Origin of the sequence: Phenylobacterium sp. (assembly GCF_004799515.1) — a bacterium.
In the GTDB taxonomy this organism is placed as follows: domain Bacteria; phylum Pseudomonadota; class Alphaproteobacteria; order Caulobacterales; family Caulobacteraceae; genus Phenylobacterium.
The window spans coordinates 1-229,345 of record NZ_SSMX01000026.1 but is presented as its reverse complement, the minus strand read 5'-3'; the positions used below and the strand labels follow the sequence as shown (position 1 = coordinate 229,345).

The following is a 229,345-nucleotide window of genomic DNA, read 5'->3' as shown; positions in this document are numbered from 1 at the left end:
GGTCCCGTCCTTGATCGCCAGGCCGGTGGAGACCGTGGCCAGGAGGGCGACGATCCAGGTGGCGAAGATCACCGGATTGCCGGTGAGCCGGCGCGGATCCAGTTTGACGAAGGAGTCTCGGGCGGCGCGGGCCATCATCTGGCTGGAGAACGAGCCTCCCAGGGTGGCGGCCTTGCGGCGTTGCTCGCCCAGGGGTGCGGTGGCGGTGGTCATGGCTTGAACCCTTGGGGCTGTCAGCGGGCCGCGACGGCGTGGAGCACCTGGAAGTGCTCGACGATCGGGCCGAGGGCGAGGGCGGGGAAGAACTGCAGGCCGCCCATGATCAGGATCACCCCGATCAACAGGCCGACGAACAGCGGGCCGTCCGTGGGGAAGGTGCCGGCGGTGGCGGAGAGCTTCGGCTTGGCGGCCATGGAGCCGGCGATCGCCAGCACCGGAATGGCGTAGGCGAAGCGGCCGAGCAGCATGTCGATGCCCAGGGTGGTGTTCCACCAGGGGGTGTTGGCCGACAGGCCCGCGAAGGCCGAGCCGTTGTTCCCGGTCGCCGAGGAGTAGGCGTAGAGGATCTCCGACAGGCCGTGCGGACCGGGGTTGGCCAGGCCCTTCAGCGCGACGGGCAGCACCGCGGCGACGCCGGAGAAGCCGAGGATAGCCAGCGGCAGGATCAGGACCGCCAGCATGGCGTACTTGATCTCGCGGCTCTCCACCTTCTTGCCCAGGTACTCGGGTGTGCGGCCGACCATAAGGCCCGCCACGAAGACCGCGATCAGGGCCAGCACGACCATGCCGTAGAGGCCCGAGCCCACGCCGCCGGGGACGATCTCGCCCAGCTGGATCATGAACATCGCGATCCCGCCGCCCAGCGGCATCAGGCTGTCGTGCGTGGCGTTGACGCCGCCGTCCGAGGCGCCGGTGGTGGCTGCGACCCAGATGGCCGTGGAGGGCGCGCCGAAGCGGACTTCCTTGCCTTCCATGTTGACGCCGGCGTCGGCGTGGGCGGCGACCAGGGCCGGCGCCGGCCGCGTCTCCGTCGCATAGACGATGCTGGAGGCGGCGAGCACGAAGAGGCCCATGACGATGACCAGGGCGCGTGCGTCGGGCTTGGCCACGACCACCCGGCCGAAGGCCACCACGCAGGCGTAGCCCAGCACGTTCATCGAGACGATCTCGATGAGGTCGGTGATCGGGTTTGGGTTCTCGAACGGGTGGGCGGAGTTGGCGTTAAAGATGCCGCCGCCGTTGGTGCCGAACTGCTTGATCGCTTCCTGCGAGGCGGTGGGGAACAGGGCGATGACTTGCTTGCCGCCCTCGACCGTGTGGGCGGTGACGTGGGCGATGAGGGTCTGCGGCTCGCCCAGGGCGACGTAGGCCAGCGCCAGGATCAGCGAGAAGGGCAACAGGACGTAGAGGCTGATCCGGGTCAGGTCGATCCAGAAGTTCCCCAGGTCCTCGCTGCGGTTGGCGACGAACGCCCGGGCCAGCGCGGCGGCGACGGCGATGCCGGCGGCGGCCGACAGGAAGTTGTGCGAGGTCAGGCCCGCCATCTGCGAGAAGGTCGAGACCACCTGCTCGGGCGTATAGGACTGCCAGTTGGTGTTCGTGACGAAGCTGATCGCGGTGTTGAACGACAGGTCGGGCGACAGGCCCGGGAAGCCCTGGGGGTTCAGCGGCAACAGGTTCTGGAACCGCAGGATCAGATAGAGCACCAGGAAGCTGGCGATCGAGAAGGCCAGCACGCTCATGGCGTAGGCGACCCAGTTCTGCCCCTTGTCCCGCTTGACGCCGCAGGCGGCGTAGACCAGCGCCTCAATGGGCCTGAGCACCGGGTCGAGCCAGGTGCGCTCGCCTTGCCAGACGCGCGCCATATAGATGCCGAGCGGCCAGGCCAGCCCGACCGTGAGGACGATGGTGAGGACGATTTCCGCCCAGCCCTGACCGTTCATCAGAACTTCTCCGGACGCAGCAGGGCCACGATCATGTAGCCGCCGATGACGAGGGCGCCGACGCCCCAGATGATGTCTGCGAGCATCAGATGCGCCTCAGGCCGTGGATGTAGGCGGCGAAGACGGCGAAGATCGCCACCCCGCCCAGGATGTAGATGACGTCGAGCATTTGAGCTCCGATCTCGGACTAGGGCCGGAACCTACCGAGCTTCAACGTAAGAGCTCCATGCCGAAGCCTGTCCTGGACGTAAGGGACATATAAGGGTCGCCCATGACCCCGCCCGGCGCACCGCCTTGATGGTTCGCTTATCCCCGCGGCCGCCTTCCGTATCGAACGCTTACGGGCATCTCGGCGAGACTGTTGAGGTCCGGCGAAGGCGCTGACGCCTCGCCCATCGGAGTCCCGCGTTTCGATGTCTCAAGAGCCCCACACCGGCCTGCTCAGCAGCGACCCGCTCATATCGCTGCTGGCGCGGGCGCATATCACCAAGTCCAGCGTGATCCGCGTCACCGGGTCGAGCGGCCTGTCCGCCCTCCTCTGGCTCTGCCGTCATGGCTTTGAGCAGGTGGGCTACCTGAAGCCGGGCCACGGCCCGCACGAGGCGCCCGACGCCCTGATCGTGGCGCACACCTGTGACGAGGCGACCCTTGCGGCCCTGCTGCAAAACGGCCCGCACGTGCGCGAAGGCGGCGCCCTGGTGTTCCAGTCGCCCCTGCCCCGCGTGCTCGCCTTCCGGGCGGACCCGATCCACCGACTCCTGCAGCGCCACGGCTACACGGTGGAGGAATGCCACCACGGCCATCGCCGCGAGCTGCACATCGCCCGGCGCGAACACAACGCGCCGATGAAGCAAGCCGCCTAAAGGAGGTCCGCCCATGGACCGGGCTGAAACGCGCCACGCGCGCACCTGCAAGTACGTGATCGCCGAGCGGTTCGGCCGCTGGCAGGTGTGGCGCGACGACGGCGACGCCGGCGCCTTCGACGAGCAGGCGGACGCCGTGCGCTTCGCCTGCAACCAGGCCCGCGAGCGCGCCGCCGCCGGGATCGCCGGCGTCGTGGTGGTGCAGGCGGCGGTGCGCGAGATGCACTGCTTCACCCCGCCCGCCGACGCCTACACGCCGCCGCCGCGGGTTCCGGCGCTGCGCCTCGTCTGACATGCCTGCCGTCTGGTGTAGAATGGCGTTCAAGGAACAGATTCTCCCGGAGACCGCCATGCGCAAGCTGATCGCCGCCGCCTTCGTCCTGCCGCTCGCCGCCGCCCTGCCGGCCGCCGCGAACACCGCCCAGGAGATCGCCGCTCACGGCATGATCGTCACCATCGCCGACATGGTCATCGACCTGAACTTCACCCCCGATGGCAAGTTCAACGGCATGGACGGGGCGATCACCGGGACCTGGCGGGTCGACGGCGAGAAGCTCTGCACCACCTCCAACCTCGACCCCAACGAGACCTGCGCCGAATATCCCAAGGACAAGAAGTCCGGCGACAGCTTCGACCTCGTGACCCCACAGGGCTCGGTGCCGATCAAGATCAAATAGGCGCGCCGATCCCGACCGGGCACACGCCCCACACGATCGGGCCAAACACATCGGGGATGCCAAGCGCGCGCAACTGAACTATCTGGACGCTGACGCCGCGGCAGCCCTTTCCCGCCGAGGCGGGTTGGAACGCGTCCGGAGTCCCTAGCCTTGGCCGATCTCGCCGTCTTCTACGAACACCCGCAGTGGTTCGAAGCCCTGTTCGCCACCTTGAAGCGGCGCGGCCTGGACTGGACGGCCATCCCGATCCAGGACCACACCTTCGACCCCGCGGACACCGCCCTGCCCGCCCCAGTGATCCTGAACCGGCTGGCGATGTCCTCCTTCCTGCGCCAGGAGGAGCACGCCCTGTTCTACAGCCTGGCGGCGCTGGACCACTGGCAGACCCTGGGCGCCCGCGTGGTCAACGGCCCGGGCGTGCTGGCCTACGACACCAACAAGGCCCGCCAGCTCAGCCTCTTCCGCAAGGCGGGCCTCGACATCCCTGCGACCCGCGTCGCGCACCGCCGCGAGGACGTGGTGCGGCTGGCCGGCGAGATCGGCTATCCGGTGATGGTGAAGGTCAATGTCGGCGGCTCCGGCACGGGCATGATCCGCTACGACAGCGAAGAGGAACTGGCCGCCGCGGTGGCCGACAAGCTGACCCCGGTGGGCGTCGACGGCGTGGCCTTGATTCAGGAATACGTGCCCGCCCGCGATGCACGGGTGATCCGCTGCGAAGTGCTGGACGGCAAGCTGCTCTATGCGCTGGCCCTGGACGGCGCCGGCTCGACCTTCGACCTCTGCCCGGCCGACGTCTGCATGGTCGACAAGCCCACCATCACCATCAGCGAATTCAGGCCGCCGGCCGAGATCGCCCGCGCGGTGGAGAAGGTCGCGGTGATGAGCGGTCTGGACGTCGGCGGCATCGAATACATGATCGACGACCGCGACGGCCGCGCGCGGTTCTATGACCTGAACGCCATGTCGAACTTCGTGGCCAAGCCCCTGGAGGTGCTGGGCTGGGACCCGCACGACCGGCTGGTCGATTACCTGCTTGGCCTGATCGCCGCTCAACAAAAGGTGGCCGCGTGAGATACGGTTTCTGGACCCCGGTCTTCGGCGGCTGGCTGCGCAATATCCCCGACGAGCACATGGCCCCCACCTGGGAGTACACCAAGCGCCTCTGCCAGCGGGCCGAGCAGATTGGCTACGACCTGACCCTGGTGGCCGAGCTGAACCTCAACGACATCAAAGGGACGGACCAGCCTGCGCTGGACGCCTGGTCGACCGCCGCGGCGCTCGCCGCCGTCACCGAGCGGCTGGAGCTGATGGTCGCCGTGCGGCCCAACTTCCACCAGCCGGCCCTGTTCGCGAAACAGGCCGCCAACATCGATAACATCGCGAACGGCCGCCTGGCGCTGAACGTGGTCTCGTCCTGGTGGCAGCAGGAGGCCACCAGCTATGGCCTGCAGTTCGACCAGCACGACGACCGCTATGGCCGCACCTCGGAATGGCTGGACGTGGTCGACGGCCTGTGGCGCGAGAAGACCTTCAACCACGACGGCCCCCGCTACCAGCTGAAGGACGCCATCTGCGAGCCCAAGCCGGTGCGCAAACCCGTGGTCTACGCCGGCGGCGAGTCCGAGGCGGCCAAGACCATGATCGCCACCCAGTGCGACGCCTACGTCATGCACGGCGACACGGTCGAGGTGATCGCCGAGAAGATCGCCGACATGCGCGCCCGCCGCGAGGCCGTGGGCAAGCCGGCGATGATCTTCGGCATGGCCGCCTACGCCATCGTCCGCGACACCGAGGAGGAAGCCAAGGCGGAGGTGGCGCGGATCACCACCCTGGACCCCAACGCGCCGGGCTTCGGCAACTACGACCAGTGGCTCTCCGGCACCCAGCTGGAGCGCGAGATGAAGATCGCCGAATATTCCGTCTCCAACCGCGGCCTGCGTCCGAACCTGATCGGCGCGCCCGACCAGATCAAGGACCGCATCGCCGCCTATGAGGCCGCCGGCCTCGACCTCCTCCTGCTGCAGATGAGCCCGCAGTACGAGGAGATGGAGCGGTTCGCGGAGAAGGTGATCAACTGAGCGATCTCCTCCCGCCTCGGCAGGCGGCCTGGCGCAAGATCATCGCCTATTGCTTGCTGACGGCGGTGCTGAGCGTCCCCGGCTACTATCTCGGCATCCACAAGCACGGCCTGACCTCGCGCCAGGCCGCGGCGGTGTTGATGTGGGGCGGGCCGGCGCTTTCGGCGATCCTCGTACGGTTGGCGACCGAGCGCAGCCTGGCGGGCATCGGCTGGGGCCTGAAGAATCCCAAATGGCTGTGGATCGCCCTGGCCCTGCCACTCGCCTATGGCCTGCCGCCTTACCTGATCGCCTGGGCCGCCGGTTTGGCCGACTTCGTTCCCAGCCGCTGGACCACGGTTCTGCCCTACGGCCTGCATGTCACCGGCATCGCCGCCGCCCTCTGCCTGATCCTCACCGTCGGCCTTTTCGACAAGATCAGCCGGGCGCTGGGCGAGGAGATCGGCTGGCGCGGCCTGCTGGTTCCCGAACTGTTGAAGGTGACCAACTTCCGCAACGCCGCGCTGATCTCCGGCGTGATCTGGGCCCTATGGCATTTCCCGCTGATCATCTTCGCCGACTACAAGGCCGCCGGTACGCCCGTTCCCTTCCAACTCGGCTGTTTCGCGCTGATGGTGATCAGCTCGGCCTTCCTCTACGCGTGGCTGCGTTTGCGTTCGGACAGCGTCTGGCCGCCGACCTTGCTGCATGCGGCGCACAACCTCCTGATCCAGTCGGTTTTCGACCAGGCGACGGTAAACCGGCGCGGCGCCTTCTACCTCACCACGGAGTTCGGCGCCGGCATCGCGCTGTTCACGATCCTGATCGCGTGGCTGATCCTGCGGCCGAGACCGGGGCCGGCGCGGGCGGCGGCCGCCTAGCCGCCGCGCGCCTCAGCACCTATGGCCGGCTCGCGGCGGTCGCCACCAGGTTCAGCCGGATCGGGACGTGGACCACGCCGCCCTCGACCGGCGCGCCGTCGGCGGACCAGAGGTTCATCTTCAGGCCCGCAGCGAGCTTCACGGCGGCTTCGGAGAAGCCCAGCCCATCGGGGTCGCCGGCTTCCGGCGCACAGGCGCTTAGCGAGCCGTCGGCGGCCACCGTGCAGCGTGCGACGCCGCGGCCGGTGCGCACCCCGCTGGTGGCCGCCTTGGGCGGGAACAGGGCGGAGGCGTCGTCGGGATCGAAGCCGACGGTCCAGGCCGGCGACGTCACCGTCCGCGCGGCCAGGGCGGCCGGCGGCGAGAAGCGGATCGGCAGATCGACCGAGACCGGCGCGCCGCCCGGCGCTTTTGCCGCGATCTTCGGATCGACCCGGAACTTCGCCGCCAGGGCGAACGCGGCCTTGCCGAAGTCGTGGCCCACCGGGCTCTCGGCGATGACCTGGCAACCGTCCAGCCCGCCGTCGCGGCGCAGGCGGCAGCGGTCCACCGCCAGGCCCTCCGCGCCGCCGCCCTTGGCCGGGTAGGCCTTGGCCAGGTCGTCGAAGCTGGCGGCGGCGCTCCAGACCGGCGCTTGCAGCAGGGTCACCTCGCTCATGACTAGCGGATCCCCCGGCGCCATGGTGCTGGCGGACCCGAGCCCGCCCATGCCTCTGGGACTATTCGCAGCGACCGTGCTCATTTCGCGAACCAAGGCCTGTTCGTCGAACTGGGAATCCGGCGACTTGAAGAAGACCGAGATCGACACGGCGTCGCTGGCCGGCGCGCCGTGCGCCCCCTTCGTCACGGAGAACTGGAACTTCGGCTGCAACTTCAGCGCCTCATGGCCCAGGCCGCGTCCCTGCGGCCACTCGGAGACGACCGCGCATTGTTCGGGCGCGCCGCGCTGGGCGACCTGGCAGGACAGCGCCACGTAGCCAGAGGGGCCGCTGCGCGAGATGGTGGCGGCAAGGCCGGGTACGAAGCCGATCTGCCTCACCTCTTCCGCGCCGGTCAGTTCCGCCATCGCGGCGGGCGGCGACGCCGATGCCGCGGACCCGGCGGTGTCAGCCGCCGCCCATAAGGCCAGGATCGCCGCCAGCATGTCCGTCGCCTCCCTCGTTAAAGGGCCGGAGCATTCGAGGCCTCGGCCACGCCCCTCAGGTTAAGCCGGATCGGGATATGCACAACCCCGCCCACGACCGGCGCGCCGTCCGCGGACCAGAGGTTCATCTTCAGCGTGGCGGCGAGCCTCACGGCGGCCTCGGAGAAGCCCAGGCCATCGGGATCACCGGCCTCTGGCGCGCACGCGCTCATCGCACCATCCGCCGCCACCGTGCAGCGGGCGACGCCGCGGCCGGTGCTGAGCCCGTTGGCGACAGCCTCGGGCGGGAACAGCTTGGGCGCCATGCGCGGATCAAAGCCGACGGTCCACAACGGCGCCATCACCGTGCGGTCGGCCAGCGCCGCCGGCGGCAGGCGGATCGGGATGTCGACCCAGGCCGGAGTGGCGCTGGGCGCGCGGGCCACCACCGCTGGGTCGAGGCGGAACTTCGCCGCCAGGCCGAGGGCGGCCTTGCCGAAGTCGTGGCCGTCGGGGCTCTCCTTGATGATCTGGCAGGTGTCCAGCCCGCCGTTGCGGCGCACGTGGCAGTGGTCCACCGCATAGCCCTCGACCCCGCCGCCCTTGGCCGGATAGGCCGTCGCCAGGTCGTCGAAGGTCGCGGCGGCGATCCAGACCGGCGCGTCCAGCATGGTCACCTCGCGCATGATCAGCGGATCGCCCCGGACCATGGTGCTCGAGGTCCCGATTGGGCCCATCCCAGGCGGACTGCTCTTGGCGGCCTGGGCGTATTCGCGAAAGAACGCCTCTTCGTCGAACTGCAGATCGGGCGCCTTGAAGGCGACGGAGATCGTCTCGGTGGCGTTGACCGGCGCGCCGTCCGGCCCCTTGGCGGGCACGAGCTTGAAGGTCGGCCGCAGCTCCAGCGCCGCGCGGCCCAGGCCCTTCCCGGCCGGTGACTCGGCGGCGACTGTACAGCGCTCGGCCAAGCCGTGGACATCGACCATGCAGGACAGCGTCACGTGGCCGTCGACGCCGGTGTGGTAAGCGGTCGCCGGCCAGACGGCGACGAAGTCGGAGCGCGCCGCGTCCTCATCGCCGATCATGTCCACCGTGGCGGCGACCGGCGGCGTCTTTTGCGGCTGCGGGACGGCCACCCCGGAGACCGTGCGCGGAGGTGGCGTTGTCGCAGGTGCGGCAGGATCGGAAGTCGCCGCCAGCAGGGCCAGGACGGCCGCCAGCATCTCAGTGGCCTCCGGCGGCCAGCGCCGAGGCGCCCGACGGCTCGGCCGCACCCTTGAGGTTCAGGCGGATCGGCACGTGGATCACGCCGCCCTCCACCGGAGTCGCGTCGCCGGACCACAGGCTCATGCGCATGGTCGAGGCGAGCTTCGCGGCGGCCTCCGAGAAGCCCAAGCCGTTAGGTTCGGCCCCCTCGGGCGCGCAGTCGGTCAAGGCGCCGCCGGCGCCCACCGTGCAGCGGGCCACGCCGCGCCCGGAGGTTACGCCCGCCGCCACGGCCTGCGGCGGATACACCTTGGGCGCCTGGCTGCGGTCGAAGCCGGCGACCCACTTGGGGGCTGTCACCGTGCGCTCAGCCATCTCCTGGGCGGACGGAAAGCGCACCGGGACCATGACCCAGAGCTGTTGGCCGGGAATCTGGCGGCGCGCCTGCTCCGGCGACACCCGGAATTTGTCCAGCACCGGCTGGGCGGCCAGGCCGAAGCCTCGGCCCTCGGGCTCTTCCCTGATGGCGTAGCACCCCTCCAGCGCCCCGTCCTTTTTGCGCACGCTGCAGGCGCTGACCACATAGCCTTCCTTTCCGCCGGCCTTGCGCGGATAGGCGGCCACGAGGTCGTCGAAGCTGGCGGTGCGCACCCAGACCGGGTCGTTGAGCGTGTTGAATTTCAATCCGGTCTCGGAGACGCTGTCCGGGTCCCTGAGCCGGACAGCGCGTGCGACAGGGTGGGCGTCGGGGACAGGGGCGCGAGCCTTGTAGTCGACGGCGATCGTCAGGGTCGCGGGAACCGGCCCGTCAGGACCCGCCGCCGGCGCGAACCGCAAGGTCGGACGCAGCGCCAGGGCGGCCTTGCCGAAATTCAGGTTCGCCGGGGCTTCGGACATGACCGCGCACTGCTCGGCAAAGCCGTGGACATTGATGCGGCAGGTCATGACCACATGACCCTCCTGGCGGACCTCGCCAGAGTCGAACGGCCAGATCTGGGCGTAGCTCTGGTGGGCGTCATTGGGGAAACCGCCGACCTGGATCTCCACGTCGGGCTTGGGCGCACTCTTGGGCGACACCACCAGGGTCCGCACGGTCGGCCCGTTGGACGCGAGCTCGGCCGGGGCGGCCGGCGGGGGCTCCACGACGGGGGACGGCTCCGCGACCGGCGTGGAGGCCGGGGTCACGGCCGGCACGAGGACGAGGGGCGCGGGCGTTTCCGCCTCCGCCAGGACAATGCGCGGCGCGGCCTCGACGGGCGGCGGCGGCGCGGCGCTAGCGGGGGCCGGCGCCGAGGCCGAGCCGGCCGAAGCCGCGGCGGCGACCTGGGCCGCGGGGACCTTCGACGGCGCGGCGTCGGGCTTGGCCTGCACCGCCGCGCCCTGCGTCATGGCGCCGGCGCCCAGCGCCAGGATCGCCATCGCCGCGAAGCGGGAGAGCGCCGGGCGCTCAGGCGCTGTCGCCGCGCCCAGGATGCGGGCCGCCCGGCGCCGCAGGTCGCCGCCGCCCGCCGCCAGCACCCCGTGGGACGGGACGCGCAGGGTCTCCAGCGACTGCAAGGCGCGGACATAGAGCGCCCGGTCGCCCACGGCGGCCACCGCCAGGTCGTCGCAGCACTGCTCGCGTTCCAGCCGCACCCGGCGGCTCACCCACCAGACGGCCGGGTGGTAGAACAGCGCCGTCTCCACCACGCTCTGGATCAGGTTGGCGAAGGCGTCGAGGCGGCGCACATGGGCCAGCTCGTGCAGGATCAGCGCCTCCAGCTCGGCCGGCGGCAGGCGGACCAGGAAGCCCGCCGGGATCAGCACCATGGGCTTCAGCCAGCCGGCGACGATGGGCGTCGCCACCGCCTCGGACTGGGCGAACAGCACGGCCAGCGGCGTGGCGATCTTCTGCTCCAGGGCGCGGCAGCGGGCGGTCCATTCGGGCGGCAGGGCCACGGCCGAACGCCGCAGGCGCTCCACCAGGACGAGGCCTCCGGCCATGCGCACGGCCAGCGCCGCGACGCCGGCGAGCCAGGCCGCCACCGCAAACGTCTCCCAACGCTGGGCGAGCGGCGTCAGCCCGGGGAAGCCGTGCGGGACGAGGACGATCCTCACGCCCGCCTGCAGCCAGGCGAAGGTCACGACCGGCAGAACCGCCATCACAAAGAGCGCGCCCAGCGCCCAGTCGTGGCGCGCGCGGGCTGTGCGGCAGGCCTTCAGCACCACCTGCAACGCCAGGGCGACCAGGGCGCCCTGCCAGAGGAAGTGCGCCAGGGTCCAGCCGAGCGCCGGGACCAGGCCCTGCATATAGGCGGGTGCGACAATCATTGGTCTCTCCCCTTGGCTTCGTAGGCGTCAAGCATGCGGCGGATTTCGGCAATGTCTTCCGGCGAGGCCGCTCGGTCCTGCAGGGCGTGCAGCACCAGCTCGCTGGCCGAGCCCGCGAACACCCGGCGCATCAGGTCGCCGGCCACCCGGCGCTTGGTGGTCTCCGGCGGCTCGGCCGCCTGGTAGACGTGGGCGCGCTGGTCCTCGTTGCGGATCACCGAGCCCTTGGCGGCCATGATCTGCAGGAACTTGAGCACGCCCGTGTAGCCGATCGGCCGCGCAGCGCTCAGCGCCTCATGCACCTCACGCACGGTGGACGGGCCGCGGTCCCAGAGGATGCGCAGGATGTCGAGCTCGGTGGCCGTGGGTCGGGCTGGAGGCTCGTCGGGCGTCATACGAAGAAAGGTGTACGAATATATTCGTAGAGTCAAACAATGTTCTGCGGAGCGCCTCCCGGCGTACACCGAACGCTCACCAACGCCCCCCATGCTGGCCGCCATGAGCGAGACCCGAGCCGGCCTCAACCCGCCGAACGGCCTGCGCGGGCTGCTGCCTGCCGCAGCGGCCTTGCTGATGGCCCTGCTCGCGCTCCTGCCGGCGACCCTGAACGACGGCGACACCTGGTGGCATGTGGCGGCCGGGCGGCTGATGATCGCCCAGCACGCCCTGCTGCGGAGCGATCCCTTCTCCTACACCTTCCACGGCGCGCCCTGGTTCGCCCACGAGTGGCTGTCCGAGATCCTGATGGGCGGGACGTTCAACCTGGCCGGCTGGAGCGGGGTGATGGCGCTGACCGCGGCGGCGGCGGGGCTGACCGCTTGGCTGCTGGCCCGCGACCTGGGGCGCTTCGTCAGCGGCCTGCCGCACCTGACCCTGCTGGCCTTCGGCGTCCTGCTATGGAGCGGCAGCCTCCTGGCCCGGCCGCACATCCTGGCCCTGCCGATCCTGGCGGCCTGGACGGGCGAACTGATCCTGGCCCGCGCAGAGGACCGGCCACCGCACTGGCGGGTGCTGCCACTGATGACGCTGTGGGCCAATCTGCATGCGAGCTTCCTGTTCGGCCTGGCGCTGGTCGGGCCCTTCGCGCTGGAGGCCCTGCTGGCCGCGCCGCCGCAACGGAGGCGCGAGGTCGTGCTGCGCTGGGGCGGCTTCGGCCTGGCGGCGACCGTGGCGGCGGTGCTGACGCCGCACGGCGTGCAGACCCTGATCTTCCCGTTGCAGCTCACCCACTCGACGGCCCTGGCGCACATCGGCGAGTGGGCGCCCGCCGACTTCAGCCGGCCAGGGGTGCTGGAGATCGCCCTCCTGGCCGGGCTCTTCGTGGCCCTTACCCGGCCGCTGCGCCTGCCTCTGGTGCGCGCGGCCCTGCTGCTTGGCCTGCTCTACCTGGCCCTGCAGCACGTGCGCTACGACCAGATGCTGGGGATCGTCGGCGCCCTGATCCTGGCGCAGCCCCTGGCCGCCGCCTACGGCCAGCCCGCCGCGCCGGCCGGCGGCTGGCGGCCGAAGACCGCGCCGGCGGTGGCGCTCACGGGGCTGGCGCTCGCCCTTGGCCTCCTGGGCGCGCGCCTGGCTTGGCCGGTGACGCGGCATGACGGGCTGGGCAGTCCGATCTCGGCGGTGGCCGCGGTCCCCGCGCCGGTCGCCGCCACGCCGGTGCTCAACGACTACAGCTTCGGCGGCTATCTGATCGACCGCCGCATCCGGCCCTTCGTCGACAGCCGCGCCGAGCTCTACGGCGACGCCTTCCTCGAGGCCTACGCGACCCTGCTGTCCGGCGACCGGACGGCGCTTGACCGGACCCTGGCGGCCCGCCACGTCGGCTGGACCCTGCTGGTCCCCGGCACGCCCATCGCCCGCGCCATGGACGAGACGCCCGGCTGGCGCCGGCTCTACGCCGACCGCTGGGCGGTGGTGCATGTGCGCGCCACGCCGGGCCCTAGCCCGGCTTGCGCGCCCCCGCCCGGAACAACAGCGCCATCAGCCCCAGGAACGGCAGGCAGGCCAGGAGGTCCGACCAGGGCCCGTCGAAGAACGGGTTCACCTTGCCCATCAGGGTGGTGATGTCGCGGTCGAAGTTCCCCAGCACGCCCGCGGAAAAGGCGATGCCGATCCCGGCGATGGCGCCCCCGGCGATATAGCCCGAGGCCATCAGCACGCCCGGGCTGCGGTCGGACTCCGCGGCCAGCTCGGCCTCCGACAGGGTCTCGGCGTGAGCGAGGTTGCGGCTCCTGCGGTCCACCAGCCAGCGCACCGCCCCGCCGATGAAGATCGGCAGCGAGGACGAGACCGGCAGGTAGACCCCGACAGCGAAGGCGAGCGCCGGGATGGCGCACATCTCCAGCACCACCGCGATCATCACCCCCAGCAGCACCAGGGCCCAGGGCAGTTGGCGGCTGAGGATGCCCTTGATGATGTAGCTCATCAGGGTAGCCTTCGGCGCGTCGTACTTGGTGACGCTGGTGCCGTCGGGCCGGGTCTTCACGTGGCCGTTGATGCCGGGGTCGACGAGGTAGGCGACCGTGCCGTCGTTGCGCACCAGATAGCGCGTGGCCGCGCCGCCGGCCGGATCGGGCTTCTGCCAGACGTGGTAGACGCCGGCGTCCTGCACGTGCTGGGGCCCGCTCAACGCTTCCGTCGGCAGGCTGGCGACGGCGGCCGCGGGGACCGCCGCCGGCGCGGCGGGCTGCGGCACATAGACAGTGGCGGCCTGGTTCAACGCCAGCAGGATCGGACCCAGCGCCACCGCCGAGGCGAAGGCCCCGACCAGGATCGCCAGCTGTTGCGAGCGCGGCGTGGCTCCGAGCAGGAAGCCGGTCTTCAGGTCCTGCGAGGTCGTCCCGCCGTTCGACGCGGCGATGCAGACAATGCCGCCCACCGACAGCGCGGTGACGTAGTAGGTCGGCCCCGTCCATCCCAAGAGCAGGAAGATCAAGCAGGTCAGCAACAGCGTGGCCACCGTCATGCCGCTGATCGGGTTGGAGGACGAGCCCAGCTCGCCGGTCAGCCGCGAGGAAACGGTGACGAACAGGAAGCCGAACAGCACGATCAGCAGAGCGCCGGCGATGTTCATGTGCAGCGAGTGCGCCATCAGGATGCCGGCCACCAGCACCACGACGCCCAGCGCCACCCACTTCAGCGAGATGTCGCGGTCGGTGCGCGGGGTCGTGGCCGCGGCGTCCTTCGCCGCCTCGCGCTTGAGGTTGAAGTCTCCCAGGCCGGCCGACAGGCTGCGCCAGATGGTCGGCATGGCGCGGGCCAGGCTGATCAAGCCGCCGGCGGTCACCGCGCCCGCGCCGATATAGAGCACGTAGGCGCTGCGGATATCCCCCGGCGACATGCCCGAGATCGGCGTCTTGCCCGGCGGGATGATCCCGCTCGCGGCAGAGCCAAAGAACTGGATCAGCGGGATCAGCACCATGTAGGCCAGCACCCCGCCGGCGGCCATGGCCGAGGCGATGCGCGGGCCGATGATATAGCCCACGCCCAAGAGCTCCGGCGAGATTTCCGCGGCGATGGAGGCCTTGGCGAGCGGCGCGGCGAACACCTTCTCGGGGGTGTCCTTCCACAGCTTGAAGACGCCCTCGCAGAGCTTGTAGGCGAGGCCCAGGCCGAAGCCGGTGACGATGGTGCGCGCGCCACGGGCCACCTCGGCCTCGCTCTGCGCCTGGCCGGCCTGCAGGCCGATCTCATGTTCCTCGCGCGTCGCGCCGGCCTTCAGCACCTCGGCGCAGGCGGTGCCTTCGGGGTACTTCAGGATGCCGTGCTGCTCGACGATCAGGGCGCGGCGCAGCGGGATCATCATCAGGATGCCCAGGAGGCCGCCCAGGACCGCGACCAGCATCACCCGGGCGATCTCCATGTCGAAGCCCAGGATCATGATCGCCGGCATGGTGACGCCCAGGCCGAAGGCGATGCTTTCGCCCGCCGAGCCCGCGGTTTGGACGATGTTGTTCTGCAGGATCGAGGCCTTGGCGATCCCCAGCCTCGCCAGCAGCCGGAAGAGGGTGATGGAGATCACCGCCACGGGGATCGAGGCCGAGACCGTCAGGCCCACCTTCAGCACCAGGTAGAGCGACGAAGCGCCGAACACCACGCCCAGCAGCGCGCCCACCACCAGGTGCAGGATGGTCAGCTCCGGCAGGACGACGCTGGCCGGGATGAACGGGATGAAGGCGGGCTTGGCGGCTTTCGCGCCCTTTGTCTTGGCCACGGGCTTGATGGCGGTGTCGGTCACTGGCGTCTGTCTCCCCGGAACCGGGGACTAGACCATCAGTTCGCGGAACCTGCCAGAGGGACGGACCCGAGGACAGCCAAGGGTGCGGATATGACGGCGCGATGGCTGCGCCGGCCACGGAAGCTTAACCCCCGCACGGGCACTCTGGCGGCATGATCAGCGCCGCCACCGCCTCCCCGCTCCTGTCGACGGCCCCGACGACCGGCGGGCAGGCCAGCTCAGGCGCCAGCGCCTCGAACGCCTCCTCGTCGGCTTCGACCTCCAGCGCGACCTCGGCGGCGGACGAACAGGCGGCCATCGCGGCGCAGACGCTGAGCCGCCTGCAGGCCGCGTCCGCCTCCGCCGGCGGCAGCCCCAGCGCCAGCCCCTCCGACATCGCCAAGGCCAAGCTGGCCGCCCTGCAGGAGCGGCTGAAGATGCTGCTGATGATGGGCGGCGATCCCAAGGAGGTCGCCCGCGAGGCTGCCGATATCGCCAAGCAGATCGGCCAGGCGGCCAAGGCCTATGCCGACGCGGTCGGCGGCTCCGAAAGCAGCGCCACCGCCGAGGCGGCCAGCGACACCGCCGCCGCCCAGCAGACCGCCGCGTCCGCCGCCAGCGCCGCGGCCCAGGCCGGCGGCGCGACGGGCGGCTCGACCGCCGGCGCAACCTCCCGGACCGCCACGGACGGCGCGACCGCTCCGGCGGCCGGCGGCCAGGCCTCGCAATCCGCGGATAGCGCATCGGACGCTGACACCGCCGGCGCCGATCCGGCTGCCGGCGACGGGGCGACCTCCGCCTCGACCTCAGCGCCGGCGCCGGCGCAGACCCAGACCCCGACCCAAACGGCGCCGCAGACCTCGACCGGGGCCGCCGTCGCCGCCAAGTCCAAGCTGCCCGACCCGATCATCGAGGAGGCCAAGGTCCTGGAGACCGCCGCCCAGGCGCTCGCCAAGGCCGCCCTGCAGAAGATGGCCGCCCAGCATCGCACCAACCCCCACGCCCAAGACGAACAGGCGGAGCTAGACCAGGGGCAAAAGGACGTCACCGACGCCGCCAAGGAAGTCTACGGCAACGACGACGGCGTGGCCGGCGATCCCTCCACGGCGGAGGCGGTGAGCGGCTACGGGTCGGACGGTTCGGCGGCGGCCGCGCCCGCGGCGGACACGTCCCTGGTGTCGATCAAGGCCTAGGTCTGCGCGGCGGCGACCGCCGCTAGATGTCCCCCAGCCTGCGCGCGACGACGCCGGGCTTGCGGCGGCCGAACCGCCGCTCGACCAGGGGCGTCAACGCCGTCAGCAGGAACCCCAGCGTCGCCCAGGCCGTGTCCAGAAAGCTCAAGGCCAGGACGACGGCGGAGGCGACCAGCATGACGATCGTGCCGATGAAGTTGTCATCGACCTGTTCGCGCTCCGCCGCCGGCGCACGGCGGCTCGCCAGCCAGGTGGTCAGCCACAGGCCGACCAGGTTGGCGGTATAGAGCCAGATGCTGGGCGCCAGCGAGCCATAGCGGCCGATCACCAGGGTCGAGAGCGGCATCATGGTCACCAGGAAGAGGTGCCACAGCGACCAGGATACGTAGGCCCCGCTGACCGGCTCGTGGCTGGTGCGCCCGAAGACCATCGCGCGCCAACGGCCGCTCAGAACCCAGAAGCTGAGCGCATAGGGCCCGAACTTCGGGATCAGGTTGACCAGTTGGGCGATCAGGTCGCCATCGGTCCGGATCACCGCCCCGTCCGAGAAGCGGATGTCCAGCACCAACAGGGTCATGGCGACCCCGTAGATGCCGTCAGCCAGGGCGTCGAGGCGGTGGCGCGGATACATGCCGCCCACCTTGCGACAGTTCGCGCGCCCTCGCCAAGCTCGCGCTAGGACTTGGCTGCGCCGCTCACCTTGCCGCCGGGCGCCTCGACCATCAGCTTGACGATCGCCTCGGTGATGTGCGGCTCCAGGCCCTCGGTGTGACCCTTGTCCAGCCGCTCCACGTCGGCGACGATCCGGCCGCCCTTGCAGTGCGGATAGAGCCAGATCTTCGCCTTGCCCGGCCGCGCCTTCATCCCCCAGACCGGATAGCCCTGGCGGGCGTAGTCCCAGACGTAGCCGGGCTGGTCGTCGACGACCTCTTTCTCTTCGACCCGGGCGCTGCAGCCGAATTCCTCGGCCAGCGGCGAGGTGTCCGGCAGGCTCACGATCTCATGCTCGCCGGTCTCGAAGATGTGGCTGAACTGGCAGGCCGGCAGGTTGGCCCCGCCCAGGAGGCCGCCGCCGGCGCCCGCCGGCCGCGGATCGGGCGGCGAACCGTCGGCCTTCGGCGGACCGAAGCGTGGGTTGATCTCGGCGCGCCCGACCCGGCCGCCGGACAGGCTGAGCAGGCCGTCGACCTTGTCCTTGAAGAAGTCGGAGCAGACGATCCGGTGCGAGGTCGCCCCGCCCTGGCTGTGACCGGCCAGCCAGAAGGACTTGATGTTCCTGGCTCCGAAGGCGTCGATCACCTCGGTGGCGATGTTCTGCAGGTGGGCGTCGTCGGCGTCCGGCACCCAGACGCGGACGCCGGGCTGGCCGGCCACGCGGCTGGGCGAGGTCGCCGCGGTCGGCGTGGCCACCACCAGCTTGTACTTGTCCTTGTAGTCCATAGCCGGGAAGTAGTGGCGCTGCCACTGGCCGATCGAGCCGGCCCCATGGATGTTGAGGACGAAGATTATCTTGTCGCCCGGCTTCAGGTCGCAGGGGTAGTCGAGCCAGAACTTGCGGCCGGTCTTGGGGTCGGTGGCGTTGCCGGGATTGGCCAGCGAGGCCTGGCAGGCGTCGCCCGAACAGTGGGTCGGCGGCGGGCTCTGGCAGGCCACGCCCAGGTAGTCCTTGGCCTCCGCCGCGCCGGCAACCGCCAGGCCACCCACAGCCGCGCCCAGCGCCGCCAGCCACAGTCCCACACGTTTTTGCATCGCCCGTCTCCCTTGCCTTGCGCCTTGCCGGCGTCTGTCGAAAGCGAGCTTAGCAGGCGGCGCGCGGCGTACCTATTGTTCGGATTCCGACGCTTCGGTCAGAAGGCGAAGCTGAGCTTCGCGCCCACGAAACGGCCATGCGGGTCGATGCCGTAGGCCGCCGCGCCGCCGTTGTCGCCGTGTCCGGGCTGCAGGCCGCAGAGGAAGCCGGCCGAGGCGGTGGCGCCGCCCGCGTCGCCCGGGCCGAAGTGGTGGTCGACGGCGGTCTTGGCGAAGACCTCGCTGTTGAGGTCCGCGGTCTGGATCTTGGTCGGGGCGTGAGGGTCGAGCGGATTGGCCAGGTCGGGCGCGGGCTTCTCGGCCACCAGGCCCTTGGCGGTCACCGGCGCCTCGAGGGCGGCGCCGGGCGTGAGGCTCGGCAGGCTGAGGTCCAGCCGGGTCGGGGTCTCGGCGCCCGCGGCGCCAGCGGCCAGGGTCACGGCGAGGACGGCCGCGGCGGCGAAGGTCGGAGCAAGCAACAGATGGCGCATCGGTCTCACCGGGGTCCCAGCCTTTTCCACCCTAGCCTATTCGTAGGCCGGGGGCTTTCGGTTTCAATGGACGGCGACGATCTCGACCTCGGCGCCGTTCACCGAGACCACGTCGCCCAGGCGCTTGCCCAGCAGGCCGCGGGCCAGAGGCGAGACGTAGGAGACGCTGCCCAGCGCCGGGTCGGCCTCGTCCTCACCGACGATGCGGAAGACCTGGCGGCGGCCGTCCTCCCGCTCGATCTCCACCGACCGGCCGAACTGCACCTTGCCCGTCTGCGCCTCCGGCTCGGTGAGCTGGGCGTTGCCGCGGCGGGCCGACCAGTAGCGCAGATCGCGGGTGGCCCGGGCCATGGCGGTGCGGTCGGCGCTGACGCCGCCCTGGGTCTGGGCCGTAGCATAGGCCGCGCGCGCCTGCGCCAACGCGGCCTCGATGGCGGCCAGCCCCTCGGCGGTCACCAGGTTCGGGTGGGCGGAGATCGGCCGGTCCGGCAGATCGGCGGCGCGGGACTCGTAGTCTTCCTCGCGGGTGAAGGCGACAGCCATCCTCAAGACTTAGGAAGCGGCGGCCCTGTGCTCAAGCGTCATCTTCAGCCCGTCCTTGGGCGCAAGCGTGATGCGGGCCAGGAGCTCCACGTCCTGGGGGCGGTCCATCCGTAGCCGGACCTTTTGGGCCAGGGCCGCCAGGATCAGGGTCGCCTCGGTCATGGCGAAGGCCGCCCCGATGCAGACCCGGGGGCCCGCGCCGAACGGCATGTAGGCGAAGCGCGGCCGTCCCTCACTGCGCTCCGGGGAGAACCGGTCAGGGTCGAACCGCTCCGGCTCGTCCCAATAGGCGCGGTGCCGGTGCATCACCCAGGTGGAGATGAAGATCCGGTCGCCCTTCTTGACCTTGTGACCGCAGATCTCGTCCGGCCCCGCCGCCACCCGGCCGGTCACCGCCGGGGCCGGCGGATAGAGCCGCATTGCCTCCTCCACCACGCGGCGCGTGTAGACGAGGTTCGGCAGATCCTCGGGCGCCGGCGCGCGGCCGCCCAGCACCGCGTCCAGCTCGGCGTGCAGCTTCGCCGCCTCCGCCGGGTGCGCCGACAGCAGGTAGAAGGTGAAGGTCATCGCCACGGCGGTGGTCTCGTGGCCGGCCTCGAAGATGGTGATCACCTCGTCGCGGATCTCCTGCGCCGAGAGGCCAGAGCCGTCCTCCGCATCGCGGGCGGCGAGCAGGCGGGTGAGCAGGTCGTTGGGCGCGGCGTCCAGGTTCGCCCGCCGCGCCTCGATCATCCGATAGATGGCGCCGTCCATGGCGCTGAAGTCGTTGTGGATCTTCGCCTTCTTGGCCTTCATTCGCATCGGCCCGATCACCGGAATGACGTCGAGCAGGGAGAAGACCAGGGCGTCGCTGCTGAAGCCCAGCGCCGTGCCCGCCAGAGCCGTCAGCTCCTCGGCGTCGGACGAGAACATGGTCTCGCAGATGATCCGCAGGGTCAGCGCCTTCATCGCCTCGGCCACGTCGATCTCGGCGCCCTCCGGCAACTGCGCCCAGCGCTGGGCGTAGGCGTTGGCCTCGGCGGCCATGGTCGGCGCATAGGCCGCCACGCTGCGCGGGTCGAAGGCGCCGGCCATGATCTTGCGGTGACGCCGCCACTTGGCCGGCGCGGCGCTCAGCAGGCCCTCGCCGAACATGGCGGTGAAGAACTCGTCGGAGAGCTTCTCCTTCGGATAGTTGGCGACGTTCTCCACCAGCACCCGGCGGATGCCGTCGGGGTCGTGGACCATCAGGAGCGGCGACTTCCCCTTCCGATGGATCGGCGTCTCGAACACCGCGCGCGGCAGCAGCTCGAAGACGTTGGCGTCCGACGCCGCGAGCTGGGCGAAGAACGACGCCCCCTTTTCCGGCGGCGGGGCCAGGCCGGTGAGGGCCGGTCGGGCGATCGCGGTGGGGTCGGCCATGCGGCGCTCCTGGACGGTCATCAGCGGAGCGCCATGGCGGGGGCGCGGTCAAGCACGAGCGTCGGCGCCGCGGCCGGGCGGCGGGCGTGGGCCAGCAGGTCGCGCAACGCCTGGATCACCGCGTCGGGGCGGTCGGTGTGGATCGTGCTGTGTCCCGCGTCCGGCAGCGCCCGGGCCTCGCCCTGCGGCGTGCTCGCCGCGAAGGCCAAATAGGCCGGCCACTTCCGCGTGTTCACGTCGCGCAGATAAGCCTCCGAGGAGAAGGCGGTCATGAACGGGTCCAGGCCCATCGCGGCCAGCAGGATCGTCGGGACATCCGGCAGGTCGCCGCCGCCGCGGATCTCCGGCAGGACCTCGCCATAGAGGGTCTTGGTCTCCTGCAAGGTGCGCCGCCAGGCCATCAGGTGATAATCGACCAGCCCACGGCGCTCGCCTTCCGGGAAGCCCGCGAACATCCGCTCGAACATCGGCCGGTAGAAGCCGCGCATGTTGACCGCCGCGCGGATGAGCCCCGGCGCCATCCGCAACTGCTCGGTGAGCGTCGGAGCCGGGAAGTCCAGATAGGCCTCGTGCGAAGGGTCGAGGAACAAGAGGCCCGCGACTTCTCCGGGGAAGAGCTGGGCGAACCGGCGGACATAGGCGCCGCCCAGGGAATGGCCGACCAGGATGTAGGGCCCGTCCACCCGCGCCGCGCGCAGCAGACCGCGCAATTCCTCGGCGACCTCGCGGGCGCTGCGCGGCAGGGCGCAGTCTCCGCTCCAGCCGGTCCCTGCCCGGTCGTAGACCACCGAGGTGGTGTGCGCCGCGATCGCGCGATGGATGTTGAGATAGTCGCCGCCGACCAGGCCCGCGCCGGGCGCGAACACCACGGCGGGCCCGCCGGCGCCCAGACGCTGCATCGCCAGACGACGGCCATCGACCTCATGACACTCGCCGCTTTTGCCGAAAGGGGACTCGATCATCGTCTTGCTCCCTAAAATATACCGTGAGTATAATATACCTATGGTACATTATGGCGTTATGTCAAGCCGACTCGATCCGACGCCCTCCGCAGGCGGCAAGCGCGAGCGCACCCGAGCGGCCCTGGTGGGGGCGACGCTCGATGTGGTGGCGGAAAAGGGCTTCGCGGCCGCGAGCCTCGACGAGATCGCCGCGCGGGCCGGGATGACCAAGGGGGCGATCTATTCGAACTTCAGCGGCAAGGGCGAGCTGCTGATGGCGGCCATCGCCGCCAAGGGGCTGACGGTGTCGTCCGACACGCCCGCTGAGGCGCCGCTGCGCGAGCAGTTCGCCGGCATGGCGCGCGGCCTGGCGGACATGCTGCAACGCGCCCGCGGCGAGGCGGCCTTCCTGGCGGAGTTCCAAGTCTATGCCCTGGGCGATCCGGAGCTGCGGCGCAACCTCGCCAGTGTCTACGCCCAGTCCTTTGACCTGAGCGCCGAGCACATGGCCCGGGCGGGCGGGCTGAAACCCGGCATGGCGCCGCGCCACGTGGCGGTGGCCCTGCAATCGGTGGCGATCGGCTTCGTGGTGCAGTCCTTCCTCAGCCCCGACGACGTCACCGAGGAGATCGTCACCGAGACCCTGGCCGCCCTGGCCGCGGGCCTGATCGCCAAGCGCCGCTGAGCCGCTGCAAACGCCGTTGGCGCGGGCGGCGGATCACGGCAGAGTCGGCCGCCGCGACGGCCCTGCCCGGCCGCGGCCCGTCCGTCCGCCGCCTGGATGACCTCCGCGATGATCTTGCGCCTGTCGCAGTTCGCCCACCTGCTGCCCGTGGCCGACGGGCGGGTGCTGGTGATCCACGCCGCGACCCAGATGCGCCTTGTGGTCGACGCCGAGCTGGCCGGGATGATCGAATTCTTCCGCGCGCCGCGCGAGATCGGGGACGAACGCGCCGCCGGCTTCGCTTCCCTGATCGAGCGCGAGATCCTGACGCCCCTCGATCCTGGGGAAGAGCTCGCCCAGCTCACCCGCGAACTCGGCGCCTACTACACCCGCGACCCGGTCGCCGCCGTCGACCGCCTGCGCCGCCAGGCCAAGGAGGGCGGCGAGACCTATTGGGCGGCCGGCGCGGCGCTCGGCGCCAAGGATGTCGCCGCCGGCGGCCAGCGGCTGGACGTCCTGCTGTTCGGCGACTGCGACATCCAGATGGAGGCCGATTTCCTGCGCCGCGAGGGCGCGGCGCGCGGCTTCGACCTGCGGGTGGCCGCGACCTTCCCGGACGACGTCCGCCTGGCCTCGGAGCGGGCGCACGACGCCATCCTGATCGGCGCGCTTTCAGCCCGCCACGCGATCACCGACCCCTTGCGGCCCGACGACACCGCCCCGCCCTGCGCTCCCTACATCGCCCAGGCCCGCGGGATCATCGAGGGCCTGCGCGCGGTGACCGCCGCCCCGATCCTGATCGACAACCTGCCCGAGCCGACGGTGCAGCCGCTGGGCATGGCCGACCGCGGCGGCTACGGCCACCGCAACCGCTTCCGCCTGGCCAACGTCCTCCTGTCCGACCTGGCGGAGAACTATCCGGACGTGCATGTCGTCGATGTCGCCGCGACCCTGGCCGCCGCCGGCGCCGAGCGGCTGCTGGACGACGGCCATGTGGGCTTCACCCACTTCGGCGCGCCCGGCTGGATGCTGCAGCGCGCGCCGGACGAGCTGGCCGCCGTGCACGGCGTCTTCCCCGACCTCGCCCCGCTGGCCGACGCCCTGGGCGGTGACCCCTATGGCCGCGAAGCGGTTATGGCCAAGGCCCACCTCGACGCCCTGGTTGCCGCCACAGGCCAGGGCCGCAAGAAGTGCGTGATCCTCGACCTCGACAACACCCTGTGGCCCGGGGTCCTGGCCGAGACCGGCGCGCCCTTCGCCTGGGCGCCGGAGGTCAGCGGGCCCTTCTCCTACATCGGCCTCTATTTCGGCCTGCACGAGGCGCTCCTGGCGCTGAAGCGGCGCGGAATCTTGCTGGCCTGCGTCAGCAAGAACGACGAGGCCACCGTCCGCGAGCTCTGGACCTACGCCGACCACTACCCGCGCGAGCGCCTGCTCACCCCGGACGACTTCGTCACCTGGCGGGTCAACTGGACGGACAAGGTCGAGAACATCCGCTCCATCGCCGCCGAGCTTAGCTTCGCGCTGGAGGCCTTCCTGTTCATCGACGACAACCCGGTCGAGCGCGAGAACGTCCGCACACGGCTTCCCGAGGTCGAGGTCTGGGGCGACGACCCGTTCGAGCTGCGCCGCCGCCTGCTCAACGACCCGCGCCTGCAGGTTCCCCGCGTCACCGAGGAGTCGGCGGCGCGCACCGCGCTCACCCAGGCCCAGCTCAGCCGCCAGAAGAGCCGCACCGACAGCGCCGACGAACAGGCCTTCATCGCCTCGCTGGACGTCCAGACCAACATCGAGCGCCTGGCGGTCGGCGCGCGCCTTGACCGGGTCGAGGAGCTGTTCCAGCGCACCACCCAGTTCAACGCCACCGGCGCCAAGTTCACCGCCCTGGAGCTGGCGACCCTGATCCTGAAGCCCGGCGCCGGCGTCTTCACCGTCCAGGTCTCCGACCGCTTCGGCGACCACGGCCTGGTGGGCGCCGCAGTGATCGACGACGGCGAGATCAAGGGACTGGCGCTCAGCTGCCGGGTCCTGGGCCTGGGCGTCGAACACCGCTTCGTCCAGGCGATCCTGGACGCCCTGGCCGCCGACCACGCGCTAGTCACCGCGCGGATCATCGAGACCGCGCGCAACACCCCGGTGCGCAACATCTACCGCGACAACGGCTTCGAGCCGCTCGGCGACGGCCTCTGGCGGCGGGCGCTTCCCTAGGGCAGCCGGTCGCCGATGAACTTCATGATCTTCTGAGCGGCCGGCGGGTCGCGGTTGGCCAGGACGACGACGGTGTAGCTGTTGTCCGGATAGATGCGCAGCTCGCCGTTCATGCCGGGGGCGCCGCCCGCATGGCCGAGGATATGGCGGCCTTCGCCGTCGGTGATGCTGAAGTCGTAGCGCAGGAAGGTCCCGTCCTTGGCCGTCAGGCCGCCGGTGCTCAGGAGCTTCAGGTGCGCCGCGTCCAGCAGCTTGCCGTCCATCAGGGCGTCGCCGAACCGCAGGAGGTCGCCCACGGTGGAATAGCCGCCGCCCGCCGGCGTGCCGCGGTAGGGCTGGGTGTCGTCGGCGGGCTTCAGCTTGCCCGTATCGCCCATGTAGCCCGTCGCCCGCTTCGGCAGCTTGATGGTCTCCGGCAGGTTGCCGGTGGCGGTCATGCGCGCCGGGGCGAGGATGTGCTGGGCGATATAGGCGTCGTAGCTCTGGCCGCTGACCGCCTCGACGATCCGGCCGAGCAGCATGAAGCCGTAGTTGCTGTAGCTGGTGTTGCTGCCCGGCGGGAACTCCGGACCCCGCGCGCCGTAGAGCGCCACATAATCCTTCGGGTCGCGCAGCTCCAGCCGATGCGCGTCGAACTGCGGGCCGAAGATGTCGCCGGTCCCGCCCGAATGGGTGAGCAGATTGTTGACCGTCACCTTCTGGGCGATCTCGGCGTTCGGATAGTCCGGCAGATAGCGGCCGAGCGGGGCGTCGAGGTCGAGCTTGCCGGCCTGCGCCAGCTGCATGATCGCTATGGCGGTGAACATCTTGCCCATGGAGCCGAAGCGGAACTGGGTCTCCACCGCGTTCGGCGTGCGGTGCTCGCGGTCGGCCTCGCCATAGGCCGCCTGGAAGATCGGCTTGCCCCGCTGGGCGACCAGCACTGCGCCGTCGAAATCGCCGGTCGCCGCGTCGTGGGTCAGGCGCTCCTTGAGCGCGGCGATAAGTTCGGGGGGCTGCAGCTTGGGGGTCGCCGGCACGTCGTCCGGACGGCGCGCCATGTGGATGCTCATCGCCGTCAGCGCGTGCGGCGGCTCGGCCTGGACGTCCACCACCAGCCGCGCCCAGTCCTCGCGGTCGCCGTCGTAGACCAGGATCTCGGCGTGGGTCGGCGTGGCCTGCGACAGGGCGTGGAACTGCAGCTTCGCCAGGTTCTGTCGCATCTCGAGCCATTCCTCGGGCTTGCGCCGGGTGTTGGGATCGATCGCCTTGATGGCCGCCAGGAAGCTTGCGTCGTCGCCGGTGGTGAAGGCCTGCAACAGGCGCCGGGCCTGCTCGCTGGCCGGGGTCTCGGCGACCGGCGCGGCGGCGGGCGCCGCCGGCGGAGGCTGCGCGACAGCGGGGGCAAGCGACACGGCCGCCAGGGCCACGGCCAGGACAAAACGCTTCATCTCAAACCCCCTTCAGCGCCGCGCGCTCGGCGCGGTCCGGATCGTCCTTCACCGTGCAGGGCGCGTCGAACAGCATGTTGGGCGTCGCAGACGTCGTGACCGCCGGCCAGTGCGGCAGGCCCGGATGGTTCGGATCGCCGGTGCGGGCGAAGGCGATCCAGGCGTCGGCCATCTGCGCCGACAGCGCGCGGGCCTCCGCTGTGCCGCCGGTGGCGTTCAGGCAGCGGTCGATGTTGTCGAAGGCGTAGGCCATCTCGGCGCAGTGGAAGGCGCGCACCCGGCCGTCGAGCACGGTCTTCGGATTGTAGTCGAACCGGTAGAGGTACGCGCCCGCCCCGCCCTGCTTCGCCTTGGCCTGCGCCTGCAGCACGGCGGGGACCCGGAACTGGGCTGAGACGATCCGCGACATGATCTCGATCGGCTTGGCCTTGGGGTCGGCGGCGCGGAACACCGCCCAGGCCCCGGCCGGGGCGCCGCCCATGGAAATCGCGGTCTTCTGCGCCTGGTCCTCGCCCATCGCCTCCAGCCCCGGGTTGCCGATGGTGGGCGACAGCTCGTTCAGGTTGGAGCCGATGATCATCGGGACGTCCGCCGACTGGGCCGGCGCGCCGTTCGCCCAGGTGGCCCGCGGGATCGCCTGGCCGTCGACCACCGGCGCCCAGCCCAGGTTGATGGTCCCGGGCGGCGGCTTGGGCATCGAAGCCTTGGCCTTGTCGCCCGCCGTCACCAGCGCCATCGGCGGGACCTCGGAGAGCTTGCCCGCGTCGGACGGGGCGATCCCAAGGTTCTTCAGCACCGCCTCGGCGAGCTGCTTGGTGTAGCCGGTGTCGCCCACGTTCAGCAGCGAGCCGCTCTCGACGATGGCCTTGTGGAACAGGCCCTTGGCGGACGGCATGGCCATCAGCGTCGAGACCTTCGCCCCGCCGCCGGACTGGCCGAAGATGGTGACGTTGCCAGGGTCGCCGCCGAAGGCTGCGATGTTGTCGCGCACCCACTGCAAGGCGACCACCAGGTCGAGCTGGCCGGCGTTGCCGGAAGCCGCGTACTTCGCGCCGGCGATCTGCGACAGGTCGAGGAAGCCGAACGGCCCCAGCCGGTGGTTCACCGAGACGAACACCAGGTCGCCGCGCCGCGCCAGCCGCTCGCCGTCATAGGCCGGCAACTCCTGCGACGAGCCGGTCTCGTAGCCGCCGCCGTGGATCCAGACCATCACCGGCCGGGCCTTGCCACCGATTCCGCCCGACCAGACGTTGAGCCGCAGGCAGTCCTCGCCCGGATAGCCGTCGTCCCAGTCGTAGATGAAGGCGTTCTCGTCGCTATGCCAGCCGCCGCGCGCCACCTGCGGGCAGCAGGGGCCGTAGGTCAGCGCCGAACGGACCCCGGTCCAGGGCGCCATCGGCTGCGCCGGCAGGAACCGCGCCGCCCCGCCGGTGTCGCCGGCGTAGGGAATGCCCTTGAAGATGAAGACCCCGTCGCGGACGCATCCGCGCACCTTGCCCGAGCGCGTCTCGACGATGGCCTCGGGCGGAGTGGAGAGCCTGGACGCGCCTGCGCTGCCGCCTGGCTTGGCCGCCGCGGCCGTCGGTCCCGCCGCCGCCAGCAGCCCGCTCACCGCGCCCGCCGTCAGCAACCCGCGTCGCGCGACCCCGCCGTTCCCCGTGTCCGCCATCCGTCCCTCCCCTGTTCGTTGCAGGGATCGGAGCATTGCGCGCCCGGCGTGGCAAGGCATGCAACCCTGGGCGGGCTCGGCGGTTTTGCGGCCAGACGGAGCCCATTGAGGAGACCACCCATGCCCGCCAAATCCGCCGCCCAGCAGAAGGCCGCCGGCGCGGCCCTGTCCGCCAAGCGCGGCGACACGCCCAAGTCCAAGCTCCAGGGCGCGTCGAAGTCGATGATGTCGATGAGCGAGAAGGAGCTGGAGAAGATGGCGCACACCAAGCGCAAGGGAAAACCCGAGCACGTTGCCAGTAAGTAACTTGCCGCGGCGCCTCTCCAACGCCTAGCAAGGTCGAGCTGGCCAAGCTAACGCCACTGGAGGGGCGTCATGACAAGGATCACCCGCCGCGCGCTGGCCGCCGCGCCGCTCGCGCTCGCCGCTTCGCGCGCCCTCGCCGCGCCGATGCCGGCGCCCGTTTCGCCCGCGCCCGCCTCACCCTGGCCTGACGCCACCGAGAGCGCCGCCCGCATCCGCCGCGGCGAGATCACCGCCGCCGAGGTGGTGGAGACCGCCATCCGCCGCGCCGAGGCGATGCAGGGCGCGCTCAACTTCGTCGTCAACTCGGACTTCGACCGCGCGCTGGCGAAGGCCAAGGCCGGCCCGACCGGCCCATTCGCCGGCGTGCCGTTCCTGGTCAAGGACCTGGTCGACTACAAGGGCCTGCCGACCCGGGGCGGCTCGCAGTCGCAGCGCTTCGAACCGCCGGCGACGAAGCAGGCGCCCAACTGCGACGCCTTCGACCGCGCGGGCCTGATCGTGCTCGGCAAGTCGGCGACGCCGGAGGCGGGCTTCCTGCCCAGCACCGAGCCCCTCACCACCGGCCTGACGCACAATCCCTGGGACCTGAGCCGTTCGCCCGGCGGCTCATCGGGCGGCTCGTCGGTCGCAGTGGCGGCCGGCATCGTGCCCGCGGCCCACGCCACCGACGGCGGCGGCTCGATCCGCATCCCAGCCAGCCATTGCGGCCTCTTCGGACTGAAACCCTCGCGCGGCCGGATCGACGATTTCGAAGGCAAGGTCGGCATCACCGCCTTCGGGGTCGAGCACGTGGTGACCCGCAGTGTCCGCGACAGCGCCGCCATTCTCGCGCTCACCGAGGACCACAAGCCCGGCGCAAACTACCCGCCCGTGGGCGTGGTCGCCGGCCCCAACAAGAAGCGCCTGCGCATCGGCGTGATGCTGGCCAACGGCGAGGGCCATTCGCCGACCCCGGACGTGGTCGCCGCCCACGATCACGCCGTCAAGCTGGTGACGGACCTCGGCCACCACATCGACTACGTCCGCCTGCCCTATGACGGCGACCGGTTCATTCAGGACTTCCTGCTGTTCTGGGCCGGCGGCGCGCAGCGCCTGGCCAGCGACATCACCAAGGCGACAGGCCGCAAGCCCGACGGGACCATGCTGGAGCCCTTCACCCTTGGGCTGATCGATCTGGCCAACCGGACGAAGCCGGAGGATTTCGGCCAGACGATGAAGCGCCTGGAGGCCGACGTCCTGGCCTATGACACCTGGTTCGGCGCCTATCAGTTCGACGTCGTGCTCTCGCCGGTGCTGTCGTCCGGCCCGCCGAAGCTGGGTGAGATCGGCCCCCTCGTGCCCTTCGACACCCTGGTGGCGCGGCTGACCGAATACGTGGGCTACACCCCGATCCACAACCTCGCCGGCGCCCCGGCCATGAGCGTGCCGCTCTACTGGACGCCCGAAGGCCTGCCGATCGGGACGATGTTCGCCGCCCGCGCCGGCCAGGAACGCATGCTGTTCGAGCTGGCTTACGAGCTGGAAGCCGCCAACCCCTGGGCCCACCGCATCCCACCGGTGCACGTGTAGAGCCCTCTCCCTGCCCTCTCCCTCTCCGCTTCGCGGGGGGAGAGGAGAGATCGCGGCGTCTCCGCCTCCTCTCCCCCGAGCGCAGCGAAGAGTGGGAGAGGGTCGGGAGAGGGAACGGCTACGCCGCCAGCCCCTGCAGCCGGGCCGCGAGCTCGCGCACCCGCTCCGGGCCGCCGAGCAGTTGCCGGTTCAGCCCCAGGCGCTTGAACCAGAAGTGCAGGCCCAGGAGGTCGGTGATGCCCATGCCGCCGTGCACCTCCGTCGCGGTGCGGGCCACGAAGCGGCCGACCTCGCTGGTCAGCGCCTTGGCGTGGGCGGCCATCAGCGAGGCCTCAGCCGGCGCGGCGTCGAAGGCGTAGGCGGCGTACCAGACCAGCGACCGGCATGGCTCGAGCTCGGCGGCCATCTCCGCGCACAGGTGCTTCACCGCCTGGAACGAGCCGATGAGCCGGTCGAACTGACGGCGCTCCTTGGCGTAGGCCACGGCCTTGTCCAGCATCACCTGCGCCGCGCCCAGGCTGTCGGCGGCCACCAGCACCCAGCCGGCGTCGCGCAGGGCCGCCAGCAGTTCCGGTCCGCCGCCCCCATCGCCAGAATTCAGCGGCTCGGCCGCCACGTCCTCGAAGCCCAGGTCCGCGAGCCTGCGGGTCTCGTCGATCCCCGGCATCAGGGTCCGCGTCAGGCCGGCCGCGTCGCCCTTCACCAGGTGCAGGCCGCCGGCGGTGTCCGCCACGATCAGCAAGCCCGCCGCCAGGCCACCGGGCACGAACAGCGCCTTGCCGGTCAGCTTGCCGTCCTTGGCCGTGACGCCCGCGCCATCCCGCGCGCCGGCGATGGGCTCGGAGATCGCCGCGGCGGCCATCACCGCGCCCGACGCCATCTTCGGCAGCCATTCCGCCTGCTGCTCCGCCGTCCCGCCGCGCAGCAAGGCGATCGGCCCCAGCACCACGCCCATGAACGGCACGGGCGCGATCGCCGCGCCCAAGGCTTCCGACGCCAAGGCCGCGTCCAGCATCGTAAGGCCGAGGCCGCCGTGTTCTTCCGGCACGACGATCCCCGCCAGGCCGAACGCCGTCAGCGCCTGCCAGACGTCGGCGCCCTTGTCCTTCAGGTCGCCGGCGAACCTGCGGACCCGCTCCAGGCTGCTGGCCTGCTCCAGGGTACGGACCAGGCTTTCCTGCATCAGGCGCTGGTCCTGGGTGAGCGCGAAATCCATGGCCCCAGATCTCCTAGTTCAGGCCGCCGCCGGCTTCGGTTCGCGCGGCAGGCCCAGGCCCCGCTCGGCGATGATGTTCTTCTGGATCTGCGCCGTGCCGCCGCCGATGATCAGCCCCAGGTCGAACATGTAGTTCCACTGCCAGCGGCCCTTGGCGCGCAGGTGCGGTCCATCGGTGTAGAGCACGCCCAGCTCGCCCAGGGCGTCGATGGCCAGCGCCGCCAGCTGGTGGTTCAGCTCGCAGCCCTGCAGCTTGACGATCAGCCCCGCGATCCCCGCCGGCTCCTGAGAGAGCCGTGAGGTGAACAGCCTCAGGCCATTGAATTTCATGGCGAATACCCGGCCTTGCAGCTGCATCAGCCGGTCGCGGAAGATCGGGTTGTCGATGATCCGCTGGCCATCCACCGTCTCGGCCTTCATCAGCGCGATCAAGGCGTTCAGCCGCGCCTCCGTGGCGTTGGGGTCGCCCAGCATGCCGCGCTCGTGCTTCAGGGTGGTGTTGGCCACGAACCAGCCGCGCCCGCGCCCGCCCACCACCTGGTCCTGCGGCACGCGCACGTCGGTGAAGAACACCTCGTTGAACTCCGCCCCGCCGGTCATGGTCTTCAGCGGCCGCACTTCGATCCCCGGCGTGTCCATGGGGATCAGGACGTAGGAAATGCCCTCGTGCTTGGCGGCCTGCGGCTCGGTGCGGATGAGCGCGAACATCATCTGAGCCTGGGCAGCGGTCGAGGTCCAGATCTTCGATCCGGAGATTACGAAGTCTTTTCCGTCCTCTACGGCCCTTGTCTGAAGGTTCGCGAGATCCGATCCTGCGCCCGGTTCGGAGTAGCCCTGGCACCAGACCACCTCGCCGCGGATGGTCGGGCCGATCCAGCGCTGCTTCTGCTCTTCCGATCCCACCTCCAGGAGCGTCGGGACCAGCATGGAGACGCCCTGGTTGGCGATCCCGCGCGGCGCGCCGGCGGCAATGAACGCCTCGGCGATGATCCGCGACTTCAGGATGTCGGGCTCGGCGCCATAGCCGCCGTAGGCCTTCGGGATGGTGCGCGCCGCATAGCCGTTCCGGATCAGGAGGTCCTGCCAGGCGCGCGGGGCCCGGGCGGCGCCGGCCTCATAGTCGCCGGCGTGGGCGGCGAGAAAGGCCCTCACCTCGCCCCGGAACGCCGCCATCTCGGCCGTTTCGCTCAGGTCCATGTCGTCGCTCCCTGGCGGCCAGGGTGCGCTCCTTTCCGCGGGCCGCGCAACACGCTCGCGCAAGCTTGGGCTATAGGAGGGTCAAGGAGACCGACACGCCATGATCCGAACGCAGATCTTCGCCGCCGCCCTGTCCGCCGTCGCGCTCTGCGCCTGCATGCCCAAGGGCTCCAGCGATCCCTGGACCGGCTACGGTCCGAAGCCGCCGCTGCCCAAGCCGCAGTCGGCGCTGATCCCGACTGTGGGCACGCCCAAGGTGGTCGGCTGGGGCGCGGGCGAGGCGCCGCGCGCGCCGGCCGGCTTCACGGTGACCCGCTACGCCGAGGGCCTGGACCATCCGCGCTGGCTCTACGTCCTGCCGAACGGCGATGTTCTGGTCGCGGAATCCTCCACCGAGCCCAGCGAAGCCGACAAGACCAACCAGGGGATCAAGGGCTTCTTCCAGAAGCACCTGATGAAGTCCGTGGGCTCCGCCAAGCCCAGCCCGAACAAGATCTTCCTGCTGCGCGACGCCGACGGCGACGGGGTAGCCGAGAGCCGGATGCTGTTCGCCCAGGGCCTGAAGCAGCCCTTCGGCATGACCCTGGTCGGCCCGACCCTCTACGTCGCCAACAGCGACGGGGTGGTCAGCTTCCCCTACGCCGACGGCCAGACCAGCGAGACCGGGACCGGCCAGAAGGTGTTCGACCTGCCCGGCGGGCCGATCAACCACCACTGGACCAAGAACGTCGTGGCCAGCCCCGACAAGACCAAGCTCTACGTCACCGTCGGCTCCAACTCGAACGTCGGCGAGAACGGCCTGGAGAACGAGACCGGCCGCGCGGCGATCTGGGAGTACGATATCGCCACGGCCAAGACGCGCATCTTCGCCAGCGGCATCCGCAACCCGAACGGCCTCGACTTCGAGCCGACCACGCACGCCCTGTGGACCGTCTCCAACGAGCGCGACGAGATCGGCAACGACCTGCCGCCGGACTTCCTGACCAGCGTCAAGGACGGCGGCTTCTACGGCTGGCCGTGGAGCTATTGGGGCCAGAACGTCGACGTGCGCGCCAAGCCCGCCAATCCGCAGATGGTGGCCAAGGCGACCGCGCCGGACTTCGGCCTGGGCGCGCACTCCGCCGCCCTGGGCCTGGCGTTCTACACCGGCGCGGCCTTCCCGGCCTCGTACCGCGGCGGCGCCTTCATCGGCGAGCACGGCTCGTGGAACCGCAACCCGCTGAACGGCTACCAGGTGGTGTTCATCCCCTTCGCCAATGGCCAGCCGCAGAACGCCCCGGTGGGCTTCCTCACCGGCTTCCTGGACCGCCGCAACCGCATCCAGGGCCGGCCGGTTGGCGTCGCGGTCGACCGGACCGGCGCCCTGCTGGTGGCCGACGACGTCGGCGGCATCGTCTGGCGCGTGACCCCGACGCCGGCCGGGGCGAAGTAGCTACTTCGGCCGGCCGGAGAAGCCGGCGGCGGCGCGCAGGGCGTCGGCGTCCAGCAGCTTGCCGTCCAGCATCACCACGCGGGTCTGGCGCAGGGCGCCGATGTGGGCTTCCGGATCGCCCTCCACCAGCGCCAGGTCCGCCGCCTTGCCGACCTTGATCGAGCCCGTATGCGCCTGCTGGCCTACCAGGGTCGCGGGCGTCAGCGTCGCCGCCTCCAGCGCCTCGGCCGGGGTGAAGCCGGCGCTCTCATAGATCTCCAGTTCGTGGATCAGCTCGAGGCCCGAGCCGTCGGTGCCGGCGACGATCGGGATGCCCGCCTTGTGCATCTTCGCCAGCAGCCCGACCATCTTGGCCCAGCTCTTCCGGTAGTCGGCGCGGGTCAGGTCCTTCGGCACCGCGAAGCCGCCGTTGCGGAAACCGCGCTCGGTGGCCGCCGGCAAGGTGCCGACGAAGGGGGCGTAGGACGGGTCCAGGTCGCCGTTGTCCGGCACATAGAGGCTCTCGAAGGCGACCATCGTCGGGTCGCTGTAGATGTGCTTCTTGACCATGGTCGAGACGATCAGGTTCATCGCCGGCCCGTCGAGGTCCACGTCCTTGCCGAACCGGCCCGGCCCCTCGAAGCGCATGATGCCGTTCGACACCTTGATTACATCGTCCGGCGCCGCCTGCATGATGATCCAGTTGATGTGGGTCACCTCGTCATAGCCGTCGTTGATCGCGTCCACCGGGCGGATGCCGGCCGGGATATGGCCGTGGACGTGCAGCCCCAAGCTTGTGCGCCTCGGCGATGGTCGCCGGCAGCCAGTCGGGGTTGAAGGTCCCGTAGAACTTGATCCCGACAAAGCCGTCGGCCTTGGCCTTGTCGACCAGGGCGATGGCCTCGGCCTGGCTGGTGGCGACGTTGGCCACCTGGGCCGTGTAGGGGCCCTTCCCGTCGATCAGCGACGACGGATAGACGTGCGGGAAGAGCAGTTCGTTCTTCGCCGTGCGCTCGCGCCGGTCGATCGTCAGGGCGTTGTTGTTGCCGGGGTCGCGGACCGACGTCACGCCCAGCGAGAGCTCCTGCGGCCCGGTGTAGTCGTCGCCCACGTGCATGTGGCAGTCCCACAGGCCGGGCACCAGCGTCTTGCCCTCGCCGTCGATCACCTGTGCGCCCTTGGGCGCGGGCGTCGAGGCCGCGGGCCCGACGGCGGTGATCACGCCCTTGTCCACCACCACGGTCTGGTCGGCGACGAACTTCAGCCCGTCGGCGTCGAACATCTTCACATGGGTGAAGGCGACCGGGCCGGCGGGGACCTTGACGTTGGCCTTGTAGATCCGGGGCGCCTCGGCGGCCGTGGCGGCCTCCTGGACCTTCAGCAAGGGCTTCAGGTCGTCGGCGTAGGCCTCGGGCAGCCAGGCCACCACGCCGGTCGAACCGAAGAACCTGTCGTGCGCGTCGGCCCAGAGGGTGACCGGCGTCGGCGTCAGCCCGCTGATCGACCACAGGGTGACGGTCTGCTTCTTCGCGCCCTGACCCGCCTCGGCGGTGGTGAGCTTGGTCGCCTTCGCGACGCCGCTCGGCAGCAGCGCCAGGGTGTGATTGGGCGCCGCCAGCAGGCGCTCGAGGAACCAGGCGTTCAGGTCGTTCGGGCCGCCTTCGGGGATGTAGAAGGCGGGCCTGGCGTAGGCGCCCTTGCCGGCGTCGGTCGGGCTCTTCCAGCTCGCGGCCTGGCCGCTGACCGTGAAGGTTTCGCCGGCGTCCCCCGAGGGCGAGACGCCGCGGATCGTCAGGGACGCGGGCATGCCGTCCTTGCCCGGCTTGCCGGCGGAGTCCTGATCCCACTGCTGGCCGCGCAGGTTCCAGGTCTCGCGCGCCAGCCGCGTGCCGTCCGGCAGGGTCCAGCTCCAGGAATCGCCGTGCTTGCCGCCGGTGGATTCGATGACGAAGTGCTGGGCTCCGGCCGGCGGCTTCAGCAGCTCGGCGGTCGGCGTCTGGGCCAGCGCCGACGTCGCGAAGAGGGCCGCGATGGCGGCGAGTGGGAACCTGGCGTCCATGGCGAACTATCCGAAAGACTCTCGCCCAACCCCTGTGTGAGCGGGACCAGTCTTGCGGAGCGGCCTTGCCGCAGCAAGGCTTGTTTCAAGTCGGAAACGGTTGCATCCGGCCGGCGCCGGCCGGAGCGAACGACCGGAGGGTCAGACGCCCGTGTAGAAGACGCAGAGCTTGTTGCCGTCCAGGTCGCGGAAATAGGCGCCGTAGAAGCCGTCCATCCGCTGCCCGGGCGGGCCTTCGCAGCGGCCGCCGGCCTCGATCGCCGCGGCGTGGGCGGCGTCGGCGGCTTCGCGGCTGGCGGCCGGCAGGCCGAACATCGAGCCATTGCCCGGCGTGGCCGGCTCGCCGTTATAGGGCGTGTTGATGGCCAGCATGGCCGGCCCCTCGGCGCCGTAGAACTGCATGCGCTCGAAGCCGAAGGTCCGCTTGCCCCCCAGCGGCTCCATCACCTTGTCGTAGAAGCCCTTGGCGCGTTCCAGGTCGTTCGTCCCGATGGTGGCGTAGGCGATCATGGCGTTTCCCTGCTCTTTGAGTTTGCCTTGCGCCGATTTAGCCGCCGACGGCCGGCGGCCTCAAGGGCGCGTGGACGAATGGCGCGATCTGTCGTCAACTCCTTCATGCGGACGCGTGGGGAGCTTGAGAATGGCCTGGATCGGACGAGCGCTTGCGGGCGCATTGGCGGGCGGCCTGATCGCGGGCGCGGCCCAGGCCCAGGCGACGGGCCCATCGACCGCGGTCCGGCAGGAGGCCTGGAGCGTCGCGGGTCTGGCGGCTCCGGCGCAGCTGGTGGTCGACCACTGGGGCATCCCGCACATCTTCGCCGCCAGTGCGCGCGACGCCTTCTTCCTGCAGGGCTACAACGCCGCCCGCGATCGGCTCTGGCAGATCGACCTGTGGCGCAAGCGCGGCCTCGGGCGCCTCGCGGCCAGCTTCGGCCCGGCCTACGTCGCCCAGGACCGCGCCGCGCGGCTCTTCCTCTACCGCGGCGACATGGCTGCCGAGTGGGCGGCCTACGACCCGCAGTCGCGCGTGGCGGTCGAGGCCTTCGCCGCCGGCGTCAACGCCTATGTGGCCGAGGTGAAGGCCGGCAAGCGGCCGCTGCCGGTGGAGTTCAAGCTCACCGCCAGCCAGCCCGAGGCCTGGGCGGCGGAGGACATCCTGCGCATCCGCAGCCACGCGCTGGTCTCCAACGTCACCTCCGAGGTGGCCCGCGCCCAGGTGGCCTGCGCCGGCGGCCTCGACGCCGACCGCCTGCGCCGCAAGCTGGAGCCGGAGCACAGGACCGTCGTCCCCGTAGGCCTCGACCCCTGCGTCATCCCCGCCGACGTCTTGAAGGACTACCTGCTGGCCACCGCCTCCGTGGGCTTCGAGGCCCTGGCCGCGGGCGGCCGCAAGGCCGAGGCGCCGGCTCAGGTCCAACTCGCCGAAGCCATGGAGGCCTATCAGTCGGAGGGCTCCAACAACTGGGTGATCGCGCCGTCGCGCACCGCGACCGGCCGGCCGATCCTGGCCAACGATCCGCACCGGCCGGTGGGCGTCCCCTCGCTGCGCTACATCGTGCAGCTGAGCGCGCCGGACCTCGACATCATCGGCGCCGGCGAGCCCGCCCTGCCCGGGGTCTCCTTCGGCCACAACGCCCAGATGGCCTGGGGTCTGACCATCTTCTACATCGATCAGGAGGACCTCTACGTCTACGACACGAAGGGCGACAGCTACCGCTACAAGGGCGGCCCGGAGCCGATGAAGCTGGTCCACGAGACCATCGAGGTGAAGGGCGAGGCGCCGCGCGACGTCACGCTGAAATTCACCCGCCACGGGCCGGTGATCGACGAGACACCCGATACAGGAAAGGGCGGTCACGCCTTCGCCATGCGCACGGTCTGGAACGAGCCCGGCGCCTCCGGCTACTTCGGCTCCTCGCGGATGTGGCGGGCGAAGTCCTGGGCCGACTTCAAGACGGGCCAGGAGCATTGGGGCGCGCCGCCGCTCAACCTGGTCTACGCCGGCGTCGGCGGCGACATCGGCTGGTCGGCGGCGGGACTGACGCCGGTCAGGCCCAACTGGGACGGTCTGATGCCGGTGCCCGGCGACGGCCGCTACGAGTGGGCGGGCCTGCGGCCGGAGGCCGAGCTGCCCAATGTCCACAATCCGGCGGAAGGCTTCTTCGCCACTGCCAACGAGATGAACCTGCCGGTCGGCTACAAGAGCCCCACCGGCTACGAATGGGGCGACCGCTCGCGGATCACCCGCATCAAGGAGGTGCTGGCCGGCCAGCCCAAGGCGACGCTGGCCGACTCCATGGCCCTGCAGACCGACGCCCACGACGCCCTGTCGCGCCGCACCATCGCGCTGATCCAGCCCCTCACCTCGCCAGACCCGGCGGTGCGGCAGGCCCTCGACCTCCTGAAGGCCTGGGACAACAACGAGACCACCGACAGCGCCGCCGCCGCCATCTACCAGGTCTGGGCGGCCAACCACCTGGGCCACACGGTGGTGCAGGCGGTGACGCCGGAGGGCGCGCGCACCCTGGTGGGCTCCGGCGGCCTCGACGCGGTGGTGACCTGGCTGGAGACCCCTGAGGCCGCGCCGCGGCGCGACGCCCTGCTGCTGGAAAGCCTGGGCGCGGCGGTGAAGGACCTGCAGCGCGGCCTCGGCCCGGACATGGCGAGCTGGAGCTGGGGGCGGCTCCACCACGCCGACTTCAAGCCGGCCGCCGCCGTGCTGGCCGACCGCCAGCTCGCCCGGCAGATGGAGACCGGCCCGCTGGAGGTCCCCGGCTCGGCCTCCAGCCCGCGCGCCGCCACCTACCGCCCAGGCGACTTCGACCAGATCGCCGGCGCCTCGGTGCGGCTGGTGATGGACGTCGGCGCCTGGGACAATTCCGTGGCGGTGAACACGCCCGGCCAGTCGGGCGACCCGTTCAGCGTCCACTACCGCGACCTCTTCCCGCTGTGGGCCTCGGGCGCCTATGTGCCCCTGGACTTCAGCCGCGTCGCCGTCGACCGCGACGCGGAGCTGGTGATCAGCCTGACGCCGGGACGGTGAGCCGCCGCCTCGGGGGCTAGACCCGCCCCGTCACCGGGATCAAGGCGCCGGTCACGCCGCTGGCCGCCTCGCTGGCCAGGAACAGGATCACCGCGGCCAACTCCTCGGGACGCACCCAGGCGGCGAAGTCGGCCTTGGGCATGTCGGCGCGGTTGGCCGGGGTGTCGATGATCGAGGGTAGGACCGCGTTGACGGTGACGCCGTCGCCCTTCAGCTCGTCAGCCAGCGCCTGGGTCAGGCTGTGCACGCCGGCCTTGGAGGCGGCGTAGGCGCCCATGCCGAGGCCGGCCTTCAGCGCCGCGTTGGCGCCGATGTTGACGATCCGCCCCGCGCCCGAGCGGCGCAGGTGCGGGATCGCCGCGCGGCTGGCGTTGGACGCCGTCTGCACGTTCAGCAGGAACAGCCGATGCCAGGTGTTCCAGTCGCCGCCCTCGTGCTTCTCCCACGAGAAACCGCCGGCGATGTTGATCAGCGCGTCGAGACCGCCGAAACGGTCCGCCGCGGCGTCGATGGCCGCGCCCGCGGCGTTGGCGTCGCTGAGATCGACGCCGCCCTGGACGAAGACGTCCGGGCCCTCCGCCTCGGCCGGCGCATGCTGGGAGAAGTCGATCAGCGCCAGGCGCGCGCCCTGCCCCGCCGCAGCCTTGGCCACCGCGGACCCCAGGGCGCCGGACGCGCCGGTGATCGCGAAGACGCGTCCGGCCATGGGCGCCGAGCCTTAGAGCCGCTCGACGATGGTCACGTTGGCGAGGCCGCCGCCTTCGCACATGGTCTGCAGGCCCCACTTCTTGTCGCGGGCCTTCAGCGCGTGCAGCAGCGTCGTCATCAGCTTGGTGCCCGAGGCGCCCAGCGGGTGGCCGAGCGCGATGGCGCCGCCGTTGACATTCAGCTTCGCGGGATCGGCCTTGGTGGTCTGCAGCCAGGCCACCGGCACCGAGGCGAAAGCCTCGTTCACTTCGAAGAGGTCGATGTCGTCGATGGACATGCCCGCCTTCTTCAGCGCCCGCTCGGTGGCCGGAAGCGGGGCTTCCAGCATGATCACCGGGTCGTGGCCGATCAGGGTCAGGTTGTGGATGCGGGCCAGCGGCGTCAGGCCGTATTCCTTCAGCGCCTTTTCCGAGACGATCATCACGCCGGAGGCGCCGTCGCAGATCTGGCTGGAGGTGGCCGCGGTGATGGCGCCGCCTTCGCGCAGCAGCTTCACGCCGCGGATGGCCTCGAGCGTCGAGTCGTAGCGGATGCCCTCGTCGCTGTCGTGGACCACCGAGACGCCCTCGTCGCCCTTGCCGTCACGGCCGTCGATGGCGACGATCTCGTCCTTGAAGGCGCCGGCCTGGGTGGCGGCGATGGCGCGCTGGTGCGAGCCATAGGCGTACTCGTCCAGCTGGTCCTTCGACAGGCCATACTTCTGAGCCATCATCTCGGCGCCCATGAACTGGCTGAACTGGATGTTCGGATAGCGCTTCTGCTGGTTGGGGCTCATCGGATTGCCGAAACCCTCCTTGGCCGGCAGGGCCACCGACAGGCCCATCGGCACGCGGGTCATGCTCTCGACGCCCGAGGCGATCACCACGTCCATGGTGCCGCTCATCACCGCCTGGGCGGCGAAGTGCAGGGCCTGCTGCGAGGAGCCGCACTGGCGGTCGACGCTGGTGGCCGGCACGCTTTCCGGCAGCTTCGAGGCCAGCACCGCGCCGCGCGCGATGTTGGTGGCCTGCTCGCCCACCTGCATGACGCAGCCCATGACCACGTCCTCGATCACCGCCGGATCGACGCCGGTGCGATCGACGAGTTCGTTCAGCACCACCGCGCCGAGATCGGCCGGGTGCCAGTCGCGAAGACGTCCGCCCTTGCGCCCGCCGGCGGTCCGCGTCGCAGCTACGATATAGGCTTCGGCCATGGCCCGAGCTCCCTCTTGAGAAGTTCCTGCGCTCTCTTAGGCGCGTCAAAACGACTGTATGAAGGCGCCGCTGCGTAAGACAAGCGCGTTGACGCGAACGTCAACGTGCCGCGCTATTCCGCGAAGGTGTCCTGCAGGATGCCTTCCAGCCAGTCGGCGTCGGTCTGGTCGAAGGCCGCGGGGGTCTCGGCGTCGACGTCGAACACCGCGATCAGCCGGCCAGCGGAATCCACCACCGGCACCACGATCTCGCTCTTCGATCGGCTGTCGCAGGCGATATGGCCCGGGAAGGCCTCGACGTCCTCGACGATCTGGGTCTGCCGCGTGCGCGCCGCTGTCCCACAGACCCCGCGCCCGAAGGCGATGCGCAGGCAGCCCAGCGTGCCCTGATAGGGGCCCACCACCAGCTCCTCGCGCTTGTCCGTGTCGACCACATAGAAGCCGGTCCAGAAGAAATGGTCGAAGGCCGCGGCCAGCATCGAGGCCACCGTCGCCATCCGCGCGGTGACGTTGGGCTCGCCCGCCAGCACGGCGGCGATCTCCTCGGCCACGGCGGCGTAACGCTGCGCCTTTTCCGTGGGCAGGATCTTCTCGTTGAAAGCTTCGGCCATGGATAGGGATGTAGCGAGCCGCGGGCCGCTGGACAAACCCTTGCGGGGCGGCCTTTCTACCGCGGTCAAGTTTCGGGGAGTCTCCATGCGTCTAGCCTTGCTCGTTTCCGCGCTCGCGATCGCCTGCGCGCAGCCTTCGTTCGCCCAGGTTTCGGACGGGCCGAACAAGCTGTTCACCGGCCGCGACATCTTCGGCCTGCGCGCGGCGGGCGACCCGCAGGTGCGCCCCGACGGCGGCGCCATCGCCTATGTGCGCACGACCCAGGACATCATGAGCGACAACGGCCACCCGTCGATCTGGCTGGTGGACCCCGCGACCGGCGCCCAGACCCCGATCGCCATGGACGACAGCGCCAACCTGCGGCCCGTCTGGTCGCCGGACGGCTCCAAGCTCGCCTATGTCTCCGCCGGCCCCGGCGGGGCGCAACTCTACGTCCGCTGGATGGCCACCGGCCACACCGCCAAGGTCTCCAACCTGGAGCAGGCGCCGAGTTCGGTGACCTGGTCGCCGGACGGCAAGACGCTCGCCTTCATCATGCTGGTCCCCGCGCCGCCGCAGCCGCTGGGCGCGCCGCTCGCCCCGCCGCCCGGCGCCAAGTGGGCCGAGCCGCTGAAGATCATCGACCGCGTCACCTACCGCCGCGACGGCTCAGGCTACATCAAGCCCGGCTACCGGCACATCTTCACCGTCTCCGCCGACGGCGGCACGCCGCGCCAGCTCACCTTCGGCAAGTTCGACGAGGGCGGACAGCTCGCCTACACGCCGGACGGCAAGACCCTGCTGTTCTCCACCAATCGCCAGCCCAAGTGGGAGATCGAGGGCCAGGAGAGCGACATCTATTCCATGCCGGCCGCCGGCGGGGCGATGACGCGGCTGACCACCCGCGACGGCCCTGACCAGGCCCCGACGCCCTCGCCCGACGGGACCAAGATCGCTTACGTCGGCTTCGACAACCACGGCTACCGCGGCTACGAAAACGTCCGCCTCTACGTCATGGACGCCGACGGCAAGAACAGCCACGTCGTCACCGGCGCCCTGGACCGCAGCGTCGGCGCGCCGACCTGGGCGGCCGACGGCAAGAGCCTGTACGTCGACTACGCCGACCACGGGATCACCAAGGTCGCCCGCGTCACCCTGGACGGCAAGCTGACCGACGTGGCCACCGGCCTCACCGCCGGTGACGAGATGGACCGGCCCTACACCGGCGGCGCGTTCTCGGTCGGCAAGAACGGCCTGATCGCCTTCACCATGGGCGACGCCAATAACCCGCCGGACATCGGCGTGGTCAGGGCCGGCAAGACCGAGAAGCTGACCCATCTCAACGCCGACCTGTTCGCCGACAAGACGCTGGGCAAGACCGAGGCCTTGCCGGTGAAGTCCTCCTTCGACGGCAAGCCGATCGACGCCTGGATGGTGACGCCGCCCGACTTCGATCCCTCGAAGAAGTACCCGATGATCCTGGAGATCCACGGCGGGCCGTTCAGCGCCTATGGCCCGATCTTCAACACCGACGACCAGCTCTACGCCGCCGGCGGCTACATCGTGGTCTACGCCAACCCGCGAGGCTCGACCTCCTATGGCGACGAGTTCGCCAACACCATCGACAAGAACTACCCCAGCCACGACTACGACGACCTGATGAGCGCGGTGGACGCCGCCATCGCCAAGGGCTCGATCGACCCGAACCACCTCTATGTGACCGGCGGCTCGGGCGGCGGCCTGCTCACCGCCTGGATCGTCGGCAAGACCGACCGCTTCCGCGCGGCGGCCTCGCAGAAGCCGGTGATCAACTGGACCAGCGAGGTCCTGACCACCGACGGCTACAACTTCATGGCCACCTCGTGGTTCGGCAAGATGCCGTGGGAGGACAATGAGTTCTACTGGAAACGCTCGCCGCTCTCCCTGGTCGGCAACGTCAAGACCCCGACCCTCTTGATCGTCGGCACCGACGACCACCGCACCCCGCCGTCCGAGGCTGAGCAGTTCTTCGACGCCCTGCAGCTACGCGGCGTGCCGACCGCGATGATCCAGGTGCCCGGCGCCTCGCATGGCGGCTTGGCCGAACGGCCCTCGCAGGCGGCGGCCAAGGCCGCGGCGATCATGGCCTGGTTCCACCGCTACCAATGAGCCGGCCGCTCGCCTTGGCTTTCGGCGTCGCCCTCGCCAGCCTGATGGCTGGCGGGGCCTTAGCCGAGCCGTCCCGCGCCGACGCGGTCAAGGACCCCGACACCAAGGCCTGGTGGCATATCGCCGAGGCCCTGTCGGGGGACGCCATGGAGGGCCGCGACACCGGCTCGGCCGGTTTCGACCGGGCCGCGGCGATCGTGGTCCAGAAGTTCAAGGCCGCGGGGCTGAAGCCGGCCGGCGGCGACGGAAGCTGGTTCCAGACCTTCCGCGTCCACGAGGTCGCTGTAGACCCCAAGGGCTCGTCGGTGGCCTTCAGGCACGGCGACCAAAACGAACCGCTGGGCTTCCTGACCCAGCTCACCGTGCGGCCGACCGACGACCTGCCGGCGGTCCTCGACGCGCCGCTCACCTTCCGCGGCTACTGCGGGCCGGTCGACCTGAAGGATGCGGCCGGCAAGGTGGTCGTCTGCTTTAACACCAAGCGCGCGGGCCTGCCGAGCGCCGGCCAGCGCATCCAGGCCGCCGCCGCGGCCGGGGCGGCGGCCGTCGTGCAGGTGGACGATCCCTACTTCACCATCGAGCCCCCCCGTTGGCCGGCGGCCTATGCGCGCAGCGTGACCATCGAAGGCACGCCGGCCCCCGCCGCGCCGCGCCTGCCGGTGATCACCATGAGCGCGGAGGTCTTCGCGACCCTGGCCAAGGCCGCCGGCCAGGACCCGGCGGCGATCCTCAAGACCGGCGGCGCGAAACAGCCGCTGGCCGCCTTCGAGATCCCCGGCCAGTTGGACGCCCGCTTCGCGGTCACCAAGCGCGACTATACGACCAAAAACGTCCTGGGCGTCCTGCCCGGCCGCGACCCGAAGCTGAATGACCAGACCCTCGTCCTCTCCGCCCACCTCGACGGCTACGGTTACGGCCAGCCGGTGAAGGGCGACAACCTCTACAACGGGACCCTGGACGACGCGGCCTATGTCGGCACGCTGATCCGCTTCGCCGACAAGCATCGGGGCAAGCCGCTCCGCCGCACGGTCCTCTTCGCGGCCTTCACCGGCGAGGAGAAGGGCCTGCTCGGCGCGCACTGGTTCGTGGACCACCCGACCGTGCCCAAGGCCTCCATCGTCGCCGACCTCAACCTCGACCAGCTGCGCCCGCTGTTCCCGCTCGACCTCCTGACCGAGCTGGCGGTGGACGACACCACCCTCGGCCAAAGCGCCAGGGCCGTGGCGGCGACCATGGCTATCCGCATCCAGCCCGACCCGGAGCCGGAGCGCAGCCTGCTGACGCGCGCCGACCACTGGCCGTTCATGCAGGCGGGCATCCCCGGGACCGGCTTCATCTTCGGCTATACGCCCGGGACCGAGGCCGAGCGGCGGTACCGCGAATGGTACGAGATCCGCTACCACCGCCCGCAGGACGACCTGACCCAGCCGATGGACTTCGACGCGGCCGGCAAGTTCAACCGCTTCTTCTACGCCGTGGCCGAAAGCGTCGCCGACGCCGACGCCAAGCCGGCGTGGCTGAAGCCGCCGCCCACGCGTTGAGCCTTCAGCGTCCTCCTCCCCTTGTGGGAGGAGGTGGCCCGCGCAGCGGGTCGGAGGTGGGGTTTCTCGCCTCTCGGGTGGTCATTCGAACTCAGTTTCGCGCGGAAGGTGAGCGCGACCCCACCTCCGTCAGCCTCCGGCCGACACCTCCTCCCACAAGGGGAGGAGGACGCCGGATAGATCGACCTAGGCGACCTCGGCCTGCGCCCCACCGCCGGGCTGAACCTCGTCAGGAACCGCCGCGCGGGTCAGCGTGGCGAACAGCTCCGCGGCCTGGATCGGCTTGGCCACGTGGCCGTCCATGCCGGCCGTGGCGTATTGGTCGACGTGGTGCGACATGGCGTTGGCGGTGAGCGCCACGATCGGGGTGCGCGGCCGGCCGGTCGCGGCCTCGCCGGCGCGGATCTTCGCCGTGGCGGTCAGGCCGTCCATCACCGGCATCTGGATGTCCATCAGGATCACGTCCCAGTCGCCGGTCTCCCAGGCCTGGACGGCGAGCTGGCCGTTCTCCACCACCGTGGGCTCGACGCCCATCTGGTGCAGCAGGGTCTTCAGGACCAGCTGGTTCACCGCATTGTCCTCGGCGGCCAGGACGCGCAGCGCGATGGCCGGCTGTTCGCTGACCGTCTCGGCCACGGTGACCACGGTTTTCTCCTCGCCCAGCCATTGCAGCGGCGCGCGCAGGGTGAAGATCGAGCCCAGGCCAAGCTCGCTGGTCACCGCGACCTCGCCGTCCATCAGGTGGGCGAGCTCGCGGCAGATGGCCAGGCCGAGGCCCGTGCCGCCGAACCGCCGGGTGGTCGATGAGTCCAGCTGGTCGAACTTGGCGAACAGCTTGCAGAGGCTTTCCGGGGCGATTCCAACGCCGGTGTCGCGCACCGACAACTGCAGCATGTCGCGCTCGCGCAGGGCGGTGACGCGGATCTCGCCCTGCTCGGTGAACTTCAACGCGTTGGAGATCAGGTTGTAGAGGATCTGGCGCAGCCGCGTGGGATCGCCGAGATAGCGGCCGCGCGCCTGTTCGATGTCCAGCGCGAAGGAGAGCCCCTTCTTGTTGGCGAGCGCGGTGAAGGCCGAATAGGCGCCGCGCGCCAGCTCGCCCAGTTCGAACTCCAATTGCTCCAATTCCAGCTTGCCGGCCTCGATCTTCGAGAGGTCCAGCACGTCGTTGAGGATCGCCAGCAGGGCTTCGCCGGAGCGGTGGATCACGCTCAGGCGGTCGCGCTGGCGGTCGGACAGTTCGTCGCCCGCCATGGCCTGGGCCATGCCCAGCACGCCATTCAGCGGCGTGCGGATCTCGTGGCTCATGGTGGCCAGGAAGGTCGATTTGGCCGCGTTGGCGGACTCGGCGGCCAGTTCCCCTTGTTGCGCCCGCTGACGGGCTTGGCGGAGCGCCGAGCGCGAGCGGTCGAGCAGGCGGCGCGAGAGGAAGAAGAAGTTGACCAGGCTGACCAGGACCGCCGCGCCGGTGACCATGGCGCTGGCCTTCCAGCCGGACATCCGGATCAGGTCGATGGCGACATAGGCGAAGACCGCCACATAGGGCGCCAGCAGGAGCCGGAACCGGCCGAGATCGGAATAGTACTGCAGCAGCACATAGGTCGCGCTGACGAAACCGGCGGTGATGGCGAAGGCGCGGCCGATCTCGTCGCCCGTGGCCCAGATCACCGCCAGCATGACGCCCTGCAGGATCGTCGAGAGGGTGTTGTTGACGCTGACCGCCAGGTTCAGCCGGGCGCGGGCGGCCGGCGCCTTGCACCTTTCGAACGACGTGACCAGACGCAGGCCCAGGAAGAGGCCGCCCCAGATCACCGCCAGCCAGGCCAGCGTCCAGACCGGGCCGATCGACTGGGCCGCCACGGCGGAGACCGCCAGGGAGGCGACCATCCGCGGCCAGACGTTACGGGCCGACGCGCCATAGAGGCGCATACCCTGCGACAGGCGCTGGTGGAGTGCGGTGTCCCCCGGCGTCGCGCTGCTGGCGTGTTCGCTCAACAGCTCCTCCCCATTTATCGTTGGGGAACATGTTCGCAGACCCGAGTTAACCGTACGTCAAACCCATAAGAACCGCATCAAGATTGGATTGCGGATCAAGATTGGGGCGCGCCCACGCTCACGGCGGTCTGGCGCAGGGCGGCCAGATCGGGCGCGGAGCCGGCGAAGGCCTTGCTCGCGTCGCGGTAGGCCTGGGCCGCGGCGGCGGGCTGGCCCAGCACCATCCGCGCGCGGATCAGCCGCTCCCAGCCCTCCAGGTCGTGGGGATTGGCCTTCAGGGCGGCGGCCTGTTTCTCGACCATGCCGGCGATCATCGCCTGGCGGTCGCCGGCGCTCATCTGGCCGGCGGCGGCCATCTGGTCGGGCGTAGGCCCCGGCGCGGCGCTGGGCGGAGCTTCGGCCGCGGGCGCCTGGGCCGTCTCAGGTCCGGCCGGCGGCAGCCGGCCGGTGAGGTCGATGTGGCGGTCCTGGGCGACCTTTTCGACGAAGCTGCGCACCTGCGGCGCCCAGGGCGCGCCGGGCGGGGCGCTCTTCAGGAGCGCGATCCAGTCGTCCATGGCGCCCCGCTGATCGCCCTTCTGGTCCTTGGCCATGGCCAGGTAGTAGCGGGCCGGCGGATCGTCGGGATCGAGGGCGACCGCCTTGCGGAACATCGTCTCGGCCTCGGGCGGGATCTGGCCGCCGGCCGCCAGCACCGTGGCCTCGCCCTCGGCGGACAGATAGCCGGCGTTGTGCGGATCGAGGGCGGCGGCGCGGCCATAGGCCCGCGCGCCGTCGGCGTTGCGGCCCACCTGCATGTACGACCAGCCCAGCATCCGCCAGCCGTCCGCGTCGTTGGGCGCGGCCTTCATCCGCGCCTCGAGCTGACCGATCATCGCCGTGGCGTCGCCGCCCGGATGGCCCGGCGGCAGGTCGGCCTGCGCCTGGGCCGCGCCTTGAGCCAGGTTCGGGGACGAGGCCGTCGGCTGGCCCAGCTTCAAGTAGAGGCCGGTGGCGGCCAGGACCACCACGGCCACCAGGCCCAGCGCCAGGATCAGCAGGGTCCGCTCGCTCAACGGACGCGACGCCGGCTCGGCCTCGCGGGCCTCGGCGAGCGCCCGGCGCTTGACGTCGGCCTTCAGCGCCTCGGCCTCGGCGGGGGGCAGGACGCCGCTCTTCGCCTGGGCCTCGATCTCGCCGAGCTGGCCCTTCAGCACCTCCGCGGTCGACCCCCGGGCCCCGCGCGCGGCGCCGTAGCGGCGCACCAGTGGGATGGCGAGGCCGACGGCGGTGAGGGCCGCCATCAGGGTGAGGATCATCCAGAGCATCAGTCGAGCTTGTCTTGAGTCGCCATCAGCCGGGCGGCTTCCGCTTCCTCCGCGGCGCTGAGCGGCGCCTCGCCGGCCCGCGCCCGGGCGCGCAAGTAGATCGCCGCGCCCGCCCCGCCCGCCAGCAGAACCGCCAGCGGTCCCAGCCAAAGCGCCCAGGTGTCCGGCTGGAACGGCGGTTTCAAGAGCACGAAGTCGCCGTAGCGGGCGACCAGATAGTCCACCGCCTGCCGGTCGCTGTCCCCCGCCGCCAGGCGTTCTCGTAGGATCACGCGCAGATCATGGGCCAGCGGCGCGGTGGAATCGTCGATGGACTGGTTCTGGCAGACCAGGCAGCGCAGCTCCTGGCTGAGCGCCCGGGCGCGGGCTTCCAGCTTGGGGTCGCGCAGTTGCTCGTCCGGGGTCACCGCGAAGGCCGGCGCGGCCAGGGCCAACGCGGCGGCCGCGGCCAGGGTGAGACGCCTCACGACTCCGCCCTCAGCCTGGCCATCAGCGGCGCGAGGGTCTGGCTCCAGACCTCCGGGGTGATCTCGCCCACCTGGCGGTAGCGGACCCGGCCCTGGCGGTCGACGATGAAGGTCTCCGGCGCGCCGGAGACACCCATGTCGATGCCGGCGCGGCCCGAAGCGTCGTTGCCGGCCCGGACATAGGGGTCGCCGTTGGCCTCCAGCCAGCGGGCGCCGGCGCCGGCGTCCTCCCGCCAGTCGAGGCCGACGATCTTCACGCCCTGGCTCCGGAGCGCCATCAGCATCGGGTGCTCTTCCTTGCAGACCGCGCACCAGGACGCGAAGACGTTGACCATCACCGGCTCGCCGGTGAGTTCCGCCGAGGCCAGGCCCTGCTCGCCCGGCCGCATGGGCGCGAGGGCGAAGGTGGGCAAGGGCTTGCCGATCAGCATGGACGGCAGCACCGAAGGGTCGTGCCGCAGCCCGGCCATGAAGCCCGCGATCACGGCCAGGAACACCGCGACCGGCAGCAGGAACAGCAGCCGCCTCATTCCGCCGGCGCCGGGACGGGGTCGGCGATGCGCGCAGGCGCCCGGGCCGGCGCGCCCAGCCGCAGGCGCCGGTCGCTCAGCGACACCAGGCCGCCGAAGGCCATGACGAAGCCGCCGATCCAGATCCAGACCACCAGCGGATGGTCCCACAGCCGCACCACCACGCCCCCGTCCTGCTCGTCGCCGCTGGAGATGTATAGGTTGCCCAGCGGGCTCACATGGATCGCGGCCTCGGTGGTCTGGCTGGTGGCGTAGGCGCGGCGCTCGGCGATCAGCTCATAAGGCCCGCCCCGGCCGGCGATGGCGAACCGCGACTGGCGCGCCTGATAGTTCGGCCCGTCGGCCAGGCCGACGGAGTCCAGCGTGATCGTCCGCCCGGCGAAGGCGGTCTGCTCGCCCGGATGCATGGTCAGCACCTTGTCGCTGTGCCAGGCGGTGACGCCGGTGATTCCCAGCACCAGCAGGCCCAGGCCTGCGTGCGAGATCGATAGCCCCAGGATGCCGCGCGGCGTGGTGCGCAGGCTGCGCGCCAGGTCCGCTCGCCCCGCCCACCAGCGCCGCGCCGGGATCGCCACGCCGCCGGCCACCAGCCAGGCGGCCAGCGCCAGGCCCGCGGCGGCGATCGCACCCTTCCAGCCCACGGTGACCAGGGCGACCAGCAAGGCCGCCGCGGCCAGGCCCGCCGGGATGCGCACGCGCTTCAGGACGGCGGTCACGCGGTCGCGCTTCCAGTTCAGCATCGGCCCGAACACCACGAGCGCCAGGAGCGGGATGGCCAGCGGCGCGAAGGTCCGGGCGTAATAGGGCGGCCCGACGGAGATCTTGTCCTTGCCCAGCAGTTCGATGAACACCGGGCTGAAGGTGCCCAGGAACACCGTCGCCGCCAGCGCCGTGAGGAACAGGTTGTTGAGCGTGACGCCGCCTTCCCGCGACAGCGGCGCGAAGAGGGCGCCGGTGCGCAAGGCCGGCGCGCGCCAGGCGTAGAGGCAGAGCGCCGCGCCCGTGGTCACCGCGATGATCCCCAGGATGTAGATGCCCCGCTGCGGATCGACGGCGAAGGCGTGGACGCTGGTCAGGATGCCCGAGCGCACCAGGAAGGTGCCGATCAGGCTCAGCGAGAAGGTCAGGATGCAGAGCAGGATCGTCCAACTCACCAGCGCCCCGCGCCGCTCCAGCACCAGGGCCGAGTGCAGCAGGGCCGTGCCCAGCAGCCAAGGCATCAGCGAGGCGTTCTCCACGGGGTCCCAGAACCACCAGCCGCCCCAGCCCAGCTCATAGTAGGCCCAGAGGCTGCCCAGCGTGATGCCGGCGGTCAGCGGGATCCAGGCGGCCAGCACCCAGGGCCGGACCCAGCGCGCCCAGGCCGCGTCCACCCGCCCCTCGATCAGCGCCGCCACGGCGAAGGCGAAGGCGGTCGAGAAGCCCACATAGCCCAGGTAGAGCAGCGGCGGGTGCGACACGAGGCCTGGGTCCTGCAGCAGCGGATTGAGCTCGGTGCCCTCCAGTGGCGCGGGCGAGAGCCGCAGGAACGGGTTGGAGGTGAAGATCAGGAAGCCCAGGAAGGCCACGCCGATCAGCCCCTGCACGCCCAGCACCCGGGCCTGCAAGGTCTCGCGCAGGCTGGACCCGAACCAGGCCACGCCCGCGCCATAGATCGCCAGGATCAGCACCCAGAGCAGCATCGAGCCCTCGTGGCTGCCCCAGGTGGCGGCGATGCGGTAGGCCAGCGGCTGCTGGCTGTTGGAATGCTCGGCCACCAGGGCCACCGAGAAGTCGCAGGCCACATAGCTCGCCGCCAGGCAGACGAAGGCGAGCACCACGAAGCCCGCCTGCAGCAGGGCCGCGGCCCTGCCGAGCGCCATCAGCACGGGCTCGCCACGCTGCGCGCCCCACAGCGGGGCCGCCGCCTGGGTTATCGCCAGCAAAAAGGCGAGGATCAGGGCGAATTGCCCGACTTCCGCCGTCATCGACTTTTGTGCTCCCCTTCAGGCGTGCGGCGCTTCGGGCGCATTGTCACGGCATGGGAAATGCTACAGTGCCAAAGCTTCGCGGGGGCGTGAAGCGCCAAGCCGTGCGACGTTGTAGCCGGCGCCGCCGCCGGTGTCGTTGGGGGGCCTTGCAGGTCGAACATGTCTGAGGTGTTTCGGATCGCGATCGTGGGCTCGGGGCCGTCCGGCCTCAGCGCCGCCGCGCATGCCGCCGCCACCGGCGTGAGCCACATCCTGCTGGAGAAGACCGGCCACCTCTCCGACACCATCTTCCGCTACCAGAAGGGCAAGCACGTCATGGCGACGCCCAGCCTGCTGGTGCTGCGCTCGGACTGCGCCTTTTCCGCCGGCCGGCGCGAGGCGGTGCTGCAGCAGTGGGACGCCGACGCCAAGGCCGCAGGTGTCAACGTGCGCTACAACGCCGAGGCCAAGGCGATCACCGGCGCGAAGGGCGACTTCTCCATCGCGCTGACCAATGGCCAGGTGGTGCGTTGTGAGACCGTGGTCCTGGCGGTCGGCACTCAGGGCAATCCCAACCTCATGCGCTGCGACGGCGCCGATCTGCCGCACGTCCAGTACCAGCTCGACGATCCGGCCGAGTACATCGACGAGCACATCTTCGTCCTGGGCGGCGGCGACGCCGGCATCGAGAACGCCCTCGGCCTCGCCGCCGACCAGGCCCAGGCCAATGTGGTCACCCTGGTGAACCGCTCCGCCGACTTCGCCCGGGCCAAGGAGGCCAACGTCAAGGCGCTGATGACCGCCCGCGACACCGGCCGCATCACCGTGCTCAGCGAGACCACGCCCAGCCTGGTCGAGCCGGGCTGGATCACCGTGGAGACGCCGCAGGGCGTGGCGCGGCACAAGTGCGACCGGATCATCGCGCGCATGGGCTCCTCGCCGCCGCGCAAGTTCGTCGAAGCCGCGGGCGTAGCCTTCACCAGCGATGCGGCCAGCGCCTTCCCGGCGCTGTCGCCCACCTTCGAGACCACCACGCCCGGCGTCTATGTGATCGGCGCGCTGGCCGGCTATCCGCTGATCAAGCACTGCATGAACCAGGGCCACGACGTCGTGGAGTACATCCGCGGCGCCACCGACCTGAAACCGGCCGACGAACCGATCCTGGAGGCCAAGCTGGCCGGCCTGCCGGGCAAGATGTCGGTCTCCGAATGGCTGGAGTTCCTGCGCAGCCGCGTGGAGATCCTCTACGGCCTTTCGCCCCTGCAGATGCGCGAGTTCCTACTCGATTCCGAGGTGAAGGCCTTCCACGCCGGCGAGACGATCTTCGAGCGCAACGGGGTCGGGTCCTCCCTGTTCGGCATCGCCCAGGGCTCGGTCCTGGTGGAGGTCGATCCGAAGAACCCCGCGATCACCGTGCCGATCCCGGCGGGCTCGATCTTCGGCGAGGTGGGGCTGATCTCCGGCCGCCGCCGCGGGGCGACGGTCCGCGCCGGCGACAACTGCATCGCCATCGAAATCCCCCGCACCGCGGCCCTGAAGCTGATGGCCCAGGTGCCGCAGGCGCGCGAGACGGTGAACCGCATCACCACCGAGCGGCAGATCCTGCAGATCTTCAAATCCGGCCTGACCCCCGCCGACCTGGCCGAGGTGTTGCCGCTGGCCCAGACCGTGGAGGTCAAGGCCGGCCAGCCGATCATGACCGAGGGCGACGAGGGCGACGACCTGTTCATCATCCGCTCCGGCTCGATGATCGTGGAGAAGCAGGTGGGCGGGAAGAATGTCTTCCTCTCCTACGTGCCGGCCGGCTCCTATTCCGGGGAAATGGCGCTCCTGGACGGCGGGCGGCGGACGGCCACGGTGAAGGCGGCGATCCGTTCGCAGGTGGTGCGCCTGCCCGGCGCCCCGTTCCGGAGGCTGTTGGCCAAGAAGCCCGAGCTCCTGAAGCGGATGCGCGAGGAGGTGGCCTCCCGCCGCAAGGTCAACGCCTTCGTCGAGGAGCAGAAGGACAACTTCGGCGGCGTGGTGGACATGTACTCCTCGGTCGCCAGCTTCCTGATCGACCAGGGCATCGGCGAGGCCACCGACGTGCTCCTGATCGACGAAAGCCTCTGCGTCGGCTGCGACAACTGCGAGAAGGCCTGCGCCGACAGCCACGAGGGCCTGTCGCGGCTGAACCGCGAGGCCGGCAAGACCTACGCCCAGATCCACGTGCCGACCTCCTGCCGGCACTGCGAGCACCCCTATTGCATGACCGACTGCCCGCCCAACGCCATCCAGCGCGGGCCGGACGGCGAGGTGTTCATCTCCGACGCCTGCATCGGCTGCGGCAACTGCCAGCGCAACTGCCCCTACGATGTGATCCAGATGGACAAGCCGCCGCCGGAGAAGCCGCCGCTGTGGCGCTGGATGCTGTTCGGCATGGGCCCGGGCCCCGGCGAGCCGGACAAGGCCTGGCGCGAGAAGCAGCCGAAGTCGAAGGTCGAGAAGGGCAAGGTCGCCATCAAGTGCGACATGTGCATCGGCAAGGCCGGCGGCCCGGCCTGCGTGCGCGCCTGCCCGACCGGCGCGGCCATCCGGGTCTCGCCGGAAGAATTCCTCTCCGTGGCGCTTCTGGACCGAGGGTAAGGGCATTCGTCGTGGCGGGGGCGCACGGGCAGACACAGAGGCGCAAGACCTCGACGCACGAGAGTTTCCTGCGTCATGGCGGCTTCCTGTTCGCCCGGCTCTCGCTCGCGCTCTGCGCCGGCGCCATAGCGGTCTATGCCTACGCCGCGTTCCACGACCGCCTGCCGCAGGGCGGCGGCACGACGCTCGGCTACACCCTGGGCGCCCTGGGCGCGATCCTGATCGTCTGGCTGGCGCTCCTGGGCGTGCGCAAGCGCGCGGTGAGCGACGGCCACTATTCGCTGAAGGCCTGGGTCTCCGCCCACGTCTATCTCGGCCTGTCGCTGATCGTCATCGCCACCCTGCATACCGGCTTCAAGTTCGGCCTGAACGTCCACACCCTGGCCTATGGACTGATGCTGCTGGTGATCGCCTCCGGCGCGGTGGGCGTCTGGGCCTACGCCACCCTGCCCCGCGCGCTCAGCAACAACCGCGGCGACACCACCCGCAAGCAGATGCTGGGCGAGATCCACGACCTGGACGAACAGCTGCTCGAGGCGGCCCAACCCCTGTCGCGCCCCAACGCCGAGATCGTCCGCCTGTCGCTGGAGGGCACGGACATCGGCGGCGGGTTCTGGCGGCGGCTGTTCGGCGCCTATGGCGACTGCGCCAACGACCATGCGATCGCGCTGGTCGGGCCGGCGCTGCAGGTCGCCTCCGGCCGCGAGGCCACGGCGCTGCGCAAGGTGGACCAGCTGCTCCGCGACAAGGCCAAGGCGCTCGGCAAGGCGCGGCGCCAGATGCACATCACCGCCCTGTTGGAAGCCTGGCTCTTCGTGCACGTTCCGGCCACCTTCGCCCTGCTGGCGGCCCTGCTCGTGCACATCGTCAGCGTCTTCCTCTACTGGTGAGATGACCCAGGCGATCACCCTTCGGCTGATCACGCGCCAGGCCGGCGGCGGCGAGATCGTCCGGGTGCGGCGGATCGACTGGGGCGAGGCCCTGATCGGACGCTCGCCGGAGGCCGACATCCACCTGCCCGACCTGGCGGTGGACATGGAGCACGCCCTCCTGCAGGTGACCGGCCAGGGACGGGTGACCGTCAAGACCCTGACCGGCGAGCCCTTCCTGGTCGACGGCAAAACCACTTCCCATGTCGAGCTGGAGGTGGTGCGCGGCCACGTCATCACCTTCGGCGACTTCAACCTCCTTCTGGGCCAAGGCGGTGAGGGCGACGTCGCCGTCACCATCTTGAAGCGCGAAGAAGAGCCGCCCGCCACCTCCGCCAGCCTGTTCTCGCTGAGGGCCACGATGTTCGGCCGCCGCAAGATGGCCTGGACACTCGGGCTTGTGATCCTGACCCTCTGCCTGCTGGCGCCGCTGATCAGCCCGGCGCTGGTGGGCCACGCCCGCATCCATCCGGACCGGCAGTGGTCCAGCGGGCCGCTATCCAAGGCGCACGCCTTCCTGGAGAAGGACTGCCAGGCCTGCCACGCGCAGGCCTTCGTCTCGGTGCGCGACCAGGCCTGCCTCGCCTGCCACAACGCCGGCGGCGACGCCGCGAAAATTGACGCGCGGGTGGGCCGCGAGGGCAGCCCCTTCCTGCCGCTGCTGATCTCCGACCACGCGCCGCATGACCTGTTGCTGCGCGCCATGCCGCCGCCGCCCACCGTCCGCGGCCGTGTCGCGGGGATGTTCGAGACGGCCATGAACCACCCGAGCGACCGCTGCGCGAGCTGTCACCGCGAGCACGCCGTCCTGCCGGCCGACCCCGCCGCGCCGAAGACCGCCGACATCCTGCGCGCGGGCAAGCCCGCCCTGGTGGTGGTCAACGACTGCGCCGCCTGCCACAGCCGGCTGAAGATGCGCCTGCCCTCGACGGGCCTGGTCGACACCCCGAGCTGGGACCGTCACCCGGACTTCCGGCCCCTGGTCACGGTGGGCTTCGATGGACCGCAGCCCCGGCTGCAGCGGGTCGCGCTCTCGGCCCATCCGCAGGAGGTCAACGGCCTGACCTTCTCGCACCGCATCCACATGGACCCCACCGGCGGCGCGGCCCGCCAGGGCCAGGTGCTGGGGGCCGCGCGCGGCTATGGCGCGGCGCTCACCTGCCAGTCCTGCCACCGGCCGGACGGCGCGGGCTTCAAGCCGATCGAGATGGAGCGCGACTGCGGCGCCTGCCACTCCCTGGCCTTCGCCGAGGTCGGCGGCCAGCTGAAGACCCTGCGCCATCACGACATGCGCAACGTCGCGGGCGTGCTGCGCGGCGCCCTGCCGCCGGCTAACCCGCCGGTCGCCGATCCGGCGGTGCTGCGCCGCGCGCTCGCGCCCGGCGGACTCTGCGTCGACTGCCACACCGTGACCCCCTCCGCCGGCCCGCTGGGCAGACAGATCGCCCCGGTCCATATCCCCGAGCGCATGCTGCCCTGGGGCGACTTCAACCACGCCGTGCCGGCCCACTCGGGGGTCGGCGCCGGCGCCGCGGCCTGCGCCGACTGCCACCAGGCCCGGACCTCCGACCGCAGCCAGGACCTTCTGATCGAGGGCGTCGCCACCTGCCGCGCCTGCCACGGCAAGACCGAGCACGAGACCACCGCCTTCGCCGGCGCCCAGTGCAGCGAGTGCCACAGCTACCACCAGCCGGGCGAGTCGCCGCGCACCGGCCAGGACCGGCTGTTCACCGCGCTCGGCCTGCCGAAGGGCGCCAAGCCGCGCGGCCTGCCGACCTTCTAGAGAACGCAGCGACGGGAACTGTTCGCGGCCAACGCAAGGCCCCTTCACAAACCGCCGTAATTGGACCCAACTCGGCGGAGGGTGGGGCTTTGAGCATATGACCAAGGCATCGGATCTGTTTGTCGCCTGCCTCGAGGCCGAGGGCGTCGAGCATGTGTTCGGCGTGCCCGGCGAGGAGAACCTCGACTTCCTCGACAGCCTGTCGCGCTCGACCAAGATCGGGCTGATCCTGACGCGGCACGAGCAGGCCGCCGGCTTCATGGCCGCGACTTACGGCCGCCACACCGGCAAGGCCGGGGTCTGTATCTCCACCCTCGGCCCCGGCGCCACCAACCTGGTGACCGCGGCGGCCTACGCCCAGCTGGGCGGCATGCCGATGATGATGCTGACCGGCCAGAAGCCCATCAAGAGCTCCAAGCAGGGCCGGTTCCAGATCCTCGACGTGGTCGACATGCTGCGGCCGATCACCAAGTACACGCACCAGCTGGCCAGCGCCGACAACATCCCGAGCCGCGTGCGCGAGGCCTTCCGCCTGGCGCAGGAGGAAAAACCCGGCGCTGTGCACCTGGAACTCCCCGAGGACATCGCCCACGAGCAGACCGACTCCACGCCGATCCCGCGCAGCAACGCCCGCCGCCCGATCGCCGACGAGAAGTGCATCCGCGTGGCGGTGAAGCGGATCGAGCAGGCCCGCTCGCCCCTGCTGGTCATCGGAGCCGGCGCCAACCGCACCATGACCGGCCGGATGCTGGCCCAGTTCGTCGAGAAGACCGGCATCCCCTTCGTCACCACCCAGCTCGGCAAGGGGGTCATCGACGAGATGAGCCCGAAGTTCCTGGGCTGCGCGGCGCTGTCGGCCGGCGACTTCGTGCACCGGGCGATCGGGGCGGCGGACCTGATCATCAACGTCGGCCACGACGTGATCGAAAAACCGCCCTTCTTCATGCAGCGCGGCAGCGCCGAGGTGATCCACGTCAACTTCCGCTCGGCGGAGGTCGATCCGGTCTACTTCCCGCAGTACGAGGTGATCGGCGACATCGGCAACTCGATCTGGCAGATCAAGGAAGACATCCTGCCCCAGGCCGGCTGGGACTTCGCCCTGATGATGAAGGCCCGCGCCGCCGAGGTCGCTCACACCGCCCAGTCCGTCGGCGACGACCGCTTCCCGATCTATCCGCAGCATCTGGTGGCCCAGGTCCGCGAGGCCATGCCGGCCGACGGGGTGCTTTGCCTGGACAACGGGGTCTACAAGATCTGGTTCGCCCGCAACTACCCGGCGCGGATGGCCAACACCGTGCTCCTGGACAATGCGCTGGCCACCATGGGCGCGGGCCTGCCGTCGGCGATGGCCTCGGCCATGGTCTATCCCGACCGCAAGGTGATGGCGGTCTGCGGCGACGGCGGCTTCATGATGAACAGCCAGGAGCTGGAGACGGCGGTCCGGCTGAAGCTCAACGTCACCGTCCTGATCCTCAACGACAACTCCTACGGCATGATCCGCTGGAAGCAGGCCAACATGGGCTTCGCCGACTGGGGGCTGACCTACGGCAACCCGGATTTCGTGAAGTACGCCGAGGCCTATGGCGCCAAGGGCTACCGCTGCGAGAGCGCCGCCGACCTGCCGCGGCTCCTGCGCCTCTGCCTCGACCAGCCGGGGGTCAACCTGATCGAGGCGCCGATGGACTATTCGGACAACGACCCGATCCTCAACAAGCAGATCAAGGAGTTGAGCGCCGCGGTCTGACGGACCGCGGCCGCGCCCGCACCCATGGCCGTTCCCGCCCTCAAAGCCTCCTACCCGCTTTACCTGGCCAATGAGGCCAGGAGCCCTAACCAGGACCTCGTCGTCACCGACAAATACACCGGGCTCGAGGCCACGCGGGTCGCCCAGGCCGACGCTGCGACCATCGACGCCGGCATCGCCGCGGCGGTCGAGGCGGCCGAGCCCATGGCGAAGATGGCGGCCTATGAGCGCCAGGCGGTGCTGGCCCACTGCGTCACCCGCTTCCAGGAGCGGTTCGACGAGCTGGCCATGGCGCTCTGCATCGAGGCCGGCAAGCCGATCCGCGACTCCCGCGGCGAGGTCGGCCGCCTGATCGACACCTTCCGCATCGCGGCGGAAGAGAGCGTGCGGATGACGGGTGAGGTCCAGCCGCTGGACATCTCACCTCGCGCCAGGGGCTATCAGGGCATGTGGAAGCGGGTCCCCATCGGCCCGTGCTCGTTCGTGTCGCCCTTCAACTTCCCGCTGAACCTGGCGGCGCACAAGATCGCCCCGGCGCTCGCCGTCGGCTGCCCCTTCGTGATGAAGCCCGCCTCGCGCACCCCGCTGGGCGCGCTGATCATCGGCGAGGTGCTGGCCGAGACCGACCTGCCCAAGGGGGCCTTCTCCATCCTGCCGGCCCACCGCGAAGGCGCGGACCTGTTCACCACCGACGACCGGCTGAAGCTGCTCTCCTTCACCGGCTCGCCCGAGGTGGGCTGGGACCTGAAGGCCCGAGCCGGCAAGAAGAAGGTGGTGCTGGAGCTGGGCGGCAACGCCGCGGTGATCGTCGACGAGACCATCTCCGGCGCCGACCTCGACGACGCCGTCGAGCGGATCATCTTCGGCGCCTTCTACCAATCGGGCCAGTCCTGCATCGGCGTGCAGCGGATCATCATCCACGCCAGCCTCTACGACGACCTGCGCGACCGGCTGGTGGCCCGGACCAGGACCCTGATCGCCGGCGATCCGAAGGACGAGGCGACCTTCGTGGGCCCGATGATCGACGTAAAGGAAGCCGCGCGCCTCGACAACTGGATCCAGGCCGCCGCAGCCGGCGGCGCGCGGATCCTGTGCGGCGGTAAGCGGGAGGGCGCCATGCTCGAAGCGACCCTCGTTGAGGGCGTCGGGCGCGAGGCCAAGCTCTACGCCGAGGAGGCGTTCGGCCCCGTCGCCATCCTCTCGCGCTTCGAGGACTTCGAGACGGCGCTGGACGAGGTCAACGACTCGAAGTTCGGTCTACAGGCGGGGGTGTTCACCCGCGATCTCTTCCGGATGCTGACAGCCTGGGACCGGCTGGACGTGGGCGGGGTCGTGGTGGGGGACGTGCCCAGTTACCGGGTCGACAACATGCCCTACGGCGGGGTGAAGGACTCGGGGCTGGGCCGCGAAGGTGTGAAGTTCGCCATGGAAGACATGACCGAAATCCGCAACCTGGTCATCCGTCGGCGCTGAGGTGTCGTACTTCGTAGATGGTAAAGTGCGTTAGGCCGGGGAGAAGCCTGTGTTGACCATCGCGCAGATCACCGACCTGCACGTCACGACGGCCGCCGATCCGCTCAATCAGATGCGGAACGAACACCGCCTGCGCCTGGTCCTGCGCTCGATTCACGAGCTGAAGCCGCGGCCCGTGGCGATCATCGCCTCGGGCGATCTGGTCGACAACGGATTGCCGGACGAATACGCCGCGCTGCAGGACATCCTCTCCGTCAGTGAGATCCCCATCTACTACGCCGTCGGCAACCATGACCGCCGCGCGGCCTTCCTGGCGGCCTTCGAGGGGCCCAGGGCGCGCCGCGACGCCAACGGCTTCGTGCAGTACGCGGTGGATTTCGACGGCCTGCGCATGGTGGTCTGCGACACCCTGGCCGAGGGCCGCGACCAGTCGGGGTTCGACCAGGTTCGCGCCGACTGGCTGGCCGCGACGCTGGACGAACAGCCGGACGCCCCGACCATCGTGATCATGCACCACCCGCCGATCCTTTCCGGCGTACGCTGGATGGACCCGGAGCCGGACGCGCCCTGGATCGGCCAGCTGGCCGAGGTGCTGCGGGGCCGCGACCAGGTGCGCACCGTGCTCTGCGGCCATGTGCACCGCCCCTTCCACGGCCTCCTGGCCGGCCACCTAGTGGCCACGGCCCCGGCCAGCTCCATCCAGGTGACGCTCAACCTGTCGCCGGTGGACATGGACCGCCCCGACGGCCGCGAGATCCTGGTGGCCGAGCCGCCGGGCTATGTGCTGGTGATGGTGGACGCCGGCCATGTGACCACCCACGTCTGCGTCGCGGGGGATTTCGAGCCGGCGGTCGCCTACACGCAGCCCTTCGGTTCCGACTAGATGCCAGGCCGGCCTGGCGGCCTCTTCTCCCGGCTGCTCGCCCGGCTTTCGGCGATAAGGCGGACGCGCGACGCCCTGTCGAACCTCGGCGTCGTGGCCGGCGTCGCCCTGGCCGCGGCCGTGGTGACGCTGTCGCTGAACGGCGCCCCGCCCTTCCGCGCCGTGGAGAACTTCACCTACGACTGGCGCGTGGCCCATATCGCGCCGCCACCCCAGGACGAGTTCGTCATCATCAAGATGGACGATGCGGCGATCAAGGCCATGAGCGACGCCTCGCCCTGCCATTGCATCTCGCCGATCAACAAGGTCTGGCTGGCCGGCCTGATCGCCGAGCTGGACTCCAGGGGCGTGAAGGCGATCGCCGTCGACTACCTGCTGGACACCTGGGCGCCCGGCGGACAGGAGTTCCAGGAATTCTCCAAGCGCATCGCTGGCGTGAAGGCGCCCGTGATCGCGGTGGTGGATCCCGCCTACAAGCCGGGGGTCGATTTCCCGGTGGACCCGAAGCTGCGCTATGCCGACGCTCGGGACCTGATCAGCGACGACTATGACGACGTGATCCGCAGGTACGATCCCCTGCCCGGCAAGACCCGCGCGCTCTCCGCCGAAGTGGCCGCCGCGGTCGGCGCGACGCCGCCCACCAAGCCCTTCGCCATCCGCTACCGGCGGCCCTACCCCGGCGCCGCCGGCGAGAGCGCCGGGGCCATCGCGCCGTCCTATTCCGCGGCCGTCGTGCCGTTCCTGTCGCCGGCCCTGTTCAAGGGCAAGATCGCCTTCATCGGCGCGGTGACCCGCTCGACCCATGCCGACCCAGAAACGCTGAAGGAGGACATGGACGCCACGCCGATGCGCTTCGTGGAGGGCAATCGGGACGGCATGCCGGGCGTCGAGGTGCACGTCCATGCGCTCAGCCAGATGCTGGCCGGCGACAGCATCATCATAGCGAGCCCGCTGGTCGTCAGCCTGATCGTCCTGGCGGCCGGCTTCGGCGGGGCCTGGCTGGGCCAAGGCGCGGTGCGCTGGTGGGTGGCCATCGCGGTGGTGGCGGGCGGGCTGATTCTGACCGCCGCGGCCTCGTTCCTGGCCTTCTACGAATTCGCCTTCGTGGCCCCCATGGTCGCGCCGGTGGTCGGCTTCGCCTTCGCCTTCTTCGTGATGAGCCGCCTGACCGCCGCCGAGCTTTCCAGCCAGCGGGCCTTCTACTCCTCGACCCTGGAGCGCTATCTCGCCCCGCAGGTGATCGACCGTATCGTCGAGGGCCGCGAGGCGGTGAAGATCGGCGCGGAGGCGCGCGAGATCACCGTCATGGTCTCCGACCTTGAGGACTTTTCCACCCTGGTGGCCGGCCTGCCGCTCGACGCCTTCCAGGAGGTGATCAACGGCTACTTCGACGGCCTGATCGAGATCCTCTGGAAGCACGAGGCGATGATCGACAAGATGATCGGCGACGGCCTGATCGTCATCTTCGGCGCGCCCGTCGCCTTCCCAGACCACGCCAGCCGCGCGCTCGCCTGCGCCCGCGACATCGACGTCTTCGCCGAGGCCTACCGCAAGACCATGCTCGAGAAGCACGGCGTCTTCGGCCAGACGCGCATGGGCCTGGATTCCGGCATCGGCCTCGTGGGCAACTTCGGCGGCGAGCGGCGCTTCAACTACACGGCCTATGGCGAGGTGATGGTCGTCGCCGCGCGCCTGGAGGCGGCCAACAAGACCTTCGGCACCCGCATCCTGCTCTCCGGCGAGACCCACCGTCTGGCAGGCGGGGCCGGCGGCGAGACCCGCGCGGTCGGCGAAATCGACCTGAAGGGCATCCCGATCCCGATCGAGGCCTACACGGTGGTCTAAGGGCGGCCGGCTCGCAGCGTCCGCTTTCGGCTGTTGCGGACATTCGTCAGGGCAAACCTTCCTCAGTCGTTTTCGCTTTCCTGGACAACTCGCCCGTTGAGCGGCTGAAGCGGCCGCACGTCGTGCGGATAGAGCTTGGCGAAGGCGTCGATCTGCGCCCGCGACACCTCAACGGGGGTTTTGAGCACGTACCAAACGACGTCGGCGTTGCACGGCGGCGCTGAGATCGAGCCGGTATAGAGGTCGTAGCCAAGGCTGCTCGGAAGGAGGTCGCCCGGGTCGACCGTCAAGCCGGGCGCGTCGTGAGGCGGGCCTTTGACGGTGGGCATGTGCGCCCAGAGTTTCGCGACTGCGGCATTGCCGCGCCCCGCCTTCAGGAACACCGAGACGCCGATGATCTTCCCGTCGTCGCCCTTCAGCATGATGTGCGCGTTCATATCGAACCGCTTGCCGTCCAGTTCTTCCTCGCTCGGATGGTGGAAGTGGAACTGCGTCAGCTCGTAACGGCGCGCGCCAATCGTGAGGGTGTTGAGATTGCCTGGCTCATAGTCGACCCGCACGGCGGTGTAGCCGTTGTTGACGATCCTGACCGGACCGCTCCTGAACGCGAACTGGAGCGGAGGCAAGACAGCCTTCGTCCTATGGGTGATGTCGATGGGCGATTGCGTCGTACCCGTCTTGCAGGCGGCGTAGTCGGGATCGATGTCGCCCCAGTGCTCGGGGCCATTGGGTCCCTCTTTGTAGGACCATGGCGTACGCCACTGCGCCAGGCTCGGCGCCGCCGCGAACAGGATCGTCGCGACCAGCGCCGCTCCGACAAAAAGGGCCCGCGTGCCGCCGGTGTTTCGCATCGAGGCCCCTTCGCTTCCTGAAGGCCGCATCCTCGCAGGATTCAGCCCCGGGCGTTTCGATCGAGGCCGAACTGTCCGCCGCCGGTTTGCAGGCGCTCTAACCGTCGCCCTGAAGGTCTATTCCGCCCTATCGCGCCGCCGCCACCCAGGCGGCCAGGTCCGCGTCGTTGGTCACCCGGTAGGGCCGGTCGAAAGCGTCGAGGAAGAAGCGCTCCATCTCGCTGCGGTTGAACGGCCGCGAGCCCAGGCGGCCGAAGACGGCGATCTGGTGGCCGGTTTCGTCCACCGCCCGGTCGCGGTCGAGGCCCTTCGACAACGCCAGCGCCGGGCTGGCCGTCTTGGCCCAGGCGATCAGCTCCGGCTTCGGCGCCGGCGAGAAGCCATAGAAGTTGGGCTGGCTCTCGGGGCTGGTCAGTTGGACCACCTTCAGCCCGTTCTTGCCGTCGGCGACGTAGGCGAACAGCGAGGCGTTGGTCGCGCCCACCACCACGTCCTCGGCGTCGTTCATCCGCCCGCCGAAGTCGACCTTCTGATAGAGCTTCGGCTTCTCCGGCTGCTTCACGTCGAGGATCACCAGGCCGTCCTTCTTGGCGGCCACATAGGCGTAGGTGCGCGCCACATAGACCCGCCGGGCGTCGGCCAGGGGCACGGTGGCGCCGGCCACCAGCACCGGCTTCTCCAGCCGCGTCACGTCCACCACCTCCAGCCCGCGGGCGTCGGTGACGAACAGGTAGCGGAACTGCAGGGCCGAGGCGCGCACGTCGGGCAACGCCAGCGTCGTCACATGCCGGGGCTTCAGGGGATCGTTGAGGTCCAAAACCACCAGCCCGGCGTCGGCGGCGATGTAGGCGTAGTGGCCGCCCAGAGTGATGTGGCGCGCGCCCTTCAGGAGGCCGTTCGGGTTCCAGGTCAGGGCCCGGCGCAGGCTGTTGTTTCGCGGGTCGCCATCCGACAGGGTGTCGACGTTGACCGCGATCAGGCCTTCCTCGGCATCGGTGATGAAGGCGTAGTGGTAGATCGGGTGGAACGGCTGTTCCTGGTTCTCCCGCTGCATCTGCGGCGTGTTGCGCCCGGGCGCGATCGACTGGTTGGTCGGCAGCGCCATGCAGGTGGCGTTCTTGGACCCGATGTGGGTGTCGTCGCCCAGCGGCGAGAAGGGCGCGCTGAGGATCTTGTCCGAGACGCCCTTGTTGCCTATCGAGGCCACGTCGTAGACGCGGAAGCCGCCCCGGCCCTCGGCCACGTACATGTATTCTCCGCGCAACTGCAGGCAGCGGGCCGCCCCGCCGGTCCGGCGGGTGACGTTGACGATGTCCTCCGCCGCGTCGGTCTCGCCGCCGCGCAGGCCCTTCACGAAGGGTTTGCCGCGCCGCCAGTCGATCAGCTCGCGGTGGTTCTTCTCGACGTGCAGCTTGTAGAAGTCGGGATAGGCGTACTTGTGCAGGTAGGAGCCGAACACCGCCTGCGGCTCGCTCCACTCTGTGACGCGCACCGCCTCCAGCCCGCCCTCCAGACCGACCCAGGCGTGCATGCCGATGAAGTTGACCGTGTTGGTGCCGAGCAGCAGCAGCTGGGCCATGATCGCGTTGTTGTCGTTGGCCTCGGCCACATGGCAGTCGTCGCAGGTCTTGGTCTCGGTGGTGCGCACCGTGTGGGCGAAGTGCGGCGCGAAGGCCTGGCTGGAATAGCCGCTCGCCGAGATCGGCGGCTGCTGCACATAGATCCGCTCGCGGTTGATGTTGGTCGATGACAGGACCAGCGCCGAGGACGAGCGCACCGGCGCGATGGTGTTGCCCTTCACCGTCGAATGGCGGCCCAGCTGGAACATGTCGTCGCGCGCCACCTGCGGGTTGTAGGTGGCGTAGTTGCGGGTCTCGGCGCCCTCGTACTTGTGGCTGACCGTCTTCCAGTTGGCCTCGATCGGCAGGTGGCAGCCGCCGCAGGACGGCGTCCAGGAGGTGTGGCAGGCGTAGCATTCCATCTCGCCGTCCTTGTGGGCGAGGCGGTCGCTGGCGACGCCAGGGCCCCATTGGAAGGGCTTCCCGTCCTCGCCGATCTTGGCCATCAGCTTGGCGCGCGCGGCCTTGGCGTTGAAGTCGGGGCTGGCGCGGTCGACGCTGTCCTTCACCAGATGCACCCGCCACTCCAGGGTCGGGTCGACGATGGAGCGCTGCATCAGCACCCGCCGGCCGTCCTGTTCCACCCACTCGAAGCGCGGCCGCCCGTCGGGATTGCGCAGCAGGGTCAGGTCCGTGCCCTGCGGGCTCGCCGCCACGTTGGAGGTCCTGAGCGTCGGATAGGCCGAGATGGTGCCGTGGCAGTCGCGGCAGCCGATCTCCACGGCGTTGGCGACCTCGCCCACGATCAGGCCCGAGCCGTGGCTGTCTTGCGAGAAATGGCAGTCGGCGCACTGCATGCCCTTCTCGGCGTGGATGTCCATCATGTGGACCGCCTTGCCGGGATTGATGCCGGGGGGCACGAACTTGCCCTCGCCGGTCTTGCGCCACTTCTCCGGATCGTCGTTGGCGACGATCTTGCCCTGGGCGTCCAGCAGGTTGCCGTCGCGGTCGCGCTTGAACACTGCACGGAAGTTCCAGCCGTGGCCGTGGTAGTCGGCGAACTGGGTGTCCTTCAGCTTGGCGTTCAGGTCGAAGATGTTGCGCAGGAAGTCGAGGTCGGCCCACAGGCCGCGCGGGGCGGCGCCTTCCGGATTGCGGTCCAGCACCCGGCGCATCTCGGCGGCGGTGGGATAGCGCTGCCGCTCCGGCCACATGAAGGGCGCGTCGGCCTCGTAGTCCCACATGGTGTAGCCGAGGTAGCTGTTCAGGAACATGTTCGGCTGGTGCATGTGGCAGTTCATGCATTGCGAGGTCGGGATGGCGCGGGTGAAGGCGTGCTCGATCGGATGCCCGCTCTCGGTCTTGCTGATGGTCGGGTCCACCGTCGCCGTCTGACCGTCGCGGCCAAACTTGGCGTAGACCAGGCTGTGCCGCGGCTCGCGGTCGTTGGCGTAGACCACATGGCAGCCGGCGCAGCCCGACTGGCGGTAGTCGCCCGGCTGGTCGTTGGTGCCCATGAACCACATGAAGGGGTCGTTCAGCCGGGTCTTGTGGACGTTCAGCACCGGGATCGCCACGCGCAGGCCGGTGCCCGGGCCGCGGTTCGACTGGCGGATGTCCGGCCGGCCGGGCTCCTCCAGCTTCTGGATCTCGCCGTTCGCATCCGGCAGGCCGATCTCGGGAAAGCCCGCGCCGATGGTGCGCCCGCCGCGCTCGAACACCCGGAAGACGTCGCTGGGCGGCGTCACCTGCCAGGTGGGCACCGGATAGAGCGTCGCAAGCGCGCCCTTGGCCTTCTGGGCCGGGGTCACCGTGCCGGGCGGCGAGCCGGCCGACAGGGTCCTGGCGGGCTCGCCGTCGCGGGTATAGGCCTCGCCCAGGACGTAGGTCTTATCGGACAGGACGCCGTTGTTGTAGGTCGCGCCGCCGAAGAACATCGCGCCCGTGGCCATCAGCGACCGCTCGGCCTTCTGGATGATCTCCAGATGGCAGGCCCCGCAGCTCTCGCGGGCCACTCGGTAGTCCGAGGGGTTCACGAAGCGCACGAACTCCGGCGCCTCGCGGTTCAGGAGCGTGTAGCTCTCCTTCGGGTTGGCCGAGGACGGGAAGTTCCAGACCTTGGGATAGCGCGGCAGGACGTGGGCCTTGTCGCGCAGGGCCGCGTACTGGGGCGCGGTCTTGGCCAGGCCCGCCGGCGCGCTCACCGTGGCGTCGCCGCCGTGGCAGTCGGCGCAGCCCAGCACCACGGCCGGCGACTTGTGCATTGAAGGCGCGTCGGAGGCGGTGTGGCAGCTCTCGCAGCCGGCGCTCTTGGCGTGCGCCTGCTCCGGCGTCTCGCCCATCGGGGCCGGCGGGGCGGCGTGATAGGCGCGGGCGACCGGCTTTTCGCTGTCGCCCGCGGCGTGCGGCGACAGGGGCGCAACTAGGATCAGCACCGCCAGCGCCGCCGCCGCCTTCCCGCCGATGTTGCGCCACCGCCCCATGCCGCCCCTAGAAGCTCAGAATCGCGTTCAGCAGGATCGAATAGTAACGGCTGTCGCCATTGGAGTTGCCAAACAGATCGCCGAAACCCGAGCCGGGGTCGAAGACCGCGATCGAACCGCGGAACACCAGGTTCTGGGTCATCCTCGGCCGGTAGATCGCCGAGATCGAATAATCCCAGCCGAGGCTGGTCGGAATGGCCCCCTGATTGCGCAGAACCTGCAGGATGGCGGTGTTGTCGAACCACAGCCGGTTGATGCTGGTGCTGATTCGCAAGCGCGGCGTAACGTCGAAATCCGCGCCGCCGCCCAGCAGGATGGTGCCGGGATTGTTGAAATTGGACTGCCCCTCGTCCTTCGACGAGCGCAGGTCGACCAGCACCCCGTTACGGCCGTTGAGGAACACCTCCTGGCCGCCGCCGATGAACGGGATCGACTGGCGGATCCAGTAGCTGGTGTCGGAGCCGGCGAACTGCGGGTTCTCTTCGATGGCGTCGAAGCCGGTCTCCTTGTTGTCGAACGGATGCTTGTCGCCGGAGGCGTAGAGGCCCGAGACGCGCAGGCGGATCCAGTCGAGGTCGTAGGAGGGCTCGACCGCGGCGAAGAAGGCTTGGATGTCCGCCGGCCGGTCGGTGAAGATGTTGTTCCGGTCCTGGCCGAAGGCGCCGTACGTCGAGCCGGTCAGGTTCAGCCGCCCGACATGGCCGTCGACGTTGTAGCCCACATAGACCACGTCGTAGTCGCGGCCCCGGTCGTCGCCGATCAGCGCGGGGCGCACCGGGAAGCCGTTGGAGTCGAAGTGGATGTCGTTGGCCTCGCGGTCGCGGTCGTAGACCAGACTGACCTGCGAGGTGAGCCCCGGGAACGGCAGGTCCTGGCGGTACAGGTTGGCGATGAAGATCTCGTCGTTGCGCAACGGCTGGCTAAGGTCGTTCAGGCCCGAGTTGGTGTCCTTCTCGATGCGCTGGAAGAAGGCCAGGTTGTACTGCCAACGGTTGTTGTCGCGGTTGCCGAACAGGCGGACGCCCAGTTGATTATCTTGGAAAAGAAATCCCCGGAAGTCATTGGAGAACGGCTGGATTCCGACCCGTATTGAATCGAAATCATAACGGTCGGACACGTTGCGCAGGTGGTAGTCGATGAAGGCTTCCTGCACGCCTACGAACTCGTCGCTGCGGCTCGTCCCGCGATCGGGGCTCACCGACAGGATGCGCTTCTCCGGGACCTGGGCGTAGTTGTAGTTGAAGTCGAGGGTGACGCGGATCTCGAAGTCCGGCGGCTTGAAGGCGGTCGAACCCTCAGTCAGCGCCAGCCCGGCGATCAGGTTCTGCGAGCCGAAGAAGCTGTCGGTGCGGCCGAAGGTGTCGAGGCTGCCCGGACGCGCCGTGGTCTGCGACCCCACCGGCAGCGGGAAGCTGCGCGGTTCGATCACCGTGTCGGAGACCCCGGTCAGGGTGAAGAACCAATCCTGGGTCCCCTTGATCGGCCGGTCGCCCTTCAGCGCGTTCTGGTCGTAGGGGTCGAACCAGCGGGAATGCACCCCCAACGCGTCGATCAGCCGCCAGCGGTCTGGGATCGGGATCAGGTCCGCCGGGAAAGCCTCGGGCGGCGGCGCCTCGACCGCGTTGGGGTTGACCGTCGGCGTCTCGGCGGGGGGCAGGTCCTCGGGCCGGCCGGGCCGCCGGCGGCCGTCCAGCGGCGGCTCGTCGACGGGGGCCGAGTAGGTCTGGATCAGGTCTCCAATGACGTCAGCCGCCATCGCCCGCTGGGCAAGCGGGAGCGTGGCGAGCAGGAGCGCGAAGAGGAGGCCGCCCCGCATCCCTCATTTTCCCTGACAGACGTTCTGGTCCGAGGTGTCGAGGAATGGTGCGAATGGACAGTTAACGTAAAGCAACCGTTGCGCCGGCGGCGGCCCCACAACGAGCTGATCGGCGCGCATCGCCGCGGCCGCGTTGCCGATCCCGACGCGGGCCGAAGCGTTCGAAAGGCCGAGGAAGGCGACCATGTCGTCCTGGTCGACGCCGTCGCCGGAGACCCCGACGCCGCCCACCAGCTGACCGCCCCGGTAGATCGGCACGCCGCCCGGGAAGATCTGCAGCCCGTTCTGCAGCCGGTTCTGGCCGGCGACCACGTCGGGCAGGGCCGTGCAGCGCGGAGCGGTGTCCGTCGTGCTGGTCCCGCCCAGGTAGGCCACGTGCTGGACCAGGTTGCTGGCCACCAGCGCCGACTGCAGGCCGGTGGAGAAGATGCTCCACTGGCTGATCGGCCGCGACAGGGGCCCGTTCGGCGCGCCCTGCTGGCCGTCGGGAAACTCCGGCCGCGCCAGGTTGCTGAGGGCCCGCACGCTGAACGCGGTCTTGCCGGTGAGCGCCGTCGGGTCGGGGAAGAAGGTCCGCACCTTACCGACGAAGCTCTGTACGTCGGTGCTGGGATCGCCCAGCAGGTCCGAGGCGGTGAAGGTCCCGGAGAAGAAGCTCGCCGAGCGCGCCTTCTGCACCGCCACGTCGGTGCCGAACACAGAGGCGTCCGGCGCGCGCACCACGCCCAGGATCACCCCGTGGGTGTCGGTGACGGCGATCGACATCTGCGCCACGCTGTTGGCCGGCTGGCGGATCGCGCCGCGGGCGTGGTCCATGACCTTGAACGCCTCTTCCATCACCGCGGTCACCTCCGCGGCGGTGAGCGGCGCGCCCACCTCGGAATCCGTGCCGTTGCGCGGCGGGTAGCGGTTGTTGCCGGCTCCGTCGGTGAGCACGAAACCGCCGGCCACCGAGAACTCCGTGGTCGAGGCCTGCCGCACGCCGGAGGTCTCCTGGCCGTAGACCGCGCCGGCCAGCACTGTCCCGCCGGGGTAGTAGCCGGGGACCGCCGTCAGCGTCCCCGCGCCGGCCGGCAGGGCCGCGAAGGCCGGGGCCTGCGCCGGGCTCGACTTCAAGGTCGCCGTCGTGGCGTCGCTGTAGCGCAGGGTGGTGCCGTTGATCGCCACCTTGTCGGCGGTGATGGTCGCCGGCGCCGAGAAGCCGTTGGTGGCGGCCAGCGCCACGTTCTCCTCGTCGTCGATGTCGATGTTGGAGACGTCGGGGTCGAAGCCGTAGTCGCCGTCGGACATCACGCCCACGCCGCCCACCAGAGTGCCATTCTTGTAGAGCGGGAAGCCGCCGGGATCGGCGGCCAGGCCCAGCGGCGAGCGCTTGGGGCCGATCAGGGCGCCGGTCCCGCCGGCGGCGTTGTACCGCGCGGTCAGGTCCGAGCACGGCAGGGACGAGAACTGCACCCCGAACAAGGGCCCGCTGGGCAGGCCCACCGTCGCCGGGCTGGGCGGGAAGTTCTGCTGGATGATCATGCTGGCCGTGCGCGTCGAGAAGGCCTGGCCGGCGGAGGACAGGTAGGCGCCGGTGACCGCCTTGGCGATGGCCGCGGCGGCGGCCGGCACGACCGCCCCCTGGATGTCGAGGTTGCCGCCCGGGCCCGGCCGGATGGTCGCCGTCGGCCGCGCGCCGGCCATGGCGTAGACGGCCAGCACATTGCCGACCCGGTCGGTGACCGCGATCACGCCGGGCGTGTCGCGCGCCTTCGCCTCGGCGACCGCCTGGGCGATGATCTGCTGCACGTCGGCGGCGCTGAGCGAGTCCGTCCCGGGCAGGGTATAGGCGCCGGCCGTCGTGGCCGGCGGGGGGGGCGTGGTGGTCGTGCCGCCTGAGTTTCCGCCGCCGCCGCCGCCGCCGCACGCGGCCAGCATCAGGGCCGCGGCCATCGCCAGGGCGGTTCCGAAAGGCCCACGCTTCATTTCAGAGCCCTCACCTTGTCGGCCACCTGTTGCAACGCCGCCCGCGCCTCGGCCGGGCGGAAGGCGTTGGGATCGCGCACCGCCTGATAGGCCCGGTCGAGATCGGGCCGCACCCGCGCCGCCGCCGCCCGGTCGATGGCGCCCTCTGCGGTCATGGCGTTCAGCAGGGTGTCGGCGGCCATCACCGCCTGGGCGGCGCCGGAAAAGTCGGTGTAGCGCTTCGCCGTCTCGCTGGAGAGCAGCGCCTCGAAGATCGCCAGCGTCTCGGCGCGGCTGAAGGCGTGCTGGGCGAAGGCGTCAGCCATGGCCCGCGAGGTCGCCGCCAGCGCCTGGGCCTTGGCGACCGCCTGGCCGCGGTCCTCGGCGAGTGCGACGTGGAACGCGCGGCTGTCGGTCTCGAAGCGCTGGAACAGCCCCGGCGCGGCGACCTTGGCCGCCGCCGACAGCATGATCATGTTCTCGTCGTTGAAGGGTGGCTGGCCCACCGGGATCGGCCGGGCCGGATTGGCCTCCGAGACCGGCCGCCATTTGGGATCGCTGGACGCCATGGTGCGGTGGCAGCTCTGGCAGTCGAAGAAGGCGAACTCAGGGAAGGCGCCGCCGGGCGTGCGCGGCCCGTAGAGCGTCAGCATCCGCTCCAGCGCCATGGCCTGGCCCACCGCCCAGGTCTTCACGGCGCCGGGGACCGCCTTGTGGCGCGCCACATAGTCGGCGTCGATGTCGTAGTGCTTCTGCAGGGTGGTGAAGAGGTCGAGCTCGAAGGAAAGCTGCGGGTGGCCGGCGGCCATCAGCTGGTGGTTCACGAACTGGTTGGGGGCCGACCCGCCGAAGTGGCAGTCCAGGCAGCGGGCGGCGCGGACCTTGGGTTCGTCCAGGGCGACCATGCCGTGGGCGATGTTGGCCGCGTGGGTGGCGTCCAGCGCATAGTGGCTGGCGATCCAGCCGCCGGACCCGCCGTGACAGGCCTCGCAGCCGACGCCGTCGGAGATCTGGAAGCGCGCCCCGCGCGCCGCCGCCAGCGCCGGGTCGGCGTGACAGGCCAGGCAGGCCGGCGCCCGCTCGGCCGGGCCGATCCCCAGCTTCTGGGCGATCGCCTCGCCACGCGGGGCGGTCAGCACCTTCCAGGCGCGGCTGTGGGCCCCGGCCTCGGTGTGCGGGTCCTGCCAGGTGATCAGCTCGTTCTGGCGCACGGTGAGCCCGCTGGGCGCGGGACGGCTGTGGCAGCTCGACCCGCCGCAGGACGCGACGCCCTCGTGCACGCCCGGGCGGCCCGCCGCCACCGGCTCGGACTGCGCGCGTGCGGCCGGCGCAACCGCCGCCGCCCACGCCAGCGCCAGCATGGCGGCAAGCCGACCGATCTGTCCGATTGCGCGTCCCCGCCCCATCGCCGCTCCAGCAACGCCCAGGCGGGAATCTTAGCCGTCCGCCCGAGGCTTAGGTAGCAGTATCGAAGGCTGGCGTGAAAGTCTGTCCGGACGTTGTAAATTCCTGGCTCGAACAGCGATTCATCGAACAAATTCATGACAGAATACCGTCATTTGAATGTTCGAACCTATCCGATCGCCCTGGCCTCGCGCCAAGGCTGCAAGCGCCCGCTACGACGTGCGGGCCGTCCCAAGCTTTCCGGCCGCCGGATTGACGCGGCGCAAAGGCGGCGGCCTGGGACAGCGCTGCTGGCGGCCCGTTCTGCGAGCGATCCCCAAGCTCGGAGCCCCGCCATACCGCAGACCGCCTCGGACGTCTTCGTCGACACGCTCACCAAGTAGGACGTCGACACCGTCTTCGGCATCCCGGGCGACGGGGTCAACGGGTCATCGAGGCGTTCCGCAAACGCCAGGACGGCGTGCGCTTCATCCAGGTGCGCCATGAGGAGGCCTCGGCCTTCATGGCCACCGCCTACGCCAAGCTCACCGGCAAGCTGATGATCTAGCCGCCCGCGCCGCCCATCCGGGCGAACAGGATCAGCGTCAGGGCCACCATGATCGCGCCGCCGATCCGCGTGGCGATCTGGGCGAAGGGCATCAGCTGCAGCCGGTTGGCCGCGGTCATGATCGCCACGTCCCCCGTGCCGCCTTGGCCGGAGTGGCAGGCCGTGACGATGGCGGTGTCGATGGGATAGAGCCCCACGAGCCGGGCGGTGGCGAACCCCGTGCCGACCATGGCGACCACCGTGGCCACGATGGTGGCGATGGTGGGGGCGTTGAAGGCCGCCACCAGCTTCTCCCACGGGGTCTTGGCGACCCCGATGGCGAACAGCAGCGGGTAGGTGACGCTGGCCGAGAAGAACTGGAAGTTGGCGAAGGCGCCCCGCTCCAACCGGGGCGAGGCGACGCGGCCGAACTTCATCGCCACCGCCAGCACCAGCATCACCACCGGCCCCGGCCAGTTCCACAGCTTCTGGGTCAGCGCGCCGACCAGATAGAGCGTCACCGCCATGACGATGGCCGCGCCCGCGTCCTGGGCGGTCTCCTGCAGGGCGGGCGGCGGATGGTCCTCGTCCTCGGCGGCGAACGCCCCGTCGGCCTCTTCGCCCGGCTGCAGCCGGCCTTCGCCGGTCAGCTTCGGATAGCGCTTGCCGAGTGCGTTCAGGCCGCCGGCCAGCAGGATCGCGGTCAGCCCGCCCAGCATCACCGCCGGCAGCACCTCGGCGAACAGGCCGCCCTGCGGCTGGTGCGAGAACTGGGCGTAGCCGACGGTGAGCGGGATCGCGCCCTCGCCCACCCCGCCGGCCATGATCGGCGCCACGATCTTGAAGAAGGTGTGGCTGAGCCCCAGGCCCAGCGCCGTCCCCACGCCGCAGCCCACCGCCGTCGCCACGACCGAGCCGGCGAGCAGCGGCGCGAAGATCTTCAGGAAGCCGGCGATCAGCACCCGGCGGTCCATGCCCAGGATCGAGCCCACGATCACCGCGGCGATGAACAGGTAGAGGAAGTTCGAGTTGTCGGTGAAGGCGGTGATCGACTTCACCAAGGGCTTCGGCAGCACGTGGGCGTAGACCAGGTAGGATGGCAGGAAGGTCGCCAGGATCGCCGCGAGGCCCAGATTCTTGAGCCCCGGAATCCGCCGCCCCGCTTCGGCGCAGACGAAGCCGCCCACCGCCAGGACCGCGATGCTCATCGGCAGGTCCGACGGCGGCGCGCCCAGCGCCACGAAGGCCGCGATCACCGCGACGGCGACCACCGCGACCGGCAGGGGCACGACCCCGATCCGGAAGTCCATGATCCGCCACCAGGCGGCGGCGATGCGCGGCGTCGGCTCAGCCATCCGCCCGGCCTGTGAGTCTCATGCGCCCTCCCGTTTCGCGGAGAGCTTGCCCGGCGCGCCCGCCCGGCGCCAGTCCTGCCCGTCCCTTTCCCAAGGACTCCTATTCGTACCGCAGCGCCCGCGAGGGCTCGGCGCGGGAGACGCGGATCGCCTGCTCGGCCACGGTCAGCACCGCGACGAGCAGCGCCGCCAGGCTGGGCAGCAGGAAATAGGCCGGGTTGAGCGCGATCCGCTGGTCGAAGCCCGCCAGCCACCAGCGCATGGCGAGGAAGGCCGCCGGCCAGGCGATCAGGTTGGCCCACAAGACCGGCCGCAGGAACTCGCCGACCAGCAGGCGCAGGACGTCGCTTGTCGAAGCCCCCAGGGTCTTGCGGATGCCGATCTCCTTGAGCCGCCGGCTGGTGTTGAACGCCGCCAGCCCATAGAGGCCCAGGCAGGCGATCGCCGCCGACAGCACCGCGCCGGCCGCGAACAGCTGCCCGCGCCGCGCGTCACTGTCGTAGAACGGCTTCATGGTCACCTGCACGGTCTCGCCCTGGAAGGGTGAGCCCGGCGCGAGCTGGCGCCACACCCGCTCCAGCCGCCCCAGCACTTCGGCCTGGTCGCCGTCGCGCACCCGGATCGCCGCCGTCCAAGAGGAGGGCCGGGTGACCGGCCCAAGGTGGCTGTCCATCAGGTAGAGCTGCGGCGGCGGCGGCAGCCGCGGCGAAACGAACCGCACGTCGGCGACGACGCCCACCACCGTCGCCACCAAGAGGTTGCCCTTGTCGGTCTTGCTGATCTCGACCCGCGCGCCTAACGCCTTCTGCGGGTCGGCGAACCCCAGCTCGCGCGCGCCGCTGGCGTTGACCATCATGTTGATCCCAGCTCCACTGTCGGCGACCTTGTCGTAGTCCACGCCCGCGCGGTCGTCGCCGCCGTGATTGGCGTCCAGCATTCGGCCCGCGAGCAGCTTCAGCCCGTAGGTCTTGTCGTAGTCGGTCCCGATCCGCTCGCGCAGGAGATTGGGCCGGACCAGGGGGTTGCTCAGCAACCGCACGTCGCCGCTTTCGTTGGTGTCGGGATCGGGGCGGCGGTCCGAGGCGGTCGCCAGGATCACGCCGGGCGTGCGCCGGAAGGCGTCCAGCAGGGCGCGCATCTGCGGCGCCACCTGCATGTCGCCGAGGTTGCGGACGATCACCAGGCCATCGCGCCGGAAGCCCAGGTCGGAATTCCGCAGGAACTGCATCTGGCCAAAGATCACCGCGGTGCAGATCATCAGGCAGATGGCGATGGCGAACTGGCCCACGGCCATAACCTCGCGCAGCCGCGCCCCCGTCCGTCCGCCGCCTGGCGTCCGCGCCGAGGCCAGCACCGCGGCCGAGCGGAACCGGGAGAGCACGAAGGCCGGATAGATCCCCGCGGCCAGCCCCACCGCGAGACAAAGCCCCAGAAGCGGCGCCAGCAGGCCGTCGGGCCCGAAATAGGCGATGCGGATCGGCTCACCCAGCACAGCGCTGACCCCCGGCAGGGCGAGTTCCAGCAGCGCGGTCCCGATCAGGCCCGCGGCCAAGGCCACCGCCAGGGACTCGCCGATGAACTGCGCGACCAGCATCCGCCGCGTGGCCCCCATCACCTTGCGGATCGCCACCTCCCGCGCCCGCATGCCGGCCCGCGCGGTGGCCAGGCTCACGTAGTTGACCACGGCGATCAGCAGGGCGACCACGCCCATGACCCCGAGCGCGGCGACGAACAGGCCATCGACGCCGGGCTTCATCGCCGTCGTCTGGTTGGCGTCGACGAAATGCACCTGCGCCAGGGGAATGAGCTGGTAGTTCAGGTGCGCATGGGCGGGCTTCATGATGTCGGTCTCGCGGTCGACGAAGGCCGGAAAACCCGCGTCGATCCCCGCCGCGTCGGCCGGCGATCCAAGCCGGACGTAGGTCTCCATCATCGAGCTGCTCCAACTCTTCATGTAGTCCTGGATCGAGGCGGTCACCTCCGGCCCCAGGCGGACCACCACCTCCAGCACCAGATTGCTGTCGGCGGGCAGGTCGCGCATTACGCCGCTGACCCGATAGTCGCGGGGCTGGCCGTCGATGACGATGGTCAGCCGCCGCCCCAGCGCCCGCTCGGTCCCGAAGTACTTGCGCGCCATCGCCTGGCTCACCACCACGCTGGTGGTGTCGCTAAGCGCGGTGCTGCGGTCGCCGGCGACGAACGGGACGGGGAAAACATCCCAGATCGACGGGTCGGCGAACATCACATGCTCCAGCGCCTGCTGGGCGCCGTTGCGGACCGTCAGCGTATTGTCCATCAGCCGGGCGCCGGCCCTGATCTGCGCGAAATCGGCCTGCAGCCGCCCGAGCAGCATCGCCTGGGTGTTGTCCGAGACCTTCCTCGGCTGGCCCGGCCAGGTGCTGATCTCGTTCACCCGGTAGATCGCGTCGCGGTGCGGCGCCCAACGGTCGAAACCCGTCTCGAACCGGACCACCAGCAGCAGCACCGCGCAGACCGCGATGCCGAGCGCCAGGCCCAGCACATTGAGCGCCGCGTAGAGCCGATGCCGGCTCAGGGTGCGGTACAGGGAACGCGCATAGTTCAACCACATTACCGTTCGCCTCGCCTCCTTTGGTTGGGATCTGCCGCCGCCATCCTACTCATGGCGCAGCGCCTTGGCGGGCGTGGCCCGCGCCACCAGCAGGGCCTGCCCGCTGACCGTCGCGACCGCCACCAGGATCGTCGCCGCCGAGGCGGCCAGGAAATAGGCCGGCGACAGCGCGATCCGCTGGTCGAAGCCCGCCAGGTAGGTCCGCAGCGCCAGGAAGGCCAAGGGCCACGCCAGCAGATTGGCCAGCACCACCGGCCGCAGGAACTGGCCGATCAGCAGGGTCACGATCTGCGCGGTCGTGGCGCCCAGCGTCTTGCGGATGCCGATCTCGCGCACCCTCTGCGCGGTGTTGAACGACGCCAAGCCATATAGCCCGATGCAGCCGATCACGACCGCCAGCACGGCGGCCAGCGTCAGCATGCGGCTGACCTGGTTGTCGGTCTGGTAGTAGTGCTCGAGCTTGGCCACGACGGTCTTGGCCTCGAAAGGTTCGGTGGGCACGATCCGACGCCAGTCCACCGCCATCCGCGCCATCAGGTCGTCGGTATCGACCCCGGCGTACCGGACGGCCGCCTCGCCGAAATCGATGGCTCCCGAGAACGACCAATAGATGAGGGGCTCGATTTTCTCGCGGGGCGAGTGGAACCGCATGTCGCGGATGACCCCGATGACCATGAACCGCCTGCCGTTGGCGGTCAGAACCTGACCCAAAGCGTCACGGGGACTCCGGAAGCCCAGCGCCTGGACGGCTTGGGCGTTGAGGACGATGTTGACGGCGTTCGCCGCCTCCTGCGGAGAGACGAGGAAGACGTCCTGCGACGAGGCGGAAAAGTCGGCGGCGCGGCTGGGATCGGGAAGCCGGCCGGCCAGCAGCCGCGCGCCGAAGGTCTGCAGGAAGCTCGGCCCGATCGAGGCGAAATGGATGATCGGGCCGTCGCCCGGCGCGCCCGGGCGCTTGAAGTGCGTGATGCGGTCGCCGGGATCGCCGGGCTTGCCGTCTGCCTGCGCTGCGGCGACCACGCCGGGCTCCGCGCGCCAGGCGGTTAGCAGGCTGGCCCGCTGCTCGGGCGTCAGCGCCTGGTGCGGGAACGAATCCACCTCGATCAGGCCTTGCCGCTGGAAGCCCAGGTCGGCGCGATGCAGATAGGCGGCTTGGCTGACGATCGCCGCCATGCCGATGGTGAAGCCGATGGCGATGGCGAACTGCAGGACCACCAGGGCCTCGCGCAGCCGCGAGCCCGCCCGCCCGCCACCGGGCGAGCGCGTGGAGGCGAGCACGCTGGCCGGCTGGAAGCGGGACAGCACGAAGGCCGGGTAAGCGCCCGCGCCCACGCCCACCACCAGGACCACGAACGCCATCAACCCGGCGAGCCAAGGGTCGCCGAGGTAGTCGAGCTTCAGGGTGACGCCGATGGCCGCGCTGAACAGCGGCAGGACCAGCTCGCAGATCGCCAAGCCGATCAGGGCGCCGCAGAGCGCCACCACCACCGACTCGCCCACGAACTGCGCGATCAGCCCCGGCCGCGTCGCGCCCATCACCTTGCGTAGCGCCACCTCCTTGGCCCGCATCGAGGCGCGCGCGGTCGCCAGGTTCACATAGTTCACCGCCGCCAGCAGCAGGGTCAGGACCGCCACCGCGGCGGTGGCCGCGACGATCGCCTCGGCCGGCGGTGTTATCAGATGCATCTTAAGCAGCGGCGTCAGCCGCAGGGCGATGTTCTTGCGCGGCTGCCTGTGGGTCGAGGTCCCCACGTGCCGGTCGATGAAGCTGTCGAGGTCGCCGCTCAGCGCCTTGGCCTGCGCGGGCGTGGCGAACCGCAGATAGGTCGTGGTGGTGTTGTAGCCCCACTCGCGCCAGTTGGGATCCGCCTCCGGCGTCGGGACCTCCAGGCGAACCAGGAAGTCGGCGCTCATCTCGGTCGTCGGCGGACGGTCCTTGATCACCCCCACGACGCGGTAATCGTGGAGCTTCTTGTTGAGATCCAGCGTCAGGCGCTGGCCGATGGGGTTGGCGGCGCCGAAATACTGGCGGGCCGTGCTTTGGGTGACCACCAGGTCATCGGGCGATTGCAGCAACCGGGCCTTGTCGCCGGCGGCCAACGGCAGGTCGAAGACCTTGAAGAAGCTCGGGTCCACCATCGACACATTCGCAGGCGTCACGGCGCCGCCGCGCCGGACGGTGGCTTCGGCGCCGGTGGCATGGGTCGCCACCAGTTGCGGATAGTCGCCGCGAAGCTCGTCCAGCATCCCGGGGAACACATTGGGATACCAGTTCCCGAGGACGTCCTTGGAACGGATCACGTAGATCTGGTCCGCGTGCGGTATCCAGGCCTCGAAGCTGGTCTGGAACCGCACCACCAGCATCAGCACCACGAACACCGCCACGCCCAGCGCCAGGCCCAGCACATTGATCGCCGCGTAGAGCCGATGCCGGCTCATCGTGCGGTAGAGCGAGCGTGCGTAGCTGGCCCAGATCATGGCTTGCGTCGCCTTGCCAGGATGTCGCGCGCCGCCGCCCTATTCATGGCGCAGCGCCTTGGCGGGCGGGGCGCGGGCGACCAGCAGCGCCTGGCCGCAGACCGTGGCCACAGCCAGCACGATGGTCAGCGCCGAGGCGGCCAGGAAATAGGCCGGGGAGAGCGATATCCTTTGGTCGAAGCCGGCCAGGTAGGTCCGCACCGCCAGATAGGCCAAGGGCCACGCCAGCAGGTTGGCCAGCACCACCGGACGCAGGAACTGGCCGATCAAGAGGGTCAGGATCTCCAGGGTCGTCGCGCCCAGCGTCTTGCGGATGCCGATCTCCTTGACCCGCTGAGCGGTGTTGAACGACGCCAGGCCGTAGAGCCCGATGCAGCCGATCGCAACCGCCAGGACCGCGGCCAGGGTCAACATGCGGCTGACCTGCTCGTCGCTCTGGTAGTAGGGCTCCAGTTCGGCCACCACGGTCTTGGCCAGGAACGGCTCGGTGGGCACGATCCGCCGCCAGTCGGCCGCCAGTCGCGCCATCAGGACCTCGGAGTCGACACCGGCGTAGCGGATCGCCGCCGCGCCGCCATCGATGGTCCCGGAGAACGACCAGTAGACGATGGGGTCGACCTTCACGCGGGGCGAGGTGAACCGCATGTCGCCGATCACCCCGATGACGGTGAACTGCTTGTTCTTGCCGTCGAGCACCTGGCCCGCCGCCTCGCGCGGGCTTCGGAAGCCCAGCACCTGCGCGGCGCGGGCGTTCAGGACGACGTTGATGTTGGCCGACAGGTCGCGGGCGGAGGCCGAAAAATCGGCGGCGCGGCCGGGATCGGGCAGCCGCCCAGCCAGCAGCCGCGCGCCGTAGGTCTGCAGGAAATCCGGTCCGATGGAGGCGTAGGACACCATCGGACCGTTCTCAGGCGCGCCCGGACGCTTGAACGGCGCGATGGGGATGTCGGGATCGCCGGGGTTGCTGTCGGCCTGCGCCGCGGCGATCACGCCGGGCTCGGCGCGCCAGGCGGTGAGCAGGCTGGCCCGCTGTTCGGGGCTGAGTTCCTGGTGCGGGAAGGAATCCACCTCGATCAGGCCGTCGCGCCGGAAGCCGAGGTCGGCGCGGTGCAGGTAGGCGGCCTGGCTGACGATCACCCCCATGCCGATGGTGAAGCCGATGGCGATGGTGAACTGGAAGATCACCAGGGCCTCGCGCAGCCGCGAGCCCGCCCGCCCGCCGCCCGGCGAGCGCACCGAGGCCAGCACCGCCGCGGGCTGGAAGCGCGACAGGACGAAGGCGGGATAGAGCCCGGCGCCCAGGCCCACGATGGCGATGACCCCGGTGATCGCCCCGCCCAGCCAAGGGTCGCCGAAATAGTCGAGCTTCAGCGTCACGCCGAGCGCCGTGCTGAACAGCGGCAGCGCCAGCTCGCAGAGCGCCAGGCCGATCAGGGCCCCGAATATCGCGGTGGCCATGGACTCGCCGAGGAACTGGGCGATCAACCCGGCGCGGGTGACGCCCATCACCTTGCGCAACGCCACCTCGCGGGCCCGCAGCGCCGCCCGCGCCGTGGCCAGGTTCACATAGTTCACCGCCGCCAGCAGCAGGGTCAGGACGGCCACCGCGGCGATGGCGGCGACGCCCACCTCGCCGGGCGGATTGATCAGATGCATCTTGAGCAGCGGCGTCAGCTGCAGGGAAATGTCCTTGTGCGGCGGGGTGTGGATCAAGGGCCCGGAGTGCCGGTCGGTGAAGCGCTCGAAGTCGTCGCCCAGGGTCTTGGCCTCGCCCGGCGTGGCGAACCGCAGATAGGTCGTGGTGTTGTTGTTGCCCCAGTGACGCCACTGGGGGTTCTCCTGCGGCGTCGGCTCTTCCAGGCGGACCAGGAAGTCGAACCGGAAGTCGGTGGTGGGCGGCGGGTCCTTGATCACGCCCACCACGCGGTAGCTGTGGAGCTTGTTGTCGAAGCCCAGCGTCAGGCGCTGGCCGATGGGGTTGGCCGCGCCGAAGTACCGGCGGGCCTTGCTTTGCGTGATCAGCAGGTCGTCGGGCGATTGCAGCAACCGGGCCTTGTCGCCAACGACCAGCGGCAGATCGAACACCTTGAAGAAGCTCGGGTCCACCGGCGACACCCGCTCCGGCGTGGTCGTCGCGCCCTGCCGCACGGTAGCCGGGATGTCGCCGGCGCGGGTCCCCACGAGCTGCGGATAGTCGCCGCGAAGCTCGTCCAGCAGACCGCCCATGGTGTAAGGCAGCCACCCCTGGTTCAGGACATCGCTGCGGACGACGTAGATCTGCCTCGCGTTCGGGATCCAGCGCTCGAAGCTGGTCTGGAAGCGGACCATCAGCATCAGCGCCACGAAGACCGCGACGCCGATCGCCAGGCCCAGCACATTGATCGCCGCATAGAGCTTATGCCGCACGACCGAGCGGTAGAGCGTCAGGAGCGCGTGGGCGAACACCGGGGCGCGGGCTCAGATCGCGCGGCTGGCGGAGATCACCACGCGGCCGTCCAGCATGTCGATCCGCCGCTCGGCGACGTCGGCATGCTTGGGCGAGTGGGTGACCATGACGATGGTCGCGCCCTCGCGGTTCAGGCTCTTCAAGATATCCATCACCTGCTCGCCGTTCTCGCTGTCGAGGTTGCCGGTGGGCTCGTCGGCGAGGATCAGGCTGGGCTGGCCCACGATGGCCCGCGCAATGGCGGCGCGCTGCTGCTGGCCGCCGCTGAGCTGGTGCGGATAGTGCCGCGCGCGGTGACCGACGCCCACCCTGTCCAGCGCCGCGGCCACCCGCGCGCGGCGGTCCTTGCCGGCCCAGCGGCGGTAGACCAGGCCCAGCTCGACGTTCTCTGAGATGGTCAGTTCGTCGATCAGGTTGAAGCTCTGGAAGACGAAGCCCAGGTTGTCGCGCCGCAGCCGGGCCAGCGCCGCCTCGTCGAGGTCGGTGACCTCCTGGCCCTTGAACAGATAGCGGCCGCTGGTCGGCCGGTCGATCATGCCCAGGGTGTTGAGCAGGGTGGACTTGCCGCAGCCGGACGGGCCCATGATCGCCACGAACTCCCCCTCCTCGATGTTGAGGTCGATGGAGCGCAAGGCGGAGGTCTCCACCTCGTCGGAGCGGAACAGGCGGTGGATGTCGGCCAGGACGATCATGGGGCCTCTCAGCGCAGGATCAGGTGGGCGTAGGGCGAAAGCCCGGCGTAGGAGGAGACCACAACCCGCTCGCCGGGGCTGAGGCCCTGGGCCACCTCCACCTGCTCGGGGTTGCGGCGGCGCACGACGATGGCGCGGCGGTCCGCCTGGCCGCCGCCGGGGCGCACGACGAAGGCGTAGGCGCCGCCCGACGTCTCCATCCACGCCTCGTTGGGCAGGGTGATCGCCGGATGGGTGTCGCCGAGGATCAGGCGCACGTCGAGGGATTGGCCACGGCGCAAGGTCGGCGGCGTCCCCGAGAAGGCGAACTCCACGTGGAAGCGCCCCTGCGCCACCTGCGGCAGCACGCGGAAAACCTTCAGCGGGACCGGCTTGCCGTCGAGGTCGGCGGTGGCCGCCTCGCCCACGGCGACGCGGCCCAGGTAGAACTCGTCCACCTCGGCAGTCAGTTTGTAGGCGCCCTCGGAATCCACCTGGCCGACGCTGTCGCCGGCCTTCAGCGCCTGGCCGGGCTGCAGCAGGAAGTTGGTGAGCCGCCCCTTGGTCGGCGCCTTGACGATCAGGGCGTCGAGGCTGGCCTGCACCGCGTTCAGGTTGTCGTTCAGCCGGCCGGACAGGGTGCGGATGCGGGTGCGGGCGTCGCCGGCCATGGCGGTCTCGCGGACGCGGCCGGCCTCCAGGGAGGCGACCCGCTCGGCGTCATAGGCGGCCTCGTCGGAATAGGTCTTCAGCGCCACGTCGGACTCGATGCCGTCGTCGTGCAGGATCTGGCGCTTGGCCAGCTCCTGGCGGGCCTTCTGCAGGTCGTAGTGGGCCTGGGCCAACTCCTTCTCCCGGTCGGCCTGGGCGCGCTGCAGGGTCAGTTCCTGGTTGCTGACGTCCCCCAGCTTGCCGGCGATGTCGGCCTCCTGGGACACCACCGTGCGGCGCAGCTGCGGGTTGACCAGGCGCGCCAGCGGCTGGCCGGCGGCGACCTCGGAGCCATCGAGCACCAGCACCTGGTCCACCTGCCCGCCTTCGACCGTGGTGACGAAGGTCTGCACCAGCGGCGCGGCCTCGGCGCGCAGGGGCACATAGTCCTGGAACGGCTCGCGCTTCACCGTCGCGATCTGCGTTTCGCTGGCCTTCACCGCGATGGAATGGGCGGCCGGCAAGAGCCAGAGGGCGCCGCCGAGCAGGGCCGCGGCCACGCCGCCGCCGGCGGCGATCCACAGCCATCGGCGCCGGCGCGGCTTGGCCACGGGCCGGTCCATCTCGCTGTCGGTCGGGTTCAGGTAGGACACTTGGGAACTGGACGTCATCGGGCCCGGGATGCAAGGTTCGCCGCAAGCGTAACCCTACGGGACGGACAATCTAACTGGCCGTTTTCGTTGGGATTTTTCTACCGGGCGGCGGCTGTCCGCCCGCTTTCGGACGAGGTGTTCGTTTCCGGACATGGGCCAGGGGCTGTCAAGCGAAACGTCGGAGGCCGGGCCTCGCGTCCTGTTCGTGGACGACGACCCGGATGTGCTGACCGCGGCCCAGGTGCTGCTGCAGCGCAACGGCTTCGGCTTCGCCGTGGCGCGCAGCCCGGCGGAGGCCTGGAGCGTGCTGGCCGCCCAGCCCGTCGACGTGATCCTGCTCGACCTCAACTTCGCCCGCGGCGCCACCTCCGGCGCGGAGGGCTTCGCCTGGCTGGCGGAGATCCGCGCCCATGACCCCGACGCGGTTGTGGTGGTGGTCACCGGCCACAGCGGGGTCAACGTCGCGGTGGCGGCGATGAAGGCCGGCGCCGCCGACTTCGTCATGAAGCCCTGGAACAACCCCCGCTTTCTGGAGACCGTCCGCGCCGCCGCGGAGCTGCGCCGCCGCCGGCGCTCCGGCGCGCAGCCCGAAGGGGCCGCGCCGGCCCTGGACGAGGACCTGCTGATCCTCGGCGACAGCGCGCCCATCCGACGGCTGCGCGACCTGATCGCCCGGGCCGCGCCCACCGGGGCGGCGGTGCTGATCCACGGCGAGGCCGGGACCGGCAAGGACCTCGCCGCCCGGGTGATCCACGCCCGCTCCGGCCGCACGGGCGCCCTGGTCCGCGTCGATATCCGAGGCCTGGCCGCGGACGCCGCCGAAGCGCTCGCCGCCGCCGTCGAGCAGGCCCGCGGCGGGACCCTGCTGCTGGACGAGGTCGCCGACCTGCCGCCCGCCGTCCAGGCGCGCCTCTTGGCCCTGTTGGAGGCCGGCCCCGACCTGCGGCTGGTCTCCACGACCCGGCGCGGCGCGGACGGTTTGGCGGCCCTGCGCGACGACCTCCTGGCGCGGCTCGGCACCGTGGAGATGACCCTGCCCCGCCTGGCCGCGCGCGGCGAGGACCTGGAGTTGCTGCTGGAGCACTTCATCCGCCTGTTCGCCCGCCGCTACGGCCGCGCGCCGAAGCCGCTGGATCCCGCCGCCGTCGACCTCCTGAAGGCCCAGCCGCCGGCGGGCCAGGTGCGCGGCCTGCGCCAGGCCGCCGAGCGGGCCGTGGTGCTCTCGGAAGGCGACGTGCTCACCGCCGCCGACTTCGCGGCCCCGGCGCCAGGACTGGCGGGCGAAAAACCCGGCGCGCCGGACCTCAATCTCGCCCGCTCTGAGCGCGCGATCGTCGAGGCGGCCCTGAAGCGCCACGGCCACAACGTCAGCCACGCCGCCCGCGAGCTGGGCCTGACCCGCGCGGCGCTCTACCGGCGCATGGTCAAGCATGGGCTCTAGGCGCTTCTGGACGGGCCTCCTCGCCCAGGCGCTGGTGTTCGCCTGCGGCGGCCTGGCGATCGCCGCCTGGCGCACAGGCTTGCCGGCCAACGCGGTGCTGCTGGGCCTGATCGGCGCGGGCGTGGCGGTCTGGACCGCGGGCCTGGCGGCGCGCCCCGCCGTCGAGGCCCGCGCCGAGCCCGAACCGCCCGCTGAACACCTCGACCGCGAGCGGGCGCGGCGCACCCTGCAGGCCTTCCTCGACCAGGCGCCGACGCCGCTGGTGAGCTGGCGGCCGGGCGAGCCCGCCAGCGCCGTCAACCGCGCCGCGCGGCGCCTCTTCCGCACCGACGACGTCCTGACCGGGCCGGCGGGCGAGGCGGTGGCCGAGGCTCTGCGCGCCTCGCCGGACGTGCGCCGCACGGTGCGCCTCACCGAGGCCGGGATCGCACGGACCTACGCCATCTCCATCGCCGACGTGACAGGCATGGGGGTCACCGGCGCGGAGGGCGCCCTGAGGCTCGCCGCCCTCACCGACATCGAGGCCGAGCTGCAGGCCGCCGAGGCCGCGGCCCTGCGCGAATTGCTGCAGGTCCTGAGCCACGAGCTGATGAATTCGCTGACGCCGCTGGCCTCCCTGGCCCAGAGCGCCGCCGAGGTGCTGGCCGACGGCCGCGCCCAGGACCTGGCCGTGGCCCGCACCTCGGTCGCGGTGATCGCCCGGCGCGCCGAGGGCCTGCACCGCTTCGTCGAGGCCTACCGGCGCCTGGCGCGCCTGCCGCCGCCCGCCCCGCGCCGGGTCAGCGTGGCCGAACTCCTGGCCGAGGCGGCGCAGCTCTTCGAGACCCGCTGGGCGGCGCAGGGCGTGCGCCTGGAGCTCGTCCCGCCCCGCCCCGACATCCTGATCCGCCTCGACCCCGACCTGACCGCCCAGGCCCTGCTCGGCCTGCTCACCAACGCCGCCGAGGCCGCCCTGGCCGGCGGGCGCTCACCGCCCACCGTGCGCCTCTCGGCCCAGGCCTCCGGCGCGGGCGCGGCCATCGCCGTCAGCGACAACGGGCCGGGCGTGCCGGCCGACCAGGCCGCGGAGATCTTCCGGCCCTTCTTCACCACCAAGCCTGAGGGCGCCGGCATCGGCCTGGCGCTGGCCCGACAGGCGGTGGTCAGCCAGGGCGGCCAGCTCCTGCTGGAGCCCTCTGACGAAGGCGCTTCGTTCCTGCTGGCGTTCTAGTGGGCCGCCGGCGCCGCGCCCGCCTCGTCGACCGGCCCGGCGCCCAGGTCCCGCTCGCCGGCGAAGAGGGCGTCGAGCCGCTCGCGCATCAGGCGCTCGAACTCCTCCTTCGGCTCATGGAGCGAGCGCGACAGCGACAGGTCCTTGACGATGGCGTCCTTGACCCGGCTCATCGCCGCCTCGTCCAGCACGCCCGCCCTGACCAGCTCGGCAGAGAGCCGCAGCAGACCGACCGCCGTGGCGTGGGCCCGCAGGCCCACGAAGCCGATCATGTCATGCACCCGCTTCTCTTCCCGCTCATTCATGATTGTTGCTCCCAAATCGCCGCCCTTGGCGGAGCGGCTGTCACCATTGCCTCCGGATTCCCGCTGAAGACTCGGGCGTCCTGAGGAAAGAACGGCAGCCTACGTCACCTGTTTCGCCGGTGAAATTTTATTCACTGGCTCCGGCGCGGCCGGGGATTAGCCTGCAGCCTGCCCGGCGGCCCTCCCAAGCCGCCGCGGAACCTTCCTCTTCAGCGAGCGCGAGCCCATGTCCGCCCTTCTTCCGCGTCTCCTGCCGATCGGCCTCGCCGCCGCCACCGTCCTGGGCGCCGGCGGCGGCGCCCAGGCCGACCCCTACATTCCGGGCCGTCTACCCGCCGCCCAGGTCACCCAGGTCGGCGAGATCTGCCGCACCACCATCGGCGTGCCGGCCGGCTTCGAGCTCTACAGCAACTGCGTCGAGAGCCTGTCGACCTCGGCGGCGCGCCTCAGCCGCGAGGTCGCCTTCCAGGACGCCCGCCGCGACTGCCTGGCCAAGGGCCTGGGCGCCAGCGCCTTGGCCCAGTGCGAGGTGGCGACCGCCGCCAGCGCCGCGCCCCTGCCGAAGCTCGCCGCCAACGCCCAGCCGCCGGCCAAGTCCTACTTCCGCGCCTCGACGCGCGAGATCCGCACCCGCGAGCAGACCGCCTGCGCCCAGGTCGGCTACGAGCCGGTCTACAGCGGTTTCGCCGCCTGCGTCGCCAACCTCGACGCAGCCCTCTACGCCGCCGACCATCCGCAGCGGTAGCTTGCGCGCCTTGCCCAGCGGCGGCCTAGACACCCCGTGACGAAAATACTGGTCATCGAGGACGACCCGCAGACCGCCGAGGAGATCGCGGCCTGCCTGACCGCCGGCGGCTTCGAAGCGGTCAACCGCTTCGACGGTCCGACGGGCCTGGAAGCGGCCAAGAGCGAGCGTTTCGACGCCATCACCCTGGACCGCATGCTGCCGGGCCTCGACGGGCTGGAGCTGATCAAGGCCCTGCGCGAGGCGGGTTCGGAGGCGCCGGTCCTGATGGTCAGCGCGCTCAGCGACGTCGATGACCGCGTCGATGGCCTGCGCGCCGGCGGCGACGACTATCTGATCAAGCCCTTCGCCCCCAAGGAGTTGGTCGCCCGCCTGGAGGTGCTGCTGCGCCGCCACCGCCGCCCGGAGGCCGAGGTGCGCCTGGCGGTCGCCGACCTGGAGCTCGACCTCGTCAAGCACGAGGCCTGGCGCGACGGCCGGCGCATCGAACTCCTGCCCATGGAATTCCAGCTGCTGGAATTCATGATGCGCAACGCCGGCCAGTTGCTCACCCGCCGGATGATCTTCGAGAAGGTTTGGGAGTATTACTTCGACCCAGGCACCAACCTGATCAACGTCCACGTCGGCAAGCTCAGGCGCAAGATCGACACGCCGGGGCTGGTCCCGCTGATCAGGACGGAGCGCGGTCAGGGCTACATGCTGCATGCGCCTTAGCGAGGTCTGGCGGACCACCACCTTCCGGCTCTCGGTCGTCTACGGCCTGCTGTTCGCGGTGGGCATGGTGGCCCTTCTGGCCATGGTCTACGTCCGTTCGGCCGTCTACCTGACCCATCGGGTCGACGACATCCTGGCCGCCGAGGCCGCCGCCCAGGTGCGCGTGGCGCCCGCCGCGCTGAAGCCCACCATCGACGCGGCGCTCACCATCAACGGCCGCAACAGCGTCTTCGCCCTTTTCGCTCCCGACGGGACGCGCGAGACCGGCAACTTGAGCGCCATGCCCGCCGGCCTCGTCCCAGGGGGCCGGCCGGTGGAGATCCCCGCCACCGCCCAGTTCCCGGTGGCCGCGCGGCTGATCGCCAAGCGCCTGCCCTCCGGCGAGGTGCTGGTGGTCGGGCGCGACATCAACCAGCTGCGCCAGATCCGCCGGATCATCGCCTCGGCGCTGATCTGGAGCGGCGGCCTGATCATCCTGGCCGGCCTGGCCGGTGGCACAGCCTTGAGCCTCGGCCCCATCCGCCGCCTGCGCCGCCTGCAGGCCGCCAGCCACGACATCGCCGCCGGCAATCTGATGCGCCGCATGCCCTCCAGCGCCCGCGGCGACGAGCTCGACATGTTCGCCGACACCGTCAACCACATGCTGGGCGAGGTGGAGCGGCTGATGTCGGAGGTCCGCGCCTCCAGCGAGACCATCGCCCACGACCTGCGCACGCCCTTGACCCGCGCGCGCAGCCAACTGCACCGGCTGGAGCAGGCGCCCAGCGCCTCGCCCGACCAGATCGCCCAGGTCACCGCCGAGCTGGACGAGGTGCTGGAGCGCTTCGTCGCCATCCTCAGGCTCTCCGAACTGGAGACCCGCGCCCGCAGCGCGGGCTTCGCGGCCACCGACCTCGACCGGCTGCTGCGCCAGGTGGCGGAACTCTACCAGCCCCTGGCCGAGGAGGCGGGCGTGCGTCTCAGCCTCGCCTCCACGCCTGGGGTCACTGTCGAGGCCGACGCCAAGCTCCTGTTCGAGGCGGTCAGCAACCTGGTCGACAACGCCATCAAATTCACCGGCGACCGCGAGGGCTACGACGGCGAGGTGCGGCTGGCGGTCGAGGCCGAGGGCCCGAGGATCGTGGTGCAGGACAACGGCCCCGGCGTGCCGGACGCCGAGCGCTCGGCCGTCCTGCAACGCTTCTACCGCAGCGAGCGCGACCGGCTGACCCCCGGCTCGGGCCTCGGCCTCTCGATCGTCGCCGCCATCGTCCGCATGCACCGCTTCCGGCTGGAGCTGCAGGACGCAGCCCCCGGCCTGCGCTGCGTCATCGACTGCGGAGCGCGGCCTTAAGATGCTGATCTGGCGATGAAATTAGGCCTTTCAGCGGTGAAATTTTATTCACTGGCCCCCGCGCGCCGCCGCACTAGGTTCCACGCCGAACGCTGGCGCCCCGCTGCGCCGCCCCTGATCCTCGCGAGGCCCTGACGGATGCTGGCGATTGTACGGCTCGCGCTGCGACGGCCCTACACCTTCGTCGTGTTGGCCATCCTGATCCTGCTCCTCGGTCCCTTGGCCGCTTTGAAGACCCCGACCGACATCTTCCCGGAGATCCGCATCCCGGTGATCGCTGCGGTCTGGACGTACAACGGCCTCTCGCCGGACGACATGTCGGGGCGGGTGATCTACTACTACGAGCGGACGCTGAGCTCGTCGGTCAACGACATCGAGCACATCGAGAGCACGTCCCTGCCCGGCGTCGGCATCGTCAAGATCTACTTCCAGCCGGGCGTCGACATCCGCACCGCCACCGCCCAGGTGGCCGCCACCTCACAGACGGTGCTGAAGCAGCTTCCCCCCGGCATCACCCCGCCGCAGATCCTCAACTACAACGCCTCCACCGTGCCGATCCTGCAACTGGCGCTGGCCAGCCCCAGCATGGGCGAGCAGGCCCTGTTCGACGCCGGCCAGAACTTCATCCGCCCGGCGCTGGCCTCGGTGGCCGGCGCGACCATCCCCTCGCCCTACGGCGGCAAGGTGCGCCAGATCCAGATCGACCTCGATCCGGTGGCGCTGCAGTCCAAGGGTCTGTCGCCCATGGACGTGGCCAATGCGCTGGCCGCCCAGAACCAGATCATCCCGGCGGGCACGGCCAAGATCGGTTCGTTCGAATACTTCGTGAAGCTGAACAACAGTCCCGAGGCGCTGGAGGCCCTGAACGACCTGCCGATCAAGACCGTGGACGGGACGACGATCCTGATCCGCGACGTCGCGCACGTGCGCGACGGCTACCCGCCGCAACGCAACGAGGTGCGCGTCGACGGCCGCCGCTCGGTGCTGATGAGCGTGCTGAAGAGCGGCTCGGCCTCGACGCTGGCGATCATCTCCGGGGTGAAGGGCCTGCTGCCGCGCATCCAGGCCACCCTGCCGCCCTCGCTGCACATCGCCCTCCTCAACGACCAGTCCCTGTTCGTGAAGGGCGCGATCTCCGGCGTGGTGAAGGAAGGCGTCATCGCCGCGGCGCTCACCAGCCTCATGATCCTGCTGTTCCTCGGCTCCTGGCGCTCGACGGTGATCATCGCCACCTCGATCCCGTTGTCGGTGCTGTCGTCGATCGCAGCGCTCTCGGCCATGGGCCAGACGCTGAACATCATGACCCTGGGCGGCCTGTCGCTGGCCGTCGGCATCCTGGTCGACGACGCCACGGTGACCATCGAGAACATCAACTGGCACCTGGAGCAGGGCAAGGACGTCCGCTCTTCGATCCTCGACGGCGCCGCGCAGATCGTGACGCCCGCCTTCGTCTCCCTGCTCTGCATCTGCATCGTCTTCGTGCCGATGTTCTTCCTGAAGGGCGTGGCGGGCTTCCTGTTCGTGCCCATGGCCGAGGCGGTGGTCTTCGCCATGATCGCCTCCTTCATCCTGTCGCGGACCCTCGTCCCGACCATGGCCATGTACCTGCTGCGCCCGCACGCCGGCGGCCACGGCGACTATGAGCTGGACTCCCACACCGGCCCGGCCCGCCGCCCGTCGGCCAATCCCCTGGTGCGCTTCCAGCAGGGCTTCGAGGTGCGGTTCTCCCGGCTGCGCGAGGGCTATCGCGGCGCGCTCGTCCTGGCGCTCGGCGCCCGGCCGGTCTTCATCGTGGGCTTCATGGCCGTGGTGCTGGCCTCGTTCCTGCTGGCCCCGGCGCTGGGCAGCAACTTTTTCCCGAGCGTCGACTCCGGGGCGATGGTGCTGCACGTCCGCGCGCCCATCGGCACCCGCCTGGAGGACGCCGCGGCCCTCTTCGACCGGGTGGAGGCCTCGATCCGCCAGGCCATCCCGAAGGGCGAGCTCTCCACCATCGTCGACAACATCGGCCCGCCGTTCAGCGGCATCAACCTGGCCTATTCCAACACCGGCGGCATCGGCCCGGAGGACGGCGACATCTACGTCACCCTGACCGAGCATCATAAGCCCACCGCCCGTTATGTGGCCGAGCTGCGCAAGCGCCTGCCGGCGGAGTTCCCGGGTTCCACCTTCTCCTTCCTGCCGGCCGATATCATCAGCCAGATCCTCAACTTCGGGGCGCCGGCGCCGATCGACGTGCAGGTGGCCGGCCCCGACCGCGTGGCCAACGAGCGCTACGCCGACGAGGTGTTGGGCCGGCTGAAGAGCGTGCCGGGCCTGGCCGACGTGCGCCTGCAGCAGTCGAGCCACTACCCGCAGCTCAACGTCAACGTCGACCGCGCCCAGGCCGACCGCCTGGGCCTGACCGAGAACGACGTCACCGGCGCCATGGTCACCACGCTGGCCGGCAGCCTGCAGACCGCACCCGCCTTCTGGCTGAACCCCAAGAACGGCGTCTCTTATCCCATCGTCATCGAGACCCCGCAGCAGGACGAGAACACCCTGTCGAAGCTGGAGAACATCCCGCTCAACCCCGGCAAGTCCGGCGACCCCCAGATCCTGGGCGGAGTGGCGCAGGTGCAGCGCGTCGACGCCGACGCGGTGGTCACCCACTACGCGATCCAGCCGGCCTTCGACCTCTACGCCACGACCCAGGGCCGAGACCTGGGCGGCGTCTCGCGCGACATCGACCGGATCCTCAAGGCCACAGCCAAGGACCTGCCGAGGGGGGCGACCGTCACCCTGCGCGGCCAGGTGACCACCATGAACGACGCCTTCTCCGGCCTGTCCCTGGGCCTCGTGGGCGCGATCGCGCTGATCTACCTGCTCATCGTCGTGAACTTCCAGAGCTGGGCCGATCCGTTCGTGATCATCACCGCCCTGCCCGCCGCGCTGGCCGGCATCGTCTGGATCCTGTTCGCCACCGGCACACCGCTGTCGGTGCCGGCGTTGACCGGGGCGATCATGTGCATGGGCGTGGCCACCGCCAACTCCATCCTGGTGGTCAGCTTCGCCCGCGAGCGGCTGGAGGCGACGGGCGACGCCCTCACCGCCGCGCTCGAGGCCGGCTTCACCCGCTTCCGCCCGGTGCTGATGACGGCGCTGGCCATGATCATCGGCATGTCGCCCATGGCGCTGGGCCTGGGCGAAGGCGGCGAGCAGAATGCGCCCCTGGGCCGCGCCGTGATCGGCGGGCTGATCTTCGCCACTGTCGCCACCCTGATGTTCGTCCCCGTGGTCTTCAGCCTGGTCCACCGCAAGCACGTCGCGCCCCAGAACACACCTGAAGGCGCGCCCGGCGGCGGACACGAGCCGGGGGCAGGAGAAGCCTATGCCGTCTGAGACCCCCGCCAGCCCGCAGGACACGCCGGAGGTCCTGCGCCGCAGCCCGCAGCCCTGGCTGAAGCCCGCGGCCTTCGCCGCCGCCGGCCTGGCCGTCGTCGTGGTGGCCGCCGGCCTCGTCACCCGCGGCCTGGCCAGCGAGGACCTGAAGACCACCGCCTCGGCCGCCGCCGTCTCCACCGTCGAGCTGATCTCGCCCACCGCCGAGACCTCGGCCGAGCCCCTGACCCTGCCGGCCAGCGTGGAGGCCAACGACATCGCCGCCATCCACCCGCGGGTGAACGGCTACATCAAGGCCTGGAACGTCGATATCGGCGCGCACGTGAAGGCCGGCCAGGTGCTGGCCGACATCGACACGCCGGACCTCGACCAGCAGCTCGCCCAGGCCAAGGCGGCGCTCACCACCGCCGCCGCCAAGCAGGGCGTCGCCAAGATCTCCGCCGACCGCTGGAGCCGGCTCCTGAGCCGCAACGCCGTCTCGCAGCAGGAGACCGACGAGAAGGCCGGCGGCCTCGCCGAGGCCAACGCCGACGTGCAGGCCGCCAAGGCCGACGTCGACCGGCTGCTGGCGCTGGAAGCCTTCAAGCGCATCACGGCGCCCTTCGACGGCGTGGTCACCGCCCGCACCGCCCACGTGGGGGCCCTGGTCACCGCCAACGCGCCGAACGATCCGGGCCTGTTCACCGTCGCCGACGTCCACCGGCTGCGCATCTACGTACGCGTGCCGCAGGCCTATTCCGCCGACCTGAAGCCCGGCATGGAGGCCTCGCTGGCGGTGCCGGAATATCCGGGCCGCGCCTTCCTGGCGAAGCTGGCCTCGACCTCGGAAGCGGTCGGCGCCCAGTCCGGCGCCCTCCTGGCCGAGCTGCAGATCGACAACGCCGACCAGGTGCTAAAGCCCGGCGACTACGCCCAGGCGACCTTCCGCCTGGCGCCCCAGAGCGCCGGCGTGCTGCGCCTGCCGGCCAGCGCCCTGATGTTCCGCCAGAAGGGCATGGCGGTGGGCGTGGTCGACGCCACCGGCCACGCGCGCCTGCGCTACGTCACCATGGCCCGCGACTTCGGGACCACCGTCGAGATCTCCGCGGGCCTGAACGCCCAGGACCGGGTGATAGACAACCCGCCGGACTCCCTGGAGGACGGCGAGAAGGTCCGCGTCGCCCAGGCCGCCCCGGCCCGCCACGGATGAAGGTCTGGCGCGGGCATCTGGGACGGACCCTTCGGTCGGCGGCCACGGTCGCGGCCTCGGCGGCGGTCCTGGCCGCCTGCTCGCTCGCGCCCAAGTACCAGGCGCCGGCGGTGACCTTGCCCACCGCCTTCAAGGAGACCGGGCCCTGGACCGAGGCCACGCCCGCCGACCAGATCCGCCGCGGGGCCTGGTGGCAGGCCTACGGCGACCCGCTGCTCGACACGCTGGAGGGCCAGCTGCAGGCGGCCAGCCCGACCCTCGCCGAAGCCGTCGCCCGCTATGACACCGCCCGCGCGCTCGCCCGCGAGGCGCAGTCCGCCGAGATGCCCACGGTGGGCTCCAGCGCCGAGGTCAGCCGCAACCGCCAGTCCAACCACCGGCCCACGCGCGGCGCCGGCCAGCCGGACATCTATTCCGCCGACACCCTGGGCTTCAGCGCCGACTACGAGCTCGACCTCTGGGGCCGGGTGCGCAACGAGGTCGCCGCCGGCCGCGCCGAGGCCCAGGCCAGCGCCGCGGACCTGGAATCGGTCCGCCTGAGCCTGGAGGCCCAGCTCGCCGACACCTACGTCCGCCTACGCAGCCTCGACGCCGAGGCCGCCTTACTGGACGACGCGGTCAAGGCCTACGACCGCGCCTACGGCCTGACCAAGGACCGCTTCGACGGCGGCCTGGCCAGCGACCTCGACGTCAGCCGCGCCGAGACCCTGCTGCAGTCGACCCGCGCCCAGGTCTCCGACCTCGCCGCCCAGCGCGCGCTCTACGAGCACGCCATCGCCAGCCTGACCGGCCAGCCCGCCTCCAGCTTCGCGATCCCTGCTGCGGTGGTGTCGCTAAGCCTGCCCAACGTCGAGACCGGCCTGCCGTCCACCCTGCTGCAACGCCGTCCCGACGTGGCCGCCGCCGAGCGCCGCGCCGCCGCCGCCAACGCCCGGATCGGCGTCGCCCGCGCCGCCTTCTATCCCAGTCTCGACCTGGCGGCGTCCGGCGGCTGGCAGAACACCGCGCTCGCCAACTGGCTGGCGCCCGGCAACACCTTCTGGATGCTGGGACCGGAAGCCGCCTTCACCCTGTTCGACGGCGGCCTGCGCAAGTCCCGGGTGGAGGCCGCCCGCGCCCAGCTCAACGAGGCCAGCGCCGCCTACCGCACCCAGGTGCTGCGCGCCTTCCAGGATGTGGAGGACGAGCTCGCTACCCTGAACCACCTGGCCGCCGAGGCCCGCGACCAGGCCGCCGCCATCAAGGCCGCCGACCGCACCGAGGCCGCCGCGCTCGCCCGCTACCAGGAGGGCGCGGTCAACTACCTGGAGGTGGTCACCGCCCAGGCCGCCGACCTCGACGCTAAGCGCACCGGCCTGGAGGTCGAGGACCGCCGCCTGCGCGCCAGCGTGGACCTGGTCCGCGCGCTGGGCGGCGGCTGGACCTCGCAAGACCTGCCGCCTCCGGGCAAGGTCGCCTCGGCGGCGGCGCCGAACCACCGCTGATGGCGCTTGATGTCAGCCATGTCACGCCGGTCACGCAGGCGCGCTTAGGGGTCTGATTGCGGCCACGATTTGCCCGGAGAAGACGCAGGTGCGACGTCGCGGGGCGCTCGCGCCTTGCCGCGCAATGTTATAACGTTAGAGTGCTCCGCACCCTCCTTTTCCGGCCCGCCGCGCCAAGCCGCGTGGCCCTCACGAGACCGCATCCGCCGCCCATCATGACCCGCCGCGCCGGTTTCCCGCTTCCGCCTTGGCGCGCTTCCCCGGTCCTGGCCCTGCTGGCCGGGCTGACGCTGAGCGGTTGCGCCGTCGGACCCAACTTCAAGAAGCCCGCGCCGCCCGCGGTCGACAGTTACGCCGCCCCGCCGATCGCCTCGGCCGTCGCCACGCCGGGCGTCGCCGGCGGAGAGGCTCAGACGCTCGCGGCCGGCGCCGATCTGCCGGGCGACTGGTGGACGCTCTTCCACTCCCAGCCGATCAACGACCTGATCGAACAGGCGCTGAAGACCAACCCCGACCTGAAGGCCGCCGAGGCCGCCCTGGCCGCGGCGCACGAGACCACCCTCGCCCAGAAGGGCGCCTGGGCTCCGCAGGTCTCCGTCGGCTATTCCGCCGAGCGCCAGCTGCAGTCCGGCGCGCTGGCGCCTACGCCGATCAACAACGCCAGCCAGTTCAACCTCTTCACCCCGCAGGTCAGTGTCACCTACGCCCTCGACGTCTTCGGCCTGACCAAGCGCACCGTGGAAGCCGCCCGGGCGCAGGAGCAGTCCGCCCGCTTCCAGATGATCGCCGCCCACCTGACGCTGACCAGCAACGTCGTGGTCGCCGCGATCAACCAGGCCTCACTGACCACCCAGATCGAGGCCACCCGCGAGCTGATCGACATCGACACCAAGAGCCTCGACATCCTGAAGCGCCAGGCGGCCTCGGGCTACGCCAGCGGCCTCGACGTCGCCGCCCAGCAGGCCCAGCTCGCCCAAGCCGTCGCCACCCTGCCGCCGCTCCTCAAGCAGGCCGCCCAACAGCACGACCAGCTGGCCGCCTTGACCGGCCGCTTCCCCAGCCAGGCGCCGGCCGAGACCCTCGACCTCGCCGCCCTGGCCCTGCCCACCGAGGTCCCGGTCAGCCTGCCGTCGAAGCTGGTGGAGCAGCGGCCGGACGTGCGCCAGGCCGAGGCCAACATGCACGCCGCCAGCGCCCAGGTGGGCGTGGCCACAGCCAACCGCTTTCCGAACATCCAGCTCACCGCCGTGGCCGGCAACACCGCCCTCGCCCTCGGCCAGTCGTTCGGGCCCGGCACCAACTTCTGGAGCCTGGGGGCCGCGGCCACCGCCCCGATCTTCGAGGGCGGGACGCTGAAGCACCAGCAGCGCGCCGCCGAGGCCAACTACCGCCAAGCCTCCGAGCAGTACCGCAGCACGGTCCTGGGCGCCTTCCAGAACGTCGCCGACAGCCTCTCGGCCATCCAGCAGGACGCCGAGGGCCTGAAGGCCGCCGCCGCCTCTTACGACGCCGCCAAGACCACCATGGACCTGACCGACCGCCAGCTGAAGGACGGCTACGCCAGCGGCCTGCAGCTGCTCACCGCCCAGCAGGCCTACCAACAGGCCCGTATCGCCCTCGTCCAGGCGCAAGCCAACCGCTACGCCGACACCGCCGCGCTCTTCCAGGCGCTGGGCGGCGGCTGGTGGCGGCGCCCCGACCTCGCCAAGGACACCGATGCCAACTAGCCCGACTTCGGAACGGGGCCCCGTGAGGCGCCCGGCCTCGCGCCCGCTCGCCACAGCTCTGCTGTGCGCCGCCGCCGCCGCGGCGGCCACGCTCTGCGCCTGCGCGCCCAAGGCGGACACCACCGCCCCGTCCGCCGCCACGACGCCGAAGCTGGTGACCCTCACCGCCGCCCAGCTGCAGCACGTCACGCTCTACACGGTCGCGCCCTCGAGCTTCCACAAGACCGTCGAGGCCAGCGGGGTGGTCGACTACGACAACGACCAGGCCACCAGCGTGATCTCGCCGATCTCCGGCCCGGTCTCGCGCCTGCTGGTCCAGCCGGGCCAGGTGGTGAAGTCCGGCGACACGCTGGCCACCGTCGACTCCTCGGACTACGCCGCGGCGCTGAGCGGCTACGCCAAGGCGCTCGCCACCGCTGTCACCCTTCGCCGGGTCGCCGACGCCGACAAGGACCTTGTCCAGCACAACGGCGTCGCCGCCCGCGAAGCCCAGCAGGCCCAGACCGACGCCGCCAACGCCGAGGCCGACCGCGACGCGGCCCTGCAGGCCCTGGTCTCGCTGAACATCGACCCCAAGGCGATCAAGGACGTCCAGCAGGGCAAGCTCACCACCCACATCGAGGGCAAGATCCGCTCGCCCATCGCCGGCACCGTGGTCGAGAAGCTGATCACGCCGGGCCAGCTCCTGCAGGCCGGCACGACGCCCGCCTTCACCGTCGCCAACCTGTCCAAGGTCTGGGTGATGGCCCAGGTCGCCAGCTCCGATCTTTCCGCCGTCGCCGTCGGCGACCCGGTGCGGGTGGAGACCGGCGTCGGCCAGACCGCCATCTCCGGCGTAGTCGACAACATCGCCGCCCTGGTGAACCCAGACACGCGGGCGGTGCTGGTGCGGGTGGTGGTGGCCAACCCCGGCGGCGCGCTGAAGAAGCAGATGTACGTCCGCACCAGGATCCAGTCGCGCCAGGCCAGCAACGGCATCGTCATTCCCGCCTCGGCGATCCTGCGCGACGACGAGAACCTGGCCTTCGTCTATGTCGCCCAGCCGAGCGGCGGCTTCGCGCGCAAGCACGTGACCCTGGGCTACGCCACCGGCGACCAGTACGAAATCCCCCAGGGGCTTAGCGCCGGCGACAAGGTGGTCGTCGACGGCGCCGTCTTCGTCCAGTTCATGCAGAACCAGTGAGCGAGGCGCTTCCTCCCGCCGTCCCGCCGGCCGCGCCCTCGGTGATGAACCGCGTGGTGGCGACAGCCCTGCGCCAGCCGCTGCTGGTCCTGCTGCTGACCGCCATCCTGGTCGGCGTCGGCGTCTGGTCGCTGCAGCGCCTGCCGGTCGACGCCTATCCCGACCTCTCGCCGCCGATGGTCGAGGTCATCACCCAATGGCCCGGCCACGCGGCCGAGGAGATCGAGCGCCTGATCACCGTGCCGGTGGAGATCGGCCTGAACGGCATTCCCAAGACCGCCTACAGCCGCTCGATCTCGCTCTATGGCCTCTCCGACGTCACCATCACCTTCGCCGGCGGGACCGACAACTATTTCGCCCGCCAGCAGATCTACAACAACCTGCAGGGCCTGAGCCTGCCCACCGGCGTGACGCCCTCGGTGTCGCCGATGTCGTCCCCGTCGGGCCTGATCTACCGCTACGTTCTGCAGAGCCCCGACCGCTCGCCGATGGAGCTCAAGACCTTCGAGGACTGGGTCATCGAGCCGGCCTATAAGGCCGTGCCCGGCGTCGCCGACGATAGCGGCTTCGGCGGCGGCACCATGCAGTACCAGGTGCTGTTCGACCCGGCGAAGCTGGCCGGCGCGGGCCTCTCCATCCAGCAGGCGGAGACCTCGCTGGGCGCCAACAACTCCAACGCCGGCGGCGGCTTCTACACCCAGGGCGGCCAGTTCTATTACGTCCGCGGGATCGGCCGGATCGTCACGCCGGAGGATATCGACAACATCGTCCTGGCCGTCCACGACGGCGTGCCGACGCTCGTGAAGGACGTCGCTCACACCGAGATCGGCATCGCGCCCAGGCTCGGCGAATTCGGCTTCGAGAAGCAGGACGACGCCGTCGAGGGCGTGATCCTGCTGCGCACCGGCGAGAAGACCCAGGACGTCCTGAAACGCGTCGAGGCCCAGACCAAGGAGCTCAACGCCCTGGTGCTGCCCAAGGACGTGAAGATCGTCCCCTTCTACGACCGCACCGACCTCGTCACGCTGACCACCCACATCGTCGAGGGCAACCTGCTGCGCGGCATGCTGCTGGTGGTCGTGGTGCTGATCTTCTTCCTCTACGACATCCGCGCCGGCCTGATCGTGGCCACCACCATCCCGCTCGCGCTGCTGTTCGCCTTCACCTGCCTGAACATCCAGCGCGCGTCGGCGAACCTCTTATCCATCGGCGCCATCGACTTCGGCATCCTGGTCGACGCCGCGGTGGTGATGGTGGAGAACATCTTCCGCCAGATCGCGCTTCGGGAAGGCACGCGGGCCAATGTCGTGGAGATCATCCGCGACGCGGCCTCGGAGGTCGACCGGCCGCTGTTCTATGCGGTCCTGGTGATCGTGGTCAGCTTCCTGCCGATCTACGTCCTGTCCGGGCCGTCCGGGACCCTCTTCCGGCCGATGGCCGACACCATGATCTTCGCCCTGGTGGGCTCGCTGTTCGCGACGCTCATCCTGTTGCCCGTGCTCTGCGCCTGGTTCATGCGCAACGGCGTGCGCGAGCGGCGCAACCCGGGCTTCGAGTGGGTGAAGGCCGGCTATATCTCGGGCCTCGACTTCTGCCTGGAGCACCGCTGGGGCGTCACCGCCGCCTGCGGGATCCTGTTCGCCGTGGCGCTCTTGATCGTGCCGCTGATCGGGGCGGAGTTCATGCCGCAGCTCGACGAGGGCGCGCTCTGGGTGCGGGCGACCATGCCGTCCACCATCAGCTACGACGAATCCGCCAAGCTGACGCCGAAGATCCGCGACATCCTGCGCACCTTCCCGGAGGTCACCACCGTCGCCTCCGAGCTCGGCCGGCCCGACGACGGCACCGATAGCACCGGCTTCTTCAACGTCGAGTTCTACGTGGGGCTGAAGCCCTACGGCCAGTGGACGGGCGCCTACCGGACCAAGCCGGAGCTGATCGCGGCGATCAACAAGAAGCTCGAGAGCTTCCCGGGCGTGATCTTCAACTACACCCAGCCCGCTGAGGACGCCGTCGACGAGGCCGAGACCGGCCTGAAGAGCTCGCTGGCCGTCAAGGTGTTCGGCGGCGACCTCAACACCCTCGAACAACGCGGCCGCGCCGTGAAGGCGATCCTCGAGCGGGTGCGCGGCATCAAGGACGTCACCCTGGTGCACGAGCTCGGCCAGCCCAGCCTGGTGGTGAAGATCGACCGCGCCAAGATCGCCCGCTACGGCCTCAACGCCGACGACATCAACGCGGTGATCACCGCCGCCGTCGGCGGCGACGTGGCCACCCAGGTGGTGCAGCAGGAAAAGCAGTTCGACCTGGTCGTGCGCCTCGACCGCCAGTTCCGCGACAACCCGCAGGAGATCGGCGACATCCTGGTGGCGACGCCCGGCGGCCAGCAGCTGCCGCTCAAGGAGTTCGCCGACATCAGCGTCGAGAACGGCGCCTCCTTCATCTACCGCGAGAACAACAGCCGCTACATCGGCGTGCAGTTCTCCGTGGAAGGCCGCGACCTGGCCGGCGCGGTGCAGGACGCGATCAAGCAGGTGAACGCCAACGTCACCCTGCCACAGGGCTACCGCCTCGACTGGGGCGGCGACTACACCGAGTACACCGCCTCGCGCGACCAGCTGAAGGTGATCCTGCCGCTGACCGTGTTCCTGATCTTCATGCTGCTCTTCACCCTCTACGGGAACTTCAAGTTCCCGTTCATCACCATCGCCGGCGTCGTGCTGTCGGCGCCGGTGGGCGGGATCCTGGCGCTCTGGCTGACCCACACGCCGTTCTCGGTGTCGTCGGGGGTCGGCTTCCTGGCCCTGATCGGGGTCTCGGTGCAGACGGCGGTGGTCTACATCTCCTACGTCAACGAGCTCAGGCGCGACGGCATTCCCCTGGCCGAAGCGATCCGCGAGGGCGCGGTGCTGCGGCTGCGGCCCATCACCATGACCGCCCTGGTGGCGGCCCTGGGCCTGCTGCCCGCCGCGCTGGCCACCGGCGTCGGCACCGACAGCCAGCGGCCCTTCGCCCTGGTCATCGTCAGCGGCCTCTTCACCCGCCTGCTGATCAGCGTCTTCCTGATGCCCGCCCTCTACAGCCTGGCCGCCCGGCCGGACGACCGCCTGCAGGTCTAGGGCCGCGCCGTGATCGCCGCGTCGCCGTACCGCTTGCCGACGCGGCCATCGCGGATGAAGTCGGCCATCATCTGGAAGTAGCCCGGCGCGAAGCGGGTCGAGAGACGCTCGCCCTTGGCGTCCAGCTCATAAAGAGTCAGGCCGTGCTCGGCGCCGGGAAAGACCGCCAGCGTGTAGGCCTTCCCCGCCGCGATCAGCCCGCGGATACGCTTGGCGGTCTCCGCGCTCGGGGCCTCCAGGTCGTCGCTCCCCAGCGCCCAGAGCTGCGGCGTGGTCGAGGCGCGCAGGGTGGGCATCGGCTCGTAGTGGAAGGGCGTGGTGTCGACGCCGAATTCCTTGGCCAGCGTATCGATCTGGGCCTTGTCGAGCGGCAGGACAGCGAACAGGAAATCGCCATGCACGTCCTTGTACCAGGGTTCGGACCTGTCCTTCTGGCGTAGCGCGTCGAAGGCTTCGTAGCCGTCCTTCCCCAGGGTTTCGGCCACGTGCTCGCCCGCCCGCGCCAGGTCCAGCGCCTTCTTCGTGTCCTCCGCGGAGTGGTGGTGGAAATACATGTCGAGGGCGACGCTCTCCTGGTCCTCCTCCAGCACCGTCACCGCCAGGCCGAAGCTGACGATGGCGAAGTCGGCCGGCGCGCGGTTCACGGCCAGGGGAACCACCCAGCCGCCCTCGCTGCCGCCCTGGTAGCCGACGCGCCCGGCGCGCGCGCCCGCCAGCTTTCGGCTCTCTTCCATCGCCCGCACCGCGTCCTTGGCGAGGGTCTCGAAGTCCTGGGTGTAGGTCCCGCCCGAGGCGCCCGTGCCGCGCTTGTCGTAGACGAAAACGCCGATGCCTTCGGCGGGGAACATCCGCTGCAGCGCATAGAAGTCCCGCGCGGACGTCTTCTCCGAACCGTGGACCAGCACCACCACCGGGACCTTGCCTTGGCCCCTGGGCATCACCAGCCGGCCGGCCAGCTTGACGCCGCCCTCGCCGGTGAAGGTCGTGTCGGTCAGGTCGAAGGCGATGCGCCGGCCAGGCTGCTGGCCGAAGGTGATCTTTCCCGCAGCGCAGTCGGAGAACGCCACGGTCTTGCCGTCCGGCCGGCCCGTCCAGCCGTAGGTGCTGTCCCACGCGCCGTCAGGCCGCTTGTGCAGGAGGCCGGTCTCACCGGTGAACAAGCGCCAGCGCAAGGTGTCGCCGTCGGTGGGGGCGACATCCACCGCGCGCCCGTCCGCCAGGCGGTAGGCGCCGACATGGCAGTCGCTGGTCGTGTCGGCGCGCGCTGCCTGGGCGGCGAGGATGGCGACGGCGCCCAGCAAGGCGATCAGCGGTTTCATGGCGGCCCCAAACGGAATTTCTGTTCCCGCCGAGGATGCTACCGCGATTGCCGCGCGGAATGGAGTTAACTTTCAGTCACTTACCGGATCACACCCGCACTGCCCGACCGGCGTTCGTCCACCGGCTTCCGCCGCGCGGATCCGGCCTCTAGACTGGACGGCCGCGCCGCACAAAGCCCGACCGCATGATCCCGGAGACCAGCGTCTCGTTCCGCTACTTCCTGCCGGCGCCCGCGCTGCGGGCGACGATCACGACCTACTATGTGCTGGACGTTGGCGGCGCCGGGCTCATCGAGGAGCTCCTGTTCCCTGAGTGGGCCAATATCCGGCTGCTGCTCGACGGCGAGTGGAGCCAGACTTTCCTCGACGGCCGCACCGTCACCTACGGGCCGCCGATGGCCGTGATGAGCGGTGTGATCAGCCGCACCGCGCGGGTGCGCGGCGCGCCGGGTCGCCTCGTCGGGGTCGGATTCCTGCCCGCCGGCTGGGCCGTGCTCACCGCCTTGCCCGCCTGCGACTACGTCGATGACATGGCGCCGCTCGCCGACTTCATCGGACCCGCCGCCGACGATCTCCTGCGCGACGTGCAGGCCGCGCCGAACGACGCGGCGATGGTTGCGGCTCTGGACGCCTGGTTCCTGAGCCATATGGCGGGCCGGCGGGCGGCTGAGACGCTGCTCGTCGCGGCGCACGAGGCCCTGCTCGATCCGGGGGTGGGCGCCGTGGCCGAATGGGCGCGCCGGCTCGGACGCTCCCCCCGGCAGCTGGAGCGCCTCGCCCAGACCTACTTCGGTATGGGCCCCAAGGCGCTGCTGCGCCGCCAACGCTTCCTGCGCACCTTCGCCGCCATCCGCACCCAGCCGCCCGGCTCCTGGGGCCGGCTGATCGATCCGGTCTATGTGGATCAGTCGCATTTCATCCGCGATTTCCGCCACTTCATGGGCATGTCACCCAGCGCCTACTTCGCCCGCGACTTCTCGTTCATGCGCGCCGCGAGCCAGGCGCGGGCCGCCCTGCTCGGCGATCCATTGCATGGCCTTCACGCCGCCGCGCCGCGCGCCGGCGACCGCGCCCCAGACCCAGGAACCCCATGAAGCCGTCCCGTCTCGCCGCCACCCTCATGTGCGGCCTTCTGGTTTGCGCGGCCTCGGCCAACGCCCAGCCCGCCGCGGAACCGACCAGGACCACGGTGGGCGCCAACGGCCTGGTGGCCGACCTCTATGTCCCGGCCGGGGCCAAGGGCCGGCTGCCGGCGATCATCGCGCTCGGCGGTTCGGAGGGCGGCATGGGCGCGGCGACGGCGCGGGACAGCAGGCTGATGGCCCAGCGCGGCTACGCGGTGCTGCAGGTGGCCTATTTCGACGCGCCCGGCCTGCCCAAGGACCTGGGCCTGATCCCGCTGGAGTACTTCAAGACCGCCATCGACTGGCTGCGCGCCCAGCCCGGCGTCGATCCGGACCGCATCGGCATCGTCGGCGGCTCGATCGGCAGCGAGGTCGCTCTCACCGTCGCGTCACGCTACCCTGAGATCAAGGCCGCCGTGGCGACCATGCCCTCCAACGTCGTCTGGCCGGGCATCATCCACACCTCGGGCGACCCGCCCTCGACCTTCACCCTGGGCGGCCGGCCCCTGCCCTACCTGCCCTACGGCGCCGGCGCCTTCACCACGGTCTTCAACCTCTACGCCAAGGGGCTCGCCGCCTTGGACCAGCACCCGGACGCGGTCATCCCTGTGGAGCGGATCAACGGGCCGGTGATGCTGGTCTGCGGCCGGGCCGACACCCTTTGGCCCTCCTGCCCGATGTCGGAGCAGGCGGCCGCGCGCCTGAAGGCCCTGCGCTTCAAGCACCCCGTCGAACTCCTGGAGTACGACGGCGCCGGTCACGCGGTGTACGGCCAGCCCTACGACCCGTCGAACCCCCGTATTTCCACTCTCACCCAGTACGGCGGCACCATCGAGGGCAACCAGGCGGCGCGGAAGGACAGCTGGGACCGGTCGATGGCCTTCCTGGACGCCGCGCTGAAACCGGACGCGGCCAAGGCCCGCTAGGCCGCGCACGCCCTGACCGTCCCAGCGCCCGCGCAATTGAGAGCCGATGCGACCCGAGCCGCTGAGCTTCGAATTGCGGAAAGGCCGCAGGCTCATAGTCTAGGTCGATTATTAGGAACTTATATGTTCCAGAATTATTGGCCGATGAGGCGCTCTCCCACCAAATACGCATGAGCGAAAAATTCGCCTCTCAATGGAATCTCTTCATGACTTCGGCCTCTGAACCCCTCTGCATGCAAATTCTACTTGCTAAGGGCTCCTGGTTCTTTCAATTGTCTCCGCTTGGGACACAGTCGCTCGACTGATTGGATTGGATAGATGAAAAAGATTTTCGCGGTAGCGGCCATTGCAGCCGGTCTTAGTGCGGCTGGCGCGGCAAGCGCCGGAACGATTTTCTCCGAGGATTTCAGCGGCTACTCGTTGCCGTCGACCAATGGCGCCATGTCCTCGGGCGTGTCGTCGACAAGCGGCGACAGCTTCACGACCGCCTACAGCTACCGGACAGGCACCAGCAACACCGGTCCGAACAGCATGTACGATGAGGGAACCTGGACGATCGGAACGAACCCGTTCGCCGTCCACAGCCTCTGGGTCAATCTTCCGAGCAGCAATCCCTTCCTGATGCTCAACGGGGCGACCACCGACACGGTCCCGCCGCCCGCCGCCTATATCAGCAACGCGATCAGCGTGGCCCCTGGCGAATATTCCTATTCGTACCAGCTGCTCAATCTCTGCTGTAACTCCGACGGCCCCCCCGGGACGCCCTCGGTGCTGCAGCTCTGGTACTATGCGCCCGGCGCGTCGACCCCGACCAATATCGACTTCACCATCAACACCACGCCGGCGGCGAATGGCTGGCAAACCGTTTCCGGGACGTTCGACATCGCTGAGCCGGGCGGAACGATCCACCTCGGCCTTTCGGACGACAGCAGCATCGCCAGCGGCAATGATTTCGGCGTGGACAACATCAGGCTGGCGTCCGTGCCGGAGCCGGCGGCCTGGAGCCTGATGATCTTGGGCTTCGGCGGTCTCGGCGCCGTGCTGCGCCGGCGCCGTGGCCAGGTGGCCATCGCGACCGCCTAACGACACGAACTCCGCCATTCGAAAGCCCCGGCTCACGCCGGGGCTTTCTGCTGACTCCTCGGCGCATGGATCTCGCAATCCCACTTCGTCGGCGGGCTTGACCGGACGTCCTCAACGGAGCCGGGGCTGGCGTCCGCTGAGGGTTGTCAGCCGTCCTGAGGGTCCACGCCCGAAACCGCACATTCGGCCGGCGCCCTGACCGCGGCCCCTCCGACTGGCGGCTCTGGGTAAGCAGGCCCGCCCCGATCTTGCTCACATCGACTCCGCGGCCTCCGCCGAGGATCGTGAGGCCTTTGCTGCGCCACCGGCAGTTCTCGCCTCAAGCGAACTTTTCTCACCCGGAGCGCAGCATGTTGCCTCGCCGCTGTACACAGTAAACAACTACTCTCCGAACAGCATGGAGATGAAGTCGATGGCGATGAAACTCAAGGTGACCTTGTCGGCAGCCGCGTTGGCGATCATGGCGGCCGGCATGGCGCACGCAGACCCCCTCCCGGGCCTGCAGAATCTTAATTTCCTTCAGTATACGGGCGCCGCTCCGAAGAACTGCTTCCAGTGCGTGGCGCCAGTCGGCTGGACCGGCGGCTCAGGCCTGATCTACGTCGACGCCCCGGGCACCGCCACGAGCTTCAGCGGCGGCATCGCCACCTACCAGGATCCCGGCGCACTCAGCATCAAGGGGGGTTACAACTACGTGGAGGCCGACGGCAACCCCTACTACGAGAGCGGCTTCAACTACACGGTCAGCGGCCTGACCGTGGGCAAGACCTACAGCCTCAGCTTCTATCAGGCGGCCGGCCAGCAGCAGGGTTTCACCGGCGACTCGACAAACCAATGGATCGTGTCCCTCGGGACGGCCGGCCTCAGCACCAAGGATGACGGCCTGGGCGACAGCAAGGACGTCTATTACGACACCGATGCGGACGCGAGCATCGCCTCGACGACCCTGATGCACGTCACCTCCGGCGGCGGCGTGTCGTGGAACTACGTCACGGTGAACCTGACGGCCGACGCGACGACCGACGTCCTCGGCTTCCTGGCGTGGGCGAACCAGGGCAGCACGATCAACGTGCCGCCGATCGCCTTCCTGACCGGCGTCGACTCGCCCGCGGGCCTCAGCCCCGGCGTGCCGGAGCCGGCCAGCTGGGCCCTGGCTATCCTGGGCTTCGCCGGAGCGGGCAGCATCCTGCGCCGCGAGCGCGCCAAGCGCGCGGCCGTCTGCGCTTAGGCGCCCAGACGCCGAGCCTTTGGCTTGACGCACCCGCGGGACGCCCTAGCGTCTCGCGGGTGCGTTTCCGTTTTCGCCGGCCGCACAGTCTTGGAGCCAGCGTGTGCAAGCGTTCCTCGAACACCATCAGCACGTCCGCGGTTATCTGCTGGAGGGGCTGCGCGCCAGCCTCTGGCTCGTCCTCCTGACGGCGGTCTTCGTGCCGCTGGAATGGCTGTTCGCGGTGCGCCCGAAGAAGATCCTCCGTGGTTCGGTCCTCAGGGACATCGGCTTCTACTTCATCAGCAATTTCCTGCCGCCGTTCGTGCTGATGCTGCCCTTGGCGGCGGCCGCCTACGTCGCCTACACCTTCGTACCGGCAAGCTGGCATGAGACCGTGGAATCCTGGCCGTTCTGGGTCCGCGGCCTGGCGGCCTTCGTCGTCGCCGACTTTGGCTTCTACTGGGGCCACCGCTGGGCGCACGAGCTGCCGTTCATGTGGCGGTTCCACGCCTTGCACCACGCGCCGGAACACGTCTACTTCCTGATCAGCGCGCGCGCACATCCCATCGACAACGCCTTCATCCGCGTCTGCGGCCTCGTGCCGATCTACATCCTGGGCCTGGGCGCGCCGCAGAGTGTGCAGGGCACGCTGGTGGCCACCCTCCTGATGCTGGCGGTGACCTTCTGGGGCTTCTTCATCCACGCCAACGTGCGGTGGCGGTTGGGGCCGCTGGAGTGGTTGCTGGCGACGCCGGCCTTCCACCTCTGGCACCACACGGCGACCGAGCCGCAGAACCGCAACTTCGCCTCCATGCTGCCGGTGTGGGACCGCCTGTTCGGCACACACTACCTGCCCCGCGGGCAGTGGCCCGCCGCCTACGGGATAAACGAGCCGATCCCGCAGACGATCGTGGGCCAGCTGCTGCACCCGTTCCTCCCGCCTATTAAGCCGCGCCCGGAGCCGCAAGGCGAGCCGGCGCCGCAACCCTCGGGCCCCATCGCCGGCTGAGCTCAGCGATCGCAGCCCGGCGAAAGCGGGATCCAGGGATTTTTCGCTCCGCCCTTAAGAAAGACCACGGAAGGCACGGAATGGCGCGAAGCGGGCTCAACCCGGAACGCGGCCTACGGCCAAGATTCCCGTTCCCGTGCCTTCCGTGAATTCCGTGGTTCAAAAAGCCTGGGTCTCCGCTTTCGCGGGGAAAGCGGTGGTGGGCTGCACCCTAGGGATGGGTAGGCGCCGCAGGCGCAGGCGCGGGCTTGGCCGCCGGCGCGGCGCGTGATGGCTCCGACTTGCCCGGCTCCAGATAGAGCGAGTTCTTTTTCGTGCAGCCGCCGGCGGCGCAGCAGGCTGCCACCATCAGCACGATAACGCCTTTCCGCATGCCCATCCCTCGACGCCCGTCCGCGCCCTCGGAGCTATGTAGTGTCGCCCCCCCGCTCACGGAAGACCGCTCGCGCGTTGCGCGAAGAACACAGTTTGCGGCGCCTTTGTGACGTGCAGCGGTTGTTAAAGGGGCGTCGGGTTACCATCTAAGCTGTCAGGATAGACTGCTGAATTCACTCCCATGTTCGCAAAACACATCGCCGCGGCCGCCGTGGCCGCCTTCACCCTCCTCGCCTCCTCCGCCCAGGCCAACGACGTCACCGTCGACGGGTCCGGCGTGCTGCATGTCGCCATCGCCGGCGTCAGCGCCGCCCGCGGCCACGTGCGCGTCGCCATCTGTTCGGTCAGCGATTTCCTGAAAGATTGCCGCTATGAAGGCGCGGCACCCGCGACTCCGGGCGTCACCGTGGTGACCGTGAAAGACCTGCCCCCCGGCGTCTACGCGGCCCAGGCCTACGAGGACAGGAACGACAACCATTCGGTCGACCGCAACATCCTGGGCGTGCCGCGGGTCGGCGTGGGCTTCTCCAACAACGCCCCGATCCATCTCGCGCCGCCGAGCTTCCAGTCGGCCGCCTTCACCTACGCGGGCGGCGACCAGACCATCTCCTTCACCCTGCGCCATTTTGGCGGCTAAGCCGCGTCGGGCGGCAGGTTCGGCGCGTCCATGCGCCGGCTGACCACCGCTCCCATCGCCGCGGCCGTGCGGCTGGGGAGCGGCCATCCCTGGCTGACCCTCTTGGTCTGCCTGCTGCTGTCGGCGGCGGCCCTCGTGTTCGCCGCCGGCCACTTCAGCATGACCAGCGACACGGCCAAGCTGATCTCCGACAAGGTGCCATGGCGCCAACACGAGATCGCCATGGACGCCGCCTTCCCACAGAACGGCGACACCACCGTGGTCGTGGTGGACGGCGCGACCCCGGAGCTGGCGGAACAGGCGGCGGCCTCGCTGGCCGCAAAGCTTGAACCCCAGGACAAGGTCTTCCTCAGCGCGCGCCGCCCGGACGGCGGCGCCTTCTTCGCCCGCGAGGGCCTGCTTTTCCTGCCCACCGACCAGGTGCGCGCCACCGCCGACCAGCTGGTCTCCGCCCAGCCCTTCCTCGGGCCCCTGGCCGCCGACCCCAGCCTGCGCGGCGTGGCCGGCGCGATCGGGACGATGGCCGACGGCGTGACCCAGGGCCAGACCACCTTCGCCGCCGTGGACAAGCCGCTGGCCGCCCTCGCCGACGTCCTGCAGAAGGCCGCCGCCGGCAAACCCGCCTTCTTCTCCTGGCAGGCCCTGGTGGCCGGCGACGGCAAGGGTCTGCAGGCGCCCACGCGCCGCTTCATCGTCGTGCGGCCCAAGCTGGACTATGGCGGCCTGATGCCGGGCGAGGACGCCAGCGACGCCATTCGCGCCACCGCCAAGGCCCTCAGCCTCGACGCCGCCCACGGGGTCACCGTGCGCCTGACCGGCTCCGTGCCGCTGTCGGACGAGGAGTTCGCCTCGCTCACCGATCGGGTGTGGCTGGTCACCGGCTCCATGGGCCTGGCGGTGCTGGTCATGCTGTGGCTGGCGGTGAAATCGGCCAGGCTGGTGGCGGCGATCCTGACGACCACGCTCATCGGCCTCCTGCTCACCGCCGCCATGGGGCTGGTGACCGTCGGCCGCTTCAACCTGATCTCCGTGGCCTTCATCCCGCTGTTCGTGGGGCTGGGCGTCGATTTCGGCATCCAGTTCAGCGTACGCTTCCGCGCCGAGCGCCTGATCCACGACGACCGCAAAGCTGCCCTGGAAGCCGCCGCCACCGGCATCGGCGGTTCGCTGGCGCTGGCCGCCGCAGCCATCACCCTCGGCTTCCTGGCCTTCCTGCCGACCCCCTACATCGGGGTCTCGGAGCTCGGCATCATCGCCGGGGTCGGCATGGTCATCGGCCTGGTGCTGAACATCACGCTGCTGCCGGCGCTGATCCTGATCTTCCGCACCCCGCGCCAGACCGAGGAGGTGGGCTCGCGCCGCATGGCCCCCCTCGACCGCTTCCTGGTGGAACGCCGCAAGACGGTGCTCTGGGCCTTCGCCGCCTCGACCCTGGTCAGCGTCGCCCTGCTGCCCTTCGTCCGCTTCGACTTCAACCCGATGCACCTGCGCAACGCCCACGGCGAGGCGATGTCGACCCTCAACGACATCATCAAGGACCCGACGGAGACGCCGAACACCATCGACGTGCTCGCGCCCTCGCTCGACGCGGCCAACAAGCTGGCCGACCGGCTGGGCCAGCTGCCGCAGGTCGCTCAGGCGATCACGCTGGCGAGCTTCATCCCCGACGACCAGCCGGCCAAGCTCGCCGCCATCTCTGACGCCCAGCTCCTCCTCGACCCGACGCTGAACCCCTTCGAGACCCAGCCGACGCCCACCGACGCCGAGACCGTGGCCGCGCTGAAAGCCACCGCCGCCAAGCTGCGCGCGGCGGCCGGGACCGGCGCTGCTCAAGCTGGCGCGGCGGACGCCCTGCGCCTCGCCGGCGCTTTGGAAACCCTGGCCAGCGGCCCGCCCGACGGCCGCGCCCGCGCCACCGCCGCCCTGATCCCGCCGCTCAACACCCTGCTCGACCAGCTCCGCGCCCTGCTCACCGCCGAGCCGGTGACGCTGCAGAGTCTGCCGCCCGACATGGTCCGCGACTGGGTGACCCCGGACGGCCGCGCCCGCGCGCAGGTCTCGCCCAAGGGCGATTCCAACGACAACAAGGTCCTGGCGGCCTTCTCCAAGGCGGTGCGCACGATCGCGCCGGACGCCTCCGGCGCCCCGATCTCGATCCAGGAGGCCGGCAAGACCATCAGCCGGTCGTTCATCGAGGCGGGCCTGCTCTCCCTCGTGGCGATCACCGCCCTGCTGCTGCTCGTGCTGCGCAGCCTGCGCGAGGTGGCCTTCACGCTGGCGCCCATCGTGCTGGCCGGCTTCCTGACGCTGGGCACCTGCGTCCTGATCGGCCAGCCGATCAACTTCGCCAACATCATCGCCTTCCCGCTGCTGTTCGGGGTCGGCGTGGCCTTCCACATTTACTTCGTGATGGCCTGGCGCGCGGGGACCACCAACCTCCTGCAGTCCAGTCTGGCGCGCGGGGTGTTCTTCAGCGCCATGACCACCGGCACGGCCTTCGGCAGCCTGATGTTCTCCAGCCATCCGGGCACCGCCAGCATGGGCAAGATCCTGATGATCTCGCTGATCTGGACCCTGGTCGCCGCCCTGATCTTCGAGCCTGCCCTGCTCGGCCCGACGCCTACCGAGCCCAAGGGAGAGCCCGCGGCCTAGGCGTCCGGCGCGGGCTTGGGCGAGCGTGCGACGAGCGCGCGGCCCTCGCGCGCCTGCCAGATCAAGAGCACCGGCACGCCCACCACGAGGTCACGGGCCCGGCGCAGCAGGGAGACGGCCAGCAGGTCGCTGGGCTGCAGGCCAAACAGCGGCGCCAGCACCACATAGGCGCCTTCCTGCACGCCCAGGCCGCCCGGCAGCATGAAGGCCACGCCGCGGGCGGCGTACATCAGGCTCTCCACCGCCAGCACCGCCCACAGCGGGGCGTTCGCGCCCATGAACTTCAACGCGATCCATGACCCCAGGCCACTGCCCACCCAGCCGGCGCTGTGCAGGGCGACGCCGGCCAGCAGGCGCAGCGGCTGGCGGTAGATGGCGTCGAGGGTGTCGCGCACCGCGCCCGCCCGGCTCACGGAATCCGGCAGCCACTTCTGCGCCAGCCCACCCAGCCAGCTCACGCCGCGCCGTTGCACCAGGACGAAGCCGAAGGCCGCGATCAGCAGGAAGGCCAGCGCCCCCAGCATCGGCCACATCAGCGCCGAGCCGTGCAGGCCGCCGCGCAACTGCGCCGCCAGCAGGCCCACGCCCAGGAGGGTGTAGAGCACCTGGGCCGACAGCTCGGTGGTGATGTCGGCGATGGTCGAGGCCGCGACCAGGTCCTCCGGCACGCCCTCGGCCTGCGCCACCCGCGCGCCCAGCAGGAAGCCGCTGACCTGGGCGAAGGGCAGGATGTCGGAGCCCGCCTCGCGCAGCAGCCGCGCCCAGACCAGCACGCCCAGGCCGCGCGCGCCCAGCCCCGGGGAGACCGCGAACCAGGCTGCGCCCAGGATCAGGATCACCAGGGGCCAGTAGAGGGTATAGACGGCGAAGCCCGCCACCCCGGCCTTGCCGATGGCCGACAGCACCGACTGGTAGCCGACGACGGCCACCACCAGGGTCAGCAGCGCCAAGCCGGCGACCAAGGCCGCGAACACCCCGCCGCGGGTCACCTTGCTCACGAAATCCCCGAAATCCCCGGCCTGAAGGACCGGCTCAAGCCGCGACTGTAGCCCGCGGCGTCTTCATGAACCGCAGCGCGAGCCGGATCATGTTGGGGACGAACACCGGCCGGATCAAGCGCGCATCGTAGGGCGCGAGGCGCCGGTCGTTCTCCTCCAGGCAGATGCGCGCCAGTTCGGGGAAGCTGATCTCCACGCCCAGCTCCTTCGAGCCGTTCAGGGTGAAGTTGCTGTCCTGCGCCTTGTCGCTCTTCTCCATGTCGCCGGCGATGCCGATCCGCTCGGCGATCAGGAACAACCACACCGCCATGGCCTTCAGCTCGAACCAGGGGCGGCGCCACAGGGGCATGTTGCGCCGCTTCCACGCGACCCAGTTGACGAAGAACAGGATGTGGCGGCCCTCCTCGCGCATCACCGGCTCGAAGGTGTCCACCAGCTCGGTGGGGAAGAAGCCATCGAAGGTTCAGGTCGTGGAGCGCCCGGCGTCGAGGCCGGACGTCGCCCGCGATGTAGGAAATTCTCTCGCCGTGAAAACCCCGCTGGGCCTCAAACGAAGTCGGAAAATCCGCCGTGTTCGGCGCCGCTCCCGGCAAGCGCCTGGCGCGTCTGCGCTGCGGTAAGGGCGGCGAGCTCGCCTGCGTAATCGTAACCCGCTACCGCGCCCTCGAAGCCGCCGCTGGTCGCCGGGTGCAGGTAGAGCTCGCTCAAACCCGGCGGCAGCCGGCGCAGGATCCCAGCCACGCGGTCCGTGGTCATGGTGCCCGACCAGGCCAGCCCGAACACCTGGTCGGCGACCGTGATCCCCGCCCGCCGATAGCGCGCCCGCACCTGCCGCGCCCAGGGCTCGGTGACGTAGGCCGGCCTCGGCGCCGCGGCCGGATCGACGGCGGCCAGGATGGCGCGGGGCTCGATCGGCGCGCGGCTGGCCCTCAGCCCATAACGGGCCCCGATGCTCAGCATCAGGCCGGCGATGGTCGGGTGCAGGTGGTAGTGCTTGTGGGTGTTGGCGTGGTCCAGCGGCAAGCCGGTGGCGGCGAAGGCGGCGAACTGCGCCTCGATCTCCGCGGCGAGCTGGCGGCGCACCTTCGGCCGGAAGAAGATCTCCGCGCCCATGACCGCCATGTCGGTGCGGAACAGGCCGTCGCGGGTGACGAGGTCCGGCAACTCGTTCGCCGGCAGCTTCGGTCGGCCCTCCACCAGCACCAGGTGCAACCCCACGCGCAGCTTGGGCAGCCGCCTCGCCCGCGCCACGGCGTCGGCGCAGCCACGGGCGGCCACCATCAGGCTGGCGGAGGTCAGGACGCCGTCGCGGTGGCCGATCTCCACCGCCTCATTGACCTCGGCCGCGGCGCCGAAGTCGTCGGCGGTGACGATCAGCCGCCTCAAGCCAGCCGGAGGGCTCAGGAGACGATCATGTCTTCACGGGTGCGCAGGAACTGGAAGAATTCCACGCCTTCGCGCAGGCGGCGCACCAGCATGTCCTTCGACGTCAGCATCTCGCCCACGATCTCGGCGATCTTCGACGGCCGGAAGTAGAACTTCTTGTAGAAGTCCTCGACCGAATTGAAGATTTCCGTGTGGCTGAGGTGCGGATAGTCCAGGGGCGCGATCTGGGTGCCGTCGTCGGTCAGGAGGTCGACGTCGGACGCGAACCAGCCGTTCTCCTTGGCCTGGTTGTACAGGAAGGTGCCCGGATAGGGCGCGGCCAGCGACACCTGCAGGGTGCGCGGGTTGACCTCCTTGGCGAAGGCCAGGGTCTCCTGGATCGTCTCGCGGGTCTCGCCCGGCAGGCCCAGGATGAAGGTGCCGTGGACGATGATGCCGAGCTCGTGGCAGTCGCGGGCGAACCGCTTGGCCACGTCGACCAGGAGGCCCTTCTTGATGTTGTGCAGGATCTTCTGGTTGCCGGACTCGTAGCCGACCAGCAGCAGGCGCAGGCCGTTGGCCTTCATCACTTCCAGCGTCTTGCGCGGCACATTGGCCTTGGCGTTGCAGGACCAGGTGACGCCCAACGGACCCAGCGCCCGGGCGAGTTCCTCGACCCGCTCGTGGTGGTCGGTGAGGGTGTCGTCGTCGAAGAAGATCTCGCGCACCTGCGGGAACTCCCGCTGTACGTACTTCACGTCCTCGACCACGCGCTCGACCGACTGCAGGCGATAGCGGTGGCCGCCGATGGTCTGCGGCCACAGGCAGAAGGTGCAGCGGGATTTGCAGCCGCGGCCGGTGTACCAGCTCATGTAGGGGTGCAGCAGGTAGCCGCCGAAATAGTTCTCGACTTTCAGCTGCTTGTAGAGCGGCAGGACGGACGGCAGCTCGTCCATGTCCTCGCGGATCGGCCGCTCGCGCGTAGCCACGATCTCGCCCGCCTCGTTGCGGTACGTCAGGCCCAGGATCTCCGCCCAGGGCTTGCCCTCGGCCAGTTCCCGGATGGTGTCCTCGTATTCGTTGCGGCAGACGAAATCGAGCTCGGGGCAGGCCGCCATGCTCTCATTCGGCTCGACGGCCACCTTGGCGCCGATGAAGCCGATCTTGGCGGTCGGGTTGATCTCGCGGATCATCCGCACCGTCTGGCAGTCGGACTTGAAGGACGGCGTCGAGGTGTGGACCACGATCATCTCGTGGCCGCGGACGTCGGCCTCGATGTCCTTGAAGGACTGGTTGTGCGGCGGCGCGTCGATCAGCTTGGAGCCCGGCACCATGGCCGCGGCCTGCGCCAGCCAGGTGGGGAACCAGAAGGACTTCACCTCCCGCTTCATCTGATAGCGCGCGCCGGCGCCGCCGTCGTAGCCGTCGAAGGACGGAGCCTGGAGGAAAAGGGTGCGAAGCATGCGGGTCCTATATGCGCTCAAGCGCGCCTTGCGGGTCAACGCGGAAGCGGGTTCCGCGCCACTCCACCGCGCGCACGAAGAACGAGCCTGCGAAGATGGCGAAAGAGAGGATATCGCGCGCCGGCGCAAGTAGCCAACCGCCGCGTGCGATCCCTGCTGCCTCGTCCACCTGCCGCATCGTCCATAAGCGGCAGATAAGGGCGATGGCCAGCACCGCCAAGGCGGCGGGCGCCGCGGCGGTGAAAAGAACCCCCAGCAGGGCCAGCGGAATCGCGTGTGTGACCCCGCTGCCGAAGAAGCCGGCCGGGTCGACGCCGCGCACCGTCAGCGCCCAGCGCAGCTCGTGGCGGACCACGTCGCCCAGAGTCGCTTCGGCGCAGCCGTGGGCGACCAGCACCGGCGCCACGACGCTGCGCAGCCCCAGCGCCCGCACCGCCGCGCCGATGGCGTAGTCGTCGGCCAGGAGGTCGGCGAAGGCCTCGAAGCCGCCGATCCGCGCCAGGGTCTCGCCGCTGAGCGCGATGGTCGAGCCCATGCAGGGGGTGGCCAGGCCGAGCGTCACGCCCACCGCCACGCTGGGCAGGAACTGGTAGGTCAACCCCATGGCCGCCAGCCGCGACCAGAAACCGGCCCGCCCCTCGCCATAGTAGGGGCATGTGACCACGCCGACGCCCGGCTCGCTCAGCGCGGCCACCACGCGGCGCAGATAGTCCGGCCGCACGGCGATGTCGCTGTCGGAGAGCACGATCAGCCCATGCCGCGCCCGGGGGGCCATGTTGATCAGGTTGGCGATCTTGCGGTTCGCTCCGTGCGGGGTCGGATCGGCGACGACCACGACGTCCCGCGCCGGATAGGCCGCACGGAGAGCTTTCGCGGCGTCCAGGGCCGGGTCCGCTGGGTCCTGCACGCCCAGCACCATCTGGACCTCGCCCGGATAGTCCTGATCGAGCCCGCTGCGCAGCGCCGCCTCCAGCCCCGGCTCGGCGCCGTGCAGGGGCTTCAGCAGCGTCACCGCCGGGGATTCGGCGGCGGATCCAGCCAGCGGCGGACTGCGAAACGCCGCGATTCGCGCGGCGGCCAGCACCTGATAGGCGCTGCCCGCCAAGGCCAACACCAGGCTGGCCGCGCCGAGGATTTCGAGTAGGAGATGCAATGGCGGCGCTGCTTTCTGCGTGTCTGTGCGTTCCTATCGTGCGCGCGGCTCGCTAGGCCAGCCATCCTCGACACCGCCGAGGTCCTCCCCCGACCCGGCAAGCCAAAGGTGAAGCCATGAGCCCAGGCCGTCCGCGCCTCCTCGTCATGACCGCCATTGCGGCCCTGACCGTGGCCGCGGGTCCAGTCCGCGCCCAACAGACGCCGGGCGACCCCTGGGAGCGGACCAACCGCCGGTTCTTCGCCATCGAGGAATCCCTCGACCGTCACCTGTTCGGCCCGGTTTCCAGCGGCTACGGCAAGAGCCCCGGCTTTTTCCGCGATGCCCTGCGCAACTTCTGCCACAACCTGAACGAGCCGACGATCCTCGTGAACGACCTGCTGCAGGTGCGTCCCGTGCAGGCGGCGAAGACCCTCACCCGCTTCGTGCTCAACAGCACCATCGGCATCGCCGGGATCGTCGACGTGGCGAAGCAGAACCACCTGCGCTACCGCGAGAACGGCTTCGGCAATACGCTGGGCCGCTGGGGCGTCGGGCCGGGGCCCTACATCTTCTTGCCGCTGGTCGGGCCCACGACCTTACGTGACGGCTTCGGCAGCCTGGCCGACATCGGGCTGAACCCGTTGAACTACATCAAGTATCCGGACCGCGACGAGATCGGAATCGCCATCACCATCGCGGGCGGCCTCAGCGACCGGACAGACGCCCAGCAGGACATCCAGACGATCCGCCAGACGTCCACCGACCCCTACGCGACCCTGCGGTCCTACTACCTGCAGAAGCGCGCCGCCGAGATCGCCGGCAAGCCGGTCAGCATCGACGCCCTGCCGGACCTCGACACGCCCGAGACCTCGCCCTCGCCGCCCACGCCATCCCCGCCTCCGCCGCCCAGCGGAGGCGCCTCGTCGCCGCAGACCCAGGCGGAGGCCGATCCGCCCGCGCCGACGCCGACCGCCGCGCCCGCCGCCCTGCCGGCCTCGGAAGACCCGATCTTCTGACCTCGTCCTAAAGGCGTCCTGGACGGTTCCATCCGGGCGGCGAACGCCCTAGGTTTCGCGCCCCGGTGGTCAGGGCGCGTCATGGAGCTTCGCAATATCCCCGTGCTGGTCACGGGCGCCGCAGGATTTGTCGGCTCGGCCGTGGCCCGCGCGCTACAGGCGCGCGGCGCGGCCGTTCGCGTCCTGGTGCGCCCGTCGAGCCCGCGGACCAACCTCGAGGGCCTCGACGCCGAGGTCGCAGTGGGCGACATCCGCGACCAGGCTGCGGTGGCTGAGGCGCTGACGGGCTGCCGCTACCTGTTCCACGTGGCCGCCGATTACCGGATCTGGGCGCGCGATCCGCAGGAGATCGTCCGCAACAACATCGAGGGCGTCGGCGCGGTGATGGCCGCGGCGATCGGCGCCGGCCTCGAGCGCGTGGTCTATACGTCGAGCGTCGCCACCCTGCGCCTCCACGCCGAGGGCTCGCCCGCCGACGAGACCGGGCCGCTCAGCGAGGACGAGGCCATCGGCGCCTACAAGCGCAGCAAGGTGGCGGCCGAGCGGATCGTCGAGCGCCTGGCGGCCGAGCGCGGCCTGCCGGCGGTGATCGTCAGCCCCTCCACGCCCATCGGCCCGCGTGACGTCAAGCCCACGCCCACCGGCCGGATCATCGTCGAAGCCGCCCAGGGCAAGATGCCGGCCTATGTCGACACCGGCCTCAACCTCGTCCATGTCGACGACGTCGCCGAGGGCCATCTGCTGGCCCTGGAGAAAGGCCGCATCGGCGAGCGCTACATCCTGGGCGGCCAGGATGCGCCGCTGAGTGAGATGCTGGGCGAGATCGCCCGCCTGAGCGGCCGCCGCGCGCCCACCGTGCGGCTGCCCATCGGCCCATTGTGGCCGCTCGCCGAGATCGCCGAACTGATCGGCCAGGTGACGGGCCGCGAGCCCTTCCTGACCAAGGATGCGCTGAAGATGGCGAGCCACCACATGTACTTCAGCTCCGCCAAGGCGGAGCGCGAGCTGGGCTATTCGGCGCGTCCCTATCCGGAGGCGCTGCAGGACGCCCTGACCTGGTTTCGCGCGCGGGGATACCTCTAGATGATCGAAGGCGTGCTGGGTCTGCTGGCGGTGGCGATCTGGGCCTATCTGCTGACGGCCCGCGGCGGTTTCTGGCGCGCCGACCAGACCGATGCGGCCGGCGTCCCCGAGCCGGCGGCCTGGCCGGGCGTGGTCGCCGTGGTCCCGGCGCGCGACGAGGCCGACGTCATCGCCCGCTCCGTCGGCAGCCTTTTGGCCCAGGACTATCCCGGGGCCTTCAAGGTGGTGTTGGTGGACGACGACAGCTCCGACGGCACCGCCGAAGCCGCCCGCGCCGCGGCCCGGGCGCTGGGCGCGGCGGACCGGCTGGAGGTCCTGAGCGGCGCGCCCCTGCCCGCCGGCTGGACCGGAAAACTGTGGGCGATGTCGCAGGGGGTCGCACGGGCCTCGGAGCTGGCGCCCAGGTACCTGCTGCTCACCGACGCCGACATCGCCCACGACGCCGACAACCTGCGCCGCCTGGTCGCCCGCGCCGAGCGCGGTGCCTTTACGCTCACCTCGCTGATGGCCGAGCTGCACTGCGCGACCTTCGCGGAGAAGCTGTTGATCCCGGCCTTCGTGCTGTTCTTCCAGATGGTCTATCCGTTCCGCCAGGTGAACGATCCGAGGCGAAAGCTCGCGGGCGCGGCCGGCGGCTGCATGCTGGCCGACCGCGAGGCCCTGGCCCGCGCCGGCGGCGTGGCCGCGATCCGCGCGGCGGTGATCGACGACTGCGCCATGGGGGCGATCATGAAGGCGCAGGGGCCCATCTGGCTCGGCCTGACGCACCGCGCCCGCTCCATCCGGCCCTATCCGGACGTGGGCGCGATCGGGCGGATGATCTCGCGCTCGGCCTTCGCCCAGCTCAACTATTCGGCCCTGACGCTGGCCGGGACGCTGGTCGGGCTGGTGCTGACCTACCTGGTCCCGCCGGCGCTCGCCGTGTTCGGCTCGGGTCCCGCGCGCTGGGCGGGCGTCGTGGCCTGGCTTGGCATGGCGGTGTGCTTCCAGCCCATGCTGCGCTTCTACCGCCGCTCGCCGCTGTGGGGCCTGGCCCTGCCGGCGATCGGGACGCTCTACGCCCTCTTCACCCTGCAATCGGCCATCCAGGTCTGGCGCGGCGAGGGCGGCATGTGGAAGGGCCGCGCCCAGGCCCCCACATCCCGGTCCAGAGGGGCGAGGACCGCATGAGCGCCGCCCAGGACCTGGTCTCCGGCAAGGGGCACAAGGACGAGAACTTCCCAGTCGCCTCGGTGCTGATCGAGCCGCGCTACCGCGCCCCGGTGATGGCCTTCTACCGCTTCGCCCGCACCGCCGACGACGTCGCCGACCACGCCACCGCCAGCGACCGCGAGCGCCTGCGCCTACTCGAGGAGATGCGCGCCACCCTGACCGGCAAGCACGACCGCGACGCTCCCGCGCTCGGCCTGCGCCAGGCGCTGGCCGAGCGGAAATTGCCGGTGACCCATGCGCTCGACCTGTTGGAAGCCTTCCGCCGTGACGTCGTTAAGTCGAGGTACGCCAACTGGGACGAGCTGATGGACTATTGCCGCTACTCCGCGGCGCCGGTGGGCCGCATGGTGCTGGACATCCACGGCGAGGCGCAGGCCACCTGGGCCGCCTCCGACGCGCTCTGCGCCGCCCTGCAGGTGATCAACCACCTGCAGGATTGCGCCAAGGACTACCGCGAACTCGACCGGGTCTATCTGCCGGAGGAGGACCTGGCCGCCGCCGGCCTGGACGTCACCGCGCTGGCCCAGCCGGCCGCCTCGCCGGGCCTTCGGCTGGTGATCTCCAGCCTGGCGCGCCAGACCCGCGAACTGCTGGCCCGCGGCCGGCCGCTGGCGGGCCAGATCCGCAACGGCCGGCTGCGCCTGGAGGTGGCCTTCATCCAGCGCGTGGCGGAGGATCTGACCCAGCGGCTGATGGACCGCGATCCGCTAAGTGAGCGGGTGCACCACCGCAAGCTGGAGCTGATCCCCTTGGCGGGTTCGGCGCTGGCGCGGGCGCTCACCGATCCGCGAGACATCGCCGTGCGGGGAGGCTAGCAACAGTCATGGCCATGACCCTTTCGCGCCCTGCCGACGCTGACCCCAAGGCCGCCGCCGCCAACGCCCAGGCCGCGTCCGGCAGCTCGTTCTACGCCGGCATGCGCGTCCTGCCGAAGGCCGAGCGCGAGGCCATGTACGCGATCTACGGCTTCTGCCGCGTCGTCGACGACATCGCCGACGACCAGACCATGCCGATCCCGCAGCAGCGTGTGGCGCTGGACGCCTGGCGCGCCGACCTCGAGGCGCTCTACGCCGGCGGCGATCCGGGCCAGGCGGCCATGCTCGCCGACGCCGTCGCGCGCTACCGTCTCGACAAGGAAGACTTCCTGGCGGTCGTCGACGGCATGCAGATGGACCTGGAAGGCATCGTCCGGCCGGATCTGGAGACCCTCTACCTCTATTGCGACCGGGTCGCCGTGGCCGTGGGGCGGCTGTCGATCCGGGTGTTCGGCATGGCCGACGATCCCGGCCTGACCCTGGCCCACCACCTGGGCCGCGCCCTGCAGCTGACCAACGTCCTGCGCGATGTTGACGAGGACGCCGACATCGGCCGCCTCTACCTGCCCGACGAACTCCTGACCAATGCCGGGATCGCAAACGACGATCCGCACGAGGCGATCCTCATGCCGGGCGTGGACGCGGTCTGCCGCGAGCTGGCCGAGACCGCCCAGGCCCACTTCCGCGAGGCCAACCGCATCCTGGCCGCCAAGCCGCCCGGCCGCCTGGCCGCGCCGCGGCTGATGGAGGCGGCCTATGCGGGCCTCCTGAAGCAGATGCAGGCCCGCGGCTGGGCCGCGCCGCGCACTCAAGTGAAGGTCAAGAAGGCGGCGCTGATCTGGTTGCTCCTGACCCAGGGCCTGTTCGGATGACGGTCCATGTGGTGGGCGCTGGGCTCGCGGGGCTCGGCGCCGCGACGGCGCTGGCGGAAGCCGGGCTGGCCGTCGAGGTCTCGGAGGCGGCCGCCCAGGCGGGCGGGCGCTGCCGCTCCTATTTCGACGCCCAGGTGGGCCTGACCATCGACAACGGCAACCACTTGGTGCTGTCGGGCAATCCGGCGGTGAAGGCCTATCTGGCGCGCCTGGGCGCGAGCGACCGCCTGACTGGGCCGGCCGAGACGCAGTTCCCCTTCGTCGACCTGGCGAGCGGCGAGCGCTGGACCGTGCGGCCCAATCCCAGCGTCCTGCCCTGGTGGATCTTCAGCCGCGCCCGCGGCGTGCCCGGCGCGAAGCTCGGCGACTACCTTGGCCTGGCCGGACTGCTGAACGCCAAGGCCGGCCAGCGGGTGGACGAGGCGATCGCCTGCGAGGGCCCGGTGTGGGACCGGCTGATGCGACCGGTGCTGCTGGCCGCCCTCAACCTCGCCCCCGAAGCCGGCGCGGCGGAGCTGGCGGCCAATGTGGTGCGCGAGACCCTGGCCAAGGGCGGCGCAGCCTATGCGCCGCGTGTGCCGACGCCGGGCCTGGCCGCGGCCTTCGTCGATCCGGCCCTGGCCTACCTGGACGCGCGCGGCGCGGGCGTGCGCCTGCAACGACGGCTGACCGGCCTTGAGGCCGCGGACCGCCGCGTGACCGGCCTGACCTTCTCCGACGGCGGCGCCGTGACCCTGGCGGCCGCCGACCGGGTGGTGCTGGCTGTCCCGCCCTGGATCGCCGCGGAGCTGCTGCCCGGCCTCACCGTGCCGGACGCCTTCGAGAGCATCGTCAACGGCCACTTCCGCCTGGCGCCGCCGCCTGGCGCGCCGCTGATCACCGGGGTGCTGAACTCGACGGTCGAGTGGATCTTCTGCTTCGAGGACCGCATCTCGGTCACGGTCAGCGGGGCCAACGCCATCATCGGCGAGGCGCGCGAGAGCCTGGCCCGGCGCCTGTGGGCCGAGGTCGCCCAGGCGCTGGCCTTGCCCGCCCACCTGCCGCCCTGGCAGATCGTCAAGGAAAAGCGCGCCACCTTCGCCGCCACCGTCGAGCAGCAGGCGCGCCGGCCGGGCACGCGCACGGAACTCGCCAACCTCGCCCTCGCCGGTGACTGGACGCGGACGGGCCTGCCCGCCACAATCGAGGGCGCGCTCCGCTCCGGCGCCGCGGCCGCCCGACACGTCATCGAAGAGACCCGCCGATGAACGATATCTCCGCAGGCCTGAGTCCGCCGATCACCGTCCTCGACCGGCGCATCCGCCGCGCCGCCGAGGCGCTCCTGAAGCGCCAGCAGCCCGACGGCCACTGGGTCTTCGAGCTGGAGGCCGACGCCACCATCCCGGCGGAATACATTCTGCTGCGCCAGTTCCTGAACGAGCCGGACGACCTGGAGCTGGAGCGCAGGATCGGCGTCTATCTGCGCCGCATCCAGGGCGCGCACCACGGCTGGCCGCTGGTCCACGGCGGGCCTTTCGACGTCAGCGCCAGCATCAAGGCCTACTACGCCTTGAAGATGATCGGCGACGATCCGGAGGCGCCACACATGGCCGCCGCCCGCGCCGCGATCCGCGCCCACGGAGGGCCCAACGCCGCCAACGTCTTCACCCGCATCCAACTCGCCCTGTTCGGCCAGATGTCCTGGGCGCGCATCCCGACCATGCCGATCGAGCTGATCCTGCTGCCGCGCTGGTTCCCGATCCACCTGTCGAAGATGTCCTACTGGGCGCGCACGGTGATCGTGCCGCTGCTGGTGCTGCAGACCCGGAAACCCGTGGCGCGCAATCCGCGCGGCGTCGGCATCGCCGAGCTCTACGAGGGCGCTGCCGACATCAGGCCTGCCTCCAAGGCCGCGGCGACCAAGCGGATCTGGACCGTCGGCTTCAACGCCCTCGACGTGGTGCTGAAGGCGGCCGAGGGCCTGTGGCCCAGGCGACTGCGGGCGCGCGCCACCCAGGCCTGCGTGGACTTCGTCACCGAGCGGCTGAACGGCGTCGATGGCCTGGGCGCGATCTACCCGGCCATGGCCAACAGCGTGATGATGTTCGACACCCTGGGCTACCCGGCCGATCATCCCAACCGCGCGATGGCCCGGGAGTCGGTCGAGCGCCTCCTGGTGGTCAAGGACGACGAGGTCTACTGCCAGCCCTGCGTCTCGCCGGTCTGGGACACGGCGCTGACCTGCCACACCCTCTTGGAGGTGGGCGGCGAGGCCGGCGAGGCCGCCGCCGCCCAGGGCCTCGACTGGCTGATCCCGCGCCAGGTGCTGGACGTGAAGGGCGACTGGGCCGAGCAGAAGCCGGACGTGCGCCCCGGCGGCTGGGCCTTCCAGTACAACAACGCCCACTATCCGGACCTCGACGACACCGCAGTGGTGGTCATGGCCATGGACCGCGCCCGCCCGCGCTCAGGCGCGCGGTTCGACGAGGCCATCGCGCGCGGGACTGAATGGGTCGAGGGCTTGCAGAGCCGCGACGGCGGCTGGGGCGCCTTCGACGCCGACAACAGCTTCCACTACCTGAACAACATCCCCTTCGCCGACCATGGCGCCCTGCTCGACCCGCCGACCGACGACGTGACCGCCCGCTGCATCAGCATGCTGGCCCAGCTCGGCAAGGACCGCGGCGATCCGCAGGTGAAGGCCGCGCTCGATTTCCTGGCCACATCGCAGATGGCGGACGGCAGCTGGTTCGGCCGCTGGGGCGTCAACTACGTCTACGGGACCTGGTCGGTGCTCTGCGCCCTGAACGCCGTGGGCCTGACCGCCGAGGACCCGATGGTCCGCCGCGCCGCCGACTGGCTGGTGGCCATCCAGAACGCCGACGGCGGCTGGGGCGAGGACTGTGAGAGCTACGCCCTCGACTACAAGGGCCACCAGCCCGCGCCCTCCGCCGCGTCCCAGACCGCCTGGGCGCTTATGGGGCTGATGGCGGCGGGGCTGGTCGACCATCCGGCGGTCGCGCGCGGGGTGGCCTGGCTGACGTCCGTCGAGGACGCCGAAGGCTTCTGGCCGGAGGCGGGCTACACCGGCGGCGGGTTCCCGCGGGTCTTCTACCTGCGCTACCACGGCTATTCGAAGTTCTTCCCGCTCTGGGCGCTCGCCCGCTACCGCAACCTGACGCAGGCCAATAGCCGCCAGGTCGGCTTCGGCATGTGACGATCCTCATCGCCACCGGCCTCAAGCGCGAGGCCCAGATCCTCGGCGGCCCCGGCATCTTGGCGATCCCCGGCGGCGGCCGGGCCCAGGCCCTGGAGGCGGCGGCGGAGGGGGCGGAGGCCATCGCGAGCCTCGGGATCGGCGGCGCGCTCGCGCCGGGCCTCCAGACCGGGGATTGGGTGGTGGCGACGGAAATCCTGGCCGACGGCCTGAGCGCGCCCACCGACGCGGCCTGGGCCGCCGCGATCGCCCAGCGCCTGCCCGGCGCGCGGACCGGCGCGATCCTGGGCTCCGACGCCATGCTGATCCGCGCCGCGGAGAAGGCCGACGCCCATCGACGCTACGGCGCCCTCGCGGTCGATATGGAGAGCCATGTGGCGGCCCGCGTCGCCGCGCGGCTGGGCCTGCCGTTCGCGGCGGCCCGGGTGGTCTCCGACGCAGCGGACCGGGACCTGCCGGACGCGGTGACGGTGGGCATGACGCCGGACGGCGGCATGGCGCTGGGCGCGGTGCTCTGGGCGCTGGCCAAGCGGCCCGCCCAGCTGCCGGCGCTGATCCGCGCCGGCCGCGAGGCGGAGATCGCGTTCCGGGCCCTAGCTGACGCGCGCCGTCTTCTTGGCCCGCGGATTGGCCGTGCGGATCTCGTGCAGCTTGCGCTCGACGTGGGATGAGAAGACGAAGTCGGCGGGCCGCTGCTTATCGAGCGGGATCTCCGGCGCCATCTTGCCTTCGGTCTTGATGCCGCCCAGCGCCACCTTCATCAGGTTCAGCGGATTGGTCACCGACTCGCGCACCGCCGTGCCCTCGAAGCCGCAGTGGACCATGCAGTTGGCGCACTTCTCGTAGTTGCCGACGCCGTACTTGTCCCACTCGGTGTCGTCCATCAGCTCCTTGAAGGTCTTCACATAGCCTTCGCCGAGCAGGTAGCAGGGCTTCTGCCAGCCGAAGACGGTGCGGGCCGGCATGCTCCAGGGCGTGCATTCGAAGGTCTGGTTGCCGGCCAGGAAGTCGAGGAACAGGTCCGACTGGGTGAAGGACCAGGCCTTGCCGTTCTTGCCGCGCTTGAAGATCTCGCGGAACAGCGTCTTGGTCTTCTCGCGGTTCAGGAAGTGCTCCTGGTCGGGCGCGCGCTCGTAGGAATAGCCGGGCGAGACCGTGATGCCGTCGAGGCCGAGGGCGGTCATCTCGTCGAAGAACGCGGCCACCCGTTCGGGATCCGAGCCTTCGAACAGGGTGCAGTTGATCTGCACCCGGAAGCCCTTGGACTTGGCCAGCAGGATCGCTTCCACGGCCTTGTCGTAGACGCCGGTCTGGCAGACTGACTTGTCGTGCATCACCTGGTCGCCGTCGAGGTGGATGGACCAGGAGAGGAAGGGCGAGGGCTTGTACTGGTCGATCTTCTTGGCCAGCAGGAGGGCGTTGGTGCAGAGGATCACGAACTTCTTGCGCTGGATGAAGCCCTCGACGATCCGCGGCATGTCGCGGTGCAACAGGGGCTCGCCGCCGGCGATGGAGACCGCCGGCGCGCCGCACTCGTCGATCGCGGCCATGCAGTCGTCATAGCTGAGCCGCTGGTTCAGGATCTCGTCCGGATAGTCGATCTTGCCGCAGCCGGCGCACGCCAGGTTGCAGCGGAACAGCGGCTCCAACATCAGCACGAGGGGGTAGCGCTTGCGCCCCATCAGGTGCTGCTTCACCACATAGCCACCGATACGGGCGGCCTGGCCGAACGGAATTCCCACGGGGTCTAGTCCTTCTCGCTCAAGCTTCCGCCGTTTCCGGCTCATTCTCCTCCTGCCGCAACTCGGGCGGCAGGCGGAACACGATATTCTCTTCGACGCCGTTCATTTGCGTGACTTCGACGTCCTCAATGCGGCGCAGGGCGGCGATGACGTCGAGCACCAGTTCCTCCGGCGCGGACGCCCCCGCCGTCAAGCCCACCGAGGCCACACCCGCGACCCAATCGATGCTGAGCTCGGTGGCGTCGGCGATCAGATAGCTGGGCACGCCCTCCTCCACGCCGATCTCGCGCAGGCGGTTGGAGTTGGAGCTGTTGCTGGCGCCCACCACCAGCAGGACGTCCACCTTGCGGCAGAGTTCGCGCACCGCCGACTGGCGATGCTGGGTGGCGTAGCAGATGTCCGAGGTGTTCGGCCCGACGATGTCGGTGAAGCGGGCCTTCAGCGCGGCGATCACCTCGCGGGTCTCGTCGACGCTGAGCGTGGTCTGGGTCACGTAGGCGGCCGGGGTGTCGCGCTGCAGGTCCAGCGACTCCACGTCCGCCGGCGTCGAGACCAGGCGCACGGGGGCGTCCACCTGGCCGATGGTGCCCTCGACCTCCGGGTGGCCGGCGTGGCCGATCAGGATCAGGGCGCGGCCCAGGCCGACATAGCGGCGGCTCTGCGAATGGACCTTGGAGACCAGCGGGCAGGTGGCGTCCAGCACCGGCAGGCCGCGCTCGCGGGCGTCCTCGACCACCGAGCGGGCGACGCCGTGGGCGCTGAAGATGGTGACGGCGCCTTCCGGCACCTGGTCGAGCTCATCGACGAAACGCGCGCCCTTGGCCTCCAGGCCGCTGACCACATGGCGGTTGTGGACGATCTCGTGGCGCACATAGACCGGCGCCCCGAACTTCTCGAGCGCCCGCTCGACGATGTCGATGGCGCGCACCACGCCGGCGCAGAAGCCTCGGGGCTGGGCCAGGACCACTCGCATCGACCACACCTCCAACAGTTCCGGCGACGCGAAGGAAGCGCCCGCCCAAGGCCCCGAACGTGGGCTACGCCACCCCAGATTGACAGATGAGGGTCGTCCGAACCAAGCGCATCTATGCAACACCTGAGCACGATGAGCTGGCACGGCCTGGAACCGCTCGCCTGGACCGCTTAGGTGGTTCATGACGCGCCGCCGTGCAAGGCTGCGACTCAGAAACCGGCGGAGCGACACCGATGAATACCGCTGATTCCCAGGCCGCGAAGCTCTCGGAGAATGATTCGCCCCCCCACAACGAGGGGGCCCGGAGCGACGCCGCGCGCGCCGCGCTGGAGGGTGCGCTCTCGGCCACAGCCGCTCAGGTGGAGGCCGCTCTCGACGCCCTCCTGCCGCGTCCGGCCGGCCTCCACGGCCGCGCCCAGGAGGCGATGCGCTACGCCATCTTCGCCGGCGGCAAGCGGCTGCGGCCCTTCCTGGTGCTGCAGTCGGCGGGCCTGTTCGGCGTCGCGCCGGGCCACGCGATGCGCGTGGCGGCCGCCATCGAGGCGCTGCACACCTATTCGCTGGTGCACGACGACCTGCCGGCCATGGACGATGACGACCTGCGGCGCGGCAAGCCCACGGCGCACAAGCAGTTCGACGAAGCGACCGCCATCCTGGCCGGCGACGGCCTGCTGACCCTGGCTTTCGAGCTCCTGGCCGATCCGGCGACCCATCCGTCGGGCGACATTCGCGCCGAACTGGTCGCCAGCCTCGCCCGCGCGGCCGGCAGCGACGGCATGATCGGCGGCCAGATGATCGATATCGAGGCCCCGAACCACCAGTTGGGCGCCGCCCAGATCATCGAATTGCAGCAAAAGAAGACCGGCGCCCTCTTCGAATTCTCCTGCGCGGCGGGCGCCATCCTGGGCGGCGCCGGCGCGTCCGACCGCGCGGCCCTGCATGCCTACGCCCGCGACTTCGGCCTGGCCTTCCAGATCTGCGACGACCTCATCGATGTGCTGGGTTCCGCCGAGACCGCCGGCAAGCAGGTCGGCAAGGACGCGGCCCAGGGCAAGGCCACGCTGGTGTCCATCTGGGGCGTCGAGCACGCCCGCTCGGAAGCCGAGCGTTTGGCCGAACAGGCCAGCTCAGCCCTGGCGCCTTACGGCCAGGCCGCCCATCTGCTGCGGGCGCTCCCCTTCTTCCTGTTGGATCGGCGCAGCTAGGGAACGTTGCGTCCGCCCCACCGGTTCGCGTCCCGTCCAGAGGTGTTCATGACTGTTGGAAGTCCCTTGCTGGATCAGATCTCCATCCCCGCAGACCTGCGGGGCCTGCCGAAAGACGATCTGAGGCAATTGGCGCAAGAGCTGCGCGCGGAGACCATTGCGGCGGTCTCGGTGACCGGCGGCCATCTGGGCGCGGGTCTTGGAGTGGTGGAGCTGACGCTCGCTCTGCACTTCGTGTTCGAGACGCCGAAGGATCGTTTGATCTGGGACGTCGGCCACCAGGCCTATCCGCACAAGGTGCTGACCGGCCGGCGCGGGCGCATCCGTACGCTGCGCCAGGGCGGCGGCCTCTCCGGCTTCACCAAGCGCAGCGAAAGCGAGTACGACCCGTTCGGCGCGGCGCACTCCTCGACCTCGATCTCGGCTGGATTGGGCATGGCGGTGGCCCGCGACTTGAGCGGCGGCGACAACCGGGTGATCGCGGTGATCGGCGACGGGGCGATGAGCGCCGGCATGGCCTATGAGGCGCTGAACAACGCCGGCGCGCGGGCCGGCCAGCTCTTGGTGGTGCTGAACGACAACGACATGTCGATCGCCAGGCCGGTGGGCGCGCTCAGCCGCCACCTGAACGGCCTGACCGCGCGGGATGGCGAGACCACCGGCGCGCTCTTCGAGAAGCTGGGCTTCCGCTACCTGGGCCCCATCGATGGCCATGACCTGGGCGCCCTGGTGCCGGCGCTGGAGGCGATCCGCGACGGCGAGGCGGGCCCGGTGCTGCTGCACGTGGTCACCGAGAAGGGCCGCGGTTACACCCACGCCGAGAGCTCCGCCGACCGGCTGCACGCGGTCAGCAAGTTTGACGTGGATACCGGGGTGCAGGCCAAGGGCAAGCCCGCCGCGCCCAGCTACACCAAGGTGTTCGCCGAGGCCCTGGTCCGCGAGGCCGAGGACGACGACCGCATCGTCGCCATCACCGGCGCCATGCCCTCGGGCACCGGCCTCGACCTCTTCGAGACCCACTTCCCGGAGCGGATGTTCGACGTCGGCATCGCCGAGCAGCATGCGGTGACCTTCGCCGCCGGCCTGGCGGCGGAGGGCTACAAACCCTTCTGCGCGATCTACTCGACCTTCCTGCAGCGGGCCTACGACCAGGTGGTCCACGACGTGGCGATCCAGGGCCTGCCGGTGCGCTTCGCCATCGACCGGGCGGGCCTGGTGGGCGCCGATGGCGCCACCCACGCCGGGTCCTTCGACCTGGCCTACTTAAGCTGCCTGCCGGGCTTCGTGGTGATGGCCGCCGCCGACGAGGCCGAGCTGACACACATGGTCGCGACCGCGGCGGCCTACGACAAGGGCCCGATCGCCTTCCGCTATCCGCGCGGCGAGGGCGTGGGCGTGCCCCTGCCCGCCCGGGGCGAGGTGCTGCCGATCGGCAAGGGCCGGGTGCTGCGCGAGGGCAAGGACGTGGCCATCCTCAGCGTCGGCACGCGTCTGCAGCCGGCGCTGGCCGCGGCCGAGCACCTGGCCAGCCGGGGCGTCTCCTGCACCGTGGCCGATGCCCGCTTCGTCAAGCCCTTCGACCGCGACCTGGTCCGCAGGCTGGCCCAAGGCCACCACATGCTGATCACCCTGGAGGAAGGCTCCATCGGCGGCTTCGGCAGCCAGGTGCTGGACTACCTCGTCAACAACGACCTGATGCGCTCGGGCCTGTCGGTCAGAACCCTCACCCTGCCCGACGCCTTCCAGGACCACGACGACCCCATCAAGCAGTACGCCCAGGCCGGGCTGAACGCCGCCGACATCGTGCGCGTTGTCGAAACCAGCCTCGCCCAGATAGCCTGATCCCCCATGAACCCCATGCGCTACGCCCTCAGCTCCGCCCTCGCCCTGGCCGTCGCCTTCGCGGCGGCCCCGCCGGCCGTCCACGCCCAGGCCGCCGACCCCGCCGCCGCCCAGATCGAGAAGTTCGACGATGCCCTGCTGGACGTCATGAAGCGGGCCAAGGCGCTCGGCCCGCGCGGCCGCTTCGACGCCCTGCAGCCCGCCGTCGAGCGCGCCTTCGACCTGCCGGCCATGACCCGCTTCGCCGTGGGCACGACCTGGGCGAGCGTCCCCGCCGACCAGCAGGCCGAGCTGATCAAGGCCTTCAGCCGCATGACCGTCGCCACCTACGCCCGCAATTTCGACGGCTACGGCGGCGAGAAGTTCTCGGTGGGCAAGGTCGACACCCGAGGCCCCGACAAGCTGGTCCACACCCTGCTCTCAGGCGGCGGTGACCCGACGAACCTGGCCTATCGCATGCGCGAGAGCGGCGGCGCCTGGAAGGTGATCGACGTCTACTACAACACCGCCGTCAGCTCGCTCTTGGGCCAGCGCTCGGAGTATGCCTCGACGCTCAGCGCCGGCGGGGCCCCAGCCCTGGTGAAGAAGCTGAACGCCCGCGCCGACCAGTTGCTGCAACCCCGCTGACCGCCGTTTTGGGCGTCAGCCGCCCAGCCGCGCGCCGCTGACGATGGCGGTGTGCCCGTTGCGGTTGTGCTGCCAGGCTTCGTCGCCCGTGCCCGGATCGATCGGATGCTCCTTGCCGTAGGAGACCGTGGCGATCCGCGCCGGCGAGACGCCGTGGGCGGTCAGGAAGGCCTTCACCGCATTGGCGCGCCGCGCGCCCAGGGCGAGGTTGTATTCCTCGGTGCCGCGCTCGTCGCAATTGCCCTCGATACGCACCTGCACCGCCGGATAGCGGGCGAGCCACGCGGCCTGGGCGGCGAGCAGCGGCTGGGCGTCGGCGCGCACGGCGAATCCGTTGAGGTCGAAATAGACCCGGTCGCCGACATTGACGACGAAGTCCCGCTCCGACCCCGGTAGCGGGTTACTTGTGACCGGCGCAGGCGGTGGCGCGGCCGGCCGGGGCCGCGCAACTGGCGCGGGTGGCGGCGGCGCGGCGGCGGCCACCGTCGGCGCGGGCTTAGGATGCGAGGCGCAGGCCGCCAGGACGGCGGCGAGCAAGGGCGCCAGCACGGGGGCCGAGGCCGGTTTGAACGAACGGGTGAACGCCGGGCCGCGAGGCGCCATGTAAGTCTCCAGATCTGCCGGCTCCACGCTGAAGCCAGATGTCCTTCTCTATATCATTATGTGATATATAAAAACGCCTTTTCGTGAAAGTCAGGCAGACCCGCTTGTCGAGGCAAAAATATCATGCCACGATACAAGTGCCGGCACGGATTGGGAGATCGGACCGGCAGGGAGGGTTCGCGGGATCGATGATCGGTCGCCGGGTCTGATGGCTTGGCCCTGGCGGTCGCGTCGCCCGAAAGCTGGCGCCGCGCCTGTCGCCAGCCGGGCGTCCAGCGGACCCTCCACACCTGCGGGGCGGCGGGATCAGGGGTTGCCTCAGGCCCGACCGACAGGCCTGATCCTGGTTCCGCCGCTTCCCTTTGGCCTTCCGGCCGCCGCGAACGGTGGCTGACCGCTTCGCGCGGACCCCGTAGAGTGAGGCGATGGCGCTCGATCCGGACCGATTCCAGGCGCTCGCGGGCTTTCGCCACGCGCTTCGGCGCTTCCTGGCGGCCAGCGAGGCGATCAGCAAGGCGGCCGGCGTCACCCAGCAGCAGTATCAGGCCATGCTGGCGATCTCCGCCTGGCCGGGCGGATCGATGAGCATCAAGGATCTGGCGGAGGAGCTGCTGCTCACCCACCACGCCGCGGTGCAACTGGTCGACCGCCTGGCCAAGGCGGACCTGGCGCAGCGCTCGCCCTCGACGGTGGACCGCCGCAGTGTGGAACTGGCCCTGACGCCGGGGGGCCAGGCGTTGCTCGAGCGGCTGGCGACTCTGCACCTGGAGGAGATGCTGAAGCGCAAGCCGGCGCTCACCGCCTCGCTGCGCCGGCTGCGGCCGATGGAGTCCGACGGCGAGTCGGGCCCAGAGACGCTCTGAAAGAGGGCGGCTGAAGTGGGTGGGGAGAGAACGCCCCGGCCGAGGTGTGACGGCTCTGACCGGGGCTAAGTCTCGCGCCGGGACTGGAGACCGGCGAAGGCCCGGTCACGCCAATGACGCAGCCGGAAGCTACACCCTAGCACCGCCTTGAAGACTCGCCAAATTGTCTGAGTCGGATACCGCACACAGGCCGCCGGCGCCGAACGGCGCGGCCCTGAACGCTCTCCTACGTCAGGGCCGCGCACGGCCGGCGCAGTACGGCTTGGGCTCTGAACATACTGCGTTGCCCGTGCCCGCACGCCTCAGGTTGGCGTGAAGGTCGCGGTGGAGACGGCGCCGCCGCGCCGCATCCCTAGGTCCTCGCCCCGAAAAATGAGCAGGACCCCCAAAAATCAGTAGGCGGCGAACAGGGTGACGCCCAGCGTCCGCGGCCGTTGCGGCGTCACCTGCTGGATCAGGTTCGGGTTGAACGGGTTGCCGAAGGCGAAGGTGTCCCCGAAGGCGTTGGTCGGGTTAGTCACGAAGACCTGCAGGCCGATGGCGTTGCGGCGCACCTCGGCGACGAGCTTGGTGCGCACATAGCCGCCCACATCGGGGAAGGTGTTGTCGAAGTTGACCCGCGAGCGGCCGACATAGGTGGCCTCGCCCGTCAGCCGCATCCGCCACTCGCCGCTCAGGATCCGGTCATAGTTCAAGACCCCGCCGCCGGAGCTGGCCGGCGCGTCGGGCAGGCCGTTGACGATGCCGGAGATGAAGCCGGGCTGGGCGTTGGTGATCCGGGTGCTGGCGAAGCGAGCGTTGAGCTGGGCGGCGAACCCGCCGCCGATCCGCCAGGCGAGCGCCGTCTCCAGGCCCAGGATCTCGGCGTCGCCGGCGTTGGTGGTGAACGGGATGCCCGAGGGCCGGAACTGGTCGGTCTGGATGTCCTTCCAGAGGTCGTAGAACAGGGCCGAATTGAGGGTCAGCCGATCGTCCAGCAGCGCGAACTTCGCGCCGACCTCGTAGTTGGTCAGCTGGTCCGACCGATAGTTCGCCTGCGACGCCGGCAGCGGCACCGCGCCGCCGGAATTGACGCCGCCGGTCCGCGCGCCCTGCGACATCACCGCATAGATCATGTCGCCAGCGGAGAACTGCCGCTGCAGCGACACCTTGGGCGCGAAGCCATCGAAGTTGATGTGGCGGTCGAGGCTGCGCGGTTCGAACCGTTCGGAGACCACATCCGAGGTCGTCCGCGTCTGGATGGAAAAGGCGCGCCCGCCGACCGCAAGCGTCCATTCCGGCGCAATCTCCAGCGAGGCCTCGCCATAGATCGCGACCTCGTCCACCTGATCGCGGCGGTCGTCGCCATAGACCGGCACGCCTTGCGGGAAGAAGGAGAACTGCGCCAGGAGCGCGCTCGGCGAGTGCTCGGCGGTGGTGGAGCCGTAGAGGCCGGCCAGCCACTGGAACCGGCTGGCGCCGCGCGAGGTCAGGAAGATGTCCTGCACCACCATGGTCGTGCGCGTCTTCTCTGAATAGGCCGAGGTCTGGGCGACGGAAGTGTAGAGGTCCTGCACCGCGGTCGCGTCGTAGAGGCTGGCGTAGTCGTGGCGCACGACGCCGGTGGACGAGGTCAGATCGCCCCAGCCCCAGGACTTCTTGGCGCTGATCGTCACCAGGCCGATGTCGTTGTTGTGCGGCTCCAGGATCCGGTTGTCGCGGGTGAGCCCAAGGCCCGGCGAAGTGTACTGGGTGTCGTCGGCGCGCAGGTGCTGACCGGCGACGGTCAGTTCGACGCTCCAGTCGTCCTGCGGCTGCAGCAGGAAGATCGACCGCCCGCCGAAACGCTCCGTCCGGTTGGCGTTGTCCCGGTTCAGCATGACGTCGTTCAAGTAGCCGCCGTCCACCTCGTCGTAGCCCGACAGGCGCACCCCGGCCACGTCATGCCAGACGGGGATGCTGAGATAGCCCTCGACGGCGCCGCTGGGCGCACCATGCTCGGTGGACGCCCAGGTGCCGCGCACCTCGTCGGCGAAGCTCTCCAGGTCGGGCTTGCGCGAGACGATGCGGTAGAGGCCGCTGATGAACCCCGCCCCGAAAAGGGTGCTTTGCGGCCCGCGGGCGATCTCCACCCGGTCCACGTCCACCAGCCGCAGGTCCGGATCGGGGGCGTTGTAGTTCAGCGGGATGTCGTCGAGATAGGTGGCCACCGTCGAGCGCGCGCGGCCGGTGAAGGAGCCGTCCGAGAGGCCGCGCAGCAGCAATTTGTCGCGCCCCGCCCCGAGGTTGGTGGACAGGATTTCGAGCTGGGCGGCGCCGTCTGAGGCGTCGGCGGCGCCGGTGGCCTGCAGGTCTGTCCCGCTGACCGCCGTCACCGAGACCGCCAGCTGGCGCGGGTCGCGGACGCGTTTGGTGGCGGTGACCAGGAGCTCGGAGACGGACGCGGGCGGCGCGGGCGCGGCGCTGGGGGCTGGCGTCCGGGCGACGGCGGAGATCGCCACCGCGCCCGGCGCGATCATCTTCCAGCCGCAGGGCGCCTGGACCAGGAGCTGATCCAGCGCCTGTTCCACCGTCATCGCCCCTGCAAGGCGCGCCGTCGAGGCGCCCTCGCAGGCGCCCGCGCCGATCAGGGTGACGTTGGCCTGCTGGGCCAGGTCGAGCAGGGCCTCGGAATAGCGCTTGGGCTCGATGTGGAAGGTGACGCGCGGCGAGGCTTGCGCCAGGCCGCAGAGGCCGGACGCGGCGACGCCAACAGCGATGCCGGCGATAAACGCCCTCCCCCCACGATTAGACAGTTCCGCCCCCGAATCCGACCCCTACTTCCGCAGGAGCATCAGTCCCTTTCCGGAAGGTACCGTCCTGATCGGTAGCATCAAGCTCAGTCGCGACATGACCGCGTGCGGATTGTCGAGGACGATGACCCCGGTGATCGGCAGCTTGGCCAGGGTCGGGTCGGCGATCTCGGTCTGTTCGATGAATTGGCGGTTCAGGTCCGCCACCACCTCGGAGAGCGGCTGGGCGCGGTAGACCAGCCGCCCGGCCCGCCAGCTGAAGGTTTCCTGCGGGTCGACGGCGGTGAGCCGCGCGGGGCCCGCGGGGTCGGCTTCAAAGCGTTGACCGGGCCCGAGTTCGACCGGCCGGCCGGGGCCGCCGGCGTCGGCGCTGATCGCCACCCGCCCACGGGCGACCGTGACGGTGAGCTGGCCGTCGCGGGCCTTGACGTCGAACTGGGTGCCGATATCCCGCACGTCGCGTCCGGCCGCCCGCACGACGAAGGGCCGTTTGGCGTCGTGGACCACGTCGAAGATCGCCTGGCCCTCGGCGAGCGTCACGCGCCGCTGCGCGCCCGAAAGCGAGACGCTCAGGCGGGACTCGGCGTCGAGGTCGATCACCGAGCCGTCGCCCAGGGCGATCCGCTGATGCTGGCCCTTGGCCGTCGTATAGGTCTTGGCGACCGCGAGGTCGGCGGCCGGCGGCAGCACGGCCAGCGCCAGGCCGGCGGCCAGGGCCGCGCCCGCCGCCACGGGCAGCCAACGCCGCATGGGCAGTCTCGCGCCAGAACGCCGCGCCGCGCGGCGCGGCGCGGCGGAGGGCGTCGACCAGGCCGGCGCGGGCGGGACGTCGAGGTCGGCGCTTTCGCCGTCGGGGAGGCCGTCAAGCTCGGTGAGGATGTCGTTGGCGCGGGCGCCGAACTCGTGCCAGAGCGCCAGCGCCGCGCCATAGGCGGCGCGGTTGCCGGGCGCGGCGTCCAGCCAGGCGTCGAAAGCCAGGCCGTCGCCGCCGCCCGCCCCGTCGTGGGACAGCCGCGCGACCCAGGCTTGCGCCTCAGCCTCGGCTCGATCCTCTCGCGACGGACTATCGGTCATTGGCTCGCCTGCCCGCTCCACCCCGGACGCGTGGAACATGATGAGAGACGGCGCCGCGCGCCCGCATCCCTAGGTTGGCCGATGATATGCGCCCCGCTCATCGGCGCAGCCGCTCAGCGAGCCGGCGCATGGCGCCCGCGATGTGCTGCTCGATCATCTTCTGGGAGACGCCCATGACCTCGGCGGTCCTGGCCTGGGTCAGGCCCTCCAGCTTGTGCAGCTGGAAGGCGCGGCGCATCTGCGGCGGCAGGGTCGCCACCGCCTCGGCGAGCTGGCGCGCGCGCTCGGCGGCGATCAGGGCCTCGTCGGCGGCCGGCTCGCTGACGATGTCGAGGCCGCCGAGCGTCTTTTGCGTCTCGCTGCGCCACTGGGCGTTGCGTCGCGAGGCGCGCTGCAGGCTGCGAACCTCGTCCACCAGGAGGTTGGCGGCCATGCGGTAGAGCAAGGCGACCGGCGCGCGGACCTCCGCCTCAGGGTCCATCGCCGCCACCTTCAGATAGAGGTCCTGCACCAGGTCCTCCGCAGCCGCCATCGATCGCGCCCGGGCCGCCAGGAACAGCACCAGGTTCTCCCGCTTTTCCAGGAAGGCCGCCAGAAGCGGATGGGCGCCCGCGCGCTGCTCGAAAGGCCCCGACGAGGCCAAGGTATTCCCCCCAAAAGCTCTCACGGCTTGCGCGCCAAGTCTGCGGCAGGCCGGCGCAGCGGGGAATAGCCTACCTTGTCGCGGCGCGCGCCTGCGATCCTAGTAGTCGGCCTTCAGGGACAGGTAGAAGACCGCCCCGTGGCCGCCGGAAGTCTCCCAGGTCGGCCCGGCGGCGGCCAGCAGCGACCAGTGCTCCACCAGCTTCCAGGTGACGCCGAAGTCCAGCGTGGTGAAGCCGCCGCCGTCAGTGCTGTCGTCCCCCTGGGCGAACAGCTCCGCGCCCAGCGACAGCCGCTCGCTCATCGTGCGGTTCAGCGCGACGCCACCCTGCCAGAAGCTCCGCTGCCCGGCGCCGGGGTTGATCTGATAGCCGCCGCCGCCGAACACCTGCCACGGTCCGAAGTCCTTTTCCGCCCACACCGGCAGGAGCAGATTGAGGTGATCGCCGCCGAACAGGCGGTTGGTGGGGATGAACACCCGGGGGAAGAGGCTCACGTCCGGGGTCCAGCTGTCGTCGGACTGGTGGAGGACCTTGTACTTGGCGGCGAGCTCGATCACCCCCGCCCCGGCCTCAAGGCCCTTGCTGGAAAATCCGTTCGGATTGTCGAAGGTGAGCGGCAGGACGGCGGTGAGCTGCAGGTCCTTGGCGCCGCCATAGTTGATGTCGAGCCCCGCCTCGCCGTCCAGGCCGTCATGGCCGCTGACGCCCATGACGAAGTTGTAGATCTCCCAATGGCCGGGGTCGGTGGGCTGCGGATCGTCGGTCAGGTAGGGCGGCCCAGCCAGCGCCGAGGCCGGCGACAGCATCGCGGCCGCGGCCGCCAAGCCCGCGCAGCACCTTGCGAAAACACAACTTGAACTCGCCGGCGCGGCGGCGAAGGTGGCCCTCCATTGCGACCCGGGAGCCGACCTTTGCCACCAGCACCGCAAGACCGAAGCGCGCTGCACGACGCCCTGAGCAAGGCGCCCCAGGCCACCCTGATGTTCTGGCTGGTGAAGATCTGCGCCACCACCGTGGGCGAGACCGGCGGCGACGCGGTCTCCATGACGCTGAAGGCCGGTTATGCCGTCGCGACCCTGATCTTCCTGGGCTTCTTCGTGGTGACGGTCACCGCCCAGATCGCCGCGCGGCGTTATCACCCGCTGATCTACTGGCTGGTGGTGGTCGCCACGACCACGGTCGGCACCACCACCTCCGACTACATCGATCGCACCCTGCATCTCGGCTACGTGAAGTCCTCGGCCATGCTGCTGGCGCTGGTGATCGCGGTGCTGGTCGTCTGGCGCCTGATCGCCGGCCGGATCGCCTATGACCGGATCACCTCGCGGCGCGATGAGGTGTTCTACTGGCTGACCATCCTGGTCTCCAACACCCTCGGCACGGCGCTGGGCGACTTCACCGCCGACGACACCGGCCTGAACCTGGGGTTCGAGAAAGGCGCCCTGCTGTTCGCCGGCCTGATCGTGGTGGTCGCCGTGCTGCATCGCCTGCGCTGGTTGCCGCAGGCGGTGCTGTTCTGGGCCGCCTATGTGCTCACCCGCCCGCTGGGCGCGACGCTCGGCGACACCCTGACCAAGCCGCACGCCCAGGGCGGTTTCGAGTTCGGGCGCATCACGGCCACAGCGGTGATCGCCGCGGCCATGATTGTGCTGGTGCTGGCCTCGCCCAAGCTGCGCCGCCCGGCCGAGGTCGGCGGTCACACGTCCTGACGCCATGGATCAGGGCGCCGGGATCAGGGCGCGGGCTCGAAGATCATCAGCTTCAGCGTGCCCGGCTTGATGCGGGGACGCTGACCCGGCTGGGCGGGCGGATCGGTGTCGGCGGCCAGCACGAATAGCCGTCCGGTCGCCGGGTCGACATCCATCGTCCGGCCGCTGGGTGAGGTCGTGACCGGTTCCAGCGCCTTATAGTCGTTGGGCGAGGTCTGCTGGTAGACGGTGATCGTCCCGTCCAGCCCGTTGGAGCTGAACACCCGTTTGCGCTTGGGATCCCAGGCGATGGCGTCGCTGCCGCGCCCGATCGGCAGCTTGGCGACCACCGCGCCGGTGTCGGAATTGACCACCATCAGCTGGCTGTTGATGCAGCCCATGAACAGGCGGTGGCCGGCGCGGTCGAGGGCCAGGCCGTGCGGGCTGGTGCAGTCGGGCGTGGGCCAGCGGGCGGTCACCGTATTGGTCTTGGCGTCGATCTTCAGGAGGTCGCGCTTCTCGTTGCCGGCCACATAGATCGTGCCCGCATCGTCGCTCGCGCCGTATTCCATCTTCTCGCCGGCCTTGATGGTGGCGGCGACCTGGTCGGTCTTCGGATCGATGACGGTGATCGTCCCCGGATCGCCCTCGATGATGAAGATGTGGCCGGTGGCCTTGTCGGAGGTGATCGCGTCGGCGTCCTTGTCGGCGGCGATCTGCTTGGTGACCTTCAGGGTCTTGAGATCGAAGGCCACCGCCTGGCCGGCCTGGCCGTCGTCGGTGAAGCCCTGCCCGGTCTTGGCCGAGATGCCCGTGCCGTGCGTCCCGCCGGGGATGCCCATCACCTGGCCGACGAGCTCGCCGGTGCGGGCGTCGACCACCGCCACCCGGTCGCCGTGCGCGGCGTAGACGCGGCCGGTGTCGGCGCTGAACACCACATAGTCCCAGCGGTCCGGCGCGCCGAGCGGCACGCTGGTCTTCAGCGTATAGGCCGGCGCCGCCAAGGCCGGAGCCGCCGCGCCCGCCATCAGGATCGCCGCAAGGCTCCCGGCCCAAAGTCCCTTCGACATACTGCCCTCCGCGGCGAATTGATTGTGTTGACGCCCTCATGGTGAAGCCGGGCCGTGTTCAGCATTAGGATCGATGATCGAAGCCGTCAAATCTGCAAATCTAAATACCGGGAAATATACCTTGCAATTTCGCAAGATACGCCCAGCGTCATCTATTTGTAGAAAGCGGGCGCCTAAGATACTTGGCGACGCCTTGCCCGGCCCCCTCGATTCCAGGAGACGAACATGCAATTCCGGTTGTTGGCGGCGGCCGCCGCGGCGAGCGCATTGACCGGCTGCGCGAGCCTGTCCGGACTGGGAGCGGCCGCCTCGGGGCCGGCGCTCGAGGGCGTGCCGCGCTACGACCACATCCTGGTGATCGTCGATGAGAACAAGGACTACGAACAGATTCTGGACCCCGCGGCCGCGCCGAACATCGCCCGGCTGGCCGCCGACAACGGCAACGCCACCCGGTTCTACGCCGAGGTGCACCCGAGCGAGGCCAACTATGTCGCCCTCCTGGGCGGCGACACCTTCGGCCTGCACGACGACGACGCATTCTACTGCCAGGCGGGCTCGACGCGGACCATGTGCGATGGCGCAAAGGCCCCAGGCTACGCCGACCACACGGTGCGCGCTAAACACCTCGGTGACCAGCTCGCCGCCGCCGGCCTGACCTGGAAGGGCTACTACGAGAGCCTGCCGGAGCCGGGCTCGCTCGCGGTCACCGCCAGCGATCCACGCTACGACAACGGCACGCGCAAGACCGCGCTCTACGCCTCCAAGCACTCGGGCTTCATGAACTTCGCCGACGTGCAGGACGATCCGCGCCGGCGCGAGCGCATCGTCGACTTCGGCCAGCTTGACCGCGACCTGGCGGCTAGTCAGGTCCCCAGCTTCGCCCTGATCGTGCCCAACCAGTGCAACGACATGCACGGCCTGCACGGCGACGGCGTCCCGGCCGACTGCGACGGCGACGCCAAGGCGGCCCTGATCCGCCGCGGCGACGCCTTTGTCGGCCAGCTGGTCGGCCGCATCGAGGCCTCGCCGATGTGGGCCAGCCGCCAGAACGTCGCCATCGTCCTGACCTTCGACGAGGGCTCCGGCAAGAGTCGGCTGGGCTGCTGCGGCGTGACTCCGGACGCGCCGTCCAACTTCGGCGGCGGCCACATCCCGACGATCGTGATCACCAACCACGGCAAGGGTGCGGTGGCCGACGAAACGCCCTACAGCCACTACTCCCTGCTGCGCACCATCGAGGACGCCTTCGGCCTGAGCGAGCACCTCGCTCATGCCAACGACACCAGCGCGGGCGTGCAGCCGATGCGGCCGCTGTTCGCCCTGCGCTGACGGCGCCCCGGCCTTAGAAGCGGGCCTTGACGCCCGCTTCGTAGGTCACGTCGTAGAACTCCCGCTGGATCGGCCGGTCCGGGCTGCCCTCGTAGTAACGCAGCGGCGTGTTCAGGAGGTTCTTGGCGTTGAAGTAGACGCTCCAGTTGTGGGTGATCTGATAGCTGGAGGTGAAGTCCAGCGTCAGGCGGTCGTCCTGGATCGTGTCCAGCGCCTTGTCCCCGCCCAGGCCGAACAGGCTGTGGCTGACATATTCCGACGACAGGCGAAGCTGGATGCCGTGGGCCTCATAGAAGCCCGCCAGGTTCCAGGTCACCTTCGAGGTGCCGGGCAAGAGGCCGTACTGGTTGGTCCCGGTGATGCTGGTGGCCGCGTCGTATTCCAGGATGCGGGAATCCACCAGGGTCAGGTTCGCCTCGACCCCCAGGCCGTCGAACGGCCCCGGCAGGAAGTCGAATTTCTGGTGGTAGGCGAACTCGGCGCCGCGGGCGTAGGCCGAGGAGATGTTCAGGAAGGTGGTGACGTCGGCCAGCTGTCCGGGCGCCAGCGGATCGTTGTTCACCCCATGCTGCACGCGCGGCACGATGTAGTTGGAGAACTCCTTGTCGAAGAGCCCGGCCTCGATGATCCCGCCGTTCGGCAGGTAGTACTCGATGGACAGGTCGAAGCTGTCGCCGGTGATCGGCTTCAGGTTGGGGTTGCCGCGGTTGATGATCACCGGGCTGTTGGAGAAGTCGACCGAGGCGGCGGCGGCCACCTGCTCGAAGCCCGGCCGCGAGATGCCTGTGGAGAAGATGGCGCGCGCAATCAGGTTCGGGGCGATGGTGTACTTGGCCTGCACCGTCGGGAAGACGTTGGTGTAGTTGTCCCGCCGTGTGAACAGCTCGGCGCTGTTGTCGCCCGCCGCGTCGGTGACGTTCTGATAGGTGGTGTACTTCGCCTGGGTGGCCTCCACCCGCGCGCCGGCCAGGAAGTTCCATTTGCCGATGTCGGTCGAGTACTGGAGGTAGCCGGCGTAGATGTCCTCGTCGGCGGTGAAGAAGCCGGTGGTGTCGAGGTCGTTGGAGATCGTGCTGGCCTGGCCGTCGAGGATGCCGCGGATCGCATAGCGGTTGATGAACGGCCCGTTCGGGTAGAGGCCGTTGTAGTAGGTGTTCGCCGGCCCCGAGGCGTCGGCCAGGTTGAGGGTCGGGTCGACGATCCCGTCCCAGATGTAGGGATTGACGGTCTTGTCCCGCAGGCGGACCTCCACGCCCATCTTCAGGCGGTCGGAGTCGTTGATCCAGTGCGTGGCGAGCAGCAGGTTCGCCGCGTAGGAATACTCCTCGTCGACGTCGTGCTCGTCGGAGTTGGTGATCGAACTGAGGTTGTAGGCGCTGGCCGTATTGGGGTTGAAGCCGGACGGGTAGCTGAAGGTCGGGAAGTTCCCGTCGCCGGCGTTGTTGTAGGCCACCGATGTGGTCGGCGCGACAAACTTGGCGCCGATGTTGTAGCCCACCGCGAAGGTCGCCCGGCTGTAGGCGGCGTGGTAGTCGACTTGGTTGTCGTCCCAGCGGTCGCGTCCGCCCACCACATAGACCTGGTTGCGGTGGGTCTCCTGCTCGTCGGTCAGCGTCTCCTCCGGCGTGGCGGTGGCCAGGAAAGCCGAGCCGCCGGGCGCCGTCGGCACGCTGCCGTCCGCCTGCTCGGCGCCATCCAGGTTGCGCAGCAGGTAGAAGTTCTTGTGCACCGCTTCGGTATAGCCGGCGATGCTGGCGCGGACGTAGTAGGTGTGGTCGTCGTTCGGCTCGAAGTCGAACTCGCCGCCGTAGCCGAACCGCCGCCGATGGTAGTCGTAGCGGCGGAAGTCGACGCCGCTGAACGCCTTGCCCTGGATGCCGGCGTCGGCCTTGGCCGGGACGCTGGTGTCGTCGATGTAGCTCTCCTCCAGGTCGTCGACGGCGCGTCGGTCGTCGCGGCGCGAGACGTTCAGCACAAAGGAGAACGGGGTGGGATTGGATAGCCAACCCACCCGCGCCGGCGCCTTTTCGCCGACGCCTTCCACGATCAGGCCATGGTCGCCCAGGCCGAAGCGGGCGCCGAACGCCAGCTCTCCGTCGAACGGGCCGGTGTGGCCGTGCAGCGGCTCGTAGCCCCAGCCCAGCGTGCCTTCCGCGAACGGCTCGGTGATGTGGGCGGCTGAGCGCGGGGTGAGCTCGACGCTGCCGCCGAGGCCCTCGCCCTCCTGGTCCGGCAGGCGGGTCTTGGTGACTACGATGCCGTCGATAGCGCCGGTGGGGATGGTGTCGAACTCCACCGCCCGGCCGCCGCCGCCCGCCGCGGTGCCGCCGGCGTTGGTGTTCAGGAGCACCACCCCGCCATAAGTCGCCCCGTTCAGGTTGGCGTCGATGCCGCGGATGTTCACGAAGCGGCCCTCGCCGGTATCGCTGGACAGCGACACGCCGGGGATGCGGCCCAGGGCCTCGGCGGCGTTGAAGTCGGGGTATTTGGCGATGGTCTCGGCCGACTGCACGTCGATGATGTTCGGCGCTTCCTCCTGCCGTGCGCGGGCCTTGTCCTCCTGGCGCGGCGCGGTGACCACCACTTCGTCGACCGGCGCCGAAGACGGGGCCGCCGCGTCAGCCATGGCCGCCTGGGCGAGCGCCAGCGCGCTTACGGAGGTGATCAGGCCCACGGAAAAGCGAAGCGAAGTCATTCGGAGCCCCCCAGAATTCAGACAGGCCGGCGCCCGACATCGCGACGCGGCAGGGGGAGCCGTGACATGAGCGCGCTACGCTTTGATGGTATTTGTCGGATGGAATTGTTTGAACGCTTGCGAAATTGCAAGGCTTTGAGGCTTCTCGCCTCGGGATCACTCTGATAAATCAGCTTTCGACCGGAGGTGTGAAATCTCCGACGTAAATCCTTCAGGGATATTTCTTGAATATACTCATTATCGAGGATGATCTGCAAACGCTCGAATTCGTCCGCGGCGGGCTGGCGGCGCGCGGCCACGCGGTCGAGGCGGAGGCGGACGGCCGGGCCGGCCTGCTGCGCGCCTGCGAGCGCGGCTACGACGTTCTGGTCATCGACCGCATGCTGCCGAGCTTGGATGGCATGGAGATCCTGAAGGCCTTGCGCACCTCCAGCGTGGACACCCCGGCGCTCCTGCTCACCGCCATGGGGGGCCTGGCCGACCGGGTGGAGGGCCTGCGCGCCGGCGCCGACGACTATCTGGTCAAACCCTTCGAACTCGACGAGCTGGAGGCGCGGCTGGAGGCGATTGGGCGCCGCCCGCCCACCGCCGCGGCCCACGCGGTGCTGCGCAAGGACGGCATCGTCCTCGACCGCCTGGCCCGGCGCGTCGCCGTCGATGGCGCCCCCGCCGACCTCACCGCCAGCGAGTTCGCCATGCTGGAGATGCTGATGCTCAACGCCGGCCGGCCGGTGACCAAGGCTATGCTGCTGGAGGGCGTCTTCGACCTGCCCGCCAGCGCGCCCGGCCCGATCATCGAGCCGCACATGAGCCGGCTGCGCGCCAAGCTGGTCCGCCTGGGCGCCGCCGATCCCATCCGAACCCTCCGCGGCGTCGGCTACTCGATTGCAATCCCTTAGACGCCTCCTGGCCTCGGCGAGCTTCCGCCTCGCCCTGCTGCAGACGCTGCTGTTCGTCGCCGCCTTCGCCGCGGCGGGGCTATTGGCGTTGACGGCCGTTCGGCGCGCCGAGCACCGGGCCGCCCATGCCGAGATCGAGGAGTTCGAGGACGACATCACCGATCGGCTGGTCCAGGACGGCGTCGCCGGCCTCATCGCCCGCAGCCGATCGCATCGCCACGACCCCGCGCGGGCCTTCCGGCTGGAGGACGCGCAGGGCCACCTGCTGGCAGGCGACCTTGCGCCGCCGCCCGGGCCGCTTCCCGCCGCGCCGAAGTTCTGGATCACCTACAGGGCGCAAGATCCCGCGCCGCCAAACCGGTCGCTGGGCGAGGTGATGGCCTACAGCCGGCCCGAGCCGGGTGGCCAGCGTCTGATCGTGGGCGAATATCTGCGGCTGCGGGCGCAACAGGACGACGCGACCCTGCTGGCCGCCGCCGGTCTCGCCGCCGTCGTCGCGGCGCTGGGCATGGCGGGCGGGATGTGGGCGGGCCGCAGCGTCCTCCGGCGCGTCGACGGGATGGTGCAGTCCATCGAGCGCTATTCCGCCGGCGATCGGGCCGCGCGGATTGCCGCCGCCGGCCAGGGCGGCGCGGAGCTCGACGAGCTGGGGACGGCGCTCAACAGCATGATGGACCGCGAGAACCGGCTGGTGGAGGGCCTGCGCCAGGTCTCCTCCGCCATCGCCCACGACCTGCGCCGCCCGCTGGCGCACCACAACCAGGAGATCGCCCAGGCGCTGGCCGGCGCCCGTACGGCGGCCCATTACCGCCGGGCCCTGGTGGGCGCCTCCGCCCGGGTGGATGAGGTGCTGGAAACCTTCCAGGCCCTGCTGCACATCGCCGAGCTGGAAGCCGGCGCGCCAGGGCTGGCCCTGCAGCCGGTGAACCTCGACACCCTCGCCGCCAAGGTGGTGGAGGCCTATGCGCCCGGCGCCGAGGCGGCGGGCCGGTCCCTGCATTTCTTTCCCGGCGGCGGCGCGGCCACCATCGAGGCGGAGCCGCGCGTCCTGGGCGAGGCCCTGGCCAACCTGATCGAGAACGCGCTCACCCACACGCCGCCCGGCGCGCGCGCGGAGGTCCGCGTCGAGGCAGAGGGCCGCCGCGTAACGGTCAGCGACGATGGCCCGGGCGTGCCCGCGGCGCTGCGCGGCAAGATCTTCCAGCGCTTCTTCCGGGGCGACGCCAGCCGCTCGACGCCCGGCAGCGGCCTGGGCCTGGCGCTGGCGCTGGCCGCGGTCAACGCTTTCGGCGGTCGGCTGACAGCGGAGGATGCGCAACCTGGCCTGCGGATCGTCGCCGATTTCAGCGGCGCGGCGGCGGACTAGGCTTTCAGGAACAGGCCCACGGTAAGCGCGATCCCGATGATGACGACGAGGATCCGCAAGGCGCGCTCGTTGACCCGGTGCAGCAGACGCGCCCCGATCAGGCTGCCGAGGATCGCGGCCACGCAGGCGACCGCGGCGGCGAACCAGTGCACCTGGCCGGAGAACAGGAAGACCAGCACGGCGGTCATGTTCATGACGCCCGCCAGCACGTTCTTCGTCGCGCCCGCCGAACGCATGGCCATGCCGCTCAGCGCCAGGGCCGCCAGCATCAGGAAGCCGATGCCGCCGCCGAAGTAGCCGCCGTAGATGGCGATGCAGAACTGGATGACGCCAGCTGCGACCGGGCTGATCTTCGGGCCCTCCGCCGACGGCTTGCGGCCGAAGCTGCCCCAGGCGAAAGCCGTCGTCGCGAACAGCACCAGCCAGGGCACCAGGTGGGCGAAGAAGTCGCTGGGGGTCAGCAGCAGCAGGGCCGCACCACAGGCCCCGCCCGCCAGGCTGAGGATCACCAGGGTCCGCAGGGACAGGCCCTCGGTCCCGCTCGCCGACTTGCGCCCCACCCAGCCGCCGGTGACCTGGCCCGGGAACAACGCCACGGTGGAGGTGATGTTGGCCGCGCGCGCGTCCATGCCGCTCAGCATCAGGGCCGGCAGGGTCAGGAACGAGCCGCCGCCGGCCAGCTGGTTCTGCACACCGGCCCAGAACGCCGCCGCGGCGAGCACGGCGGTGTGCAGGGCGAAGCCGGAGTCGAGGGGCATGCGGCGGACCTGGCGGGCGCGCGGAAAGGGCCGCGGCGCAGCCCGTTTAAGGCGCCGGAGACGCCGCGCACAGGCCTTTCGCCTTCCCGGCCGACGCCCTTGCCGCTCGCCGCAAAAGCGGCCAGCCTCCCCGGCGCGGCAGGACGCCGGGGCGCGGGACGAGGCACATGGATTTCGAAACCCTGAGACGAGAGTCCGAGGCGCCGGTGACGGCGACCCGCGACCAGATCGACTCCACCGCCCGCGATCTCTCCGCCGCCTTCGTCGACGACCCGCTGCTAAGCTGGTTCATGCGCGCCGACGCCAAACGGCACGCCGCGCGCGAGCGGTTCTTCAAGGTGCTCCTGAAGGAGGTGGCCTTCCCGGACGGGCGGCTGCAGCGTCCGGCCGGCGGCGGGGCGGCGGCGGTCTGGATCCCGTCCGAGAACCTGGGTCCGCAGCCGCTGCACCGCGAGCTCCGCGGCCTGCCCATGCTGCTGAACGCCAGCGGCCTCGGCCGCTTCCCCCGCCTGCTCGCCCTGCGCTCGGCGATGGACGCGGCGCACCCGATGATCCATCCGCACGAGTACCTGTGGTTCCTCGGCGTGACGCCGGAGGCCCAGGGACACGGCGTGGGTTCGCGGCTCCTGAAGGCCGAAACCGACCGCCTCGACTCCATCCGCCGCGCCGGCTTCCTCGAGACCGCCACGCCGCGCAACGTGCCGCTCTACCAACGCCACGGATTCCGGATCATCGCGGAGTATCGGCCAGGGTCGGATGGCCCAACCTGCTGGGGCATGTGGCGCGATCCGGCGCCGGCGGCATGATCGCCTGCTACGCCGACCGGACCTCGCTGGCGCCCGGCGAGCGCTTCAGCCTGCACGCCTCGGCCGACCATGGCCCCTGCCGCCTGGAACTCGCCCGGGTCGGCGCGGCGCGCGAGACGGTGCTGCTGCGCGAGGGCCTGGAGATCGGCGCGCATCCGACGCCGGACGACGCGGACCGCAACGGCTGCGGCTGGCCCGCCGCCGCCGAGATCGAGGTCGGGGCGGATTGGCGGAGCGGCTACTACGACCTGGTGCTGACCGACGCAGCCGGCGACAGCGCCCACCACTTCATCTGCGTGAAGGCCGCGCCCGCCCGGCGCCGGCGCATGGTGCTGGTCCTGACCACCAACACCCTGCACGCCTACAACTACTGGGGCGGCGCCAGCGCCTATTGCGACGTCGAGGCCCTGATGTCGCGCCGCGCCAACCTGGCCGAGGCCATGGAGGGCGCGATCGGGGTGCTGTCCGCCCAGCGTCCGTTTCCACCCCTCTTGCTGGCCGCACCGCCGGACATGCCGCGGCTGGTCAACCTGGAGAAGCGCGGCTTCGAGCAGAGGCCCTGGGCCGGCGCCGATCCGGCCTGGTCGCGCGCCCATGGCCAGTCGCCTTACGACGGCTCGGCCGGCTACCTCAACAAGTGGGAGCACGTCTTCGTCCGCTGGGCGGAGGCTCAGGGCTACGAGTTCGACTACCTCACCGACTACGACCTCGACGCCGACCCGCAGGCGCTCAAACCCTATGACGTGGTCCTGCTGGTGGGGCACAGCGAGTACTGGTCGGGGCCGCAGCGCCACCAGGTCGAGGCCTGGGTCGACGCCGGCGGGCGGCTGGCGATCTTCTCCGGTAACACCGCCTTCTGGAAGGTGCGCTGGGAGGATGAGGGCAAGACCCTGATCTGCCACAAGTGGAAGGGCGAGACCGCCGAGAAAGTCCCTCCCGGCGAAGCCACGCACCTGTGGTCGCATCCGATGTTCGCCCGTCCGGAAGCCGAGGTCACCGGCCTCAGCTTCATCTTCGGCGGCTACCACCGGCTGGGCCTGTGCGCCGCGCGCGGGGCCGGCGGCTACACGGTCTATCGGCCGGACCACTGGGCGCTCGAGGGCGCCGACCTCTACTGGGGCGACGTGTTCGGCGACCAGGTTCCCTTGCTCGGCTACGAGAACGACGGCTGCCCCGTCGCCTTCGGTTCCGACGGCCTGCCAACGCCCGTGCCGACGCTCGGCGTGCCGCAAGACCTGGAGATCGTCGCCATGGCGCCCGCCGCCTTCGCGGAATCGCCCAGCCCCTACCGGCCGCTGATCCCGCCCGAGCAGCTCGACGTGGTGGCGAAGATCGCTTTCGGCGATGACAGCCCGGAAACCCAGGCTCGCGTCCTGCGCGGCCATGCGGTGATGGCGAGCTTCCGCCGAGGCCGGGGCGAGGTGTTCAACGCCGGGACCACCGAATGGGCCCACGGCCTCGCCGCCGCCGATCCCTTCGTCGAGCGGATCACCCGCAATGTGCTGGAGCGGTTCCTGGCGGCGGCCCGCTAGGCGCGCAACGCCTGCGCCACCCGCCCGTGGAACCAGAACAAGGCGCCCTCGTGCGTGGGCGAGAGCACGCCGTGCTGGAAGACGCCGGCGTCGAGGTTCTGCTGCACCCGCTCGTTGATCCAGGCGTCCTCCTCGAAGATCCGCTCGGCGTTCAGGATGGCGGCGTCCACGCTCGGGTCTTCCGGCTCGTGGAGGAACAGGTGGTCAATGACGGTGCGGTCCGGCCCTTGCGGCCGCATGTGCTCGAGCAACAGTACGCCGCGATAGACCGACAGGCCGATGTTGGGCCACAGCCAGGCCCACAGGGTGTCGGCGGCGCCCTGCGGGTTCGAGGCCTCGAAGAGGGCCACCTCGCCCTCCACATGCACCTCGTGGCGCTGGGCGCCGGCCTCCGCGGCCAGGGCCGGATGGATGCCCTCGTCGTGATAGCCGTCGAGGTAGTTCTCCACATAGACCTTCCAGTTGCAGGCCACCGGATGGCTGTCGCGCACTCGCGCCGTGCGCCGCGGCTGGTCGCCCAGCCGCGCGTCGAGGGGCGCCAGCGCCTCGGCCAGGGCGCCCGCGTCCGGGTCGAGATTGACGAAGACGAAGCCGCGCCAGGTCTCCACCCGGATCGGGAACAGCCCGAAGCCGTCCGGATCGAAGCCGTCGACGGGGCCGAAACCCGTGGCCTCTCTCAGCCGCCCGTCGAAGCCGTAGCGCCAGGCATGGAAGCGGCAGACGAACTCGCCGTCGCAGCGGCCCTTGGCCTCGCCCACCAGCGGCCCAGCTCGGTGGCGGCAGACGTTGTGGTAGCCCTTTAGCCCGCGCGCCTCATCGCGCACCACCATCACCGGATAGCCTGCCAGGACCTCGGCCAGGTAGTCGCCCGGCCGCACCAGATCCGCCTCAAGGCCCAGGAACTGCCAGCTCCTGGCGAAGATCGCCGCGCGCTCGGCCTCGAACACGGCCGGGTCGCGGTAGAGGTCCACGTCGGCCGTCATCGGTGGCGTCGGCATGTCTCGTCTCCGTTGGTCCCCGGCAGCCTATCGCGCGGCGCGGGTTTGATCACCGGGCCGTTCCCGCGGGCTTGGCCGGGCCGTCCGCCGGCGCGTTCCACCAGCCGCCGCCCAGCGCCTGGTACAGGGCCGCCACATCGGCGTAGCGGGCGGCCTCGGCCTGCAGGCGGGCGAGCCGCGCCTGGGCCTCGACCTGCTCGGCGTTCAGCACCGCCAACCGGCTGATGTCGCCCAGCGCCAGCTGCCGCCGGGCGATCTCCAGGCTGCGGCGGGACGCCGTCTCCGAGGTCTCGGCGGCGGTGAAGGCGTCGGCGTCGGTGGAGAGCGCGTGCAGCACGTCGGCGGTGTTCTGGAAGGCGCCGACCACGGTCGCGCGGTACTGCGCCGCGGCGGCCTCATAGGCCGCCTCCGCCGCCCGCTGCCGGTGCAAGAGCGCGCGCCCCTGGAAGATCGGCTGAGTCAGGGTCGCGGCCAGGCTCCAGAAGTTCGACACGCTGTTGAAGGTGGGCGTCAGGCCGAGCGCGGCGCTGCCGCCGGCGGCGTCGAGCTCGATGCTGGGCCAGCGCGCCGCGGTCGCGACGCCGACCTGGGCGCTGGCGGCGTGCAGCTCGGCCTCGGCGATGCGCACGTCCGGCCGCCGCCGCACCAGCTGGGCGGGCAGGCTGAGCGGCAGCCGCTCCGGCAGGGTCAAGGCCCTGAGGTCGAAGCGGGCGTCCAGCGCCTCACCCGGCGTGCGCCCGACAAGGGCGGCCAGCAGGTCGCGGTTGACGCCGAACGCCTTCTGCAGCGGCGGCAGGGTCGCCTCCGTCTGGGCCAGCAGCGCTTCCTGGGCGGCCACGTCGGCGTCGGAGGTCTGGCCCAGTTCGTGCTGACGCCGCAGCGAGGTCAGGATCTCCCGCTGATCGGCGACGATCGCCTCAGCCGCCGTGACCTGCTCGCGCAGCGCCGCGTCCTGCACGGCGGCCTGGACGACATTGGACGCCAGGGTCAGGCGCGCGGCCTGCAACTCGAAGCGCTGCTGGTCGGCCTGCGCCGCCAGCGACTCCACCGCCCGCCGGTTGGCGCCGAACAGGTCGGGCGTATAGGCGACGCTCACCTGGGTGGTGGTCAGGTTGTAGAGGTCCTCGTTCGATTGCAGGGGGCTGGCCAGGACCGGCGCGACCCGCTGGCGGCTGGGCTGGAGGCTGGCCGAGACGCTGGGGAAATAGGCGCCGCGCTGCGCCCGCACCTGCTCGCGCGCCGACCTCAGCGTCGCCCTGGCGGCCTCGATCGTGGGGTTCTTGCGCAGGGCCTCGGCGACCAGGGCGTCCAGGTCCTGCGAGTGGAAGACGCCCCACCATTCCGCGGGAATGTCCTGGCCGGAGACCAGCTCGGGATGCTGTTCGGCGGCGGTCGGCGGCGCAGCGGCCGGGCCGTAGCCCTCCGATCCGGAGAGCGGGGGGCGCTTGTAGTTCGGCCCGACGGCGCAGGCGCTCAGGAGGGCGGCGCTGGCCGCGAAGAGGACGCCGAGGCGGAGCGGTTGCGGGCTCAATGCTCGTGCTCCTCTTCCGCTTCGACCTCGGTCCGCGCCTCGAAGAAGGTCTCCATGGCGAAGTAGAACGCCGGCAGGATGAAGAGGGTCAAAAGGGTGGCGATGGCCAGGCCGCCCACGACCACGGTGGCCAGGCCCCGCTGGACGTCGGTGCCGACCCCCGTGGCCAGCGCCGCCGGCGCCATGCCGACCGAGGCGACCGTGGCCGTCAGCAGCACCGGCCGGAACCGCTCCGCTGCGCCGGCCACCACCGCCTCGGCGAGGGTCGTGTGGCGCGCGCGCACCCGGCGGATGTTGGAGACCATGATGATCCCGTTCTGCACCGCCACGCCGAAGAGGGCGATGAAACCCACCGCGGTCGCGATGTTCAGCGTCCCGCTCCGCAGATGCAGGGCCACGAGGCCGCCCAGCGCCGCCAGCGGCACCACGCCGAGGATCAGCACCGCGTGGCGCACGGTGCCGAACTGGAAGAACAGCAGGACGGCCATCACCAGGATCACCAGCCCCATCACCACCGACAGCCGCGCCTGCGCCCGCTGCTGGTTCTCGAACTGGCCGGCCCATTCCAGGTGGTAGTGGGCGTGGTCGAACTTCACCTGGGCGTCGATGCGCTTCTGGGCGTCGGCCAGATATTGCGACAGGGCCCGGCCGCGGTTGTCGATGCGGATGGTGATCTGACGCTTGCCCTCCTGGTGGGCGATCGTGTTCTCGCCGGTCTGCAACCGGACATGGGCGACCAAGCCCAGCGGCACCTGCGCCCCGCTGGAGGAGGTCAGGACCAGGGCGGACAGCTTCTGCGGGCTCGAGACCACATCGCTCGGCAGGTGGATGGTGATGTTGTGGGTCTGGTCGGCGTTGTAGATTTGGGTGATCGGCGCCCCGCCCACCGCGTTCTGCACGAGGCTCATGATGTCGGCGACGTTGATGCCGTAGCGCGCCGCGGCCTCGCGGTCGGCCTCGATGACGATCTGCGGCACGGGCGGGCCCTGGAAGAGGGAAGCCTCGCCGGTGCCCGGCGTCTGGCGCAGGACGTCGACGATCTCGTTGCCGACCCGGCGCATCTCCTTGAAGTCGTCGCCATAGACCCGCAGGACCAGCGGGCTGTGGGCGCCGCCCACCATGTCGTTCACCCCGTCGACCATCGGCTGGCTGATGCCGACCTCCATGCCGGGGATCTTGGCCAGCCGGTCGCTGAGCTTCTGGACGAAGGCCGCCTTGGACTCATGGTCCGGCCAACTGCTGTAGGGCGTGAGGCCGACGCCGGATTCGATGTGCGACGGCGTCCAGATGTCGGTGCCCGTGTCGTTCCGCCCGGTCTGGGTGACGATGTAGGAGACCTCCGGAAAGGACCGCACCACGCGGCGAAGTTCGCTCGCCATCTCGCTCGCCTTATCGAGCGACAGGCCCGTCGGCATGTCGACCTGCAGCCACAGGCTGCCTTCGTCGAGGTCCGGCAGGAATTCCCGGCCCACGGTCGCGCCCAACACCAGCACCGCCGCCAGGGTCAAGGCCCCCGCCGCATAGGCCACCGGCAGGTGGGAGAGCAGCCGCGCCAGGGCTGAGCGGTAGCCCGTCCGCAGTTGCTCGATGAAGCGGACCGGCCGGACCACGATCGGCTTCCGAAGCGCCAGGTAGGTCAGGCCGGGGGCGAGCGCGATGGCGTAGAGCAGCGCCCCGAACAGGGCGAACCCCACCGTGTAGGCCATGGGCCGGAACAGCTTGCCCTCGGCGTTCTGGAACGCCAGCAGCGGGAAATAGGCGGTGATGATGATCAGGGTGGCGAAGAAGATCGGCCGGGCCACCTGGGTCGCCGTGCTCACGGCCAGGTCTTCCGGCATCCGGTCGCTGGGCAGCCGTTCGCGCAGGCGCAGCAGGGCCTCGGTGACCACGATGGCCCCGTCGACGATCACCCCGAAGTCGATGGCCCCCAGCGAGAACAGGTTCGCCGGCATGTGCAGCAGGTTCATCAGGATGAACACGGTGGCGAGCGCTATGGGGATGGTCGCCGCCACGATCAGCGCCACCCGCGCGCTGCCCAGGAAGAGGACCAGGATCACGCAGACCAGCACAACCCCCTCGAGGATGGTGCGCGCCACGTTCTCCACGGTCGCATGGACCAGGTTGTCGCGGTCGATGTAGGGGACGATCTTCACGCCCTGGGCGGCGAGTTGCTGGTTCAGGCTGGCGACCCGGGCGTGGATGCGCTGCAGCACCTGGGACGGGTTCTCATACTTCAGCAGGTCGACGATGCCCTCGATGGAATCGGGGTTGTTGTCCTTGCCCAGGATACCCTCGCGCACCTGATGGCCGATCTTCATCCGGCCCATGTCGCGCACGAACACCGGCACCCCATTGTGCTGGGTGACGATGATCCCGCCGATGTCCTGCAGCGTCAGGACGCGGCCGACGCCGCGGACGACGTAGGACTGCTCCCCGCGCGTCACCCGCCCGCCGCCGGCGACGGCGGTGTTGCTGTTGATGGCGCCCACGATGTCGCCGACCGCCACCCCGTAGCGGGTGAGCTGGGCCGGATCGAGCTCCAGCTCGAACTCCTTGGTGTAGCCGCCGAAGTTGTCGACGTTGGCCACGCCCTGCACCTGGTTGAGCGCCGGGATGACGATCCATCGCTGGATCTCCGACAGCTGCATCAGGTTCTGGGTCTCGGACTCCAGGGTGTAGCGGTAGATCTCCCCGGACGGGCCGGAGACGGGATCCAGCGACGGCGTCACCCCGGGCGGCAGCGTCACCTGCGAAATGCGCTCATTGACCCGCTGGCGCTCCCAGTAGTCCTCGGCGCCGTCCTTGAAGATCAGGGTGATCAGCGACAGGCCGAAGGTGCTGCTGGAGCGCATGGCCACCAGACCCGGGGTGCTGCCAAGGCCGCGTTCCAGCGGCGTGGTCACCTGCTGTTCGATGTCTTCCGCCGCCAGGCCGGGCAGCTGGGTGGTGACCTGCACGGTGACCGGGGCCAGCTCCGGATAGGCCTCGATCGCCAACTGGGTCCAGCTGTAGTAGCCGATCGCGGCCAGGACCACGGCCAGCACCAGGAAGGTGCGCCGGTGGTCGAAGCAGTACTGCAGCAGGCGGTTAATCACCGAGCAGGACCCCGCCGCGCACCACCACCCGCTCGCCGGGCTGCAGGCCGGACACGACGCGCGCGGCGGTCTCGGTCTCCTCGCCGATCTGCACGGCGCGGCGCTGGAAGACCCATGGGCGCACCTCGACCAGCACCGAGATGGAATCGTTGTTCATCAGGAGCGCCGACTGCGGGACGGAGACTCCCGTCGCCGCCGGGGCCGGCAGGCGCACAGTGGCGTACATGTTCGGCATCAGCCGCCCGTCGGGGTTGGCCAGCGCGATGCGCACCTTCTGGCGGCGGGTGTCCGGCTCGATCACCGCGTTCGCCTCGCTGATCCGGCCGTGCAGCTTGCGGTTCGGATCGGCGGTCAGGACGATATCGGCCTCCGCGCCCACCGGCGCACGGCCGATGTCGCTCTCGGCGACATTGGCGGTCACGAACACCCGGTCGACGTTGGTGACGGTCATCAGGGTCGCCGTCGGATCGCTCACCTGGGCGCCCGGCGCTATGGCCAGGCTGGTCACCACGCCGTTCTGCGGAGCGGTCAGCACCAGGTCCTTCCCGTGGCCACCCGCGCCGTTCAGCGACGCCAAGCGCGCCTGCGCCCGCGCGAGCTCCGCCCGAGCCTGGACATCGGCGCTCTCGGCCGCCTCCAGGTCCTTGCCGGCCGCGCCGCCCGCCGCCTGCACGCCGCGGGCCCGTGTGAGCGCCTTGGCGGCCAGATCGGCGGCGTCGCGGGCTTTCTCGACATCGGCGTTGGCCTGGGCGTAGTCGCCCGAGGCGATCACCGCCAGCACCTGCCCGCGCTTCACCCTGTCGCCCAGGCCGACCTTCAGCGACAGGACGCGGCCGGTGAGCGGCGTCACCACATTGACCACTCGCGCCGGATCGGCCTCGACGCTCGCCGGCAGGTCCAGGGTCTGGCCGCCGGCCGCGCCGCCCACCGGCTGGACCGTCAGGTGCGAGCGCAGCGGCGAGGCGGCGGGCACCGACAGGAGGCCGTGATCCTCAGTGAACATCGCCGCCGGCGGGGCGGCCGCGGGCTTCTGGCAGGCGCTCAAACCGGCGATCAGGCCGGCGCAAAGCGCGGCGGTCCCCAGGCGGGCGGCGATCTGGATTCGGCGGCTCATCTGGCTTTCCCTCGCCGGACATGCGAAGCGCCCCGGCGCGCTCGGCGAAGGGCGTTGGCGATCCTTCCGAACATCGGCGGCCATCCGCGACGGTTTGATGAAATCGCATCCCCCCGGGGAGGATGTGCGGAACTTGACCTATCCTCCCCCCAGGGATACGTCAAGCCACATGGTTCATGTCAATCACCCCACCCATCCGGACATCATCAAGCGGCTAAAACGCGCCGACGGCCACCTGCGCAACGTCATCGAAATGATGGAAACTGAGCGGCCGTGCATGGACATCGTCCAGCAACTTCACGCCGTCGAACGCGCCCTCGCCGCGGCCAAGAAAACCCTGGTCCACGACCACATCGATCATTGCCTGAGCCACGCCGTCGAGGACGAGACGCGCGAGCCCAGGACCGCGATCGAGGAGTTCAAAGAAATCACCAAGTACCTGTGACACGCCCGTGACCTCCGCTCCCTTCGCCGCCGATGCCCCCGAGCACGAGCATGTCTTCCTGGGCGAGACCCACGCGCGCAACGAGCGCCGCACCTGGCTGGTGATTGGCGTCTGCAGCGCGATGATGCTGCTGGAGATCGCCGGCGGCCTGGCCTACGGCTCCATCGCCCTGGTGGCCGACGGCCTGCACATGTCGACCCACGCCGGCGCCCTGCTGCTGGCCGCGCTCGCCTACACCTTCGCCCGCCGCCACGCTAACGACCCGCGCTTCACCTTCGGCGCCGGCAAGTTCGGCGACCTGGCCGGCTTCACCAGCGCCATCGTGCTCGCGATGATCGCCCTCCTGATCGGCTACGAGGCGGTGTCCCGGCTGCTCGCGCCCGCGCCGATCCGCTTCGGCGAGGCCATCCCGATCGCGGTCCTGGGCCTGGCGGTGAATGTGGTCAGCGCCCTGCTGCTCGGCGCGGGCGGCCATGACCACGGCCATCACCAACATGGCCACGGCCGCGATCACGGCCATGACACCCACGATCATGACCACCACGACCACGGCGATCACCACCACCGCCATACCGACCATCACCGCGACAACAACATGCGCGCCGCTGTGGTCCACGTCATGGCCGACGCCGCGGTTTCGGTGCTGGTGATCGCGGGCCTGGTGCTGGCGAAGCTGTTCGGCTGGCTGTGGATGGATCCCTTGGCCGGGATCGTCGGCGCAGTGGTGATCGCCAGCTGGTCGGTCAGCCTGATCCGCGACACCGGCGCGATCCTTCTCGACATGAACCCCGACCGCACCCTCGGCCAGAGGATGCGCGAGGCGATCGAGGCCGGCGGCGACCGGGTGGCGGACCTGCATCTATGGCGTCTCGGCCCCGGCCACCTGGGCGCCATCGTCTCCGTCGTCAGCGACGAGCCGCGCCCCTGCGCCTACTACCGCGACCGCCTGACGGGCTTCGACGCCCTCTCGCACTTGACGGTGGAGGTCTCCGTCCGCGAGCCCTGATGGCCTGCGCCGCCCATCACAGCGTCAGGCCTGGGGCGCGGCCCGCAGCATGTCGTCGGTGACGAAACGATAGCCGATGCCGGGCTCGGTGATGATCACCTGGGGCTCGGCGGGATCGCCCTCGATCTTCTGCCGCAGCTGGCCGATGAAGACCCGCAGGTACTGGGTGTCCTCCGCGTGCGCCGGCCCCCAGATCGAGATCAGCAGGTCACGGTGCTGCATCACCTTACCGGCGTTCTGCGCCAGCTTGGCCAGCAGGTCGTATTCCCGCGGCGACAGGTGCAGCAGTTTCCCGCCGCGGGTCACCAGCCGGCGCGGCAGGTCGATCGAGAGCGCGCCGGAGGTCACGATGGGCGGCGGGGCCTCGCCGGCGTGGACCCGCTGCCGCAGCGCCGCGCGGAGCCGGGCCAAGAGCTCGCCCACCCCGAAGGGCTTCTCCAGATAGTCGTTCGCGCCGTTGTCCAGCGCCTCGATCTTCTCGGTCTCCCGGTCGCGCGCCGACAGGATGATGATCGGCTCCTGGTAGAACGCGCGCGCCTTGATCAGCACCTGACGGCCGTCCATGTCCGGCAAGCCTAGGTCGAGGACGACGGCGTCCGGCGCGGCGCGGGCGATTTCGCGCAGGCCCTCGGCGCCGGTGTCGGCCCGCAGGGGCTGGAAGCCCGACGCCTCCAGGGCCGCCCGCAGGAAGCGGTGGATCTGCGGCTCGTCGTCGATCACCAGCACCCGGGGATGGTGCGCGTTCATGGCGGGACCTCGGTCCTTGGCCCATGGATCCAGAGCCGGGCGCAAGGCTAGTCGCCTCGGCCATAAGGGCTCCATGCGGAAGCCCGCCCGCGACATCAAGGAAATGCAAGGATCGGGCGCGGGCGCGCCTTGACGTTTTGCTTATCCCCGCCGGCCAATCCCGCATCGAACGCTTACGGGCGGTTGCGCGAAACTGCTCCGTTCCGCGAGGCGCCTTCGCGCCTCATCGTTTCGAGGTTTCGCCTTCCATGCCCCAGGAAATCCCCCCGTCTGTGGGCCACGATCCCACTGAGCGCTGGTATCTTCGGATGATGGGGGCCCATCGGCGCGGCCTGATCCGCTTTTGGCCGGTGACCCTGATCGCCCTGGCGACCGCCGTGGTCCTGGGGCTGACGTCGCCGGATCGCAGCGCGCCCAGCCCGCACCACGCGCCGGCTCAGGCCGGCGGTTTGCCGTAGTAATTCAGCGTCCGGACGAACTGGTCGAGGTCGGCGACATAGAGCCGGAAGGCGTCGAAGACCTTCAGGTCGAACAGGGCCGAAAGCGGCACATAGATGTTCTTGGTCTTCTCGGACGTGGCCAGATAGCCCATGTCGGTCATGGCCTTGACCTTGCGGCGCACGGTTTCCCGCGGGATGCCGGAGGCGTCGCCGATGCCGAAGATCGAGACGCCGATCGAGGCGGTGTCCAGGTAGACATGCTCGATCGACTCCCGGTCGGTGGACGCGGCGCCCAGGTGCAGGATCGCCTGGAAGCAGGTCTCGACCACCACGAAGAAGATCATCACCATCTCGTAGTCATAGGCGAAGATCTGGGCGAACCGGCGGGTCGTCCGTGTGAACTGCCGAATTGAGAAATAGAGGTCCAGGCGCGTGAGGACAGTCATATCCGCGTTGGGATCGTTCATCTGCGCACCCGCCCTCCGCCGCCCGCCTGGAATCGGCCCATTTTGCAGAGGCTTGCGGTGGTGACCAGCCGGCGCGCGCCGATCGGGCCGGCGGCCGGACCATATTGAGCGCGGACGAGCCGGGCTGGGGCTGTGGCGCGGGATCGGCCTTAGGCCTCGCGGGCGATCCATTGCTCGGCGGCGGCGAGCGGCGGCGCACGATCCCGGTCATCGCCCGCCCAGCGTGCGGCGGCCTCCAGGACGCGAACCAGGAAGGCGAAGTTCTCGTCGATGTTGCGTTGCCGGCTGAGCCGGTCGCTGGCCTCCAGGCCGATCGCCCCGTGGACCGCCGCGCGGAAGCACCAGGCCAGTTGCTCCACCTGCGCCGGCGGCGCGCCGCAGGCCTCCAGGGTGGCGCATTCGAGCGCTGTCAGCGCATCCCGCCTGTCGCCGCCGCCTCCGGACCGCGGCAGGCGCAGCAGCGCCGCCTCATAGAGGCCCGGCTGCGCCTGGGCGTAGAGCCGCTGGGATTCGAACATGCCCTGCAGGGCTTCCCGGCCGCGGCTGGCGCCGATCGCCCCCTCCATGAGCTCGACCAGCTCGGCCTGGGCGTTGGCGATCACCGCGAGGCGGACCTCGTCGAGGTCGCGCACCACCCGCAGCAGGGACTCCGGGCGCAAATGGGCGGTGCGGCCGACGGCGGCCAGACTGAGGGCCGCGAGTCCTTGTTCGCGGACGATCTCGGTGGCGATGCCGACGATGCGGGCCCGCAGCAGGTCATGGGCGGGGCGAGCGTTGCGTCGTCGTCCATCCACTCGCATGCGGCCCTCCGTCGATCGGCTTTCGCCAGGTTGGATGCGCCCGCGGTTCGCGCCGCCGCCCCGCCCACGATCCCTGCGGGTCCGGAACGGCGGCGCCGCGACCGGTCAGAAGTGAAAGATGATGTCCCCGGAAAGGACGGCTTCGGTCTTCTTGTTCGGGGCGATCCCGGCGAAGGCGTCCCCGTTGAAGGCCGGCTTGCTCGCCCAGTAGTAGGTGACCTCGGGCCGCACCTCGATCTGCGGGCTGAACCAGTGCTGCAGGCCGATCCCAAGATCTTCGTAGACCGCCGCGACGCCGGTGCGCTGGCCCACCGTGTCGTCGAACCACTCGGTGCGCAGCGAGATGTTGTCCCGTGGCGTCGGCTGATAGTTCCAATAGGCCAGCACCGCGTAGGTGTTGGACCGGCAGGACAGGACCTTCACGTCCTTGCAGAGCGCCGCATCAGGGGCGTTGAACGGGACGTACTGCGGCGAGAACGGCGTGCCGCCGTTGGTGATGGCGGCCACGGCGGTGGGGTTGTTCAGGTTGGGGACGTCGTCCTCGAACGTATTGTAGGCCTCGAAGGAGACGTGAAATTTATCATTGAACTTGTGATAGTAGGTGAAACCGTACCACTGAAGGTTGTTGTACCCCCAGGATCCTTTATTGATGCCGTCCGCACAAAGATAGGCGGCGTCGTGGCCTGTATTGCTTTGGAAGCGCGCGCAGGCCGTGAGCGACGGTGTCGCGCCCGGATCCTTCAGCATCGTGGTCTCGGGAAACAACGGATTGGGATCCGGGTTCGGGATTTTTTCGCCCACGTGCCAGATCGCCGCCTCGGTCCCGACGTTCACGCCGAGCTGCAGCATGACGTTCTTGTTGACCGCCAGCGTCCCCTGGATTCCCTCGTTGGTGTAGTTGTCGAAGGAATAGCCCATCGAGTGGGAGTACATGTAGTTGTTGGGCGCGAGCTGGGCCTCGATGTCTGGGACTGAGATATAGCGTCCCACCCGGATCATCAGGCCATCGGCGACCTGCGGGATGTAGAGTTCCCCGTAGACCATCGGGAAATCGTAGCCGTAGGTGTCGTTCTTCTTCAGAAGCTGGTAGCTCGCGACGCCGTAGGACGTCGTGTAGCGGTAGTCAGTCCCGTAGATGGCCGAGAGCCGGAAGCCCCAGTCGATGTGGTCGGTCTGCACGGTGTCCGGCGTGCGCTCAACGTAGATCACCGCCTGGTCCATCTGCACGGTGTTCGGGCTGAAGTCATAAGCCGCCGGCGCGTTGCCGAACTTGCGGCTGGAGGTGCTGAGGTTGCCGCCGACGTCGACCCAGCCGTAGGCCTGGATACCGGCGTCGCCCATGGCCTGGCCGAGCCCCGTCGGCGCGATCGCCGTCATCAGCGGGCTGTCGACCGAGGCCGTGCGGTTGTTGCCGATCAGCGTCGAGCCGCCATAGGGCCAGTCGGTGAACGGCATCGGCGGGGCGCTCTGCGGCGGAGCGGTCCAGCCCCGCTTCGTCGACGGCGGCGCCTTCGGGTCGGCGGGCGCCCCGGCCTGGCCCCATTCGGCGGCGTAGTACTTGATGAAGCGCTCGACCGGGTTGGAGCCGATCGCCGCGTTCACGGCGTCGACGGTGTAGGTCGACGCCATCGGGGCGTCGGCGTCGACCGCGTAGGCGGTCGCGGCGGCTGTGTCCGCGGGCGCCGGCGGGTTGGCGGCCGTGGCGGGGTCAGCCTTTGCCGCATCGGCGGCCGCGGCGAGCGCCAAGGCCGTGGCCAGCGCTCCCAGATGGCTCACCCGGCGATAGGATGGGCCCATCGCCTTGCGCGGGCTCACCGCAACCTGCTGCTTCCACATAGATATTCAAGCCCCTGTACTGGCCGCCGGTTGGTTGGCGGCGTCGGTTGACCCCTGGGCGAGGCCGAGACCAAAGGGGTCGCCTCACGCGCCCATCCAGCCTCATCCCCAAAGCCGCCGCCGCACCTGGCCGAAGCCTAGGAGGTCAGAACGACTCTACAATGCCCAATATGGTGCGATCTGAGATAGTCGGGGGGCCATAAGGGAACAATGTGGCCCTGCGTGATCCGCGTAAGGGCGTCGTAAGTTTTTCAGGTAATATTTTTATATATCAATATGATACGGTCGATCCGGTGATCGCGCCACTGCCCGCTAACACGGCGGCTGCCGTTGAATAATGGGCATATTTACACCATTATGGGCAACAGAAGTGAGTTCTTCAGGCGAGGGACTCCCAGACGCAGAAAGGGAACTGACGTGCGTTTCAATGTGAAGGCGCCGGCGGTCATCGGCGCGCTTGTGAGCGGGGCCCTGCTCGGGTCGCCCGTGCGGGCCGCGGAGCCGACGAACCTGCCGGTCTACGAAGTGGCGGCCGCTTCGCCGCCGGTCACCCGCGTGATCGGTCCGGTCCGCGTGCGGGAGTGCCATGTCGACGCCGCCGATGCGCGGGGCGCCGCCTTGGCCAAGCTGAGCCAGAAGGCCGCCGCCGAGGGCGCCAACGGACTGGTGAACGTCCGCGTCGAGGTGGGCGAAGCCAACCAGCGCACCATCAAGAACGGGGCGCCCAACCCCTGCCTCTTCCAGACCGTCGCCAAGGGCGACGCCGCCGTCCTGGCCGGCGCGGCGCAACTGGCCAACCAGCGCCAATAGGCCCTTCCAAAGCCGCCGGGCCATGATGGCCCGGCGGCCTCCTTCCCGAGGCCCGCGGCGCGCCGCGCTGGCTCAGCGCCCCCGGCGCGCGGACCTCCAACCTCACAGATAGGACAATCCGAACAGCACGAAGCGCGCCCCCGGCTTGCGGGGACGCGCTCGCGTCGCTTCGGAAAGGCCGCCGGATCAGAACCGGTAGGTCAGGTCCACGCCCGCGGTCAGCGGCTGGTTGGTGACGATGCGGTTGAACGAGGCGCTGGGCAGGGTCTCCTGGAACAGGCTCTCCAATTGGGCGTGCTTGTTGAAGATGTTATTGGCGAACACCGCCGCGCCCCACCCGTCCGTGGACGTGATCCCCGCCCGCAGGTTCGTCAGGTCGTAGCCCGGCAGCGGGACGTACTTGCCGTTCAGCGAGAACCCGAATGGGAACGCGAGCGAATAGCGCTGGCCGACATAGGCGCTCTCGATCCGCGCATTAAAGGCGTACTTGGCGGTGAGGTCCTTGGAATAGCTCAGGCCGACATTGCCGTTCACCGGCGCCACGTCCGACAGCTTGTTCGAGGGCGTGATCTGCCAGTGCGGGCCCGGATCGACCCAGGCGTTGGTGAGGCCGAGCGAGGCGTCCAGCTGGAAGCCGCCGCCCAGGATGGCCCGGCCCTCAAGCTCGCCGCCATAGATGGTGGCCTTGTTGCCATTGATGTTCAGCGCCCAATCGCCGGGCAGCGCCTCAAGCTGGATGTTCTCCCAATCCTCGTAGTAGAGGCTGGCGTTGACGATCAGCCGGCGGTCGAAGAACCGGGCCTTCTCGCCGACTTCAAAGCTCCACACCGAGTCCGGCTGGTAGCTGGTCGGCCACTTGCCGCCCGGGAAGTTGTAGGGGGCGAAGACCGCGCTCCAGTAGGGCCCGGTGACCGGATAGACCGCGTTGCCGCCGCCGGGGCGGAAGCCCTTGGCGATGGTGGCATAGACCATCAGGTCGCTGTCGAACTTGTATTCCAGGTTGAACTTCGGGTTGAAGCCGTCCGCCGACTGGCGGATCAGGCCGGACACCGAGGGCGTCGCCGCGCCCAGGCCGGAACCCCAGCCGCTGATCGACGAGGAGAACTGGTAGTCGTAGCTGTACCAACGCAGGCCGACCGTGGCCTTCAGCTGGTCGGTGATGTCGTAGGTGGCCTCGCCGAACACCGCGTACTGGACGAGATGGGTCGGCGACTTGGCGACGAACCAGGCGGTGGTGGTCGCCGGCGCGAAGGTGCCAAGGTCCATGTAGGCGGACGGGTTGGAGGTCGTCCCGTCGAAGTTCCAGACGGCGGAGAAGTCGCTGTAGAAGGCGCCGCCGACCCACTTGAGCTTGCCCTCGCCCCGCGAGGCGAACCGCAGCTCCTCGCTGAACTGGTGCGACGGGTCGTCTTCCTTGCCGGACACCATGCCGCTGCCGTTCGGCCCGTAGTAACCGGGGTTCGGCAGGCCGTTGTTGGAGGCGAAGGTCGCCCCGGTGTTCGGGTTGTTGAAGTCCTCGCTGCCGTCCTCGACCTGGGTCGAGCGGCGGCTCCAATAGGCCGTGCTGGACGTCACCGAGAACGGGTCGAAGTCGTAGTTCACGGTCAGGCTGCCGGTGGTGATCCGGTCGGTCAGCGGCTCGGCGATGTCGAAGGGCTGGTAGTGCGCCATCGTCCCCGGATCGCTGTCGTAGGCGCTGATCCCGTCCTGCTTGCTGGTTTGGTAGAAGAACGAGGGCGTGATGGTCAGCTGATCGGTGGGCTGCCAGAGCAGGGTCGCGCGCACCGCATAGGCCTGCTCGTCGTTGGCGCCCTTGTAGTCCTTCTGCACCGGCGCGGCCTGCACATTGCCGCGGGTCGAGCCGTCGGCGCTGGGCAGCGGGAAGTCGCCGGGCGCAGCCACGATCCGGTCGATCCAGCCGCTGGTGTAGGCCTCGGTCCCCACCAGCCGCAGCGCCAGCTTGTCTTGCACCAGCGGGATGTTGAGCATGAAGTTGTCGGTATGGTTGAAGCTGCCGCCTTCCGTCGCCGACAGGATGCTCTGGGCGGAGGCATGGAAGCCGGTCGGGTCGGGCTGGTTGGTGATCAGCCGCACCGTGCCGCCCATGGAGCCCGCCCCATAGAGGGTGCCTTGCGGCCCGCGCAGCACCTCGACGCGGTTGAGGTCATAGAGCGTGGGATCGATCACCACCTTGCCGTTCTGGGCGCCGGCCGGGGCGGTCAGAGGGATATCGTCGAGATAGAAGCCCACCGTCGCGGAGTTGCCGCCGCTGGAGGTCATGCCGCGCAGCTCGATCTCCGTCTGGCCCGGCCCCTCGCTCTTCAGGGAGACGCTGGGGGTCGACTGGGCCAGGTTGGCGAAGTTGGTGACGCCACGGGCTTGCAGGTCGTTTCCACTGACCGCGGAGATGCTGATGGGGGTGTCCTGCACCGTGGAGCTGCGCTTCTGGGCGGTGACGATGACTTCCGACACCGAGGCGGCGGAGTCGTCAGCCGCGGCCCCGTCGGCCGCCGCGCCTTCAGCATGGGCCGCCAGGGCGAGGCTCAAGGCCGTGCTGCTCAGCAAGGCGATGGCGGTGAGTTTCCGGTTGGTCTTCATATCTGGCGCCCCTTTCGGAGATCCCAGAGTCCCGTCCTCGCCCTACCCTCGCCCCGACGGCGCGGTGGGTCGGATCCGCGGGTTCGGTCGCCCGGCGAAGCGCGGCGACAGCCCTGGCCGGAGTGGACGGTGGTCTGAAAATCTCCCCTAAATCGCGATGTTGCGATGCAACAAAGAGGTACCAGCGGGGGCCGTCAGCGTTCTATTCGTGGCGGGGGAGACACCGTAAGGAGAACGTAAGCCTTCGTCGTCCGTAGCCGGCTGAAGCGTCTGAACAGGTTTTGCAGGCTCCGGCGCTGGAAACCCCCGCATCTCGCGTCCGGCCGGTCCCGAAGCGCGGCTTTGGGGGACAGAACCGGCCCGAAAAGCGCGAAACCTGGCCGCGCTTGGCGATCGGGCGAAGGTCGCACGATACGCCGTCTTCCCCGATTTCGGGGCGGCGCCGGGGAATGCCTGAAGTCTGGGCGCATCTCTGGACCTCGATCCGCGGACTGACGTTCCTTTGGGTTCGCGGGCTGGACGAAGCCCCGGCGGCGACTTACATATCGAGCGGTATGGAAACCGAGGTCCTTACAGCCCACCGCGGGCGTCCCCGCGAGTTCTGCGTCGACAACGCGTTGGCTGCGGCCTTGCGCGTGTTCTGGACCAAGGGCTATGAGGGCGCGTCCCTTACCGACCTCACCGAGGCCATGGGCATCACCCGGCCCAGCCTCTACGCCGCCTTCGGCAACAAGGAGGCCCTGTTCCGCAAGGCGCTGGACCTCTACGAGCACGACAAGCTGGCCTATGTCGGCCATGCGCTGACCGCGCCCACCGCGCGCGGCGTCGCCGAGCGGATGCTGCGCGGCGCCCTCGATCTGCAGATGGGCTCCGACCCGAAGGGTTGCCTGGGGGTCATCAGCTCGGTGAGCTGCGGCTCCGAGGCCCAGTCCATCAAGGCCGAGGTCGTGGCGCGCCAGGAATCGTCGTACGCGGCCCTGTTGCGGCGCTTCGAGCAGGCCAAGGCGGATGGCGACTTTGCGGATCACATCGATCCCGCTGGCTTGGTCCGCTACCTGACCGCCGTGGGCCAGGGCCTGTGCATCCAGGCCGGCAACGGCGCGCCGGCGGAAGACCTCCAACGGATCGTCGAGACGACCCTCGACCTCTGGCCCGGCCGATAAGACCTTCCATCAACGCCTGAAGTTTTTCTGTACCGATAGGTATGGAATGGCCTTGACGCACTGCAACATGACCCCATATTTGCTACCGAGCGGTACGGAATTTTAGGGGGCCGAGTTGCGGTCGCCCTCCGTTGAGGGAGCGTCTCATGTCCAATTTCCTCTCCAAGAGCGCGGTCTCGCTGGCCGCCCTGATCCTCGCGGGCTGCGGCGCCGCCGCCCAGACCCCGGCGCCGGCCGCACCGCCGCCCGCCGTCACGGTCACGCCAGTGACCTTCAAGACCCTGCCGCAATGGGATGACTTCACCGGCCGGCTGGAGGCGGTGGACACCGTCGCGCTCCGTCCGCGGGTGGCCGGCGAGATCACCGCGACGCCCTTCGAGGACGGCGCCCGGGTCCACAAGGGCCAGCTGCTGTTCCAGATCGATCCCAGGCCTTTCGTGGCCGAGGTTGACCGGCTGGACTCCGAGACCGAAAGGGCTCGCGCCAAGGCCCAGCTCGCCGCCGCCGACGCCGACCGCGGCCAGCGCCTGCTGGCGCAGTCGGCCATCGCCAAGGAGGAAGCCGAGCGTCTGACCTCCGACGCCCGCTCCGCCAAGGCGGACCTCGGCGCGGCGGAGGCCTCACTGCGCACCGCCCAGTTGAACCTCAGCTTTACCCGCGTGGTGTCGCCGATCGACGGGCGGGTCTCCAAGGCGATGATCACCCGGGGCAACCTGGTGACGCCCGCCGACCTCCTGACCACGGTGGTCTCCGACGGGCCGATCTATGCGACGTTCAACACCGACGAGCAGACCTACCTGAAGTACGCCAAGGCCCAGCGCAGCGGGGCCGGGCCGGTCTACATGGGCCTGATGACCGAGCCGGGCTTCCCGCACCTGGGCAAGCTGCACTTCCTCGACAACGCGGTGGATGCGCACTCCGGGACGATCAGCGGCCGCGCGGTGTTCGACAACGCCGACGGCGCCTTCACGCCGGGCCTCTTCGCCCGGGTGCGGCTGGTCAGCCAGGACGCCCAGTCGGTGGCGCTGGCGCCTGAGCAGGCGCTCGGCACCGACCTCGGCAAGCGCTACGTCCTGGTGCTTGGCGCCGGCAATCACGTCCAGTACCGCCCGGTCACCCTGGGCCGCGCGGTGGGCGAATACCGCGTGATCCTGGCCGGGCTGCAGCCGGGCGACAAGATCGTCACCAGCGGCCTGCAGAAGGTGAAGCCCGGCGACGTGGTCAACCCGCAGATCGTCGCCACGCCAATCAACACCGCCGAACTCGCCGCCCTGCAGCCGACCGGCTGATCCCCCAGGCCTCGGCCGCACCACCAGACCGGACGCGCCTGACGGCGGCGCGTCCGGAGCCTTCAACTCACCCTGCCCGAACCCCTCCAGATCGGCGCCTCGCCATGACCTTTTCCGACTTCTTCGTCAGCCGCCCGCGCTTCGCCGTGGTGCTTTCGATCATCATCTTCGTGGCCGGCCTGATCGCGCTGCCGATCCTGCCGATCGGCGAGTACCCGGAGGTCGTGCCGCCGACCGTGGTGGTGCGCACCGCCTTCGCCGGCGCCGACACCAGCGTCATCGCCGAGACGGTGGCCGCGCCCCTGGAGCAGTCGATCAACGGCGTCGAGGGGATGCTCTACCAGTCCTCGCAGTCGACCCCGGACGGCGCCATGGCGCTGACCGTGACCTTCGCGCTCGGCACCGACCCGGACAAGGACCAGGTGCTGGTCCAGAACCGCGTCGCCCAGGTGCTCTCCAAACTGCCGCAGGAGGTCCAGCGGATCGGCGTCACCACCACCAAGGCCTCGCCGACCCTGGTCGAGGTGGTGCACCTGACCTCCGACGACAGCCGCTACGACATGGGCTACCTGGCGAGCTACGCCCAGCTCCATGTCAAGGACGCGCTGACCCGCGGCTATGGCGTCGGCGACGTGCAGATGTTCGGCCAGGGGCCGTACTCCATGCGCATCTGGCTGGACCCGGAGAAGCTCGCCTCGCGGAGCATGACCCCGGGCGACGTGGTCGCCGCATTGCGCGAACAGAACGTGCAGGTAGCCGCCGGCCAGGTGGGCGCCCCGCCCGCGCCCGGCCAGGCCGACTTCCAGATTTCGGTGAACACCCAAGGCCGGCTCGAGACCGAGCAGCAGTTTGGCGAGATCATCATCCGCGCCGGCCCCAACGGCGAGATCAGCCACCTGCGCGACGTGGCCCGCATCGAGCTGGGCTCCGACAGCTATGCGCTGCGCGCGCTTCTCGACAACAAGCCGGCCATCGCCCTGCCGGTCTTCCAGCGCCCGGGCACCAACGCCCTGAAGATGGCCGACGGCGTCAAGGCGACCATGGACGACCTCGCCAAGGACTTCCCGCAAGGCGTCCACTACCACATCGTCTACGACACCACCGGCTTCGTGCACGAGTCCATCAACGCGGTGGTGCACACCCTCTTCGAAGCCCTGATCCTCGTCGTCCTGGTGGTGATCCTTTTCCTGCAGAAGTGGCGCGCCTCGATCATCCCGCTGGCCGCTGTGCCGGTCAGCCTGGTGGGGACGCTGGCCGTCCTCCTGGCCCTGGGCTTCGGGCTGAACGCGCTGACCTTGTTCGGCCTCGTCCTGGCCATCGGCATCGTCGTCGACGACGCTATCGTGGTGGTCGAGAACGTCGAGCGGAACATCGCGCTGGGCCTGCCGCCTGTCGAGGCGACCCGCAAGGCGATGCGCGAGGTCACCGGGCCGATCGTCTCGACCGCGCTCGTGCTCTGCGCGGTCTTCGTGCCCACCGCCTTCATCACCGGCCTGACCGGCCAGTTCTACCGCCAGTTCGCGCTCACCATCGCCATCTCCACGGTGATCTCGGCCTTCAATTCCCTGACCCTGTCGCCGGCCCTGGCCGCGGTGCTGTTGCGCGGCCACGACGCGCCGAAGGACCGCTTCGAGCAACTCATCGACCGCGCCTTCGGCTGGCTGTTCAAGCCGTTCAACCGCGCGTTCGCGGCCATGTCGCGATCCTACGTCGGCGGCGTCAGCCGGCTGGTGGGCAGGAGCTCGATCGCGCTGGTGATCTACGGCCTCCTGATCGGCCTGACGGTCTTCGCCTTCGCCAAGACCCCGGGCGGCTTCGTGCCCCAGCAGGACAAGCTCTATCTCGTGGGCATCGCCCAGCTACCGGACGCGGCCACCATCGACCGCACCGACGCGGTGATCCGCAGGATGAGCGACATCGCGCTGAAGACGCCCGGCATCACCCACGCCGTGGGCTTCCCCGGCCTGTCGGTGAACGGCCTGGTCAACAGCCCCAACTCAGGCGCGGTCTTCATGCCGCTGGAGGGCTTCGACAAGCGCAAAGGCAAGGACCAGTCGGCCGCCGCCCTCGCCGCCGAGCTGAACCAGAAGTTCGCCGCCATCCCCGACGCGACCATCGCCGTCTTCCCGCCGCCGCCCATCCAGGGCCTCGGCACCATCGGCGGCTTCCGGATGCAGATCGAAGACCGCGCCGGCCTGGGCTCCGACGCCCTCTATCAGGCGACCCAGCGGATCGTCGCGGCGGCGTCGAAGGACCCGGCGCTGACCGGCGTCTTCTCCGGCTACCAGATCGGTGTGCCGAAGATCCGCGCCGACGTGGACCGCGAAAAGGCCCGCGCCCAGGGCGTCTCGCTCACCGACCTCTTCGAGACCATGCAGGTCTATCTGGGCTCGCTCTACGTCAACGACTTCAACCGCTTCGGGCGCACCTATCCGGTGACCGTCCAGGCCGACCAGCGCTTCCGCCTGCAGCCCGAGGACCTCCTGCGCCTGCAGACCCGCAACGGCGCGGGCCAGATGATCCCGCTGGGCGCCTTCGTCACCACCCATGAGACGACTGGGCCGGAACGCACCGCGCACTACAACGGCCTGCTGACCGCCGAGATCAACGGCGGCCCGGCGCCCGGTCACTCGACCGGCGAGGCGCAGAAGGCGCTGGAAACCATCGCCGCGCGCGAACTGCCGTCCGGCATGGGCTTCGAATGGACCGAGCTGACCTACCAGCAGATCCTGGCGGGCAACACCGCGGCCCTGGTCTTCCCGATCTGCGTGCTGTTGGCCTTCCTGGTCCTGGTCGCCCAGTACGAGAGCTGGAGCCTGCCGCTGGTGGTCATCCTGATCGTGCCGATGTGCCTGCTCTGCGCGCTCACCGGCGTCTGGCTGACCCACGGCGACAACAACGTCTTCACCCAGATCGGGCTGATCGTGCTGGTGGGGCTGGCCTGCAAGAACGCCATCCTGATCGTCGAGTTCGCCCGCGAGCGGGAGCATGAGGGCGAGAGCCTGCTGCAGGCCATCCTCGACGCCTGCCGGCTGCGCCTGCGTCCGATCCTGATGACCTCGCTCGCCTTCATCATGGGGGTCTTCCCCCTGGCGGCCGCGGTCGGGGCCGGAGCGGAGATGCGCCGCGCCATGGGCGTCGCGGTCTTCTCCGGCATGCTGGGCGTCACCCTATTCGGCCTGGTGTTCACCCCGGTCTTCTACTGGACCATCCGCCGCCTGACCGGCGCGAAGGGCGACTTCGGCAAGGCCCGCCGGGTCCGCGCGGCCACCGCCCCGGCCGAGCCGGTTCCCGCCATCGCAACCCCTCCCAAGGCCTGAGGCCACCCCATGAGCCTGTTTCGCACCCTCACCCTGTCGGCGTCGGCCCTGGTGCTCGCCGCCTGCGCGGTCGGCCCGCACTATAAGGCGCCGAGCCCCGCGCCGGTGGCGCTGGCCCAGCTCGACCCACACCTCACCGCCGCCGCGCAGCCCCCGTCCGGCGGCTGGTGGCGGGCGTTCGGCGACCCGGAGCTGGACAGCCTGGTCGACCGGGCGCTCGCCTCCAATCTCGACGTCAAGATCGCCGTCGACCGGGTGAAGGAAGCCCGCGCCCTGTTCCACGACGCGGAGCTGGACTACGCCCCGCGCGTCACCACCGACGCGACTTACTCCCGCAGCAAGGAGCAGCAGCCGGGCTTCACGGCCAACCGTGAGGACATCAAGGCGGCTGACATCGGCTTCGACGCGACGTGGGAGATCGACCTCTTCGGCCGGGTCCGCCACCAGGTGGAGTCGGCCCGCGCCGACGCCCAGGCCGCCCGCGCCGACCTGGCCTCCGCCCAGGTCACCGTCGCCGCCGAGGTGGCCCGTAACTACCTGGAGCTGCGCGGCGCCCAGACCCGCCGCGCCGTGGCCGAGGAGAACGCCCGCACCCAGAGCGACACCCTGCGCCTCACCGAGATCCGCTATCAGATCGGCCCCGGCGACCCGGTGGACGTGGAGAGCGCGCGGGCCCGGCTGAGCGCCACCGAGGCGGTCATCCCAGCCCTGCGCACCGCCGAGGCCCAGGCCGCGCATCGCCTCGCCGTGCTGATCGGCCAGCGGCCAGGCGCGCTCGACGCCGAACTCGCCGCGCCGGCGACGCCGGCCCCTCAGACGGCCGGGCCGACCGCCATCCCGATCGGCGACGCCGCCCAGTTCCTGCGCCGCCGCCCCGACGTGCAGGCCGCCGAGCGGTGCCTGGCGGCGGAGACCGCGCGGACCGGCGTCGCCACCGCCGACCTCTTCCCGCGGCTCAACGTCACCGGCTTCGTGGGCTTCCTGTCCGGCGACCTCTCCGGCCTGTTCAAGAGCGGCAGCCGCGCCTGGGCGGTGAGTCCGACGCTCACCTGGCCCGGCCTCGACATCGGCGGCGCCCACGCGCGCCTGCGGGCGCAGCAGGCCCGCGGCGACGAGAGCCTGGCGCAGTACGACCAGACCGTCCTGCGCGCCATCGAGGACCTGCAGAACGCGCTCGTGGCCTATCGCGAACGCCAGGTGCAGGTGGTCAGCCTCAGCCAACAGGTGGAGGCCTCGCGCCGCGCCGCCGACCTGGCCCACATCCGCTACCAGGAAGGCCACATCGACTTCCTGCGCGTGCTGGACGCCGAGCGCACCCGCCTCAGCGCCGAGGACGATCTCGCCCAGGCCGAGACCGAAGCCAACGTCGACGTGGTGTCGATCTACAAGGCCCTCGGCGGCGACGTGACCCCGGTCGCCCAGGCTTCGGGCAGCAAGGCGCAGGTCGTCGCTAGCGCCGGATTGTGACGGCGCCGCTCAGCCCGCCTTCACCTCCAGCACGATCTTGCCGGGAACGTTGAAGGCGGCGATCCGTGGGCCCGAGGATACGCAGGCCGGGTCCGGGCGTTGCACGAAGCTCAAGCTTCGCGGCGAGACCGGTTCAAAGCATGGCCGACCATATCTTCCTGGGCACGGCGGGCTGGTCCGTTCCGCGCGACGTCGCCGACGCGTTCCCCGCCGAAGGCTCGGGCTTGGAGCGGTACGCCGCGCGGTTCAACGCCGTGGAGATCAACTCGACCTTCTACCGCAGCCATCGCCCCCAGACCTTCGAACGCTGGCGCGCCGCGACGCCGGGCGGATTCCAGTTCGCCGTGAAGGTCTCCAGGGCGATCACCCATGAAGCCCGGCTGATCGGCTGCGGGCCACGCCTCGCCCAGTTCTTCGACGAGATCGCACCGCTGGCGGGGAAGCTCGGCCCGATCCTCGTCCAGCTCCCGCCGAGCCTCGCCTTCGACCCCGGCGTCGCGGCCGATTTCCTCGCGGAACTTCGCCGCCAATGGGGCGGCCCCGTAGCCTTGGAGCCGCGGCATGCGAGCTGGTTCGGGGCGCAGGCCGCTGCCCTGCTGGCCGCCCACCGCATCGCCCAGGTCGCCGCCGACCCGGCTCGCGTCGCCGCGGCCGGCGTCCCTGGCGGCGATCCCAGCCTCGCCTACTGGCGGCTGCATGGGTCGCCGCGCATGTACTACTCACCCTACGGGCCGACCGCCCTGGAGGCCCTGGCTTTGGCGATCGCCAAAGCCCACGCCCGCGACGCCTGGTGCGTCTTCGACAACACCGCCAGCGGCGCCGCCGCCGCGAATGCGCTCACGCTGGCGGCGAAGCTCTCGCGGCCCGCGAAAGACCGGACGGGGCCGGACAAAGGCTGAGGCGTGGTCGCCTTCCCGACCCAGGAACACTCGCAGTCCCGAGGTGTTTGCGCATCCACACGGATAGGAGATTCCCACCATGGCCACCGCCCAAGCCAAATCCTCAGCCAGCCGAACCAAATCCGGCCGCAAGCGCCGCACGAGCCGGCGCGACCCGCTGGCAATCAGCCTGCTGAAGAAAGACCACCGCGAGGTCGAAGGCTGGTTCGACGAATACGAGCAGCTGGAAAGCGACGCCGAGAAGCTGGATCTGTTCAACCAGATCGCGCTCGCCCTGAAGGTCCACACCACCATCGAGGAGGAGATCTTCTATCCCGAGGAGCGCGGCGACGTCGAAGAGGACATGCTCGACGAAGCCTATGTCGAGCACGACGGCGCCAAGAAGCTTATCGCCGAGATCGAGGCCATGAAGCCTGGCGAGGAATTCTACGACGCCAAGGTCAAGGTGCTGGGCGAGTACATCAAGCACCACGTCAAGGAAGAGGAGCAACCCGGCGGCATCTTCGCCCAGGCCAAGAAGGGCGACGAGGACCTCGACGCCATGGGCGAGCGCCTGAAGGTCCGCAAGGACGAGCTGATGGCCCAGATGGGCGGCAAGGCGAACTAGCCGGATAGCGCGGGCGAGGCGGCGAAATCCGCCTCGCCGATTGCGTCGGTCGTCAGCCGTGAAGCGACAGGATCTGCCGAGCCAGGGTCCGGTCCGGCGTGGCCAGCGCGGCGGCGAACGCCACCAGCAGCAGGCCGCCGACCAGGCCGAAGTTCTTCAGGAACTGCCAGAAGTGCTCCCGCGCCACGCTGTCGTCGCGCGGCGACCAGAAGTCGGGGCCCTTCCAGAACGGGTGGTAGAGGAAGGCCGTCACCACGCAGAAGCCTGCGAGCAGCAGGGCCGCGGCGCGGTCGAAGACGCCGAAGACGATGCAGAACGGCGTGACCCCTTCGACAGCGATGGCGGCCACCAGCATCGCGGCGCCCCCCGGCAGGCCGCTCGACCGGGTCTGCGCCAAGGCGTTCTTCCAATGGATCACCTTGTCGAGGGCGCTGAACGGGAACATCGCCACCAGGCAGATGCGGGCGACCAGCCAGACCGCGGCGGCGGAGATCATCATGCGTCGCCCCTCGGACCGGCGTTCTTAGGGCAACGGTTGCCGACCTCCGGCGTTCCGGCTGCGTCAAGAGCGTGGGGCGAGCGATGATCAACGGCCGGTACGACGTGATCATTGTGGGCTCGGGCCCCGGCGGCGGGACCGTGGCGCTGGAGCTGGCGACCACCGGCAAGTCGATCCTGTTGATCGAGCGCGGCGGCTACCTGCGCCGCGAGCGGGACAACTGGGATCCCAAGGCGGTGTTCGTCGACGGCAAGTACCAGGCGAAGGAGACCTGGTACGGACCGGACGGCGAGGCCTTCCATCCCGGCCTGCACTATGTCGTGGGCGGCAATTCCAAGGTCTATGGCGGCGCCCTGTTCCGCCTGCGGGCGGAGGACTTCGGCGAACTGCGCCACGCCGACGGCGTCTCGCCGGCCTGGCCGCTCGGCTATGAGGTCTTCGAGCCCTACTACACCCGCGCCGAGCACCTGTTCCGGGTGCGCGGCCTGCGCGGCGCGGACCCGACCGAGCCCTGGGCCAGCGCGCCCTACGCCCACTCGCCCGTCCCGCACGAGCCGCGCATCCAGGAGCTCTGCGACGGGCTGAGGCGCATCGGCCACCATCCATTCCCCCAGCCGCTGGCGATCCTGCTGGAGGAAGACGAGCTCGGCCCGGCGCCGCACAGCGCCTGCATCCGCTGCGACGCCTACGACGGCTTCCCCTGCATGACCAACGGCAAGGCCGACGCCCAGATCATCTGCGTCGATCCCGCCCTCGTCCATCCGAACGTCACCCTGCTCACCCACGCCTATGTCGAACGGCTTGAGACCGACGCCTCGGGCCGCACGGTCACCGGGGTCCATGTCACCCGGAAAGGCGAGCAGGAGGTCTACCGGGCGGACATCGTCGTGGTGGCCTGCGGCGCCCTCTCGTCCTCGCTGCTGATGTTCCGCTCGGCCAGCGAGGCGCACCCCAACGGCCTCGCCAACGGCTCCGACCAGGTCGGGCGCAACTACATGCGGCACAACAACTCCGCCTTCATGGCGGTGTCGAAGACGCCCAACGCCACCGTCTTCCAGAAGACCATGGCCCTGAACGACTTCTACCTCGGCTGCGACGACTGGGACTTTCCCCTGGGGGGCATCCAGACCCTGGGCAAATCGCACGGCGAACAGGTGCGCGCCGAAGCCCTGCCCGCCCTCTTGAACTGGTTCCCCGAGACGCCCTTCGAGGAACTGGCGCGCCATTCGCTCGACTTCTGGCTGATGACCGAGGACCTGCCCAACCCGGACAACCGCATCACCCTGCAGGCCGACGGCCGCGTGGTCCTCGACATGAAGCCCAGCGGCGACGAGGCGCACCGCCGGCTCAAACGCAAGCTCGAGGGCCTGCTCGACGCCATCGACGCCCATCCGCACCTGATCGAGCGCTCGCTCTATCTGGGCAAGGGCATCCCGATCGGCGGCACGGCGCACCAGGCCGGGACCATGCGCTTCGGGACCGATCCGGCGACCTCGGTCCTCGACCTCGACTGCAAGGCCCACCAGCTCGACAACCTCTATGTGGCCGACGCCAGCTTCTTCCCCTCGATCGGGGCGGTGAACCCGACGCTGACGATCATCGCCAATGCGCTCAGGATCGCCGACCACCTGAAGGCGCGGCTAGGCGGTTGAGGGGCACCAGCACGAGCAGCAGGCCGCCGAGGGAGACTCCCGCTCCGGCCACCGACACCCATTCGAAGCCGAGATGCAGGCGGATCACCAGACCGCCCAGGGCCGCGCCGAGCGCGTTGCCGAGGTTGAAGGCGCCGATGTTGACCGACGAGGCCAGGGTGGGCGCCGCGGACGCCACCTGCATCACCCGCGCCTGCAGCGGCGGCACCAGGGCGAAGGTCGCCACGCCCCAGGCGAAGATGGTCACCCCCGCCGGCGCGGCCCAATGCATGGTGACGGCGAACACCAGGAGCAGGACGGTCAGGGCGCTCAGCACCACGATCAGGGTGGGGTCCAGCGCCTTGTCGGCGAAGCGCCCGCCCAGGTAGTTGCCGAGCGTCAGGCCCACGCCATAGACCACCAGCATCGCCGTCACGAAGTCCGGCGAGACCTTGGTCACCTGCAGCAGGATCGGGGCGATGTAGGTGAAGACCGTGAACATGGCGCCGGATCCCAGCACCGTGGTCAGGAGCGCCAGCAGGACCGCGGGCCGGCCCAGGGCGCGGACCTCACGGCCGATGTTGCTCGGCGGCGCCGATCCGGTTCGCGGCAAGGCCAGCTGCAGGGCGGCCAAGGCGATGACACCCAGGCCCGCGATGCCCCAGAACGCGGCGCGCCAGCCGAACTGCTGGCCGATCCACGCCGCGGCCGGCACGCCGCCGATGTTGGCGATGGTCAGGCCCATGAACATGGCCGCGACCGCCCCGGCCTGCTTGCCCTTGGGCACGAGCCCGCCGGCGACCACCGACCCCACGCCGAAGAAGGACCCGTGGCAGAAGGACGTCACCACGCGGGCCGCGAGCAGCATGGCGTAGGTCGGCGACAACGCCGCCATCAGGTTGCCGGCGGTGAACAGCGCCATCAGCGCCAGGAGCAGGGTCTTGCGCGGCAGGCGCCCGGTGGTCAGCGTCAGCAGCGGCGCGCCCGCCAGCACCCCGATCGCATAGCCGCTGACCAAGAGGCCCGCCGTCGGGATGGAGACCTTGAGGTCGCCGGCGATGACCGGCAGCAGGCCCATGGGCGCGAACTCGGTCGTGCCGATGCCGAACGCGCCGGCGGCCAGCGCCAGAAGAGGCAGGTTCAGCTTCACCTTGGATCGAAACCAACCTCCGTCCGGGGACTTTCCGTATCAGCGTCCCGCAGCCCTGTGTAGCGTCCGAAGGTATGAGTGAGCCGCAAACCCGCAGCGCCGCCGTCCAGTGCATCAGCCGGATCACGCTGACGGTCGCCGACCTCGCCGGGACGAGCCGCTTCTACGAGCGCGCCCTCGGCTTCAGGATTGTGGGACGGCGAATGCAATCGTCCCCCGCGGCCCAGGCCATCGTCCTGGGGCTCGGCGCCGAGGAGATCGAGCTCATCCAGTTTGACGCCCCGGGCGCGCCCTATCCGGCCCAGCGCACCGCATCGGATCCCTGGTTCCAGCATTTCGCCATCGTGGTCTCCGACATGCCGGCGGCCTGTGCGCGGCTCTGCGCCGAAGGCGGCGGCCAGCCGATTTCGCAGGGCGGTCCGCAATTGCTTCCGCCCAGCACCGGGTCGGTGACCGCCTACAAGTTCCGCGATCCGGAAGGCCATCCGCTGGAGCTGTCGTTCTTCCCGCCCGGGGTCGGCGACCCGCGATGGCAGGCGCGCGACCGCCTCTTCCTGGGCGTCGATCACTCCGGCATCGCCGTCACCGACCTGGACGCCAGCGTGCGCTTCTACCGCGACCTTCTGGGGTTCGCGGCTGCGCCGGTCCTGGTCAACTCGGGCCCGACCCAGGCGCGGCTCGACGGCCTGCCCGATCCGGTGGTGGACATCGTCCCGGTGTCGCCGCCGGCGGGTCCGCACATCGAGCTCCTCGCCTACCGCGGCGCGGCGCCGAGCGCCGCACCGCCGCCGCGCGTTGGCGACATCGCCGCGACCCAGCTTGACCTGGCCACCCTAGGCGTCGAGGCGATCGTCCAACGCGCGGCGTCCTTCGGTGGGACCGTCGAACGGCCGGGAACCGCCGACGCCCTGATCCGGGATCCGGCGGGTCACCTCCTGCGACTGGTGGAGAGCGGCGGCGGCTAGAAGCGCGTGCGCATCCCGACGGCCAGCACCAGGCCCTCCCCGGAGACGTCGCCCTGCAGGGCGGTGGTCACCGCCGCCGGCGTGCCGCCGTAGAAGACGCTGTCGTGGTGGATCGTGCTGTCGGCGAAGTCGATGTAGGAGATCGCCGCGTCCAGCTTGATCCTCGGCGTCACCTGGGCTGTGGCCCCGGCGCTGATCAGCCAGCGGTTGCTGTCCGGCACTCGGGCGGTCCGCTCGGCGTCCGGGGTCGGCGTCGGATCGTACTGCACCCCGGCGCGCAGGGTGAGCTTGCGGTTCAGCGCATAGTCGAAGCCCACCGCGCCGGTGGTGGTGTCCTTGTAGTTCTGCGCCAGGCTCTGGTTCCCCGCGGCGGTGCGGATGTCGATGGCGTCGAACTCGCTCCAGCCAAAGTGCTGCACCTGGGCCTCCAGGGTCAACCGGTCGGTCAGCCGGTAGCGTGCGCCCACCGTGGCGATCCACGGGGTGGTGAAGTTGGCCGAGCCGTCGCCGTCGGCGTTGGCCGCCGCCAGGGGACCCAAGAGGCCGCCCACGAAGACGTGGCCGTGCAGATCATGGGCCATGGCCGAGCGGTAGCTCGCCCCGAATGACCAGCGGTCGAAATGCGCCTGGGCGCCCAGGACATAGCCGTAGTTCCAGCCCTCGCCGCTCAGCTGGTTGATCCCGTCGGGCAGCAGGGGCGACAGGTTCGGGCTCGCGGTCTGCAGCTTGGCGTTGGTGTATTCCGCGTCCACGCCGATGCCCAGGTCCAGCCAGCTCGCCGCCTTCATGGCGCCGGTGAGCTGCAGGTCGGCGGTGGTCAGGCGGGTGTCCAGCGCATCGTACCGCGCCCAGGAATCGCCGTTGTACTTGGTGGTGAAGTTGTAGGGCGCGGTCAGCGAGGCGCCCACGGCGAAGCGGTCGCCCACCGGCGTGGCGATGGCGAAGGACGGCGCGGCCCCGTTCTGGATCGGATCGGAAGCCTTGCCCACACCGCTGACAGGCAAGGTCACGCCGCCGGGATAGGTGATGGTCGAGCCGTTGTTGCTGACCTTCGAGGACACCAGCACGCCACTGACGCCGGCGTAGATCTCGGCGGGCGAGGAGGCGATGGACGCCGGGTTCCACCACAGCGACGCCGGCCCCTGGTCGGTCACCTCGCCAGAATAGGCCCGGCCGGTCCCGATCACCGACTGCTCCTGCAGGTAGAAGCCGGCCGCGTGGGCCTGGGCGGACAGGGCGACGAAGGCCGCGCCGGAGAGCGCGAGGGTGCGGAACTTGGACATGGCGAAGACCTCAAAGGACGGATGACACGCCGTCATGCGACTTAGATGGCGTCGCCGGACACGGATGAAACCCGCGGGCCCGTGGCAGAGCTCTGGATCTCCCGGGGTGTGTCTGTCGCGCACCGCCAATGGGGCTTGCCAGAGGCCGCGGTGGCGAACACATTTATTGGATAATCAATGAAATAGCGGGGGGACCGACGGATGCGATACGCTTTTGGACTGAGCGCCGTCTTGATCGCCCTGACGGCCTGCGCCGCCGCGGCCCAGCCGGCGGCCGCGCCGGCCGATCGGGTGGATTTCGGCGACACGGCCATGGTGGCGCAGCCCTGCCTGCCGATGCCGAAGGCGCTGGCGGACTATCTCGCCTCGCCGGCCGACGCCCCGCTCAACGCCGAGGCGGTCAAAGCTTACGTCGCCTGGAACGCCTGGGAGCAAGCCAACGACTGGCCGGCCCTCTGCCGCTATCGCGAGGAGAACCACGCGGCGATGACCGAGCCGCGCCCAGCGGTGGTGTTCATGGGCGACTCGATCACCGAGAACTGGCGGCACCTCGATCCGGCCTTCTTCACCCAGGGGCGGGTCGGCCGCGGCGTCAGCGGCCAGACCACGCCCCAGATGGTGGCGCGCTTCTATCAGGACGTGGTCGCCCTGCGGCCCCGCGTCGTGCACATCATGGCCGGCACCAACGACATCGCCGGCAACACCGGACCGACCTCGGAAGAGGCCTTCGAGAACAATATCGCCGCCATGGTCGATCTCGCCCGCGTCAACGGGATCGCCGTAGTGCTGGCGAGCATTCCGCCGACGGACAGGTTCAGCTGGCGCCCGGCGCTGAAGCCCGGACCGGAGGTCGTCGCGCTCAACAAATGGCTGGCGGCCTATGCCCAGCGGCGCGGCCTCGTCTTCGTCGACTACACGCCCGTGCTGGCGACGCCGACCGGGGCGATGCGTCCCGAGCTGACCGGCGACGGCGTCCACCCGAAGAAGGCGGGCTACGACCTGATCGAGCCCCTGGCGCTGCGGGCGATCGCCCAGGCTGAGCGCGGAACCGCGGCGCGGCCCTGACCTAGGCCTTCCGGCGCTTATCGCTCAGGGCGTGGAAGCCGGCGGCCATGAAGTCGGCCATGCGCTCCTTGACGTCGACGAAGTCGTCCGAGCGGCAGACCCCGCCGGAGAGGCGGTCGATGCGCCCGCTGCGCCCGAGGGTGTTGAGCAGCGCGCCGGTGACGAAGTGGTAGCCCCAGAAGATGTCCTTCTCCGTGAGGTCCGGCAGGGCGCGCCGCAGGATCGCGAGCAGCTTCAGGACCAGTTGGTCGAAGTGGATGTCCATCAGCTCGGCGCCCTCCGGCGTGTTGCTGACCCGCGCGCCGAAGGCCCCCCAGTTCATCCACGGCGTTCCCCCCTCGATGTAGAGGTCCAGGTCGGTGTCGAGGAAGGCGTGGAGCGCGCCCTCCACCGTAGGGCGGTCGCCGGCCTCGGCCTCGTAGCGCTGCAGCGCGGCCATGCGTTGGCCCACGGAGACCTCCACGCGCCGGGCGAACACCGCCTCGAACAGGCCCCGCTTGTCGGCGAAATAGTAGTGCAGCAGGCTCGTGTGGGTGCCGATGCGGTCGGCGACGTCGCGCAGCGTCACGCCATGCAGGCCGTTCTTCGAGAACAGGTCTTCGGCGGCGTCGAGGATCTGCTCGCGCATCTCGGCGCGGCGGTCGGCCTGCTTGCGTCGCGGGCGGCGCTGCGGGGTCTCCTGCGTCATCCGTGGTCAAACCTTCGCGATGCAGAACGCCGGCCGACTGAGCCGTCGCGTCGGTTCTAGCGGGACGGCCGTGGGAGCGTAAGACGGCATCCGCGCTTCGAAAAAGGAGCCGGCTGCGCCCTTGGCGGACGCAGCCGGAGTTCCAGGGAGGACCGTCAGAAGTTCCTGGTGATGCGAAGCCCGACCTGGCGCGGCGCGCCCTCGTAGCGGAGCCCGGAATTGACCGCCGTGACGTAGTGCTGGTCCGTCAGGTTGGTCCCGTAGAGCGCCACCAGCAGATCGTGCAGCTGATAGGACAGCTGGGCGCTCAGGAGGTTGCGCTCGCCCAGCCGGTCGCCGAGCGCGGCGTTCTCGAACAGGGTCGCCCACTGGCTGTCGATATGGCCGAAGTTGATACGCGGCGTCAGCGTGGCGCCGTTGGCGAGATCGAACACGTACTGGCCGCCGAGGTTGAAGGTGAACCGTGGCGCATAGTCCTGCTGGTGGCCGGTGAGGTTCTCGCAGGTGGAGCTGACCGGTCCGGTGAGCGGATCGCAGAGCGCCACGCCCCCGGTCCGCGGATCGGTGGCGAAGAAGGTTCCGAGCCGGCTGTGTAACAGCGACAGGCCGCCGTCGAACGACAGGCTGCCGAAGATCGCCTGCGCCTGGGCCTCGAGCCCGTAGATCGTGGTCTTCGACGGATCGTTGAGTTCAAGGGAGGTCGTGGGATTGTCCGGGGTGGCGAAGGTCACCTGGAAGTTCTTGTAGTCATTGTAGTAGGCGCCGAGCTGGGTCTTCACGTGACCGTCGAGCGCGGTGGCCTTCCAGCCGATCTCATAGTCCGTCACCGACTCCGGCCCGAAGGTGGGCGGCAGGGAGAAGCTCGCCGGGGTGTTGAGGCCGCCCGGCTTGTAGCCGGTAGCGACGAACGCATAGAGGAAGTTGTTCGGGTCCAGGGTCCAGTTCAGGGCGATCTTGCCGGTGAGCTTGGAGTCCTTCTCCGTCTGATTGTCCGGCAGGAACTCGCCTAATTCCGGCACGGAGATCACCCCGTGATTGGACGCCTGGGAGGCAGAGTAGCGCAGGCCGATCTGCAGTTGCAGGCCGTGATCGAAGTTGAAGTCGCCCTGTCCGAAGCCGGCCACGGTCTGGGCAGGGTTTGTCCCGCTCAGGTCGTCGTCGAAGACCCCGGCGGGCAGGCCGATGTCGAACTGGCCGGCCGGGAAGATGTGCTTGTCATGCTGGTAGTACGCGCCCAGCACCCAGGTGAAGAAGCCTTTCTCCCGCGACAGCAGGTTGAACTCCTGGGAGTAGATCACCTCGTCGACCCCGTCGCGCAGGGTGTAGTTCGCCAGGCTCGTGCCATCGACGTCGCCATCGAAGGCGGAGCGGCCGCTCTGGTAGCCGGAGATCGAGCGGAAGGTGATCCCGTCCGGCAGCACATAGTTCACGTTCAGCACCGAACGTACGAACTGGTCGACGGCGAGGTTGTGGGCGTTCGAGGTGATGTGGAACGGGTCGTTGGTCGCCAGCACCGGATCGGCCGGATAGCCGCCCTGGTCGATATAGTTGTAGTCGGTCTTCCACAGCACCTTCAGCGCGTCGCTCGGCTGCCACAGCAGGCTGAAGCGCGCGTTGGCCTCGTCCAGCCGGCCGGGGTGGCCGCTGAAGGGGCCGGTGATGTGATAGAAGCTGTCCCGGTGCTCGGTGTTGAAGGCGATGCGGGCCTCGAGCGTGTCGGAGATCGGGATGTCGGTCGCGCCCTGCAGCCCGACGTCGCCGTAGGTCCCGCCCTGCGCCTGCAGGTAGCCATGGTAGCCGCCGCCCAGGGTCGGGTTGACCTCGGTGATGAACACCGCGCCGCCGGTGGCGTTCTGGCCGGCGAAGGTGCCCTGCGGGCCGCGCAGCACCTCGACGCTGGCGATGTCGTAATAGGGCTCGTCCTGGAAGTAGCCCGGGAAGGTCGCCACGCCGTCGCGGTAGGTGATGACGCCGACGGTGGTGCCGCTGTTCTGCTCGCCCTTGCCGATGCCGCGGATGTTGAAGTCGTTGCCCTGGCCGAAGTTCTGGATCGTGACCGAGGGCATGATGGTCTGCAGCTGATCGACCGTCACCACGCCCTTCTTCACCAGGTCCGCGCCGGTCAGCACCGTCGCGGCGATCGGCGTGGTCTGCAGGTTGGACGCGCGCCGTTCGGCGGTGACCACCAGCTCTTCGACCGTACCGGGCTGTGCTGCGGGCGCCGCGGCCTGGGCCGAGGCGGGGTGGTTGCAGGCAAACGTGAGCGCGAGCGCAGACGCGCTCAGCCCTAGGGCGCGCACCTTCATGGGTATCCTCCCGAACATTCTTGGCCCGCGCTCTTTGGCGCGATGTCCCAGGCTGTCAGGGCCCCGCCGCGTCGTCAAACTAATTTATTGGTCAGTAAGTAAGTGACGATCCAACCAGAGGTGTCTGGCGGACCGAGGGCCTGAGCCTAGGTTTTGATCTTCGCCACCGCCTTGATCAGCGGGTCCTTGGCGAAGTCGGCGGGCGCAATGAAGCCGCGGCCGTCCCAGGGAATGTCGATGGCGACCTTCGCCAGGCACCGGGCGACGTATTCGGAGCAGATGTATTCGTCGCGCGGCCGCAGCCACCGCGGCGTCTGCCCGCCAGTGCGGCCGAGCGCGATGCGCAGGCCGATCCGCAGGATCTCCCCCGGCGCGAAGTTGTCGCCCAGCCGGTCGACCGCGGCGTCGACCAAGCGCTGCATCCCGGTGCCGCCCGGCTTGCCGCCCTTGGCGGCGTAGCCCTCGTGCCGCGCAAGGATGATGTTTCCAGGATAGGGCCGCTGGCCGGTGCTGCTCTGGCTGCAGAAGCGTTCGAGGGTCACCACCCGCACGCCGAACTGCTGGACGCTCTCGAAGACCAGGATGCGCCCGGCCTGCGGCCACCGGTAGGCCAGGGCCACGTGGGTCCAGGGGCTTTCGGTGGCCCAGCCGATCAGCCTGGAGAAGGGATCCCGGCCGGAGCAGAGCAGGATGTCGCCATCCCGGACCCGCGCGCGGACGGCGGCCAGGGGCTCAGCCCTGAGGGTCGAAAGCACGCTGTCGGCGACGGTCATGGCGGAGACTAGCAAGCCGGCCGCCGCCCGTCTCAGTAAGGGAAGAAACCACGCCCCGCCCGAAAGAGCGGGGGCGTAGCCCCCGGGATTACTGGTCGATCGTCTTCTTGACGACGGTCTTGTCGCCGGCCGCGTTGGTGTGGACCTTCTTCACCTGGTCGCCGTGGCGCTTGATGACGGTCTTCGATCCGTTGGCGTGCTTGACGACGGTCTTCGAGCGGTCGCCGTCGCTGGATTCCTTGTGGATCACCGTGGTCGCGTCTTGCGCTTGGGCGGCGGCCGCGCCGCCGAGGACCGTCAGGGCCGCGAAGGCGACGAGAAGAGTTTTCATGAGCTTTTCCTAAACAGGGCCGTGCGCCCCGCAGCTGAACATGCGGCGGCGACTCCAGTTCCGATTGCCGTTGTTCGCAAGCCGCCCGAGGAGTCACTATCTGGGTGACATCCAACCCAAGAGGCGCCGCCATGGCCACCACAACCGAAACCGCTATCCTCGCCGGGGGCTGCTTCTGGGGCGTGCAGGACCTGCTCCGCCGCTATCCCGGGGTGCTGAAGACCCGGGTCGGCTACACCGGCGGCGAGGTCGCCAACGCCACCTACCGCAACCACCGCGGCCACGCCGAGGCCATCGAGATCGTCTTCGACCCGGCGCTGATCAGCTTCCGCCAGCTCCTGGAGTTCTTCTTCCAGATCCACGACCCGACGACGCTCAACCGCCAGGGCAACGACCTCGGGGACAGCTACCGCTCGGCGATCTTCTATACGAGCGACGAGCAGAAGCGCGTCGCCCTCGACACCATCGCCGACGTCGACGCCTCGGGCCTGTGGCCCGGCAAGGTGGTCACCGAGGTGACGCCGGCCAGCGCCTTCTGGGAAGCCGAGCCGGAGCACCAGGACTACCTGGAGCGCATCCCCAACGGCTATACCTGCCACTTCATCCGGCCAGGCTGGAAACTGCCGGTTCGGGCGGCGGCGCAGTAGCGCAGGGCCCGGCTTCACCGGGCCCCGCAACCCTCACTGCATGAACCAGCCGTGGCTCACCACGATGGACTGGCCGGTGAGCGCGTTGGTCGGGAAGCCGGCGAAGAAGACCGCGCAGCGGGCGACGTCCTCGACGGTGGTGAACTCGCCGTCGACGGTATCCTTCAGCATGACGGTCTTGATCACGTCGGCCTCGCTGATGCCGAGCTCCTTGGCCTGTTCGGGGATCTGCTTGTCCACCAGCGGCGTGCGTACGAAACCCGGGCAGATCACATTGGCGCGGACCCCGTGCGCGGCGCCTTCCTTGGCCACCACCTTCGCCAGGCCCTCCAGCCCGTGCTTGGCGGTGACGTAAGGCGCCTTGAGCACGGAAGCCTCCTTGGAGTGGACCGAGCCCATGTAGATCACCGAGCCGGAGCCGGCCTTGTACATGTGCTTGAGGCACGCCCGGGTGGTCAGGAAGGCGCCGTCGAGGTGCACCGACAGCAGGGTCTTCCAGTCCGAGAACTTGAAGGTCTCCAGCGGGGCCACGATCTGGATGCCGGCGTTCGAAACCAGGATGTCGATCTGGCCGAAGTGGCCGGCGATGGCGTCGACACCGGCTTCGACCTGGGCTTCGTCCGTCACGTTCATGCCGACGCTGAACGCCTTCTCCCCGCTCGGATCCAGCTCCTTCGCCGCGGCGGCGGCCTGCTCGGCGTTGAGGTCGGCGATGGCGATGCGGGCGCCCTGCGCCAGGAACTCCCGGGCGATCTCCTTGCCGATACCGCTGGCGGCGCCCGTGACGATGGCGACCTTGTTGCTGAGGCTCATGGTTCAACCTTTCCTTTAGTGGGGTGGCGCGCGCTCTTGACCTGGACCTGCTGACGCGCCGCGGCTTGCGCCGGCGTGCGGCGCAGGCGGGCCTCCTCCAGCGTCCGTTTCGCGAGGTTATAGCCCTCGTTCCGGTGGCGGGTGATGGCGTCGTAGGAGAAATCATAGTCCCGCGACGACGGCTCCCCGGGGCTGCGCGGACGCTGGAACCGGGTGATGTGGGTCGCCGCCTCATCGCCCATCAGCTGAATGAAGCGCGGATGCTGTTCGACCCGGCTGCGGGTGTCCGGATCGACGCCCGAGAGCAGGTAGATGATCATCTCCCGATAGGCGTCGGAAAGCTCGCGGACGCGCAGATCGTTATGCACGCGCTCGGCGTAGACGATCTCGTCGCGGCGGGCCAAGACCTCCATCATGTTGCTGGGCAGCGGGGCGTCGCCTGAGAACAGATCGACGATATAGACCTGCTTGCCGTCGGGACCGACGCGCTCGGTGACGAGGTCGAGGGGGGAATTGCTGACGATGCCGCCGTCCCAATAGGCCTTGCCGTCCACCAGGGTCCACGGGAAGCCCGGCGGCAGGCTGCCGCTCGCCAGCACATGGTCGGCGGTCAGGTCGTCGACGTAGCTGTCGAACACCTCCAGCCGGCCGGCGGCGACGTCCACGGCGCCGATGAGCAGCCGGACCGGGCTCGCCTTCAGCGCCGGGAAGTCCACGTATTTGGCGATCAGCCGCCGCATCGGCGAGACGTCGTAGAAACTCGTCCAGGCTTTGAAGCCGCCGTCGAAGGGCGGCATCCAGCGGGGCTTGAAGAAGTTGGGCACCCCGAACATCAGGATCTGACCCGCGACGGCGGCGCGCCGCAGGTCCTCGGACGGCAGCGGCGGCGAGGCGACGGTGAGCTCCCGCCAGAAGGACTCCAGCGCCTCGGTGGCGCGCCGGGGATTGGCGGCGATGATCGCGCCGTTCAGCGCCCCGATCGACACCCCGCCCACCACGTCGGGGAAGATCTGCTCGCTCTCCATCGCCTTGACGACACCGCACTCGAACGCGCCCAGCGCGCCGCCGCCCTGCAGCACCAGCACGGTCTGGGCGCAGATGTCGTCGAGCCGGAACTCGGGATCGCTGAGCCCCGCCCGGTGATCGGCGACGTTGACGTGGTAGCGGATCAGGCTCTCCGCCATCCGGGTCTCCCCGGTCGGGCGGCCGAGGGAGAACAGCGCCTTGACCACGTCGTCGGCGACAAAGAACAGGGCGAAATCGTGCGCGGCCAAGGCCCCACGGCCGATGTGCTCCTGGCCCGCCTCGGGCATGCCCAGGGCGTCGAAGGCCAGGTCGCCGATCTCGCAATAGAAGTAGGAGACCTCGTCGTAGCGCTGGCGCCGGCCCAGCATGTTGCGCGCCGCCAGCCGGCCCTGGCGGACGGCGTTGTCCCAGTGGTCGACGTTGCGCCGGCGCATGAAGATCGGATCGTAGAAATCCACGGCGTCGCCGGCGGCGTAGACCCCCGCCACATTCGTTCGCAGCATGGCGTCGGCCTGGATGAAGCCGTCGCCGTCGACGGTCACGCCGCTGTCTTTCAGGAAGCCGGTGGTCGGGACCACGCCGACGGCAACGACGACCAGGTCCGCGGGCAAGGTCTCGCCGCCGCGGGTCCCGACCGCCTCCACGCGGTCCGCGCCGATGAAGCGCTCGACCGTGTCGTCCAGACGCACGGTGACGCCGCGCGCCTCCACGGACGCCTGGAAGAACTGCGAGACCTCCGGCGCCTCCAGACGCGGCAGGACGCAGGAACGGGCTTCGATCAGGGTGACGGCCAGTCCCAGGTCTCGCAGGGTGATCGCCACCTCCATGCCGAGGTAGCTCGCCCCGACGACCACGGCGCTGCGGCCGCCCTGGGCGGCGGCGCGTATCGCGTCGGCGTCGTCGCGCCCGCGCAGGGTGTGGACGCCGGCAAGGCCGTCGCCCGGCGCGGAACTGCGCCGCGGCGCGGCGCCCGGCGCCAACAGCAACTGGCGGTAGCCGATCACCTCGCCCGCCTCGGTCCGGACCTGGCGCAGCGCCGTGTCGACGCCGGCGACGCGGACGCCCAGGCGCAGGTCGATGTTGTGCGCCTCATAGAAGCCGGTCGGGTGGACCAGCATCTCCTCGGCGCTCGACGCGCCCACCAGATAGCCCTTCGACAGGCGTTGCCGGTGATAGGGCGCCATGTCGTCGGCTGACAGGATGACCACCGAACCCTCGGCGCCCTCACGCCTCAGGATGTCGGCGGCCGTCGCCCCCGCCGGCCCGCCGCCGACGATCAGATAGTCCACCACCGAAGCGGCGTCCGCGGCCTTCATGCAGGGAGTCCTTGCTGAGAGCGATCTCTAGGAAAGCGGCGGATCAGGGCCGCTCGGGCACGGGCACGTTGAAGGCGTTCAGGGTGATCGACACCAGGGCGTAGAGGCCGACCAGGTAGAAAAGCTCGTCGGCCCCGTGCTGGCCGAAGGTCTCGACCGCCAGGCGGTACACCGGCTCCGGCAGGACGCCGCCGCCGCAGAGCGCGAAGGCCGTGTCGTAGGCGACGCTTTCATCGGCGTCCAGATCGGCGGGTTTGACGCGCGAGACCAGGCTGGCCAGCCGCTCGGGCGTCATATGCTCCGCCTCGGCCACCGCGATGTGGGCGTAGATCTCGTAGGCGGCGTTGTAGTGCGCGCCCACCGTGAGGATCGCGACCTGGCGGACGTTGTCCGGCAGGACGGCGTTGGCGGTCATGGCCAGGGTGAGGTCCCAGATGGCCTTGCCGATGCCGGGTTCGTGCAGCCAGGGGTTCCACGGCCCGATCAGCGCGCCGTCCTCGCGCTGGGCCCGGAAGGCGTTGAAGTGGCCGGCGATGCCCTTTTTCATGTCGTCGTAGAGCGGCTTCTGCTCCGGCGAGAGATCCTCAGGGGCGATCGGTTCGAGTCGCATTGGCAGTCCTCCGGCTGGATCTCATCCCGCGGCCATCGCCGGCGGTCCGGCGCGTCAAGCTGGGCTTGCACGCGCCTGACATGGGGTGGCGGACCCAGGATTGAAGTTGGACCTCAGTATCGGCCCCTTTCGAGACGGTCGCATGTCTTGAACGAAACCAGGCTCGCCGGTCGGCTGACGGGAATCTGGGCATAGCCCCTGTTTTCCCGTCGCCTGGGCCTTGCATGTAACGGTCGTTGAATGTAACAGTCGTTTCATGGAAGCGACCCTCGACCGCCGCGCGGAGCTGCTGAGCCGGATCGTCGACGAACTGCTGACGCGCGGCGCCGCGGACCTGTCGCTGCGCCCGCTCGCCGAGCGGGTCGGCACCAGCGCTCGCCTCCTGATGTACCACTTCGGATCGAAGGAGCAGCTGGTCGCCGCCGCCCTGGCCGAGGTCCGCCGGCACATCGGCGCGTCCCTTTACGCCCGCGCCGCCCGATCCAGGCCGCAGACCCTGCGCGACCTGATGACCATGGTCTGGGACTGGGCGACCGAACCGCCCAACCAGCGCTACTTCCGGCTGCTCTTCGAGGTCGACGGCCTGGCGATGTTCGACCGCCTGAGCTTCTCCGAAGAGGTCCGCCGCGCCAACGGCGCAGTCTGGATCTCGCTCATCGACCGGGCGGCGGGCCGCCTGGCTCAGGGCGGCGACCTCTTCCTGGCCAACTCGACCCTGATCCTGGGGGCCTTCACCGGCCTCCTGCAGGACTTCCTGTCGACCGGCGACCGGGCGCGGACAACCCAGGCCCTCGCCGCCCTCGTCGATCTCATCTCGGAAGGCCGCGCACTACCGGCCCCCATGGAAGGAGGCCGCTCATGACCCTCGCCGAAACGCCGAAGGGATGGCGCGCTCTGACCGGCCACGTCGCCGTGCGCGCGCTGTTCAAGAGCGTGCTGATCAACCTGGCCGCGCCGGCGCTGCTCTATCGCCTGGCCGCGCCGCAGTTTCCCGCCGATAGCCTCCTGCCCCTGGCGATATCGGGCGTCCCGCCGATCCTGTGGCTCGCCTACAGCGTGATCCGCCTGCGGGCGATCGACTTCCTGGGCCTGTTCGCCGCCGAGAACGTCGTGGTCAGCATGGCCGCCCTGGTGCTCGCCCATACCGAGCGCGGCGCCCTGATCGGCCGCTCGATGCAGAACGTCATCCTGGCGGCGCTTTTCCTGGGCTCGCTGGCCGCCGCCCGGCCCCTGGTGTTCCACATGGCGCGGCAGCTTTCGACCGGTAACGACCCCGCCAAGCGGCAGAGCTTCGACGCGACAGCGACCCAACCGGAGGCGCTGCGGGCCTACCGGGTGCTGACGCTGGGCTGGACAGCGGCGCTACTGATCAAGGCCGCCGGCAGTTATTGGCTGGGCGCCAACTTCGCGGCGAAGGACTTCCTGGTCTTCTCGCCGCTCTGGGACCTGCTCAGCGACTCGGTCCTGGTCACGGCCTCCATCCTCTACGGCCGCAAAGCCCTGGCGCCGCCGGTGGCATCGGAAACGCCGTTGGCCGCGACCCCGATCGCGCCGTAACCGGCAAGGCCTGCACAGCCATCAGGAGTGAGCCCTTGGACTTTCAGCACATCCTCTATTCGACCGACGGCCCCCTCGGCGTGATCACCCTGAACCGGCCGTCCCGGCGCAACGCCCAGGGCTACCGGATGCTCGACGAACTGGAGCAGGCCTTCGAGCTGGCGCGGCGTGACGAGGCGGTGCGGGTGGTGATCCTGCGGGGCTCGGACGGCGTCTTCTCCACCGGCCACGACCTGGGCACGCCGGAAGAGGTCGAATACCGCAAGGCGCTGGGCGCCAAGCCCGGCATCCAGACCTACGACCAGTTCAAGCACTACAACCTCGACCTCCTGGTCCGCTGGCGCAACTTCCCGAAGCCGACCATCGCCATGATCGAGGGCTACTGCATCTACGCCGGCTGGATGCTGGCCGCGGCGATGGACGTGGTGTTCGCCGCCGACGACGCGGAGTTCCTGGCAGGCTTCGTCGAGTACATGTCGATCCCCTGGGATATCGGCGTCCGCCGGGCCAAGGAGCTGTGCTTCGAGAGCCGCTTCATCTCGGCGCAGGAGGCCGCCGCCTATGGCCTGGTGAACCGCGTGCTGGCCCCCGCCGACCTGGAGCGGGAGACCTACGCCTGGGCCCGCCGCGTCGCGGAGAACAGCCCCGAGGCGCTGCGCCTGGCGAAGATCCAGATGAACAAGGCGCAGGACGCCCAGGGCTTCACCCAGGCGCTGGAAGACTCGCTCGGCGACTACCAGGCCATGCTGCACATGCCCGGATCGCAGCACCGCATGGAGGGCGAGCGCCGCCTCCACACCGTCGACCTGGCCGTGCGCGGCAAGCGCGGCGAACGCTTCGGCCTGGCGCCCACCCGCCCCAAGGAGTCCAGCTGATGTCCGCCGAGTTTCGAGCCCTGCGCGTGTCCAAGACCGAAGGCGGCCAGGAGACGCGGCTGGTCACCTTGTCGGACGCCGACCTCATGGACGGCGACGTGGACGTGCGCGTCGAATACTCCACCCTGAACTACAAGGACGGCCTGGCGATGACCGGGCGCGCGCCGGTCGTGCGGACCTGGCCGCTGACGCCGGGCATCGACTTCGCGGGCGTCGTCGAGCGGTCGGACCATCCAGGCTTCCAGATTGGCGACCGGGTGGTGCTGAACGGCTGGGGCGTCGGCGAAAGCCATCACGGCGGCTGCGCGCAGAAGGCCCGGGTCAAGGGCGACTGGCTGGTCAAGCTGCCCCACGGGCTGACAAGCGCACAGGCCATGGCCATCGGCACCGCCGGCTACACCGCCATGCTGTGCGTTATGGCGCTGGAGCGTCAGGGGATCACGCCGGACCGCGGCGACGTCCTGGTCACCGGCGCCTCGGGCGGGGTCGGCGGCGTCGCCACCGCCCTGCTCTCCAAGCTGGGCTACCGGGTCATCGCCTCCACCGGCCGCAAGGCGCAGGAGGCCGACTATCTGGCCGGGCTCGGCGCCCAGGACATCATCGACCGCTCGGAGCTCTCCGCGCCTGGCCGGCCGTTGGGCAAGGAGCGCTGGGCAGGCGCGGTGGACTCGGTCGGCAGTCACACCCTCGCCAATGTGCTCGCCCAGACGCGCTACGGCGGCGCGGTCGCCGCCTGCGGCCTGGCGCAGGGCATGGACCTGCCGGGCTCGGTCGCCCCGTTCATCCTGCGCGGCGTGACCCTGGTGGGCGTGGACTCGGTGATGTGCCCGGCGCCGCTCCGGACCGAGGCGTGGCGCCGCCTCGCCGCGGACCTCGACCTGGAGCGGCTCGCCGCCATGACCCGCGAGGTCGGTCTCGGGGAGGTCTCCGCCCTGGCCGGCGACATCCTCGACGGCCGGGTGCGCGGCCGCGTCGTTATCGACGTCAACCGCTAGGCGCCGGCATGGACCTGGCGCGCATCCGGGCCGACACGCCGGCCGCCGAGGGGCAGGCCTTCCTGCACAGCGCCGGATCCTCGCTGATGCCCAGCCCGGTGGTCGAGGCGATGATCGAGCACCTGCGCCTGGAGCAGGACCTCGGCGGCTACGCGGCCGCCGACCGGGAGCAGGCGCGGCTGGATGGCGTCTACGACAGCGTGGCCGCGCTGCTGAACGCCGGGCGCGACGAGATCGCCCTGGTCGAGAACGCCACGGTCGGCTGGCAGATGGCCTTCTACGCCCTCGCCTGGCGGCCTGGCGACCGCATCCTCACCGGCCGGGCGGAGTACGCCGCCAACTATGTGGCCTATCTGCAGACCGCGCGGCGCTACGGCGTGGTGATCGACGTGATCCCGGACGACGCCTTCGGGGCCATCGATCCCGACGCGCTGCGCCGGATGATCGACGAGCGGGTCAAGCTGATCTCGATCACCTGGATCCCCACCAACGGCGGCCTGACCAACCCCGCCGCCGCCATCGGCGAGATCGCCCGTGAGGCCGGCGTCCCCTACCTGCTGGACGCCTGCCAGGCGGCGGGCCAGATGCCCGTCGACGTGCGGGCGCTAGGCTGCGACATGCTGGCGGGGACCGGCCGCAAGTTCCTGCGCGGGCCGCGCGGGACGGGCTTCCTCTATGTGCGGCGCGACCTGCTCCAGCGGCTGGAGCCGCCGATGATCGACCACTTCGCCGCGCCCTGGACCTCGACCGACGGCTACACCCTGCGGCCGGACGCCCGCCGGTTCGAGACCTGGGAGAACAACTACGCCGCCCGCCTGGGCCTGGGCGTCGCGGCCGACTACGCCCGCGCCGTCGGCCTGGAGGCGATCGAAGCCCGCTGCCGCGCGCTGGCCGACCGCCTGCGGGAAGGGCTGCGCTCCCTCGACCGGGTCAGCGTGCTCGACCTGGGGCGCGACCCTTGCGCCATCGTTAGTTTCTCGATCCGCGGCTATCCGGTCGCCGCGTCCCTGGCCGACGCCGCGGCGGCCAAAATCGTCATCGGCGCCTCGCCGCCGGCCAGCACCCGCCTCGACTCCGACGCGCGCGGGCTAGGCTACGTCCTTCGGGCGTCGCCGCACTACTTCAACACCGAAGGCGACGTCGACCGCCTGATCGAGTTCTGCGCGGCGGCCCGGACTAAGTAACCGCTTGGTCCGTCGACGGCGTTCAGGCCTCGGCCATTTCTGGACTGCCGGCCTGAGGATCCGCGGGTTGCGGCGGGACCCCGCGCAGCTGGACGTCGTGCATCCAGATCGCCTGCCGCAGTCGCGCGGCCAGCAAGGCCGCTCTGTCCGGCGCCGCCGTCTCAAACTCAAGGACGGACGTGGCCCGCCGCTCCGACTGGTCATGGCGAACCGACATCAGCGCGACCGGCTGCAGCGCCACGACATTGAGAATGCGCGCCAAGCCGTCCGGCAGCGGATCGGCGTGGAGGCTGAGCCGGTACCGCGCCGCTTCACGCATGGGCTGGAGCGAGGCTGTAAGTGGCCGCGCTCAGCAGTTCGCCGTTGGCGAAGGCCTGCAGTTCCAGGCTGTCCGGACCCGCGGTCAGGGTCAGCCAGATCAGCTCCTTGGCGGGAGACGAAGGCCAGCACGCCGCGATGGCGGCCTCGACCTCGCAAAGGCAGGCCATGCCCTCCGCGCCGTGCAACTGAGCCCGGATCAGATCCGGCTCAGGGTGCTTGCGGGTCGCGTGGGCGAAGCGCTGGGCGGCGTCGCGGGCGAGTTCGGTCTTGGTCATCGGTATCGGTCCTGGTGAGATCTAAGGTCCAGGACGCAGGCCATGAAAAACCCCGCATCCGGAACCGGAGCGGGGTGGCTGTTCTCTCGATCGTGGTGGTTGTCAGCTCACGCGCGATCGCCCCGGTCCGTCTGGACGGTGGTAATCATCATCGAGGCTTTCAGGCCTTGGAGGCGCAAAGGTCACCAACCAGCGGATCGAGGCGGTCTTCCTAGCGGGTTTCCATACCGAAGAAAAGTGCGGCGCCTCGCCGGCTTCTCATCGTGTCAGCGCGCCGCGACCCCGCGTTCGTAGGCGGCGCCCTGACTGGCCACGACGCGGTTCAGCGTGCCCATCGAGTGGTCGACGTCGATGAGGTGCAGGCCCCAGGACGCATCGACGCCAGTGTGGCGCAGGATCTGGCCGCCCAGCTCGTCGGTCCGGTGACCCTTGGGGTTCGGGTTCACGTGCACCGCCAGATAGGTGAACTCGCCCTTGGTCACGCACTGGGTGGAGACCAGCCCCGGCGTCTTCACGAACGGCGTGGAGATCGGGCGGGCCGGGCGTGTCCACGGCGGCTGGGCGTCGCCGCCCGAGCCGTTCAGGAACCCCTTGGTGAGGAAGTAGGACTCCGGCGCGCCTGAGCCGCCCTTCAGGTTGGCCGGATTGGTGCAGGCGGCCTGTAGGCCGTCGCGGGCGCGGCCGAAGCGCGAGGACTCCGGCGGCGGGACCCGGTCGCGGAACGAGGCGTAGGTGATCACGCAGCCCACCTGGTCGTCCGCGTGGCACAGCCGGATCGACTTGAAGGTCCCGCCAACGTCCTGGCCGGGCGGGACCATCACCGCGGAGCCCAGGATCACCGCCGAGACGAGCTGTTTCTGGACCGGCTTGCCGTCGATCTCCTGGGCGATCAGCCGCTCGACCATCGCCGCGCCCTGGCTGTGGCCGATCAGGACCACGCCGCGGCCCTTGTTCTCGTGGGCCAGGTACCAGTTCCAGGCGTCGACCACATCGTTGTACCCGCCGACGCCGGGCGCGGGCCGCTCGCCGACCGGCTTTGGGCCGCCGGATGGATAGCGCAGGGCCGTCAAGGTGCCCTGGCGGTACATGGGCGCGAACTGGCGGCAGACCTTTCCGAAGCGCGCGAACTGGATGCGGATGTCGTCCCATTCCATGTCGTCGGGGGTCAGGTCCGACTGCCAGCCCGGATCCTTCGAGACCGTCGGATAGACGAAGAAGCAGTCGATCTTGGGCGCCTTGGCCGCCGCGAACTTCTCGATCGACATCGCCCCGCTTGGCGCGATCACCGTGGCGTCGAGGTCGACCTTGCACCTGTTGTCCGTCAAGTCGGGCCGGCAGAGCCAGGTCGCTGGGTTCGCATAGTCCGGCCGCCCCTGCGGCGTCAGCAGCGACGGCTGCGCCATCGCTGGACTCCAGACGGCGAGCGCCAGCGCAAACGCGCCGGCGATCCCGGAAGCCGAAGGCCATCGCCGCGCCCGGCGATTGAGGTGTGCAGCGCCGCCCATGATCGTCTCCCCGTCGTCCTGTTGCGCTGAAGCTAGAGCCCGCGGCCGGGTTCGGGAACCCGTCAGACGGAACACTCGCCTTCGAACTGCTCACCGCCGCCGTAGTCGGCGCGCAGCCGCATCTTGTCGATCTTGCCCGTGGCGGCGACGGGCATGGCGGCCACCTGCACGACCCGGTCCGGCAGCCACCAGTCGGCCACCTTGCCGCGCAGCAGGGCCACGAGGTCGGCGTCCTCGATCGCCTGGTCCCTGCGCGGCTCGACGATCAGCACCGGCCGCTCGCCCCACTTGGGATCGGCCCGCGCGATCACCGCGACCTGCGCCACCGCCGGATCGCGCCCGACGATCGCCTCGATCTCCGCCGGGTTGATCCATTCGCCGCCGGACTTGATGAGGTCCTTCGACCGCCCGCAGATGGTCAGATTGCCCTCGGCGTCGATGGAGGCGAGGTCTCCGGTGTCGAACCAGCCGTCCGCGTCCACCGCGTCGGCTTCGGCCTTGAAGTAGCGGTCGACGACGCTTTGGCCCCTCACCTTCAGATGGCCGACCACCCCGCGCTGTTCGGGCAGGCTCACGCCCTCGGCGTCGGTGAGGTTGAGGTCAAGGCCCAGGACCGGCCGCCCGGCGTCCGGCGCCGCGGAACGCGCCCCCGGCGTCGCCACCGTGCCCAGCGGCGACAACTCGGTCATGCCCCAGGTGGTCTGCACCTCGGCCCCCAGGACGGCTTCGAGGCGGCGGATCAGCGCCTCGGGACAGTAGGAGCCGCCGATGACCACCCGCTTCAGGTCCGGCAGCGATCCGCCCGTGGCCTCCAGGTGGTCCGCCACGCCTAGCCAGACGGTCTGGACGCCGACAACGATGCTCGCCGCTTCGGCGCGCATCAGGGCCGCGAGACTGGCGCCGTCCGCCTGGCGGCCGGGCAGCACCAGCTTCGCCCCGACCGCCGGGACCGCGAACGGCAGGCCCCAGGCGTTGGCGTGGAACATGGGCACGGCCACCAGCACCGCGTCCTCGCCGGTGATCGCGAAGGCGTCCGCCTGCAAAGCCCGCAGGGTGTGCAGGTAGTTGGAGCGGTGGGTGTAGAGCACGCCCTTCGGCCGCCCGGTGGTGCCGGAGGTGTAGCAGAGGCCCGCGGGCGATTCCTCGGAGAAGCCGCCCCAGACCGCCTCGGCGCCGTGGGCCTCCAGCAGCTCTTCGTAGGCCCAGACCCGCGCCCGGCCGTCCGGCAGGCTGGCCTCGGGCGCGGCGTCCATGACGATCAGGTGCTCCAGCCCCGGGCAGAGCGCCTGAAGTTCGCCGGCCAGCGGCAGGAGATTGGCCGCCACCGCCAGCACCCGGTCCTCCGCCTCGTTGACCATGGCGGCCAGGTGCTCCGCCGTCAGCCGCGGGTTGAGCGTGTGGCAGACCAGGCCCGCGCCCATCGCCGCATAGTACATTTCCAGGTGATGCTGGGTGTTCCAGGCGAGCGTGCCGACGCGGTCGCCGAACGCCAGGCCGAGCGCCGCCAGCGCCCCGGACAGCCGCTGGCTGCGGGCCCGCAAGGCCGCGTAGCCGATGCGCCGCGCCGGCCCGCCGGTCTCGGCGGTGACCACCTCGCCGTGGGGGCGCCACTTGGCGGCGTGGTCGAGGAACTTGTCCACGGTGAGGCTGTAGGTCTGCATGAACTTACGCGGCTCTTACGAAAACGGGGCCGCCGGCCGAGGGGGCGGCGCGGCGGCCCAGGGGAGGACGGTCAGCGGGGCGTCGGCTTCAGGGCGGCGGCGATGGCGGCTTCGAAGGCGGCGGCCACCGGCCAGACCAGCTCACCGGACACGCAGTGCAGGTCGTCGGCGGCCGTGTGGAAATAGCGATGCACCCCATAGAGACCGATCGCCGTCCCGTAGCCGGCGTTCATGACATTGGTGAGCTCGCCGCCGGCCATGGCCTTGTCCGCCAGATAGGTCGCTTCGAGACCGGGAATGCCCTGGAAGGCCTGGCGGGTCGACGGCAGGAGGTCGGCCGTGGCGGTCAGGACGCGCTGGGCGTCGGCGCTGGGCAAGGGCAGCAGCCGGGGCCCCAGCTCGTGCCAGTCGCGGGCCGCCGCACTCGCCCCGATGTGGACCCACAGCCGAGTCGCCGCGGGCGGCGGCGCAGCGTGGGCCAGATATTCCTCGCCGCCGAAGTACTGATATTCGTGGCCGCTGGTGGCGAGGAACTCCAGGTTCGCGTCAGGGGGGGCTCCAGCCGTTTTCTGGGCAAGCCTGCGGGCGAGCCAAAGCCAGACCGCCAGGCCCGACCCGCGCTCGGCCGCGCAGCCGAACCAGCCGGAGCGCGGCGTGGAGACGACCACCGTCTTCGCCGCCTTGCGGTCCAGGTGGGCGATGAGGTTGAAGGCCGACCGCCGCCCGCCGCGGCCGTCGAGGGTCAAGCTCGCGGCCCGCCCCTCGGCGGCGGCGGCCAGGAACGGCGCGGCGTCCTTCGGCGCCAGGACCGCCACCGGCTTCTGCAGGGGCGGCTGGCGCGGGGAGACGTTCAGCGCGATCGCCTCGCCGGTAGGCCCGGTGGTCACCAGCACCGCGCCGGCGGCGCCGCGGGCGATCGCCTGGGCCAGCGGCCGCGAAGCCTCCGGGTCCGCCAGGGCGATCCAGCGCTTGTAGGGCAGCACGACGAGGGCGATCGAACCCGTGAGGTCCCCGGGCAAGGACGCCAGGCGCAGCGGCGCGCTCAGGCCCTGCGGCCCGGTCGGCGCGACGACAGCCTGCGGGATCACCGAGGCCCGGACCTCGCCGCAGGCCAGCGTCGCCTGCCGCGCCTCGAAGAACGGGATCTCGAAGGCCTGGCGGCGGCAGGCGTAGCCCGCCCGGGTCAGCTCGCCCTCCAGCCAGGCCCCGCAAGCCTCGTCGCCACGACCGCCGGAAGCCTTCGACCCGAAGGCGAAGTAGCGCTCCAGCGTCGCCTGCAGATCCGCCGCGCCGGCCCTCGCAGCCGCCGCCATGGCGGCGGTCGGGCCGGCGGCGGCCAGGCCCAGCAGGCCTGCGCCCCCTAGAAGACCACGGCGCGACGGGATCATGCGAAAGCCCTTCCTGCCGCCCTGCGCCTACCAGTGGTAGACTACGTTGAGGCCGACCGTCCGCGGCTGGTTGTAGCGGACGGCGTTGGTCACTCCGGCGGCCTGCAGGATCAGAAGCTTGTAGGTCTGATCGGTCAGGTTCTGGACGAAGATCGCGACCTCGAACTTCTTGTAGTCGACGCCGGTGCGCAGGCTGACGTCGGTGATGCTGGACATGGGAATGAAGGGCGCGGCCGAGGTCACCGTGTCCTGCCCGCCGCCGCTCTGGCCGTTGTAGGTCACGTGGAAGAAGCCATCTACGGCGCCGGTGATCGCGTGCTTGTAGTCGAGCGTCGCCGAGCTGGTCCATTCGGGGATCTGCGCCACCGTGGAACCCACGATCGGCAGGCCCGCATATGTCCCGTCCACGGCGACGAAATGGGCATGCTGGTTGGCGCCGTTCACGCTGACGTCCAAGGGACCGCCGGCCACCTCGAAGTGGCCGTTGATCGCCGCCTCGATGCCGTTGGCGTGGATGGTGCCGCCGTTGATGTTGAAGATCGTCGCGGCCTGGCCGCAGATGTTGGTCACCGCACAGCCATCGTTGATGACGGTGATGGCGTTCTGGGTGTCCGACATATAGCCGTCGAGGGTGACGTAGATGTGCGAGGTGATGTTGCCCTTGAAGCCAACCTCGTAGCTGGTCGTGTCCTCGTCGCCGTAGGACGGCCGGAACGGGATCGGCGCCACGGGCGTGGACGTACCGCTGTTGACGCCGCCGGCGCGGTAGCCGGTGCCGGTTTTGACGTAGAGCATGTCATCCCACGGCCCCGGCAGCTTGTAGCTGATGGTCGCCGCGTAGTTGGTCCTGTCGGCGGCGAACTTGAAGGCGCTGGTCTTGCCGGGGACGTTGGTGAACAGCGCCGAGGGGTACTGCGTCGCGTTCTTCAGGTCGTTGGTGTAGCGCAGCTCGCCGCTGAGTGTGAACTTGCCGACCTTGTAGCGGAGCGAGCCGTAGGCGGCCTCGGAGTTGTAGCGCTCCGGCGTGAAGCTGACGGTGCCGAAAGCCGCCGGGAACGGCGTCGGGCAGGGCTTGGCCGCCGGCGTCAACGCGTAGCACACCGGCGCCGACGGCGTGCCGCCGCAGATGCTCGCGGTGGCGGTCAATGCGCAGGGCGAGGTGGCGACTGTCAGCAGATTGCTGTCGTGCTGGTCCATGAGCTCGATGCCGGCCAGCCAGTCGAGGCTGCTGTTGAGCGTCGTGCCTCCCAGGTGCAGGTCCTCGTAATAGGTCCGGTCCTTGGCGCCGGTGTGGACCTGCGACAGCGGATAGACGCCCGCCTCGCCCAGATTCTGCAGCTGCCCCTCGATGCCCAGGTCGATCGCCGCGCCGTACCACTGCAGCGAGGTGGAATGGGTCAGCATGGTGGTCGATGTGAGGGTCGCCCAGCCCAGGTCCAGATCGGTCAGCAGCTGGGCGCGCTGCACCCGCTGCTCGGTGTCGTTGATGCCGTTGCTGGGCACGCTGAAGCGGCTGGAGGTGTAGCCGAGCGGCACCGCCGTGACCGTACCCGGCGCGATCGCCAGGCCGCTGACGAAGGTCGGCAGCTTCAGGTCCTGGGCGTCGACCAGGAGGTCCACATCGAGCGGGCCGTGCTTGTAGCGGATTTGGCCGCGGCCCAGCCAGCCGTTGGTCTGGTCGTAGTACTTGTTGTCGTCGGGGTTGAGGTAGAAACCGCCGGTCTGGCCGATCGCCTCCGCGCCCAGGCGGATCGCCAACTCGTCGTTGAAGGCGTAGTTGCCCACCGCGATGAGCCGGTTCTGGTCGAGCTTGTCCGTGTAGGTCTCGTCGACGTAGCCGGAGTCCTCGAACTTCGGCTTGGCCAGGACGATGTTGACCACCCCGAACTCGGCGTTGCGGCCGTAGAGGGCGCTCTGCGGCCCCTCCAGCACCTCGACGCGGTCGAGGTCGAAGAAGTCGATGTTCTTGAAGCTGCGGCCGCCCAGGGTCGATGAGCCCGCATAGGCGCCGTTGACGAACAGGCCGACGCCCGAGTCCGCGCCGGTCGCCCGCTCGGTGCCGGAGCCGCGGATCGAGATTTCGCTGAGGTTCGGGGCCTGCAGGTTGTTGAAGCGGACGCCCGGGATGGTGCGCAACAGGTCGCCGGTGCTCTCCACCGGACCGGTCGCCGTCAGCTGATTGGCGGTCACCGCCGAGACGGTCATCGGGATGTCGCGAAGGCTCTCCTCGCGCTTGGTGGCCGTGACCACCAGCTCGTCGAGGACGGGCGTGGACGTGTCGGCGGCGGCCCCGCTCTTCGGCGCGCCGCTGGCGGTCTGCGCCAGGGCGGGAACGGCGACGGCGGCGCTGGCGACGGCGAGCGCGAACACGGCCGCTGACCGGAAAAGATGACGCATGAAACCCTCCCTTTATGGCAGCTCAAGCTGCTTATTTGAGGTCATGCTTCATCGGATCGTACGACGTCGTCAAGCATATTGTACGACGATTTACATCAAGACGTGCGACGATCCCTCTTGCCCTGACGACGCGGATTGCGCAGCATCCGGGCCGAACGGATAGTCGGCGGACCGGCTGTCGAACGGCGCGCGCACCCGCGCGCCGCGGCGCCGACTGGTGGGGATTTGCGTATGGGGAATGCCGAGGAGCCGCCGCGCCGCCCGGGCCGCGGGCGTGGCGACGACCGCGCGGCCGGCCCCACCGCGGCGGAGGTCACCGAGCGGCTGCGCCGGCAGATCCAGGACGGTGTCTGGACACCCGGCGAGTGGATGCGCGAGCCGCGTCTCTGCACGGAGTTCGAGGTCGGCCGCTCGATCGTGCGGCGCGCCTTGCGCAACCTGGCGGACGACGGCCTGGTGATCCTGGAACCGAACCGCGGCGCCAGCGTCACGGTGACCACCCTGCAGGAGGTGTTCGACCTCTACGAACTGCGCTCGGCCCTCTACGGCGTGGCGGCGCGGTACGCCTGCATCCGCGCCTCCGCGGCCCTGATGGCCGAGATCCTGGAGAAGTCTGACACCCTCCTGGCCGCCAGTGAGTCCGGCGAGACCGCCGAGGAACTCATCCGCCAGAGCGAGGTGATCTTCAGGCTGATGGCGGGTACGGCGAGCGCCGACGCGCAGGCGGCGATCGCCGCGGTCCGGCGCAAGACCCGCTGGCACATCTCCTACAAGGGCCTGGCGCTCAGCCCGCCCGGGCCTTTCGACCACTGGCGGGTCATGCGCGCAGGCCTCGCCGCCCGCGACCCCGCCCGCGCCGCCGAGGGCGCGCGCAACATCCTCTACTACATGCAGACCGAGGTCAGCCGCCTGATGCTGTCCCGCGGGCTCGGCATGAAGGAGCCGGCCAAGCCGCCGGCCGCCCGCCGCCGCAAGGCCGCCGCGGGATAGGGCGGCCCAAAAACCCAGAACAAGAACGAGACCAGGAGGCCCAGATGCGCGTTCACCCGTCCCGCCGAACCATCGTCGCCGGAGCCGCCGGCGCGGCGGCTGCAGGCGCCCTCGCCGCCCCGTTCTCGGCCCTCGCCCGGCCCACCGCCTCGCCAGCCATGGAGGCGGTGCTCGACTATGTCCGTGGGCAGAAGACCACAGGCTTCCTGATCATCCGCGACCGCAAGACGGTGGTCGAAAAGAACTGGCCCGCGCCGGCCGGTGACGCCCAGTTTAGGTTCTTCGCCTATGAGACCACGCCGGAGGGCGCCCTCCTGGAAGACGTCGCCTCGCAACAGAAGAGCTTTGTCTCGGTGATGGCGGCCGTGGCGGTCGACAAGGGCCTGCTGGATGTCGCCCGGCCGGTCTCCGACTACATCGGCGCGGGCTGGTCGAAGGCCGGGCCCGACCAGGAGAAAAAGATCCGGGTCATCGACGTGATGACCATGAGCTCGGGCCTGACCGAGGGCTTCGCTTACGCCGCCCCGCCCGGAACGGTCTTCCTCTACAACACCCCGGTCTACGCCATCACCAAGAAGGTCCTGGCCGCCGCCGCCAAGCAGCCGTTGGAGACCATCACCCACGACTGGCTGACTGGGCCGGCGGGCATGACCAACACCGCCTGGCGCAAGCGCCCGCAGACGCCAGCCTTCGCAGCGGCGGACAACCCCACGGGCCTGGTCACCAGCCCGCGCGACACCGCCAAGCTGGGCCAGATCGTGCTGGACGGCGGCTTGGCCGCCGACGGCAAGCGCATCGCCTCCGAGGCCGGGATGCGGGCCATGTTCGCCCGCTCGGCGACCAACCCCGCCTATGGGCGGTTCTGGTGGCTGAACGGCAGCCCCTTCACGATCAGGCCGCTCGCCCGACGCGTCGACGGCCCGCTGATCCCCGCAGCGCCCGCCGACCTTGTGGCCGCCCTGGGCGCCCTGGACCGTAAGCTCTACGTCGTCCCCAGCCAGAAGCTGATCGTCGTGCGGATGGGCGCGGCCACCCCCGACACGGACTTCGACCAGCAGCTCTGGCTGCGCCTGATGAAGGCGGTGGCCTAGGTCTTCGACGCGAAGCCTCAGCCGAGAAGGATCTGCCCCGGCGGCGGCAGGTGGCTCAGCGAGCTGAGCTCGGGCTCAAGCGGCCACGCGTGCGATTCCGTCGAGGCCGCGGCCGCCGGGTGCGCGGCGGGTCCCGGCGTGAGGCCCGCCACGCCTGGGCCGGCGACGAGGACGACGATGTCCGCCCGGCCGTCACCGTTGAGGTCGACGGTCATCTGCACGCCCGGAGTTGTCGCCAATCCCTGGAGCCCGGCCAGGTCATGCAGGCCGGCCAGGACATCCGTCGTCGGCGTGACGCTGACGATCGTCGCATTGGACCCCGTTGGAAATTCGAAGTGGTCCAGATTGGTGAAGTCGAGGACGACGCCGTCGGACTCTGGCGGCGCTCCGGCAACGGCCACCTTGGCGCCGGCGACCACGAAGGTGTTGTGGCCCGCCCCGCCGACAGCGACCACGTGGTCGCCCAGAAAGATCCGGTCGTCGCCAGGACCGCCCTCGATGACGTCGACCTTCCCGGGGGACCCGCCAGCCAGAAGCTTTTCGCCCGTGTCGCCTGCGTGCGGCGCGGGTCCGGCGCCCGCGGACGCCGGGTGCGCGGATGACGGCGCGGCCGTTCCCGCCGCGTTCGACGTCGTCCGCGCCAAGGACTGATCCGTTGGGTCGAGCCGAGCAGCCTTGGTCGGCAGGCCGTCACGGCTATCCGCGGTGACGGAGGCCGGGCCATGCCCCTCAGGCGCGGCGTCGACGCCCCCAGCGACATGGCGACCGGCGGCGGCCAGGTCGGTCACGATCGACGGGTCCGTCACGGATGGCGCCGTGTCGTCGTGCTTCGCCGCCTCGGAGCCCGTGATATCCGCCGGCAGATGCTGGGCCTTCAGGTCGGTCGTGAACATGACCGCGACGGCCAGCGCCAACAACGACTGCGCCTGGGACAGCGGGATGACGTTGTCCACCTCCCGGCCTGCGCGCCAGCTGGACCCGAGGAGGTGATCGAACGCGCCCCAGAGGGAGTCCTCGGACCGCACGGCGTCGTCGGAGGTGTCGTGCACCACCACACGGCCGGCGATCCGGGCGATGTGGAACAGGATGTTCCCAGCGTCGTCGCTGATGACGCACCAAGGGTCGTTGGCGTCGGAGACGCCGTAGGCGACGTCGACGTGCGCGCCCTGGGCCGACAGGCGGTCGATCAGCTCCGAGAGGCGCGCGCGCTCGCTTGGCGTCCAATCGCCGGCGGGGGCTCGTGACCTGAGGGGTACGACATTGTCCCCGAGCAACGCACTCATGCCGAGGCCTTAGACTCCACGGGGTCCGGAGTCTCGCCGAACAGCAGGCGGTGCAGTTCCGGCTCGTAATATCGCAGGAGGGTCCCGGCGAAGTCTGCCGCGTCCAGGCCGAGGGCCGCCGCCCAGTCGCCCTGGCTCTCGATCGGCACGCGGCCCACGCCGCTCTCCACCTGGCTCACGAAGGTGTAGTAGCGCAGGCCCAGGATGGCGGCGAGCTCGGCTTGAGTAAGCCCCCTCGCCTCTCGGGCCGCCTTCAGCCAGCGTCCCGCCGCGCGGCGCAGCCTCTGGGTCGCAGCAGCCCGGACGGGGTCCACGGCAGGTCTAGGCATCGTCGGTCCCTGAGCTGACGGTTCGCGGGCTGCATATCCAGTAATTATGTCACGCCTCAAAATGCAAGTCTGAATCACTGTTAGGTGGGCGGGGCCGAGTCGCCGTAGCGCGTCCCGCTTCGCCGCTTGTTTCAGAGCAGCTCGTATGTATAGTAAGAATGAAACTACCCCCTATGAAGGTTTGCGATGCGGCATCGGCTTCTCGTCACGGTTCGAAGCGTCTCCCGTCCGGCGGCGCCGCCTCGCATTACCCTCCTCGCCGCCGGCCGTTCCCCCCTGGGCCGCGCCGCGAGGGTCGCGCGCGCCGGGCTCGTCGTCCCGTCCTCCCCAGCGACGCCCCAAGGGACGCCAGCCGGCGCGCGCGACCACCCTTCCCTCACCGCCCGGTCGGGCCGACCTGCCGGCGCCTTGGCGGACTGAGGGCCAGACATGGACGACTTGGCGCTGGCGTCGGGCGTACTCACCGCGATCCTGGGACTCGCGAACGGCTGGAGGGTATCGGCGCGGCCTTATGGCCTGCCCGGCCGCCGCGGCGTCGCCGTCATCGAAGCCGTCTCGCTCGGATCGGCCTTGGCCCTGCTGGCGTTTCGGCCGGAGCTGATCTGGTCCACGCCACTGGCGCTGGCCATTCCGCTTGGGGCCGCAGGGGTCCTGACGCGGCGCAGGCCGGCGCGGTTCGCCGATGTTCGGAGGGCGCCCCGCGCCCCTGACGCCGACCACGGCCTGTCGCGTTCCAGGCGGGTTCGCATGGTCATCCAGTCCTCCAGATCGGCATGGGTCTAGACGGCGCGACGACCGAGGCGCGCGCCCAGATCTCCTAGGCGCAATCGCACCCTTCGAGGGGTAACGCCGGTATGGAACAACCTTCGCCTTAAAGCACTTACTCGCTGGGATGCGGAGGCGTGGGGTGTTGCGCGAACCTGTTGTTGGCTGCCCGCGGCGGACCACCGTCGAGGGGATAAGAGGCTTGCCGCCAAAGGGCTTGCTGCGCGCGGCGCGGTCCTCGATCCTTGGGTCGCGCTTCGCCGCATATCCCCCCGACCGCGCCGCCGCGAGGCGGAAACCGACAACCCTTCGTTAGAGTCCGTCATGCCGAAGATTCAGGCTCGCGCGTCCCGCGGAATTAGGTCTGGCCTGCAGCTCGGGACGGCCTTCGGGCTCGCGGCGGTCATCGCCTTCTTCCTGATCAGCGGCGCCGTCGCCTACCTGAACATCCAGACCTTGCGCGCCGACAGCCAGCTGGTGCTGCATTCGCACCAAGTGCTCTCCGCCCTGGATGACCTCCTATCCACCGCCCAGGACGCCGAGACCGGCCAGCGCGGCTACCTGCTCACAGGAAACGAGAAATACCTCGAGCCCTATGACCGCGCCGTCGCGGACATGGTCTCCCGCCTCGACACCGTAGGGTCGCTGACACAGGACAACCGGACGCAGCAAGCCAACCTGGCCCAGCTTCGGCGGCACGTGGACGCCAAGCTTGCGGAGCTGCGCGAGACGATTGACCTTCGCAAGACCAAGGGCATCGACGCGGCGCTCGCCTTGGTGACCACCGACCGCGGCAAGGTCGAGATGGACGCCATCCGCACCCAGGCCGACGTCATGCGCCAGGAAGAGGTGCGGCTACGGGAAATCCGTCTCGCGGAGATGTCGGCCGCCTTCAAGAGCGCGCAAAGCAGCGGCGTCCTGGCCGGGCTGCTGGGCGCGGGCGTGACGATCATCGTGCTCATCCTGATCCGCCGCAACGCCGCCGCCCGCGCCCGCCAGCAGTGGCTCCAGGCCGGTCAGGTCGGGCTCGCCGAGGCCATGATGGGCGACAAGTCCGTGGAGCAACTGGCCGAGAGCATCCTGGCGTTCCTCGCCCGCTACCTAGGCTCCCAGGCCGGCGCCCTGTTCCATGCGGAAGCGAACCACTACAGCCGGGCGGCGACGCTCGGGGTTCCGGCCGACGCCGAGATCCCGCGGCAGTTCGCGCTGAGGGAAGGCCTGCTGGGCCAGGTCGCCGCCGAGGGGCGCTCGATGATCATTCCGGATGTGCCGAAGGGCTACCTGACCATCGGATCGGCCCTGGGCCAGGACGCGCCGAAGCATCTGGTCATCGTCCCCGCCCGAGCCGACGAGGTGGTCAATGGCGTGATCGAACTGGGCTTCCTCCACCCGGTCGACGACCGCCTCCTCGATCTGCTCGACCAGTCGTCGGCGGCGATCGGCATCGCCCTGCGGACGGCGCGGTTCCGGACCCAGCTGCAGGACACTCTGGAGGAAACCCAGCGCCAGGCCGAGGAGCTGCAGGTGCAGAGCGAGGAGTTGCGCGTCTCCAACGAAGAGCTGGAGGAGCAGGGCAAGGCGCTGAAGGAGTCGCAGGTGCGGCTCGAACAGCAGCAGGTCGAGCTGGAGCAGACCAACAGCCAGCTGGAGGAACAGGCCCAGACGCTGGAGACCCAGCGCGACGAGCTCGAGCGGACCACGGCGGCGGTGCAGCTGAAGGCCCGCGAGCTCGAGCAGGCCAGCCAGTACAAGTCGGACTTCCTGGCCAACATGTCCCACGAGCTGCGCACGCCGCTCAACTCGCTGCTGATCCTGTCCAAACTCCTCGCCGACAATCCCGAGGGCGGGCTGTCGGACGAGCAGGTGAGGTACGCCCGGACCATCCAGTCGTCGGGCAACGACCTCCTCACCCTGATCAACGACATCCTCGACCTGTCGAAGATCGAGGCCGGCCATCTGCAGGTTCAGCCGGAACAGATCCCGCTACAGCGGCTGACGAGCGACATCCGCCAGCTCTTCGCGCCGGTGGCGGAGGAGCGGAAACTCGATTTCGAGATCACCGTCGCCAAGGACGCGCCCGCGGCGATCGACACCGACCGGCTGCGGCTGGAGCAAATCCTCAAGAACCTTCTCTCCAACGCCTTCAAGTTCACCGAAGCGGGCAGCGTCCGGCTGGCCCTCGCCCCGGCGGGCGAAGACCGCATCGCGCTCGCCGTGACGGACAGTGGCATCGGCATCTCCGCGGAGCAGCAGGAGAGCATCTTCGAGGCGTTCCGCCAGGCCGACGGCACCATCAGCCGGCGGTACGGCGGCACGGGCCTAGGCCTGTCGATCTCCCGCGAGCTGGCCCGGCTGCTGGGTGGCGAGATCACCCTCGAGAGCAAGCTCGGCAAAGGCAGCACCTTCACCCTGACGATCCCACGCGCCTACGACGCCACCCGGATCGCGCCGCGCGAACTCCGCGAGCCGGTCGGGTCCGCGGCGCCGCCCGCCGCCGCCCCGGCGCGGCCGAAGCGGTCGGCGGCGCGGGCGAGGCCTGAGGACGATCGGGACGCCCTCAACGACGCGAGGCGTCTGCTCCTGGTCATTGAGGACGACGACAAGTTCGCCGCCATCGTCCGCGACCTGTCGCACGAGATGGGCTTCCAGTGCATCGTCGCCGGGACGGCGGAAGAGGCGCTCAGCCTCGCGAAGGAGTTCAGGCCCAGCGCCATTGTCCTCGACGTGGGCCTGCCCGACCAGTCCGGCCTTACCGTCCTCGATCGGCTGAAGCGCGACGACGCGACCCGCCACATCCCGATACACGTCGTCTCGGGCGCCGACCACAGCCAGACCGCGCTCGCTCTGGGCGCGGTGGGCTACCTGGTGAAGCCTGTGAAGCGGGAGGACCTGGCCGAGGTCCTGCAGGCCTTCGAATCCCGGCTGACCCAGACCATGCGCCGCGTGCTGATCGTCGAGGACGACAAGGTCCAGCGCGAAGCGGTGGGCAAGCTCCTGAGCTCGCGCGATGTCGAGACCGTGGGCGTGGGCACCGCCGCGGAGTGCCTCCAGAAGCTCCACGAGCAGACCTTCGACTGCATGGTGCTCGACCTTTCGCTGCCCGACGCCTCCGGCTACGCCCTGCTCGAGACCCTGAGCCAGGGCGATCACGCCTTCCCCCCGGTCATCGTCTACACCGGCCACGACCTGTCGCCCGACGACGAGCAGCGGCTGCGGCGGTATTCCCATTCGATCATCATCAAGGGCGCGAAGTCGCCTGAGCGCCTGTTGGACGAGGTCTCCCTCTTCCTGCACCAGGTGGTGGGCGAGCTGCCGCCCGAACAGCAGAAGATGATCCAGCAGGCGCGCAACCGCGACGCCGTCCTCGAAGGGCGCCGGATCCTCGTGGTCGAAGACGACGTGCGCAACGTCTACTCGCTGACGAGCGTTTTCGAACCGAGGGGCGCCGTCGTCCAGATCGCACGCAACGGCCGCGAAGCGCTCGAGGCGCTCGACCGGTCGACGGAGGCTCCGTCGCAGCGCATCGACCTGGTGCTGATGGACGTGATGATGCCGGTGATGGACGGTCTGGAGGCGACCCGGCAAATCCGCGGCCAGCCCCGGTGGGCGGACCTGCCTGTGGTCATGCTGACCGCCAAGGCGATGCCCGACGATCAGGAGCGCTGCCTCGAGGCCGGCGCGAACGACTACATGGCCAAGCCCATCGACGTCGACAAGCTCCTCTCCCTCGTCCGGGTCTGGATGCCGCGATGAGGGGGCTCAGTGCGCGACGGCGTTGAAGACCTGGAGATCCAGCTGCTGCTGGAGGCGCTCTACCAGCGCTACCACTACGACTTTCGGCGCTACGCCCGGGCGTCGACCAAGCGGCGCCTGCTGCTCGCCCGCGACCGGCTCGGGTTCGACAGCGTCTCGATGATGCAGGCCGGGTTGCTGCACGATCCCGCCTTGCTGCCGCGCCTGCTGGACTTCCTCACCGTCCAGGTGAGCGAGATGTTCCGCGATCCGTCCTATTTCCGGGCCTTGCGCGAACAGGTGTTGCCGCACCTGCGGACCTATCCGTCGCTCAAGGTCTGGGTCGCCGGCTGCAGCAATGGCGAGGAGCTCTACTCGCTGGCGATCCTGTTCCGCGAAGAAGGCCTCGACCAGCGCACCCTGTTCTACGCCACCGACATCAACCCGTCGGCGTTGCAGGCGGCCGAGGCGGGGGTCTATCCGCTCGACCAGGTCCGCAAGTTCACCCAGAACCACCAGAAGTCCGGCGGCAAGTCCTCGCTCTCGGAGTACTACACCGCCGACTACGGCCGGGCGGCTTTCGACAAGACGCTGCGCAGCCGCGTGGTCTTCTCCGACCACAGCCTGGTGACCGACGCGGTGTTCGCCGAGATGCACCTGATCTCGTGCCGCAACGTGCTGATCTATTTCGACCGCGCGCTGCAGGACCGGGCGATCGGCCTCTTCCGGGACTCCCTCGCCCGCAAGGGCTTCCTGGGCCTCGGGTCCAAGGAGAACCTGCGCTTCTCTAGCCATGCGGCCGCCTTCTCCGACTTTGTCCGCGAGGAGAAGATCTACCAGAGGCGGGAGTCGTGACCGCCGGGCCGATCAAGGCGGTGGCGATCGGCGCCTCGGCGGGCGGCGTGCAGGCGCTGTTGCAGATCCTGCCCGCCCTGCCCGCGACCTATCCTCTGTCCGTGCTGGTGGTGGTGCATGTCCCGCCCGACCGCGAGAACGCCCTCGTCCCGCTGCTCGGCGGCAAGTGCCGGGTCGCGGTGAAGGAGGCCGAGGACAAGGAGCCGGTGCGCCCCGGCGTGGTCTATTTCGCGCCCTCGGATTATCACCTGCTCGTCGAGGCGGACGGGTCGCTGTCGCTTTCCTCGGATGAACTGGTGAACCTCTCGCGTCCTTCTATCGATGTCCTGCTGGAAAGCGCCGCGGATGCCTTCGGGCCCGCCTTGGTCGGCGTCGTCCTGACCGGCGCCAACGACGACGGCGCCCGCGGCCTGAGGGCGATCGCGGACGCGGGCGGCCAGGCCGTGGTGGAAGATCCCGCCAGCGCCTATGCCGCGACCATGCCCGCCGCCGCGCTTCAGGCGTGCCCCAAGGCCAAGGTGATGACCCTCGAGACCATGACGTCCTACCTGCTGCAACTGGGAGCCGCATGATGCCCGCGGACGACCCGATCAACTTCCTGCTCGTCGACGACCTTGAGGAGAACCTGCTGGCGCTCGAAGCCCTGCTTCAGCGCGAGGGGCTCGCCTGCCTCAAGGCCCGCTCCGGCGAAGAGGCCCTTGAGCTGCTCTTGGTGCATGACATCGCGCTGGCCCTGCTCGACGTACAGATGCCAGGCATGGACGGCTTCCAGCTCGCGGAGTTCATGCGCGGCGCCGAGCGGTCGCGGCACATCCCGATCATCTTCCTGACGGCGGGCGTCGCCACCCTCCAGCGCCGGTTCCGCGGCTACGAAGCCGGCGCCGTCGACTTCATCCAGAAGCCGATCGAGGGGGATATCCTCAAGAGCAAGGCCAACGTCTTCTTCGATCTCCACAAGCAGCACCGGCAGATCTTGGCGCAGCGCGACGAACTGGCGGCCTACGCGGACGCGTTGAAGACCGTCGACCGCCACAAGAACGAATTCCTCGCTGTGCTCGGCCACGAGCTGCGCAATCCGGTCATGGCGCTGGGGGCCGGCCTCTATTTCCTGAAGAAGCACGACGACCCCGAGAAAGCCCTGGAAATCCGCGCGCAGATGGACCGGCAGGTCTCGCATCTGACGCGGCTGGTCGAGGACCTCCTCGACATCTCCCGGATCGATCAGGGAAAGATCGCGTTACGCAAGGAGAGGGTCGCGCTGCAGGCGACCCTGGAGCTGGCTATCGAGGCCAGCCGCCCTCAGATCGACGCCAACCGGCACACGTTGACGAGCGACATCACGGCCGATCCCGTCTGGCTTGACGCCGATCCCACCCGCGTCGCCCAGGTGGTCAGCAACCTGCTCAACAACGCCGCGAAATACACCCCGCCCGGCGGCCAGATCCGGCTGGCCGCGCAGGTCGTCGACGGCTTCGTCCATATCGAGGTCACCGACAACGGGATCGGCATCCCCGACGAGATGCAGTCGAAGATCTTCGAGCTCTTCGCCCAGGTGAAGAACTCGGCCACCCGGGCGCAGGAAGGCTTGGGAATCGGCCTGGCGCTCGTCAAACAGCTGGTCGAGCTCCACGGCGGGAGCATCTCCCTGCAGAGCAGCGGACCGGACCTCGGCAGCAGCTTCCAGGTCCGCCTGCCCGTAATCCCTTAACCGGCTCGGTTCCCCAGCGAGAAGACCACCACGGCGGGTTCGCCCTTCGGCGCCGCGACGGCCGCGCCGCGGGCGCGCCTGAAGGCCTGGTAGCGCCGTGACAGGTCGTTGATATGATTGTTGCGCATGCCCACGACCACGGCGACGTACTGCGTCTGGCCGACGCTGTAGGTGATGACGCTGGAGCTCGGATAGTTGTCGAGCGGGGCGCGCCACAGCACCTTGCCGTCGCGGTCATCGAAGGCGCTCAGCGCCGGGTCGAGATCGCCGGCGAACAACACGCCGCCGGCCGTGGCCAGCACCGAGGTGGAGATCGGCGCGACCAGGTCCTGGCGCCAGCCGAGCTTGCGGCCCTTCAGGTCCATGGCCTGCAGGCGGCCCATCTTGCCGCTCGCCGCGGCGTCCGGATGGTCGGCGTTGCTCAGGCCGACGCCGGAGCTCAGGAGCTGAAAGCCGGGGCCGGACGGCTTCCCGAACTGCATGCACCACTGGGTCAGCGGCACGTAGAGCAGGTCGGTGTGCGGGTTGAGGGTCGTCGGCGGCCAGGACCGGGCGCCGGACGGCCCCGGGCAGATCACCGTCGGCCGCGCCGGATCCGGCCACTTCTGCGGATCGATCATCTTGACCCCGGTCTTTGGGTCGATGGCGGAGATGACGTTCTGCGTGCCCGGGTCGATCGAGAACAGATAGGCGCCCGTCTTGGCGTCCAACGCCTCGAGGATGCCCATCTTGCCGATGTTCATCACCACCCGGCGGGGCCGCCCGTCGACGTTGAGGGTCGCCAGCTGGCGCTCGAACACCCAGTCCAGGTCCCACTGGTCGTTGGGCAGGTGCTGGAAGTGCCAGACCAGCTTCCCGGTGTCGGGGTTCAGGGCGAGGGTGCTGTCGGTGTAGAGCGCGTCCTGCGTCGTGCCGGCGACGCCCGACGGCTTCAGCAGCGGGCCGGTGTCGTAGGTCTGGCCGACGCCGTAGTAGACGAGGTTTAGGTCGCGGTCGTAGGTGCCCTGGTGCCAGACCGAGGCGCCGCTGCGCTTGTTCAGCGGCAGGCCGTTCCAGCTGTTCCCGCCCGGCTCGCCCGGCTGGGCGATGGTGTGGAACCGCCAGAGTTCGCGGCCCGTGGCGATGTCGAGGCCCACGATGTAGCCGCCGCCCGGCGCGCCGCTGGCGGTGACGCCCTGGATCACCTTGTCGCCGACGATCAGGGGCGCGCTGCGCAGGACGAAGTCCTTGCGGTCGGTGGCCGGCGGGCTGAGCTCGATGCGGTGGTCCCAGACCTGCCGGCCGGTCCGCGCGTCCAGCGCGATCACGTGCAGGTCGGAGGTGGGCACATAGACCCGCCCGCCGGACAGGGAGAGCCCCATCTTCTGGTTGGAGGGGCTGGTGGTCGCATAGGAGCGCCGCCACAGGACCGTGCCGCTCGCGGCGTCCAGCGCCAGCACCGTGTCCGGACTGGTCTGCAGGAACATCACCCCGTCGTGGACCAGCGGCGTCGGCATGCTGGGGCCGCCTTGGATGGGCCGCCGCCAGGCCGGGGCCAGGGCCCTCACACTGGCGCGGTCGATATGGGTGAGCGGGCTGAAGTTCTGCCCGTCGTAGGTGCGGCCCCACTGCAGCCAGTCGCCGGGCGCGGGGGCCTGCAGCATGGCGCCCGAGATCGGGCGGACCTTGCCGAGCACGGCGGCCGCGGCGGCGTCGGGCGCGACATCGGCTGGCGGAGACGCGGTCGTGGACAGCCGCGGACCGTCCGTCGCGGCATGGCCGGTGATGAAGGTGGTGATGGCGAAGATCTGGGCCGGGGTCATGCCGGCGGCCATCGGCTGCATGACGCCGCTCGTCAGGGCGTCGACGATCTCCTGGTTGCTGCGGCCATGCAGCTGCTCGCGGCTGGGCGCGCGGGCGATCGGCGGCTCGTGGCAACCCTTGCAGCGCGCCGCGAACAGCGCCCCGCCATCGGGCGGGCCGCCATCTCCCGCCGGCTGGGACAGGGAAACGCCCGCCATCCCGACGGCGAGCACAAGGGCGGCCACGCCCGCAGCCGCCGCGTTGCGCAGTTTCATGTCTCGCTCCCCCTGGTGGTCCTTGGACCCGCGTGCATGGCGCGGCGTCGCTCTATCGAGCTAACCGAACAGCGAAATGTTGAAGCCCTATTTCAAAGCTTCCGCAGAGCCTCGCCCCTCGCGGCGGGTCTCCGCGCCCCGGGAGTTTGGGTCATGCCGACCGAAGACGACGCGCGGCGTCCTCTCAGTTGGACGCCGCAACGGGTCGGTCCGCCGAGGCCACCGGCCGCGCCGTTGGCGCTGGCGCCGGCGCCGGCGCCGGCGGGGCGGCGGCAGACTCGGAGGCCGTGCGCACCAGATTGGGGCCGCGGACGCTGGCGGCGGCCAGCTCGTCCTTGTCGATGTAGCCGTCGTGGTTCTTGTCCAGAGCCGCGAAGTTGGCCTTCAGCTTCACACCTTGCGCGCCGCGCAGCTCCGACGGCTCCAGCTTGCCGTCCATGTTCGAGTCCAGCGCGCCCATCAGCTGGCCCTTGGCCATCAGCCGGTCGAAGTCGTCGTGCGGCTGCGCCACCGTCTCGCCGACCCAGCGGTAGTGGATGAAGAAGGTCAGCATCTCGTCCGTGGTCTGCTCGCCGAAGACGATCTCCTTCTTCGGGTCCGGGTTGCCGTGGTTGCGGGTGGAGTTGTCGTAGGTCCAGCGGTTGATGATGCGCGAACCGGCCGGGACCTTGATCGGGTCCTTCAGATAAAACTCGCACTGCCAGTTGAAGTCGTAGCGCGGCACAGCCAGCACCATCTCCTCATGCCCGTCGGGATAGAGGATCGAGACCTGGGTCGATCCCCCGCGCACGTGGGCGTGGGCCGTCAGGCCGTACATCAGCATGTCCTTCGGGACGTCCGTATAGGCCACCTCCGGGTGGTATTCCTCGCCGGCCGGGATGGTGATGCCCGTGCCGTACACCCCGTAGGTGCGCATCGGGTACTTCGGCTCCTGGCCCTTGGGATAGAAGTAGAGTCCGACCTGCGTGGCCTCGGTCGTGGGCTTTCCATAGGGCGTGTAGTGGGTCTGCATGTGGATGTCGGCGTTCGCCGGCACCCAGACGCCCATATCCTTGGGCACCAGGTTGATCACCCGGCCCGGGCCCTGGCCGCCGATGCCGCCGGCCGCCGCCTCCTGGCGCACCATCACCCCGTTCTCGCCGGGCGATGAGAGCGTCGTGGTGACGTGGTGCAGCACCTTTTTATCGGTCACCAGGAACTCGCTGGCGCGCAGCCAGCGGCCTTCGGCGAGGCCGCTGGCCACAACGGGATTCTGGTAGGGCAGAACGCCGGTGGCCGGCACGTCCACCTTCGGCAGGGCCAGCACCAGATCCGGCTGGCCCAGCTTCCACGGCGGGGCGTGGAAGCTCTGCTTGGCCAGCGGGTCCTCGCCGCTCCCCCGCGCGGCCCCGTCCTCGATCCAGTGGACCAAGGTCTTCAGCTGCTCGGATGACAACCCCTCGTTGGGCGCCCAGTGGCCGACGGTGACGTCCGGTTGGAAGGGCGGCATGCGGTGGGTCTGCAGCACCTCTCGGATCATCGGCGCGAAGCCCTTGATCTGCTCGTAGCTGGTGAGCTGCATCGGCCCCAGCCCGCCGGGCTGGTGGCAGACCACGCACTTCTGCTGGACGACCGGGGCGACATCGGCGGCGTAGGAGATCTTGGCGCCCCGGCTCTCGGTCTTCAGCGGATAGGCGATGGCCTCGCCCCGCACCGGTTCGGCGGGGAGGCTGAGCGGATGGCCCGCGACGAGGGCGTCGAGCGCGCGCCGCACGGACGACGATGCGATCGGGCCGCGGAAGGCCACCGACCAGTCCTTCGGGTTGAGCACCAGCACTTCGGCCGAGCGAGTCAGGGACAGGCTCTCGCCGACCAGTTGCTCATAGTCGAACAGCACCGGGATATTGAGGCCCGCAGCGGCCGCGTCGGCGGCCAGCTTCTGGCGGGTGTCGCCCAGTTGGGGATCGATCACCAGGACCTCAACGCCCTGGCTGGCGTAAGCCGCCTTCAGCGCCTGCAGAGCCGGGACGTCGGCCCGGAACTGGGCGTCGCCGGCGGCGTAGCTGACCAGGACCACGGCCTTGTCGTCGTCCATCTTGTAGAGGCGGCGGCCGATGTAGTGCTGGTCGGCGAGCTGGAAGTCGCCGACATGCTGCGGTCCGGACGGAGTCGGGGGCGCACTCAGGCCAGGCGAACCGCCTAGGAGAGCGAGGACTGAACCGGCGAACATCAGGCCAGCCACCTTCGCGGCCGTACTCCGGGATATCGTCATCCCCGCTCTCCCTATGGCGACCGCACTGGGTGGCGGCTTTTCCAAAGCGTCGGACTCTCCAAGAAATCCTATGCCGAATTCTAGCGCCGTCCAGTCGTGCCACAACGTCATCCTGGATTCCGCGCCGTGGAGACTTGACTTGCATCTGTCATGACGGCGGCGAATGCTGACTCCCAAAGGGCCTTTCCGGACGTCGGAGCGGATCGGCCAACAGGGAGGAAATCCGATGATCCGCAAACCGATCGCCCTCATCGTTGGGGTGACCCTGGCGCTGCTCGCCCAGACAGCGACCGCCCAAACAGCGGCTGGCCAGACAGCACCCGCGCAGACGGCGCCGGCGCCCTATCGCGCGCCGCGCGCCCTCGATGGACATCCGGACTGCAGGGGACTTGGACCAACGCCTCCCTGACGCCGTTGGAGCGGCCGCCGGCGATGGGCGAACGCAGGGCGATGACGCCGGACGAGGTCAAGGCGATCGAGGGCCGCCGGGCGGACATCATGGCCAAGGACCGCGCGCCGACACCCACCTCGCTCGACGCCAACAAGCTGCCCTGCTACGCGGCCAACCTCAGCCAAGGGGGCGACAACGTCGACTGCGGCTACAACGCCTTCTGGACCGACCACGGCGATGCCGTGATGCGGGTGAACGGCGAGCCCCGCACCTCGCTGATCACCTTCCCGGCCAATGGCCGCATGCCGCCGCGCCTGCCGCGGCCGGCCAACGCGGGCCCCGCGCCGGTGCGCGGCGTCTACGGCCGCGCCGGCGAGAACCCGGAGAACCAGACGCTGGCCGAACGCTGCATCACCTCCTTCGCCAACCACGCCGGGCCGGTGATGCTGCCGTCGTTCTACAACTCCAACTACCAGATCGTTCAGGGCCGCGATGCGGTGGCGATCCTGGTCGAGATGATCCACGACGTGCGGATCGTCCGGCTGAACGCCCGGCACGGCCCGACGCGGTCCTGGTACGGCGATAGCATCGGCCACTACGAGGGCGACACCCTGGTGGTCGAGACCACCAACTACAATCCCAACGAGGCGCTGTTCGGCGGCTCGGCCAACATGGTCGTCACCGAGCGCTTCACCCGCGTCGGGCCCACGCGCCTGCGCTACGAATTCAAGGTCGAAGACCCGAGCGTCTGGGCGAGCCCCTGGGGCGGCGAGTACGAGTTCTCCCCCGCCAAGGGTCCCGTCTACGAGTACGCCTGTCACGAGGGCAACTACGCCCTGCCCGACATCCTGGCCGGGGCGCGGGCGGCCGAGGCCGAAGCCCGCAAGGCGACCGCGGGGGCCGGCGGCGGGACATCCCAACAGTAGATCATGTCAGGGGCCTGGCGGCGGATCGCAGCAGAAAGCACGTCGGCTTTGCGCCGGGACCGGAAGTTCACGTCGCCTCCATCGAAGCGCCAGACCGGGCCAGCGATGTCCTGAGGTGGCCGGCTTGCATGGGGGCGCCGATCACGTCGTAGCCGGCCGCGGCCTCGTCGATCAGCGCTGAGGCGGCCGAAGGGTCGCCCAGGGTGGCGGCGAACAGGGCCCGCCACTCCAGAAGCGACGGGCCGAGGGTCTTCGCGCCCGTCCGTTTGATCAGCGCCTCGGCCCGGTCGAGCGCGGCTTCCACAGGCGCCTTGGCTGCGGGACCGTCGCGGGCCAGCAGGGCGCAGGCAAGCACGCCCAGGGCCTGAGCCTCGAGATTGGCGCGCAGCATCGTGCGGCACATCTCCACGGACTGCTGCGCCATATCCGCCGCGGCGGTGGCGTCGCCGGACAGGAGCAGGGCCTGGGCCAGCAGCATGGCCGACATGCCCGCGTGCTGGCGCTCGGCTACTTTGTGGATGTCGAGCGCCGCGCGGGCGGTCTCGACCGCGTCCTGCGGCCGGCCGGTCCCCAGAGCGACATAGGTTTCGCAGAGGCGGCGGTGGGCGACGATGGTGAGCGGGTCGCCCAGCGCGGTGCAGACCTTGTCGACCTCCTCGGCGCAGGCGACGACCTTGGGAATATCCCCCGCCGTGAGATAGGCCAGCGCCGCCCAGGACCAGAGGTAGGCGGCGGCTTCCGGCGAGCCGTCGGCCTCGACGATGGCGCGGCCCTCCTCGTAGGACGCCAGTCCCTCCGCAAGCCGGCCGGTCAGGGCCAGGCAGGTCGAACGCCAGAAATGCATGACGGACCAGGGGTTGAACCCCTGCAGCCATTCCGAACGGGGCGCATCGTTGCTGAACTCGGCGAGGCCCGCCTCCGCCACCGCCAGGGCCTCCGGCAGGCGGCCCGTGTAGAGGAAGGCGTCCGCCAGGAAGCCGGTGGCGTTGGCCTGCAGCGCCAGGTCGTCGATGCGCCGCGCCGCCTCCAGGTTCTCGAGCGCGAGCTCGGCGTAGGTCGAAAGATCGCCGGCGGAGCAGCAGGCGCGGTTGTAGACGATGGCGACCCTGACCTCTCCCGCGGGGTCGCCGGCGGCGCGGGCGAAGGCGCGGCCTTCATCGAGGATCGTCTTGATCTCCGCGGCGCTGACTTCATAGCGCCAGCTCAGGTTCAAGAGGTGTGTGCAGGCCGTCGCGCCGAGCCCGGCCGCCTCGACGTTCTCCGGCAGATCCGCCACCAGCGCCCGGACGCGTCCCCAGTGCCAGGCGGCGGCGTTCAGGTCGGTGAGGCCCACCCACTCGGCGGCGAGCCGGTGGCTGCGCGCGGCTTGCAAGGGCTCGCCGGCGTCTTCCCAGTGGTGCGCCAGCAGCGCCGCCTGTTCCTCCGGCCGCCCCGGCCGTTGCTCCAGGGCGCGCGCCACGGCGCCGTGGATCTGCCGCCGGCGATCCTTGAGCAAGGCCCCCAGCGCGATCTCCTGCGCCAGCGGGTGGCGGAAGGCGTACTCCGCAACCGGGAACAGCGAGCGCTCGACGATGAATTCGGCGCGGCGCAGGCTCGACAGCGCCGCCGTCAGGTCGTTGGGGGCGAGATCCGCCACGGCGGCCAGCAGCGGTTCCGAAAACTCCACGCCGATCACCGAGGCGACCTGCAGCAGCTGGCGTTCGCGGTCGGCCAGGCGGTCGATGCGCGCGGCGACCACGGCCGCGACGGTGACCGGCACGTCGAGTTTTCCGACCCCGGAGACCAGGCGATAGTCTCCGCGTTCGCCGCTGAGCTGCCCGGTCTCCCACAGGCTCTGCACGATCTCCTCGACGAAGAACGGGTTGCCGTTGGCGCGTTGTCCGATCAGCGTCCTGAGGCGGGTCAAGCCTGGGTCGGGTCCCAGCAGGTCCTCCAGAAGGTGCTCCAGCGCCGTCCGGCCGAGCGGAGCCAGGGCGATCTGGCGGCACCACGGCGCCTTCATCCAGCTGGCGTCGTACTCCGGGCGGTAGGTGAGCAGCAGGACGCTGCGCGCCCCGCCGCGGGCGTCGACCATGTGTTCCAGGAACTGCTGGCTGGAGGTGTCCATCCAGTGCAGGTCCTCGATCAGGGTCACGGTCACCTGGTCGCTGCCGGCGCGGCCGATGACGTGGCGCATCAGCGCCAGAAGCTGCCGCTGGCGCGCATCCGGATCGAGCTGCGGCGTCGGGCTGGCCGCGTCGCCGACGCCCAGGAAGTCGAACACCAACGGGCTCATGGGCGCGAGCGCCGCGTCGAGGCTCACGAGACGGCCTTCGATCTTCGTCCGGGCGGTTTGGGCGTCGTCGTCGGCCCGGACGCCGAAGAAGGCGCGGAACACCTCCAGGACCGGCAGCAGGGGCAAGTTGCGCCCGTGGGAGACGGCGCGGCCCTCGAAGACCGGGATTCCTTCGGCCCGGCAGCGCTCGAGGAATTCGAAGCACAGCCGGCTCTTGCCGGCGCCCGCTTCCGCCACCAGGCCGACCACCTGCCCCTCGCCGGCGTCAGCCAGGCTGACGGCGTCCCGCAGCAGCCTCAGCTCCGCCTCGCGCCCGACGAGCTGGCTCAGGCCCCGGGCCTTGGAGACGTCGAAGCGCGTGCGCGCAGGGCGGGGCGCGACCACCCGGAAGGCGCGGGCGCCGAAGGGCTCGAGATCGAAGGCCCCGCCCGCCAGCGCCGCGGTGACCGGGCTGATCGCCACCGCGCCGGGCGCGGCCTGGGCTTGAAGCTGCGCCGCGCCGTTCACCGGAGCGCCGAAGGCGGCGCCCTCGCCGCTGATGACCACAAGGCCGGTGTCGATCCCGATGCGGAGGAAGAGCGGCGGCGCGCCCTTCGGGTGGAAGCCTTCGAGGGCCTCGACCAGCGCCAGTCCGGCGCGGACCGCCTGTTGCGCATCGTCCTCGCGGGTCTGTTGCGCGCCGAACACCGCCGCCACGGCCTCGCCTTGCGCCGCTTCCAGACGGCCTTCGAACCGGCCGATGACTCCGGCCATGGTCGTCTGGAAGGCGAGGACGATGTCGCGCCAATCCTCGGGATCCAGATCGGCATCGTCGGCCCCGGCCGGCGCGGCCAGGAGGGCGCAGTTCAGCACCGACACCTGACGCCGCTCCGCCTGCGGGGCCCGCGGTCCAGCGGCGCGGTCGGGCGGTGGTCCGGCGGAAGGGGCGCGGCCCACCAGCCGCCGCACGTCGTCCACCAGCGCGCGCCAGACCTTGTCCTGGCGGTCGCCGCGCCAGTGGGCGAGGTCCGCGGTCTGGGTGAGCTCGAAGATGATCGGCCGCTTGCAGGCCTCGATCATCACCGGCACCAGGATGCCGCTGCGGTCGGCCTGGGTGGCTTCGGCGCGGACCCAGCGGGACTCCACCGACCGCGGCGACCAGAACACCAGCACGGCCTTGGCCTGGGCCAGGGCCTGCTCGATCACCTGGTCGAAGGCGTCGCCCGAGCGCAAGGCGGAATCCCACCAGACGCTGAACCCCTCGGCTTCCAACGCCTCGGCGAACCGCTGGACGGCGGCCTTGTCCTCACGGCCATAGGAAAGGAAGACGTCCGGCACGGCGGGACCCGGTCAAGTCGCGTTTCAACATCGGCGCACACGGACGATGCGCCGGTTCCCCTGCGGGGCGAATTGCACCTTGCGGGCAAGCTCAACAGCCGCGCAATCTAAATTCCCGCGTTCGGCGAACCCTCGCGGGAAACACGCCTAAGGAGACCCAATGCCCTACGTCGACGTTCCGGACCCCACATCGCGGCGGTTCTACTACGAGGATACCGGCGGCGGCGGCCCGGTGATCGTCTTCTCCCACGGGTTCATGATGGACCATGAGATGTTCGCCCCGCAGGTGGCGGCGCTGAGGGCGAACTACCGCTGCATCACCTGGGATCAACGCGGTCATGGCCTGACCGCCGCCCGGCGCCTGTCGCCATTCCGCTTCTATGACGCGGCCAACGACCTCAGCGACTTCATCGACGCCATAGGGCTGCCGCCGGCGGTCCTGGTGGGGATGTCGCAAGGCGGCTTCCTGACCTTGCGCACCGCGCTCTCGAACCCCGACGCGGTGGTCGGCCTGATCCTGATCGACACCGAGGCCGGCGTCATGTCGCAGGAGCAGATCAAGGGCAACGAGGCGCTGCTCTCCGCCTGGATCGCCAACGGTTTCAGCCAGGGGCTCGGCGAGGCGATCGCCAACCAGATCATCGGGCCCGGGGACGGCCAGCCGCTCTGGCCCGGCGCGCAAGCCTGGATCGACAAGTGGAGCCAGGACCTGCTCGTGAACCTGATCCCGTCGTTCAACGCCCTGATCGACCGGCTGGACGTGACCTCGATCGTCGGCGCCATCAAGCAGCCCGCGCTGGTGATCCACGGCTCGGTGGACAAGTCGATCGACCCGACGATGGGGCAGGCGCTGGCCGCGGCGTTGGGCGATGCGGCCTTTCAGCTGATCGAAGGGGCCGGCCACGCCTCGAACCTGACCCATCCCGATCAGGTCAATCCGATCATCCAAGCCTTTCTCACCAGCCTGGAGATGCTGCCGCCGCCGTCGAAAGGGTGACTGGCGCGGTTGGTCCCCGTCCCGCTGGGAACGCCCGCTACAGCGTGGCCAGTCGGTCCAGCTCGTCGCGAAGAACCCGGCGGGCGCTTTCCGGATCGCCGCCGGGCGGCGTCGGGATCGTCATGACCACAACGCTTCCCCCGCCGGGCCGCGGCAAGACGCGGAGGAAGGCGCCGCCTTCCCTGCCCGGCGCGATCTCGCGCAGATAGTCCACCGAGCGGACCTTAGGCTCGACGACCACCCGCAGCGCAAAGGCCTGCCCCGCCTTCACGGCGAGGTATTTGGACGCCCCCGGTTCCGGATCCACCGCGTCCGCGAAATTGGGCGCCCACCGGGGGATGTTCCGGGGATCCCGGAGGAGGTCGAAGATGGCGTCTTCCGCCGCTTCGAGTTCGATGGCGAGCGTCACCGTCCGGCTCATGGTTCCGATCTTCCCCTGCGGAGCAGGTGATATGGGATGCGGCAGCGTCGAGCGTCAGGGGATCGCGCGCATCGCAGCGCGCGACCGCTTCGCGACCGATGACGGCTACGACGACCAGCGCACCGCCCTGGAGCACGCCGGGATCGACAGGGTGGACAGCCTGCCCGGCGCCCGGAAGCGCTAGAGACGGCGGCTCGGATGCAGCGCCGCGGCCTAGTCCTCGGCGCACAAGGGGGCGGCTGGGGACCGGGCGGAACACGGCGGAAATCCGGGCAAAGCCGTGTCGGGCGCCCGCCGACATCTGCGTCGTGGATCTGGTGGCAGAGCCTCGCTGGTGGGCCCGGCAGGACTCGAACCTGCAACCAGACCGTTATGAGCGGCCGGCTCTAACCATTGAGCTACAGGCCCCAGCAGCGATGCGCGCCCCGGGCGGTTAGCATGCGCCGCCCGGGCCTTAAAGCTTGCGTTCATCTGCGGTTTGCGAGCTTTGCGGTGCGGCGGGCGGGCTGAAGGAGACAGCGATGACCACCCTTTTCCGCGCCGGGGCGCTGGCCCTGGCCCTGGCGGCGACCGGGGCGCCGGCGGCTTTGGCCCAGGCGGAAAGCCCCGCCGCCGCCGACCGCTTCCACGCCACCACGCTGACCCTCAGCGCCTATGGCGAGACGGTGGTCGAGCCGGACATGGCCAGCCTGCACCTGGGCGTCACCACCGAGGCCAAGACCGCGGCCGAGGCCATGGCCGCCAACGCCGCCCAGATGTCCCGCATCCTGGCGGCGCTGAAGGCCGCCGGGATCGCAGCGAAGGACATCCAGACCTCCGGCCTCAACCTCAATCCGCAGTACGTCTATGTGCAGAACGAGTCGCCGCACATGACCGGCTACCAGGCCGCCCAGCAGGTGACGGTGCTGGTGCACGATCTGGCGAAGCTGGGGCCGGTGGTGGACGCCACGGTCTCCGCCGGGGCGAACCAGGTGAACGGGATCAGCTTCTTCGGCCTCGCCGATCCCACCGCCGCCGAGGACGCCGCGCGCGAGCAGGCGGTCCGCGCGCTGAAGGCCAAGGCCGACCTCTACGCCCGCGCCGCCGGCTACCGCGTCTTGCGGCTCGTCACCCTTAGCGAGGGCGGCGCGGTCGAATCCCCGCCGGAGGCGATGGTGCCGCTGATGGCCAAGACCCGCGTGCAGGGCGTGCCGGTGGCCACGGGCTCGCTGAACGTGCGCGCCGAGGTGAGCGGCCTCTACGAGCTCTCGCGCTAGAGGCCGGCGTCCTTGAAGGCCCGCGACAGCCGGTCGGCCATCATCCGGCCGGGGAAGGCGCGGTCGCCCTCCATCATGGCGGCGTAGACCAGGCCCTTGCCGGGGATCGGCCCCGACGCCCAGCCCACCCCGCGCGAGGCGTCGGCGGCGGAATTGCAGGAGAGCGCCCGCGGCTGGCCGTCCTTCAGGGTGGCCTTCAGCAGTTGGTCGATGGTCTGCAGGCCGTTGGCGGAACCTGCCGCCGCGCCCGTTCCCGTCCCGGCGCAGGCCGGCAGCGGCCGGGCGCAGGCGGTGTGGCTGTTGTAGCGGTAGACCAGCTTGCCGCTGGCCTGTTCGGCGATCAACAGGCAGGAGGATGGGTCGCCAATGGCGCGCGAGACCGCCGCGTCCAGGGTGTCCTTGTCGACTCCCTTGGGCGCGCCCGGCGAACAGGCGGCGGCTCCTAAGGCCAGGAGGACGAGAGCGGAAGCGGCGGCGAGCGGGCGCATGACCATGCGCATCGATACCGAGGAAGCCCGCCCGGTTCAACGCGGGGACGGTAGGACGCCTCGGAGGCTCAGCCGGCGTGGGCGTGCAGGAAGTCGGTCATCTGCCGCAGCACCGGCGCGCGGCCGCGGAACATCCGCGAGAGCGCCAGCACGATGCCGACGTGGTCGATCTGCGGATAGTGCTCCTCCTCCACCGTCACGCCCTTGGCGCGCAGGGCCTTGGCCAGCTTCACGGTGTTGCGGGGGAAGACCATGGTGTCCTTGTCGCCGGTCGCCAGGAAGGCCGGCGGCGAGGCGGCGGTGACGAAGCTTATGGGCTGGGTCGCGGCCAGGTCCTTGGCCTCGCCGAAGGTGCGGATAGCGATGGGGTCGGTGAGCGGCAGGAAGTCGTAGGGCCCCGACAGGCCGGCCAGCGCCTTGACCCGCATGGGGTCGACCCCGGCCTCGGCGAGGTAGCGGGTATCCAGCGCGATCATCGCGGCGTTGTAGGCGCCGGCCGAGTGGCCGATGAGCACGATGCGGCTGGGGTCGCCGCCATATTCGGCGGCATGGTCGACCGCCCAGCGGACGGCCTTGGCGCCATTCTGCAGGAAGCCCGGATAGCGCACCGCCGGATAGAGGCCGTAGTCCGGCACCAGGGTCACGAAGCCGCGCGCCGCCAGCGCCTGGCCCACCCAGTTGTAGTCCTGCCTCCGGCCGGTGTCCCAGGAGCCGCCGTAGAAGAACACCGCCACCGGCGCGGCGGCCTGGCCCTTCGTCCGGCGCGGCGCATAGACGTCGAGCTTCTGATAGGCCTCGGGCCCATAGGCGACGCCGCTGGCGCTGCGCATCGCCGGGTCCTTGGGCGCCAGCGTCGCGAACAGGCTGAGCGGGGCGCAGGCGGCCGCCAGCGAGGCCGCGATCGCGGCCAAGCCCAGCCGGCGTGTGGTCTTGGCGAGTTCGCTCATGATCCCCCGAGGGCGTCTCCCGGCTCCTGGCTAGGTCACGATCGCGCGCCAGGCAACCTCGCTGGGCGCGGCAACCATCTCCCGGCCCTCAGGTTGTACGCACGAGCCGCACAAGGAGACGCGCCATGGGCCATCCCAGCCATTCCGGCGAAGCCATCACCATCCAGAAGGTCGACCCGATCCTCGACACCGGGGTCGTGGTCACCACCACCGCCCAGCAGACCGACGGACGGCTGGAGGACCGCTATTCGGCCTATCACGACAACCTCTCCCCGCCCCTGCGCTGAACCGCCGTGCCTGACGCCAGGGCCTGGACGGTGATCGTCGAGGACCCTGACGCGCCGCAGGAACAGCCCTTCGTCCACTGGATGATCTGGAACATCCCCGGCGACACCCGCGGCCTGCCGGAGGGCCTGCCCAACGCCGCCGCCCTGGTCACCCCGCAGGGCGCCATCCAGGGCCGCAACGGCCAGCACGGCTTCGGCTACTTCGGCCCGCGTCCGCCCTCCGGCCATGGCCTACACCACTACTACTTCCAGGTCTTCGCCCTCGACGCCGCCATCGACATGGGGCCGGAGACGCCGCTCAAGGAACTCCTGAACGCGCTCAAGGCCCGCACCCTGGCCAGCGGCGACCTGGTCGCCACCTACGAGGCGCCCACCCAGCAGTAGGCGGCGCTTGACGCCCGCGCCCCGGCCCTGCGCAATGGCTCCCTGAACGCCGATCACAGGCGTCGGCATCAGGGAGTACGGCCATGGACGGCGATCAGGCGAGCGGCGGGTTTGTCGAGGCAGGCCTCAGCCAGATTCCGCCCGCCCTGCAGGCGGTGGTCGACAGCGGCGACCTCTCGGGCTTCGTCACCCTGATCTGGCGCAAGGGCGAGGTGGCCCAGGTGACGACCATCGGCCGCCGCGACGTGGAGGCCGGCCTGCCGATGACGCGGGACACGCTCTTCCGCATCGCCTCGATGACCAAGCCGGTGACCTCCATCGCGGCCCTGATGCTGTGGGAGGAAGGCAAGCTCTCGCTGGACGATCCGATCACCAAGTGGCTGCCCGAGTTTTCGGACATGCGGGTGCTGAAGGACGCCGCCGGCCCGGTCGGCGACACCTACCCGGCCCCGCGCGACATCACGGTCGAGGACCTGATGACCCACCGATCGGGCCTGGCCTACGCCTTCACCTCCGTGGGCCCGATCGCCCAGGCCTATGAGGACACTCTGGGTCCGCCGCTCGGCGGGACCATGACCCCGGACGAATGGCTGAAGCGGCTGGGGACCCTGCCGCTCTCCTATCCGCCGGGCGAGCGCTTCCACTACAGCCACGCCACCGAAGTCCTGGGCTACCTGGTGGCGCGCATCGAGGGCAAGCCGCTGGGCCAGGTGCTGAAGGACCGCATCTTCACGCCCCTCGGCATGGCCGACACCGACTTCTGGTGTCCGCCGGAAAAGCGGGGGCGGATGGCCAAGCTCTACCGGATCGACCCCGCGACCGACCGGCTGCAGGACGTCTCATATCCGCACGTCGACAGCCAGCCGGTGCTCGAACCCGGCGGCGGCGGCCTGATCTCCACGGTTGACGACTACCTGAAGTTCGCCCGCATGATGCTGGGCAAGGGCGAGGTCGACGGCGTGCGCCTGGTGAAGGCCTCGACCATCGAGATGATGTGCGAGAACCGCCTGACCCCGGCCCAGCGGCAGATCCCCTTCATGGGCATTCCCTTCTGGATGGGCCAGGGCTTCGGTCTGGGCGTCTCGGTGATCACCGACCCGGAGCAGCAGGCCTGGATGGGCGCGGGCTCCAAGGGCGCGTTCGGCTGGCCGGGGGCCTTCGGCACCTGGTGGCAGGCCGACCCAGCGGAGGACATGGTGATGCTCTACCTGATCCAAAACTCCATGCCGCTCGGCCCCGACGCCGCCGCGCAGCTGGCGACCGGCCAGCGCATGGCCGGCCGCGCGGCGCTGCCGGTGTTCCAGAAGCTGGTCTACGGCGCGATCGGCAAATAGCCGGCGCGGCGTCAGGCGTTTAGCGGCTCAGCGGGGCCACGCACATCGGCTGGCCCTGCCAGGTTCCCTCGACCCGGCCGTTGACGATCGACTTCAGCCGCGCCTGCTCATAGGCCGCGCTTTCGCCGGGCGGGTTCTGGCCGTACGCACACACCGGCGCCTTCACCTCGCGCGACGCGCCGGGGCAGCTGCAGACGTCCTCGCGGGTGTCGAGGCGGCTGGCGTTCCGCGTCACGCAATTCGCCGAGACCTTATGGCCCGCACCGTTCAGGCAGATGGTCATGGCGTCGGAACTCTTGACGCCCGGCTGGGCCAGGGCGGCCCCGGCGACGGCGAGGCTCGCCGCGGCAAGGAGGATGGAAAGCTTCATAGGCGGTCTCCGTCGTGGTCCCCCGTTCCGCGCCCATTCAGCCGCCGATCTGCCGTGGACGTCAACGGTCGGCGATGGGCGCGAAACGGCGCGACAGGCCTAACGCCGGTTCACCACATAAGCTCGCGATGGCTTAACTGTGGGCGGCGTAGGCTGGCGCCATGGACCCGATCTCCACCGCCCGCTACGGCATGATGGCTGCGACCCAGGCGCTGACGGCGTCCGCCAACCGCGTTGCGGCCGGCGGCGGCCCGGCCGGCGACGTCGACTACGCCCAGGAAGCCGTGACCCAGATCCAGGCCGGTCAGAGCTTCAAGGCCGACGTCGGCGTGATCAAGGTCGCCGACCAGATGTGGCAGTCCCTGCTCGATCTGCAGAGCACGCCCCGCTCCGGCCAAACCGCCTCCAACTAGGCCGTCCACTCCGCCTCGACGTGGCGCAAGACGCTCGCCCAGTCACCGGCCGCGGGCTGCCGCAGTAGCCGGACCGACGGGTACCAGGGCGTGTCTTCCCGGCGCAGCATCCAGCGCCAGTCGGGCCAAATCGCAGGCAGCAGGATCCAGGTCGGCTTGCCCATGCTGCCGGCGAGGTGGGCCACGGCGGTGTCGACCGTGACCACCCGCCGAAGGCCGCTGATGAGTTCGCGGGTGGTCTCGAAGTCCTTGGCGCCGCTATCCTCAGGCTCCAGGCTCACCGCGCCGGGCAGGCTTCGCAGCGTCAGGCCGGCCTCGGCCGGCAGACTGCGGGTCGCGTCGTCGGGCAGTTGCGGATTGCCGCGGACCGCCACGCCGACGCCGACGCCACCGGCTCTGGATGGAACCGCCAGTGGCGGGGGAATCGTCTCCAGCGTCGTCTGGAAACGCCCCGGCAACGATAGCGAACAAATCCAATAGTCCCACCGGCCACTGACTTCGCCATATCGCGGAACGGTTTCGCAAAATCTGCCGATCAGGCGCCGCAACGGGTCGCGGCAGGCGTACTGAACCGTGGCGCCCCGCGCCTGCAGCAGGAGGATGTAGCGCGCCATCTGTATCTGGTCGCCGAAACCCTGCTCCTCCCAGATGAGGATTCGTTTGCCGTCCAGAGCCTCGCCCCGCCATTCCGCAACGCCGCCACGCGGCGCCGAGGGCGCCTTGCTGGGCCGCAACTCCCAGCCCGGCCAAGCCTCGGCGTAGAGGCCAAGGCGCAGCCGCGCGACCGCGCGGAGATACTGCGTCTCGTCCTGGGGTTCGACGCCGATCAAGCCGTCATAGGCCTGCGGCAAATCCTCGAACCGCTGTTGTTCGCGAAGGAGCGCCACCAGGTTGTGGTGCGCCGCCGCAAGATCCGGGGCCTGGGCGATCAGCCTGCGATAGACGTCCTCGGCCTCGGCGAGTTGGCCGGCTCGATGCGCCGCCACAGCGGTCTCGAATTGCTCCCGCAGATTCAACGCGTTTGACGACGGCAATGCGCGCGACCGCGCGGGACCGCCTGCTCAGCCACGCCTTCATCCATGACCGATCCTAGCACGCCGCCAACCGGCGCCCCAGCCGCCTCAGGCGAAGGCGATCCATCGTCCGGCTGCGGCGCCCATGACCCAGACGAGCATGGTGGCGTAGGCGATGAACTTGGTCAGCGGCCCGCCTTCCTGCTCGGTGCGTCC

185 protein-coding genes, 1 tRNA gene and 1 pseudogene (1 of these 187 cut by a window edge) are annotated in these 229,345 nt (G+C 70.0%); 93 read left to right on the top strand and 94 right to left on the bottom strand.

Annotation, left to right across the window (positions count from 1 at the left end):
* The 3 genes in view from kdpB to E8A49_RS23170 are tightly spaced (at most 20 nt apart) and all read right to left on the bottom strand, a layout consistent with a single transcriptional unit that may run on beyond the window.
* A protein-coding gene (gene kdpB, locus E8A49_RS10475; RefSeq protein ID WP_293380242.1) for a potassium-transporting ATPase subunit KdpB crosses the window boundary here: on the bottom strand, positions 1–213 show its 5' end (the start). It extends 1,857 nt beyond the left edge of the window; only the first 213 of its 2,070 coding nucleotides appear in the window; its start codon is at positions 211–213; its stop codon lies beyond the left edge, outside the window.
* 20 nt (positions 214–233) lie between these two features.
* The gene (gene kdpA / locus E8A49_RS10470; protein ID WP_293380239.1) at positions 234–1,943 is read right to left on the bottom strand and encodes a potassium-transporting ATPase subunit KdpA; all 1,710 of its coding nucleotides are present in this window, start codon (positions 1,941–1,943) and stop codon (positions 234–236) included.
* Positions 1,943–2,029 carry a potassium-transporting ATPase subunit F gene (locus E8A49_RS23170; protein WP_111457520.1) on the bottom strand — a complete coding sequence of 29 codons (87 nt, stop codon included), beginning with the start codon at positions 2,027–2,029 and terminating at the stop codon, positions 1,943–1,945. Before E8A49_RS23170 ends, kdpA begins: the two co-directional genes overlap by 1 nt.
* A 327-nt stretch (positions 2,030–2,356) precedes the next feature.
* On the opposite strand from E8A49_RS23170, the gene E8A49_RS10465 reads away from it, so the two are divergent.
* From E8A49_RS10465 to E8A49_RS10440, 6 genes are all read left to right on the top strand, one after another.
* Positions 2,357–2,806, top strand: coding sequence for a hypothetical protein (locus E8A49_RS10465; protein WP_293380236.1), 450 nt, complete (start codon positions 2,357–2,359; stop codon positions 2,804–2,806).
* Positions 2,807–2,819: 13 nt separating this feature from the next.
* The gene (locus tag E8A49_RS10460; RefSeq protein ID WP_293380233.1) at positions 2,820–3,098 is read left to right on the top strand and encodes a hypothetical protein; all 279 of its coding nucleotides are present in this window, start codon (positions 2,820–2,822) and stop codon (positions 3,096–3,098) included.
* Between the two features lie 58 nt (positions 3,099–3,156).
* Positions 3,157–3,483 carry a hypothetical protein gene (locus E8A49_RS10455; protein WP_293380230.1) on the top strand — a complete coding sequence of 109 codons (327 nt, stop codon included), beginning with the start codon at positions 3,157–3,159 and terminating at the stop codon, positions 3,481–3,483.
* Positions 3,484–3,633: 150 nt separating this feature from the next.
* Positions 3,634–4,557 (top strand): alpha-L-glutamate ligase, encoded by a 924-nt coding sequence (locus E8A49_RS10450; protein ID WP_293380227.1) that lies wholly within the window; start codon positions 3,634–3,636, stop codon positions 4,555–4,557.
* Positions 4,554–5,564, top strand: coding sequence for an LLM class flavin-dependent oxidoreductase (locus E8A49_RS10445; RefSeq protein WP_293380224.1), 1,011 nt, complete (start codon positions 4,554–4,556; stop codon positions 5,562–5,564). The genes E8A49_RS10450 and E8A49_RS10445 overlap by 4 nt, the downstream gene beginning before the upstream one ends.
* 53 nt (positions 5,565–5,617) lie before the next feature.
* Complete coding sequence (locus tag E8A49_RS10440; RefSeq protein WP_293380221.1) at positions 5,618–6,424, top strand: CPBP family intramembrane glutamic endopeptidase; 807 nt, start codon at positions 5,618–5,620, stop codon at positions 6,422–6,424.
* Between the two features lie 19 nt (positions 6,425–6,443).
* Here the strand turns inward: E8A49_RS10440 and E8A49_RS10435 are convergent, their stop codons facing one another.
* The 5 genes from E8A49_RS10435 to E8A49_RS10415 all read right to left on the bottom strand — a co-directional run bounded on the left by E8A49_RS10435 (position 6,444) and on the right by E8A49_RS10415 (position 15,300).
* Entirely contained in the window at positions 6,444–7,568 is a 1,125-nt protein-coding gene (locus E8A49_RS10435) for a hypothetical protein (RefSeq protein ID WP_293380218.1), read from the bottom strand.
* A 17-nt stretch (positions 7,569–7,585) separates the two neighbouring features.
* On the bottom strand, positions 7,586–8,770 hold the full coding sequence (locus tag E8A49_RS10430; RefSeq protein ID WP_293380215.1) for a TonB family protein: 1,185 nt from the start codon (positions 8,768–8,770) through the stop codon (positions 7,586–7,588).
* A gap of 1 nt (position 8,771) precedes the next feature.
* Positions 8,772–11,063, bottom strand: a complete 2,292-nt coding sequence (locus tag E8A49_RS10425; RefSeq protein ID WP_293380212.1) for a M56 family metallopeptidase — start codon at positions 11,061–11,063, stop codon at positions 8,772–8,774.
* The gene (locus E8A49_RS10420; protein ID WP_293380209.1) at positions 11,060–11,458 is read right to left on the bottom strand and encodes a BlaI/MecI/CopY family transcriptional regulator; all 399 of its coding nucleotides are present in this window, start codon (positions 11,456–11,458) and stop codon (positions 11,060–11,062) included. The genes E8A49_RS10425 and E8A49_RS10420 overlap by 4 nt, the downstream gene beginning before the upstream one ends.
* A 1,544-nt stretch (positions 11,459–13,002) precedes the next feature.
* Positions 13,003–15,300, bottom strand: a complete 2,298-nt coding sequence (locus E8A49_RS10415) for an OPT family oligopeptide transporter (protein ID WP_293380206.1) — start codon at positions 15,298–15,300, stop codon at positions 13,003–13,005.
* 152 nt (positions 15,301–15,452) lie between these two features.
* Between E8A49_RS10415 and E8A49_RS10410 the strand changes: the two genes are divergently transcribed.
* Complete coding sequence (locus E8A49_RS10410) at positions 15,453–16,472, top strand: hypothetical protein (RefSeq protein WP_293380203.1); 1,020 nt, start codon at positions 15,453–15,455, stop codon at positions 16,470–16,472.
* 22 nt (positions 16,473–16,494) lie between these two features.
* Here E8A49_RS10410 and E8A49_RS10405 read toward each other — a convergent pair whose 3' ends face one another.
* The 6 genes from E8A49_RS10405 to E8A49_RS10380 form a co-directional block, all read right to left on the bottom strand.
* Positions 16,495–17,103: a TMEM175 family protein gene (locus E8A49_RS10405; protein WP_293380200.1), complete on the bottom strand. Its 609-nt coding sequence runs from the start codon at positions 17,101–17,103 to the stop codon at positions 16,495–16,497.
* 44 nt (positions 17,104–17,147) lie between these two features.
* Complete coding sequence (locus tag E8A49_RS10400) at positions 17,148–18,221, bottom strand: hypothetical protein (protein ID WP_293380197.1); 1,074 nt, start codon at positions 18,219–18,221, stop codon at positions 17,148–17,150.
* 98 nt (positions 18,222–18,319) lie between these two features.
* A complete protein-coding gene (locus E8A49_RS10395) occupies positions 18,320–18,751 on the bottom strand; it encodes a hypothetical protein (protein WP_293380194.1) in 432 nt (143 codons plus the stop codon).
* A gap of 63 nt (positions 18,752–18,814) precedes the next feature.
* Positions 18,815–19,294, bottom strand: a complete 480-nt coding sequence (gene greA / locus E8A49_RS10390) for a transcription elongation factor GreA (RefSeq protein WP_293380191.1) — start codon at positions 19,292–19,294, stop codon at positions 18,815–18,817.
* Between the two features lie 9 nt (positions 19,295–19,303).
* Positions 19,304–20,695 (bottom strand): cytochrome P450, encoded by a 1,392-nt coding sequence (locus E8A49_RS10385; protein WP_293380188.1) that lies wholly within the window; start codon positions 20,693–20,695, stop codon positions 19,304–19,306.
* A gap of 20 nt (positions 20,696–20,715) precedes the next feature.
* Complete coding sequence (locus E8A49_RS10380) at positions 20,716–21,657, bottom strand: alpha/beta hydrolase (protein ID WP_293380185.1); 942 nt, start codon at positions 21,655–21,657, stop codon at positions 20,716–20,718.
* Between the two features lie 58 nt (positions 21,658–21,715).
* On the opposite strand from E8A49_RS10380, the gene E8A49_RS10375 reads away from it, so the two are divergent.
* Complete coding sequence (locus tag E8A49_RS10375) at positions 21,716–22,321, top strand: TetR/AcrR family transcriptional regulator (protein WP_293380182.1); 606 nt, start codon at positions 21,716–21,718, stop codon at positions 22,319–22,321.
* A gap of 108 nt (positions 22,322–22,429) precedes the next feature.
* Complete coding sequence (locus E8A49_RS10370) at positions 22,430–24,508, top strand: HAD family hydrolase (protein WP_293380179.1); 2,079 nt, start codon at positions 22,430–22,432, stop codon at positions 24,506–24,508.
* Here the strand turns inward: E8A49_RS10370 and E8A49_RS10365 are convergent.
* Together E8A49_RS10365 and E8A49_RS10360 are read right to left on the bottom strand one after the other, a co-directional pair.
* Positions 24,505–25,938 carry a serine hydrolase gene (locus E8A49_RS10365; RefSeq protein WP_293380176.1) on the bottom strand — a complete coding sequence of 478 codons (1,434 nt, stop codon included), beginning with the start codon at positions 25,936–25,938 and terminating at the stop codon, positions 24,505–24,507. The genes E8A49_RS10370 and E8A49_RS10365 overlap by 4 nt on opposite strands.
* A 1-nt stretch (position 25,939) precedes the next feature.
* A complete protein-coding gene (locus tag E8A49_RS10360) occupies positions 25,940–27,607 on the bottom strand; it encodes a carboxylesterase/lipase family protein (RefSeq protein WP_293380173.1) in 1,668 nt (555 codons plus the stop codon).
* A gap of 120 nt (positions 27,608–27,727) precedes the next feature.
* On the opposite strand from E8A49_RS10360, the gene E8A49_RS10355 reads away from it, so the two are divergent.
* Together E8A49_RS10355 and E8A49_RS10350 are read left to right on the top strand one after the other, a co-directional pair.
* Positions 27,728–27,913, top strand: a complete 186-nt coding sequence (locus E8A49_RS10355; protein ID WP_293380170.1) for a DUF3008 family protein — start codon at positions 27,728–27,730, stop codon at positions 27,911–27,913.
* 69 nt (positions 27,914–27,982) lie between these two features.
* Complete coding sequence (locus tag E8A49_RS10350) at positions 27,983–29,482, top strand: amidase (RefSeq protein ID WP_293380167.1); 1,500 nt, start codon at positions 27,983–27,985, stop codon at positions 29,480–29,482.
* 118 nt (positions 29,483–29,600) lie between these two features.
* On the opposite strand, the gene E8A49_RS10345 is transcribed toward E8A49_RS10350, so the two are convergent.
* Together E8A49_RS10345 and E8A49_RS10340 are read right to left on the bottom strand one after the other, a co-directional pair.
* Entirely contained in the window at positions 29,601–30,698 is a 1,098-nt protein-coding gene (locus E8A49_RS10345; RefSeq protein ID WP_293380164.1) for an acyl-CoA dehydrogenase family protein, read from the bottom strand.
* Between the two features lie 18 nt (positions 30,699–30,716).
* Entirely contained in the window at positions 30,717–31,895 is a 1,179-nt protein-coding gene (locus tag E8A49_RS10340) for an acyl-CoA dehydrogenase family protein (protein ID WP_293380161.1), read from the bottom strand.
* A gap of 157 nt (positions 31,896–32,052) precedes the next feature.
* Between E8A49_RS10340 and E8A49_RS10335 the strand changes: the two genes are divergently transcribed.
* Entirely contained in the window at positions 32,053–33,327 is a 1,275-nt protein-coding gene (locus E8A49_RS10335; protein ID WP_293381019.1) for a sorbosone dehydrogenase family protein, read from the top strand.
* On the opposite strand, the gene E8A49_RS10330 is transcribed toward E8A49_RS10335, so the two are convergent.
* From E8A49_RS10330 to E8A49_RS10320, 3 genes are all read right to left on the bottom strand, one after another.
* Positions 33,328–34,098 (bottom strand): amidohydrolase family protein, encoded by a 771-nt coding sequence (locus E8A49_RS10330; protein ID WP_293380158.1) that lies wholly within the window; start codon positions 34,096–34,098, stop codon positions 33,328–33,330.
* Positions 34,028–35,365 carry a hypothetical protein gene (locus E8A49_RS10325; RefSeq protein WP_293380155.1) on the bottom strand — a complete coding sequence of 446 codons (1,338 nt, stop codon included), beginning with the start codon at positions 35,363–35,365 and terminating at the stop codon, positions 34,028–34,030. Before E8A49_RS10325 ends, E8A49_RS10330 begins: the two co-directional genes overlap by 71 nt.
* Positions 35,366–35,506: 141 nt before the next feature.
* Positions 35,507–35,875 carry a VOC family protein gene (locus E8A49_RS10320; RefSeq protein ID WP_293380152.1) on the bottom strand — a complete coding sequence of 123 codons (369 nt, stop codon included), beginning with the start codon at positions 35,873–35,875 and terminating at the stop codon, positions 35,507–35,509.
* Between the two features lie 130 nt (positions 35,876–36,005).
* Here E8A49_RS10320 and E8A49_RS10315 point away from each other — a divergent pair, with 130 nt between their 5' ends.
* Positions 36,006–38,408: a penicillin acylase family protein gene (locus tag E8A49_RS10315; RefSeq protein ID WP_293380149.1), complete on the top strand. Its 2,403-nt coding sequence runs from the start codon at positions 36,006–36,008 to the stop codon at positions 38,406–38,408.
* 16 nt (positions 38,409–38,424) lie between these two features.
* Here the strand turns inward: E8A49_RS10315 and E8A49_RS10310 are convergent, their stop codons facing one another.
* The 3 genes from E8A49_RS10310 to E8A49_RS10300 all read right to left on the bottom strand — a co-directional run bounded on the left by E8A49_RS10310 (position 38,425) and on the right by E8A49_RS10300 (position 40,919).
* Complete coding sequence (locus E8A49_RS10310) at positions 38,425–39,114, bottom strand: SDR family NAD(P)-dependent oxidoreductase (RefSeq protein ID WP_293380146.1); 690 nt, start codon at positions 39,112–39,114, stop codon at positions 38,425–38,427.
* Between the two features lie 12 nt (positions 39,115–39,126).
* A complete protein-coding gene (locus tag E8A49_RS10305; protein ID WP_293380143.1) occupies positions 39,127–40,308 on the bottom strand; it encodes an acetyl-CoA C-acetyltransferase in 1,182 nt (393 codons plus the stop codon).
* 113 nt (positions 40,309–40,421) lie between these two features.
* On the bottom strand, positions 40,422–40,919 hold the full coding sequence (locus E8A49_RS10300; protein ID WP_293380140.1) for a GAF domain-containing protein: 498 nt from the start codon (positions 40,917–40,919) through the stop codon (positions 40,422–40,424).
* Positions 40,920–41,004: 85 nt separating this feature from the next.
* Here E8A49_RS10300 and E8A49_RS10295 point away from each other — a divergent pair, with 85 nt between their 5' ends.
* Together E8A49_RS10295 and E8A49_RS10290 are read left to right on the top strand one after the other, a co-directional pair.
* Complete coding sequence (locus tag E8A49_RS10295) at positions 41,005–43,047, top strand: S9 family peptidase (RefSeq protein WP_293380137.1); 2,043 nt, start codon at positions 41,005–41,007, stop codon at positions 43,045–43,047.
* Entirely contained in the window at positions 43,044–44,588 is a 1,545-nt protein-coding gene (locus E8A49_RS10290) for a M28 family peptidase (protein WP_293380135.1), read from the top strand. Before E8A49_RS10295 ends, E8A49_RS10290 begins: the two co-directional genes overlap by 4 nt.
* Before the next feature lie 186 nt (positions 44,589–44,774).
* On the opposite strand, the gene E8A49_RS10285 is transcribed toward E8A49_RS10290, so the two are convergent.
* The 5 genes from E8A49_RS10285 to E8A49_RS10265 all read right to left on the bottom strand — a co-directional run bounded on the left by E8A49_RS10285 (position 44,775) and on the right by E8A49_RS10265 (position 50,854).
* Positions 44,775–46,583 carry an ATP-binding protein gene (locus E8A49_RS10285; protein WP_293380133.1) on the bottom strand — a complete coding sequence of 603 codons (1,809 nt, stop codon included), beginning with the start codon at positions 46,581–46,583 and terminating at the stop codon, positions 44,775–44,777.
* A gap of 95 nt (positions 46,584–46,678) precedes the next feature.
* The gene (gene ccmI, locus E8A49_RS10280) at positions 46,679–47,890 is read right to left on the bottom strand and encodes a c-type cytochrome biogenesis protein CcmI (RefSeq protein WP_293380130.1); all 1,212 of its coding nucleotides are present in this window, start codon (positions 47,888–47,890) and stop codon (positions 46,679–46,681) included.
* The gene (locus E8A49_RS10275) at positions 47,890–48,357 is read right to left on the bottom strand and encodes a cytochrome c-type biogenesis protein (RefSeq protein WP_293380127.1); all 468 of its coding nucleotides are present in this window, start codon (positions 48,355–48,357) and stop codon (positions 47,890–47,892) included. The genes ccmI and E8A49_RS10275 overlap by 1 nt, the downstream gene beginning before the upstream one ends.
* Positions 48,354–48,887, bottom strand: coding sequence for a DsbE family thiol:disulfide interchange protein (locus tag E8A49_RS10270; protein ID WP_293380124.1), 534 nt, complete (start codon positions 48,885–48,887; stop codon positions 48,354–48,356). Before E8A49_RS10270 ends, E8A49_RS10275 begins: the two co-directional genes overlap by 4 nt.
* Entirely contained in the window at positions 48,884–50,854 is a 1,971-nt protein-coding gene (locus tag E8A49_RS10265) for a heme lyase CcmF/NrfE family subunit (protein ID WP_293380121.1), read from the bottom strand. The genes E8A49_RS10270 and E8A49_RS10265 overlap by 4 nt, the downstream gene beginning before the upstream one ends.
* Before the next feature lie 162 nt (positions 50,855–51,016).
* On the opposite strand from E8A49_RS10265, the gene E8A49_RS10260 reads away from it, so the two are divergent.
* The 7 genes from E8A49_RS10260 (at position 51,017) to E8A49_RS10230 (ending at position 62,118) form a co-directional block, all read left to right on the top strand.
* On the top strand, positions 51,017–53,461 hold the full coding sequence (locus tag E8A49_RS10260) for a cyclic nucleotide-binding domain-containing protein (RefSeq protein ID WP_293380118.1): 2,445 nt from the start codon (positions 51,017–51,019) through the stop codon (positions 53,459–53,461).
* An 11-nt stretch (positions 53,462–53,472) separates the two neighbouring features.
* Positions 53,473–54,351, top strand: a complete 879-nt coding sequence (locus E8A49_RS10255; RefSeq protein ID WP_293380115.1) for a hypothetical protein — start codon at positions 53,473–53,475, stop codon at positions 54,349–54,351.
* Position 54,352: 1 nt separating this feature from the next.
* Positions 54,353–56,173, top strand: a complete 1,821-nt coding sequence (locus E8A49_RS10250) for an FHA domain-containing protein (protein WP_293380112.1) — start codon at positions 54,353–54,355, stop codon at positions 56,171–56,173.
* Positions 56,174–56,270: 97 nt separating this feature from the next.
* Positions 56,271–57,917, top strand: coding sequence for an acetolactate synthase large subunit (locus tag E8A49_RS10245; RefSeq protein ID WP_293380109.1), 1,647 nt, complete (start codon positions 56,271–56,273; stop codon positions 57,915–57,917).
* A gap of 24 nt (positions 57,918–57,941) precedes the next feature.
* Positions 57,942–59,390 (top strand): aldehyde dehydrogenase family protein, encoded by a 1,449-nt coding sequence (locus tag E8A49_RS10240; RefSeq protein WP_293380106.1) that lies wholly within the window; start codon positions 57,942–57,944, stop codon positions 59,388–59,390.
* Between the two features lie 52 nt (positions 59,391–59,442).
* A complete protein-coding gene (locus tag E8A49_RS10235) occupies positions 59,443–60,273 on the top strand; it encodes a metallophosphoesterase (protein WP_293380103.1) in 831 nt (276 codons plus the stop codon).
* On the top strand, positions 60,274–62,118 hold the full coding sequence (locus E8A49_RS10230; RefSeq protein WP_293380100.1) for a CHASE2 domain-containing protein: 1,845 nt from the start codon (positions 60,274–60,276) through the stop codon (positions 62,116–62,118).
* A gap of 62 nt (positions 62,119–62,180) precedes the next feature.
* Here E8A49_RS10230 and E8A49_RS10225 read toward each other — a convergent pair whose 3' ends face one another.
* From E8A49_RS10225 to E8A49_RS10205, 5 genes are all read right to left on the bottom strand, one after another.
* The gene (locus tag E8A49_RS10225; RefSeq protein ID WP_293380097.1) at positions 62,181–62,969 is read right to left on the bottom strand and encodes a carbonic anhydrase; all 789 of its coding nucleotides are present in this window, start codon (positions 62,967–62,969) and stop codon (positions 62,181–62,183) included.
* Between the two features lie 127 nt (positions 62,970–63,096).
* Positions 63,097–67,011, bottom strand: a complete 3,915-nt coding sequence (locus tag E8A49_RS10220; RefSeq protein WP_293380094.1) for a hypothetical protein — start codon at positions 67,009–67,011, stop codon at positions 63,097–63,099.
* A gap of 7 nt (positions 67,012–67,018) precedes the next feature.
* Positions 67,019–68,827, bottom strand: a complete 1,809-nt coding sequence (locus E8A49_RS10215; RefSeq protein ID WP_293380091.1) for a hypothetical protein — start codon at positions 68,825–68,827, stop codon at positions 67,019–67,021.
* Positions 68,828–68,830: 3 nt separating this feature from the next.
* Positions 68,831–70,795: a heme-binding protein gene (locus E8A49_RS10210; RefSeq protein WP_293380088.1), complete on the bottom strand. Its 1,965-nt coding sequence runs from the start codon at positions 70,793–70,795 to the stop codon at positions 68,831–68,833.
* A complete protein-coding gene (locus tag E8A49_RS10205) occupies positions 70,792–72,135 on the bottom strand; it encodes a multiheme c-type cytochrome (protein WP_293380085.1) in 1,344 nt (447 codons plus the stop codon). Before E8A49_RS10205 ends, E8A49_RS10210 begins: the two co-directional genes overlap by 4 nt.
* A gap of 455 nt (positions 72,136–72,590) precedes the next feature.
* On the opposite strand from E8A49_RS10205, the pseudogene E8A49_RS23165 reads away from it, so the two are divergent.
* Positions 72,591–72,725, top strand: a pseudogene (locus E8A49_RS23165) (thiamine pyrophosphate-binding protein); the annotation flags it as partial.
* On the opposite strand, the gene E8A49_RS10200 reads toward E8A49_RS23165, so the two are convergent.
* From E8A49_RS10200 to E8A49_RS10175, 6 genes are all read right to left on the bottom strand, one after another.
* A complete protein-coding gene (locus E8A49_RS10200; protein WP_293380082.1) occupies positions 72,722–74,059 on the bottom strand; it encodes a 2-hydroxycarboxylate transporter family protein in 1,338 nt (445 codons plus the stop codon). The pseudogene E8A49_RS23165 and the gene E8A49_RS10200 sit on opposite strands and share 4 nt — an antisense overlap.
* A gap of 100 nt (positions 74,060–74,159) precedes the next feature.
* Entirely contained in the window at positions 74,160–76,649 is a 2,490-nt protein-coding gene (locus E8A49_RS10195; protein ID WP_293380079.1) for an FtsX-like permease family protein, read from the bottom strand.
* 45 nt (positions 76,650–76,694) lie between these two features.
* Positions 76,695–79,127, bottom strand: coding sequence for an ABC transporter permease (locus tag E8A49_RS10190; protein WP_293380076.1), 2,433 nt, complete (start codon positions 79,125–79,127; stop codon positions 76,695–76,697).
* A 39-nt stretch (positions 79,128–79,166) separates the two neighbouring features.
* Complete coding sequence (locus E8A49_RS10185; RefSeq protein WP_293380073.1) at positions 79,167–81,572, bottom strand: ABC transporter permease; 2,406 nt, start codon at positions 81,570–81,572, stop codon at positions 79,167–79,169.
* A gap of 12 nt (positions 81,573–81,584) precedes the next feature.
* Positions 81,585–82,265 carry an ABC transporter ATP-binding protein gene (locus tag E8A49_RS10180; protein ID WP_293380070.1) on the bottom strand — a complete coding sequence of 227 codons (681 nt, stop codon included), beginning with the start codon at positions 82,263–82,265 and terminating at the stop codon, positions 81,585–81,587.
* Positions 82,266–82,273: 8 nt separating this feature from the next.
* Entirely contained in the window at positions 82,274–83,566 is a 1,293-nt protein-coding gene (locus tag E8A49_RS10175; protein ID WP_293380067.1) for an HlyD family efflux transporter periplasmic adaptor subunit, read from the bottom strand.
* A gap of 187 nt (positions 83,567–83,753) precedes the next feature.
* On the opposite strand from E8A49_RS10175, the gene E8A49_RS10170 reads away from it, so the two are divergent.
* A complete protein-coding gene (locus tag E8A49_RS10170; RefSeq protein WP_293380064.1) occupies positions 83,754–84,989 on the top strand; it encodes a response regulator in 1,236 nt (411 codons plus the stop codon).
* Entirely contained in the window at positions 84,979–86,199 is a 1,221-nt protein-coding gene (locus E8A49_RS10165) for an ATP-binding protein (protein ID WP_293380061.1), read from the top strand. The genes E8A49_RS10170 and E8A49_RS10165 overlap by 11 nt, the downstream gene beginning before the upstream one ends.
* Here the strand turns inward: E8A49_RS10165 and E8A49_RS10160 are convergent.
* Complete coding sequence (locus E8A49_RS10160) at positions 86,196–86,504, bottom strand: hypothetical protein (RefSeq protein WP_293380058.1); 309 nt, start codon at positions 86,502–86,504, stop codon at positions 86,196–86,198. The two genes, E8A49_RS10165 and E8A49_RS10160, sit on opposite strands and share 4 nt — an antisense overlap.
* Before the next feature lie 226 nt (positions 86,505–86,730).
* Between E8A49_RS10160 and E8A49_RS10155 the strand changes: the two genes are divergently transcribed.
* The 9 genes from E8A49_RS10155 (at position 86,731) to E8A49_RS10115 (ending at position 101,379) form a co-directional block, all read left to right on the top strand.
* Positions 86,731–87,249 (top strand): hypothetical protein, encoded by a 519-nt coding sequence (locus E8A49_RS10155; protein ID WP_293380055.1) that lies wholly within the window; start codon positions 86,731–86,733, stop codon positions 87,247–87,249.
* Between the two features lie 36 nt (positions 87,250–87,285).
* A complete protein-coding gene (locus tag E8A49_RS10150; protein ID WP_293380052.1) occupies positions 87,286–87,963 on the top strand; it encodes a response regulator transcription factor in 678 nt (225 codons plus the stop codon).
* Positions 87,953–89,296: a HAMP domain-containing sensor histidine kinase gene (locus E8A49_RS10145; protein WP_293380049.1), complete on the top strand. Its 1,344-nt coding sequence runs from the start codon at positions 87,953–87,955 to the stop codon at positions 89,294–89,296. Before E8A49_RS10150 ends, E8A49_RS10145 begins: the two co-directional genes overlap by 11 nt.
* Before the next feature lie 138 nt (positions 89,297–89,434).
* A complete protein-coding gene (locus tag E8A49_RS10140; RefSeq protein ID WP_293380046.1) occupies positions 89,435–92,677 on the top strand; it encodes an efflux RND transporter permease subunit in 3,243 nt (1,080 codons plus the stop codon).
* Positions 92,667–93,866, top strand: coding sequence for an efflux RND transporter periplasmic adaptor subunit (locus E8A49_RS10135; protein ID WP_293380043.1), 1,200 nt, complete (start codon positions 92,667–92,669; stop codon positions 93,864–93,866). Before E8A49_RS10140 ends, E8A49_RS10135 begins: the two co-directional genes overlap by 11 nt.
* Positions 93,863–95,350, top strand: a complete 1,488-nt coding sequence (locus tag E8A49_RS10130) for an efflux transporter outer membrane subunit (RefSeq protein WP_293380040.1) — start codon at positions 93,863–93,865, stop codon at positions 95,348–95,350. Before E8A49_RS10135 ends, E8A49_RS10130 begins: the two co-directional genes overlap by 4 nt.
* A 215-nt stretch (positions 95,351–95,565) precedes the next feature.
* Entirely contained in the window at positions 95,566–97,077 is a 1,512-nt protein-coding gene (locus E8A49_RS10125) for an efflux transporter outer membrane subunit (RefSeq protein ID WP_293380037.1), read from the top strand.
* A gap of 22 nt (positions 97,078–97,099) precedes the next feature.
* Entirely contained in the window at positions 97,100–98,260 is a 1,161-nt protein-coding gene (locus tag E8A49_RS10120; RefSeq protein WP_293380034.1) for an efflux RND transporter periplasmic adaptor subunit, read from the top strand.
* Entirely contained in the window at positions 98,257–101,379 is a 3,123-nt protein-coding gene (locus E8A49_RS10115) for a CusA/CzcA family heavy metal efflux RND transporter (RefSeq protein ID WP_293380031.1), read from the top strand. The genes E8A49_RS10120 and E8A49_RS10115 overlap by 4 nt, the downstream gene beginning before the upstream one ends.
* On the opposite strand, the gene E8A49_RS10110 is transcribed toward E8A49_RS10115, so the two are convergent.
* Positions 101,376–102,698: a prolyl oligopeptidase family serine peptidase gene (locus E8A49_RS10110; RefSeq protein ID WP_293380028.1), complete on the bottom strand. Its 1,323-nt coding sequence runs from the start codon at positions 102,696–102,698 to the stop codon at positions 101,376–101,378. The two genes, E8A49_RS10115 and E8A49_RS10110, sit on opposite strands and share 4 nt — an antisense overlap.
* A 185-nt stretch (positions 102,699–102,883) precedes the next feature.
* Between E8A49_RS10110 and E8A49_RS10105 the strand changes: the two genes are divergently transcribed.
* The 5 genes from E8A49_RS10105 (at position 102,884) to E8A49_RS10085 (ending at position 108,050) form a co-directional block, all read left to right on the top strand.
* Entirely contained in the window at positions 102,884–103,792 is a 909-nt protein-coding gene (locus E8A49_RS10105) for a helix-turn-helix domain-containing protein (protein WP_293380024.1), read from the top strand.
* Positions 103,789–104,748, top strand: coding sequence for an acyl-CoA thioester hydrolase/BAAT C-terminal domain-containing protein (locus E8A49_RS10100; RefSeq protein WP_293380021.1), 960 nt, complete (start codon positions 103,789–103,791; stop codon positions 104,746–104,748). The genes E8A49_RS10105 and E8A49_RS10100 overlap by 4 nt, the downstream gene beginning before the upstream one ends.
* Before the next feature lie 318 nt (positions 104,749–105,066).
* A complete protein-coding gene (locus E8A49_RS10095) occupies positions 105,067–105,831 on the top strand; it encodes a PEPxxWA-CTERM sorting domain-containing protein (protein WP_293380019.1) in 765 nt (254 codons plus the stop codon).
* Between the two features lie 559 nt (positions 105,832–106,390).
* Positions 106,391–107,059 carry a PEP-CTERM sorting domain-containing protein gene (locus tag E8A49_RS10090; RefSeq protein ID WP_293380016.1) on the top strand — a complete coding sequence of 223 codons (669 nt, stop codon included), beginning with the start codon at positions 106,391–106,393 and terminating at the stop codon, positions 107,057–107,059.
* Between the two features lie 103 nt (positions 107,060–107,162).
* Entirely contained in the window at positions 107,163–108,050 is an 888-nt protein-coding gene (locus tag E8A49_RS10085) for a sterol desaturase family protein (protein ID WP_293380013.1), read from the top strand.
* A 211-nt stretch (positions 108,051–108,261) separates the two neighbouring features.
* On the opposite strand, the gene E8A49_RS10080 is transcribed toward E8A49_RS10085, so the two are convergent.
* Positions 108,262–108,423, bottom strand: a complete 162-nt coding sequence (locus tag E8A49_RS10080; RefSeq protein WP_293380010.1) for a hypothetical protein — start codon at positions 108,421–108,423, stop codon at positions 108,262–108,264.
* 183 nt (positions 108,424–108,606) lie between these two features.
* Here E8A49_RS10080 and E8A49_RS10075 point away from each other — a divergent pair, with 183 nt between their 5' ends.
* Positions 108,607–109,062, top strand: coding sequence for a DUF2141 domain-containing protein (locus E8A49_RS10075; RefSeq protein ID WP_293380007.1), 456 nt, complete (start codon positions 108,607–108,609; stop codon positions 109,060–109,062).
* A 30-nt stretch (positions 109,063–109,092) separates the two neighbouring features.
* Complete coding sequence (locus E8A49_RS10070; protein ID WP_293380005.1) at positions 109,093–111,714, top strand: MMPL family transporter; 2,622 nt, start codon at positions 109,093–109,095, stop codon at positions 111,712–111,714.
* On the opposite strand, the gene E8A49_RS10065 is transcribed toward E8A49_RS10070, so the two are convergent.
* From E8A49_RS10065 to hpnI, 5 genes are all read right to left on the bottom strand, one after another.
* Positions 111,711–112,712: a lysylphosphatidylglycerol synthase domain-containing protein gene (locus tag E8A49_RS10065; RefSeq protein ID WP_293380002.1), complete on the bottom strand. Its 1,002-nt coding sequence runs from the start codon at positions 112,710–112,712 to the stop codon at positions 111,711–111,713. The two genes, E8A49_RS10070 and E8A49_RS10065, sit on opposite strands and share 4 nt — an antisense overlap.
* 34 nt (positions 112,713–112,746) lie before the next feature.
* The gene (locus tag E8A49_RS10060; RefSeq protein WP_293379998.1) at positions 112,747–113,145 is read right to left on the bottom strand and encodes a hypothetical protein; all 399 of its coding nucleotides are present in this window, start codon (positions 113,143–113,145) and stop codon (positions 112,747–112,749) included.
* Between the two features lie 113 nt (positions 113,146–113,258).
* Positions 113,259–114,098: a hopanoid biosynthesis-associated protein HpnK gene (gene hpnK / locus E8A49_RS10055; RefSeq protein WP_293379995.1), complete on the bottom strand. Its 840-nt coding sequence runs from the start codon at positions 114,096–114,098 to the stop codon at positions 113,259–113,261.
* 14 nt (positions 114,099–114,112) lie between these two features.
* Complete coding sequence (gene hpnJ / locus E8A49_RS10050) at positions 114,113–115,540, bottom strand: hopanoid biosynthesis associated radical SAM protein HpnJ (RefSeq protein WP_293379993.1); 1,428 nt, start codon at positions 115,538–115,540, stop codon at positions 114,113–114,115.
* 7 nt (positions 115,541–115,547) lie between these two features.
* Positions 115,548–116,693: a bacteriohopanetetrol glucosamine biosynthesis glycosyltransferase HpnI gene (gene hpnI, locus E8A49_RS10045; RefSeq protein ID WP_293379990.1), complete on the bottom strand. Its 1,146-nt coding sequence runs from the start codon at positions 116,691–116,693 to the stop codon at positions 115,548–115,550.
* A 116-nt stretch (positions 116,694–116,809) separates the two neighbouring features.
* Here hpnI and E8A49_RS10040 point away from each other — a divergent pair, with 116 nt between their 5' ends.
* From E8A49_RS10040 to E8A49_RS10005, 8 genes are all read left to right on the top strand, one after another.
* Entirely contained in the window at positions 116,810–117,691 is an 882-nt protein-coding gene (locus E8A49_RS10040) for a VacJ family lipoprotein (protein ID WP_293379987.1), read from the top strand.
* An 81-nt stretch (positions 117,692–117,772) separates the two neighbouring features.
* Positions 117,773–118,774 (top strand): hopanoid-associated sugar epimerase, encoded by a 1,002-nt coding sequence (gene hpnA, locus E8A49_RS10035; RefSeq protein ID WP_293379984.1) that lies wholly within the window; start codon positions 117,773–117,775, stop codon positions 118,772–118,774.
* Positions 118,775–119,944 carry a glycosyltransferase gene (locus E8A49_RS10030; RefSeq protein WP_293379981.1) on the top strand — a complete coding sequence of 390 codons (1,170 nt, stop codon included), beginning with the start codon at positions 118,775–118,777 and terminating at the stop codon, positions 119,942–119,944.
* Positions 119,941–120,801, top strand: a complete 861-nt coding sequence (hpnC, locus tag E8A49_RS10025; protein WP_293379978.1) for a squalene synthase HpnC — start codon at positions 119,941–119,943, stop codon at positions 120,799–120,801. The genes E8A49_RS10030 and hpnC overlap by 4 nt, the downstream gene beginning before the upstream one ends.
* 8 nt (positions 120,802–120,809) lie before the next feature.
* A complete protein-coding gene (hpnD, locus tag E8A49_RS10020) occupies positions 120,810–121,673 on the top strand; it encodes a presqualene diphosphate synthase HpnD (RefSeq protein ID WP_293379975.1) in 864 nt (287 codons plus the stop codon).
* Positions 121,670–122,920, top strand: coding sequence for a hydroxysqualene dehydroxylase HpnE (gene hpnE / locus E8A49_RS10015; protein WP_293379972.1), 1,251 nt, complete (start codon positions 121,670–121,672; stop codon positions 122,918–122,920). The genes hpnD and hpnE overlap by 4 nt, the downstream gene beginning before the upstream one ends.
* Positions 122,917–124,869 carry a squalene--hopene cyclase gene (gene shc / locus E8A49_RS10010; RefSeq protein WP_293379969.1) on the top strand — a complete coding sequence of 651 codons (1,953 nt, stop codon included), beginning with the start codon at positions 122,917–122,919 and terminating at the stop codon, positions 124,867–124,869. Before hpnE ends, shc begins: the two co-directional genes overlap by 4 nt.
* Positions 124,866–125,540: a hypothetical protein gene (locus E8A49_RS10005; RefSeq protein ID WP_293379966.1), complete on the top strand. Its 675-nt coding sequence runs from the start codon at positions 124,866–124,868 to the stop codon at positions 125,538–125,540. The genes shc and E8A49_RS10005 overlap by 4 nt, the downstream gene beginning before the upstream one ends.
* On the opposite strand, the gene hpnH is transcribed toward E8A49_RS10005, so the two are convergent.
* Both hpnH and ispH read right to left on the bottom strand, forming a co-directional pair.
* Positions 125,463–126,611, bottom strand: coding sequence for an adenosyl-hopene transferase HpnH (gene hpnH / locus E8A49_RS10000; protein WP_293379963.1), 1,149 nt, complete (start codon positions 126,609–126,611; stop codon positions 125,463–125,465). The genes E8A49_RS10005 and hpnH overlap by 78 nt on opposite strands.
* A gap of 19 nt (positions 126,612–126,630) precedes the next feature.
* A complete protein-coding gene (gene ispH, locus E8A49_RS09995) occupies positions 126,631–127,584 on the bottom strand; it encodes a 4-hydroxy-3-methylbut-2-enyl diphosphate reductase (protein ID WP_293379960.1) in 954 nt (317 codons plus the stop codon).
* A 233-nt stretch (positions 127,585–127,817) separates the two neighbouring features.
* Here ispH and E8A49_RS09990 point away from each other — a divergent pair, with 233 nt between their 5' ends.
* From E8A49_RS09990 to E8A49_RS09980, 3 genes are read left to right on the top strand one after another with little or no spacing between them, the layout of a single operon-like run.
* Positions 127,818–128,789, top strand: coding sequence for a polyprenyl synthetase family protein (locus E8A49_RS09990; protein WP_293379957.1), 972 nt, complete (start codon positions 127,818–127,820; stop codon positions 128,787–128,789).
* Positions 128,790–128,837: 48 nt separating this feature from the next.
* A complete protein-coding gene (gene dxs, locus E8A49_RS09985; protein WP_293379954.1) occupies positions 128,838–130,631 on the top strand; it encodes a 1-deoxy-D-xylulose-5-phosphate synthase in 1,794 nt (597 codons plus the stop codon).
* Positions 130,632–130,637: 6 nt separating this feature from the next.
* Positions 130,638–131,258: an ABC transporter substrate-binding protein gene (locus tag E8A49_RS09980; RefSeq protein ID WP_293379951.1), complete on the top strand. Its 621-nt coding sequence runs from the start codon at positions 130,638–130,640 to the stop codon at positions 131,256–131,258.
* A gap of 15 nt (positions 131,259–131,273) precedes the next feature.
* Here E8A49_RS09980 and pal read toward each other — a convergent pair whose 3' ends face one another.
* A complete protein-coding gene (pal, locus tag E8A49_RS09975) occupies positions 131,274–131,861 on the bottom strand; it encodes a peptidoglycan-associated lipoprotein Pal (RefSeq protein WP_293379948.1) in 588 nt (195 codons plus the stop codon).
* A 425-nt stretch (positions 131,862–132,286) separates the two neighbouring features.
* Here pal and E8A49_RS09970 point away from each other — a divergent pair, with 425 nt between their 5' ends.
* Positions 132,287–132,724 carry a MarR family transcriptional regulator gene (locus E8A49_RS09970; protein WP_293379945.1) on the top strand — a complete coding sequence of 146 codons (438 nt, stop codon included), beginning with the start codon at positions 132,287–132,289 and terminating at the stop codon, positions 132,722–132,724.
* Between the two features lie 392 nt (positions 132,725–133,116).
* Here the strand turns inward: E8A49_RS09970 and E8A49_RS09965 are convergent, their stop codons facing one another.
* From E8A49_RS09965 to E8A49_RS09950, 4 genes are all read right to left on the bottom strand, one after another.
* Positions 133,117–135,279, bottom strand: a complete 2,163-nt coding sequence (locus tag E8A49_RS09965) for a TonB-dependent receptor (RefSeq protein WP_293379942.1) — start codon at positions 135,277–135,279, stop codon at positions 133,117–133,119.
* Between the two features lie 240 nt (positions 135,280–135,519).
* On the bottom strand, positions 135,520–136,569 hold the full coding sequence (locus E8A49_RS09960) for a FecR family protein (RefSeq protein WP_293379939.1): 1,050 nt from the start codon (positions 136,567–136,569) through the stop codon (positions 135,520–135,522).
* A 97-nt stretch (positions 136,570–136,666) separates the two neighbouring features.
* Complete coding sequence (locus E8A49_RS09955) at positions 136,667–137,212, bottom strand: sigma-70 family RNA polymerase sigma factor (RefSeq protein ID WP_293379936.1); 546 nt, start codon at positions 137,210–137,212, stop codon at positions 136,667–136,669.
* Positions 137,213–137,311: 99 nt separating this feature from the next.
* Entirely contained in the window at positions 137,312–138,037 is a 726-nt protein-coding gene (locus E8A49_RS09950; protein WP_293379933.1) for a hypothetical protein, read from the bottom strand.
* A gap of 87 nt (positions 138,038–138,124) precedes the next feature.
* Between E8A49_RS09950 and E8A49_RS09945 the strand changes: the two genes are divergently transcribed.
* Entirely contained in the window at positions 138,125–138,922 is a 798-nt protein-coding gene (locus E8A49_RS09945) for a hypothetical protein (RefSeq protein ID WP_293379930.1), read from the top strand.
* A gap of 23 nt (positions 138,923–138,945) precedes the next feature.
* Here the strand turns inward: E8A49_RS09945 and E8A49_RS09940 are convergent, their stop codons facing one another.
* Complete coding sequence (locus E8A49_RS09940) at positions 138,946–139,971, bottom strand: DUF5074 domain-containing protein (RefSeq protein WP_293379927.1); 1,026 nt, start codon at positions 139,969–139,971, stop codon at positions 138,946–138,948.
* Between the two features lie 225 nt (positions 139,972–140,196).
* Here E8A49_RS09940 and E8A49_RS09935 point away from each other — a divergent pair, with 225 nt between their 5' ends.
* Entirely contained in the window at positions 140,197–141,300 is a 1,104-nt protein-coding gene (locus E8A49_RS09935; protein ID WP_293379924.1) for an alkaline phosphatase family protein, read from the top strand.
* A 13-nt stretch (positions 141,301–141,313) separates the two neighbouring features.
* Here the strand turns inward: E8A49_RS09935 and E8A49_RS09930 are convergent, their stop codons facing one another.
* Positions 141,314–143,995, bottom strand: a complete 2,682-nt coding sequence (locus tag E8A49_RS09930) for a TonB-dependent receptor (protein WP_293379921.1) — start codon at positions 143,993–143,995, stop codon at positions 141,314–141,316.
* A gap of 224 nt (positions 143,996–144,219) precedes the next feature.
* Between E8A49_RS09930 and E8A49_RS09925 the strand changes: the two genes are divergently transcribed.
* Both E8A49_RS09925 and E8A49_RS09920 read left to right on the top strand, forming a co-directional pair.
* The gene (locus tag E8A49_RS09925; RefSeq protein WP_293379918.1) at positions 144,220–144,894 is read left to right on the top strand and encodes a response regulator transcription factor; all 675 of its coding nucleotides are present in this window, start codon (positions 144,220–144,222) and stop codon (positions 144,892–144,894) included.
* Positions 144,881–146,260 carry a HAMP domain-containing sensor histidine kinase gene (locus E8A49_RS09920; protein ID WP_293379915.1) on the top strand — a complete coding sequence of 460 codons (1,380 nt, stop codon included), beginning with the start codon at positions 144,881–144,883 and terminating at the stop codon, positions 146,258–146,260. The genes E8A49_RS09925 and E8A49_RS09920 overlap by 14 nt, the downstream gene beginning before the upstream one ends.
* On the opposite strand, the gene E8A49_RS09915 is transcribed toward E8A49_RS09920, so the two are convergent.
* Positions 146,257–147,018 carry a sulfite exporter TauE/SafE family protein gene (locus E8A49_RS09915; RefSeq protein WP_293379912.1) on the bottom strand — a complete coding sequence of 254 codons (762 nt, stop codon included), beginning with the start codon at positions 147,016–147,018 and terminating at the stop codon, positions 146,257–146,259. The two genes, E8A49_RS09920 and E8A49_RS09915, sit on opposite strands and share 4 nt — an antisense overlap.
* A gap of 167 nt (positions 147,019–147,185) precedes the next feature.
* Here E8A49_RS09915 and E8A49_RS09910 point away from each other — a divergent pair, with 167 nt between their 5' ends.
* Positions 147,186–147,824 carry a GNAT family N-acetyltransferase gene (locus E8A49_RS09910; RefSeq protein ID WP_293379909.1) on the top strand — a complete coding sequence of 213 codons (639 nt, stop codon included), beginning with the start codon at positions 147,186–147,188 and terminating at the stop codon, positions 147,822–147,824.
* On the top strand, positions 147,821–149,356 hold the full coding sequence (locus E8A49_RS09905; protein ID WP_293379906.1) for a DUF4350 domain-containing protein: 1,536 nt from the start codon (positions 147,821–147,823) through the stop codon (positions 149,354–149,356). Before E8A49_RS09910 ends, E8A49_RS09905 begins: the two co-directional genes overlap by 4 nt.
* On the opposite strand, the gene E8A49_RS09900 is transcribed toward E8A49_RS09905, so the two are convergent.
* The 4 genes from E8A49_RS09900 to E8A49_RS09885 are packed head-to-tail and all read right to left on the bottom strand — an operon-like array spanning position 149,353 to position 156,094.
* Positions 149,353–150,354: an aromatic ring-hydroxylating dioxygenase subunit alpha gene (locus E8A49_RS09900; RefSeq protein WP_293379903.1), complete on the bottom strand. Its 1,002-nt coding sequence runs from the start codon at positions 150,352–150,354 to the stop codon at positions 149,353–149,355. The genes E8A49_RS09905 and E8A49_RS09900 overlap by 4 nt on opposite strands.
* 49 nt (positions 150,355–150,403) lie before the next feature.
* Positions 150,404–151,885, bottom strand: coding sequence for an efflux transporter outer membrane subunit (locus tag E8A49_RS09895; RefSeq protein ID WP_293379900.1), 1,482 nt, complete (start codon positions 151,883–151,885; stop codon positions 150,404–150,406).
* A complete protein-coding gene (locus E8A49_RS09890; protein ID WP_293379897.1) occupies positions 151,882–154,980 on the bottom strand; it encodes a CusA/CzcA family heavy metal efflux RND transporter in 3,099 nt (1,032 codons plus the stop codon). The genes E8A49_RS09895 and E8A49_RS09890 overlap by 4 nt, the downstream gene beginning before the upstream one ends.
* On the bottom strand, positions 154,973–156,094 hold the full coding sequence (locus E8A49_RS09885) for an efflux RND transporter periplasmic adaptor subunit (RefSeq protein WP_293379894.1): 1,122 nt from the start codon (positions 156,092–156,094) through the stop codon (positions 154,973–154,975). Before E8A49_RS09885 ends, E8A49_RS09890 begins: the two co-directional genes overlap by 8 nt.
* Positions 156,095–156,263: 169 nt before the next feature.
* On the opposite strand from E8A49_RS09885, the gene E8A49_RS09880 reads away from it, so the two are divergent.
* On the top strand, positions 156,264–156,539 hold the full coding sequence (locus tag E8A49_RS09880; RefSeq protein ID WP_293379891.1) for a metal-sensing transcriptional repressor: 276 nt from the start codon (positions 156,264–156,266) through the stop codon (positions 156,537–156,539).
* A gap of 7 nt (positions 156,540–156,546) precedes the next feature.
* The gene (gene dmeF / locus E8A49_RS09875) at positions 156,547–157,545 is read left to right on the top strand and encodes a CDF family Co(II)/Ni(II) efflux transporter DmeF (RefSeq protein WP_293379888.1); all 999 of its coding nucleotides are present in this window, start codon (positions 156,547–156,549) and stop codon (positions 157,543–157,545) included.
* 24 nt (positions 157,546–157,569) lie between these two features.
* Here the strand turns inward: dmeF and E8A49_RS09870 are convergent, their stop codons facing one another.
* A complete protein-coding gene (locus tag E8A49_RS09870) occupies positions 157,570–158,292 on the bottom strand; it encodes a response regulator (RefSeq protein WP_293379885.1) in 723 nt (240 codons plus the stop codon).
* A 248-nt stretch (positions 158,293–158,540) separates the two neighbouring features.
* On the opposite strand from E8A49_RS09870, the gene E8A49_RS09865 reads away from it, so the two are divergent.
* Positions 158,541–158,750 carry a hypothetical protein gene (locus E8A49_RS09865; protein WP_293379882.1) on the top strand — a complete coding sequence of 70 codons (210 nt, stop codon included), beginning with the start codon at positions 158,541–158,543 and terminating at the stop codon, positions 158,748–158,750.
* On the opposite strand, the gene E8A49_RS09860 is transcribed toward E8A49_RS09865, so the two are convergent.
* From E8A49_RS09860 to E8A49_RS09850, 3 genes are all read right to left on the bottom strand, one after another.
* The gene (locus tag E8A49_RS09860; RefSeq protein WP_293379879.1) at positions 158,729–159,199 is read right to left on the bottom strand and encodes a hypothetical protein; all 471 of its coding nucleotides are present in this window, start codon (positions 159,197–159,199) and stop codon (positions 158,729–158,731) included. The two genes, E8A49_RS09865 and E8A49_RS09860, sit on opposite strands and share 22 nt — an antisense overlap.
* Positions 159,200–159,348: 149 nt before the next feature.
* Entirely contained in the window at positions 159,349–159,999 is a 651-nt protein-coding gene (locus E8A49_RS09855) for a TetR-like C-terminal domain-containing protein (RefSeq protein ID WP_293379876.1), read from the bottom strand.
* Between the two features lie 105 nt (positions 160,000–160,104).
* Complete coding sequence (locus E8A49_RS09850; RefSeq protein ID WP_293379873.1) at positions 160,105–161,835, bottom strand: outer membrane beta-barrel protein; 1,731 nt, start codon at positions 161,833–161,835, stop codon at positions 160,105–160,107.
* Positions 161,836–162,252: 417 nt separating this feature from the next.
* On the opposite strand from E8A49_RS09850, the gene E8A49_RS09845 reads away from it, so the two are divergent.
* On the top strand, positions 162,253–162,645 hold the full coding sequence (locus tag E8A49_RS09845; protein WP_293379870.1) for a hypothetical protein: 393 nt from the start codon (positions 162,253–162,255) through the stop codon (positions 162,643–162,645).
* A 186-nt stretch (positions 162,646–162,831) separates the two neighbouring features.
* Here the strand turns inward: E8A49_RS09845 and E8A49_RS09840 are convergent, their stop codons facing one another.
* A complete protein-coding gene (locus E8A49_RS09840; RefSeq protein ID WP_293379867.1) occupies positions 162,832–165,243 on the bottom strand; it encodes a TonB-dependent receptor in 2,412 nt (803 codons plus the stop codon).
* A gap of 554 nt (positions 165,244–165,797) precedes the next feature.
* Here E8A49_RS09840 and E8A49_RS09835 point away from each other — a divergent pair.
* The 6 genes from E8A49_RS09835 (at position 165,798) to E8A49_RS09810 (ending at position 173,988) form a co-directional block, all read left to right on the top strand.
* Entirely contained in the window at positions 165,798–166,406 is a 609-nt protein-coding gene (locus E8A49_RS09835; RefSeq protein ID WP_293379864.1) for a TetR/AcrR family transcriptional regulator, read from the top strand.
* Positions 166,407–166,552: 146 nt separating this feature from the next.
* Positions 166,553–167,695, top strand: coding sequence for an efflux RND transporter periplasmic adaptor subunit (locus E8A49_RS09830; RefSeq protein WP_293379861.1), 1,143 nt, complete (start codon positions 166,553–166,555; stop codon positions 167,693–167,695).
* 104 nt (positions 167,696–167,799) lie between these two features.
* Positions 167,800–171,015, top strand: coding sequence for an efflux RND transporter permease subunit (locus tag E8A49_RS09825; protein WP_293379858.1), 3,216 nt, complete (start codon positions 167,800–167,802; stop codon positions 171,013–171,015).
* 9 nt (positions 171,016–171,024) lie between these two features.
* Entirely contained in the window at positions 171,025–172,482 is a 1,458-nt protein-coding gene (locus E8A49_RS09820) for an efflux transporter outer membrane subunit (RefSeq protein WP_293379855.1), read from the top strand.
* A 140-nt stretch (positions 172,483–172,622) separates the two neighbouring features.
* Complete coding sequence (locus tag E8A49_RS09815) at positions 172,623–173,381, top strand: DUF72 domain-containing protein (protein ID WP_293379852.1); 759 nt, start codon at positions 172,623–172,625, stop codon at positions 173,379–173,381.
* A gap of 79 nt (positions 173,382–173,460) precedes the next feature.
* Positions 173,461–173,988 (top strand): hemerythrin domain-containing protein, encoded by a 528-nt coding sequence (locus E8A49_RS09810; protein ID WP_293379849.1) that lies wholly within the window; start codon positions 173,461–173,463, stop codon positions 173,986–173,988.
* 52 nt (positions 173,989–174,040) lie between these two features.
* Here the strand turns inward: E8A49_RS09810 and E8A49_RS09805 are convergent, their stop codons facing one another.
* Positions 174,041–174,487, bottom strand: coding sequence for a DoxX family protein (locus tag E8A49_RS09805; protein WP_293379846.1), 447 nt, complete (start codon positions 174,485–174,487; stop codon positions 174,041–174,043).
* An 83-nt stretch (positions 174,488–174,570) separates the two neighbouring features.
* Here E8A49_RS09805 and E8A49_RS09800 point away from each other — a divergent pair, with 83 nt between their 5' ends.
* The gene (locus E8A49_RS09800) at positions 174,571–176,139 is read left to right on the top strand and encodes a GMC family oxidoreductase (protein ID WP_293379842.1); all 1,569 of its coding nucleotides are present in this window, start codon (positions 174,571–174,573) and stop codon (positions 176,137–176,139) included.
* On the opposite strand, the gene E8A49_RS09795 is transcribed toward E8A49_RS09800, so the two are convergent.
* The gene (locus E8A49_RS09795) at positions 176,099–177,268 is read right to left on the bottom strand and encodes an MFS transporter (protein WP_293379839.1); all 1,170 of its coding nucleotides are present in this window, start codon (positions 177,266–177,268) and stop codon (positions 176,099–176,101) included. The genes E8A49_RS09800 and E8A49_RS09795 overlap by 41 nt on opposite strands.
* A gap of 74 nt (positions 177,269–177,342) precedes the next feature.
* On the opposite strand from E8A49_RS09795, the gene E8A49_RS09790 reads away from it, so the two are divergent.
* On the top strand, positions 177,343–178,233 hold the full coding sequence (locus E8A49_RS09790; RefSeq protein ID WP_293379837.1) for a VOC family protein: 891 nt from the start codon (positions 177,343–177,345) through the stop codon (positions 178,231–178,233).
* On the opposite strand, the gene E8A49_RS09785 is transcribed toward E8A49_RS09790, so the two are convergent.
* Positions 178,230–179,516 (bottom strand): outer membrane protein transport protein, encoded by a 1,287-nt coding sequence (locus E8A49_RS09785; protein WP_293379834.1) that lies wholly within the window; start codon positions 179,514–179,516, stop codon positions 178,230–178,232. The two genes, E8A49_RS09790 and E8A49_RS09785, sit on opposite strands and share 4 nt — an antisense overlap.
* A gap of 201 nt (positions 179,517–179,717) precedes the next feature.
* Here E8A49_RS09785 and E8A49_RS09780 point away from each other — a divergent pair, with 201 nt between their 5' ends.
* Entirely contained in the window at positions 179,718–180,581 is an 864-nt protein-coding gene (locus tag E8A49_RS09780; RefSeq protein WP_293379831.1) for a GDSL-type esterase/lipase family protein, read from the top strand.
* A gap of 1 nt (position 180,582) precedes the next feature.
* Here the strand turns inward: E8A49_RS09780 and E8A49_RS09775 are convergent, their stop codons facing one another.
* From E8A49_RS09775 to E8A49_RS09760, 4 genes are all read right to left on the bottom strand, one after another.
* Positions 180,583–181,269 carry a TetR/AcrR family transcriptional regulator gene (locus tag E8A49_RS09775; RefSeq protein WP_293379828.1) on the bottom strand — a complete coding sequence of 229 codons (687 nt, stop codon included), beginning with the start codon at positions 181,267–181,269 and terminating at the stop codon, positions 180,583–180,585.
* Between the two features lie 155 nt (positions 181,270–181,424).
* Positions 181,425–183,575, bottom strand: coding sequence for a TonB-dependent receptor (locus tag E8A49_RS09770; protein WP_293379825.1), 2,151 nt, complete (start codon positions 183,573–183,575; stop codon positions 181,425–181,427).
* A 146-nt stretch (positions 183,576–183,721) separates the two neighbouring features.
* Complete coding sequence (locus tag E8A49_RS09765; protein WP_293379822.1) at positions 183,722–184,363, bottom strand: hypothetical protein; 642 nt, start codon at positions 184,361–184,363, stop codon at positions 183,722–183,724.
* 73 nt (positions 184,364–184,436) lie between these two features.
* Positions 184,437–184,679 (bottom strand): hypothetical protein, encoded by a 243-nt coding sequence (locus tag E8A49_RS09760; RefSeq protein ID WP_293379819.1) that lies wholly within the window; start codon positions 184,677–184,679, stop codon positions 184,437–184,439.
* A gap of 131 nt (positions 184,680–184,810) precedes the next feature.
* On the opposite strand from E8A49_RS09760, the gene msrA reads away from it, so the two are divergent.
* Positions 184,811–185,326 (top strand): peptide-methionine (S)-S-oxide reductase MsrA, encoded by a 516-nt coding sequence (msrA, locus tag E8A49_RS09755; RefSeq protein WP_293379816.1) that lies wholly within the window; start codon positions 184,811–184,813, stop codon positions 185,324–185,326.
* Between the two features lie 33 nt (positions 185,327–185,359).
* Here msrA and E8A49_RS09750 read toward each other — a convergent pair whose 3' ends face one another.
* Genes E8A49_RS09750 through E8A49_RS09740 form a run of 3 tightly spaced genes read right to left on the bottom strand, consistent with a single transcriptional unit; the run spans position 185,360 to position 189,091 of the window.
* Positions 185,360–186,139 carry a 3-hydroxybutyrate dehydrogenase gene (locus tag E8A49_RS09750; protein ID WP_293379813.1) on the bottom strand — a complete coding sequence of 260 codons (780 nt, stop codon included), beginning with the start codon at positions 186,137–186,139 and terminating at the stop codon, positions 185,360–185,362.
* Positions 186,136–188,481, bottom strand: coding sequence for an FAD-dependent oxidoreductase (locus E8A49_RS09745; protein WP_293379810.1), 2,346 nt, complete (start codon positions 188,479–188,481; stop codon positions 186,136–186,138). Before E8A49_RS09745 ends, E8A49_RS09750 begins: the two co-directional genes overlap by 4 nt.
* 43 nt (positions 188,482–188,524) lie before the next feature.
* Positions 188,525–189,091: a carboxymuconolactone decarboxylase family protein gene (locus tag E8A49_RS09740; protein WP_293379807.1), complete on the bottom strand. Its 567-nt coding sequence runs from the start codon at positions 189,089–189,091 to the stop codon at positions 188,525–188,527.
* Positions 189,092–189,347: 256 nt separating this feature from the next.
* Between E8A49_RS09740 and E8A49_RS09735 the strand changes: the two genes are divergently transcribed.
* The 5 genes from E8A49_RS09735 to E8A49_RS09715 are packed head-to-tail and all read left to right on the top strand — an operon-like array spanning position 189,348 to position 193,702.
* Positions 189,348–189,953, top strand: coding sequence for a TetR/AcrR family transcriptional regulator (locus E8A49_RS09735; protein ID WP_293379804.1), 606 nt, complete (start codon positions 189,348–189,350; stop codon positions 189,951–189,953).
* Entirely contained in the window at positions 189,950–190,648 is a 699-nt protein-coding gene (locus tag E8A49_RS09730; RefSeq protein ID WP_293379801.1) for a VC0807 family protein, read from the top strand. The genes E8A49_RS09735 and E8A49_RS09730 overlap by 4 nt, the downstream gene beginning before the upstream one ends.
* Before the next feature lie 35 nt (positions 190,649–190,683).
* Positions 190,684–191,523, top strand: coding sequence for an enoyl-CoA hydratase-related protein (locus E8A49_RS09725; RefSeq protein ID WP_293379798.1), 840 nt, complete (start codon positions 190,684–190,686; stop codon positions 191,521–191,523).
* Positions 191,523–192,518 carry an MDR family oxidoreductase gene (locus tag E8A49_RS09720; protein ID WP_293379795.1) on the top strand — a complete coding sequence of 332 codons (996 nt, stop codon included), beginning with the start codon at positions 191,523–191,525 and terminating at the stop codon, positions 192,516–192,518. Before E8A49_RS09725 ends, E8A49_RS09720 begins: the two co-directional genes overlap by 1 nt.
* Positions 192,519–192,526: 8 nt before the next feature.
* The gene (locus E8A49_RS09715) at positions 192,527–193,702 is read left to right on the top strand and encodes an aminotransferase class V-fold PLP-dependent enzyme (RefSeq protein ID WP_293379792.1); all 1,176 of its coding nucleotides are present in this window, start codon (positions 192,527–192,529) and stop codon (positions 193,700–193,702) included.
* A 22-nt stretch (positions 193,703–193,724) separates the two neighbouring features.
* Here E8A49_RS09715 and E8A49_RS09710 read toward each other — a convergent pair whose 3' ends face one another.
* From E8A49_RS09710 to E8A49_RS09685, 6 genes are all read right to left on the bottom strand, one after another.
* Positions 193,725–194,021 carry a hypothetical protein gene (locus E8A49_RS09710; protein WP_293379789.1) on the bottom strand — a complete coding sequence of 99 codons (297 nt, stop codon included), beginning with the start codon at positions 194,019–194,021 and terminating at the stop codon, positions 193,725–193,727.
* Positions 194,014–194,298, bottom strand: a complete 285-nt coding sequence (locus E8A49_RS09705) for a hypothetical protein (protein ID WP_293379786.1) — start codon at positions 194,296–194,298, stop codon at positions 194,014–194,016. Before E8A49_RS09705 ends, E8A49_RS09710 begins: the two co-directional genes overlap by 8 nt.
* A gap of 266 nt (positions 194,299–194,564) precedes the next feature.
* On the bottom strand, positions 194,565–195,701 hold the full coding sequence (locus E8A49_RS09700) for a DUF3089 domain-containing protein (RefSeq protein ID WP_293379783.1): 1,137 nt from the start codon (positions 195,699–195,701) through the stop codon (positions 194,565–194,567).
* Between the two features lie 164 nt (positions 195,702–195,865).
* Positions 195,866–197,464: an AMP-binding protein gene (locus E8A49_RS09695; RefSeq protein ID WP_293379780.1), complete on the bottom strand. Its 1,599-nt coding sequence runs from the start codon at positions 197,462–197,464 to the stop codon at positions 195,866–195,868.
* Between the two features lie 71 nt (positions 197,465–197,535).
* Positions 197,536–198,852: a M28 family peptidase gene (locus E8A49_RS09690; protein ID WP_293379777.1), complete on the bottom strand. Its 1,317-nt coding sequence runs from the start codon at positions 198,850–198,852 to the stop codon at positions 197,536–197,538.
* A 27-nt stretch (positions 198,853–198,879) separates the two neighbouring features.
* Positions 198,880–201,249, bottom strand: coding sequence for a TonB-dependent receptor plug domain-containing protein (locus tag E8A49_RS09685; protein WP_293379774.1), 2,370 nt, complete (start codon positions 201,247–201,249; stop codon positions 198,880–198,882).
* A gap of 231 nt (positions 201,250–201,480) precedes the next feature.
* Between E8A49_RS09685 and E8A49_RS09680 the strand changes: the two genes are divergently transcribed.
* Positions 201,481–202,239, top strand: coding sequence for a GntR family transcriptional regulator (locus E8A49_RS09680; RefSeq protein ID WP_293379771.1), 759 nt, complete (start codon positions 201,481–201,483; stop codon positions 202,237–202,239).
* A gap of 44 nt (positions 202,240–202,283) precedes the next feature.
* Positions 202,284–203,330, top strand: a complete 1,047-nt coding sequence (locus E8A49_RS09675) for a serine hydrolase (RefSeq protein ID WP_293379768.1) — start codon at positions 202,284–202,286, stop codon at positions 203,328–203,330.
* Positions 203,331–203,347: 17 nt separating this feature from the next.
* Here E8A49_RS09675 and E8A49_RS09670 read toward each other — a convergent pair whose 3' ends face one another.
* Positions 203,348–204,613 (bottom strand): hypothetical protein, encoded by a 1,266-nt coding sequence (locus tag E8A49_RS09670; protein WP_293379765.1) that lies wholly within the window; start codon positions 204,611–204,613, stop codon positions 203,348–203,350.
* Positions 204,610–204,942, bottom strand: coding sequence for a helix-turn-helix transcriptional regulator (locus E8A49_RS09665; protein WP_293379762.1), 333 nt, complete (start codon positions 204,940–204,942; stop codon positions 204,610–204,612). Before E8A49_RS09665 ends, E8A49_RS09670 begins: the two co-directional genes overlap by 4 nt.
* A 429-nt stretch (positions 204,943–205,371) precedes the next feature.
* Here E8A49_RS09665 and E8A49_RS09660 point away from each other — a divergent pair, with 429 nt between their 5' ends.
* From E8A49_RS09660 to E8A49_RS09640, 5 genes are all read left to right on the top strand, one after another.
* Positions 205,372–205,725, top strand: a complete 354-nt coding sequence (locus E8A49_RS09660; protein WP_293379759.1) for a hypothetical protein — start codon at positions 205,372–205,374, stop codon at positions 205,723–205,725.
* Positions 205,726–206,031: 306 nt separating this feature from the next.
* Positions 206,032–209,460: a response regulator gene (locus E8A49_RS09655; protein ID WP_293379756.1), complete on the top strand. Its 3,429-nt coding sequence runs from the start codon at positions 206,032–206,034 to the stop codon at positions 209,458–209,460.
* A gap of 9 nt (positions 209,461–209,469) precedes the next feature.
* A complete protein-coding gene (locus E8A49_RS09650; protein ID WP_293379753.1) occupies positions 209,470–210,294 on the top strand; it encodes a CheR family methyltransferase in 825 nt (274 codons plus the stop codon).
* Complete coding sequence (locus E8A49_RS09645) at positions 210,291–210,866, top strand: chemotaxis protein CheB (protein ID WP_293379750.1); 576 nt, start codon at positions 210,291–210,293, stop codon at positions 210,864–210,866. The genes E8A49_RS09650 and E8A49_RS09645 overlap by 4 nt, the downstream gene beginning before the upstream one ends.
* A complete protein-coding gene (locus E8A49_RS09640; RefSeq protein ID WP_293379747.1) occupies positions 210,863–212,002 on the top strand; it encodes a hybrid sensor histidine kinase/response regulator in 1,140 nt (379 codons plus the stop codon). The genes E8A49_RS09645 and E8A49_RS09640 overlap by 4 nt, the downstream gene beginning before the upstream one ends.
* On the opposite strand, the gene E8A49_RS09635 is transcribed toward E8A49_RS09640, so the two are convergent.
* Both E8A49_RS09635 and E8A49_RS09630 read right to left on the bottom strand, forming a co-directional pair.
* Positions 211,999–214,059: a PQQ-binding-like beta-propeller repeat protein gene (locus E8A49_RS09635; protein WP_293379744.1), complete on the bottom strand. Its 2,061-nt coding sequence runs from the start codon at positions 214,057–214,059 to the stop codon at positions 211,999–212,001. The two genes, E8A49_RS09640 and E8A49_RS09635, sit on opposite strands and share 4 nt — an antisense overlap.
* Before the next feature lie 184 nt (positions 214,060–214,243).
* Positions 214,244–216,310 carry a redoxin domain-containing protein gene (locus E8A49_RS09630; protein ID WP_293379740.1) on the bottom strand — a complete coding sequence of 689 codons (2,067 nt, stop codon included), beginning with the start codon at positions 216,308–216,310 and terminating at the stop codon, positions 214,244–214,246.
* Positions 216,311–216,742: 432 nt separating this feature from the next.
* Here E8A49_RS09630 and E8A49_RS09625 point away from each other — a divergent pair, with 432 nt between their 5' ends.
* Positions 216,743–217,627: a hypothetical protein gene (locus tag E8A49_RS09625; protein WP_293379737.1), complete on the top strand. Its 885-nt coding sequence runs from the start codon at positions 216,743–216,745 to the stop codon at positions 217,625–217,627.
* Positions 217,628–217,694: 67 nt separating this feature from the next.
* Here E8A49_RS09625 and E8A49_RS09620 read toward each other — a convergent pair whose 3' ends face one another.
* On the bottom strand, positions 217,695–221,219 hold the full coding sequence (locus E8A49_RS09620) for a TIR domain-containing protein (RefSeq protein WP_293379734.1): 3,525 nt from the start codon (positions 221,217–221,219) through the stop codon (positions 217,695–217,697).
* Positions 221,220–221,379: 160 nt separating this feature from the next.
* Between E8A49_RS09620 and E8A49_RS09615 the strand changes: the two genes are divergently transcribed.
* Complete coding sequence (locus tag E8A49_RS09615; protein WP_293379731.1) at positions 221,380–222,216, top strand: alpha/beta hydrolase; 837 nt, start codon at positions 221,380–221,382, stop codon at positions 222,214–222,216.
* 37 nt (positions 222,217–222,253) lie between these two features.
* Here E8A49_RS09615 and E8A49_RS09610 read toward each other — a convergent pair whose 3' ends face one another.
* Positions 222,254–222,637 carry an SRPBCC family protein gene (locus E8A49_RS09610; protein ID WP_293379728.1) on the bottom strand — a complete coding sequence of 128 codons (384 nt, stop codon included), beginning with the start codon at positions 222,635–222,637 and terminating at the stop codon, positions 222,254–222,256.
* Between the two features lie 31 nt (positions 222,638–222,668).
* On the opposite strand from E8A49_RS09610, the gene E8A49_RS09605 reads away from it, so the two are divergent.
* Complete coding sequence (locus E8A49_RS09605; protein WP_293379725.1) at positions 222,669–222,821, top strand: hypothetical protein; 153 nt, start codon at positions 222,669–222,671, stop codon at positions 222,819–222,821.
* 148 nt (positions 222,822–222,969) lie between these two features.
* Here the strand turns inward: E8A49_RS09605 and E8A49_RS09600 are convergent.
* Positions 222,970–223,045 (bottom strand) — tRNA-Ile (locus E8A49_RS09600).
* 113 nt (positions 223,046–223,158) lie between these two features.
* Between E8A49_RS09600 and E8A49_RS09595 the strand changes: the two genes are divergently transcribed.
* Positions 223,159–223,893, top strand: coding sequence for an SIMPL domain-containing protein (locus E8A49_RS09595; protein WP_293379722.1), 735 nt, complete (start codon positions 223,159–223,161; stop codon positions 223,891–223,893).
* Here E8A49_RS09595 and E8A49_RS09590 read toward each other — a convergent pair.
* Positions 223,890–224,381 carry a hypothetical protein gene (locus tag E8A49_RS09590; RefSeq protein ID WP_293379719.1) on the bottom strand — a complete coding sequence of 164 codons (492 nt, stop codon included), beginning with the start codon at positions 224,379–224,381 and terminating at the stop codon, positions 223,890–223,892. The two genes, E8A49_RS09595 and E8A49_RS09590, sit on opposite strands and share 4 nt — an antisense overlap.
* Positions 224,382–224,449: 68 nt before the next feature.
* Complete coding sequence (locus E8A49_RS09585; RefSeq protein ID WP_293379716.1) at positions 224,450–225,328, bottom strand: alpha/beta hydrolase; 879 nt, start codon at positions 225,326–225,328, stop codon at positions 224,450–224,452.
* 125 nt (positions 225,329–225,453) lie between these two features.
* Here E8A49_RS09585 and E8A49_RS09580 point away from each other — a divergent pair, with 125 nt between their 5' ends.
* From E8A49_RS09580 to E8A49_RS09570, 3 genes are all read left to right on the top strand, one after another.
* Positions 225,454–225,615 (top strand): hypothetical protein, encoded by a 162-nt coding sequence (locus E8A49_RS09580; protein ID WP_293379713.1) that lies wholly within the window; start codon positions 225,454–225,456, stop codon positions 225,613–225,615.
* Positions 225,616–225,621: 6 nt separating this feature from the next.
* Positions 225,622–225,999 (top strand): YbhB/YbcL family Raf kinase inhibitor-like protein, encoded by a 378-nt coding sequence (locus E8A49_RS09575; protein WP_293379710.1) that lies wholly within the window; start codon positions 225,622–225,624, stop codon positions 225,997–225,999.
* A gap of 83 nt (positions 226,000–226,082) precedes the next feature.
* On the top strand, positions 226,083–227,333 hold the full coding sequence (locus tag E8A49_RS09570; RefSeq protein WP_293379707.1) for a serine hydrolase: 1,251 nt from the start codon (positions 226,083–226,085) through the stop codon (positions 227,331–227,333).
* A gap of 19 nt (positions 227,334–227,352) precedes the next feature.
* Here the strand turns inward: E8A49_RS09570 and E8A49_RS09565 are convergent, their stop codons facing one another.
* Positions 227,353–227,703, bottom strand: coding sequence for a hypothetical protein (locus E8A49_RS09565; protein ID WP_293379704.1), 351 nt, complete (start codon positions 227,701–227,703; stop codon positions 227,353–227,355).
* Between the two features lie 161 nt (positions 227,704–227,864).
* Here E8A49_RS09565 and E8A49_RS09560 point away from each other — a divergent pair, with 161 nt between their 5' ends.
* Complete coding sequence (locus E8A49_RS09560) at positions 227,865–228,116, top strand: flagellar basal body rod C-terminal domain-containing protein (RefSeq protein WP_293379701.1); 252 nt, start codon at positions 227,865–227,867, stop codon at positions 228,114–228,116.
* On the opposite strand, the gene E8A49_RS09555 is transcribed toward E8A49_RS09560, so the two are convergent.
* Positions 228,113–229,132 carry a hypothetical protein gene (locus E8A49_RS09555; protein WP_293379697.1) on the bottom strand — a complete coding sequence of 340 codons (1,020 nt, stop codon included), beginning with the start codon at positions 229,130–229,132 and terminating at the stop codon, positions 228,113–228,115. The genes E8A49_RS09560 and E8A49_RS09555 overlap by 4 nt on opposite strands.
* Positions 229,133–229,345 lie beyond the last annotated feature (213 nt).

What these genes read in the sequence shown, in the direction of transcription:
- E8A49_RS10030 (WP_293379981.1), top strand. Translation starts at nt 118,775, where the DNA reads ATGATCGAAGGCGTGCTGGGTCTGCTGGCGGTGGCGATCTGGGCCTAT.
- E8A49_RS09850 (WP_293379873.1), bottom strand. Translation starts at nt 161,835, where the DNA reads ATGTGGAAGCAGCAGGTTGCGGTGAGCCCGCGCAAGGCGATGGGCCCA.
- E8A49_RS10205 (WP_293380085.1), bottom strand. Translation starts at nt 72,135, where the DNA reads ATGCTGGCGCTGGCGTGGGCGGCGGCGGTTGCGCCGGCCGCACGCGCG.
- E8A49_RS09810 (WP_293379849.1), top strand. Translation starts at nt 173,461, where the DNA reads ATGGCCACCGCCCAAGCCAAATCCTCAGCCAGCCGAACCAAATCCGGC.
- E8A49_RS10230 (WP_293380100.1), top strand. Translation starts at nt 60,274, where the DNA reads ATGCCAGGCCGGCCTGGCGGCCTCTTCTCCCGGCTGCTCGCCCGGCTT.
- E8A49_RS09790 (WP_293379837.1), top strand. Translation starts at nt 177,343, where the DNA reads ATGAGTGAGCCGCAAACCCGCAGCGCCGCCGTCCAGTGCATCAGCCGG.
- E8A49_RS09680 (WP_293379771.1), top strand. Translation starts at nt 201,481, where the DNA reads ATGGGGAATGCCGAGGAGCCGCCGCGCCGCCCGGGCCGCGGGCGTGGC.
- E8A49_RS10455 (WP_293380230.1), top strand. Translation starts at nt 3,157, where the DNA reads ATGCGCAAGCTGATCGCCGCCGCCTTCGTCCTGCCGCTCGCCGCCGCC.
- E8A49_RS10200 (WP_293380082.1), bottom strand. Translation starts at nt 74,059, where the DNA reads ATGGCTGAGCCGACGCCGCGCATCGCCGCCGCCTGGTGGCGGATCATG.
- ccmI (WP_293380130.1), bottom strand. Translation starts at nt 47,890, where the DNA reads ATGCTCTGGATGATCCTCACCCTGATGGCGGCCCTCACCGCCGTCGGC.
- E8A49_RS09800 (WP_293379842.1), top strand. Translation starts at nt 174,571, where the DNA reads ATGATCAACGGCCGGTACGACGTGATCATTGTGGGCTCGGGCCCCGGC.
- E8A49_RS09605 (WP_293379725.1), top strand. Translation starts at nt 222,669, where the DNA reads ATGGGATGCGGCAGCGTCGAGCGTCAGGGGATCGCGCGCATCGCAGCG.
- E8A49_RS10395 (WP_293380194.1), bottom strand. Translation starts at nt 18,751, where the DNA reads ATGCGCCATCTGTTGCTTGCTCCGACCTTCGCCGCCGCGGCCGTCCTC.
- E8A49_RS09580 (WP_293379713.1), top strand. Translation starts at nt 225,454, where the DNA reads ATGGGCCATCCCAGCCATTCCGGCGAAGCCATCACCATCCAGAAGGTC.
- E8A49_RS10165 (WP_293380061.1), top strand. Translation starts at nt 84,979, where the DNA reads ATGGGCTCTAGGCGCTTCTGGACGGGCCTCCTCGCCCAGGCGCTGGTG.
- E8A49_RS09635 (WP_293379744.1), bottom strand. Translation starts at nt 214,059, where the DNA reads ATGAAACTGCGCAACGCGGCGGCTGCGGGCGTGGCCGCCCTTGTGCTC.
- E8A49_RS09675 (WP_293379768.1), top strand. Translation starts at nt 202,284, where the DNA reads ATGCGCGTTCACCCGTCCCGCCGAACCATCGTCGCCGGAGCCGCCGGC.
- E8A49_RS09560 (WP_293379701.1), top strand. Translation starts at nt 227,865, where the DNA reads ATGGACCCGATCTCCACCGCCCGCTACGGCATGATGGCTGCGACCCAG.
- E8A49_RS10130 (WP_293380040.1), top strand. Translation starts at nt 93,863, where the DNA reads ATGAAGGTCTGGCGCGGGCATCTGGGACGGACCCTTCGGTCGGCGGCC.
- E8A49_RS10305 (WP_293380143.1), bottom strand. Translation starts at nt 40,308, where the DNA reads ATGGCCGAAGCCTATATCGTAGCTGCGACGCGGACCGCCGGCGGGCGC.
- E8A49_RS09590 (WP_293379719.1), bottom strand. Translation starts at nt 224,381, where the DNA reads ATGCGCCCGCTCGCCGCCGCTTCCGCTCTCGTCCTCCTGGCCTTAGGA.
- E8A49_RS10220 (WP_293380094.1), bottom strand. Translation starts at nt 67,011, where the DNA reads ATGGGGCGGTGGCGCAACATCGGCGGGAAGGCGGCGGCGGCGCTGGCG.
- E8A49_RS10145 (WP_293380049.1), top strand. Translation starts at nt 87,953, where the DNA reads ATGCGCCTTAGCGAGGTCTGGCGGACCACCACCTTCCGGCTCTCGGTC.
- E8A49_RS09565 (WP_293379704.1), bottom strand. Translation starts at nt 227,703, where the DNA reads ATGAAGCTTTCCATCCTCCTTGCCGCGGCGAGCCTCGCCGTCGCCGGG.
- E8A49_RS09595 (WP_293379722.1), top strand. Translation starts at nt 223,159, where the DNA reads ATGACCACCCTTTTCCGCGCCGGGGCGCTGGCCCTGGCCCTGGCGGCG.
- E8A49_RS09585 (WP_293379716.1), bottom strand. Translation starts at nt 225,328, where the DNA reads ATGAGCGAACTCGCCAAGACCACACGCCGGCTGGGCTTGGCCGCGATC.
- E8A49_RS09915 (WP_293379912.1), bottom strand. Translation starts at nt 147,018, where the DNA reads ATGCCCCTCGACTCCGGCTTCGCCCTGCACACCGCCGTGCTCGCCGCG.
- E8A49_RS09740 (WP_293379807.1), bottom strand. Translation starts at nt 189,091, where the DNA reads ATGCGACTCGAACCGATCGCCCCTGAGGATCTCTCGCCGGAGCAGAAG.
- E8A49_RS09770 (WP_293379825.1), bottom strand. Translation starts at nt 183,575, where the DNA reads ATGAAGGTGCGCGCCCTAGGGCTGAGCGCGTCTGCGCTCGCGCTCACG.
- E8A49_RS09640 (WP_293379747.1), top strand. Translation starts at nt 210,863, where the DNA reads ATGATGCCCGCGGACGACCCGATCAACTTCCTGCTCGTCGACGACCTT.
- E8A49_RS10105 (WP_293380024.1), top strand. Translation starts at nt 102,884, where the DNA reads ATGATCCCGGAGACCAGCGTCTCGTTCCGCTACTTCCTGCCGGCGCCC.
- E8A49_RS10420 (WP_293380209.1), bottom strand. Translation starts at nt 11,458, where the DNA reads ATGACGCCCGACGAGCCTCCAGCCCGACCCACGGCCACCGAGCTCGAC.
- E8A49_RS10325 (WP_293380155.1), bottom strand. Translation starts at nt 35,365, where the DNA reads ATGGACGCCAGGTTCCCACTCGCCGCCATCGCGGCCCTCTTCGCGACG.
- E8A49_RS10295 (WP_293380137.1), top strand. Translation starts at nt 41,005, where the DNA reads ATGCGTCTAGCCTTGCTCGTTTCCGCGCTCGCGATCGCCTGCGCGCAG.
- E8A49_RS10110 (WP_293380028.1), bottom strand. Translation starts at nt 102,698, where the DNA reads ATGAAACCGCTGATCGCCTTGCTGGGCGCCGTCGCCATCCTCGCCGCC.
- hpnD (WP_293379975.1), top strand. Translation starts at nt 120,810, where the DNA reads ATGGCCATGACCCTTTCGCGCCCTGCCGACGCTGACCCCAAGGCCGCC.
- hpnA (WP_293379984.1), top strand. Translation starts at nt 117,773, where the DNA reads ATGGAGCTTCGCAATATCCCCGTGCTGGTCACGGGCGCCGCAGGATTT.
- E8A49_RS10340 (WP_293380161.1), bottom strand. Translation starts at nt 31,895, where the DNA reads ATGGACCTGAGCGAAACGGCCGAGATGGCGGCGTTCCGGGGCGAGGTG.
- E8A49_RS09865 (WP_293379882.1), top strand. Translation starts at nt 158,541, where the DNA reads ATGCCCCAGGAAATCCCCCCGTCTGTGGGCCACGATCCCACTGAGCGC.
- E8A49_RS10465 (WP_293380236.1), top strand. Translation starts at nt 2,357, where the DNA reads ATGTCTCAAGAGCCCCACACCGGCCTGCTCAGCAGCGACCCGCTCATA.
- E8A49_RS10250 (WP_293380112.1), top strand. Translation starts at nt 54,353, where the DNA reads ATGACCCAGGCGATCACCCTTCGGCTGATCACGCGCCAGGCCGGCGGC.
- E8A49_RS10240 (WP_293380106.1), top strand. Translation starts at nt 57,942, where the DNA reads ATGGCCGTTCCCGCCCTCAAAGCCTCCTACCCGCTTTACCTGGCCAAT.
- E8A49_RS10135 (WP_293380043.1), top strand. Translation starts at nt 92,667, where the DNA reads ATGCCGTCTGAGACCCCCGCCAGCCCGCAGGACACGCCGGAGGTCCTG.
- E8A49_RS09835 (WP_293379864.1), top strand. Translation starts at nt 165,798, where the DNA reads ATGGAAACCGAGGTCCTTACAGCCCACCGCGGGCGTCCCCGCGAGTTC.
- E8A49_RS10245 (WP_293380109.1), top strand. Translation starts at nt 56,271, where the DNA reads ATGACCAAGGCATCGGATCTGTTTGTCGCCTGCCTCGAGGCCGAGGGC.
- E8A49_RS09685 (WP_293379774.1), bottom strand. Translation starts at nt 201,249, where the DNA reads ATGCGTCATCTTTTCCGGTCAGCGGCCGTGTTCGCGCTCGCCGTCGCC.
- E8A49_RS10175 (WP_293380067.1), bottom strand. Translation starts at nt 83,566, where the DNA reads ATGACGTCCAGTTCCCAAGTGTCCTACCTGAACCCGACCGACAGCGAG.
- E8A49_RS10195 (WP_293380079.1), bottom strand. Translation starts at nt 76,649, where the DNA reads ATGTGGTTGAACTATGCGCGTTCCCTGTACCGCACCCTGAGCCGGCAT.
- E8A49_RS09805 (WP_293379846.1), bottom strand. Translation starts at nt 174,487, where the DNA reads ATGATGATCTCCGCCGCCGCGGTCTGGCTGGTCGCCCGCATCTGCCTG.
- E8A49_RS09745 (WP_293379810.1), bottom strand. Translation starts at nt 188,481, where the DNA reads ATGAAGGCCGCGGACGCCGCTTCGGTGGTGGACTATCTGATCGTCGGC.
- E8A49_RS10320 (WP_293380152.1), bottom strand. Translation starts at nt 35,875, where the DNA reads ATGATCGCCTACGCCACCATCGGGACGAACGACCTGGAACGCGCCAAG.
- E8A49_RS10075 (WP_293380007.1), top strand. Translation starts at nt 108,607, where the DNA reads ATGTTCGCAAAACACATCGCCGCGGCCGCCGTGGCCGCCTTCACCCTC.
- E8A49_RS09660 (WP_293379759.1), top strand. Translation starts at nt 205,372, where the DNA reads ATGGACGACTTGGCGCTGGCGTCGGGCGTACTCACCGCGATCCTGGGA.
- hpnE (WP_293379972.1), top strand. Translation starts at nt 121,670, where the DNA reads ATGACGGTCCATGTGGTGGGCGCTGGGCTCGCGGGGCTCGGCGCCGCG.
- E8A49_RS10360 (WP_293380173.1), bottom strand. Translation starts at nt 27,607, where the DNA reads ATGGCGGACACGGGGAACGGCGGGGTCGCGCGACGCGGGTTGCTGACG.
- E8A49_RS09705 (WP_293379786.1), bottom strand. Translation starts at nt 194,298, where the DNA reads ATGACCAAGACCGAACTCGCCCGCGACGCCGCCCAGCGCTTCGCCCAC.
- E8A49_RS09570 (WP_293379707.1), top strand. Translation starts at nt 226,083, where the DNA reads ATGGACGGCGATCAGGCGAGCGGCGGGTTTGTCGAGGCAGGCCTCAGC.
- E8A49_RS10095 (WP_293380019.1), top strand. Translation starts at nt 105,067, where the DNA reads ATGAAAAAGATTTTCGCGGTAGCGGCCATTGCAGCCGGTCTTAGTGCG.
- kdpA (WP_293380239.1), bottom strand. Translation starts at nt 1,943, where the DNA reads ATGAACGGTCAGGGCTGGGCGGAAATCGTCCTCACCATCGTCCTCACG.
- E8A49_RS09940 (WP_293379927.1), bottom strand. Translation starts at nt 139,971, where the DNA reads ATGTCGAAGGGACTTTGGGCCGGGAGCCTTGCGGCGATCCTGATGGCG.
- E8A49_RS10080 (WP_293380010.1), bottom strand. Translation starts at nt 108,423, where the DNA reads ATGCGGAAAGGCGTTATCGTGCTGATGGTGGCAGCCTGCTGCGCCGCC.
- E8A49_RS10160 (WP_293380058.1), bottom strand. Translation starts at nt 86,504, where the DNA reads ATGAATGAGCGGGAAGAGAAGCGGGTGCATGACATGATCGGCTTCGTG.
- E8A49_RS10210 (WP_293380088.1), bottom strand. Translation starts at nt 70,795, where the DNA reads ATGAAGCGTGGGCCTTTCGGAACCGCCCTGGCGATGGCCGCGGCCCTG.
- E8A49_RS10225 (WP_293380097.1), bottom strand. Translation starts at nt 62,969, where the DNA reads ATGCGAAACACCGGCGGCACGCGGGCCCTTTTTGTCGGAGCGGCGCTG.
- E8A49_RS10100 (WP_293380021.1), top strand. Translation starts at nt 103,789, where the DNA reads ATGAAGCCGTCCCGTCTCGCCGCCACCCTCATGTGCGGCCTTCTGGTT.
- E8A49_RS10270 (WP_293380124.1), bottom strand. Translation starts at nt 48,887, where the DNA reads ATGAGGCGGCTGCTGTTCCTGCTGCCGGTCGCGGTGTTCCTGGCCGTG.
- E8A49_RS10155 (WP_293380055.1), top strand. Translation starts at nt 86,731, where the DNA reads ATGTCCGCCCTTCTTCCGCGTCTCCTGCCGATCGGCCTCGCCGCCGCC.
- E8A49_RS09990 (WP_293379957.1), top strand. Translation starts at nt 127,818, where the DNA reads ATGAATACCGCTGATTCCCAGGCCGCGAAGCTCTCGGAGAATGATTCG.
- pal (WP_293379948.1), bottom strand. Translation starts at nt 131,861, where the DNA reads ATGGCGCCTCGCGGCCCGGCGTTCACCCGTTCGTTCAAACCGGCCTCG.
- E8A49_RS10140 (WP_293380046.1), top strand. Translation starts at nt 89,435, where the DNA reads ATGCTGGCGATTGTACGGCTCGCGCTGCGACGGCCCTACACCTTCGTC.
- E8A49_RS10125 (WP_293380037.1), top strand. Translation starts at nt 95,566, where the DNA reads ATGACCCGCCGCGCCGGTTTCCCGCTTCCGCCTTGGCGCGCTTCCCCG.
- E8A49_RS10310 (WP_293380146.1), bottom strand. Translation starts at nt 39,114, where the DNA reads ATGGCCGGACGCGTCTTCGCGATCACCGGCGCGTCCGGCGCCCTGGGG.
- E8A49_RS09625 (WP_293379737.1), top strand. Translation starts at nt 216,743, where the DNA reads ATGGGCGAACGCAGGGCGATGACGCCGGACGAGGTCAAGGCGATCGAG.
- E8A49_RS10345 (WP_293380164.1), bottom strand. Translation starts at nt 30,698, where the DNA reads ATGGATTTCGCGCTCACCCAGGACCAGCGCCTGATGCAGGAAAGCCTG.
- E8A49_RS10355 (WP_293380170.1), top strand. Translation starts at nt 27,728, where the DNA reads ATGCCCGCCAAATCCGCCGCCCAGCAGAAGGCCGCCGGCGCGGCCCTG.
- E8A49_RS10435 (WP_293380218.1), bottom strand. Translation starts at nt 7,568, where the DNA reads ATGCTGGCGGCGATCCTGGCCTTATGGGCGGCGGCTGACACCGCCGGG.
- E8A49_RS09730 (WP_293379801.1), top strand. Translation starts at nt 189,950, where the DNA reads ATGACCCTCGCCGAAACGCCGAAGGGATGGCGCGCTCTGACCGGCCAC.
- E8A49_RS10365 (WP_293380176.1), bottom strand. Translation starts at nt 25,938, where the DNA reads ATGAAGCGTTTTGTCCTGGCCGTGGCCCTGGCGGCCGTGTCGCTTGCC.
- E8A49_RS10400 (WP_293380197.1), bottom strand. Translation starts at nt 18,221, where the DNA reads ATGCAAAAACGTGTGGGACTGTGGCTGGCGGCGCTGGGCGCGGCTGTG.
- E8A49_RS09905 (WP_293379906.1), top strand. Translation starts at nt 147,821, where the DNA reads ATGATCGCCTGCTACGCCGACCGGACCTCGCTGGCGCCCGGCGAGCGC.
- E8A49_RS09610 (WP_293379728.1), bottom strand. Translation starts at nt 222,637, where the DNA reads ATGAGCCGGACGGTGACGCTCGCCATCGAACTCGAAGCGGCGGAAGAC.
- E8A49_RS10380 (WP_293380185.1), bottom strand. Translation starts at nt 21,657, where the DNA reads ATGATCGAGTCCCCTTTCGGCAAAAGCGGCGAGTGTCATGAGGTCGAT.
- E8A49_RS10300 (WP_293380140.1), bottom strand. Translation starts at nt 40,919, where the DNA reads ATGGCCGAAGCTTTCAACGAGAAGATCCTGCCCACGGAAAAGGCGCAG.
- greA (WP_293380191.1), bottom strand. Translation starts at nt 19,294, where the DNA reads ATGGCTGTCGCCTTCACCCGCGAGGAAGACTACGAGTCCCGCGCCGCC.
- E8A49_RS10385 (WP_293380188.1), bottom strand. Translation starts at nt 20,695, where the DNA reads ATGGCCGACCCCACCGCGATCGCCCGACCGGCCCTCACCGGCCTGGCC.
- E8A49_RS10430 (WP_293380215.1), bottom strand. Translation starts at nt 8,770, where the DNA reads ATGCTGGCGGCCGTCCTGGCCCTGCTGGCGGCGACTTCCGATCCTGCC.
- hpnC (WP_293379978.1), top strand. Translation starts at nt 119,941, where the DNA reads ATGAGCGCCGCCCAGGACCTGGTCTCCGGCAAGGGGCACAAGGACGAG.
- E8A49_RS09695 (WP_293379780.1), bottom strand. Translation starts at nt 197,464, where the DNA reads ATGCAGACCTACAGCCTCACCGTGGACAAGTTCCTCGACCACGCCGCC.
- E8A49_RS09615 (WP_293379731.1), top strand. Translation starts at nt 221,380, where the DNA reads ATGCCCTACGTCGACGTTCCGGACCCCACATCGCGGCGGTTCTACTAC.
- E8A49_RS09970 (WP_293379945.1), top strand. Translation starts at nt 132,287, where the DNA reads ATGGCGCTCGATCCGGACCGATTCCAGGCGCTCGCGGGCTTTCGCCAC.
- E8A49_RS09820 (WP_293379855.1), top strand. Translation starts at nt 171,025, where the DNA reads ATGAGCCTGTTTCGCACCCTCACCCTGTCGGCGTCGGCCCTGGTGCTC.
- E8A49_RS09700 (WP_293379783.1), bottom strand. Translation starts at nt 195,701, where the DNA reads ATGGCGCAGCCGTCGCTGCTGACGCCGCAGGGGCGGCCGGACTATGCG.
- E8A49_RS09655 (WP_293379756.1), top strand. Translation starts at nt 206,032, where the DNA reads ATGCCGAAGATTCAGGCTCGCGCGTCCCGCGGAATTAGGTCTGGCCTG.
- E8A49_RS10410 (WP_293380203.1), top strand. Translation starts at nt 15,453, where the DNA reads ATGATCAGCGCCGCCACCGCCTCCCCGCTCCTGTCGACGGCCCCGACG.
- E8A49_RS10190 (WP_293380076.1), bottom strand. Translation starts at nt 79,127, where the DNA reads ATGATCTGGGCCAGCTACGCACGCTCGCTCTACCGCACGATGAGCCGG.
- E8A49_RS10070 (WP_293380005.1), top strand. Translation starts at nt 109,093, where the DNA reads ATGCGCCGGCTGACCACCGCTCCCATCGCCGCGGCCGTGCGGCTGGGG.
- E8A49_RS10290 (WP_293380135.1), top strand. Translation starts at nt 43,044, where the DNA reads ATGAGCCGGCCGCTCGCCTTGGCTTTCGGCGTCGCCCTCGCCAGCCTG.
- E8A49_RS10370 (WP_293380179.1), top strand. Translation starts at nt 22,430, where the DNA reads ATGATCTTGCGCCTGTCGCAGTTCGCCCACCTGCTGCCCGTGGCCGAC.
- E8A49_RS09965 (WP_293379942.1), bottom strand. Translation starts at nt 135,279, where the DNA reads ATGACGGTGGAACAGGCGCTGGATCAGCTCCTGGTCCAGGCGCCCTGC.
- E8A49_RS09900 (WP_293379903.1), bottom strand. Translation starts at nt 150,354, where the DNA reads ATGCCGACGCCACCGATGACGGCCGACGTGGACCTCTACCGCGACCCG.
- E8A49_RS09855 (WP_293379876.1), bottom strand. Translation starts at nt 159,999, where the DNA reads ATGCGAGTGGATGGACGACGACGCAACGCTCGCCCCGCCCATGACCTG.
- E8A49_RS09665 (WP_293379762.1), bottom strand. Translation starts at nt 204,942, where the DNA reads ATGCCTAGACCTGCCGTGGACCCCGTCCGGGCTGCTGCGACCCAGAGG.
- E8A49_RS09935 (WP_293379924.1), top strand. Translation starts at nt 140,197, where the DNA reads ATGCAATTCCGGTTGTTGGCGGCGGCCGCCGCGGCGAGCGCATTGACC.
- E8A49_RS09715 (WP_293379792.1), top strand. Translation starts at nt 192,527, where the DNA reads ATGGACCTGGCGCGCATCCGGGCCGACACGCCGGCCGCCGAGGGGCAG.
- E8A49_RS09870 (WP_293379885.1), bottom strand. Translation starts at nt 158,292, where the DNA reads ATGAACGCGCACCATCCCCGGGTGCTGGTGATCGACGACGAGCCGCAG.
- E8A49_RS10260 (WP_293380118.1), top strand. Translation starts at nt 51,017, where the DNA reads ATGTCTGAGGTGTTTCGGATCGCGATCGTGGGCTCGGGGCCGTCCGGC.
- E8A49_RS10265 (WP_293380121.1), bottom strand. Translation starts at nt 50,854, where the DNA reads ATGACGGCGGAAGTCGGGCAATTCGCCCTGATCCTCGCCTTTTTGCTG.
- E8A49_RS10215 (WP_293380091.1), bottom strand. Translation starts at nt 68,827, where the DNA reads ATGCGGGGCGGCCTCCTCTTCGCGCTCCTGCTCGCCACGCTCCCGCTT.
- E8A49_RS09750 (WP_293379813.1), bottom strand. Translation starts at nt 186,139, where the DNA reads ATGAGCCTCAGCAACAAGGTCGCCATCGTCACGGGCGCCGCCAGCGGT.
- E8A49_RS09860 (WP_293379879.1), bottom strand. Translation starts at nt 159,199, where the DNA reads ATGAACGATCCCAACGCGGATATGACTGTCCTCACGCGCCTGGACCTC.
- E8A49_RS10180 (WP_293380070.1), bottom strand. Translation starts at nt 82,265, where the DNA reads ATGATCGTCCTGGCCGACATCCACCGCCTGTTCCGCTCCGACGAGGTG.
- E8A49_RS10315 (WP_293380149.1), top strand. Translation starts at nt 36,006, where the DNA reads ATGGCCTGGATCGGACGAGCGCTTGCGGGCGCATTGGCGGGCGGCCTG.
- E8A49_RS09980 (WP_293379951.1), top strand. Translation starts at nt 130,638, where the DNA reads ATGAACCCCATGCGCTACGCCCTCAGCTCCGCCCTCGCCCTGGCCGTC.
- E8A49_RS10425 (WP_293380212.1), bottom strand. Translation starts at nt 11,063, where the DNA reads ATGATTGTCGCACCCGCCTATATGCAGGGCCTGGTCCCGGCGCTCGGC.
- E8A49_RS09830 (WP_293379861.1), top strand. Translation starts at nt 166,553, where the DNA reads ATGTCCAATTTCCTCTCCAAGAGCGCGGTCTCGCTGGCCGCCCTGATC.
- E8A49_RS09670 (WP_293379765.1), bottom strand. Translation starts at nt 204,613, where the DNA reads ATGAGTGCGTTGCTCGGGGACAATGTCGTACCCCTCAGGTCACGAGCC.
- hpnJ (WP_293379993.1), bottom strand. Translation starts at nt 115,540, where the DNA reads ATGCTTCGCACCCTTTTCCTCCAGGCTCCGTCCTTCGACGGCTACGAC.
- E8A49_RS09630 (WP_293379740.1), bottom strand. Translation starts at nt 216,310, where the DNA reads ATGACGATATCCCGGAGTACGGCCGCGAAGGTGGCTGGCCTGATGTTC.
- E8A49_RS09930 (WP_293379921.1), bottom strand. Translation starts at nt 143,995, where the DNA reads ATGACTTCGCTTCGCTTTTCCGTGGGCCTGATCACCTCCGTAAGCGCG.
- shc (WP_293379969.1), top strand. Translation starts at nt 122,917, where the DNA reads ATGAACGATATCTCCGCAGGCCTGAGTCCGCCGATCACCGTCCTCGAC.
- ispH (WP_293379960.1), bottom strand. Translation starts at nt 127,584, where the DNA reads ATGCGAGTGGTCCTGGCCCAGCCCCGAGGCTTCTGCGCCGGCGTGGTG.
- E8A49_RS09815 (WP_293379852.1), top strand. Translation starts at nt 172,623, where the DNA reads ATGGCCGACCATATCTTCCTGGGCACGGCGGGCTGGTCCGTTCCGCGC.
- E8A49_RS09960 (WP_293379939.1), bottom strand. Translation starts at nt 136,569, where the DNA reads ATGACCGATAGTCCGTCGCGAGAGGATCGAGCCGAGGCTGAGGCGCAA.
- E8A49_RS10405 (WP_293380200.1), bottom strand. Translation starts at nt 17,103, where the DNA reads ATGTATCCGCGCCACCGCCTCGACGCCCTGGCTGACGGCATCTACGGG.
- E8A49_RS10350 (WP_293380167.1), top strand. Translation starts at nt 27,983, where the DNA reads ATGACAAGGATCACCCGCCGCGCGCTGGCCGCCGCGCCGCTCGCGCTC.
- E8A49_RS09760 (WP_293379819.1), bottom strand. Translation starts at nt 184,679, where the DNA reads ATGAAAACTCTTCTCGTCGCCTTCGCGGCCCTGACGGTCCTCGGCGGC.
- E8A49_RS09880 (WP_293379891.1), top strand. Translation starts at nt 156,264, where the DNA reads ATGGTTCATGTCAATCACCCCACCCATCCGGACATCATCAAGCGGCTA.
- E8A49_RS09785 (WP_293379834.1), bottom strand. Translation starts at nt 179,516, where the DNA reads ATGTCCAAGTTCCGCACCCTCGCGCTCTCCGGCGCGGCCTTCGTCGCC.
- E8A49_RS09825 (WP_293379858.1), top strand. Translation starts at nt 167,800, where the DNA reads ATGACCTTTTCCGACTTCTTCGTCAGCCGCCCGCGCTTCGCCGTGGTG.
- msrA (WP_293379816.1), top strand. Translation starts at nt 184,811, where the DNA reads ATGGCCACCACAACCGAAACCGCTATCCTCGCCGGGGGCTGCTTCTGG.
- E8A49_RS10335 (WP_293381019.1), top strand. Translation starts at nt 32,053, where the DNA reads ATGCCCAAGGGCTCCAGCGATCCCTGGACCGGCTACGGTCCGAAGCCG.
- E8A49_RS09840 (WP_293379867.1), bottom strand. Translation starts at nt 165,243, where the DNA reads ATGAAGACCAACCGGAAACTCACCGCCATCGCCTTGCTGAGCAGCACG.
- E8A49_RS09710 (WP_293379789.1), bottom strand. Translation starts at nt 194,021, where the DNA reads ATGCGTGAAGCGGCGCGGTACCGGCTCAGCCTCCACGCCGATCCGCTG.
- E8A49_RS09885 (WP_293379894.1), bottom strand. Translation starts at nt 156,094, where the DNA reads ATGAGCCGCCGAATCCAGATCGCCGCCCGCCTGGGGACCGCCGCGCTT.
- E8A49_RS10375 (WP_293380182.1), top strand. Translation starts at nt 21,716, where the DNA reads ATGTCAAGCCGACTCGATCCGACGCCCTCCGCAGGCGGCAAGCGCGAG.
- E8A49_RS10040 (WP_293379987.1), top strand. Translation starts at nt 116,810, where the DNA reads ATGAGCCCAGGCCGTCCGCGCCTCCTCGTCATGACCGCCATTGCGGCC.
- E8A49_RS09775 (WP_293379828.1), bottom strand. Translation starts at nt 181,269, where the DNA reads ATGACGCAGGAGACCCCGCAGCGCCGCCCGCGACGCAAGCAGGCCGAC.
- E8A49_RS09910 (WP_293379909.1), top strand. Translation starts at nt 147,186, where the DNA reads ATGGATTTCGAAACCCTGAGACGAGAGTCCGAGGCGCCGGTGACGGCG.
- dxs (WP_293379954.1), top strand. Translation starts at nt 128,838, where the DNA reads ATGACTGTTGGAAGTCCCTTGCTGGATCAGATCTCCATCCCCGCAGAC.
- E8A49_RS09690 (WP_293379777.1), bottom strand. Translation starts at nt 198,852, where the DNA reads ATGATCCCGTCGCGCCGTGGTCTTCTAGGGGGCGCAGGCCTGCTGGGC.
- E8A49_RS23170 (WP_111457520.1), bottom strand. Translation starts at nt 2,029, where the DNA reads ATGCTCGCAGACATCATCTGGGGCGTCGGCGCCCTCGTCATCGGCGGC.
- E8A49_RS09735 (WP_293379804.1), top strand. Translation starts at nt 189,348, where the DNA reads ATGGAAGCGACCCTCGACCGCCGCGCGGAGCTGCTGAGCCGGATCGTC.
- E8A49_RS10460 (WP_293380233.1), top strand. Translation starts at nt 2,820, where the DNA reads ATGGACCGGGCTGAAACGCGCCACGCGCGCACCTGCAAGTACGTGATC.
- E8A49_RS09780 (WP_293379831.1), top strand. Translation starts at nt 179,718, where the DNA reads ATGCGATACGCTTTTGGACTGAGCGCCGTCTTGATCGCCCTGACGGCC.
- E8A49_RS09720 (WP_293379795.1), top strand. Translation starts at nt 191,523, where the DNA reads ATGTCCGCCGAGTTTCGAGCCCTGCGCGTGTCCAAGACCGAAGGCGGC.